General features: G+C 55.0%; 186 protein-coding genes, 2 tRNA genes, 1 other RNA gene and 1 pseudogene (1 of these 190 cut by a window edge). 96 read left to right on the top strand and 94 right to left on the bottom strand.

Annotated features, from left to right (window positions below; genetic code table 11):
* Positions 1–468 precede the first annotated feature (468 nt).
* The 6 genes from AUQ41_RS06705 to AUQ41_RS06680 are packed head-to-tail and all read left to right on the top strand — an operon-like array spanning position 469 to position 6760.
* Entirely contained in the window at positions 469–2058 is a 1590-nt protein-coding gene (locus tag AUQ41_RS06705; RefSeq protein ID WP_008891486.1) for an ABC transporter substrate-binding protein, read from the top strand.
* A gap of 26 nt (positions 2059–2084) precedes the next feature.
* Entirely contained in the window at positions 2085–3152 is a 1068-nt protein-coding gene (locus AUQ41_RS06700; RefSeq protein WP_083952752.1) for an ABC transporter permease, read from the top strand.
* A 2-nt stretch (positions 3153–3154) separates the two neighbouring features.
* On the top strand, positions 3155–4078 hold the full coding sequence (gene nikC, locus AUQ41_RS06695) for a nickel transporter permease (RefSeq protein ID WP_063087267.1): 924 nt from the start codon (positions 3155–3157) through the stop codon (positions 4076–4078).
* A gap of 2 nt (positions 4079–4080) precedes the next feature.
* Positions 4081–4923: an ABC transporter ATP-binding protein gene (locus AUQ41_RS06690; RefSeq protein ID WP_063087266.1), complete on the top strand. Its 843-nt coding sequence runs from the start codon at positions 4081–4083 to the stop codon at positions 4921–4923.
* Positions 4924–4934: 11 nt separating this feature from the next.
* Complete coding sequence (locus tag AUQ41_RS06685; RefSeq protein ID WP_008891482.1) at positions 4935–5699, top strand: ABC transporter ATP-binding protein; 765 nt, start codon at positions 4935–4937, stop codon at positions 5697–5699.
* 11 nt (positions 5700–5710) lie between these two features.
* A complete protein-coding gene (locus AUQ41_RS06680; protein ID WP_063087265.1) occupies positions 5711–6760 on the top strand; it encodes a dipeptidase in 1050 nt (349 codons plus the stop codon).
* 57 nt (positions 6761–6817) lie between these two features.
* Here AUQ41_RS06680 and AUQ41_RS06675 read toward each other — a convergent pair whose 3' ends face one another.
* Both AUQ41_RS06675 and AUQ41_RS06670 read right to left on the bottom strand, forming a co-directional pair.
* The gene (locus tag AUQ41_RS06675) at positions 6818–7237 is read right to left on the bottom strand and encodes a hypothetical protein (RefSeq protein WP_063087264.1); all 420 of its coding nucleotides are present in this window, start codon (positions 7235–7237) and stop codon (positions 6818–6820) included.
* A 32-nt stretch (positions 7238–7269) separates the two neighbouring features.
* Entirely contained in the window at positions 7270–7695 is a 426-nt protein-coding gene (locus AUQ41_RS06670; RefSeq protein ID WP_063087263.1) for an acyl-CoA thioesterase, read from the bottom strand.
* 295 nt (positions 7696–7990) lie between these two features.
* On the opposite strand from AUQ41_RS06670, the gene parE reads away from it, so the two are divergent.
* Entirely contained in the window at positions 7991–9973 is a 1983-nt protein-coding gene (gene parE, locus AUQ41_RS06665) for a DNA topoisomerase IV subunit B (protein WP_063087262.1), read from the top strand.
* 154 nt (positions 9974–10127) lie between these two features.
* Complete coding sequence (locus tag AUQ41_RS06660) at positions 10128–10727, top strand: hypothetical protein (RefSeq protein ID WP_063087261.1); 600 nt, start codon at positions 10128–10130, stop codon at positions 10725–10727.
* On the opposite strand, the gene AUQ41_RS06655 is transcribed toward AUQ41_RS06660, so the two are convergent.
* Positions 10724–11485, bottom strand: a complete 762-nt coding sequence (locus tag AUQ41_RS06655) for an alpha/beta fold hydrolase (protein ID WP_063087260.1) — start codon at positions 11483–11485, stop codon at positions 10724–10726. The two genes, AUQ41_RS06660 and AUQ41_RS06655, sit on opposite strands and share 4 nt — an antisense overlap.
* Positions 11482–12042 carry a hydrolase gene (locus AUQ41_RS06650; RefSeq protein ID WP_063087259.1) on the bottom strand — a complete coding sequence of 187 codons (561 nt, stop codon included), beginning with the start codon at positions 12040–12042 and terminating at the stop codon, positions 11482–11484. The genes AUQ41_RS06655 and AUQ41_RS06650 overlap by 4 nt, the downstream gene beginning before the upstream one ends.
* A gap of 211 nt (positions 12043–12253) precedes the next feature.
* Here AUQ41_RS06650 and AUQ41_RS06645 point away from each other — a divergent pair, with 211 nt between their 5' ends.
* Positions 12254–14125: a DEAD/DEAH box helicase gene (locus AUQ41_RS06645; protein WP_063087258.1), complete on the top strand. Its 1872-nt coding sequence runs from the start codon at positions 12254–12256 to the stop codon at positions 14123–14125.
* A gap of 92 nt (positions 14126–14217) precedes the next feature.
* Here AUQ41_RS06645 and AUQ41_RS06640 read toward each other — a convergent pair whose 3' ends face one another.
* Both AUQ41_RS06640 and AUQ41_RS06635 read right to left on the bottom strand, forming a co-directional pair.
* Positions 14218–14664, bottom strand: a complete 447-nt coding sequence (locus AUQ41_RS06640; protein ID WP_008891472.1) for an Rrf2 family transcriptional regulator — start codon at positions 14662–14664, stop codon at positions 14218–14220.
* Positions 14665–14668: 4 nt separating this feature from the next.
* Positions 14669–15169, bottom strand: a complete 501-nt coding sequence (locus tag AUQ41_RS06635) for a GNAT family N-acetyltransferase (protein ID WP_063087257.1) — start codon at positions 15167–15169, stop codon at positions 14669–14671.
* A gap of 473 nt (positions 15170–15642) precedes the next feature.
* Between AUQ41_RS06635 and AUQ41_RS06630 the strand changes: the two genes are divergently transcribed.
* On the top strand, positions 15643–16122 hold the full coding sequence (locus AUQ41_RS06630; protein WP_008891470.1) for an Lrp/AsnC family transcriptional regulator: 480 nt from the start codon (positions 15643–15645) through the stop codon (positions 16120–16122).
* Positions 16123–16234: 112 nt separating this feature from the next.
* Here AUQ41_RS06630 and AUQ41_RS06625 read toward each other — a convergent pair whose 3' ends face one another.
* Complete coding sequence (locus AUQ41_RS06625) at positions 16235–17572, bottom strand: MATE family efflux transporter (RefSeq protein WP_063087256.1); 1338 nt, start codon at positions 17570–17572, stop codon at positions 16235–16237.
* A gap of 540 nt (positions 17573–18112) precedes the next feature.
* Here AUQ41_RS06625 and AUQ41_RS06620 point away from each other — a divergent pair.
* Positions 18113–18811 (top strand): alpha/beta hydrolase, encoded by a 699-nt coding sequence (locus tag AUQ41_RS06620; protein WP_063087255.1) that lies wholly within the window; start codon positions 18113–18115, stop codon positions 18809–18811.
* A gap of 300 nt (positions 18812–19111) precedes the next feature.
* Positions 19112–20812, top strand: coding sequence for a methyl-accepting chemotaxis protein (locus AUQ41_RS06615; RefSeq protein ID WP_063087286.1), 1701 nt, complete (start codon positions 19112–19114; stop codon positions 20810–20812).
* A 94-nt stretch (positions 20813–20906) separates the two neighbouring features.
* Here the strand turns inward: AUQ41_RS06615 and AUQ41_RS06610 are convergent, their stop codons facing one another.
* From AUQ41_RS06610 to AUQ41_RS06580, 7 genes are all read right to left on the bottom strand, one after another.
* Positions 20907–21485 (bottom strand): YceI family protein, encoded by a 579-nt coding sequence (locus AUQ41_RS06610; RefSeq protein ID WP_063087254.1) that lies wholly within the window; start codon positions 21483–21485, stop codon positions 20907–20909.
* 1 nt (position 21486) lies between these two features.
* On the bottom strand, positions 21487–22041 hold the full coding sequence (locus tag AUQ41_RS06605; RefSeq protein WP_063087253.1) for a cytochrome b: 555 nt from the start codon (positions 22039–22041) through the stop codon (positions 21487–21489).
* A 105-nt stretch (positions 22042–22146) separates the two neighbouring features.
* Complete coding sequence (locus AUQ41_RS06600) at positions 22147–22740, bottom strand: YceI family protein (protein WP_063087252.1); 594 nt, start codon at positions 22738–22740, stop codon at positions 22147–22149.
* Positions 22741–23041: 301 nt separating this feature from the next.
* The gene (locus AUQ41_RS06595) at positions 23042–23491 is read right to left on the bottom strand and encodes a DUF2155 domain-containing protein (protein WP_008891462.1); all 450 of its coding nucleotides are present in this window, start codon (positions 23489–23491) and stop codon (positions 23042–23044) included.
* Positions 23492–23499: 8 nt separating this feature from the next.
* Positions 23500–23742, bottom strand: coding sequence for a hypothetical protein (locus AUQ41_RS06590; RefSeq protein WP_008891461.1), 243 nt, complete (start codon positions 23740–23742; stop codon positions 23500–23502).
* Between the two features lie 133 nt (positions 23743–23875).
* A complete protein-coding gene (gene mlaD / locus AUQ41_RS06585; protein ID WP_008891460.1) occupies positions 23876–24328 on the bottom strand; it encodes an outer membrane lipid asymmetry maintenance protein MlaD in 453 nt (150 codons plus the stop codon).
* 201 nt (positions 24329–24529) lie between these two features.
* Positions 24530–24892, bottom strand: a complete 363-nt coding sequence (locus AUQ41_RS06580) for an NADH:ubiquinone oxidoreductase subunit NDUFA12 (protein WP_008891459.1) — start codon at positions 24890–24892, stop codon at positions 24530–24532.
* A 950-nt stretch (positions 24893–25842) separates the two neighbouring features.
* Here AUQ41_RS06580 and AUQ41_RS06570 point away from each other — a divergent pair.
* The 3 genes from AUQ41_RS06570 (at position 25843) to AUQ41_RS06560 (ending at position 30555) form a co-directional block, all read left to right on the top strand.
* Entirely contained in the window at positions 25843–29547 is a 3705-nt protein-coding gene (locus tag AUQ41_RS06570; RefSeq protein WP_063087250.1) for a vitamin B12-dependent ribonucleotide reductase, read from the top strand.
* A 98-nt stretch (positions 29548–29645) separates the two neighbouring features.
* A complete protein-coding gene (locus tag AUQ41_RS06565; RefSeq protein ID WP_063087249.1) occupies positions 29646–30215 on the top strand; it encodes an isochorismatase family protein in 570 nt (189 codons plus the stop codon).
* A gap of 130 nt (positions 30216–30345) precedes the next feature.
* The gene (locus AUQ41_RS06560; RefSeq protein WP_008891455.1) at positions 30346–30555 is read left to right on the top strand and encodes a DUF3185 family protein; all 210 of its coding nucleotides are present in this window, start codon (positions 30346–30348) and stop codon (positions 30553–30555) included.
* A gap of 89 nt (positions 30556–30644) precedes the next feature.
* Here the strand turns inward: AUQ41_RS06560 and AUQ41_RS06555 are convergent, their stop codons facing one another.
* On the bottom strand, positions 30645–31697 hold the full coding sequence (locus AUQ41_RS06555) for a helix-turn-helix domain-containing protein (RefSeq protein ID WP_063087248.1): 1053 nt from the start codon (positions 31695–31697) through the stop codon (positions 30645–30647).
* Between the two features lie 300 nt (positions 31698–31997).
* On the opposite strand from AUQ41_RS06555, the gene AUQ41_RS06550 reads away from it, so the two are divergent.
* Complete coding sequence (locus AUQ41_RS06550) at positions 31998–32825, top strand: class III extradiol ring-cleavage dioxygenase (RefSeq protein WP_063087247.1); 828 nt, start codon at positions 31998–32000, stop codon at positions 32823–32825.
* A 47-nt stretch (positions 32826–32872) separates the two neighbouring features.
* On the top strand, positions 32873–33295 hold the full coding sequence (locus AUQ41_RS06545) for a secondary thiamine-phosphate synthase enzyme YjbQ (RefSeq protein WP_063087246.1): 423 nt from the start codon (positions 32873–32875) through the stop codon (positions 33293–33295).
* An 18-nt stretch (positions 33296–33313) separates the two neighbouring features.
* On the opposite strand, the gene AUQ41_RS06540 is transcribed toward AUQ41_RS06545, so the two are convergent.
* The 3 genes from AUQ41_RS06540 to AUQ41_RS06530 form a co-directional block, all read right to left on the bottom strand.
* Positions 33314–33934, bottom strand: coding sequence for a TetR/AcrR family transcriptional regulator (locus AUQ41_RS06540; protein ID WP_063087245.1), 621 nt, complete (start codon positions 33932–33934; stop codon positions 33314–33316).
* An 85-nt stretch (positions 33935–34019) separates the two neighbouring features.
* On the bottom strand, positions 34020–35690 hold the full coding sequence (locus AUQ41_RS06535) for a phosphoethanolamine transferase (RefSeq protein WP_063087244.1): 1671 nt from the start codon (positions 35688–35690) through the stop codon (positions 34020–34022).
* Positions 35691–35785: 95 nt separating this feature from the next.
* Complete coding sequence (locus AUQ41_RS06530) at positions 35786–36691, bottom strand: DMT family transporter (RefSeq protein ID WP_063087243.1); 906 nt, start codon at positions 36689–36691, stop codon at positions 35786–35788.
* Positions 36692–36960: 269 nt separating this feature from the next.
* Between AUQ41_RS06530 and AUQ41_RS06525 the strand changes: the two genes are divergently transcribed.
* The gene (locus AUQ41_RS06525; RefSeq protein ID WP_063087242.1) at positions 36961–37425 is read left to right on the top strand and encodes a RidA family protein; all 465 of its coding nucleotides are present in this window, start codon (positions 36961–36963) and stop codon (positions 37423–37425) included.
* Positions 37426–37491: 66 nt separating this feature from the next.
* Here the strand turns inward: AUQ41_RS06525 and AUQ41_RS06520 are convergent, their stop codons facing one another.
* A complete protein-coding gene (locus tag AUQ41_RS06520) occupies positions 37492–38346 on the bottom strand; it encodes a LysR family transcriptional regulator (protein WP_143588708.1) in 855 nt (284 codons plus the stop codon).
* 145 nt (positions 38347–38491) lie between these two features.
* On the opposite strand from AUQ41_RS06520, the gene AUQ41_RS06515 reads away from it, so the two are divergent.
* Positions 38492–39115 (top strand): LysE family translocator, encoded by a 624-nt coding sequence (locus AUQ41_RS06515; protein WP_063087240.1) that lies wholly within the window; start codon positions 38492–38494, stop codon positions 39113–39115.
* A 68-nt stretch (positions 39116–39183) separates the two neighbouring features.
* The gene (locus tag AUQ41_RS06510; RefSeq protein ID WP_063087239.1) at positions 39184–40101 is read left to right on the top strand and encodes an NAD-dependent epimerase/dehydratase family protein; all 918 of its coding nucleotides are present in this window, start codon (positions 39184–39186) and stop codon (positions 40099–40101) included.
* Positions 40102–40106: 5 nt separating this feature from the next.
* Here AUQ41_RS06510 and AUQ41_RS06505 read toward each other — a convergent pair whose 3' ends face one another.
* Positions 40107–40433: a multidrug efflux SMR transporter gene (locus AUQ41_RS06505; protein WP_062957772.1), complete on the bottom strand. Its 327-nt coding sequence runs from the start codon at positions 40431–40433 to the stop codon at positions 40107–40109.
* A 249-nt stretch (positions 40434–40682) separates the two neighbouring features.
* On the opposite strand from AUQ41_RS06505, the gene AUQ41_RS06495 reads away from it, so the two are divergent.
* Positions 40683–41873 (top strand): FAD-dependent oxidoreductase, encoded by a 1191-nt coding sequence (locus AUQ41_RS06495; protein ID WP_063087237.1) that lies wholly within the window; start codon positions 40683–40685, stop codon positions 41871–41873.
* Between the two features lie 12 nt (positions 41874–41885).
* On the opposite strand, the gene AUQ41_RS06490 is transcribed toward AUQ41_RS06495, so the two are convergent.
* Both AUQ41_RS06490 and AUQ41_RS06485 read right to left on the bottom strand, forming a co-directional pair.
* Entirely contained in the window at positions 41886–43298 is a 1413-nt protein-coding gene (locus AUQ41_RS06490; RefSeq protein ID WP_063087236.1) for an ATP-binding protein, read from the bottom strand.
* Complete coding sequence (locus AUQ41_RS06485) at positions 43298–43957, bottom strand: response regulator transcription factor (RefSeq protein WP_063087235.1); 660 nt, start codon at positions 43955–43957, stop codon at positions 43298–43300. Before AUQ41_RS06485 ends, AUQ41_RS06490 begins: the two co-directional genes overlap by 1 nt.
* A gap of 162 nt (positions 43958–44119) precedes the next feature.
* Here AUQ41_RS06485 and AUQ41_RS06480 point away from each other — a divergent pair, with 162 nt between their 5' ends.
* From AUQ41_RS06480 to AUQ41_RS06465, 3 genes are all read left to right on the top strand, one after another.
* The gene (locus tag AUQ41_RS06480) at positions 44120–44422 is read left to right on the top strand and encodes a PepSY domain-containing protein (protein WP_063087234.1); all 303 of its coding nucleotides are present in this window, start codon (positions 44120–44122) and stop codon (positions 44420–44422) included.
* 142 nt (positions 44423–44564) lie between these two features.
* Entirely contained in the window at positions 44565–45098 is a 534-nt protein-coding gene (locus AUQ41_RS06475) for a cytochrome b/b6 domain-containing protein (protein WP_063087233.1), read from the top strand.
* 564 nt (positions 45099–45662) lie between these two features.
* A complete protein-coding gene (locus tag AUQ41_RS06465; RefSeq protein WP_063087231.1) occupies positions 45663–47426 on the top strand; it encodes a hypothetical protein in 1764 nt (587 codons plus the stop codon).
* On the opposite strand, the gene AUQ41_RS06460 is transcribed toward AUQ41_RS06465, so the two are convergent.
* Together AUQ41_RS06460 and AUQ41_RS06455 are read right to left on the bottom strand one after the other, a co-directional pair.
* Complete coding sequence (locus AUQ41_RS06460) at positions 47411–47971, bottom strand: sugar O-acetyltransferase (RefSeq protein ID WP_063087230.1); 561 nt, start codon at positions 47969–47971, stop codon at positions 47411–47413. The two genes, AUQ41_RS06465 and AUQ41_RS06460, sit on opposite strands and share 16 nt — an antisense overlap.
* Before the next feature lie 121 nt (positions 47972–48092).
* Positions 48093–49061, bottom strand: coding sequence for an alpha/beta fold hydrolase (locus tag AUQ41_RS06455; RefSeq protein ID WP_063087229.1), 969 nt, complete (start codon positions 49059–49061; stop codon positions 48093–48095).
* 179 nt (positions 49062–49240) lie between these two features.
* Between AUQ41_RS06455 and AUQ41_RS06450 the strand changes: the two genes are divergently transcribed.
* The gene (locus AUQ41_RS06450) at positions 49241–49873 is read left to right on the top strand and encodes a TetR/AcrR family transcriptional regulator (RefSeq protein WP_063087228.1); all 633 of its coding nucleotides are present in this window, start codon (positions 49241–49243) and stop codon (positions 49871–49873) included.
* An 18-nt stretch (positions 49874–49891) separates the two neighbouring features.
* Here the strand turns inward: AUQ41_RS06450 and AUQ41_RS06445 are convergent, their stop codons facing one another.
* Entirely contained in the window at positions 49892–50938 is a 1047-nt protein-coding gene (locus AUQ41_RS06445) for a patatin-like phospholipase family protein (protein WP_063087227.1), read from the bottom strand.
* 402 nt (positions 50939–51340) lie between these two features.
* Between AUQ41_RS06445 and AUQ41_RS06440 the strand changes: the two genes are divergently transcribed.
* Complete coding sequence (locus AUQ41_RS06440) at positions 51341–52207, top strand: hypothetical protein (RefSeq protein ID WP_083952749.1); 867 nt, start codon at positions 51341–51343, stop codon at positions 52205–52207.
* Positions 52208–52234: 27 nt separating this feature from the next.
* On the opposite strand, the gene AUQ41_RS06435 is transcribed toward AUQ41_RS06440, so the two are convergent.
* Both AUQ41_RS06435 and AUQ41_RS06430 read right to left on the bottom strand, forming a co-directional pair.
* Positions 52235–53371, bottom strand: coding sequence for a LysR family transcriptional regulator (locus tag AUQ41_RS06435; protein WP_063087225.1), 1137 nt, complete (start codon positions 53369–53371; stop codon positions 52235–52237).
* Positions 53372–53447: 76 nt separating this feature from the next.
* A complete protein-coding gene (locus tag AUQ41_RS06430) occupies positions 53448–54419 on the bottom strand; it encodes a LysR family transcriptional regulator (protein WP_063087224.1) in 972 nt (323 codons plus the stop codon).
* Between the two features lie 200 nt (positions 54420–54619).
* Here AUQ41_RS06430 and speB point away from each other — a divergent pair, with 200 nt between their 5' ends.
* From speB to AUQ41_RS06385, 9 genes are all read left to right on the top strand, one after another.
* The gene (gene speB / locus AUQ41_RS06425; protein ID WP_198155618.1) at positions 54620–55636 is read left to right on the top strand and encodes an agmatinase; all 1017 of its coding nucleotides are present in this window, start codon (positions 54620–54622) and stop codon (positions 55634–55636) included.
* Positions 55637–55702: 66 nt separating this feature from the next.
* Entirely contained in the window at positions 55703–56680 is a 978-nt protein-coding gene (locus AUQ41_RS06420; RefSeq protein ID WP_008891428.1) for an ABC transporter substrate-binding protein, read from the top strand.
* 39 nt (positions 56681–56719) lie between these two features.
* The gene (locus tag AUQ41_RS06415) at positions 56720–57514 is read left to right on the top strand and encodes an ABC transporter permease (protein WP_063087223.1); all 795 of its coding nucleotides are present in this window, start codon (positions 56720–56722) and stop codon (positions 57512–57514) included.
* A gap of 14 nt (positions 57515–57528) precedes the next feature.
* Positions 57529–58329, top strand: a complete 801-nt coding sequence (locus AUQ41_RS06410) for an ABC transporter ATP-binding protein (RefSeq protein ID WP_063087222.1) — start codon at positions 57529–57531, stop codon at positions 58327–58329.
* A gap of 677 nt (positions 58330–59006) precedes the next feature.
* Positions 59007–62102, top strand: a complete 3096-nt coding sequence (locus AUQ41_RS06405; RefSeq protein WP_063087221.1) for an FAD-binding and (Fe-S)-binding domain-containing protein — start codon at positions 59007–59009, stop codon at positions 62100–62102.
* Between the two features lie 8 nt (positions 62103–62110).
* A complete protein-coding gene (locus tag AUQ41_RS06400; protein WP_063087220.1) occupies positions 62111–62431 on the top strand; it encodes a Dabb family protein in 321 nt (106 codons plus the stop codon).
* Positions 62432–62893: 462 nt separating this feature from the next.
* Positions 62894–63175 carry a hypothetical protein gene (locus AUQ41_RS06395; RefSeq protein WP_063087219.1) on the top strand — a complete coding sequence of 94 codons (282 nt, stop codon included), beginning with the start codon at positions 62894–62896 and terminating at the stop codon, positions 63173–63175.
* Positions 63172–64560, top strand: coding sequence for a bifunctional 2-polyprenyl-6-hydroxyphenol methylase/3-demethylubiquinol 3-O-methyltransferase UbiG (locus tag AUQ41_RS06390; protein ID WP_063087218.1), 1389 nt, complete (start codon positions 63172–63174; stop codon positions 64558–64560). Before AUQ41_RS06395 ends, AUQ41_RS06390 begins: the two co-directional genes overlap by 4 nt.
* Positions 64561–64569: 9 nt before the next feature.
* On the top strand, positions 64570–66351 hold the full coding sequence (locus tag AUQ41_RS06385; RefSeq protein WP_083952748.1) for a sulfatase-like hydrolase/transferase: 1782 nt from the start codon (positions 64570–64572) through the stop codon (positions 66349–66351).
* Between the two features lie 214 nt (positions 66352–66565).
* Here the strand turns inward: AUQ41_RS06385 and hydA are convergent, their stop codons facing one another.
* From hydA to AUQ41_RS06360, 5 genes are all read right to left on the bottom strand, one after another.
* On the bottom strand, positions 66566–67966 hold the full coding sequence (hydA, locus tag AUQ41_RS06380) for a dihydropyrimidinase (protein ID WP_063087216.1): 1401 nt from the start codon (positions 67964–67966) through the stop codon (positions 66566–66568).
* A gap of 16 nt (positions 67967–67982) precedes the next feature.
* Positions 67983–69245, bottom strand: a complete 1263-nt coding sequence (locus AUQ41_RS06375; protein ID WP_063087215.1) for a cysteine desulfurase-like protein — start codon at positions 69243–69245, stop codon at positions 67983–67985.
* A 33-nt stretch (positions 69246–69278) separates the two neighbouring features.
* On the bottom strand, positions 69279–70019 hold the full coding sequence (locus tag AUQ41_RS06370; protein ID WP_063087214.1) for an amino acid ABC transporter ATP-binding protein: 741 nt from the start codon (positions 70017–70019) through the stop codon (positions 69279–69281).
* Positions 70019–70690 carry an amino acid ABC transporter permease gene (locus tag AUQ41_RS06365; RefSeq protein WP_008891419.1) on the bottom strand — a complete coding sequence of 224 codons (672 nt, stop codon included), beginning with the start codon at positions 70688–70690 and terminating at the stop codon, positions 70019–70021. Before AUQ41_RS06365 ends, AUQ41_RS06370 begins: the two co-directional genes overlap by 1 nt.
* Positions 70691–70773: 83 nt before the next feature.
* Positions 70774–71571, bottom strand: a complete 798-nt coding sequence (locus AUQ41_RS06360; RefSeq protein ID WP_063087213.1) for an ABC transporter substrate-binding protein — start codon at positions 71569–71571, stop codon at positions 70774–70776.
* 176 nt (positions 71572–71747) lie between these two features.
* Between AUQ41_RS06360 and AUQ41_RS06355 the strand changes: the two genes are divergently transcribed.
* Positions 71748–72437 (top strand): FadR/GntR family transcriptional regulator, encoded by a 690-nt coding sequence (locus AUQ41_RS06355; RefSeq protein WP_063087212.1) that lies wholly within the window; start codon positions 71748–71750, stop codon positions 72435–72437.
* A gap of 18 nt (positions 72438–72455) precedes the next feature.
* On the opposite strand, the gene AUQ41_RS06350 is transcribed toward AUQ41_RS06355, so the two are convergent.
* Positions 72456–73331: a LysR family transcriptional regulator gene (locus tag AUQ41_RS06350; RefSeq protein WP_063087211.1), complete on the bottom strand. Its 876-nt coding sequence runs from the start codon at positions 73329–73331 to the stop codon at positions 72456–72458.
* 129 nt (positions 73332–73460) lie between these two features.
* Here AUQ41_RS06350 and AUQ41_RS06345 point away from each other — a divergent pair, with 129 nt between their 5' ends.
* Positions 73461–74768: an aspartate aminotransferase family protein gene (locus AUQ41_RS06345; RefSeq protein WP_063087210.1), complete on the top strand. Its 1308-nt coding sequence runs from the start codon at positions 73461–73463 to the stop codon at positions 74766–74768.
* An 81-nt stretch (positions 74769–74849) separates the two neighbouring features.
* Here the strand turns inward: AUQ41_RS06345 and AUQ41_RS06340 are convergent, their stop codons facing one another.
* The gene (locus tag AUQ41_RS06340; protein WP_083952747.1) at positions 74850–75974 is read right to left on the bottom strand and encodes a metallophosphoesterase; all 1125 of its coding nucleotides are present in this window, start codon (positions 75972–75974) and stop codon (positions 74850–74852) included.
* Between the two features lie 279 nt (positions 75975–76253).
* Between AUQ41_RS06340 and AUQ41_RS06335 the strand changes: the two genes are divergently transcribed.
* Genes AUQ41_RS06335 through AUQ41_RS06325 form a run of 3 tightly spaced genes read left to right on the top strand, consistent with a single transcriptional unit; the run spans position 76254 to position 81245 of the window.
* A complete protein-coding gene (locus tag AUQ41_RS06335) occupies positions 76254–77264 on the top strand; it encodes an HlyD family secretion protein (protein ID WP_063087209.1) in 1011 nt (336 codons plus the stop codon).
* Between the two features lie 11 nt (positions 77265–77275).
* Positions 77276–80098: a ribosome-associated ATPase/putative transporter RbbA gene (rbbA, locus tag AUQ41_RS06330; RefSeq protein ID WP_083952746.1), complete on the top strand. Its 2823-nt coding sequence runs from the start codon at positions 77276–77278 to the stop codon at positions 80096–80098.
* Positions 80099–80102: 4 nt separating this feature from the next.
* Positions 80103–81245 carry an ABC transporter permease gene (locus tag AUQ41_RS06325; protein WP_063087208.1) on the top strand — a complete coding sequence of 381 codons (1143 nt, stop codon included), beginning with the start codon at positions 80103–80105 and terminating at the stop codon, positions 81243–81245.
* A 36-nt stretch (positions 81246–81281) separates the two neighbouring features.
* On the opposite strand, the gene AUQ41_RS06320 is transcribed toward AUQ41_RS06325, so the two are convergent.
* The 3 genes from AUQ41_RS06320 to AUQ41_RS06305 all read right to left on the bottom strand — a co-directional run bounded on the left by AUQ41_RS06320 (position 81282) and on the right by AUQ41_RS06305 (position 82354).
* A complete protein-coding gene (locus AUQ41_RS06320) occupies positions 81282–81674 on the bottom strand; it encodes an ion channel (RefSeq protein ID WP_168173402.1) in 393 nt (130 codons plus the stop codon).
* Between the two features lie 510 nt (positions 81675–82184).
* Positions 82185–82261 (bottom strand) — tRNA-Val (locus AUQ41_RS06310).
* Positions 82262–82277: 16 nt separating this feature from the next.
* Positions 82278–82354 (bottom strand) — tRNA-Val (locus AUQ41_RS06305).
* A gap of 253 nt (positions 82355–82607) precedes the next feature.
* Between AUQ41_RS06305 and AUQ41_RS06300 the strand changes: the two genes are divergently transcribed.
* Both AUQ41_RS06300 and AUQ41_RS06295 read left to right on the top strand, forming a co-directional pair.
* Positions 82608–83474 (top strand): N-formylglutamate amidohydrolase, encoded by an 867-nt coding sequence (locus AUQ41_RS06300; protein ID WP_063087205.1) that lies wholly within the window; start codon positions 82608–82610, stop codon positions 83472–83474.
* A complete protein-coding gene (locus AUQ41_RS06295; protein ID WP_008891409.1) occupies positions 83474–84052 on the top strand; it encodes a GNAT family N-acetyltransferase in 579 nt (192 codons plus the stop codon). The genes AUQ41_RS06300 and AUQ41_RS06295 overlap by 1 nt, the downstream gene beginning before the upstream one ends.
* A 701-nt stretch (positions 84053–84753) precedes the next feature.
* Here AUQ41_RS06295 and AUQ41_RS06290 read toward each other — a convergent pair.
* The 3 genes from AUQ41_RS06290 to dgcN form a co-directional block, all read right to left on the bottom strand.
* Entirely contained in the window at positions 84754–85953 is a 1200-nt protein-coding gene (locus AUQ41_RS06290; protein WP_063087282.1) for a diguanylate cyclase, read from the bottom strand.
* Positions 85954–86318: 365 nt separating this feature from the next.
* The gene (gene dgcA / locus AUQ41_RS06285) at positions 86319–87299 is read right to left on the bottom strand and encodes an N-acetyl-D-Glu racemase DgcA (RefSeq protein WP_008891407.1); all 981 of its coding nucleotides are present in this window, start codon (positions 87297–87299) and stop codon (positions 86319–86321) included.
* A 1-nt stretch (position 87300) separates the two neighbouring features.
* The gene (dgcN, locus tag AUQ41_RS06280) at positions 87301–88305 is read right to left on the bottom strand and encodes an N-acetyltransferase DgcN (RefSeq protein ID WP_008891406.1); all 1005 of its coding nucleotides are present in this window, start codon (positions 88303–88305) and stop codon (positions 87301–87303) included.
* Between the two features lie 272 nt (positions 88306–88577).
* On the opposite strand from dgcN, the gene AUQ41_RS06275 reads away from it, so the two are divergent.
* From AUQ41_RS06275 to AUQ41_RS06250, 6 genes are all read left to right on the top strand, one after another.
* A complete protein-coding gene (locus AUQ41_RS06275; protein ID WP_008891405.1) occupies positions 88578–89927 on the top strand; it encodes a glutamine synthetase family protein in 1350 nt (449 codons plus the stop codon).
* Between the two features lie 222 nt (positions 89928–90149).
* Positions 90150–91256, top strand: a complete 1107-nt coding sequence (locus AUQ41_RS06270) for a polyamine ABC transporter substrate-binding protein (RefSeq protein ID WP_063087204.1) — start codon at positions 90150–90152, stop codon at positions 91254–91256.
* Positions 91257–91625 (top strand): hypothetical protein, encoded by a 369-nt coding sequence (locus tag AUQ41_RS06265; RefSeq protein WP_063087203.1) that lies wholly within the window; start codon positions 91257–91259, stop codon positions 91623–91625. It begins immediately after the preceding gene.
* 43 nt (positions 91626–91668) lie between these two features.
* Entirely contained in the window at positions 91669–92835 is a 1167-nt protein-coding gene (locus tag AUQ41_RS06260) for an ABC transporter ATP-binding protein (RefSeq protein WP_008891403.1), read from the top strand.
* Positions 92832–93773, top strand: coding sequence for an ABC transporter permease subunit (locus tag AUQ41_RS06255; protein WP_008891402.1), 942 nt, complete (start codon positions 92832–92834; stop codon positions 93771–93773). The genes AUQ41_RS06260 and AUQ41_RS06255 overlap by 4 nt, the downstream gene beginning before the upstream one ends.
* Complete coding sequence (locus AUQ41_RS06250) at positions 93770–94609, top strand: ABC transporter permease subunit (protein WP_008891401.1); 840 nt, start codon at positions 93770–93772, stop codon at positions 94607–94609. The genes AUQ41_RS06255 and AUQ41_RS06250 overlap by 4 nt, the downstream gene beginning before the upstream one ends.
* Positions 94610–94710: 101 nt before the next feature.
* Here AUQ41_RS06250 and AUQ41_RS06245 read toward each other — a convergent pair whose 3' ends face one another.
* Positions 94711–95421, bottom strand: coding sequence for a TetR family transcriptional regulator (locus tag AUQ41_RS06245; protein ID WP_063087202.1), 711 nt, complete (start codon positions 95419–95421; stop codon positions 94711–94713).
* Positions 95422–95759: 338 nt separating this feature from the next.
* Positions 95760–96218, bottom strand: a complete 459-nt coding sequence (locus AUQ41_RS06240; RefSeq protein ID WP_008891399.1) for an Lrp/AsnC family transcriptional regulator — start codon at positions 96216–96218, stop codon at positions 95760–95762.
* Positions 96219–96431: 213 nt separating this feature from the next.
* Here AUQ41_RS06240 and ald point away from each other — a divergent pair, with 213 nt between their 5' ends.
* Positions 96432–97547: an alanine dehydrogenase gene (ald, locus tag AUQ41_RS06235; RefSeq protein ID WP_063087201.1), complete on the top strand. Its 1116-nt coding sequence runs from the start codon at positions 96432–96434 to the stop codon at positions 97545–97547.
* Positions 97548–97624: 77 nt separating this feature from the next.
* On the opposite strand, the gene ilvD is transcribed toward ald, so the two are convergent.
* Positions 97625–99478, bottom strand: a complete 1854-nt coding sequence (gene ilvD / locus AUQ41_RS06230) for a dihydroxy-acid dehydratase (protein ID WP_008891397.1) — start codon at positions 99476–99478, stop codon at positions 97625–97627.
* Between the two features lie 589 nt (positions 99479–100067).
* Here ilvD and AUQ41_RS06225 point away from each other — a divergent pair.
* Positions 100068–102140, top strand: coding sequence for a glycosyltransferase family 41 protein (locus tag AUQ41_RS06225; RefSeq protein ID WP_063087281.1), 2073 nt, complete (start codon positions 100068–100070; stop codon positions 102138–102140).
* 23 nt (positions 102141–102163) lie between these two features.
* Here the strand turns inward: AUQ41_RS06225 and AUQ41_RS06220 are convergent, their stop codons facing one another.
* Positions 102164–102799 (bottom strand): HAD-IIIA family hydrolase, encoded by a 636-nt coding sequence (locus AUQ41_RS06220; protein ID WP_063087200.1) that lies wholly within the window; start codon positions 102797–102799, stop codon positions 102164–102166.
* Positions 102800–103005: 206 nt separating this feature from the next.
* Between AUQ41_RS06220 and AUQ41_RS06215 the strand changes: the two genes are divergently transcribed.
* Positions 103006–103881, top strand: a complete 876-nt coding sequence (locus AUQ41_RS06215) for an AEC family transporter (RefSeq protein WP_063087199.1) — start codon at positions 103006–103008, stop codon at positions 103879–103881.
* 24 nt (positions 103882–103905) lie between these two features.
* Here the strand turns inward: AUQ41_RS06215 and AUQ41_RS06210 are convergent, their stop codons facing one another.
* From AUQ41_RS06210 to glmM, 4 genes are read right to left on the bottom strand one after another with little or no spacing between them, the layout of a single operon-like run.
* Complete coding sequence (locus AUQ41_RS06210) at positions 103906–104256, bottom strand: hypothetical protein (RefSeq protein ID WP_143588707.1); 351 nt, start codon at positions 104254–104256, stop codon at positions 103906–103908.
* 9 nt (positions 104257–104265) lie between these two features.
* Positions 104266–104808, bottom strand: a complete 543-nt coding sequence (locus tag AUQ41_RS06205) for a DinB family protein (RefSeq protein ID WP_063087197.1) — start codon at positions 104806–104808, stop codon at positions 104266–104268.
* A 51-nt stretch (positions 104809–104859) separates the two neighbouring features.
* Complete coding sequence (gene thiD / locus AUQ41_RS06200) at positions 104860–105657, bottom strand: bifunctional hydroxymethylpyrimidine kinase/phosphomethylpyrimidine kinase (RefSeq protein ID WP_063087196.1); 798 nt, start codon at positions 105655–105657, stop codon at positions 104860–104862.
* Between the two features lie 49 nt (positions 105658–105706).
* Entirely contained in the window at positions 105707–107056 is a 1350-nt protein-coding gene (glmM, locus tag AUQ41_RS06195) for a phosphoglucosamine mutase (RefSeq protein ID WP_063087195.1), read from the bottom strand.
* Positions 107057–107918: 862 nt separating this feature from the next.
* On the opposite strand from glmM, the pseudogene AUQ41_RS21330 reads away from it, so the two are divergent.
* The 3 genes and pseudogenes from AUQ41_RS21330 to AUQ41_RS06185 all read left to right on the top strand — a co-directional run.
* Positions 107919–108512, top strand: a pseudogene (locus tag AUQ41_RS21330) (7TM diverse intracellular signaling domain-containing protein); the annotation flags it as partial.
* A complete protein-coding gene (locus tag AUQ41_RS21325) occupies positions 108513–109343 on the top strand; it encodes a sensor histidine kinase (RefSeq protein WP_369813533.1) in 831 nt (276 codons plus the stop codon). It abuts the pseudogene before it with no gap.
* Positions 109340–111328 (top strand): 7TM-DISM domain-containing protein, encoded by a 1989-nt coding sequence (locus AUQ41_RS06185; RefSeq protein ID WP_083952743.1) that lies wholly within the window; start codon positions 109340–109342, stop codon positions 111326–111328. The genes AUQ41_RS21325 and AUQ41_RS06185 overlap by 4 nt, the downstream gene beginning before the upstream one ends.
* Before the next feature lie 35 nt (positions 111329–111363).
* Here the strand turns inward: AUQ41_RS06185 and AUQ41_RS06180 are convergent, their stop codons facing one another.
* The 15 genes from AUQ41_RS06180 to AUQ41_RS06110 all read right to left on the bottom strand — a co-directional run bounded on the left by AUQ41_RS06180 (position 111364) and on the right by AUQ41_RS06110 (position 125980).
* The gene (locus tag AUQ41_RS06180) at positions 111364–112089 is read right to left on the bottom strand and encodes a response regulator transcription factor (RefSeq protein ID WP_232308320.1); all 726 of its coding nucleotides are present in this window, start codon (positions 112087–112089) and stop codon (positions 111364–111366) included.
* A 326-nt stretch (positions 112090–112415) separates the two neighbouring features.
* Positions 112416–113531, bottom strand: a complete 1116-nt coding sequence (gene folP, locus AUQ41_RS06175; RefSeq protein WP_063087191.1) for a dihydropteroate synthase — start codon at positions 113529–113531, stop codon at positions 112416–112418.
* A 13-nt stretch (positions 113532–113544) separates the two neighbouring features.
* A complete protein-coding gene (gene ftsH / locus AUQ41_RS06170) occupies positions 113545–115488 on the bottom strand; it encodes an ATP-dependent zinc metalloprotease FtsH (RefSeq protein WP_063087190.1) in 1944 nt (647 codons plus the stop codon).
* An 85-nt stretch (positions 115489–115573) separates the two neighbouring features.
* Entirely contained in the window at positions 115574–116944 is a 1371-nt protein-coding gene (gene tilS / locus AUQ41_RS06165; protein ID WP_168173401.1) for a tRNA lysidine(34) synthetase TilS, read from the bottom strand.
* 104 nt (positions 116945–117048) lie between these two features.
* Positions 117049–118077, bottom strand: a complete 1029-nt coding sequence (gene ybgF, locus AUQ41_RS06160) for a tol-pal system protein YbgF (RefSeq protein ID WP_063087188.1) — start codon at positions 118075–118077, stop codon at positions 117049–117051.
* 153 nt (positions 118078–118230) lie between these two features.
* Positions 118231–118725 carry a peptidoglycan-associated lipoprotein Pal gene (gene pal / locus AUQ41_RS06155; protein ID WP_063087187.1) on the bottom strand — a complete coding sequence of 165 codons (495 nt, stop codon included), beginning with the start codon at positions 118723–118725 and terminating at the stop codon, positions 118231–118233.
* Between the two features lie 129 nt (positions 118726–118854).
* The gene (gene tolB / locus AUQ41_RS06150) at positions 118855–120225 is read right to left on the bottom strand and encodes a Tol-Pal system beta propeller repeat protein TolB (protein ID WP_063087186.1); all 1371 of its coding nucleotides are present in this window, start codon (positions 120223–120225) and stop codon (positions 118855–118857) included.
* Positions 120226–120266: 41 nt separating this feature from the next.
* Complete coding sequence (locus AUQ41_RS06145; RefSeq protein ID WP_063087185.1) at positions 120267–121211, bottom strand: hypothetical protein; 945 nt, start codon at positions 121209–121211, stop codon at positions 120267–120269.
* Positions 121212–121218: 7 nt separating this feature from the next.
* Positions 121219–121671 carry a protein TolR gene (tolR, locus tag AUQ41_RS06140; protein ID WP_040824151.1) on the bottom strand — a complete coding sequence of 151 codons (453 nt, stop codon included), beginning with the start codon at positions 121669–121671 and terminating at the stop codon, positions 121219–121221.
* 2 nt (positions 121672–121673) lie between these two features.
* Positions 121674–122405: a protein TolQ gene (gene tolQ, locus AUQ41_RS06135; protein WP_008891378.1), complete on the bottom strand. Its 732-nt coding sequence runs from the start codon at positions 122403–122405 to the stop codon at positions 121674–121676.
* A gap of 7 nt (positions 122406–122412) precedes the next feature.
* Positions 122413–122874 (bottom strand): YbgC/FadM family acyl-CoA thioesterase, encoded by a 462-nt coding sequence (locus AUQ41_RS06130; RefSeq protein ID WP_063087184.1) that lies wholly within the window; start codon positions 122872–122874, stop codon positions 122413–122415.
* Entirely contained in the window at positions 122874–123935 is a 1062-nt protein-coding gene (ruvB, locus tag AUQ41_RS06125; protein WP_008891376.1) for a Holliday junction branch migration DNA helicase RuvB, read from the bottom strand. The genes AUQ41_RS06130 and ruvB overlap by 1 nt, the downstream gene beginning before the upstream one ends.
* Positions 123932–124627 (bottom strand): Holliday junction branch migration protein RuvA, encoded by a 696-nt coding sequence (gene ruvA, locus AUQ41_RS06120; protein WP_063087183.1) that lies wholly within the window; start codon positions 124625–124627, stop codon positions 123932–123934. Before ruvA ends, ruvB begins: the two co-directional genes overlap by 4 nt.
* Entirely contained in the window at positions 124624–125199 is a 576-nt protein-coding gene (gene ruvC, locus AUQ41_RS06115; protein WP_063087182.1) for a crossover junction endodeoxyribonuclease RuvC, read from the bottom strand. The genes ruvA and ruvC overlap by 4 nt, the downstream gene beginning before the upstream one ends.
* 34 nt (positions 125200–125233) lie before the next feature.
* A complete protein-coding gene (locus AUQ41_RS06110; protein WP_063087181.1) occupies positions 125234–125980 on the bottom strand; it encodes a YebC/PmpR family DNA-binding transcriptional regulator in 747 nt (248 codons plus the stop codon).
* A gap of 405 nt (positions 125981–126385) precedes the next feature.
* On the opposite strand from AUQ41_RS06110, the gene AUQ41_RS06105 reads away from it, so the two are divergent.
* Both AUQ41_RS06105 and AUQ41_RS06100 read left to right on the top strand, forming a co-directional pair.
* The gene (locus tag AUQ41_RS06105) at positions 126386–128638 is read left to right on the top strand and encodes a methyl-accepting chemotaxis protein (protein ID WP_338010119.1); all 2253 of its coding nucleotides are present in this window, start codon (positions 126386–126388) and stop codon (positions 128636–128638) included.
* A 371-nt stretch (positions 128639–129009) separates the two neighbouring features.
* Positions 129010–131247, top strand: a complete 2238-nt coding sequence (locus AUQ41_RS06100; protein ID WP_063087180.1) for a methyl-accepting chemotaxis protein — start codon at positions 129010–129012, stop codon at positions 131245–131247.
* An 80-nt stretch (positions 131248–131327) separates the two neighbouring features.
* Here AUQ41_RS06100 and AUQ41_RS06095 read toward each other — a convergent pair whose 3' ends face one another.
* From AUQ41_RS06095 to AUQ41_RS06080, 4 genes are all read right to left on the bottom strand, one after another.
* On the bottom strand, positions 131328–132143 hold the full coding sequence (locus AUQ41_RS06095) for a TIGR00282 family metallophosphoesterase (protein WP_008891370.1): 816 nt from the start codon (positions 132141–132143) through the stop codon (positions 131328–131330).
* A 112-nt stretch (positions 132144–132255) separates the two neighbouring features.
* Positions 132256–132416, bottom strand: a non-coding RNA gene (ssrS, locus tag AUQ41_RS06090) — 6S RNA.
* A gap of 144 nt (positions 132417–132560) precedes the next feature.
* Positions 132561–132902, bottom strand: coding sequence for a cell division protein ZapA (locus tag AUQ41_RS06085; RefSeq protein WP_063087179.1), 342 nt, complete (start codon positions 132900–132902; stop codon positions 132561–132563).
* Positions 132903–132905: 3 nt separating this feature from the next.
* Positions 132906–133172 carry a hypothetical protein gene (locus tag AUQ41_RS06080; protein WP_063087178.1) on the bottom strand — a complete coding sequence of 89 codons (267 nt, stop codon included), beginning with the start codon at positions 133170–133172 and terminating at the stop codon, positions 132906–132908.
* 410 nt (positions 133173–133582) lie between these two features.
* Between AUQ41_RS06080 and tkt the strand changes: the two genes are divergently transcribed.
* The 11 genes from tkt (at position 133583) to AUQ41_RS06025 (ending at position 144844) form a co-directional block, all read left to right on the top strand.
* Complete coding sequence (gene tkt, locus AUQ41_RS06075; RefSeq protein ID WP_063087177.1) at positions 133583–135565, top strand: transketolase; 1983 nt, start codon at positions 133583–133585, stop codon at positions 135563–135565.
* Positions 135566–135678: 113 nt separating this feature from the next.
* Positions 135679–136686 carry a type I glyceraldehyde-3-phosphate dehydrogenase gene (gene gap, locus AUQ41_RS06070; RefSeq protein ID WP_063087176.1) on the top strand — a complete coding sequence of 336 codons (1008 nt, stop codon included), beginning with the start codon at positions 135679–135681 and terminating at the stop codon, positions 136684–136686.
* A 119-nt stretch (positions 136687–136805) separates the two neighbouring features.
* Entirely contained in the window at positions 136806–137528 is a 723-nt protein-coding gene (locus tag AUQ41_RS06065; RefSeq protein WP_063087175.1) for a hypothetical protein, read from the top strand.
* Between the two features lie 11 nt (positions 137529–137539).
* Complete coding sequence (locus AUQ41_RS06060) at positions 137540–137971, top strand: hypothetical protein (protein WP_063087174.1); 432 nt, start codon at positions 137540–137542, stop codon at positions 137969–137971.
* 68 nt (positions 137972–138039) lie between these two features.
* Positions 138040–138681, top strand: coding sequence for a thiamine phosphate synthase (thiE, locus tag AUQ41_RS06055; protein WP_063087173.1), 642 nt, complete (start codon positions 138040–138042; stop codon positions 138679–138681).
* Positions 138682–138847: 166 nt separating this feature from the next.
* Positions 138848–139414 (top strand): elongation factor P, encoded by a 567-nt coding sequence (gene efp, locus AUQ41_RS06050; RefSeq protein ID WP_008891362.1) that lies wholly within the window; start codon positions 138848–138850, stop codon positions 139412–139414.
* 54 nt (positions 139415–139468) lie between these two features.
* Positions 139469–140278 carry an inositol monophosphatase family protein gene (locus AUQ41_RS06045; protein ID WP_197145227.1) on the top strand — a complete coding sequence of 270 codons (810 nt, stop codon included), beginning with the start codon at positions 139469–139471 and terminating at the stop codon, positions 140276–140278.
* 267 nt (positions 140279–140545) lie between these two features.
* On the top strand, positions 140546–141760 hold the full coding sequence (locus AUQ41_RS21310) for an OmpA family protein (RefSeq protein ID WP_063087172.1): 1215 nt from the start codon (positions 140546–140548) through the stop codon (positions 141758–141760).
* A 12-nt stretch (positions 141761–141772) separates the two neighbouring features.
* Positions 141773–142957: a hypothetical protein gene (locus AUQ41_RS06035; protein ID WP_008891359.1), complete on the top strand. Its 1185-nt coding sequence runs from the start codon at positions 141773–141775 to the stop codon at positions 142955–142957.
* A gap of 4 nt (positions 142958–142961) precedes the next feature.
* Positions 142962–144125, top strand: coding sequence for a peptidoglycan -binding protein (locus AUQ41_RS06030; protein WP_063087171.1), 1164 nt, complete (start codon positions 142962–142964; stop codon positions 144123–144125).
* A gap of 146 nt (positions 144126–144271) precedes the next feature.
* A complete protein-coding gene (locus AUQ41_RS06025) occupies positions 144272–144844 on the top strand; it encodes a hypothetical protein (protein WP_063087170.1) in 573 nt (190 codons plus the stop codon).
* Positions 144845–145020: 176 nt separating this feature from the next.
* Here AUQ41_RS06025 and AUQ41_RS06020 read toward each other — a convergent pair whose 3' ends face one another.
* Positions 145021–145674, bottom strand: coding sequence for a peroxiredoxin (locus AUQ41_RS06020; RefSeq protein ID WP_063087169.1), 654 nt, complete (start codon positions 145672–145674; stop codon positions 145021–145023).
* Positions 145675–145992: 318 nt separating this feature from the next.
* On the opposite strand from AUQ41_RS06020, the gene AUQ41_RS06015 reads away from it, so the two are divergent.
* Positions 145993–147183 (top strand): benzoate/H(+) symporter BenE family transporter, encoded by a 1191-nt coding sequence (locus AUQ41_RS06015; protein WP_063087168.1) that lies wholly within the window; start codon positions 145993–145995, stop codon positions 147181–147183.
* Positions 147184–147211: 28 nt separating this feature from the next.
* On the opposite strand, the gene AUQ41_RS06010 is transcribed toward AUQ41_RS06015, so the two are convergent.
* The 5 genes from AUQ41_RS06010 to AUQ41_RS05990 form a co-directional block, all read right to left on the bottom strand.
* A complete protein-coding gene (locus tag AUQ41_RS06010) occupies positions 147212–148978 on the bottom strand; it encodes a SulP family inorganic anion transporter (protein ID WP_063087167.1) in 1767 nt (588 codons plus the stop codon).
* A gap of 65 nt (positions 148979–149043) precedes the next feature.
* Positions 149044–150717: a bifunctional protein tyrosine phosphatase family protein/NAD(P)/FAD-dependent oxidoreductase gene (locus AUQ41_RS06005; RefSeq protein ID WP_063087166.1), complete on the bottom strand. Its 1674-nt coding sequence runs from the start codon at positions 150715–150717 to the stop codon at positions 149044–149046.
* 24 nt (positions 150718–150741) lie between these two features.
* Positions 150742–151626 carry an MBL fold metallo-hydrolase gene (locus AUQ41_RS06000; RefSeq protein WP_063087165.1) on the bottom strand — a complete coding sequence of 295 codons (885 nt, stop codon included), beginning with the start codon at positions 151624–151626 and terminating at the stop codon, positions 150742–150744.
* A gap of 222 nt (positions 151627–151848) precedes the next feature.
* Positions 151849–152502, bottom strand: coding sequence for a Crp/Fnr family transcriptional regulator (locus AUQ41_RS05995; RefSeq protein WP_063087164.1), 654 nt, complete (start codon positions 152500–152502; stop codon positions 151849–151851).
* Between the two features lie 167 nt (positions 152503–152669).
* Positions 152670–153116: a VOC family protein gene (locus AUQ41_RS05990; RefSeq protein ID WP_063087163.1), complete on the bottom strand. Its 447-nt coding sequence runs from the start codon at positions 153114–153116 to the stop codon at positions 152670–152672.
* 392 nt (positions 153117–153508) lie between these two features.
* Here AUQ41_RS05990 and AUQ41_RS05985 point away from each other — a divergent pair, with 392 nt between their 5' ends.
* Positions 153509–156994, top strand: a complete 3486-nt coding sequence (locus AUQ41_RS05985) for an indolepyruvate ferredoxin oxidoreductase family protein (RefSeq protein ID WP_063087162.1) — start codon at positions 153509–153511, stop codon at positions 156992–156994.
* A 45-nt stretch (positions 156995–157039) separates the two neighbouring features.
* Here the strand turns inward: AUQ41_RS05985 and AUQ41_RS05980 are convergent, their stop codons facing one another.
* The 8 genes from AUQ41_RS05980 to AUQ41_RS05945 all read right to left on the bottom strand — a co-directional run bounded on the left by AUQ41_RS05980 (position 157040) and on the right by AUQ41_RS05945 (position 164763).
* Entirely contained in the window at positions 157040–158218 is a 1179-nt protein-coding gene (locus AUQ41_RS05980) for a patatin-like phospholipase family protein (protein ID WP_040824236.1), read from the bottom strand.
* Between the two features lie 403 nt (positions 158219–158621).
* On the bottom strand, positions 158622–159092 hold the full coding sequence (locus AUQ41_RS05975; RefSeq protein WP_008891347.1) for a cache domain-containing protein: 471 nt from the start codon (positions 159090–159092) through the stop codon (positions 158622–158624).
* A 79-nt stretch (positions 159093–159171) separates the two neighbouring features.
* Positions 159172–160872, bottom strand: a complete 1701-nt coding sequence (locus AUQ41_RS05970; protein ID WP_008891346.1) for a methyl-accepting chemotaxis protein — start codon at positions 160870–160872, stop codon at positions 159172–159174.
* A 36-nt stretch (positions 160873–160908) separates the two neighbouring features.
* Positions 160909–161346: a hypothetical protein gene (locus AUQ41_RS05965; RefSeq protein WP_083952741.1), complete on the bottom strand. Its 438-nt coding sequence runs from the start codon at positions 161344–161346 to the stop codon at positions 160909–160911.
* 296 nt (positions 161347–161642) lie between these two features.
* Positions 161643–162089 carry an MmcB family DNA repair protein gene (locus AUQ41_RS05960; RefSeq protein ID WP_063087160.1) on the bottom strand — a complete coding sequence of 149 codons (447 nt, stop codon included), beginning with the start codon at positions 162087–162089 and terminating at the stop codon, positions 161643–161645.
* A 78-nt stretch (positions 162090–162167) separates the two neighbouring features.
* A complete protein-coding gene (locus AUQ41_RS05955; RefSeq protein WP_007090950.1) occupies positions 162168–162413 on the bottom strand; it encodes a DUF2312 domain-containing protein in 246 nt (81 codons plus the stop codon).
* Positions 162414–162791: 378 nt separating this feature from the next.
* Positions 162792–163961 carry a carboxylate-amine ligase gene (locus AUQ41_RS05950; RefSeq protein ID WP_008891343.1) on the bottom strand — a complete coding sequence of 390 codons (1170 nt, stop codon included), beginning with the start codon at positions 163959–163961 and terminating at the stop codon, positions 162792–162794.
* 1 nt (position 163962) lies between these two features.
* The gene (locus tag AUQ41_RS05945) at positions 163963–164763 is read right to left on the bottom strand and encodes an N-formylglutamate amidohydrolase (RefSeq protein WP_008891342.1); all 801 of its coding nucleotides are present in this window, start codon (positions 164761–164763) and stop codon (positions 163963–163965) included.
* A 294-nt stretch (positions 164764–165057) separates the two neighbouring features.
* Here AUQ41_RS05945 and AUQ41_RS05940 point away from each other — a divergent pair, with 294 nt between their 5' ends.
* The gene (locus AUQ41_RS05940; protein WP_063087159.1) at positions 165058–165807 is read left to right on the top strand and encodes a FadR/GntR family transcriptional regulator; all 750 of its coding nucleotides are present in this window, start codon (positions 165058–165060) and stop codon (positions 165805–165807) included.
* 44 nt (positions 165808–165851) lie between these two features.
* Complete coding sequence (locus tag AUQ41_RS05935) at positions 165852–167114, top strand: glycerate kinase (RefSeq protein ID WP_083952740.1); 1263 nt, start codon at positions 165852–165854, stop codon at positions 167112–167114.
* 10 nt (positions 167115–167124) lie between these two features.
* Here the strand turns inward: AUQ41_RS05935 and otnI are convergent, their stop codons facing one another.
* Positions 167125–167916 carry a 2-oxo-tetronate isomerase gene (otnI, locus tag AUQ41_RS05930; protein ID WP_063087157.1) on the bottom strand — a complete coding sequence of 264 codons (792 nt, stop codon included), beginning with the start codon at positions 167914–167916 and terminating at the stop codon, positions 167125–167127.
* Positions 167917–167980: 64 nt separating this feature from the next.
* Positions 167981–168889, bottom strand: a complete 909-nt coding sequence (gcvA, locus tag AUQ41_RS05925) for a transcriptional regulator GcvA (RefSeq protein WP_063087156.1) — start codon at positions 168887–168889, stop codon at positions 167981–167983.
* A gap of 93 nt (positions 168890–168982) precedes the next feature.
* Here gcvA and AUQ41_RS05920 point away from each other — a divergent pair, with 93 nt between their 5' ends.
* The 4 genes from AUQ41_RS05920 (at position 168983) to hemN (ending at position 172126) form a co-directional block, all read left to right on the top strand.
* A complete protein-coding gene (locus tag AUQ41_RS05920; RefSeq protein WP_232308318.1) occupies positions 168983–169702 on the top strand; it encodes an FMN-dependent NADH-azoreductase in 720 nt (239 codons plus the stop codon).
* Between the two features lie 152 nt (positions 169703–169854).
* On the top strand, positions 169855–170283 hold the full coding sequence (locus AUQ41_RS05915; protein WP_063087155.1) for an HIT domain-containing protein: 429 nt from the start codon (positions 169855–169857) through the stop codon (positions 170281–170283).
* Positions 170284–170344: 61 nt separating this feature from the next.
* A complete protein-coding gene (locus AUQ41_RS05910) occupies positions 170345–170701 on the top strand; it encodes a DUF3088 domain-containing protein (protein WP_143588705.1) in 357 nt (118 codons plus the stop codon).
* 69 nt (positions 170702–170770) lie between these two features.
* Positions 170771–172126 carry an oxygen-independent coproporphyrinogen III oxidase gene (gene hemN, locus AUQ41_RS05905; RefSeq protein ID WP_063087277.1) on the top strand — a complete coding sequence of 452 codons (1356 nt, stop codon included), beginning with the start codon at positions 170771–170773 and terminating at the stop codon, positions 172124–172126.
* A 54-nt stretch (positions 172127–172180) separates the two neighbouring features.
* Here the strand turns inward: hemN and AUQ41_RS05900 are convergent, their stop codons facing one another.
* Together AUQ41_RS05900 and AUQ41_RS05895 are read right to left on the bottom strand one after the other, a co-directional pair.
* Positions 172181–173131, bottom strand: a complete 951-nt coding sequence (locus AUQ41_RS05900; protein ID WP_063087154.1) for an EamA family transporter — start codon at positions 173129–173131, stop codon at positions 172181–172183.
* 82 nt (positions 173132–173213) lie between these two features.
* Positions 173214–174203 carry a mitochondrial fission ELM1 family protein gene (locus tag AUQ41_RS05895; RefSeq protein ID WP_063087153.1) on the bottom strand — a complete coding sequence of 330 codons (990 nt, stop codon included), beginning with the start codon at positions 174201–174203 and terminating at the stop codon, positions 173214–173216.
* 302 nt (positions 174204–174505) lie between these two features.
* On the opposite strand from AUQ41_RS05895, the gene AUQ41_RS05890 reads away from it, so the two are divergent.
* The 8 genes from AUQ41_RS05890 to AUQ41_RS05855 all read left to right on the top strand — a co-directional run bounded on the left by AUQ41_RS05890 (position 174506) and on the right by AUQ41_RS05855 (position 183870).
* On the top strand, positions 174506–176458 hold the full coding sequence (locus tag AUQ41_RS05890) for an ATP-binding protein (RefSeq protein WP_232308317.1): 1953 nt from the start codon (positions 174506–174508) through the stop codon (positions 176456–176458).
* Between the two features lie 47 nt (positions 176459–176505).
* Complete coding sequence (locus tag AUQ41_RS05885; RefSeq protein ID WP_063087152.1) at positions 176506–177855, top strand: sigma-54 dependent transcriptional regulator; 1350 nt, start codon at positions 176506–176508, stop codon at positions 177853–177855.
* Positions 177856–178176: 321 nt separating this feature from the next.
* Positions 178177–179169, top strand: a complete 993-nt coding sequence (locus AUQ41_RS05880) for a TRAP transporter substrate-binding protein (RefSeq protein WP_063087151.1) — start codon at positions 178177–178179, stop codon at positions 179167–179169.
* A gap of 43 nt (positions 179170–179212) precedes the next feature.
* A complete protein-coding gene (locus AUQ41_RS05875) occupies positions 179213–179782 on the top strand; it encodes a TRAP transporter small permease (protein ID WP_008891328.1) in 570 nt (189 codons plus the stop codon).
* Positions 179783–179804: 22 nt separating this feature from the next.
* Entirely contained in the window at positions 179805–181214 is a 1410-nt protein-coding gene (locus AUQ41_RS05870; protein ID WP_008891327.1) for a TRAP transporter large permease, read from the top strand.
* Between the two features lie 165 nt (positions 181215–181379).
* Positions 181380–181892 (top strand): DinB family protein, encoded by a 513-nt coding sequence (locus AUQ41_RS05865; RefSeq protein WP_063087150.1) that lies wholly within the window; start codon positions 181380–181382, stop codon positions 181890–181892.
* A 198-nt stretch (positions 181893–182090) separates the two neighbouring features.
* On the top strand, positions 182091–183308 hold the full coding sequence (locus tag AUQ41_RS05860) for a Bcr/CflA family multidrug efflux MFS transporter (protein WP_063087149.1): 1218 nt from the start codon (positions 182091–182093) through the stop codon (positions 183306–183308).
* A 52-nt stretch (positions 183309–183360) separates the two neighbouring features.
* The gene (locus AUQ41_RS05855) at positions 183361–183870 is read left to right on the top strand and encodes a DinB family protein (protein ID WP_063087148.1); all 510 of its coding nucleotides are present in this window, start codon (positions 183361–183363) and stop codon (positions 183868–183870) included.
* Positions 183871–183896: 26 nt separating this feature from the next.
* Here AUQ41_RS05855 and AUQ41_RS05850 read toward each other — a convergent pair whose 3' ends face one another.
* From AUQ41_RS05850 to AUQ41_RS05840, 3 genes are all read right to left on the bottom strand, one after another.
* Positions 183897–184682: an enoyl-CoA hydratase-related protein gene (locus AUQ41_RS05850; RefSeq protein WP_063087147.1), complete on the bottom strand. Its 786-nt coding sequence runs from the start codon at positions 184680–184682 to the stop codon at positions 183897–183899.
* 116 nt (positions 184683–184798) lie between these two features.
* On the bottom strand, positions 184799–186523 hold the full coding sequence (locus AUQ41_RS05845) for a SulP family inorganic anion transporter (RefSeq protein ID WP_063087146.1): 1725 nt from the start codon (positions 186521–186523) through the stop codon (positions 184799–184801).
* 128 nt (positions 186524–186651) lie between these two features.
* A complete protein-coding gene (locus AUQ41_RS05840; protein WP_063087145.1) occupies positions 186652–186924 on the bottom strand; it encodes a helix-turn-helix transcriptional regulator in 273 nt (90 codons plus the stop codon).
* A gap of 262 nt (positions 186925–187186) precedes the next feature.
* On the opposite strand from AUQ41_RS05840, the gene AUQ41_RS05835 reads away from it, so the two are divergent.
* A complete protein-coding gene (locus AUQ41_RS05835; protein WP_063087144.1) occupies positions 187187–187876 on the top strand; it encodes an orotate phosphoribosyltransferase in 690 nt (229 codons plus the stop codon).
* Between the two features lie 74 nt (positions 187877–187950).
* On the opposite strand, the gene AUQ41_RS05830 is transcribed toward AUQ41_RS05835, so the two are convergent.
* A complete protein-coding gene (locus AUQ41_RS05830) occupies positions 187951–188649 on the bottom strand; it encodes a glutathione S-transferase family protein (RefSeq protein ID WP_063087143.1) in 699 nt (232 codons plus the stop codon).
* Positions 188650–188688: 39 nt separating this feature from the next.
* Positions 188689–189060, bottom strand: coding sequence for a VOC family protein (locus AUQ41_RS05825; protein WP_063087142.1), 372 nt, complete (start codon positions 189058–189060; stop codon positions 188689–188691).
* Positions 189061–189180: 120 nt separating this feature from the next.
* Between AUQ41_RS05825 and AUQ41_RS05820 the strand changes: the two genes are divergently transcribed.
* The 6 genes from AUQ41_RS05820 (at position 189181) to AUQ41_RS05795 (ending at position 195031) form a co-directional block, all read left to right on the top strand.
* Positions 189181–190056: a LysR family transcriptional regulator gene (locus tag AUQ41_RS05820; protein WP_063087141.1), complete on the top strand. Its 876-nt coding sequence runs from the start codon at positions 189181–189183 to the stop codon at positions 190054–190056.
* Between the two features lie 192 nt (positions 190057–190248).
* The gene (locus tag AUQ41_RS05815; RefSeq protein WP_063087140.1) at positions 190249–190854 is read left to right on the top strand and encodes a hypothetical protein; all 606 of its coding nucleotides are present in this window, start codon (positions 190249–190251) and stop codon (positions 190852–190854) included.
* Between the two features lie 157 nt (positions 190855–191011).
* Positions 191012–191854, top strand: a complete 843-nt coding sequence (locus tag AUQ41_RS05810) for a universal stress protein (RefSeq protein ID WP_063087139.1) — start codon at positions 191012–191014, stop codon at positions 191852–191854.
* Positions 191855–192462: 608 nt separating this feature from the next.
* Entirely contained in the window at positions 192463–193680 is a 1218-nt protein-coding gene (hemA, locus tag AUQ41_RS05805) for a 5-aminolevulinate synthase (protein ID WP_063087138.1), read from the top strand.
* Positions 193681–193912: 232 nt separating this feature from the next.
* Positions 193913–194452: a hypothetical protein gene (locus AUQ41_RS05800; protein WP_008891313.1), complete on the top strand. Its 540-nt coding sequence runs from the start codon at positions 193913–193915 to the stop codon at positions 194450–194452.
* A gap of 72 nt (positions 194453–194524) precedes the next feature.
* On the top strand, positions 194525–195031 hold the full coding sequence (locus AUQ41_RS05795; protein ID WP_063087137.1) for a GNAT family N-acetyltransferase: 507 nt from the start codon (positions 194525–194527) through the stop codon (positions 195029–195031).
* A 26-nt stretch (positions 195032–195057) separates the two neighbouring features.
* Here AUQ41_RS05795 and AUQ41_RS05790 read toward each other — a convergent pair whose 3' ends face one another.
* Positions 195058–195801 carry an SDR family NAD(P)-dependent oxidoreductase gene (locus AUQ41_RS05790; protein WP_008891311.1) on the bottom strand — a complete coding sequence of 248 codons (744 nt, stop codon included), beginning with the start codon at positions 195799–195801 and terminating at the stop codon, positions 195058–195060.
* Between the two features lie 202 nt (positions 195802–196003).
* On the opposite strand from AUQ41_RS05790, the gene AUQ41_RS05785 reads away from it, so the two are divergent.
* Positions 196004–196699 (top strand): SOS response-associated peptidase, encoded by a 696-nt coding sequence (locus AUQ41_RS05785; protein WP_063087275.1) that lies wholly within the window; start codon positions 196004–196006, stop codon positions 196697–196699.
* A gap of 61 nt (positions 196700–196760) precedes the next feature.
* On the opposite strand, the gene AUQ41_RS05780 is transcribed toward AUQ41_RS05785, so the two are convergent.
* Together AUQ41_RS05780 and AUQ41_RS05775 are read right to left on the bottom strand one after the other, a co-directional pair.
* Complete coding sequence (locus AUQ41_RS05780) at positions 196761–196940, bottom strand: hypothetical protein (protein ID WP_063087136.1); 180 nt, start codon at positions 196938–196940, stop codon at positions 196761–196763.
* Between the two features lie 207 nt (positions 196941–197147).
* On the bottom strand, positions 197148–198005 hold the full coding sequence (locus AUQ41_RS05775) for a universal stress protein (RefSeq protein WP_063087135.1): 858 nt from the start codon (positions 198003–198005) through the stop codon (positions 197148–197150).
* 340 nt (positions 198006–198345) lie between these two features.
* On the opposite strand from AUQ41_RS05775, the gene AUQ41_RS05765 reads away from it, so the two are divergent.
* Positions 198346–198654, top strand: coding sequence for a helix-turn-helix transcriptional regulator (locus AUQ41_RS05765; RefSeq protein WP_008891308.1), 309 nt, complete (start codon positions 198346–198348; stop codon positions 198652–198654).
* Positions 198655–198734: 80 nt separating this feature from the next.
* Here AUQ41_RS05765 and pdxH read toward each other — a convergent pair whose 3' ends face one another.
* Complete coding sequence (gene pdxH / locus AUQ41_RS05760; RefSeq protein ID WP_008891307.1) at positions 198735–199355, bottom strand: pyridoxamine 5'-phosphate oxidase; 621 nt, start codon at positions 199353–199355, stop codon at positions 198735–198737.
* Between the two features lie 146 nt (positions 199356–199501).
* On the opposite strand from pdxH, the gene AUQ41_RS05755 reads away from it, so the two are divergent.
* The 4 genes from AUQ41_RS05755 to AUQ41_RS05740 all read left to right on the top strand — a co-directional run.
* The gene (locus tag AUQ41_RS05755; protein ID WP_008891306.1) at positions 199502–199978 is read left to right on the top strand and encodes an RT0821/Lpp0805 family surface protein; all 477 of its coding nucleotides are present in this window, start codon (positions 199502–199504) and stop codon (positions 199976–199978) included.
* A 216-nt stretch (positions 199979–200194) separates the two neighbouring features.
* A complete protein-coding gene (locus tag AUQ41_RS05750) occupies positions 200195–201124 on the top strand; it encodes a DnaJ C-terminal domain-containing protein (protein WP_063087133.1) in 930 nt (309 codons plus the stop codon).
* Positions 201125–201137: 13 nt separating this feature from the next.
* The gene (locus AUQ41_RS05745; RefSeq protein ID WP_157092638.1) at positions 201138–201839 is read left to right on the top strand and encodes a hypothetical protein; all 702 of its coding nucleotides are present in this window, start codon (positions 201138–201140) and stop codon (positions 201837–201839) included.
* Positions 201840–202002: 163 nt separating this feature from the next.
* Positions 202003–202139: the 5' portion of a mechanosensitive ion channel family protein gene (locus AUQ41_RS05740; protein WP_063087131.1), read on the top strand. Its footprint extends 1207 nt past the window's final position; only the first 137 of its 1344 coding nucleotides appear in the window; the start codon lies at positions 202003–202005; its stop codon lies beyond the right edge, outside the window.

The raw sequence follows: 202139 nt of genomic DNA, 5'->3' as shown, positions 1-202139 counted from the left end.
TAGAGCGCCGGCCTGTCACGCCGGAGGCCGCGAGTTCAAGTCTCGTCACTCGCGCCATTCCCTCCCTGATTGGGAATGACGTACAAAATAAGCGCCGCGATTTTTTCGCTGGCGCTTTTTTGTTTCTAACGCCAAATCCCGGCGTAAAACCACCGCTCTACCCGCGTGGGTAATTTCACCAAGACATCACACAACCTTAAGAAATTCATTTTCGGGAAAGTTGTGCCATTTGCTGATTTAGACAGCATTACTGACCGACTGATCATTGATTAATCGTATAAATTATGCTCAGCTCCACATGCACTAAGCGAACCTGCAGGCCGCCCCGCAATTATAAGGGCCTGAAGGCGTCGATAGAACTCCGGATGGTTATAAAGCTGAGTCCGTCTCGTTTTGGCCCTCCCTTTCGATAGCCGATCAGTCCACGCATTGGCCTGCAGTCCCACAACAACAATCGGGAGGCGCATCATGCGCAAATTTATTGCAGGGCTGGTCATGGGGACCGCGCTCGCGACCGCACCTATGATGGCACAGGCCGAAACGCCGAAAAATGCTTTGGTCATGGCTTTTGCCATTGATGACATCATCACGCTCGACCCGGCCCAGATTTTCGAATTCTCGGGCGCTGAATATGCCGGTAACACCTATGACCGCCTGATCGGTTTCGACAATGACGATGTGTCGAAGATCTATGGCGTCGTTGCCGAAAGCTGGGATGTCTCCGAAGACGGCAAGACCTTTACCTTCAAAATCCGTGACGGCATTACCTTTGCCTCTGGCAACGAGTTGACCGCCGAAGACGCAGCCTTCTCGCTCCAGCGCGTGATCCTGCTGGATCAGTCGCCGGCCTTCATTCTGGGCCAGTTCGGCTTCACTGCCGACAACGTCAAGGAAAAGATCTACGCCACCGACGATTCCACGCTGGTCATGGAAGTCGACAAACCTTATGCACCAAGCTTCGTGCTGTACTGCCTGACCGCTGGCGTTGGCTCGGTTGTCGACAAGGAAGAAGTCCTTGCCCATGAAGTGGACGGCGACCTCGGCCATGAATGGCTTAAAACCAACTATGCTGGCTCCGGCCCGTTCAAACTGAACAAATGGACCGCGGGCGAAAGCCTTAGCCTGACCGGCAACGAAGATTACTGGGATGGCGCGCCAGAAATGAAGCGCGTAATCATCCAGAGCGTCAAGGAAGCCGCAGCTCAGCAGCTCCTCCTTGAAAAAGGCGATATCGATATTGCCCGTAACCTCGAAGCCGATCAGTTGGCTGCCATTTCTGACAATGACGACATCAAGATGATGTCCAAGGGGAAAGGTGCTCTGTGGTATCTCGGTCTGTCGCAGAAAAACGAATATCTGTCGAACCCGAAAGTCCGCGAAGCTCTGAAATACCTTGTCGATTACAAAGGCATTTCCGAAACCATCCTGGCTGGTCGTTCGCAGATCCATCAGGCCTTCCTGCCTGAAGGTTTCCTGGGCGCATATAACGAGAACCCCTATTCCCTGGATGTCGAAAAAGCCAAGGCCCTTTTGGCCGAGGCCGGCTATCCGGACGGGTTCAGCGTAACCATGGATACCCGTAACACCACCGCGATCATGGCGATGGCTCAGTCGATTCAGGCGACCTGGTCACAGGCTGGCATCAATCTGGAAATCATTCCGGGTGATGGCAAGCAGACCCTGACCAAATACCGCGCCCGTCAGCACGATATCTATATCGGTCGATGGGGTCCGGACTATCAGGATCCGCACACCAACGCATCAACCTTTGCGTGGAACCCGGATAACTCCGACGATGCCGCTGCAAAGCCGCTTGCTTGGCGTAACTCGTGGGATGCCGGTGACTTGACGGCAAAAACCGATGCCGCCACGCTGGAACGCGACGATGCGAAACGTGCTGCGATGTATGTCGATCTTCAGAAAGCAGTTCTGGAAAACGGTCCGTTCGTGATCATGTTCCAGGAAACCGAGATCGCATCCATGCGCGGTAACGTGAACAACTTCGTCCTCGGTCCGTCATTCGATAACAACTATTATCGTTATGTCACCAAAGACTAATCTGGACGAAGGAGACAACGGTCGTAATGTCCGCTGTTAAACGCAAAAAACGGGACGGGCGCAACCGCGCCCGTTTCGCTTCCGGCCCGACGGGAACTTTCCTGCGGCTGGTATTCTCGCTTGCCATTACATTTTTTGGCCTGCTGCTTGTCACATTCCTGATCGGTCGCGTCTTGCCGATTGATCCGGTGCTGGCCGCTGTTGGTGATCATGCATCGCAAAGCACGTACAACCGCGTGCGGGAGGAAATGGGACTTAACCTGCCGCTTTGGCAGCAGTTCTTTATTTATATTTCCAACGTACTGCAGGGTAACTTCGGCCAATCGGTGCTGACATCCAATACCGTGCTCGATGACATCAAACGTGTCTTCCCGGCCACCCTTGAACTAGCGACCATTGCAACCATTATCGGTGTTGTTCTGGGTATTCCCGCTGGCGTTTTTGCCGCCATCAACAAGGGTAAATGGCCCGACCACATGGTTCGCGTGATCGGCCTTGCTGGCTATTCCATGCCGATCTTCTGGCTGGGTCTGATGGGGCTTCTGGTATTTTACATGAAGCTCGACTGGGTTGCGGGTCCAGGACGCCTTGATTCGTTCTATCTCGACTATATCGAACCCACCACCGGTCTTATGCTGGTTGATACTCTGATCGAAGGCGACATGGACCTGTTCTGGAACGCTGTCTCGCACATTGTTCTGCCTGCATCGATCCTGGCCTATTTCTCTTTGGCCTATATCGCCCGCATGACCCGTTCCTTCATGCTCGAACAGCTTAGTCAGGAATATATCCTGACCGCGCGCGTCAAAGGCATTTCCGAACATCGCATCATCTGGCGTCACGCTCTTGGCAATGTCATGGTTCCACTGGTGACCGTGATTGCGCTGTCATACGCAAACCTGCTCGAAGGTTCGGTTCTCACCGAAATCATCTTCGCGTGGCCGGGACTTGGTCTTTACATCACCAACTCGTTGCTCAATGCCGACATGAATGCGGTTCTCGGTGGCACGATTGTGGTCGGTGCGGTCTTTATCGGCGTGAACATGCTTTCTGACGTGCTTTACCGCCTGCTCGACCCCAGAGCGCGGAGATAATCATGACAACACAAACACAAGTTTCGCAAACCGGCCTGAAACAATGGCTGACATCCGATACGCCAAAATCGCGCTGGCAGGCAAAATGTGGGCGCGCCTGGCTTGGCTGGGTCAAGTTCACCGAAAACAAACTTGCCATGATCGGCCTTTCGATCGTGATCGGCCTTATTCTGGTAACGATCTTTGCCCCGCTTCTGGCCCCTTATGATCCGCTGGCAGCTGACCTTGCCAATCGTATCCAACCACCCGGTGCCGAACACTGGTTTGGCACGGATCAGCTGGGCCGCGATATTCTGTCGCGTCTGATCTATGGTGCGCAATACACCCTTTTGATCGTCGCCCTTGTTGTCATCACTGCAGCCCCGGTCGGCCTGCTGGTTGGCACAGCCGCCGGATTCTTTGGCGGCTGGATCGATGCCACCTTGATGCGCATCACCGATATCTTTCTGGCTTTCCCGAAACTGATCCTGGCGTTGGCCTTTGTGTCCGCTCTTGGACCGGGATTGGAAAACGCCATTCTTGCCATTGCGATTACCGCATGGCCGCCTTATGCCCGTATCGCACGGGCTGAAACCATCACGGTGCGCAAATCCGACTTCATCGAAGCCGCCCGTCTTCAGGGCACATCGAACCTGGGCCTGATTACCGGTCACATCATGCCAATGTGCATGAGCTCGCTTGTTGTGCGTGTGACCCTTGATATGGCGGGCATGATCCTGATTGCCGCCGGTCTTGGCTTCCTTGGTCTTGGTGCACAGCCACCGATGCCGGAATGGGGGGCAATGGTTTCTGAGGGTCGTCAGTTCCTGCTCGAACAATGGTGGGTTGCCACCGTCCCGGGTATCGCCATTTTCATCGTCAGCCTTGGCTTTAACCTTCTGGGTGATGGCCTGCGTGATGTTCTTGACCCGCGTGGAGGCGATTGATCATGTCCAATGAAACCCTTCTGTTGGTCAAAAACCTCGAAGTCACCTTCAACACGCCCAAGGGGGATGTGCATGCCGTGCGTGGTGTGTCTTTTGATCTTGGTCGTGAACGGCTTGGAATTGTTGGCGAATCCGGGTCTGGTAAATCCCAGACCGGGCGTGCCATCTTGGGCCTGACGGCGGCCAACGGTAAAATTACCGCTGATCAAATGACCTTCCATGACGTCGACCTGGCAAACCTCACGCCCAAACAATGGCGCAAGGTACGCGGTGCGCGCATTTCCATGATCATGCAGGACCCGAAATATTCGCTGAACCCTGTCATGACCATTGGCGATCAAATCATCGAGGCCTACCGCGAACACCACAAGGTCAACGCCAAGGAAGCCCGCCACCGCGCGATTGATATGCTTGATGCGGTTAAAATCCGCGATCCAGAGCGCGTGTTCAATTCCTACCCGCATGAGGTATCCGGCGGCATGGGGCAACGCGTCATGATCGCCATGATGCTGATCCCCGATCCTGAACTGATCATTGCCGATGAACCGACATCGGCCCTTGATGTCACCGTGCAGCTTCAGGTGATGGCGATCCTTGATGATCTGGTGCGCGATCGTGGTATGGCGCTGATTTTCATCAGTCACGACCTGCAACTGGTTTCAAGCTTCTGCGACCGTGTACTGGTCATGTATCAGGGCCACGTGGTGGAAGAAATCAAGGCGTCCGCCCTGCACGAAGCCAAACACCCCTACACCAAGGGACTTTTGAACTGCTTGCCGAAAATGGATGGCGATCATTCTGATCTGCCGATCCTTGAACGCGAAGCAAGCTGGGCCGAAGGTTAAGGGGTAGACACATGATTGAAATCAACAAACTCAATGCCTGGTTTGACGACAACCACGTTCTCAAGGATGTCGATATCAAGGTTCCGAAAAACGGGTCTTTCGGCCTCGTTGGTGAATCGGGATCGGGCAAATCGACGGTTCTTCGTACCATCACTGGCCTTGTCGATGACTGGGAAGGTGAAATTCTGGTCAACAACAAGGAACTCGGCCCCACGCGCGACAAGACATTCTATCGCCTTGTGCAGATGGTGTTTCAGGACCCGTTCGGATCGCTCCATCCGCGTCATACCATTGACCGCATCCTGACCGAACCGGTCAATATCCACGGGCTTGGCAATTCCGACGCGCGTGTGGTGCAGGCGCTTGAGCAGGTCGGGCTCGATAACTCGTTCCGCTTCCGCTATCCCCACCAGCTTTCCGGTGGGCAGCGCCAGCGTGTCGCGATTGCCCGCGCCCTGATCCTTGAACCCAAGATTTTGCTGCTTGATGAGCCGACCTCGGCCCTTGATGTATCTATTCAGGCCGAAGTGCTTAATCTTCTGTCACGCTTGCGCCGGGAACTTGGCCTGACTTACATCATGGTCAGTCACGACCTCGCCGTGGTGGCCCATATGTGCGACGATATTGCCATTATGAACCATGGCCGTATTGTTGAACGTGCCACCGCAAGCCAACTCGCAGATGGCAGACTTGAACATCCCTACTCGCAACAGCTTTACAAGGCTGCCGGCGGCTATGACCGCGCCGTTGTCGACAGCTTTGTCGACTGGGACTGAACGGAGACACCATGACTTCCGCCACCACACTGAGCTTCGCAACACCCTTCGCCCCGGCCGACAGCAAACTTGCCAATTACCAACGTCGGCATAATCCGTCCTTCACATGGGATGCGCATGCCTGCCTGCCGCTTGATGAAAAGACACCGATAGACCTGCTTGATACCTATGTCGCCGGTCATATCGACTATGTCTGTGTCAATGTCGGCATGGATATGAACAGCATTGCCCATATCCTGCGCGTGATCGCCGCCTTCCGCGCCAAGATCGCCGCCCACCCCGATAAATACATGCAGATTGAGAAATTCGAGGATCTCGCAATTGCCAAATCCAAAGGGTTGCTCGGCGTCGGCTTTGATCTTGAAGGCTCGGTCATGCTCCAGGACATGCCCGAAATGGTGCCGGTCTTTGCCAAGCTTGGCGTCAAGCAGATCCACTTTGCCTATAACCGCAACAATTCGGTTTCTGGGGGCTGTCATGATGTCGATATCCCGCTGACCGATCTCGGTGTTGAAATGGTCAAGGCCGTGAACACCAGCGGCATGATCATGGATTGCTCCCACACCGGACGGCAAAGCTCGCTTGATATCATGCGGGTCTCATCCAAGCCGGTCGTGTTCAGCCACGCCAACCCCAGGGAACTGGGTGGTCATGAACGCTGCATCGATGATGAACAGATCAAGGCCTGTGCCGATACCGGTGGGGTCATCGGCATTTGCGGTTTCCAGCGCTTCATCAAATCCAAAAACGCACCGGAAGTTCCCGACATGATCCGCCATATCAAATATGCGGTTGATCTGGTCGGTGTTGATCATGTCGGCATCGGGCTTGATACCATGCCATCGGTCGCCGGCACCAACGACTTCCCGGATGGCGTCGACAAGGACTTCTATTGGCCCGCCGCCAGCGGCTATGGCCCCGGCGCAGGTGGGGCTGCGGTGTTCGACCCGCGCAAACTCCCTGCCCTCGCGGATGCCCTGATTTCGATTGGTTATTCGGCCGATGATGTCGATAAAATCATGGGCGAAAACTTCATGCGTGTTGCCAAGGCAAGCTGGTAACAACGTGCTACACCCTGCCCTGGGCTTCGGCCCGCGGACTTGGGCAGACGTTTCGATCTAATTTGAAACCGTCACAGATTGCCCAGCCTCAACAGGCAGTTCGATCCTTAACTCTGCACCACCAAATTCGTGCACCAGATCGCCAGCCCGCACCGTGACACCTTTGATATCTGCCGGGATCGTCACACCGGACAGGGACCGCGTAAAGGGCTGCTCATTGACATGCGGATGTGCCAACACTCGCTCCCCCAATATCGCCCCGTCCGGCCCGATCACCTGCCAGACATTGGCGTAATGATTCCAACCCGTGTCGTCATGCGCCACGGTCACATCAAACCGATAGGTATTCTCGCCGGTCTTGGTCGCCTTGGCCGCAACCACATCTGCCTCGCCCGCGTCGGCTAGCATGGGAAACAACAAAGCCCCGCAGACAAGAACCAGACGGGTCAACAGCGTGGACACAGTTTGGCTCTGCATGGCGGGGCTCCTGAATTTGATCTAGCGAGGGCTTAGGCGTCTGCCTCATCCTTGCGTACCGGGCGCGGTCGACCTTCGGCGTCAATCGCGACAAACGTAAATGTCGCCTCAGTCACCTTGATGCGCGGCGGTTGATTGCGGCGGAGCACCCAGGATTCGAGATGCAGCACAATCGATGTATTGCCGATTTTCTCGATGTCGCCATAAACGCAAACTGTATCGCCGACATACACCGGGCGATGGAACGTCATGCCGTCCACTGCGATGGTCGCAACACGCCCTTCGGCGACCTGACTTGCCATCACGCCACCGGCGATATCCATCTGCGACATCAGCCAGCCACCGAAAATATCACCACTTGGGTTGGTATCGGCGGGCATGGCAAGGGTTCGGGTGCAAAGTTCACCGCGCGGCATCGTGCTTTCCGCAAGAATGGATTGATCTTTCTCAGTCGCCATCAGGCTCACTCCAGTTGGCGGCACGCCTGTTACGACACGCCATTTTTTTATTGGACCTCCCGGTCGCGGTTTTCTGCGTCCAAGCCTGGCAAAATTATGGTCGGAAGTAGCGACCATCACTTGCATTGGATTCAAAAACACATTTTTATGGTCGGTGCGCACCGATCATCTGGTACGAACCGATAAAGATATGGTACTCGTTTAGCGCCGAGGCTTCCAAGACCATAATATCGAAGAACAGATATACGGTATTGGACCTTGTTTTAACACAATAAAAGAAGTTGCGTTCCGGGGCATGACCGACCTTTTTGAAGATTCAAACCAGTCCACCGATAAAGCCTATTCCGCCAAGGATATTGAAGTTCTCGAGGGCCTTGAGCCCGTCCGTCGACGCCCCGGTATGTATATCGGCGGCACCGATGATGCTGCATTGCATCATCTGGTCGCGGAAATTCTCGATAACTCGATGGACGAAGCGGTTGCTGGCCACGCCGACTGGATCGAACTGGAATTGCAGCCAGACAATACTGTGCTGGTACGCGATAACGGGCGTGGTATTCCGACCGACCCGCATCCGAAATTTCCCGACAAATCCGCCCTTGAGGTGATCCTGACCACCCTGCACTCGGGTGGCAAGTTCTCTGGCAAGGCCTATGAGACGTCAGGCGGCCTGCACGGTGTCGGTATGTCGGTGGTGAACGCGTTGACCGACAAATTCCGCGTTGAAGTCTGCCGTGATCGCAAGATGGTGTTTCAGGAATATTCCAAGGGCACCCCGCTGGGGCCGCTTCAGGATGGCGGTGCGATCAACAATCGTCGCGGAACCACGGTTATTTTCAGACCCGACCCCGAGATTTTCGGCACCCGCGCCAAGCTCAAGGCAGCGACCATCTTCCGTATGGCGCGCTCCAAAGCCTATCTCTACAAGGGTGTTGAAATCCGCTGGTCGGTTGACCCGTCGCTTCTGACCAGTGACGACCCGACCCCGCAGCAAGAAGTCCTGAAGTTCCCGAACGGCATTCTCGATTACCTCGAGATGACGCTTGAAGGCCGCGAGATGGTTACAGACCGTCCGTTCGCAGGCGAAGCCAAGTTTTCTGAAAGTGCCGGGCGTGTTGAATGGGCGATTGGCTGGCCGGAAAGCGGCGAAGGCTATTTCCATTCTTACTGTAACACTGTCCCGACCCCGCTTGGCGGCACACACGAAGCCGGTTTCCGCTATGCCATTACCAAGGCGATCAAGGCCTATGGCGATATGCTGGGTCAGAAAAAGGCCGCAGCCATCACCGCCGAGGACGTCTTTGGCGGCGGCTGCATCATGCTGTCGGTGTTTATTCCCGATCCGCAATTCCAGGGCCAGACCAAGGAAAAGCTGGGCACACAGGGTGCAACCAAACTGGTTGAAACCGCGGTGCGTGACCACTTTGACCACTGGCTGACCGGGGATACCGAAAACGCCAAGCGTCTGCTTGAACGCATCATCCTGCGCGCCGAGGAACGTCAGCGCCGCAAGGAGAAAAAGGAAACCAAGCGTCAGTCGGCGACCCGTCGTCTGCGCCTGCCGGGCAAGCTTGCTGACTGTTCGCGTTCAATCGCGGCTGGCACCGAAATCTTCCTGGTGGAGGGTGACTCTGCAGGTGGTTCTGCCAAACAGGCCCGTGACCGCGAAACGCAGGCCGTCCTGCCGCTGCGCGGTAAGATCCTGAACGTTGCGTCGGCGACCTATGAAAAGATGATGGCCAACCAGGAAATCAAGGACATGATCGAAGCCTTTGGCTGCGGTTCGGGATCTGATTTCAGGCTGGGTGATCTGCGCTATGAACGCATCATCATCATGACCGATGCTGACGTCGATGGCGCACATATCGCATCCCTTCTGATGACCTTCTTCTATCAGGAAATGCCTGGCCTGATCGAAAACGGCCATCTGTATCTGGCGATGCCGCCGCTTTACCGCCTGACCCAAGGTGGCAAGTCGATCTACGCCATGGATGATGCCGAAAAGGAAGTCATTCTCGAAACCGAGTTCAAGAACCCGAACAAGGTCGAGATTTCCCGATTTAAGGGTCTGGGTGAAATGCCGCCGCAACAGCTGCGCGAAACCACCATGGCACACAAGAAACGCACGCTTCTGCGTGTCACCCTGCCCGATGCCGCCGAACCGGATGCCCGCGGTCAGACCAAGGATCTTGTAACCCGCCTGATGGGCAAAAAGCCGGAGCTACGTTTCCAGTTCATTCAGGAACACGCCCGCTTCGTCGAGGATATCGACGTCTGATCGGCATCTCGAAATACCAACAAAACCCGGCCTTTGAGCCGGGTTTTTTGTTTTCTGCCCTTAAAAATCGGCGCAACCGCGTGACTTTGGCAATTTTCAGACAATATCTAGGAATAGGTTCTTTGGTCTCAGCAAGCCTGAAAGGATGAAAGCCATGTCTGCGCCCGCACCGCGACTGTCAAAATTGACACGCCCGTTTTCAATCGCTGTTGCTGCAAGTGGTCTGGTTGCGCTTGCCGGTTGCAACATCGCCGTGATCGAACGCGCCCATTATGAGGTCACCGAAGTCGACAGCTTCCGGACAGCCGGCGCGCCAAGCCGTGTGATGATGCTTGAAATCGTTGATGCCAATAACACCTTCACCGATGATTTCTGGAGTGCGGCCATGTCAAACCATGGCTACCCGCCGCGTCTGCGCTTTGTCACTGATCCGGCCGACATTGCAGATGGGGAAGTCATCAAGCCGGAAAACCGGATGGTTGCCGTCGTCAATCCGGAACAATCCACCATGCGGGGCAAGCTCTGCACTGACCCAAAATCTCTTCCCATGGATGAGACAAGCGATCGCGTCACCGTCCGTTTCGGCTTCTGTGTCGGGGATAAAATCATTTCGGAAACCCGCGCACACTTCAATGCGGCCCAGTTTGCCGAACAGGTCGAAAACAACGCTGACACGGTCAACTATCAGCTCTTCCCGCGTCACCTGCGCAACAATGACGATCGGTATTGCAGCCCGTTCTTGCCGAGCTGCTAACGCACCAAAAGCGCTGCAAGTGACCGGGCAAACTCAACGGGCTGCTCAAGTGGCACATAATGCCCCGCACCGGGAACTTCCTGATAGGTCGCACCGGGAATGGCATCGGCCATCTCCCGGTGGCTTTCAGGGCTTATGATCCGGTCATGCGTACCGACAACAACGCTGCATGGCACGGCAATATTGCCAAGATCCGTCATGCTGTCCGGGCGGGTCGCAACCGCATGATTTTGTCGCGCGAACACTGTGGCCCCGCATGCGTCGCCCATTGCGGTCAACAGGAAAACCAATCCGGCATCATTGCGATTATCGGGGTGAAGCATCTCATCAAGCATGCCGTCGTTGACCGCGACAAACGGCGTTTTGCCCGCGACAATGCGCGACAGCAACAAACGCCGCCGTCGCACCGCCTGGCTGTCGGCCGTTGCCCTTGTATTAACCAGCATCAGGTGACTGACACGTTCCGAGGCCTGACGCAGGATTTCAAAGGCGACATAGCCGCCCATCGACATACCGACGAGCGCAAAGCGATCCGGCGCGGTTTCAAGCACTGCACGCGCCATATCCGCAACCGTATCCTGATCAAACAATTCACAGAATACCGGCATAAGTGCGGGCTTGGCCGGATCGTCATTATCGTCATATGCGGCAATCGCCGGATGCCACATACGCTGATCGGCAAGCATGCCTGACAAAAACACAACGGGCACGCCCTCACCTTCGGCGTGCCCGGTATCTTTCTTTGAGATCGAACTCATTTAATCAGCGCGCTCAGTTCCTTGAATTCCGGCGTGCCTGCCACCCGAAGCCATTCAAACATCACGCTTTCGCGGGTTACGATTTTAGCCCCGGCATCACGCATGCGCTCTAGGCCGAAAATCTTGTCATGCTGGCTGCGCGATGTCACCGCATCGGACACCACATAAACCTCCCGGCCACGTTCAATCAAATCCATCACGGTTTGCAGCACACAGACATGGGTTTCCATGCCCGCAACCACCACCTGATCACGCCCCTGATTTTCTTCCATCTTCTCGATAAAGCCATCGGCCGGAACGGCGGAAAATGCCACCTTGGAAACGACATTGCCGCCCTCAGCAGCATCACCCGGCTTTTCCAGAAGATCGACAATCGGTTTGGCCGTATGTCCAAGACCCTTGGGATACTGTTCGGTGACGATCACTGGCACCTCAAGGCGATTGGCGCATTTGATCAGAAAACAGCAATTGGCGATGATCTGATCCGGTTCCAGACAGGCCGGATAGAGTTTTTCCTGAACGTCGATTATCAGCAAACTTGAACGGGTTGCGTCCATCAGCACTGTTTTTCTCCCCGAGTATGAGCTGTCGTGGCAGATTACGCTGTCAAATTGTTGCAAACAAGCCTCTCAAAGCCCGCCGAATGGGTTTTCCAAGGCAAATAAGCGGCGTTTTTCTTGACTTAATTAAGGGTTGGCTTTACGACGCAATCAGATTTCTAGCGATCCGCTTAACCTTAACGCATTTCTTTGCGGGAAAACGAACCATATGAATTTCGCCGATCTCGGTCTGAGCGAAGATATCCTCAAAGCCGTCGCAGACGCCGGCTACGACACCCCAACCCCGATCCAGGCCCAAGCTATTCCGTCGGTGCTGATGGCACGCGACATTCTGGGCTGTGCGCAAACGGGCACGGGCAAAACGGCCAGCTTCACCCTGCCGATGCTTGATATTCTCCATCATGGTCGGGCCCGCATGCGGATGCCGCGTTCCATCATTCTGGAGCCGACCCGCGAACTGGCCACCCAGGTTGCTGCAAACTTTGACACCTATGGCAAATATATCTCGCTGTCCAAGGCGTTGATTATTGGTGGCGAATCTGCTGCCGAGCAAAGCAAGGTCCTTGAAAAAGGTGCGGATGTCATCATCGCGACCCCGGGCCGCCTGATTGATACGTTTGAGCGCGGCAAGCTGCTGCTGTCTGATTGCAAACTGCTTGTGATCGACGAAGCCGACCGCATGCTCGACATGGGCTTCATTCCCGACATCGAAAAGATCGTCAACATGCTGCCCAAGCAGCGCCAGACGCTTTTCTTCTCGGCGACCATGCCCAAGGAAATCAAACGCCTTGCCGACAAGTTCCTGTCCAATCCCAAGGAAATCACCGTATCGCCGCCTTCGACGATGGCAACCACGGTCGAACACAAGCTCCTTGTCCTTGACGATTTTGACAAGCGCGAAGCCCTGCGCCGCCTGATCCGCGCCGAAGATGTCCGCAACGCCTTTGTGTTCTGTAACCGCAAAAAAGACGTCGACATCCTCTATAAATCGCTGACCAAGCACGGCTTTAATGCCGGTCGCATGCATGGCGATCTGGCGCAAAGCGAACGCACCGAAACGCTGGCAAAATTCAAAACCGGCGAGATCACCTTGCTCGTCTGCTCGGACGTTGCCGCACGCGGCATTGACGTTGCCGATGTTTCGCACGTCTTTAACTTTGATGTGCCGTTCAATGCCGAGGATTACGTCCACCGTACCGGTCGTACCGGTCGCGCTGGCCGTGATGGCAAGGCCTTTACCCTGGCCGTGCCAGAGGATGGCAAACTTGTTGCTGCGATCAACAAGTCCATCAATATGGACATCCCGCTGACCGAACTTGAAGGCATTGAGACGCTGGAGCTGGACTTTACCGGCAAGAAGCGTCGCAACAAGAAAAGCCGCAAGCCCAATACGCGTGACGACAAACCCGCCCGTCCGGCAAGATCGGATAAAAAGGAAGCGGCAACTGACGCCCCGTCACCGGCCAAATCCGACGCGCAACCGCAAAAAGACGCCGATGCCCCCAAGGCACCGGCGCGCGACGCACGTAATAACGCGGGCAACACTGATCGCAACCGCACCGAGCGTCCGGATCGGACCGAGCGTAATGATCGCAACGACCGCAACGATCGCAATGACCGTAACAACCGCAACAATCGCCGTGATCGTGACGACCGCGATGACAAAACAGTCATCGGCTTTGGCGATCACGTCCCAAGCTTCCTTCTGACCGAAGTGCCGGCCTCAAGCCTTGGCAAAAAGCCTTCTGACGACGAAGAAGAAGCACCGAAAAAGACCACCACGGCCAAGCGCAAGCCTGCTGCTGAAAAGTCGAAATCAACGACGGCCAGAAAGCCGCGCCGTTCGACCAAAAAGGCCAGCGACGAAGCACCGGCAGAGGATGATGCACCAGCAGCAACCGAGGCACCAGCTGAAACCGCAAGCGAAGCAAAGTCTGACGCTGCACCGGCCAAGGAAGTCAAAAAGCGCGCACCGCGCCGTCCGCGCAAGAAAGCTGCCCCGAAGGCAGAAACGGCTGACAAGGCTTCGGATACCGCCCAGGCATCAGCAGAACCGGCCCCGGCAGAGAGCGAGAGCTAAGCCCGCCGCGCGTTCGCAAATCAAAAAGGCCGTCAGAGTAATCTGACGGCCTTTTGTCTATCTGGTGTATGTGTCTGTGCTTGGTTTATGCGTTAAACCGCGCGGAACAATCCGGTGGATGTCGGTTTTTCCGGGCGACGCTTGCGCATCAGTTTCAGCATCGTCTCGATCGTGATCGACAGCAATGTGGCATGGGTGATCTCCTCGATCTCATCCATCACCATCGAAAGCGCCGCACCGGCATTGGTATTCTGCACGATGCTGTTGGACGGACTTGTGCCGACCTCTTCAAACAACTGCACAACATCCAAAAGTGTCGTGCGCTTGGCGTTGCCACAGAACCGGTAGCCGCCACCAGCACCACGGACCGATTCAACCAGCCCCGCCCGGCCAAGATCACGCAGGACCTTTGCCAGATGGTTGGTCGAAATATTGTAACGTTCGGCAATTTCCGATGCCGAAAGCTGGCGGTCGGTATCTTCGGCCAGTTCCAGCACGGCATAGAGGGCAAACAGCGTCGCCTTTTGCAAGGACATCATCGGCTTATTCCCCCTCTTCCATATCTGTTTCCAGCTGGATGAACGGCCCCGCCATCATACCCTGTGCCCGGAAGAACGACATCAGATCGGTTGCATCGCGTGGGATCATGGTGCGGATTTTGGTCACCCCGGCCTTACGGAAACAGCGGCAGATTTCGTTATAAAGGATGGTACCGATCCCGCCCATGCGCAGATCCGGTTCGACACTAACGGTCCCAACCCAGCCGCACGGCACGGAATTGAATTCCCACGACCGGACTTCACCAAAAATGCAACCCAGAAGCGTGCCGTTTTCTTCGGCAATCAGGAAAAAACGGGAATCCTTGCGGTTGCCATAGCGGGTAAACAGGTCGTCCCAGTAATCCGGCTTGCGCAGTCCCGTGGTCCGGTCATCAAGATCTACAACATTGGCGAGATCTGCCTGAACCGCCGGACGAATATTGATTTTATGCTCGCCAATTGTAACCAGGTTATATCCCGGCGTGTTTTGCGCAGCGTCCACCATACGTGCCTTTCAGTATATCGGCTGCCAATGTCAGACGAGTGTCAGACAGTGCCAACCTCCCCCGGGCTCCCGGCAGGAGAATAATCACAATCGAAATAAGTAAATTGGTACGATTATACTACACTGCCCGGATGGCACACGGCAACGATAACTTCCGCTGCAGATGCTCACAACTGCAGGCATTCCAAGGAATTGAAGGTCATACTTGCATTGCTTGCCTGTTGCAAGTCTTTGGCATGCACGATGCGGTTAAGATCTGTTGCACCGCATTGCGATCATATACAGGATTTCGACGTAAAAATTGCACCGTTTGGCGACGCAAAGATTGACAGAAACGCGAAGTCATGGCTTATCGCGCAGCAGAAATTATGTACGCCCGGTCGGGAATTTGGCAAAATCCACCCTTCCGAAAATACGGTTCTCCGGGCGAGTTTCGGCCCGTTATCTTATCGTCCAAAGGAGTGTGGCACGCTATGGCGCGCAACGGTTTCGACGCAATTGATCGCAAAATTCTTCGTGAAATTCAGGAAGACGGTCGAATCTCCATGGTCGAACTGGCTGACAAGGTCGGCCTGTCCGTTTCGCCGTGCCTGCGGCGTCTGCGCAAGCTCGAGGAAAGTGGCGTCATCCGCAAATATGTCGCCCTGCTGGACCCGGCCCATCTTCGCCTTGGTGTGAATGTCTTCGTCACCGTATCGCTGACCCAGCATGACGAACCGTCGCTCCGCCGCTTTGAAACGGCCGTGCAGGAACACCCGGAAATCGTTGATTGCTATGCCATGGTCGGCAATCAGGACTACATGATGCGCATCGTGGTGCCGGACCCCGCCGCCTATCAGCGCTTCCTGTCCGAAGTCATGATGAAGCTGCCCGGCGTCGCCAACATGAAATCAAGCTTCACCCTGCATGAAGTCAAAAACAGCACCACCCTGCCGGTTGCTGACGCCGACTAACATCAGATCGATGCCACCCATCACGATGTGACAGCGAAACAAGCCAATCTGCCACCGTCATCCCCGCGAAGGCGGGGACCTCGATCAGCAAGTGCCGAACCGAAAAAGCGCTCTACGCCAAAGCCTGACGCTGCTTGGGAATGATCGTCGGGAACAGCACCGCCAGTGTCAGCCCGCGTAGCAGGAAGAAGCCGTTAAACGCGGCCCACAGAAAATGGTTGCTGCCCATCACCACGGCCCACCAGGCAAACCCGGCATAGATCGCGACTGACAGCAACATCATGTTGCGCCAATGCTTGGTCTGCATCGCGCCCAGAAACACCCCGTCAAACTGAAAGCCCAAGACCCCGGTAATCGGCAATACCACCGCCCACATCAGATATTCATAGGATGCTGCGCGGACTTCCGGAATGCTTGTAAGGGCATCAATGATCCAAGGCCCTGATGCGGCAAACAGGGCAGCCATTACCACGGCTGAAACAATCCCCCAAACAGTTGTCTTGTGCACCGCCCACAGGAACTGCTTGCGCTTTTCCGCGCCATAGGCCTGCCCGACAAGGGTTTCTGCCGCATGGGCAAAACCATCAAGGGCAAATGACCCGAACATCAGGAAGTTTTGCAAAACCGCATTGGCGGCAAGCGTCACCTCACCAAACCGGGCGGAGAAGCTGGTAAACAGTGCAAAGGCAGATGTCAGCGCCATGGTGCGGATAAAGATATCGCCATTAATCTTCATCAGCCGGGCCAGTTGCGCGCGATCAAAAAGACCAATGCCGCGCCACGTCCCACCCAATCTTTTAAGATGCGGCTGCATCAGGAACCAGCCTAACACCACACCGGAATAGTCCGCAATCACCGTGGCACCCGCCACCCCGCGCACGTCCCAGCCGAACCCTTGCACAAACAGGATATCAAGGATGATGTTCAGCGAATTTAGGACCACCTGAAAAATAAACACTGCCCGGCTGTCACGCATCGCCAACAACCAGCCCAGCATGCAATATTGCATCAGCGTCGCAGGCGACGCCCAGATCCGGACATGGAAATAATCGCGTGCGGCGGCCTCGACCGCCGGTGTCGGCGCAATCAGGCTCATCGCCAGTTCAATGATCGGCCATTGCAACACCATCACCGCCAAACCGGCAACCACAGCAATCAGGGCCGCGCGGGCAAATACTGCACGCACACCATTCGGGTCACGCCGCCCATAGGCTTGTGCCGCAAGGCCCGTAGTGGCCATGCGCAAGAAGCCAAAGCTCCAGAACACATAGGAAAAGATAAGCGCGCCAACCGCAACCGCCCCGATATAATGCGGACTATCGAGATGCCCGACCACGGCCGTATCGACCGCGCCAAGCAACGGAACAGTCGCATTGGAAAGAATAATCGGCAGGGTCAACGCCAGAACGCGTCGATCACCCTTGCCGAACCAGCGGCGCGTGCGGTTCATTTGGACCTCGGTCTATGGATCATGCTGTGGGGCATCCGGGCGAACCGGAAGAATTCTTGTGGCACAGATTATCAGGCGGCAAAAGGCACCTTTTAATGACCGGCTGTCCAAAAAATCCACATCGTTAACTTTTTGTCCCGCCTCATGCAGCTTGTGCGCGAATTGTCCTCGAAAATCTGACCCCGTAATCGGGTGCATGCCACAGGACGTCCAAACATCAAAAACAGGAAAATCAAATAACTATTTGTTTTTATTTACTAAAATTAACCACAGAATATCTGCATCTTTTAAATTAGAAAACTCAAGAAATCTATACTGAGGAATAAGCACTCAAGACCAAAACTGATGTTTTTGACATTTTACAGGATAATTTTCCCCAAACCTGCTTTTCCATCCACAAAGTTATCCACAGGCCATGACGGTTTATGGGTTTCCTGCAATCACGGCTGTCCGGGAACCTTTGGTTTTGTGACAAAAAATGCTGGTGGTCAGTCGACTGCATTGCTAAGCAGGTGCAAAGGGAAATTCAGGAAAGCACGCATGAGCACCGACACATTGTTATCTGGTCCGGCCAAACCGGCTGCCTCGGGCACCACCAAAAGCGTTGTCATCTTTCTGCATGGCTATGGTGCGGATGGAAATGACCTGATCGGTTTGGCGCCGCATCTGGCACGCGCCCTGCCCGACACCACCTTTTATTCACCAAACGCGCCCTTCCCGTGCGAAATGTCGCCGTTCGGACGCCAGTGGTTCAGTCTGGCCGAATATGATCCCGAATTCCTGCGTCGTGCGCCGGAAACCATGTCTGGCGCCCTTGCTGCCATGGCCGAAGGCGCACGCAAAAGTGCTGCTTATGTCGATGACTTCATCGATCACGTCATGGAAACCCATGGTGTGTCTGCGGACAAGGTCGCACTGGTCGGCTTTTCGCAAGGAACCATGATGTCCCTGCAAACTGCCCCCCGACGTGATAATGAAATTGCCGGCGTTGTCGGCTTTTCCGGTGCATTGCTCGGCGAACAGACGTTTGGTGCTGCAATCAAATCCCGTCCGCCCATGGTGCTGGTCCATGGTACCGCCGATCCGGTCGTACCGATTGAGGCATCGCGTCTTGCCAAGGAAACGCTTGCTGCCAATGGCATTGAAGTCAGCCTTCATGAAAGGCCCGGCCTGCAACATGGCATTGACGAAGAAGGCCTTCGCATTGCCGCAGGATTTTTGACAAAGGTGCTTGCCTGAGCCCACGGGTTTGATCCGTCGCAAGACATTTAAAAAGGACATCTGCAATGATCGCAGATGTCCTTTTTTGATTCCTGACCGAACCCTGTGCAACGCCACTTGTCTGCGCCTGCATGGGCCAATGTTGTCGCACCGCAACAGGCACAACTTTTGATTAGTGAATTTCCTCAACAGGGCTAAATATTACTATACTTTTTGACAGGTAACTGTTTTAAAATATACGCGCATCAAGGGGTAAGGAAAGGGTGCCATCCCCCTGACATCGCTGCTGAAATGGCAACATACACGGGTACAGATCACATGTTACAAAACATCAAGATCAGCAAGAAGGTCGCGAGCCTGACCTTGCTGTCACTGGTTGCACTGCTTGTAATCTCGGCGCTGGAACTTTTTGCATTGCGGGAAGCCTTGCTTGAGGACCGCAAGGACAAGGTTAAAGCCACAACCACAATGCTTGTGACGGCTGCACAGTCCTATCAGGACCTGGTCGATAGCGGCGAGCTCAGTCAGGAAGAAGCCGTAACCGAATTTTACCGGGTTGCTGCGGCATCCAAGTTCGACGATGGCACGGGTTACTTCTTTGCTTATGACAGCAAGGGCGTCAACATGATGCATGCGGCCAACCCCGCCCTTGTTGGCAAGGATCTTAGCAAACTTCAGGACCCGAGCGGTTCCTTCATCATTCAGAACATGCTGGACGTCGCCAAGGCACCGGCGGGTGGGTACTTCACCTATCTCTGGCCAAAGCCCGGCCATCCCGAAGAAGACCTTTTTGAAAAACAGTCCTTTGCTGCAACCCTGCCCTGGGGCGATGTCATCGGTACCGGCATTTATATTGATGATGTCGATGCGGCTTTCTGGGAACAGGCGATTTTCGTTCTGGTCGTCATCGCGATTGTCATTGCAATCATGCTGGCCGTTTCCTTTGCAATTGGCCGCAACATCACGGTCGGACTAAGCAAGCTTTCAAGCCGCATGACCGAAATCGCCAGTGGCAAACTTGAAGGCGAGATCGAAGGTCAGGACCGAGGTGACGAAGTGGGTGACATGGCCCGCACAGTGGTCGCCTTCCGCCAGCAGGCGCTTGAAAACCAGAAGCTGCAAACCCGCCAGCAAGAGCTTGAGGCCCAGGCCGACAAGCAACGCCGTCAGGACATCACCGATATGGCCGACAGCCTTGAATCGCGTGTCAAAGGCTTGATCCGTTCGATCTCGGGCTCGATCACCGAGATGAAAAAAGCCACATCCTCGATGGAAGAGGCCAGCAACACCAACAGTTCTCTTTCTGCGGCTGTGGCATCTGCAACCACCCAGACCTCGACCAACGTTCAGACTGTCTCTGCCGCGACCGAGGAACTCACAGCCTCAAGCGATGAAATCGCTCACCAGATTTCCCAATCGGCCGAAATCGCCAATCAGGCCAACGAACAGGCAACCCGCACCAACCAGACCGTTACTGGTTTGGCCGATGCGGCCCAGAAGATTGGCGATGTTGCCAAGCTGATCGGGGACATCGCCGAACAGACCAACCTGCTGGCCCTTAACGCCACCATCGAGGCGGCACGTGCCGGCGATGCCGGCAAAGGCTTTGCCGTGGTCGCAAGCGAGGTCAAGAACCTTGCCAACCAGACCGCCAAGGCGACCGAGGAAATCAACCAGCAGATCCTCTCGGTTCAGAATGAAACCGGCGAAGCGGTTGAGGCGATCCGTCTGATTTCCGAAACCATCGCACAGGTCGCCGATAGCTCGACCGCGATTGCGGCTGCTGTCGAAGAACAGCATGCCGCTATTGGCGAGATTTCGCGCAACGTCCAGCAGGCCGCTGACGGCACCAGCGAAGTCTCCCAGCGGATCGAGACCGTCAACCAAAATGCCGGTCGCGTATCGTCTGGCACCAGCCAGTTGGCCCAGTCGGCCGAAAAACTGGTCGACGAAGCAAAGTCGCTTGATGAGGCGGTTGAACACTTCCTTGCCGATCTGCGCAAACGCGCAACCAAATAAACGCACGCACCAAGTAATTCAGGACACGTGCAAAAAGCCGCCCCGGATCGTCTCCGGGGCGGTTTTCTTTTGGGATGGTCAAGCGTGTGCCGAGTTACGGACGCATGGCCTCGATCTCGATTTTGATGGTCACAGCGTCACCAACCTGTGACGTGTCCTGCCATTGGCCCTGCCCGACACCAAAGTCGGTGCGGTTAATCGTCACCGTCCCTTCGGCTTCGGCTTTGTTGCCTTCGATCTCAAGATCAAACGGCAAGGTCACTTCGCGGGTGACATCACGGATCGTCAAATCAGCAACCGCTTCGTACTTGCCCGGCGCAATTTCGCTAAAGGACTTGGTGGCAAACTTCGCGGTCGGCCATTGTGCCGCATCAAACCAGTCTGGCGAGACGATCTGACTGTCACGGTCGCCATTGCTGGTATTGACCGATGCAATATCAATCAGAACCTCGACCGAGGATCCAGCAAGGTCATCAGGCGAAAAGACGATATCGGCTTCAAAGGATTCGAACTTGCCTTCAAACGCCGCACCAAGCTGGGTGCCGGTAAATTCAATTTCGCTTTCATTGGCGTCCACCACCCATTGGTCGGCGGCCAGTGCTGCCCCGGAAAAACCGGCGATGGTCGTGGCAATTGCCAATGCAGGCAGCATTTTGCGTTTCATCTGAAACATGTCAGTTTTCCTCGAGTTTGCCGGGCAACATACGTCGCAATGTCGCGTCGCGATCCCAAAAATGATGTTTGAGTGCCGCCAGAAAATGAACACCGACCAGTCCGGCAACCGCCCATGACAACAACCAGTGCACCGTGCGCAATGTTTCAAACAGTTCCTGATCGGGCGACACAAGATTGGGCAAGGTAAACAGGCCAAAGACGCTAACAGGGAAGTTCGCGGCCGACGACATGGTCCAGCCGGTCAACGGCATGGCAAACATCAACAAATACAATCCCAGATGCCCGGCCTTTGCCGCCAGACGTTCGATCTGAAGTTTGCCAAGCTCATGCGGGCTCGGCTCACTTACGCGCCAGATAACGCGCAGAACCACCAACGCCAGTACCGTTATGCCAAGTGACTTGTGGCGCGATATCCATTCCAGCTTTTCCATCCCCAGCGGCAGGAAATCCATGTACCAGCCAATCGAAAAAACGCTGATGACAAGAAGCGCCATCACCCAGTGAAAGGTCTTGGTCACCGCGCCAAAGGCGTGCTTCGTACTGCGAATTGTCATAACCGGCTTTCCTTGCTGCCTGCCCATGTCTTGCCCGGGTCTGAAATGTGATGTGCGCCGCAGCAAATTTGCCACAGCGCACACCCGAAATCCAATAAAGCCGGATTACTTCTGCTTCAGGAATTCCGAAGAAATCTGAAGCGTTACTTCGTCACCAACGCCCGGGACGAGGAAGTCCATGCCGTAATCCGTACGGGTCACAACACCGTCTGCCGAGAAACCGACAACTTCATCACCGGTCATCGGATGGGTGCCTTCACCGCTAAGGGTAACGTCAAGAACCAGCGGCTTGGTTTCGCCAAGAAGGGTCAGGTCGCCCGTGACGGTTGCCGCATTGTCACCAACCAGCTCAACCGAGGTGCTGGTAAAGGTCGCGGTCGGGAATTCTTCAACATTGAAGAAATCAGCGGTTTTCATATGGTTATCAAGCGCCTCGACACCACTGTCGATCTGGTTGAGATCAATCGTGATGGTGGCAGATGATGCCGACGGATCTTCGCGGTCAAGGGTCAGCTCGCCGCTAACACCGTTAAAACGGCCCTGATAATCGGAGAAACCAAGGTGGTTCACGATGAACAGAACACTGGTGTGGGTCGGATCCAGTTTATAGGTGTCGGCCGCCTGGGCCGAGAAAGCTGTACCGGAAAGACCGGCAACGACTGCCAGCGTTGCGCCAGCTTTTTTAATCGAGTTAAACATTTTGAATTCCCTCATTTTCACAAGGTGCAAAGGCTCATTGCACCGCAATAAATCGTGAAGTGAGGATGACAGGCCTACCCGACCCTCTCAAGCCAACGAAACCGCAACACATATTTTCGGTTTTGGAAACAATGACAAAAACATTCGCCATATTCTTGACAATATAGCCCCAATCCCGTCGAAACGGCTGGCCGCGATACCGTTGGTTTTTCGCCAATCCTGCAAAATCATGCAGCCGCACCACGAAAAAAAGCTGACCACATTTGCGGTCAGCTTGTTGCCAATCTGGATATGATCGGATTTATGGCTGCTCCGGGGCGGCCTGGCCTTGCGGGGCGGATTCGCCGCCGCTGGCATCGCCCTCGGCCGGATCAAGACATTCTTTCAGCCACACATCATAGACCGGATGTTCAAGGGCCGACAAACCGGGACTTGATGCGAACATCCAACCGGAAAACAGGTCTTTGCGGGGTGTATTGCCATCTTCGCGAATGTCGGCAATATCAAGGAAAGTCGCACTTTCCGGCAGTTCTTCCGGGGGTGTTCGATAACATGCATCCACCCGGATTTCGAGTGTCCCGAAACGCGCAACCTGCCCTACTGGCACCTCAAAGGTCGAAATGCGGGCAGTAATTTTATCAAGCCCCTGCAGCTGGGCAACCGGGGCCGGGCGATAATCAAGCGCCGAAGACGCCGTTCCGATCATTGCACATGTCGAACAAATCGCAGCAATCGCAAAGGATCGTTTCATTGTGGTCTTCAGTCCTGTTCGTCGCTTTTGTTATAGGGATTATGCAGTTCGGCAACCAGATCGCGCATCACATTACGGAACTGTTCTTCGTCACAGCCCATCAGAAGCGCATCTTCAAGCGCGTCCTGCATGATCTCGCGCAGTTCACCGAAATTATCATTGAGAACCTTGATCTTTTCCACGCATGAAAGCGGCGAGCCATCGCTGGCCTGCCAGGTGGGAAAGTGATCAACATTTCCGGTCTTTTTCATCAACCGCTCCGACATCTAGGGCAAGACAGGTCTCTATACGAATTTGACCAACGCCTTGCTGCGTTCTCTGCGTCGCACCTTGCTGTGCAATCCCGGCAAAATCATGGCCGCTTGTCGCGGGCCCTCGGATCAATCAATTATCGCTGTTGGTCGAAGAATAGATAACCTGACCAATAAGATCTTCAAGGTTCACCGACCCTTGGGTGAATTCAATTTCGCCACCGGCCTCGATCATGTCGATATCCCCGCCCGGCTCAAGCGAAACAAATTTGCCCCCCAGCAACCCGTCCGACGCAATCTTGGCGGAACTGTCCATCGGCAATGCCAGATCGGACCGCACCGACATTTTGACGACCGCCATATATGTATCGGGATCAAGTTCCTGGGCGGTCACCGTTCCAACGGTCACACCTGAAACACGAACGTCATTGCCAACAACAAGACCATCAATACGATTGAAGCTGGCCATGATTTCATAGCCTTCCACCGTACTGATTCCGGCGCGTGAATAGGAATAGGCCGCAAATCCGACCGCAACAGCGATCACGGCAGCACCGGCAATGGTTTCAATCAGTCTGTTGCTCATCGACCTTATCCGTTCTGTATCTCTTTGAGACTTAGGGTCAGGACCCTATACTGTATTGCCCCGCCCCGAAAAACAACCACCCAAAAGACAACCGCCGCAAACGGGCCATCGGGAAACAGAATTCAGGCAAAACATATCGAAAACACAAACGGGCGCGAGTTGCCCCGCGCCCGCCTGTTAATCGGTATTCTTTTGGATCAATCAGCCTTCCGGCGACCAAGCCTGATAATCACCGGTCGCCGGTGCACGCTTGCCACCACTATATTCATGGCCCTTCGGACGATAGGCATGCTTGGTGCCCGTCAGGTTCGGCTGGTGTTCTTTCTGCCAGTCATAACGGTCTTCGGCCTTTTCAGACAGCGGCGCATCAAGGGTGTAATGCAGCCAGGCATGCCATTCAGCCGGGACCTTGGATCCTTCGACGACACCTTTGTAAACAACCCAACGCTTGGTGCGACGACCCTTTGCCGGAGTCTTTTCGGTGTAATAGGTATTGCCGAAACGGTCTTCGCCAACGCGCTTGCCAAACAGCGCAGTATAAATACGGGTGCCGACGGTGGCCATGTTGGGTCTCTCTCCAGATCTGGTTTGTCCGCCTGCTTTACGCGATGGCGGCAAAAGGCAGTACAGCGTGTTTGGTGATACACCCTGTCAATCAAGTGACTTATATGTCGTGATGTTCGTGGAAAGTCAATGTTTCAGGGCCGCCGGCCTCAACAATCCCAAGACAATTTAGATCTGTTCGCAAACCGGCTCCTCGCCCTGCGCCGCGCACGCATAAATCAGCGCCGGCCTTTGATGGAAATTTCCGTCTGAAAACAACCCACAACTGCTTGTAGGGCGACGACTCTTTGATCCATCTACATCTGGGGGCTTTGTCCACCTCCTTATCCACAATGCCCCCCATATATGTAGTAGGCCGGAAGGCTTGCTCCCCCTGCCTTTTCACACGGATCCGAAACAAGACTTTCATATAAATATCAAACTGTTATCATTGGTTTCCATGCTACGAAAAACCACGCGGCGCCTAATTTTCAGCTTGGCACTGGAAATGGAATGAAAACAGCGTTAGCTTGATCAAACGTTGGGTGGGTTTAACGCGTTCCCACACAATATGTAGTCCGAGTCTTAGGACCGACACACAATCGCGCTGCGAGACAAATCGCAGTTTTCCGGGCCTCCCGGACCGATTCAGAGATTGTTAACGAGAATCCCACCAGCATCGAATCAACAAGACAGCAATTGACCCACTACATGTTGTGGTAAAAATTACTGTCAACCACAAAGATTAGTGGACTGTGGCGAAATTTTGCCATTATAGTCTTTCCCACGGACCGGATGGTTCCAAGGGGGGACCAAACCACCGAATACCCATACCTGCGGGCTCTGGAAATGCTGGAAAATATCGGCATCAGGGGCAGCGCAAGAGCATTGAGCAAACTATATAAAGTCAGGCGATGTTGGCGCATCACCAGATAGCGCCCTGTTACGTCTGATCAGAACCGGAGCAGACCATGCGGATTACCAGAAAATTCACTCAGGAAGGTGTCAGCCCTTACGCCGACATCGAATTTCGTAAGTTATCATCTGTCATCAAAAACCCGGATGGTTCCGTTGTTTTTGAGATGAATGACATCGACATGCCCGCCTCCTGGTCACAGGTCGCGAGTGACGTTCTGGCACAGAAATATTTCCGCAAGGCCGGTGTTCCGGTTGCCCTTAAACCGGTCAAGGAAAAGGACGTCCCGTCCTGGCTGTGGCGTCAGACCGCTGACACCGCCAAGCTTGACAAAATGCCGGCTGAAAAACGCTACATCAGCGAAACCAGCTCGACCCAGGTCTTTGACCGTCTGGCAGGCACCTGGACCTATTGGGGCTGGAAAGGCGGCTATTTTGACGCCGAATCCGATGCGCAGGCTTTCTTTGATGAAATGCGCTATCAGCTCTCCCACCAGATGGGTGCGCCGAACTCGCCGCAGTGGTTCAACACTGGTCTGCACTGGGCGTACGGCATTGATGGCCCGGCACAGGGTCACTCCTATGTTGACTTCAAAACCGGCGAACTGACCAAATCGGCCAGCTCGTATGAGCATCCGCAGCCGCATGCCTGCTTCATCCAGTCTGTTGCCGATGATCTCGTCAACGAAGGCGGCATCATGGACCTGTGGTCACGTGAAGCCCGTCTGTTCAAATTCGGCTCCGGTACCGGTTCTAACTTCTCCAACGTACGTGGTGGCGGTGAAAGCTTGTCTGGCGGCGGTCGTTCTTCCGGCCTGATGAGCTTCCTGAAAATCGGTGACCGTGCTGCTGGCGCCATCAAATCGGGTGGCACCACCCGTCGTGCTGCCAAAATGGTTGTCGTTGATATCGACCACCCGGACATCGAAGAATATATTGATTGGAAAGTCGTCGAAGAGCAGAAAGTTGCTGCCCTCGTCGCCGGTTCCAAACTGGCTGAAAAGCACCTGACCGCTGTTCTTGCTGCTTGCACCAACTGGGACGGTGCCGCTGACTCCGAAGATCGCTTTGTACCGCGCGCCAACCCGCAGCTCAAAGAAGCTGTCTTGGCTGCCCGCGCTGTGATGATCCCGGATTCCTATATCAACAAGATCATCGAATTCGCCCGTCAGGGCTTCACCGAAATCAGCTTCAAGACCTATGACACCGATTGGGACTCCGAGGCATACCTGACCGTTTCGGGTCAGAACTCGAACAACTCTGTTCGTGTGTCCAACGACTTCCTTCAGGCTGTTCTTGATAACGGTGACTGGGAACTGATCCGCCGTACCGATGGCAAAGTTGCCAAAACCATCTCTGCCCGCGATCTGTGGGACAAGGTCGGTGAAGCTGCCTGGGCGTGCGCAGATCCGGGCATCCAGTACGACACCACGATCAACGAATGGCACACCTGCCCGAACTCGGGTCGCATCAATGCGTCCAACCCGTGCTCGGAATACATGTTCCTTGACGATACCGCATGTAACCTCGCATCGCTGAACCTGATGAACTTCCGTTCTGATGACGGTGGCGTGGATATCGAGGCCTATGAACATGCTGTCCGTTTGTGGACGGTTGTTCTTGAAATCTCGGTTCTGATGGCACAGTTCCCGTCTGACCGTATCGCGGAACTCTCCTATCGTTACCGTACCCTTGGTCTTGGCTATGCCAACATTGGCGGCCTTTTGATGAGCATGGGCATCCCGTATGACAGCGACGAAGGCCGTGCGATTGGCGCGTCCCTCACCGCGATCATGTGTGGTGTTTCCTATGCAACCTCGGCTGAAATGGCCAGCGAACAGGGTGCGTTCCCGGGTTATGCCGACAACGCTGCTGAAATGCTGCGTGTCATGCGCAACCATCGCCGTGCCGCTTACGGCGAACAGGAAGGCTACGAAGGCCTGTCGATCAATCCGGTTCCGCTGGTTGCGGCTGACAGCCCCTATGCCGATCTTCCGGTTGCCGCCCGTGCAGCTTGGGACAAGGCGGTCGAGCTTGGCGAAAAGCATGGCTATCGTAACGCCCAGACCACCGTTATCGCGCCGACCGGCACGATCGGTCTGGTCATGGATTGCGACACCACCGGTATCGAGCCTGACTTCGCACTCGTGAAGTTCAAAAAGCTTGCTGGCGGCGGTTACTTCAAAATCATCAACCGCACCGTTCCGGTTGCGCTTGCAACGCTCGGCTATACCGAAAACCAGATCCGCGACATTGAAAAATACGCGGTTGGTCATGGCACCCTGGTTGGCTCGCCGTCCATCACCCATGATGACCTGAAAGCCAAGGGCTTTGACGACGACGCCATTGCCAAGGTTGAAGGTGCGCTGAAGAACGCATTTGATGTCAAATTCGTCTTCAACAAATACACCTTCGGCGATGATTTCTGCGTCAACCAGCTTGGTCTGGATGCCAAGGCAATCAACAGCATGGACTTCGACATGCTGGCCGCCCTCGGTTTCGATAAAAAACAGATCGAACAGGCAAACACCTATGTCTGCGGTGCGATGACCCTTGAAGGTGCCCCGCATCTGCGTGACGAAGACCTTGCTGTCTTTGATTGTGCAAACCCGTGCGGCCGTATCGGCAAGCGTTACCTGTCGGCTGAAAGCCACATCCGCATGATGGCCGCGGCTCAGCCGTTCATCTCGGGTGCGATTTCCAAAACCATCAACATGCCAAGCAGCGCAAACATCCAGGATTGCAAAGACGCTTACATGCTGTCCTGGCGTCTCGGCCTCAAAGCCAACGCGCTGTACCGTGATGGTTCGAAACTCAGCCAGCCGCTGAACTCTGCCCTGGTCGAAGAAGACGATTACGCCGATCAGCCGACCGCTGCCAAGGCAGCCCAGGCGTCCGAGCAGATCGTTGAAAAAATCATCGAACGCGTCATTCGTGGTGACCGTCGTTCCCTTCCGGGCCGCCGCAAAGGCTACACCCAGAAGGCGACCGTTGGTGGACACAAGGTTTACCTGCGCACTGGTGAATACGAAGACGGCAAGCTTGGTGAAATCTTCATCGACATGCACAAGGAAGGCGCTGCATTCCGCTCGCTGATGAACAACTTCGCAATCGCGGTGTCCATCGGCCTGCAGTATGGCGTGCCGCTCGAAGAATATGTCGAAGCCTTCACCTTCACCCGCTTCGAGCCGTCGGGCATGGTTTCCGGTAACGATGCGATCAAGATGGCAACTTCCATCCTTGATTACATGTTCCGCGAACTTGCGATCTCCTATCTTGGTCGTAACGACCTCGCCCACGTTCAGCCGTCCGACATCCTTCCGGATGCCGTTGGCGAAGGTGTGAGCGAAGGTGACCTTGGTGAAGAAGCCAAGAAAACCGGCGATCAGGCGATTGAAACCATCCGCAAGGTGGCATCAAGCGGCTTCGTGCGTCGCAACCTCTATGTGGTTGATGGCGGTGTTCAGACCGAAGAACGCGTCGTGGAAGTAAAATCCACCGGCACCGATGGTCACGGTCACAGCCATGAAACCACCGCAAGTGCGACCACCGCTGCACCGTCAGCACCGCAGAACAATGCGATCCTGACCACCAGCGAAGAAGTCATCGCCAAAACCGATGCCAAAATGGAACAGATCCGCGAAGCCCGCATGAAAGGCTACGAAGGTGATGGTTGCCCGGATTGCGGTAACTTCACCCTGGTGCGCAACGGCACCTGCCTGAAATGTGACTCTTGTGGCGCGACCACCGGTTGCTCCTAAGGGGTCTGTCCCTTCCGAACATCTGATGTGATCAGCAAACCGGCCGGGGATTTCCCGGCCGGTTTTGTTTTTGGCCCATTTATTGACGGAGTATTCCCATGTCCCTGCCCGTCCTCGACAACGACACCGCCCTCATCGTCCTTGATGTGCAAAAGGCCATTGATGATCCGCGCTGGAATTCCAAAAACAATCCCGGCTATGCAGATGCGATTGCAAAGCTGTTGTCGGAATTTCGCGCAAGAAACCTGCAGGTCATTCACGTGCGCCACGAAGAAGCCAACCCGGCATCAAGCTTCTATGTCGATGGGCCCGGCCAGCCGTTCAAGGACGAAGCATTGCCCATCGACGGCGAAACCGTGATTGCCAAACAGCAAAACTGTGCCTTTGTCGGAACGTCACTTGAAAAACATCTGCATGACCGTGGCATCAAACGCCTGATCTTTACCGGTGTGGTTATACATAATTCCATGGATGTCACCATCCGCATGGCCCACTGCCTTGGCTTTGAAAACTGGCTGGTGCTTGATGCCACCACCGCGATTGATGTGACCGATGCCAACGGCAAAACCTTTCCGGCACAGGATGTGTTTGATCTTTATGCCGCTGTGCTGGCCTCGGAATATTGTTCGCTGACCCAGAGTTCTGACGTGATTTCCGCATTGTCCTGATTGAACGTGCTCCGTCGGGAACAAGCATCGGGATCGTGCGTTATCTTTTCTGTTCAATATGTTGGCGCCTGCCATGCCCCCTTGCACAGGGCGGTGCTAACCAAAACAGATAAAGACAGGAGCAAACATCATGTCCCTTGGCCGTATTCTGGGCGTTGTCGCCCTTGTAGTCGGTGTTGCCCTTTTGGTGACGGGCTATAACGCATCCGAAAGTGCTGTTGATCAGCTTTCGGAAACCTTCCTTGGCCGCTATACCGACGAAACGGTCTGGTATCTGATTGGCGGTATTGCCAGCGCGATCGGTGGCTTGCTGTTGCTGATCATGGGTGGCAAACGATAAGACTTCCTGCCACTGTCCACCGGCAAAGTCCCGTGGGCAGTGGCAACAATTCCCCCAACTATCTTCTCTATCCTTATCAGACCGCCGCATTACGCCAGCGTATGCAGCCAGTTCTCATAGCGCTTATCAACACCATCACCGTTATGGTGCGCATGCGGTCGATGTCCGGCCCTTATATCACCTGGCGTAACACCGTATTTCGCGCGGAACGCCCGGATAAAACCGGCATCGGTTTCATAACCACATTCCAGCGCAATGTCATACAGTGACCGCCGCCGTTCTTTGGGATCGCCCAGCAGTTTCAGGGCATGGCGCAGCCGCGCCTCACGCAGATAGTTTTTAACCCCGCCATGTTTTTCAAACAGCTGATAAAGGCTTGATCGTGACAGGCCAAGATCATTGGCGGCCTTGTCCGCGGTCAATTCGGCCGCAAACAGATTTTGCCGAAAATATCGCCGGATCATCACACCTTTTTCGATATCACGGCGCATTGCGTCGGTGGAACGGGTCCCTCCGTCTGCGGCATTCAGGCAGGCCGACAGCATCATGACGATCGTTTTCTGCAACACCGATATTTCATGATCGGCAAGCTCGTTGATATAGCGATTAAGCGCCAGAATTTGCTGAAACAGGATGCTGACCAGCGGGTCACGCTCGGACAAAAAACGCAGATTGTGATCATCAGGATGAGTCAGGTGATCCTCGACCAGATGCCGTGGCAAAAACAGATGCATCGACTTGAAGCCATCGCTGGTCTGTGCCTCGGTTCGCTGCGAAAGATCAAGCAGCAGCAACCCACCGGGTTGAAGAACATCCCCGCCAATGCCGATCTCGGATTTTACCCCGCCATCGGTATAAAGCTGGATGTTGTAATGATCCATGCCGTCGGCGGCGATCATTTGCGATGTGCGCGAAAAGCTTTGTGAACAGCTTTGCGCCTCGATCATCAAAAGGTCGCGATGCCGCCATGAATTAAGGTTGGCCACAAAACCTGCTTCGCGGGTTTTGCGATCCATTTCGACACTGTAAATACAGTTGATGCTTTCTTTCCAGATCTCGAACTGTTTTGCTCTTGGCAGCTCGCCAAGCGAAAAACGCGACCTTTCAAGCAGCGCAGACTTGGGGTTTGTTTGATGCGTCATACCTTGACAGCCATATGTGGAAAACTCTTCCTGTTTTCACCCTGCGCCTATTTCTCCCGCTTTTCAATGGGCTTCTTATGCCAACGCATAGGGTCACCCTACTTTGTACACCACCCAGAACTTCCCATTTTTGCGACGCGAACCCGCAGAAAATCTGGCTTTAAGGCCCCTATCAGTGTTTCCCTGAAACAAATAAAACCGGAAAATGGCAACAGACTGTTGACGAACGGTGACTGGTCAAGGCCAGATGCGACACGCATATTCAATTCAAATGGTTGAATAGCCCGATGAGGTATTCCAATGACTGATCCATCAGCAAACACCGACAGCACTGCACAAAGCCTGGCGCCAATGTTTATTTCCCATGGCTCGCCAATGCTGGTGGCGCGTCAAAGCACCCCGGCTTTCCATTTCTTTGTCGATGAGCTGTCGAAACTGACCGATGGCGTGCGTGCCATCGTCGTGATCTCGGCCCACTGGCAGACCGAACACCCGACCATCTCCACAGCGCAACGCCAGGAAACCATTCATGACTTCTATGGTTTCCCTCAGCCGCTTTATCAGTTGCACTATGACGTGGCGGGTGACCCGGAATTGGCAGAACAAATCGCTGCGCAAATCGGCAGTGAGACCGATGCAAAACGCGGGCTTGATCACGGGGCCTGGATGCCGATGATCCTTGCCCGCCCGAATGCCGATATTCCGGTCTTTCAGCTTTCCATGCTCGGTCACGGTGGCCCGCGCGAACATTTCGAGCTTGGCAAAAAGCTGCGCGGTTTGCGCGATCTGGGTGTTCTGGTCGTGGCAAGCGGTGCGATGACACATAATCTGCGTGCGCTTGATCGCAACGAAGGCGCGATTGACCCGTGGGCAAAGGAATTCACCAACTGGATGGTGGACAAGATCACTGCACGCGATATCAACGCCCTGCTTGATTACAGAAGCCTCGCCCCCCATGCCGCCATGGCCCATCCAGACGACGATCACCTGATGCCGTTCTATGTTGCGCTGGGTGCTGCATCAGATGATTTCGAACCCGATCTTCTTCATGACAGCTACGAATTTGGCAACCTTGCCATGACCGCCCTTCGCTTCTACGATCAGGGTGAGCTCAAAACTGCGGCCTGACGGAATTCGATATTGATCCCGTCCGGCTGCCAAGCCGGACGGATGTCATGCTTTCGCAAGATCAGATCACTCTTGAAATCACCACCAGCGGTCAGGGATTGTACGAAGTCACCGAACCGATCCAGTCATGGGTGGCCGGGACCGGTCTAGCACGCGGGCAGCTGACCATCTTTGTGCGTCACACCTCGGCCAGCCTGACCATTCAGGAAAATGCCGATCCGGATGTGCGGTTTGATCTTGAAACCTTCTTTGGCCAATTGGTGCAGGAAAATCCCAGCCTCTATCGCCATACCTGCGAGGGTCCCGATGACATGCCCGCCCACATCAAGTCGGCCCTGACCGATGTGTCGCTGACCATCCCGGTATCGAATGGCCGTGCCGTGCTTGGTACGTGGCAGGGGATCTATTTGTTCGAACATCGCCGTGCGCCCCATCACCGCAAGGTCACCCTGCATCTGATCGGCGAATAGGCTTAGGCGATTATATCGTTATGCTGCCAAGTGCGGCTCGGACGCCCAAAGTCCTTTGACCTGCACTTCAAGCAATTCACGCAAAGTCCCGCACATATCCTCGCAGTCAAAATTCTGCGTGCTGAAATGCTCGTGGATGGTGAATAAAAACAGCGACATCAGGGTTTTCTGGATCAAAACAGGCGGCAAGTCACGGTTGAGCTCGCCTGAAAGCTGCGCTTCCTCGATCAGGGCCTGAATGGCAGCAATCAATCCGCTGCTTTCCATAACGGCATGCACCGCCCCCTTTCTTGGTGAAAAGACAATCTGCTGCATGATCACCTGCCACAAGCCGGGATTAAGCCCCACCTGCGTGAAGCGATAGGACGCAACATGCATCATCTTGTCCACAAAGCACCATTCCGGGTCCATGGTATAAAGACCCTTTTCAATCGCTTCCGCCATCTGCTGCCCAACGCAGCAGATCAGAAGATCTTCCTTGGTCGGGAAGTGATTGAAGATCGTCCCTTCGGCAACGCCGGCATGTTTTGCAATCTCTCGCGTGCTGACAGCGTCAAATTCCCCGGCACAGAAACAGTCACGCGCGGCATCAAGGATCTTCTGGCGCGTTTCTTCACGTCGCGCAGCTCGAATGTTCATCAACGCCTCCGATTTAAATGAGCATACTCACTGAGTACACTCATTTAAATTACTGGATCACGCATGTCAATTCCTGCCCAAGCCCTCACTGGCGCGCAGCGTGTATTACCGGCGCCCGACAGGTGGCAAAGATGTCTGTTTCCGGACGGTAAAGCTTGGTCGACACATGCATCGCGCCCAGCACGGTCGAAAACAGATTGTCATGCGAAAAGCGACCCGTTTTTGCCTGCGCTCTCAGGCAATCGGTCTCGATCCGGTTGGCATCGGCATATCCATCCGACATCCAGATCATCATCGGCACCTTGGTTTGTTCCGAGGGGGCGAGCATGTAGGGCGCACCATGCAGATACAACCCGCCCTCGCCCAGGGACTCTCCGTGGTCCGACACATACAACAGCACCACGTTGTAATCGTCCTGATAGGCTTTCAGGCGTTCGGTCAGCTGGGCGACAACATAGTCGGTATAACGGATCGTATTGTCATAGGTATTGATCAGCTCTTCGGCGCTGCAATTTTCGATATCACTGCGCGGGCAATCGGGGACAAAGGCCCGATGCTCGTCAGGATAACGCTTGTAATAGGTCGGCCCGTGACTGCCCATGAGGTGAAAGGCAATCAGTTGATCGTGCGCTTTACCGACTGCAACTTCGTCGTCAAGACCGCGCAACATCACCGCATCAAAGCAGGTGCCAAGTGCGCAATCTTCGGGGAAATCATCGGGCGATATGTCGATATGGCGCACCCGGTCACACACCCCTTTGCAGCCCTCGTCATTTTCCTTCCACAGAACGTCGATACCGGCATGTGCCAGCACATCCATCAGGCTTTCACTATGGCGTGCGACGTCGCCGTCATACCCGGCATGATCCATCGGTGAAAACATGCAGGGCACCGAAACTGCGGTTGCCGTGCCGCACGATGACACATCCTGAAACGCCAGCATGCCGTCAATCTGACTGGTAAAGGGCGATGTCGGGCGCGTGTACCCATTGGCCGCAACGCTTTGCGCGCGTGCGGTTTCTCCGATCACCAGAAACATCAATGTCGGTTTATCGTCACCGTCCGGCGCGACCTTGCGGGCATCCTGCCCGATGGCTTGAAACGGCATGTCGGCATAAAGATAGCGTCGCTTCACCAACTGGATCGTGCCGGCGATGTAGTTCGACGGCACAAGCTCCTTGCCAAGAACCTTGTGATTGCGCCCGACCGATGCGTAATCCTTGAAATAAAGCGACCCGATCCCGCCCAACACCAAAAGCGGCACCACCATCAAAACCAGCCGCTGCCCGATCCCGCGCAAAACGGTTTTCGGGAATTTAAGCGGCACAAGGATCAGCATCGCTGCCGGCAGAAGTCCGGTCACGGCAAACCACAAACCGGCCTGCAAATTGAAATATGAAAGCGCCTCGCCCTGATTGGTCTCGACCACGTTTTCGATCATGCCGCGGTCAAACACGATGCCGTATTTCAACATCGCATAATGCGCCAGCGCACCCGTGATAATCAGGAAAACAAAGAACGGCTTGAACAGATAGCGCCAGGAAAACGGCGTAAAAACCACGAGTGACGCACAAATCAGAACAAACGGCGCGCTGATCGCAAAGCCCGCGTCATATTCACCCAGGCCCGCCAGAATATCGTAAAAGTGGCTAAGGACCTTCCAGTTCAGAACCAGCGTGAAATAGACCGCGAGTGTTAAAAGGCCAAATCGATAATCAATCGGTGAAAGGTGAAAAAAGGAACGAATTCGACGCATCCGGGCATCCTTGGGGCAATGAACCATGCCCCTCGCATACCGTGCAAAGCTGACAACAAGCTGAAGTCACCCGGATTGCTTGCGGATCCGTCAGGTCAGGCCGCCGCCCTTGCTTGTTTGTTGGCCCGCTTGCTGGCGCGCAGCCCCAAAAGGCTGTGAATGACAAGGGTGGTGATCACCACCGTCCCGCTGATCAATGTCATTTCGTCGGGCACTTCATTGACAAACACCCAGACCAGAAACGATCCAAGGATCGCTTCATTAAGCATGATCAGGCTGACCTCGGCGGCGGGAATTTTGCGCGATGCATAGGCGATCAACAGGAACGATACCGGCAACACCCAAAAGCCCAGCATCAAAAGCCACACCCAGTCCAGACCAACCGGCGATAACGGTTCGGCACCGGGCAGAAGGATCAGGGTGACGACAAACGCGCCAAACAACATGCCCTTAAGCGCATCAACTTCGGGCTTCGCCCCCAGCACATTGAAATAACCCGCCATACAGATCGCAGCCCCAAGCGCCAGCATATCACCCAGCGCGTTTTTCCCGCCAAACCCGGCACTGAACATGCCCAGCAAGGCCACAAACACCACGACCGAGGCCACCCATGTCCGGATCGGCTGGGAACGTTTAAAGATAAACACGCCAATCAACCCGGCCAGAAGCGGTGTCGCGGCAATAATGATCAGGGTATTGGCGGCATCGGTATTGCGTACCGAAAACATGAAAAGCGTACAGGTCCCGCCGTAAAACAGACCGGTCAGGATTTCAAACCCGTTGGGCCGGATCGACTGCACGATGCCCTCGCCCCGCTTGGCCCCGTTCCAAAGTGCCACCAGCAAAAGCGCCACAGTCAAAAAGCCCAGCCGCCAGAACGCGGTTGTAAAATCATCGGCCCCAATCAGACGCAGCAAAAGTGCATCGGGCGACAGGATCACAACCCCCAAAAGGGCAATCCAGCCACCATGAACACTCCCGAACCGATCCCGCAACGTCATTTCACCCAACCCCTACGCGGTTTGCACCGCATCAAATTCCCAAAAACAAGGCAGCAGGTTTTCGCCATGCTGCCAATAGCCCATTGTTACGGGCCTTTCCCGTTATGGCAATTTGATTTTATTCAACTGTTTGAAAGGATCGCACAAACACTTGCCGCACCGCCCCTGCGCCCGATTGCATCGATACAAAGAAACTGTTTTGTTTGCCCCGCAACCCCGATAAGTTGGGGGCAAATTTGAACATCTGCCAAGCAAAAGGATGGATCATCATGGCTGGTAAAATCGACGCTCATCTTGCCGATCTCGGCATCACGCTGCCGACTGCGACCGCACCGGTTGCGAACTATGTGCCCTATGTCATCTCGGGCAATCTGGTTCATATTTCCGGTCAGATCACCATGGAAAATGGCGAGTTGAAATTTATCGGCAAACTCGGCGCCGACTATGACGTCGAAACCGGTCAGAAGGCCGCCCGTCTTTGCGCGCTTAACCTTGTTGCGCAGCTCAAAGCCGCCATCGGCGATCTTGATAAGGTCACCCGCGTTGTCAAACTGAACGCGTTTGTTAATTCCGCCCCCGACTTCACCGATCAGCCCAAAGTCGTCAATGGCGCGTCTGACACCATGGTCGAAATCTTTGGCGATGCTGGCAAACATGCGCGCTCCGCTGTTGGCGTTGCCGCCCTGCCGCTGGGTGTTGCGGTTGAAATTGATGGCATTTTCGAAATCGCCTGATCTTTCAATCAGCCGCCTGAATGCAACACCGATCAGCATCGCTGGTCGGTGTTTTCTTTTGCGCGATTACAACTGATGGAAATGGGTGCGCACCATTTTGGCAAACACATCGCGCACTTCGTTATGTGCGCCGGCCTTTTCCATCAGGCTGATTGCGAATTTTGGTAATTCCGGCAATGCATCATCGCGGCCCAGTGTTTCAAGATCATCGGGGATCGTGCCGACCAGAAACGCCGTGATCGACAAATCCGATCGCACCGTTGCCGCCGTTGCTTCGATATTGCCGCTTTCATACACGCTGCGCCAGGCAATCCCCGCCTGATCCAGCGCATCAATCACTGCCGGTCGAAACGCACATTCACGACTGACCAGCGACACTGGCAGCGGGCGTTTTGTCTGTGCCTTACCCGATTTCGCCCCGACCCACACCAGCGGCGCGATTTTCAGGAAGTCCCCCGTCATTTGCCCGACCGGCTCCTCAACCAGGGCAATATCAATTTCGCCACTATTGACCATGCTCCGCAGCTCCTGGGAGCTATGACACCGCAGCGAAAGCTCGATCCCCGGATAGTGATCACAGAATTTGCGAAGTGGTGTGCGCATAAACGTGCCAACAAGATCATAAGGAATGCCGACGGTAAGCTTGCCGACATGGCCCGCCCCGGTCATGTCCTGCCAGATCTCGTCATTAAGCAACAACATCCTTTGCGCCTTGCGCAGCAATTGCTCCCCATTCTGGGTCAGGCGCAATCCCTTGCGCGCGCGTTCAAACAACCCGCACCCGAATGCGGTTTCAAGCCGCTTGATCTGCTGGCTGACCGCCCCTTGCGTCAGGTTAAGCACCTCTGCCGCACCGGTCATGCTGCCGGTTTCCGCCACGGTCACAAAGGCGCGCAGCACCGCCACATCAAGGTTTCGCATGATATCCCCACCGATCCGGCCACAACCTGACCAACAGCATTAACAAACGTAATGCTATCCATAATGAACATTCGCTTTCCTGATGCAAAGAATTGTTTTCTGATGTCCCTACCGCCCGGGCAACGCGCCACCACAGGACGATAGAATGATCGAAACACTGCTGCCCGTTTTATCCTTTACCCTGGCCGCGGCCCTGTCGCCCGGCGGGGCAACGACGCTTGCCACTGCATCAGGTGCGCAGTTCGGCTTTCGCCGTTCGGTGCCGTTCATCATGGGTATTTCAATCGGCATGCTGACACTCGCAGTCGCTGGCGCGCTTGGGCTGGCAAATCTTGTGCGCGCCTTTCCGGCGATTGAGCTCATCACCAAGCTGATCGGTACCAGCTATCTGGTGTGGCTGGCCGTCAAGATCGCCATGGCCCCGCCACCGCCAACCTCAACGATTACGCGCAACCTTGATCAGGACACCCCGACAGACAGCAAACCCATCCCGTTTCTTGGCGCCTTTGGCCTACTGTGGCTGAACCCGAAAGGCTGGGCTGTCACCATCGGCGCGGCGGCGTCCTTTTCTGCCATCGCACAGGATCCGACCGAACTTGCGGTTATTCTGGGCAGTGCCTTTGCCTTTTCCGGTTTTTTGTCGATGGCGCTTTGGTGCGCTTTGGGCTTAAGCCTGTCGTTGTTACTGACATCGGATTGGCAGTGGCGCACGGTGAATGTCACGCTTGGCGTGCTTCTGATCGCCTCGATCATTCCAATGTGGCTCTAAAATCCCCTTGACCTCAACCCCGGTTGAGGTCGGACAAGGATCGCATCACATCCATATGGGGAAATAGAATGCGCGTCTTTGTCACAGGTGGGACCGGCCTGATCGGATCGGCCATCGTTGAAAACCTGATCCGCCATCAACACGATGTCGTGGCACTTGCCCGATCACGCGACAGCCACAAAATGCTGGCCGACCTCGGCGCAACGCCAATCCGGGGCGATATCACCAAGCCGGCCGCCTGGGTCAACGACCTGCCCGATGTTGATGCCGTCATTCACACGGCCTGTGATTTTTCCGATCAGATGCCGCGCATTGATGCCAATCTGCTCGATCACTTGATCCCGGCCCTTCATCGCATGCCAGGCATGGTGCGCTTCCTCTATACCGGCGGCGTCTGGAGCTACCCGCAAACCGAACCGGGACAGATCGGCGATGAAACACTGCCCTTTGCCGCTTTACCCGAATTTGACTGGATGATTGCCGGGCTAAGCCGCATTCTTGGCGATGAAAAACTGCACGGCATCATCATTCATCCGGGATGTGTCTATGCCACCGGCCGCCGTGGGCATACCGGCCTGTTTGAACGCGCCATTACATCCGCCCAAAGCAACAAGGTGATTACCATTGTTGGCGGCGACCATGTTGATCAACCGATGGTCCACACCGATGATCTGGCCGATCTTTATTGCCGTGCACTTTACAATGCCAAACCCGGCTCAAGCTATATCGGGGTTGCGATTAACGGTGTTTCAAACGACGCCGTTGCCAAGCTGATCGCGAGCCACTTGGCCATTGAAGACTGCCAGTTTGAAACGATCAGCACACAGACCGCGATGAGCCGTCTTGGGAATTGGGCAGAGGGGCTTGGCCATCATCAACATCTCAGCAGCACCAAGGCGATGCGTGAACTGGGCTGGCCCCCCAAGCACCTTGATATCGAACAGGACATCAAGGCGTGTGCTGCTGCAACTCCGACCCAAAGTTAACGTTATTAACTTTCTGTGCTAATGGTCTTGAGGCCAACCACCCCGCCAATGATCATCAGCAACAACACCGCCTTAACCGCGGTCATCGGTTCCTTCAGGAACAACCAACCAATCAGGGCGACCGATGCCGTGCCAAGCCCGGCCCACACCGCATAGGCCGTGCCGACCGGAATGATGCGCAGCGTCATCGACAAAAACCAGAAGCTCAAGCCATAGACGCCAAGACTAAGAACCGTAAAACGCCAATCGGTAAATCCATCCGAGAATTTAAGCGATATCGTCCCGATCACTTCAAGACTGATCGCAATAAACAGATATACCCAGGCGAGCATGATCTTATTCCTTGTTTTTGGGGTGGCGGCGGAAGGCGCTCCCAAAATGGCCCAATTTTCCTTATGGGGCAATCCCCGCGCCCGCCTTATCGTCCCCCACCAAAATCGCCTTGCCGTAATCTGGATCAAAACGGATGGCAAAATCGTTGCGTATAGTACCCTAACAGGGCACATTGCCCGCAACGATTTGCCGGTCACGGCCGCACAGATGTGCGCACTATGTCCGGCCAGAGAATGGGATAAACAGTCATGATCGAAACCGATATTCTGATTGCAGGCGGCGGGATCGCCGGAATGAGTGCCGCGGCACGGTTTGCCGCCGACGGCCATCAGATCGTGATTGTCGACCCGGCACCAGTCGATATCGGCGAAGGCACGGATTTGCGCACCACCGCCTTTCTCGAACCGGGCATCGAAACCCTTAAAAAGGCTGGCGTCTGGGATGCCATCAAGCCGACCGGGGCCGAACTGCGCGTCATGCGGATTGTTGATGCCGGTGGCACCGAGCGCACCCCGCGCGAAACTGCCGACTTTGACGGTGCTGAAACCAAAAACGGTTTCTTTGGCTGGAATGTCTCGAACAAGGCCGCCCGTGTCGCCCTGATGGCGCGCCTGGCCGAACTTGATAATGTCGATTTCCGCTTTTCCACCACCGTGACCGCGTTTAAAGGCACCTCGCGCTATGGCGAAGTAACCCTGTCTAATGGCCAAACCGTCCGCGCCAAGGTCGTCATTGCCGCTGATGGCCGCAACTCATCGCTGCGCGACATGGCGGGGATCAAACACAAACGCTGGGCCTATGATCAAAGTGCGCTGGTCTTTGTCGTCACCCACAACAAACCGCATGACAACATTTCGACCGAAATCCACCGTACCGGTGGTCCGCTGACGCTCGTTCCCATGCCCGATCTAGATGGCAAGCCCTGCTCGTCCGTCGTCTGGATGGTGCCAGCTGCCCGCGCCAATGAACTGAATGCCATGAGTGACGAGGCCCTGTCGGCCGAGATCACCCACGACACCATGAACCTGTTTGGCCCACTGACCGTCGCAAGCCCGCGCGCCGTCTGGCCAATGATCTCGCAAGTACCATCGCGCCTGATTGCCGCCCGCCTTGCCTTGATCGCGGAATCCGCCCACGTCGTGCCACCAATTGGCGCACAGGGGCTTAATATGAGCCTGCATGACATCGAAACCCTGGCCGAACTGATGGCCAAGGCCAAACTGCACGGCGAGGACATCGGGGCAACCCCGCTTCTGAAATCCTACGAACGCCGCCAGCTGCCCAAAACCGTCATGCGGGTCGGCGGCATTGATCTGCTCAACCGTGCGTCGATGTTCGAACCCAAAACACTCCGCGACCTGCGCTATGCCGGCCTCACCGCGATTAACCGCATCGGCCCGCTTCGCAAACTCGCAATCAAGGTCGGGGTGGGCAAGTAGGCCTGTCTTACCTCAGCTTTGATGCAAACGAAGTTCGGCCATAAAGCCGTCCGCATGATCCGGGCGTGGGGAATAAAGCTTAAGCTCGGATTTGGTGTTGCGTGCAATCGCCTCGACAATCGCAAGACCAAGACCTGATCCGTCGGCCTTGTTGCTCGATCGTTTGAACCGGGTGGTCAGTTGGCTGAGTTCTGCGGGGCTAACAGGCGCGCCGCCGTTTGACACCTGAACGATGTGATCCTCGATCACGCGGATATCGACGGGTTCTTCATCGCCACCATATTTCAAGGCATTTTCAATCAGGTTGCGCATGCAGATCGCAAAGGCATCGAGGTCAATATTGGCCGATAATGTCGCCAGATTTTCCGTATCAAAGCGGATATGCGCGCCTTCCATCCCGGCCCGTTTGAGGTCTTCAATCACCAGATTAAGCGTCGGTCCAAGATCCTGATTATGCCCGGTCGGGCTAAAGCCACCACTTGATTCCGCGCGTGCCAGCTGCAAAAGCTTTTCTGATAGCCGCGACAGGCGTTTAAGCGCCTCCTCGGTCTGGACCGCCCGTTTGCGGGCCGCGTGACCTTCGGGCAGTTCCGCCAGAAGCCTTTGCGTTTGTGCCAGCGCCACGGCAATCGGCGTGCGGAGTTCATGCGCACTGTTGGCGGTAAAGCTGCGCTCGACACTGAGTGCCGCCTCAAGCTTTGCCATCAACCGGTTGACCGCCGTGACAATGGTGCTGATTTCTTCGATCGGATCGTCCTGCGCAATCGGGGTCAGGTTGCCTTCGCCGCGCGTTTCGATCTCGTTGCGGACATGGCGCACCGGGGCAAGCGCGTGGGTCACGCTATAAACCACCGCAAGGATCGTCACCGGGATCAGGAAAATCAGCGGCGTGAACTGCGACACCATGGTTTCAATGATCGCTTCATTGCGATGCTCGGTCGGTTCGGCCACCTGCATGAACAGATCACCATTGCCGGTCACACTGGTATAGACGCGCACTTCATCACCATCGCTGAAACCGGGTTCAAGCGGCGTATCAAACGGCGTTTCCGGCGCATTTTGCGACCGCAGCAGCACGTCACCCTTTGCATCACGCAGTTGATATTGCATGAAGTCATCGAAATCGTCGAAATCACCATCATGATCGTCATGATTGCTGTCGTCGTCATCATCATGAACAACGTCAAAGCCCGGTTCGGGCAGGACAACAATCCCGCCCGCGCCCTGATGGTTTTCAAGATAATCGATGATAAGGGTCGAGGTCCGCCGTGACGTCTCGATAAGGGCGGTATCCGCCCCCTCCTCCATTTCATGGCGGGCGGTATAGGCCGCAAACAGTGCCCCGATCACCCAAAACACCGCAACGATCACCGTCAGGCGTTTGGTCAGAATGAACTGAAGACTGTTTTGCGCCCTGATCTTCATTATCCCTCAACCCGATAGCCGACACCGCGCACGGTTTTGATGACGTCTTTGCCAAGCTTGCGGCGCAAACGGCTGACATAAACCTCGACCGTGTTGCTTTCGATCTCGGCCCCAAATTCATAAAGCGCTTCTTCAAGCTGGCGTTTCGATAATGTCTGGCCCGGCCGTTTGACCATCTGATCAAACAGCGCCCATTCGCGCGATGTCAGATCGATATGTTCGCCATCGCGCAAAACCGACCGCCCGGCAAGATCCACCTCGACCCCGCCCTCCAGCTCGACAAACGGATTGGGATTGCCGCTATAGCGCCGCGATACGGCGGCCAAACGCGCCGAGAGCTCATTCAGATCAAACGGCTTGACCAGATAATCATCCGCCCCGGCATTAAGCCCCGCGATCCGATCCGAAATCTGATCCTGTGCGGTCAGGATAATGCATGGTGTGGCCGATCCTTGGCGACGAAGTCCCCGCAGCAGATCAAGCCCCTTGCCATCGGGCAGGTTAAGGTCAAGCAGCAACACATCATAGTTGGTCCCGCGCAGCATGATTTCGGCATCGACCACACTTGCGCTGTGATCAACCGCCTCGCCGCTTGCCAGCAAATGATCGCGCACCGCGTCTGCCAGCATCAATTCATCTTCGACCAGAAGAATACGCACCCCAACCTCATCGCAAACCTTTGCACAATCGGCCTTGGTTAAGGACGTTTCCTGACAATGTGCTGAACGGCGAAAAATATCGGGTTCAGGTTGTTGTCAGGGAAGCACGCCATACTCCGCACCGATCATGACATATCCCCTATCTTATGAAGGAACCGAGCCATGAAAAACACTGTTTTGAAGAAAGCCGCCTTTGGCCTGTTTGCCACAACGCTTCTTGCCACTGCCACCCTCGGCCTGACTGCGAATGTCGCACAGGCCAGCGATGATTATTGCAACGTGCCGAAATCCGAATGGCAGAGCATGGATGCGCTCAAGGAAAAACTGACCGCCGAGGGCTGGGACGTCCGCAAGATCAAGGAAGATGAAGGCTGCTACGAAGTTTACGCCGTCAAGGCTGATGGCAAGAAGGTTGAAGCCTATTTCAACCCGGCGACCTTTGAGCTCGTCAAGGAAGACGACTGATTTTAATCGCGCCTCCCTCGGGTGAGTGCGGCTTTGACCGAAAGTCTGTCCCCGGCCCCGAGCCTGCCTGCACGGGTGTCCTCGGTCAAAGCCGCCTCTCTGAAACACCTAAAACCGCATTCAACAGTCAGGAGCACGCAACATGTCTGTCAAAGTATGGGACCCGTTTGTCCGCCTGTTCCACTGGGGCTTGGCGGCAAGTTTCGTCATCGCCTGGATCACGGCCGATGAGTGGGACAGCCTGCATCATTGGGCGGGTTACGCCGCAGGTGCCCTGATTGCGCTGCGCCTGATCTGGGGCCTGATCGGCACAAGATATGCCCGCTTCACCCAATTCATCAAAAGCCCCCGGGCAACGCTTCAATATCTTGGCGATATCCTGCGCGGAACCGAACCCCGTTATCTCGGCCATAATCCGGCCGGCGCGGCGATGATCGTGGCCCTGATGCTCGCCATCGCCGGTTGCGCTCTGACGGGCTGGATGTACACCACCACCATGTTCTGGGGTTCTGAATGGGTTGAAGAAACCCACGAGGCGCTGGCAAACGGCCTGCTGTTTTTGGTGTTGCTGCATGTCGGCGGCGTGTTGCTCGCCAGCATCCGCCATCACGAAAATCTGGTCCGCGCCATGATCACGGGCCGCAAACGCCACCCGGCAACGGATGACGTTGCCTGACCCGAAAGCACCAAACTTAACGCTTACCCTGTGACACCCTGCAAAGGTTTGTCCCAACTCAAGGCAACCGCGTCCACCCCTGGCCGGTTGCCTCTTTTTATGCATCTCGAAATGCTCTAAGTGCAGCGACTTCAAAGCAATGCGCCAGAAATCAACCATTGGTTGATTTTTAAATTACATTATATCATATTTAATTTATCAGACTTACTTCATATTCAGGTGCGATGTTTAAGAAAGATGGTAAACCGAACGAATTCCAAATTTTGTCGTGTTTTGTCGGCGTGTGTTTTCTTGATGTTGTACAGTACTGTTGCAACCGCGGCACAGCCAAGAGACGAGGTTATCTGGGAAATCACGAATCGGTTCTCACCATTTGAACTGACGTCTGATCCAACAAAAGCGTTCAAGAGTTACAAACTCAAGGACGACGAAAACTGGGTACAGTGGTACGAAAGACAGTGGGATGAACAAGGTTCCAAATTTACATCTCCATATGCACATGCCCTTCTACGCGATCAAAAAACTCACTGGGACGAGACCCAATAGGAACATGATGCCACTCTCTTGAAGTTCATCAGAGAAGAACAATCACCTGAGACAACTGTAAACATTTCCATCCATTACCCAAGCACCGATGAATGCGTTTGGAAAATCGGAAACCAGCAACCAACCCGGCCCGCCCCTTGCGATAAACCTCAGTATTTTGACATACCTTTAAAGGGGACCAAGGTTGCTGTCGAAATCAATGGGAAGGAGCTCTTGACAGACTCGGAGCCACTCTACTTGAAACCAACTCACTTGGTTATTGTCGGTTTTGGTGACTCATACGGTTCTGGAGAGGGAAACCCGGACGTTCCAGCGGTTTGGAAAAAGGGGTTCAAGCCAAAGAGGCAGACAACTTCTTGGTTAACCAACCTGAAAAACTTGGAGAAAAACGGTCGTGCGCGATGGCTTGATGAACGTTGCCATCGAAGCTTTTTCTCTCAGCAGAGCCTTACAGCGTTGGGTATTGCCTCCAGATCAAAAACGACTTTCGTGTCTTTTCTTCATTATGCCTGCGCTGGCGCCGAGATGTTTGACGGACTACTCACGCCCCAATTCGCGCCGGAACACAGCGAAGCATATAGCAAATACTCACAACTCAACGCTGCAATACGGGAACTCTGTAATCTCCAAACGCTCGGCTTCCGCCCAGCAGATATTGAGGAACTTTCCGAAGACGGCGATGAAAAACTGCTGCGAATTAATGACACAGAGCTAAGGCCATATGACAAACTTGATCGTAAGTTAAGAAAACAACGACGCGCGACCAATCAAATGTCACCAAGATCTGGCATTGCAAACTGCCCAGACGCGTTTATGCCCAGAAAACCAGACATGGTTCTTCTTTCTATCGGAGGGAACGATATCGGTTTTAAAAATATGATCCAATTCTTCATTGTGCCAGTTAGACACAAGCTAGAATACTTGGGTGCTCGACTAACATTTCCAGACATATGCCCTGCTGTAAAATACCAGAATCAGGTATATCAAGGAACAGAAAACGTTGAGAACCATTGCAAAAGACGCTTCAAAGAAATGGGGTACGATGCAGGTAGTCTAATCGGCAAATGTTGCGGCAGCCAGAATGACAAAGATTACTGTGACCGATGCAACAAAGTTTGCGAACCAACACACATCAAAACAAAATACACTGTCACGTTTAAGGCCATTCAACGCTATCTGGGTGTGTCGAATGATCAGATTTACCTGACACAGTATCCAGATCCTTTTCGCGCTAATGTACTCCCAAACCAAGAAACAGCTTCCTCCGACAGCACAGCTGAGAGCGCCAGCAAAGCTCAAGATGACATCAAGACAGAACCTGTTTACGGCGACAGGCAGGGATACAATGTCGACAGTCAGTGGAATGCGCTCAAGACGCAAATCCCATTTAACCTTGGGAAGGAATGGGAGTTCAACTTACTAGAAGTGGAAGCAAAAGGGTTGCTCGCACAGGTTGATGACCTGAGAAATGCTATTGCTACCCTAAACAACGTCAACGTCATTCTTGGGCTCAGAAACGCTTTCCTTGGCCACGGCTGGTGGATGGGAAGCAACAAAGGGCTACCAAGCCACGCTCCCGAATGGGCACCATCAGACTGGCAAGCCTACAAGTACGAAGCAGCCGGAAGAGCAATTCGGACGGCTAATGACTCATACCTCACGCAGGCAGGTGCAATCAACCAAATGAACGGCACGGCTCACCCCAACCTTCTTGGTCACACTCTGGTTGCTGATATTATAATGGAACACGAAAAAGTAAGAGACCTTTACGAGGCACCTTGAAGAGGGCGTGCCGGATTGCCAACAACCGTCGCACCCGCCGCAACATCGCGCGTTACTACCGCACCAGCGCCAATGATCGCGTCATCCCCGATGCTGATTCCCGGCAGAATAATCGCCCCGCCGCCGATCCAGACATTGTCGCCAATCGTCACCGGCCGGGCGATTTCCAAGTGCTGCTTGCGAAGCTCCGGATCACGATGATGGTCGGCACAGTAAATCTGCACATTCGGGCCCAGCATCGAATGCCGCCCGATCTTCACAGATGCTGTATCCAGGATCACGCAGCCGACATTCAAAAACACGTCGGCGGCCAAGTTGATATTCACCCCATAGGCACAATGAAACCGCGCCTCGATCCGCACATCATCCGCGCAAGCGGCAAACAGTGCGCGCAGTTTCGGCCCGATATTGCCGCGCTCCGCCGGATAAAGCACGCTGTGCTCATGGCACGCCTCAAGGGCGCGATGGCGCATCACGGTGAGTTCCGGATCAAGGCAGGAATACCAGTCACCGGCCTGCATTTTTTCAAGTTCGCTTTCGGCCATGATGTTCAGGGACGTTGTTCAGGACGGTCTTCACGTTACGCCCGATTGCGGGCAACTGCAATCTGCACCGCACCCCACTGCTGACGTCGCCGAAACCATGGCCCACAAAGCACATCGAAATTTACTTGCCCGTCACATGCGCCAGTTCCGCACCATGGATTGCCAGCGCATCGCACGCCTTGGCCCATGCCGGGTCGCTGTCATCAAATGCGCTGCGCAGATAGGCCGAACTCATCCGCTGCGTCACGGCAAGGCGATCGGGATCTTCATCATCGGTTTCCTTGGCATCGTAGCCTGCAATACCGCCCAGCCCGTGCTTACCGCCTTTAAGGGTCAGCAAATAATCACCGCCCGGGCTGCAATGGAACGGGTCGGTGTGCCATGCCGCCCCGCGTGTGGTCAGGTGCGGGTTATCGTCTTCATCCCCCGCCACCACAAGGGTGCGTGTCGTCATATGGGAAAAATCGGGATTAAGCGCGGTATAGTTCGCGCGCGCATGCTCGCTGAGGCTCTCCCCGCCATTGCCGGGTGCTGCCAGCAACACACCGACCTTGATGCGCGGCTCCAGAAGGTTGACGTCCTGCGCGTCCGGATCGGCGGTATCGGTCAACCGCGCGCCAAGTAACATTCCCACCGTCTGCCCGCCAAGCGAATGCCCGACTGCCGCAATCCGGTCATGGTCAAGTCGCCCGTCAAGGATCGGGTGGATGGCTTCGATGTCGGATAAATGGTCAATGATATGCTTGAAGTCGTCGACCCGCGACCGCCAGAAAAACGGTGCGCCCGGTGCATCCGGTCCAAACCCGGCAACTTTCGAATTGCCGTGGGTCGGCTGGATCACGGCAAAGCCCTGCTCTGCATAAAACTGTGCCAGCGGGCCATAGCCATTCATCGACGGAATATAAAGCGATGGCCCATGCCCGTGCGACAGCAGGATGATCGGAAAATGATCGCTCACCGCAGGCAGGGTAATCCGCATTTCAATCGGCTGTGGCCGATCAGCAACCGGCAAAGTTACCGGACAGATCGAAAGGGTCGGCACCGCATCCCGAACCGGAATATGGCGGGCACTGGTGATCAGATTGTTCATGAAAAGCATCCTTGTTTTGCTTGGCGAAACCGTCGACTTCGCCTATAAACCAACAAACGGAACGACGTTCCTGTTGCCGATTCAAATACGGAACAATGTTCCGTTTATCAAGTCTGAATTTCAACACCCGGACTCCGTCCGCGTGCGATTGCGCTGGCTTATTGTGGAAAAACAAGGCAATGCAGGAAGAAAACACCGGCACAAAAAAACGCATCCGTGCCGATGCCGCCCGCAACGAAGACGCGGTGCTTGAAGCCGCCAAGACGGTTTTTGCCACCTCGGGCGTTGATGCGCCGGTGCGTGAAATTGCCAAAACGGCCGGGGTTGGGGTCGGCACGCTCTATCGCCGTTTTCCCAAACGAAGCGATCTGGTCGTTGCCGTGTTCAAGCGCGAAGTTGATGCCTGTGCCGCCGATGCCAAAACGCTCGCAAAGGACCTCCCGCCGGGCGAGGCCCTGTCGCGCTGGCTCAGGCGCTATTGCCGGTTCATCGTCACGAAAAAGGGATTGGCATCGGCACTTCATTCCGGCGATCCGGCCTTTGATGCTCTGCCCGATTACTTCCGCAGCAACTTCGAACCGGCCCTGCAAAACCTGCTTTCTGCCGCGGCCAAGGCGGGCGAAGCCCGATCCGATATTGATGCCTATGATCTGCTGCGCGCGATTGGCAACCTTGCCAGTGCCGGAAGCACATCAGGGGGCAAACCAGGCGGCAATGCGGGCGACGATCCCGACCATCATGAAGGCATGCAACATACCTATCGCATGTTGGATCTGATGATTGATGGGTTGCGCTACGGCAAATCGGGCTGACGGACCGACGACAACGCCCTAAACGTAATCCGGCGCAAACTGCTCAAGATCAAGCGTCGGGCTCTTGCCGATATCGCCGCGATGTTTTTCAAGGAACACGCCCGCTGCCTCGCGTCCCTTGTCGCGCAGCATGGTCATGAAATCCCATTCCGCATTCATCTTCGATGTATGATCCAGCTCAAGCATCACGTCACTGGCAATCAGATGCATGCGCATGGTGCCCCAACTGCTGGCCTCGCATTGATGGGGCGGCATGTCCTTGCGGATCACCGACATCATGCGCAGTTCCTTGACGAGGCTGCTGTTAAACGAAATCTCGTTCAAACGGCTTGATATCTCGTGCGAGGTTTTCGGAATCCCCGGCCGTTTGACCGGATTGATCTGTACGAGCACCGTGTCATTGGCCGAACATTCCCGCACCAAGGGGCCAAGGCTGGGATTGCCGGAATATCCGCCGTCCCAATAGGGCACGCCATCAATCTCGACCGTCTTGTAAATATTGGGCAAACAGGCCGAGGCCAGCAAGACATCAAGGCTGATATCGGGGTTGCGAAACACCCGTGCCTGGCCGGTTTCGACATTGGTCGCGGTGATGAAAAGCTTGGTCGGGCTTTGGTTTAGCAAATCAAAATCGACGACATCGGCCAAAAGCGCCGCCAGCGGATTATCCCCCGCCGGATTAAGGTCATAGGGCGAAAACAGTTTCGCACTCATATCCAGCCACTGATACATCGGCGAATTGCCAAGCGACCAGTTGCCAAACAAAACATCAATCGGGGAGCGTTGCAGCGGACTGAACCGCGCGGCTTCGGAAACCGCCGACCAGAACCGCTCAAGATCCTCGCGCGCGCCGTCATGACCGCCCTTGCAAAAGCCCGACGTCACCACGGCCGCATTCATCGCCCCGGCCGACGTGCCCGAAATCGCCTCAAGCTCGATCTCTTCATCTTCAAGCAACCGGTCCAGAACGCCCCAGGTAAACGCCCCGTGCGATCCCCCGCCCTGCAGGGCAAGGTTGATCTGTTTGCGGTTGGTCGCCGTCGATTGCTTCGCACGCTCGCTCATGCCATCTCCTGCACCTGGGTCATAATGTTCGGCTCACTGGTCATGATATGTCGCAAACCGCACCATCTGCCAGCAATGATATCACCGAAGGAAGATAAGGCTTCTCTATCTTTATTGAATGGCGGGATACTCTCATACATCCAACCTGTTTTGGATTTCGCACCTTATCTGGATGTTTGTATAATCTGCGCGAAGACCAAATAATCTTTAGCAACAAAGCAAAGATAGTCCGAAAATACTCCGACGGCGCTTGTAGCTCGGTGTCCTTTTCTAGATGACAAACCTAAAATAAAACGAGAGGAACAGCGCAACTTGGTCACCTTAAAGTCGCAAATTACACATGCAAAAAAGGCAACTCAGTGCACTTCGGCGTAAAAACATTCATTTATGGAAGGTGCCCGTATGAACGATGAGGAACTAAAAACGTGGCTTTGCTCTCAAATGGCTGCAATTGAAGATGAGCAAACAATTCGAGAGCGGTTGAGAAAGTTAGTTTCGTTATCTGAAATTACAGATAACGGATTAGAAAAATCCCGCCTAGCAGATCAAATCCAAATGTTGGAAGAACACTTGGAGGAAGCGCCCCTACGCACATTGGATCAACCACAAGGCATAGATGAACTTATGCTAGGACTTGTTCAATACAGAGCAATGGTCTTTGCCTTTGAGAAGGTAAAATCTGAGAATAGTCCTTTCGACAAATTACCATTTTTCAAAATGTGGATAGTATCCGCAGGATACCTTGTTGCAACAATTATTGGTAAACTTACAAACAAAGATAATCGAGACAACTCTCTTAAAAGCGCTTGGAAAAAATGCAATCAAGCAATTAAAGAGTCCGGCGTAATTTCAACCGAGGAATGGAAAAAATTAGACAATTTAATTCGAACCAACACATACTTCTCGAATGAAAGCTCCAAAGCAATTCGGTTTCGCAACAAAACCATTGCTCACAATGAGGCAACATTCATTCCAAGCTGGTCCGATCTTGACAATGACATTAAGATTTTGGCGCGAGTTTGGTCTGTGCTCTCAATATGGTGTGCATTTCCTCAACCATCCCCATTCAATGATTCAAAACAGATGTTTTCGGGATTAGAGGCATTTTTTAACACCAATGAATTTGATCAACTGAGCAAACACTACGAGCACTATGTTTCAGAATTTTGCGAATGGTGCCGGACAAGTTTGGTAGCTGGCGAGCCACAAACTAGGTCTCCGTTTTTGTCACTGAAAGTCACGATCAAGCATTATCCGAACCGTGTTTAACAAGAAAACGAGAACCACTAATAACGTTTACGCCTTATACCACGTCAAACTGGCCGGAAGGTCCTGTTTGGGGGCGAGTGCGATCACCTGATCAAGGAACAGCCGCGCAATCGGTGACAGGCTTTTGCTTTTGCGCGTGATCACGCCGATATGGCGATGGCGTTCCGGGGTGGTGAGCGGCACGAAAACGAGCTTTTCGGGGGCTGCCATATCCGAGACGCGCGCGGCCAGTTCCGGCAGAACGGTAATTCCCACCCCCTCGGCGACCATGGCCGCCAGCGTAATGGTGTTGGATGTTTCAACAATCGGACGCGGCAGGATCGGTCCGGTTGCGCCCAGCGCGATATCGCTGCCTTCCTCTGCACAGCTAGCGTTCGGATCGAGTGAGCGCAGCACCTTTTCCTCGGCCCGCATCGCCTTTTGCGCGCGGGCCAGAACCGTCTTCGCCGCCGGAATACCCGCCGCCACTGCATCGCGCACAGCAGGGCTCAGGACCGGCATGGTGTCCGATGAAAGATCGCTGGTAACACCGGGCTGCGCCATCAGCGCACCGGTCCCGGATTCCGCCCCCAGCCCGACAAGTTTTTGCCCGGTCAAATCCGACCAGCGCAAAACAGATTTTTGGGCAAAGGCATGATCAGCCCGGCACAGCACGCCAAACCGGTCGGAAAATAGCGGGCGAAATGCAATATCGGGCAACGCCTGCCACTCCCCGGCAATGCCGAAATCGGCGGCATTATTCGCCACCGCTTCATGCACTTCACCGGCATTGCGTTCATCCAGACGAATGCGCGCATCGGGATGGGCCGCGATAAATTCGGAAATCACCGCAGGCAAAATGCGGGTCAGAACCGACGGTGCGGCTGCAATCGTAATCTTGCCACCGACGCCTTTGGACAGCGCATCAAGATCGCCAAGCGCCTCTTCAAAATCGGCCAGCAACCGCCGTGCAATTGGCAAGAACCGCTCGCCGGTCTGGGTCAGCGCCACCTGCCGTGTCGTCCGATCAAAAAGGGCGGCCCCGGTCACATCCTCAAACTGGCGAATGGTCGCGGTAACCGCAGGCACGCCCAGCCCCAGAACCCCGGCCGCAGCCGTAAAATTTCCCTGATCGGCAACTGCGACAAACACGCGCATATGACGGATATTAAGCGATGACAGCATGGTCTTGATCGTCCGTTCCGGTTAACTCCCCTGCCCGATCAAGAGCATAGCGCCCGAACCGGATTTGGGAAAACGGTTATTGGGATGACGCCGCAGCAGTCTTTTCAAGCGTCGGCGGCACAGTCTTGATTGCGGTCACGGTCGGGTGCACCTCGATCAGGCATTCGCGGAACACACGCGCCATGCGCGACATCACCGATTGCGGGAAGTTGGCGACACACATGGCAATCTTGAAGCTGAGCAGATCGGGACGGAGCGCCCGCATCTCGCCGCGTTCCACCCATTGCCGCGCAAAGTGGGTTGGCAGGAAGCTGACGAACTTGCCACTTCGGATCAGGTAAGCCAGCCCTTCCATGTCGTAAGCCGTCGCACTTGGCGGATGTTTGAACAGCGACTGGAACGCCAGCGCCACCGAATAACCACGACGTGCGTATTTCTGTTCGGCCAGTTGTTCGATTGGCATTTTTTCATGGGCCTTTTCAAACAGCGGATGCTCCTTGCCGCAATACATCGTCTGTTCTTCGTGAAAAAGCTGCTGCATCTGCACGGCCGCGTTCATCGGCTGGTTGGGCATGACGGCGATTTCCATCTGCCGACTGAGCAACGCATTTTCAATCTGGTTGGGCGACACCACGACAAAGGTCGGATGCACGCCCGGCGCGCGTTCATGAAACAGCGCAATCGCCCGATCCAGTTTGCAATTGGGGTTTTCGACCATGGCATCGACCACGCCAATGCGAAGTTCCCCGACCATATTGCCGCGAATGGCCCCGACTTCGGCCCGGAATGAGTCGGCCGCGGCAAACAGTTTGATCACCTCGCTATAGATCTTTTGCCCATGTTCGGTCAGCGAGAAGCCCGACCGGCCACGCCGACAGAGCTTTACCCCCAAGCGGGTTTCAAGGGCCGACATCTGGGTGCTGATGGTCGATCTTGAAATGCCAAGCTCGTCCTGGGCGGCGGTGAAACCGTTGCTTTCGACGATGGTCCTGAAAATCCGCAACTGGCGGAAATCGACATCACTGAGTGGTGGAAGTGTTACTGACATCGGCGGCAGACCTTCGTGAAAGCATTACGTTGAAAAAATCAGACGTTTAGTTTGAAAGTTTCATATTATTGAACACGTCCCCGCGTGGCAATCTTCGTCCAAGCTTTTGAGATAATTGCCGTGTCCGCGCTCACCCCACCCGACCGCGACGGCATGCCACCACCATCGCCACCATCGCCACCGCGCTAGGACCTGCCTTCATGCCCAACACTGCTGACAAAACCGATACTGCGTCCGCTATTTCCTTTGTGCCGCCGTCGGCGATGACCCTGCCGCGTTATGCTGGGGTGGCAAGTTTCATGCGCGCCCCGCATCTGTCGCTGAACGACCCGGTCTTAAGCGAGGTCGATATCGCCATGGTCGGCGTGCCATGGGATGGTGGCACCACCAACCGTCCGGGTGCGCGCCACGGCCCGCGCCAGTTGCGCGATCTATCGACCATGATCCGGCCGAAACACCCGGTCACCAGCCAGAACCCGTTTGAAGACCGCAATATCGCCGATCTGGGTGACGCGCCGGTCAATCCGGCCGACATCATGGATACGCTGGAAAGTGTGACGGGCTTCATCGCCAAGCTGAAATCAAAGGGCATCACGCCGCTCAGTGCCGGTGGTGATCATTTGCTGTCCTACCCGATCCTGAAGGCACTGGCATCCGATGGCCCGCTTGGCATGGTGCATTTCGATGCCCATACCGACCTTTTTGACAGCTATTTCAACGGCTTTAAATACACCCACGGCACCCCGTTCCGCCGCGCGATCGAGGACGGCTACCTTGATCCCAAGCGCGTGGTTCAGATCGGCATTCGCGGCACGATGTATGACGGCGAGGATGTTGAATGGGGCCTAGCCCAGGGTGTTCGCATCATTCGCATGGAAGAAGTGATTGATCGCGGCATCGACGATGTCATGGCCGAGGCGCGCGACATTGTCGGCCACGATAAAACCTATGTCAGCTTTGACATTGATTCTGTCGACCCGGCCTTTGCACCGGGCACCGGCACGCCGGAAATCGGCGGCTTCACCAGCCGCGAGGCGCAAAAAATGATCCGGCTGTTGGCCGGTCTAAACCTTGTGGGCGCAGACCTTGTCGAGGTCTCGCCCCCCTTCGATCCTTCGGGAGGAACAGCCTGGCTTGGCATTTCGCTGATGTATGAATTGCTCTGCGTGCTGGCCGGGTCAAACGCCACCAGAAACCCGAACCGAAAATCGGGCTAAGGCCAAATCAAAGAAACCAAAAACCAAACCTGAATCAGAGAGCATCTCACACCGGAGACACCATCCATGAAACGCATTCTTTCTAAAATCTGCCTGTCGGGTGCGGCCCTCGCAACCGCCTTCTCGCTTTCCACCGCCGCCTCGGCCGAGGAACTGACCATCGCGCACTCCACCTGGGTCGGCTATGGCCCGCTTTATATCGCACAGGACGAGGGCTTCTTTGAAGAAGAAGGCCTTGATGTCAAACTTGTCGTCATGGAAGACGTCAAAACCCGCATGCCGGCCTTGGCGGCTGGGCGGATTGATGTTGCCGTCACCACGATTGATACCGTGCTTGGTTTTTACACCGACGACCATCCGCTGACCTATCTGTTTGCGCTTGATGATTCGCGTGGCGGCGACGGCATTGTTGCCAATGCCGACATCAAAACCATCGAAGACCTCAAGGGCAAAAACGTCGCCTATACCGAGGGTTCTGTTTCGCAGTTCTTCCTGAGCGTCCTTCTCAAGGAAGCCGGCATGAGCCTTTCTGACGTCAATTCGATGAACATGTCGGCCGGCGATGCCGGTGCGGCGTTTGTCGCCAAGCGTGTTGACGCGGCTGTAACGTGGGAGCCGTGGCTGACGCGCGGCAAGGACACCGAACATGGTCATCTTCTGATCGATAGCTCCAAGGCACCGGGCCTGATCACCGATATCGCGGTCACGACCGAGGAAACCCTGGAAGCCCGTCGTCCGGAAATGGAAGCGCTTTATCGTGCATGGGCCAAGGCCATTGCCTGGCAGAAAGCCAACGAGGAAGCAGCCGACGTGATCATGGCAAAGGGTGTTGGCGGCTGGCTTGAAGACCCGGCGGTCTTTGCTGAGACCCGTGCGGGCATTGCGTTTTATGATGACGCAATGAACAAGACCTTCATGGATCCGGCCAACGAAGACGGCATTGTCGGCACCATTGCCAATGCCATGACCCTTGGCAAGGAAAGCGGCCTGATCACGCTCGAAGCTGATCCGAAAAGCCTGCTGGCTGCTGACATCGTGAAATAGCAAACGTCACCACGTTCAAGACTTAAAAGAGCAAGCATCATGTGGACCAGATCCCTTTTCTCGCCCAAGACCGATATCGACAAGGGAACCTATGTCACCCTGTCGCTGATTTCGGTTGCTGTTATCCTGGCCCTGTGGTGCTTGCTCACCTATGGCGGGATCACGCCCCGGGACTTCCTTGCCGCCCCGCATGAGGTGGTTCAAGCTGGCATCAAGCGCATGGCCAATATGTCGTTGTTTGAACATATGTGGGCAAGCCTTGTTGTCATCCTGTCGGGCTTTATCCTGGCCTCGATCTTTGCCGTGCCGATCGGCATTTTGATGGGCAGTTTCCGGGCGGTGCAGGCGCTGATTGAACCGATCACCGGTTTCATGCGCTATATCCCGGTTTCGGCCCTGATCCCGCTTCTGATCCTGTGGATCGGCATCGGGATCGAACAGAAAATCATGGTGATTTTCCTCGGCACCTTCTTCCAGCAGCTTATTCTGATTTCCGATGTGTCGGCCCGAATTTCCAAGGATCTGATTGATTGCGCCTATACGCTGGGCGCGGATCGCAGGCGGGTTGTAACGCGCGTTCTGGTTCCGGCCTGCATGCCCGGTGTGATGGATAACCTGCGGGTCACCATGGGTTGGGCCTGGACCTATCTGGTGGTGGCCGAACTGGTCGCGGCTGATACCGGCCTTGGCTATATGATCCTGAACGCCATGCGCGGGCTGTTTACCGACGTGATTTTGCTCGGTGTCTTTACCATCGGCATCTTGGGCCTGATCACCGATTTCTTCTTTAAATGGGCACGCCGGCGTTTGCTGCCCTGGTCTGCCGATTTTTAAGGGGCGATACAGTCATGAGCATGCTTTCCCTTCGTGACATCACGGTACGGTTCGAACCCAAGGGCAAACCACCGGTTCTGGCCCTTGATGACGTCTCGCTTGATGTTGCCAACGATACCTTTTCCGTCATTGTCGGCCCGTCGGGCTGCGGCAAATCCACGTTGCTGCGCCTTGTTGCCGGGCTTGAAACCCCGACATCCGGGCGCTTGGAGCTCGATGGCCAACCGATCAACGGCCCGTCGGCCGATCGCGGCATGGTGTTTCAAAGTTACACCCTGTTTCCCTGGCTCACCGTGCGTGAAAACGTCATGTTCGGCCCGAAGCTCAAGGGCCTTTCAAAATCCGAATGCGAAGACATCGCCGATGACCTGATCAAGGCGGTGCATCTTGACGGGTTTGAGAAATCCTACCCCAAGGAACTCTCGGGCGGCATGCGCCAACGCGTGGCGCTGGCCCGGGCGCTGGCCAATGATCCGCGCATTTTGCTGATGGATGAACCGTTTGGCGCGCTCGACAGCCAAACCCGACAGATGATGCAGGAACTGCTGCTCGATGTCTGGCAAAGCCGCCGCAAGACGGTGCTGTTCATCACCCATGACATTGACGAGGCGATCTTTTTGGGTGACGAGGTCCACGTGATGTCCGCGCGCCCGGGCCTGATCAAGCAGTCGCTTGATATCAACATTCCGCGCCCACGCCATATCGATGCGCTCACCAGCCCGGAATTCATGGATTACAAACGCACCATCCTGTCGCTGATGCATGACGAGGCGATCAAAGCCGAAGACGCCGCCAACCAGCGCAAATCGGCCTAAGCCCCGCAAACAAAGCGACAAAAACAGACACCTGCCTGACTTGCCACCACCCGACAGGCTCAGGCACAGGGAATGTGCGGCTCACAGCAAATCCCGCACATTCCCGACTTTTCTCAGGCACGGAAAAGCTTGAAAAGTCCCGTTATTCCGGGCGGCACAGCCTCGCCCACACGCTCCCGGTCGAAGCCGACAGCCGTCCCCGGACATCGCCCGTGGTCGGTACTCCCTCTGCACCGCGGCACCCCAAGCACCGCATCATCCAGCAGCTCTGCGCAACTGCAGTTGCTCCACCCTGCCTGCCAGCGCGATACCGTGCCTCAAGCATCCCGGCACGGCCTGGCTTGAGCTGGCCTGCATCATTACGTTGGCGCGTGTTTCGGCAAGCCAGAAACTACCGTGCCTTTTGCAAGCAAATTGGGCTTCGAATTACAGTGCGGGACCAATTGTATGAGGATTTGAAATCGGCGATTTCCGCGCTTTTGGGTGGCCGGTTCCGAGCACCTTGCCCGGTGCTTTGATTATTCACTTATTTTGAATAATCTTTCGGAATTTTCGATTTGTCTATTCAATCGTGATCAGGTCAAATGGGTTTGCATGCCAGATCGGGGCGCCGGCCCGCACCGGAAAAAACCCGATAAACGCATATGATATTATCATACGAGTATTGAGAGAGCCTGATGTCCGTCCCTGCCCCGGTTGCCAGCCCGGCCACCAATCCGGTTACCAACGCTTCGAACAAAAGCGTGATCAAAAAGCTGCCAGCCCTGACCCCGGATCGGTCGCTGGACAGTTTGACGCTGGGGTTCCTCAAAACGCTGGAGGCCGAGGGCAAGTTTACCGGTGAAATCCATGCCGATTTCCCGACCCGTCTGATCCATGCCACCGATAACAGTGTGTATCAGGTGATGCCGACCGCCGTGCTGCAGCCCAAAACGCAGGGTGACATCAATGTCGTGATGGAGCTTGCGGGCCGTGAGAAATTTTCCGAGGTCAAAATCACCCCGCGGGGCGGCGGCACCGGCACCAATGGCCAGTCGCTTAATAACACGATCATTCTTGATACCTCCAAGCACCTCAACAATATCCTTGGCTTTGATGCGGAGCGCGGGCTTGTCCATGTCGAGCCCGGTGTGGTGCTGGATCAGCTGAATGCCTGGCTAAAGCCTTATGGCTATTTCTTCCCGCCGGCGGTGTCGACCGCAAGCCGCGCCACCGTGGGCGGCATGATCGGATCAGACAGTTCGGGCAAGGGATCGCGGATTTATGGCAAGACCAGCCATTACATCCATGACATGACCACGGTGCTGATCGATGGCACGGATTTCAATACCCGCGCCATGACGGCGACGGAAGCCAAGGACACCATGGAACGGGCCGACCGGGTTGGGCAGCTTTATAAAAAGGTCCATGACGAAATCGCCCCGCGTCGCGATCAGATCAAATCGACCTTCCCGGAAATGAACCGTGGGCTTACCGGCTATAACCTTAAGGAAGCGGTATCTGACACCGGGGACATGAACCTGTCGTTTCTGATTGCCGGGGCCGAGGGCAGCCTTGGCATGGTCAAGGAAATTACCTTCCGCGTCATTCCTCTTCCCAAGCACAAGGCCGTCACGGTGGTGCGCTATGACAGCTTTGATTCAGCCCTTCGTCACGTCAAAACGCTGGTGCAGTTTGACCCGGTCGCGATTGAAAGCATCGATGACAAGGTCATGAAACTGGCCGAGCAGGATGAAAGCTGGCACATGCTGGGAAAGCTTCTCGGCACGGAAAACAGCACGACGCCCACACGCGGCTTTAACGTCGTCGAGTTCGTTGGCGAGAGCGAGGCCGAGGTCGCGGCCAAACAGGCGGAACTCAAATCCTACCTTGAAGCCAACCCGACTGAAGACTTTGCACCCATCGGCTTTGTGCAGGCGACTGACCCTGCGCAGATCGCCGCCATCTGGTCGATCCGCGCGAAATCGGTGGGCTTGCTCGGCAACCTTGAGGGCAAACGCCGCGCCACACCGTTTGTCGAAGATACCGCCGTTCCGCCGGAAAATCTGGCCGATTTCATTGCAGAATTCCGGGCATTGCTGGATGCCGAGGGGCTTGATTACGGCATGTTTGGCCATGTCGATGTCGGCTGCCTGCATGTCCGCCCGCTGCTTGACATGATGGATGAAGAGGACGAAGCCCGCATCCGCCGTGTTTCCGATGCGGTGGCGGAGCTTACCAAACGCTATAACGGCCTGATCTGGGGCGAGCATGGCAAGGGGTTCCGCGGTGAATACTCCCCCGTCTATTTCGGGCCGGAGCTTTATGATGTTCTGCGTCGCATCAAGGAGGCCTTTGATCCCGAAGGGCAGCTTAACCCCGGCAAGATCGCATCCCCATACAGCAAAAACACACCGATCACCGCAATCGACGAAGCCCCGATGCGCGGCCAGTTTGACCGCCAGATCGAGGATGCGTTGCGCGATGAATACCTCAACGCGACGCGGTGTAATGGCAACGGGGCGTGCTTTAACTGGGATCTGATGGATGCCATGTGCCCGTCCTATAAGGTCACGAGATCGCGCGTGCATTCGCCCAAGGGCCGGGCCGGAATGATCCGCGAATGGATCCGCCAGCTTTCCGTTGGCACCGATCCGATGAACAAGGATCTGGCCGTCATCAATGGCCGGGATTTTTCCCATGACGTCTATGAGGCGATGGCCGGTTGCCTGTCATGCAAGGCGTGCGCGGGGCAATGCCCGGTCAAGGTCGATATCCCGGAAATGAAATCCCGGTTTCTCGAGACCTATCACACGCGTTACAAACGCCCGATCAAGGACCATGTGATTGCGTCACTCGAAAATATCGCACCGCTTCTGGCAAAGGCGCCGGGGCTGTTTAACGCGTTGCAATCGATCCCGCCGATGCCATGGATCTTCAAACGCTTCATCGGCCTGACCGATTTGCCGAAACTCCATCGCCAGAGCCTTAAATCAGCCTTGCGCGCACGCGGCATTGGCAAGTTCAAGCAGGCGGAGCTGGAGGCCTTGAGTGCGGAAGAAAAGGCCAAGTCGGTGATCCTTGTGCAGGATTGCTTTACGACGCATTACGACACCCATGTTGTGCTGGCGCATGTCGACCTGTTGCAGCGCCTTGGATATCGCGTTTTCGTGCCGCCCTATCGCCCCAATGGCAAGGCGATGCATGTGAAGGGGTTCCTCAAACGCTTTGATTATCAGGCCAAGCAAAATGACATTGTGCTGGGCAAAATCGCCAAATCCGGCGTGCCCATGATCGGGATCGAGGCCAGTGTCGCCCTGACCTACCGGCAGGAATACGCCCAACGCCTTTCAAACCGCCCGGATTATCGCGTCCATCTGTTCCATGAATGGCTGGCGGGCGAGATCGAGCACGGCCGCCTCACCCCGCCGAAAATTGATAACAGCGTTAACATGGGTTCCACCGATACCCCGGCAAGCCTGTTCCCCCATTGCACGGAAAAGACGTCGCTGCCTGATGTCGGTGTCAAATGGCAGAAGATCTTTGACGCGTTTGGCCTGAAACTGACCACGGAAAAAACCGGCTGCTGCGGCATGGCTGGCGTCTATGGCCACGAAACCCGCCATCAGGAAACCTCGCGCGCGTTGTATGATCTGAGCTGGAAAAAGAAGGTCGATGCGACGGGTGCAGCAAACATGCTGGTGACCGGCTATTCATGCCGCTGTCAGGTGGACCGTTATGAAGGTGTGAAGCCGCAGCATCCGGTCGAATACCTCGCCAAACTTATTGCATAGGAAACCCCATGATCCGTCACATCGTTCTGACCAAATTCCGCGCCGACATCACAAAGGCCGAAATCGACAGCCTGTTTGCCAAACTGGCAGACCTTCAAAGCCACATCCCCGGCATGCGCGGCTTTGATGGCGGCGTTTCGGTCAGCCCGGAGGGTCTAGAACAAGGCTTCCGCCACGGATTTTCAATTGATTTTGACGATGTGGCGGCCCGAGACGCCTATCTGGAACATCCAGAGCACAAGGCCTTGGGCGGGCAGTTGGTTGGGCTGCTTGAGGGTGGTGTCGCCGGGTTGGTGGTGTTTGATCTGGTTGTCGACGCCACTTCGTAGTCGCTCGGTCTTGATACCGAACGGTCAATGTCGAGTTCACGAAACCAGCTACCCGGAAACCTAGTGCGAACTTTATAACCTTAGCTGAAAAACGAAAGCGTACACCACCAGCCTGCAAAGCACGCTGGTGACAGGCTATTGATGTCACTATCAGTTGGATCTCTATGAAGGAGTGAAGCCGCAGTATCCGGTGGAGTATTTTTCCATTCAGGCGACTTTGAAGAAGCTCAACAGACAATCGTTTGGGCGACACAATCAGAGATTCATCACTAGGTCTCACGCGGCAAGACCCATAGCCTCCATCACTAACTTATTGATTGAATTTTAGCTGATACCCGTTATGAATGTTCGGTAATCATGACAAGAATGTGATGCGCTTAGGCACCAATATATTCCCCGATACCAATAGCACAGTTCAAACTTGCAACATAAATTTGGCAAACGATAAGAAAAGGATAGTTGATGAATTTAGCGTTTGTCTCAATCGTGTTTATTTTATTTAGTTCGGTCCCCGCAAAAGCTTATGTTGATCCTGGAACCGCAAGTATAGCATTACAAGCGCTAGTTGGCGGGATAGCAGCTTTCGGCTTGTTCTTTCGCTCGAAAATTAGAACCATCTTCTCCAAACTGCGGAGTAAGGATCGACAAATTAATGGCAAAACCGAAGATAGCCCAACGGCTAAAAATTTAGCTGTCTCAGCCGAAGATAATGAAGGAAACCCGAAGAAGAAAGATAAAACATGAGTGTTGAGGCAGGCTCATATAGAGATCCGAACGCTCAAGTTCATCGCATGGACGATCGAGTTTTCAGAGTTTTAAGGCCAGTAGCTAAAGAGGCATTCAAAGCGCTACACAAATCAGCCTTCTACAAACAGATGGTTGATAGCGGGCGGTTGATCGACAGCAAATCGATCCCAAATCCGGGGCTGACGAGCGTCAAAAAAGATGACCTGGTAATTGAACATCCCGTCATTCCTCTTATCAGCTATCCTTACGAATGGCCGTTCTTGATGTTGAAGGCCGCCGCTTTGCATCATATCGATTTGCAGATTGAAGCACTGAATGCAGGTTTCGTACTTAGTGACGCTAGCGCTTATAACATTCAATTCAAATCTAATTCTCCCATATTCATAGATGTCACATCAATACGCCCTTACAAAGACGGCGAGCCTTGGTTGGCACACCATCAGTTCTGCGAGTCGTTTCTTGCCCCACTAGTCCTTCAAGCCCGTCTTGGCGTTTCATATCAATCTTGGTATCGCGGCAATATGGAAGGCATTCCAGTACCTGAGGTTTCAAAACTGTTGCGGATAAGGGACTACTTCTCGCCAACTCTCCTAAGTCACATTGTCTTGCCAGCAACACTGTCTCGTAAGGAAAAACGTAACCTACGGTTAACCGCAGTAAAAAATGCTTCAAAGGGACTTCCAAGGTCACGTTATGAGGCGATCCTACAACAGCTGCGTCACTTTATAGAATCCTTATCTCCCAAAGGTGTAGAAGCTAGCACATGGGCGCATTATTCGGCGGAGAACACCTATCTTCCACACGAGACCAAACAAAAGCTCTCAGTTGTAAGTTCGTTTTGCCAAGAGTATCGCCCAACATCCATAGTTGATATCGGTTGCAACGATGGGCTTTATTCTGCGTGCGCCGCACAGAATGGTGCGTCAATGGTAATAGGTCTTGACGCGGACCAAGGTGCTCTTCACCGAGCCTACCTCAGATCGTGCGCCGAGAATCTGCCATTCACTCCTCTTTATACGGATCTTACCAATCCCTCGCCAAATCAGGGGTTTGCGGAAGTCGAACGTAGATCTTTAAAAGAACGCTTAGGGTTTGTTGATGCAGTAATTGCCCTTGCAGTGATCCACCACTTGGTGATCGGTCGGAATATCCCGCTCGTTCGAGCCGTTGCTTGGATCGTGAGTTTTGGAGGATCCGGGTTGATTGAGTTTGTCCCCAAGGACGATCAAACGATAGAAGAGATGTTGGCGCTTCGAGAGGATATTTTCCCAGACTATACGCGAGATAACTTTATAGACGCTCTCAAACGGCACGCGAAAATACTGTCATCTGAAGTTGTCTCGGAGTCGGGACGAGAAATTTTCCTATTTAAGGCTCACTAAAGTAATTCAATGGCTGATTCAAAACGCCTCACATTCATCCTACAGAAAACAAAGAAGGCTTTGATTAATATACCATCAAAGCTTAGGTCCGGACTACTTATCGGAACTGTTAGCTACGCACTCTGTATGCTGTATGTATTGATATACCATTGGCTGATTAAGGTTCACCAAATTGATCCTATATACGAGTTATTCGGAGTAGGCTTACGCGGACAGTTTTATCTGATCAATTTGCTTGCCGTGATCGCCATCATTTTTGCAATTATATTCAGCCTTAACCAAATCGGCTTGCTAAGTCCTGCGGATACTCCTCGATCAAGGTATCGGTTGATCGTAGTTTCGGCACTCATATTCCTCAATGCAGCAGTATCGTCCGCGGGTAGTGTTTTCGAAGACATGAGTGACCGTTTTCTGCTGCCTATTTACGCTTGGCTCGCAATCGTTTTAATTTTCCAAACCGTGATTTTATTTCTGCTATTGAAATGTATTAGATCCGGTATCGTACAACTTTTTATTTTTACCTTACTTGGTACAATCACTATTTATGCTTTGAATTTCTGTTTGACTTCATGGTTCCGTACAGGAGGCATGGCTCTCCAGTCGTTTTTCCTAGCCTTTACCGCATTACTACTTATCAGCTTGTTTGCGTTTGTATTGGGACGACCTTCGGCTTGGAAGAACGTGATCGCGGTTCTTAGTTTCAGTTGTTTAGCCCCACTTCTTGGCACGGCGTTGAACTATTCAACAAACAAACAAAGAGAACCAGGACCAATAGAGCGGTTCGCTAACATTGAATTGTCATCAAAACCAGACATACATATTGTTTCACTTGATTCTTTGGCTCCACCAGAATTGGCAGCCCAATACTTGGAAATCAGCGAGGTTCCCTACCAGGAGGCTTTGGCTGAACAGAATGTGGAGCGCTTTTCCAATGCATTCGCGACTAATGTGCCCACCAAATGGTCTCTAAACAGTGTAATGCGCTTGGCACAGAGCGATTTTCCTCCGTACTTGGACTATTTCTCTGGCCGACGCGCATCTCCATTGCAAGCGCTCTTGCGTGAAAACGGCTACCAGATCGCGACTGGTTTCCCCATAACCTACCTGGGTTATAAAGGAAAATATGTGGACACCTACAAACCGGATCCCTCATGGGCTGTTAGGAACAGTGCAATTTGCGTTCTTGCAAATGCCTCGCCCCTAGCATTTTTCGGTTTCTGCAACGTTGGTTCAATCCTAGACAAACAAGAATCGGCTGAGCCATGGTCAGATCAGGTAGTTGATATTCTACAAGGGTACTTAGAACGTAATGAAGGCCCACCAATCTTCTCTTATCATCACATTCTGGATCCTATCGGGCACACATCTCTTGATTATATAACTTATGACCCAACTTCCAAAGCTGAGTATACTGAGACTTTCCTGTCCGGAGCCGATAAAGCAAATAAACTAATTCGTAAAATTTCTCTTCTTGCATCGCACAGCGTACGTCGTGCGATCATAATATTGACTGGCGATCATGGGATTTGGGTCAGCAGAACAGTAAAGCAGGAAGATGATATCAGATTCTTTGTTCAAGACCGACATGGAGTTGTATTGGCAACACTGCATAATGAAAGTGGTTGCTCACTCAAAGAGCTTGAGTATTTTATGCCAAACTATGCAACTCCTGAGCGTCTTCTGGCAGGTTTATTTCGCTGCCTCGCATCGACGCCCCACACCTTAGACAAAGCGCTCGACTTTAATGAGCCTTTCGACTTCCAAAATTACAAGTACCACATAGTTGAATGAAAACGTTCTTCAACTATGCCTACGTCGCCTCCCCACTCCGCACTTTAAATATAGCTAGACCTTCTAATTTTTTTGGTATCAAGAACTAGCGCCAGAAGATGAACATCGGGGCTTACTCAAAGGGCCGTCCGCCATTTTAGAAAAGTGTGTCTTTCGATGCATCGCATGCGTGCAGTTCATATCAGGCCGAAAGTAAAACGAAACTATCTACACTTTAAACCAAATTGGACTTCTGTCGCGGCAAATATTTGCCGTCGCCTTTTTGGCCGGTGACTTCGCCGTCTTTGACCACGGTTTTGCCGCGGACGATGGTGTGGACGGGCCAGCCTTTGACTTCAAGGCCTTCATAGGGGCTGTAGTCGCAGCCCTGTTGCAGGATGTCATTGGTGATGGTGACGTTTTTATTGGGGTCCCAAAGGGCCAGGTCGGCATCCGAGCCAATCGCGATTGTGCCCTTTTGCGGGTACATGCCGTACAGTTTGGCGTGGTTGGTCGCGGTGAGTGCGACGAAGCGGTTGAGGTCGATGCGGCCTTTTTGCACGCCTTCGGAAAACAGGATCGGCAGGCGGGTGGCCACACCGGGGATGCCATTGGGGATCCAGCGGAAGCTTTTCTTGCCCTTTTCATTGAGCTTGCCTTCCGGGTCGTTAAAGCGGAACGGGCAATGATCGGACGAGAACAGGTCAAACACACCGCGTTCCAGACCATCCCAACAGGCGTCCTGGCTTTCCTTGTCACGTGGCGGCGGGGAGCAGACGAATTTCGCGCCTTCGAGTTCATCCTGATCAAGATCATCTGCCGTCAGCATGAGATATTGTGGGCAGGTTTCACCAACGACCTTGGAGCCGCGCACCCGTGCCCGTTCGATTTCTTCCATCGCCTGCTGGTTCGACACATGGACAATCACAATCGGGGTATCGACGATTTCGGCCAGTGACAGCGCGCGATGGGTAGCTTCGCGTTCTGCCGCGATGGGCCGCGTCGTGGCGTGGGATTTGGCGGAGAATTCGCCGGCGGCCTCGTGCTGGCCGATCAGGAAGCGAATGGCGTCCTCGTTCTCGCAATGGACCAGCACCAGTGCGCCGGTATTACGCGCGGCATCAAGGGTATCGAGGATTTCATCATCGCGCAGACGCAGGTTTTCATAGGTCATGAAAACCTTGAAGGAGGTATAGCCGTCCTCGACCAGGGCCGGGAGTTCCTGCCCCAGCACAGAGGGCGTCGGGTCGGTGACGATCAGGTGGAAGGCCACATCAATATGGCAATTGCCATCCGCCTTGGCGTGATAGACATCGAGCGAATGACGCAGGCTGTCGCCCTTTTCCTGCATGCAGAATGCGAGGATTGAGGTATTGCCGCCGATGGCGGCCGAACGCGTCCCGCTTTCGAAATCATCGGCCATGACGATGCCATCGCCAGACGGCTGATCAATATGCACATGGCTGTCGATCCCGCCGGGCATGACATAAAGCCCGGTGGCATCGATGATGTCATCCGCGCCGGTCAGGGCATCGGCGATGGCGGCAATCTTGCCATCCTTGATGCCAAGATCGGCAACATAGGTGTCGCTGGCGGTAACGATGGTGCCGTTTTTGATGATGCGGTCAAACTGCATGATGTGGCCTGCCCCCTTATTGATCGGTCGCGTCAAGCAGGCGGTCAAACGCCGCAGTCAGACGGTCCACCTGTTCAATCGTGTTGTAGTGCACCATCGACACCCGCAAAACGCCAGCATTATCAGACAGGCCCATATATTCGACCAGACGGCGGGAATGGAAATCGCCAAAGCGAATGGCGATCTTTTCACGGTCAATGATCTTGCAGACGTCCTCGGCATTGCGGCCATCAAAGCGAAACGCAATGGTCGGGATGCGGGTGCCGTCGCGGTTGTCATCCTGCCCGACGATGACGCAATCATTGCGCCCCCGGAGATAGGTCAGAAGACGTTCGGTCAGCGCATTTTCCTGTGCGGCAATGGCGTCATAGGCGGCGACGATTTTATCGCGCACACTCCCCGTCCCGGACTTGTCTCCCATGGCGCGCTCACCCAACTCCGTCAGGTAATCGACGATGCCGCAGACCGAATAGGCCATTTCATAGCTGGGGTTGCCGGCCTCGAGCTTTCCGGGGACTTTGTCCTTGCCGTAAAAGTAGTGATAGAGCGTATCAAGTTCGAGCAGCAGGTCATACTTGCCATACATCATGGCCCCATGCGGGCCGTATGTTTTATAGAGGCTGAAGACATAATAGTCGGCATCAAAGGCCTTAACATCCACCGCGCGATGCGGGGCATAGGCGACGGCATCGATACAGATTTTGGCACCGTTTTTATGGGCGTAATCGGCGAATTCGCGGATCGGGTTGATTTCGCCAATGATGTTGGAAACGTGCGTGACACACACCAGTTTGGTGCGGTCGCTCATCGCGGCCTTGAGGCCATCAAGGGTCAGGCGTCCGGTTTTGACATCGGGTTCCCAGAAACGCAGATTGACCCCGAATTCCTCAAGCGCCACCCACGGGCCGATATTGCTTTCATGATCGCCGATGGTAACGACAATCTCGTCACCCGGTTTGAACTGGCTGCGCATGGCGCGCGCGAGGTTTTGCAACAATACCGTGGTCGAGGCGCCGAAAATGATTTCTTCGGGGCGCGAGGCATTGACCAGCTGGGCGGCAGACTTGCGCGCATCCAGAAGGGCTTCGGCGGCCTTTTGCGAGACTTCGTAGGAGCCGCCGATCTGTACATTGCGCTCGATCAGAAACGCATTGATGCGATCGAGTGCCTTGGACAGGATTTGCGATCCGCCGGCATTGTCAAAAAAGGTCCAGCCATTGGCAAGGGCTGGGAACTGGCTGTGGACATAGTCCATATCAAGGGTACGTTGATCTGCCATTGAAGGCATCCTCCGGTTGATTTGTCTTTTATTTTAATGGTCGAGAACGGCGTGGAGGAAGTTCCTTGTGCGTTCTTCTTTCGGCGCATCGAAAATTTCGCTGGGCGTTCCGGCCTCGATAATCGCACCGCCATCCATGAACAGGACGCGATCGGCGACCTGACGGGCAAAGCCCATTTCATGGGTGACCACGACCATGGTGACCCCGGTCCCGGCGAGCTTTTTCATGACATCGAGAACCTCGCCGACCATTTCGGGATCAAGGGCGGAGGTTGGCTCATCAAACAGAAGCACGCGCGGTTCCATGGCAAGGGCGCGGGCAATCGCCACACGCTGTTGCTGCCCGCCCGAAAGCTGGGCCGGGTATTTATCGGCCTGAACGGAAATGCCAACACGTTCCAGCAAATCACGAGCGCGTTTTTCGGCATCCGCCTCGGACATTTTGCGCACCCGGATCGGGGCCAGCATGACATTGCGCAGCACGGTCATGTGCGGGAACAGGTTAAACGATTGAAACACCATGCCGACTTCGGCCCGGACCTGATCAAGGTCAGGACCCGGGCGCACCGGAATGCCATCAACGGTGATTTCGCTGCCCGCCTCGAACGGTTCGAGATGGTTGATGCAACGAATAAGCGTTGATTTGCCGGAACCCGACGGGCCGACGACACACAGCACTTCTCCTTGGGCGATATCAAGGTTGATGCCGTGCAGGGCGACGAACTGGCCATAGGTCTTGCGCAGGTTGGAAATTTTGATCAGTGGCGCTTTCATCAGCTTCTCCCGCGGCTAAAACGTTTTTCAAGATGCGCGACATAGCGCACCATCGGCAGAAGCAGGATCAGATAGATCACGGCAGCGCCAATCAGCGGCGTCGGGTTGGCGGAAAGGGCCTGTGCCTGGGTCGCCTGTTTGAGCAGGTCGGGCATGGCAACAACCGATGCGAGCGCGGTGTCCTTGAGCACATTGATGCAGTTATTGGTCAGCGGCGGGATGACGATGCGGATCGCCTGGGGCAGGATGACATCGGTCATGATGTAGCGGTTGGACAGACCGAGGGCGGCGGACGCTTCAAACTGGCCCTTGGGGATGGCTTCGATCCCGGCACGGAAGATTTCGGCGGTGTAGGCCGCGGACACCAGTGTCAGTGCGGTGACGGCCGAGAAGAAGGGCGACAGCCTGATGCCGACAAAGGGCAGCGCGTAATACACAATAATCAGCAACACCAGAAGCGGGATCGAGCGGAACACATCGATATAGGCCCGCACAAGCCCGGTCACCACCGGCCCGGCATAGAGCCGCAGCACGGCCAGAAACAGGCCGCCGATCAGACCGGCAATGATGCTGGTTGCGCCAATCCCGATGGTCACCAGCAAGCCGTTCATAAGCTGCGGCAGGCTTTGCATCAGGACGGGAATGTTAAAGAAAGTCGAAAATAAATCCATTTTACCACCAGGTCAGGTTGCCCCGCCGACGACACCGAAAAAGGATTGGCATCGTCGGCAGGGATGATCAGCGATATGCGCGATTATTTAAGGGTCGGCATATCAAGGACCTGAACGGTCGAGGTGGTGTCTTCTGGCGTTGCGCCGAACCAGGTTTCATGCAGACCGGCGATGAAGCCTTCTTTTTTCAGCTCGGTGATAACGTCGTTAACTTCGGTTGCGAGGGCCGCGTCCTTGTTAAACATGATCGAGTATTTTTCACCGGTGGTGATACGCTCGACCACTTTAAGGGCCGGTTTGTCCTTGACGTAGTACAGCAGCGCCGGGATGTCGCTTACGTAACCGTCAATACGACCGGCCTGAAGATCAAGCATGGCTGGCGACAGGCCTTCGTAACGACGGACATCGGCAATGCCGTATTCGCCGCCATTTGCGGTGACCCACATGTCACCGGTGGAGCCGGTATCAACACCAACAACCTTGCCATCCATGGCAGCCAGGCCGGTGACGCCGCCTTCTGCGGTGGCGGTCAGGGACTGGTCACTGTCGTAGTACGGCTGTGCGAAGGTGACAGACTCAAGACGCTTGTCGGTGATGGTGATCGAGGAAACCGCCATGTCGATGCGGCCCGACTGGACCGCCGGGAACAGGCCGTTGAACGGGATGTTGACGAACTCGACCGACTTGCCAAGGCGGCTTGCGATTTCATTGACGAGATCGACTTCAAAACCGACCACGGTGCCGTCAGCTTCTTCGAATTCCCACGGCACGTTGCCGATATTGGCACCAACGGTCAGGTCTGCTGCGTTTGCGGATGCCAGTGAGGACACGGCAAGAACGCCGCCAACGACGCTGGACGTCAGAAAGTTGAGAAACTTCATTATGATTTCCTTGTGTTTTTAGCCTACCCTGAGATACTTCTGGTCTAACTGGTCAGACCAGTCAGGCCAGACAAACATATTTGGATGATACGTGCAAGATTGTTTGTGCAAAAATGAGTCAGATTTGCTTTGATACCGACAACTGAGCAAAAAATACGCAAGAAGGACACGAGGGAATGTTCAACCGCACGCCGCTGCCGCAAACGGTCGCACGCCAAATTCAGGACATGATCCAGAACGGGGAACTGACGCCGGGCGACAAAATCCCATCCCAGCGCGAATTCGCGCAGAAATTCGGTATTTCCCGGGCTTCCTTGCGCGAAGCACTTCTGACCCTTGAGACACTTGGCCTGATCAAGACCGAAGCCGGGCGCGGCACCTTTGTCACCGACCCCGCCAGCCGCGCCAAGGCCGACATGGCACCTTGGCGCTATTCCGAAAGCCACAGTGTTTTTGACGTGTTCCAGACACGCATGATCCTTGAAAGCGAGATCGCGGCGCTGGCCTGCGGGCGCCTGACCGCAACCCAGCTTGAAGCGATGGAAGACGCCACCAACCGCATGGAAAAATGCTGGGCCGAGCAGGACCTTATTGCCAATGTCGAGGCAGATCTGGAATTCCACGCGACAATCGTCGAGGCCTGTTCAAACAGCATGATGCGCGAACTTTATCAGGCGGTGCGCGACAAGATCACCGAAACACAGCGCCAGCCGATCCCGATCACCGACCCGGAACGCATGCGCGCCTCCATCGGCGAACACCGCAAAATCATCGCCGCCCTGCGCAATAATGACGCCGAACGCGCCCGGCGCGAAATGCAGGCCCATGTCCGCAACACCGCACGCTGTGCCGGGTTGCAGACGTAGACTTCCCCACCGCCTCCATTAAAGAAACGGCAGCATCTTGGTGATGTGATCGGCGAATGCATCCATCGCCGGGCTTGGGTTAATCTCGGATTTCAGGACACGCAGGCCCAGTTTCGGCAAGGGTGGCAAAGGCGACTTCAGGATGAAAAGATCACTCGGCACTGCCTTTTGCATCATCACGCTGATGGCAAGCCCAGAGCGGGTCACGGCAATCAGCCCCGCCAGACTGTTGCTGGCATAGGCAATTTGATAGGGCAGCTTGGCGCCATCCATCGCATCACGGGCGGATCGGTGATCAAGGGCATTGGCGGCGGCCAGTGCGAGGGGGATCGGGCTTTGCGGGTCGGTATGCTGGTTGAAATCATGCAGCTCCAGCGTCGGTTTGCTGCCGACCCAGGCGAGTTGTTCGGTGCGGATAAAGTTATCGCCCGGCGTTATATCCGGAGTGGAGACCAGCGCCATGTCGATCTGGCGGGCATGCAGGAGTTTTTGCAATTCCGGCGTCGGGGCCGACACCACACGGATTTCGATATCGCGGTGGATCGCGCCAAAGCTTTTGAGCAAGGCCGGAAAAAAGGCGATCAGGTAGTCTTCGGGGCAGCCAAAGGTGATGGCACCGCGCAATCCCTGATCCGAAAAGCTTGAGACCGCATCATCATGCAGGCGCAAGATGCGTTCAGCATAGCCCAGAAACCGCTCCCCCGCCCCGGTCAGCCGCACCCCACTGCCCGAACGATGAAACAGACTTTGACCTAGCGCATCTTCAAGCCGCTGGATCTGCATCGTCACAGTCGACTGGGTGCGACCGACCTGAATGGCCGCAGCACTCAGCGTCCCGGCATGGGCAGCCCGAACAAAGGTTGTCAGCAATTTGAGATCAAGCAGCGCCTGCATGCGGGGTTCCGTGGATTTATGCCATCAATATTTTTGATATCGGAGTGCAAGCATTATCAATTTTACCGCTTTCGCGCCACACGATAGGCTTTTCCCATCAAATGTTTGGACCAGCACAGGGAAAAGACCATGTCACGCAACGACGATGCCGCCTTTTGGCAAAGCGCAAATAACCACCTGATCCGGTATGGCAGCCCGTTTGATCCGGCGATCATTGAACGTGCCAAGGGATCATATGTTTATGACGCCGATGGCCGCGCGATCCTTGATTTTACATCCGGCCAGATGTCGGCGGTTCTGGGCCATGGCCACCCACGCATTGTCGAGACCGTGCAGCGGCAGGTCGAAACCGTCGCACATCTGTTTAGCAGCATGCTGACCCGCCCGGTGGTGGAGCTGGCCGAACGGCTGGCCGACCTTGCCCCAGGATTGGAAAAGGTTTTGTTCCTGTCGACCGGGGCCGAAAGCAACGAGGCCGCCATTCGCATGGCCAAGCTTGTCACCGGCAAGCATGAGATCGTGGCGTTTTCCAAAAGCTGGCACGGCATGACCGGGGTCGCGGCATCTGCGACCTATAGTGCGGGGCGCAAGGGATATGGCCCGGCGGCGGTCGGGTCCTTTGCCATCCCGGCCCCGAACGCATTTCGCCCGCGCTTCAAGCACCCTGACGGGTCGCTTGACTGGCAGACGGAGCTTGATGATGCGTTCGAGCTTCTGGATGCGCAATCGACTGGCAATCTGGCGGCGTTTGTCGCCGAGCCGATCTTATCGAGCGGCGGGATCCTTGAACTGCCGAAAGGTTACCTCGCCGCGCTTAAGAAGAAATGCGAAGAGCGCGAGATGCTGTTGATTCTGGATGAGGCACAAACCGGTATCGGGCGCACTGGCGACATGTTTGCGTTTCAGCGTGACGGGGTCACCCCCGATATCCTGACATTGTCCAAAACCATCGGTGCGGGATTGCCGTTATCGGCCGTCATGACCACACCGGCGATCGAGCAGGCCGCCTATGAAAAGGGGTTCCTGTTTTACACCACCCACGTGTCCGACCCCCTGCCCGCCGCGGTTGGCTTGACGGTACTTGATGTGGTGCGTGACGAGAAGCTGGTCGCGCGCGCAAGCCAGATGGGCGCGCAGCTTTTTGAAGGGCTGTCCGCGATCAAGGATCAGTACCCTTGCGTCGGGGATGTGCGCGGGCGCGGGTTGCTTCTGGGGATGGAGATCATCAAGGACACCGGTAATCGCGAACCCGATCACGACATGGGCGCGGCCATCATGGCCGAGGCGTTCAAGCGCGGGTTGAGCATGAACATCGTCAAGATGCCCGGCATGGGTGGCGTGTTCCGCATTGCCCCGCCACTGACCATCAGTTCCGAGGAACTCGATCAGGGCATTTCGATCATTGGTGATGCCGTGAAGGCGTGCGTTGCGCGCTAGGACCTAATAGCTTCTCGCCCCTCCCCTTGTGCCACCGCACGGAAAACGGCGTCCTGATGTCTCGGGACGCCGTTCTTCATTCTAGCCCTTGCGAAGCGTGATCACAGTGAGTTCAGCGGGCACGCCGACCCGGATGGCAAAGCCTGGCCATTGGGCGGTGCCGTTATTGACGTAAAGCTGCATGCCCTCGATGTCATACATGCCCGATACAAAGCCGCCATTGAGCATGGCAACGATATTGTCAAAGCCCCATACCATGCCGCCGTGGGTATGGCCGGAAAGTTGCAGATCGACACCCAGCGGTGCGGCATCACGGGCCATTTTCGGTTGATGATCAAGCAAGATCACTGGGGCGTTTTCCGGGCTGCCTTCCAGTGCCTTGGCAACATCGGGTTCGGGACGGTCCGCGTTGCCGGCGCGAAGGTCGGTGACGCCGGCGATGGTCAGCTGACCCCCATTGCGATCCAGCACAATATGGTCGTTTTCAAGGGTGAGCATATTGAGCCCGCCATAATGGCGCATCCAGTTTTCATAGCCGAAATAATATTCATGGTTGCCCGGAATGGTGATGATCCCGTCGGGCGCGCTCAGATCAACAAGCGGCTGCACATCATCGTAGCGCAGTGGCAATTCACCATCGATCAGATCGCCGGTGATGACGATCAGGTCCGGCTCAAGCGCGTTGGTCTTTTCAACCACCTCTGCCACCCAGGGGCGTTCATAGAGCTTGCTGATATGAAGGTCAGTGAGCTGGACAATGCGATAGCCGTCAAACGCATCGGGAAGGTCGCGGATGGAGACATCCATTTCCTTGACATCGGGCACGCGCATGCCTTCTGCCACGCCAAAGCAGGCCAGTGCGATGGCGGCAAAGGACATGACGGTCCGCAGGATTTTGGGCGGGTGCTGTTTACGGCGCAGGATCACCCAGCGCAGCAAAAGACCGATCAGGTCATAGGCCAGCTGGAACCACACCAGGAAGAAAATCACGCCGAATGCCACGTTGATCGCGACAACAATCGGCTGCGGGAATTCCGGCAAGAACATGCTGCCAAAGGCAATGCGGGAATACAGATGATGCTGGGACCCGATCAGCAAAAGCACGCCAAAACTGATCTTCGCCCAGCGCGGCCATGCCAGATAGCGCACGTGACGCACAAGAACATACAAACAGGCAAGAGCGACATTGATGTGAAAAAACAGCACCGGACAGACAATCCTTTGAAAACAAATGAGGCGTCGCGCAATATAGCCGAAACGAGCGGAACAATCGCAACCATTCACTTAAACGTCTGAAACAGGTGATTGGTTTTCAAAAAAGATTGCGCAACATCAAAGCCCGGGGCGAAACAATCACCTAGGATCATTCCAGAGAGTGTTGCGTTGCACAATTGCAAGAGCAATACTCGTTGAAATTGTTGACCAAGTCGCGCCGTGCCCTGTCCCTGTGCCCTGCCTTGGTCCGCCCCGTTGTCGGAGAATGGAATGAAAAGCTTGCGTGCCGTGTTGATCGTTCTTGTTGGGATTGCCGCAGCCGCCGGGGGTGGATATGCCTATTGGCAGTCACAGCAATCAGACCTGCCTGACTATATCGCATCGGGCAATGGCCGGATCGAGGCCGAGGAAATCCGGGTGGCGACCAAATATGCCGGCCGGGTCGAGGAAGTTCTGGTCGAAGAAGGTGATCAGGTCACCGCAGGTCAGGTCATGGCGCGGATGGACACCGCCGAACTGGTTGCCAACCGTGCGCGCGCCCGTGCCGAACTTGCCAGTGCCGAGCAAGGCATTGCCGAGGCAGAAGCCCTGATTGTTCAGCGCGAAAGCGAGTTATCTTTTGCCGAGCAACAGCTTTCGCGTGCCGAGGAACTGGTCAAGAACAACAACATTTCACGCGAACAACTTGATCAGAGACGTGCGGATCGCAATGTCGCAAAAGCAGCGCTTACCGCGGCCCAGGCGCGCCTTGTCAGTGCGCGGATGAATGTCTCGGCGGCATCGGCCGCCCTTGAAGGCATTCAGGTGCAAATTGATGATTCGGTCCTGAAAGCCCCGCGCGATGGCCGCGTGCAATACCGCCTTGCCGAACCGGGCGAGGTTCTGGCTGGTGGCGGTCCGGTCATCACCCTGATTGATCTGACCGATGTTTATATGAATGTGTTCCTGCCGACCCGTCAGGCGGGATTGGCGTTTGTTGGCAATGAAGCGCGGATTGTTCTGGATGCAGCCCCCAGCTTTGTCATCCCGGCCAAGGTATCGTTTGTCGCCGATGACGCGCAATTCACCCCGCGCGAGGTCGAAACACGGGCCGAGCGCGATAAATTGATGTTTCGCGTCAAGGTGCGGATCGACCCGGAATTGCTGGCCGAGCATATCAAACGGGTAAAAACCGGCCTACCCGGTGAGGCCTATATCATGTTGGCTGATCATACCGACTGGCCGGAGGCGTTCACCCCGAATGTGCCCGATGACGCCACCCTGCGTCAGAACACGCAATAGAGCGCGCCCAGATGGTGGACAGCACCGAAAACACCAATAACACCGGCAGCACCGATCCTTCCCGCGAAACGTCACAAGTCGCCGTGTGGCTTGAGGATGTCACGCTTCGATATGGCAAGGTGGCCGCCCTTGACGGCATCAGTCTTGAAATCCCGGCGGGACAGACCGTGGGTTTTATCGGCCCGGACGGGGTTGGGAAATCAAGTGCGCTTGCCCTGATTTCGGGTGCGCGCAAGGTGCAGGACGGCACGGTCGAGACGCTTGGCGGATCGATGAAAGACGCCAAGCATCGCAATGCGATCCTGCCGCGCATTGCCTATATGCCCCAGGGGCTTGGCAAAAACCTTTATATGGACCTGACGGTGCGAGAGAACCTTGAGTTTTTCGGCCGCCTATTTGGTCAGGGCAAGCGCGAGCGTGATGAACGCATCGCCCGCCTTGTCGCCGCGACCGGGCTTGATCCGTTTACCGAACGCCCGGCGGGCAAGCTTTCGGGGGGCATGAAACAGAAACTTGGGCTTTGTTGTGCTCTGATCCATGATCCCGATATTCTTATTCTCGATGAACCGACCACCGGGGTTGATCCCCTGTCGCGTCAGCAATTCTGGCAATTGATCGATGCCATCCGCCAAACCCAAAGCGAGATGACGGTTCTGGTCGCCACCGCCTATATGGATGAAGCGGCGCGCTTTGACCGGCTGATTGCGATGAATGATGGCAAGGTGCTGGCGACCGGCACGGCGGACGAGATTTTGGAGCGCACCGGGACGGATACACTTGAGGCCGCGTTCATTGCGTTGTTGCCCGAGGAAGAACGCCAAGGTCATCATGAACTGAAAATTCCGGAACGCACTATTCATGGCGATACGCCTGCAATTGTTGCCGAACATCTGACCAAGAAGTTTGGTGATTTTACCGCCGTCGATGATGTCAGCTTCCGGATTGAAAAAGGTGAGATTTTCGGATTTCTCGGCTCCAACGGCTGTGGCAAGACCACGACCATGAAGATGCTGACCGGGCTTTTGAATGCGTCTGAGGGCACCGCTGAACTGTTTGGCAAGCCGGTCGATGGGCAGGATATCGCGCTGCGCAATCGGGTTGGCTATATGAGCCAGGCCTTTTCGCTGTATTCCGAATTGACCGTGATGCAGAACCTTGAGCTGCATGCGCATCTGTTTCATTTGCCCAAGGACAGGATCAAACCAAGGATCGAGGAACTTTCGAAACGGTTCGGGCTGGGACCCTATCTTGATGATCTGAGCGAACGCTTGCCACTTGGCGTGCGTCAGCGACTGTCGCTGGCGGTTGCGATCATTCACAGCCCGGAAATCCTGATTTTGGATGAGCCGACATCGGGTGTTGATCCGGTGGCGCGTGACGGGTTCTGGGAATTGCTGGTAGAGCTTTCGCGCGATCAGGGAGTGACGATTTTCATTTCCACCCACTTCATGAACGAGGCGGAGCGGTGCGATCGTATTTCGCTGATGCATGCCGGCAAGGTGTTGATCAGCGATACGCCGAGTGCCATCACCAAGGGGCGCGGCTGCGACACCCTTGAAGACGCTTTTATAAGCCATCTGGAAGAAGCGGAAGGCGCGGATGGCCCCAATGGCGCGAATGCAGGCGCGCCAGACGCCCCTGCCCCCGCAGATGCGCTTGCCACGGATGACAATGCCAAGGCCAACTGGAAACCGGCGCGGGCGTCACTGTTCAGCTTCCGGCGTTTGTGGGCCTATTCCCTGCGCGAAACGATGGAGCTGGTGCGCGATCCGATCCGCCTGATGTTTGCCTTGATCGGCACCGCAATCCTGATGCCGGTATTTGGCTGGGGCATTACATTTGATGTTGAAAACCTGACCTATGCGGTGCTCGATCGTGACCAAAGCGCTGAAAGCCGGACCTATATCGAAAACCTTTCGGGATCGCGGTATTTCGAGGCACAGGAACCGTTACTTAGCAATGATGAGCTTGAGGCACGGTTGCTTTCGGGGGACATTGCGTTGGCGATTGAAATCCCGCCCGGCTTTGGGCGCGATGTTGCGCGCGGCGACAGCCCGGAAATCGGCGCGTTTATTGATGGATCGATGCCATTTCGCGCTGAAACCATTCATGGCTATGTCGAAGGCATTCATAACCAATATCTGGCAGAGCATCGCAAACGCGATGTCGGCAGTGCCGATTCAGGGCAGCCGATGCGTATCGAGACGCGATACCGCTATAATCAGGATTTCAAAAGCATCTATGCCATGGTGCCATCGGTTATTGCGTTGCTTTTGATGTTTATTCCCGCCGTCCTGATGGCGGTTGGCGTGGTGCGCGAAAAGGAATTGGGATCGATCACCAACCTTTATGTCACCCCGGTTTCCAAGCTTGAATTCTTGTGGGGCAAACAGTTGCCCTATATCGGGCTCGGCCTGATCAACTTTGTTTTGATGACGGCGATGGCGCTGTTCTGGTTTGAGGTGCCGTTGCGCGGCAATGGCCTGACGCTTCTGGTGGGCGCAATCCTGTTTGTCACGGCCACCACCGGATTGGGGCTTTTGATTTCGTCCTTTACCAGTACGCAGATCGCAGCCCTTTTTGGCACAGCAATCGCGACCATGGTGCCATCGGTGATGTTTTCGGGGATGATGCAGCCGGTATCTTCGCTTGAAGGGGCGCCGGTGGTGCTTTCGACCATCATTCCGACATCGCATTTCATGTCGATCAGTGTCGGCACCTTTACCAAGGCGCTTGGCTTTGCGGAGCTTTATCCCGAACTGATCAGCCTTCTGATTTTCTTCCCGGCATTGACCGTGCTTTCGATGCTGCTTCTCAAAAAGCAGGAGGTGTAAGGATATGCTTGGCAGACGGATCAGCAATATCTATCGCCTTGGCATCAAGGAGCTTTTCAGCCTTCGGCGTGACATGGTGCTTATGGCCCTGATTGTCTGGGCGTTTTCCTTTGCGATTTATAACGCCGCCACCGGCTTTTCGCATGATTTGCGCCGTGGTTCGATTGCGATTGCCGATCAGGATGGATCAGCACTTTCGCTGCGCATTTCGGATGCGTTTCTGGCCCCCTACTTTCAGGAACCGGTCCGCATTGCCGAACGCGACATTGATGCGGCGATGAACAGTGGTGAATTTACCTTTGTGCTGGTGATCCCGCCGCGTTTTGAGGCCGATGTGGTTTCCGGTCGCGACCCGGAAGTGCAGCTTAACATCGATGCCACAGCGATGATGCAGGCCGGGATCGGCCAGGGCTATGTCAGCAACATCATTGCACAGGAAGTCTCGACCTGGTTGGGTGGCAAATCGGCCTGGGCCGGTCAGAATCGGTCTGATGCCGCGACCATCGTGACGCGTTATGCCTATAACCAGAATGTGCAAAGTGAATGGTTTACCAGCACGATGGAGATCATCAATGCGATCACCATGCTGTCGATCATTTTATCGGGTGCGGCCCTTATCCGTGAACGCGAACATGGCACGATCGAGCATCTTCTGGTGATGCCGGTGGATCCCTATGAGATCATGCTGGCCAAGGTCTGGGCCAACGGGCTTGTGATTTTGATTGCCTGCATGCTGTCACTGATTTTCGTGGTCGAGCTGGTGCTGGGCGTGCCGATTGCAGGATCGAAGCTTTTGTTCATGGGCGGTGTGGTGATCTATCTGTTCTTTGCCACGGCGCTTGGCATTTTCCTTGCCACCATGACGCGATCCATGCCGCAATTTGGCCTGTTGTTCATTCTGGTGGTGTTGCCGTTGCGATTGCTTTCGGGGGGGAGTACGCCGCTTGAAAGCATGCCGGAGACTTTGCAGAACATCATGCAATTCTCCCCCGCCACACATTTCGTCAAATACGCGCAGGCGATCCTGTTTCGCGGGGCGGGTATCGAGGTTGTCTGGCCGGAATTCCTGCTGGTGTTTGCAATCGGGGTCGGCTTTTTTGCGTTTAGCGCGATGCGGTTCAGAAAGAGTATCGCGCAAATGCGGTGAGACCGGCACTTGAAAATCAACTTGTAAACTGCGCTCCTATTTTTGAGATCTATCCCAAAATCTGGCGAGACTTGCGGTAGCTAGAACAAAAAGTCCTAACAATAGCTCAATCGACTTTATCATTTTGGCTGGATAACTTACTGCACCTATGTCAGCAGCGCCGACGGTCGTAATCGTAACAACGCTAAAATATAGTGCGTCAAAATATGCTGAAAAATATTTTATGGGATCACTAATCCACTGGCTCAAATGCCCGCCTAAATAATCTGTTCCGGAAAGATGCTGCCCTTCGGTGCTAGAAAAAAGAATAAGGTAAAAATAACCAAATGCAGAAATCAATATCACTTCTAAATACATTTTAGCTAAAGAAACAAAAAACTTTCGTCTTTTCTCAAACCTAGCACACGACAAAAACAACATTAGAAACATATAAAATAACATAAGTACCAAAAAACATATGTAAAAATGTATTTTATTGCGAAGAACAAGTAATGCAGAAGTGCACCCGTAATTTTATATAAATCAAAGTCTACTTCATATGCATTCTCGAACAAATTCCCTACTATCCAGTAGGCCCATTCAGCAGCGTCTAGAGGATATGAAACAAAAAATGGCCACAACAACATTGTAGTAGACGTTATGATTACAGCAGTGGTGTATATCTCTCTTTCCAATACCACTTTGGCGTACAAAAGAATTATGTAAGGAATTTTTTTCATATCTGATCCATTCGAACTTAGAGAGATAGATATAGCGCTTGATCCTCCACCACTATAAATAGAATTACTGAGAAAAAATAAATATGAAAGGTCAATACCAACAACAAAAATGAAGAGAACATACAGCAATAGAAACGGCTGCATTCACTCAGATTAATCTAAAATCCAGTTTGTAGGTACAATACACAAAACCCCGCACGGGAACCCGGCGGGGTGGGAATGGTGGGCCTAACAAGACTCGAACTTGTGACCTCTCGCATGTCAAGCGAACGCTCTAACCAACTGAGCTATAGGCCCCTATGGGTTTGAAAGATGGTGGGCCTAACAAGACTCGAACTTGTGACCTCTCGCATGTCAAGCGAACGCTCTAACCAACTGAGCTATAGGCCCGCAAATCCATCTTTCGAAAGACCGAGGCTTTGTAATCAAAACACCGGTCTGTGCCGTTTGCGTCGGCGAGGCGGTATTTAGCCCAAGGCGGACCTTGGCGCAACCCCAGAAATGGTTTTTTGACAAAAAATGTTCATCAAATCCGTGGCAATTCCCATATGCTAGAGGGTATGGTGCGAATGGATCGCAGGAGCCTGATAACACCCACACAAACCTGACGCCGTGTCATAAGGGATGGACATTACGAAAGACAATGAACCAGTTGCCTTCGGAAATCGCCTCAACTGGCCCCGCCACCGTTATCCTGCCACCACGGCAAACCTTGCCGGTGGTGTTTGCATCCCCGCATTCAGGCCGCCATTACCCGCAGGATCTGATTGAACGCGCACGCATTGGCGCGTTTGAGCTGCGCGCATCCGAAGATGCCTTTGTCGATCAGTTGTTCACGGCCGCGCCGAAACTGGGCGCGCCGTTGCTGTGTGCGACATTTCCGCGCGCCTATGTCGATGTGAACCGGGCGGCGATGGAACTTGATCCGCGGATGTTTGATGGCGATCTGCCCGAGGATAACGAGATCAATTCGATGCGCGCCCTTTCGGGATTGGGTTCCATCCCGCGCGTGGTCAGCGGCGGGGTCGAGATTTACAAGACCCGCCTGCCCGCCGAAGAAGCGCTTTCGCGGATTGATACCTATTACCGGCCCTATCACACGGCGTTGCAGAAGCTGATTGATCTGACGCGGGCGACGTTTGGCTATTGCATTCTGATTGATTGCCATTCGATGCCCGGGGATTCGTGCGACAGCGCAAAAAACCGCGTTGATCTGGTGCTTGGCGATTGCTATGGAAGTTCCTGCCACCCGTCATTGACGCGGTTTGTGGACGATTGTTTTCGCGATATGGGCTTTGCGCCCGCGCACAATGATCCATATGCCGGGGGTTATTGCACACGCCATTACGGTCGCCCGCAAGAACATGTGCACAGCCTTCAGATCGAGCTTTCTCGTGCGCTTTATATGGATGAAACGACAATCAGCCCGCATCGCGGATTTGACACCCTGCGCGATCAGATGACCGATCTGATATCGCGCTTTCATGATCTCGACGGGAACCCGTTCTAATGAGCAATACCATCGATACCAGTGACGTTTTGAGCGATCTGGTCATCCGCGATGCAGAACCCGAAGATTTTGAACGGATCACCGAGATTTATGGCCATCACGTGCTGCATGGCCTCGCATCCTTCGAGGAACGCGCCCCGGAAATCGCTGAACTGACATCGCGTTGGCAGCATGTGCGTGAACGCGGCCTGCCCTATCTGGTGGCGGATGTGGATGGAAGGGTTGAGGGATTTGCCTATGCCGGGGCATACCGGACCCGCCCGGCCTATCGTTTCACGGTCGAGGACACGATTTACATAGCACCCGAAGTCGTCGGCAAGGGGGCTGGCAGTGCGTTGCTTGCGGAGCTGATCAAACGGGTCACAGCCCTTGGCTATCGCCAGATGATCGCCGTGATCGGCGACAGCGCCAATGTGGCATCGATCGGGCTGCATGCGCGTCTGGGGTTCCGGGTGGCGGGTACGCTTCAGTCGGCCGGCTTTAAAATGGGCCGCTGGGTCGATAGCGTGATCATGCAGCGCGGTCTGGGTGACGGGGATGGCAATATCCCCGATGGCAATCCAACGCGCGAAAAATAGCCGAAAAGAAGTCCAAAGGGATTTTAAAGGGCGCTTCCTGATTTTGCCGGGCAGCGCCCTTGGCTTATCTGCGCGCCACGTTTACCCCAAGTTGATTTGCACCGCACCATTCTAACAATTCCAAAACACATAAGATGTTCAGGCGCTGAGCAGATGCTTTAAATTGGGCTAAAGGGCTGAATTTAGGCAAAAAAGAAGGCCGCCTGTGACAGCGGCCCAAGTCTAGGGAGGAAACGTCCAAGAAACGAGCGACAAGTCGCTCGCCGGAATGCACTGCGTCCTACCGCAGCGCACAAATGAACATTACCCATTCACCGGACAGGACGCAACAGCTTTTTGACTATTTTTTTGTCAGAAATATTACTGCTTCTTTTTTGTGCATTATTTTGAGGCATTGCACCCCAAACGCCCGCAAATTTCACATCTCGCGGCTATTTTTTGATCACCGAAGAAAATGGAATTTTCGAAAAAGCTGAGAGAATCGACGCGAATCCGAACCGGCCTAGCGAAGCTTGAAGTCGATTCCACGCCTTTCCCTGGCCCGATTCTGCCTGCACAGTACAAGCCTCAACCGTGATCGACGCTGGCATGCGCCGCCATGAGATGTCCGTCAGACAGGGTTTTATGGATCAGGAGAGGATAGAGTCGGGACCGGACGCGTGCGTTGGGCAACAGAGCCCAGTCCGGGCTCACAGCAGGCGCTAGTTTACGCTGCGGTCAACCGAGGGGGCATTGGTGGTCGACGGGGACGCCAGGGCGCTTACCGTATTGCGCCGCCCGGAATAGCCTTGTGCGACGAGGTCATCGCGATCCTGGCGTTTTTTGGCCTCATACATGCGCTGATCGGCAAGATCGATCAGGTTTTGCGGCAAGGCAATGGCATCTTCGATGCGCTCGGAAAGACCGACACTGGCGCGCTGCACCTGCCCGTTTTCAAGCTTTGCCAACCCCGGGGCCATGACACGTTCAAGCACCTCGATAGCGCGGGCACGGCCCAGTTCGGGCAACAGCACCAGGAATTCTTCCCCGCCCCACCGCACAACCATGTCAGAACGGCGGAAACGATGGATCAGGTTATTGCCGACCTCGCCCAGAATGCGGTCGCCGTAATCATGACCATAGCGATCATTGATCTGCTTGAAATCATCAAGGTCGATGAAGGCAACGGTATAGGGCACTTTTTTGCGCAGTGCGCCTTCGAAGCTGACCCGGATCATTTCCATGCCGAAGGCACGGGTATAACAGTTGGTCAGCGGATCAATGGCGATTTCATGGGCGGCAGTGACGGTGCGATAAAGCTGTACAAGGGCCGATACCAGCGCCAGCGGCAACAAGAATGTCAGCAGCATTTCAAACGGCACAAACCCGGTCGCAAGTCCGCTTTGTGCGCCGATGACCAGCAACACGCCAAATGGCACTGAAAGAACGGCGGCCTCGACCAGGGTAACGGGCATGATGGCAATCATCATCACCAGACCGATCAGAAGGAAGCTGTGCGAACTGTGCATGTAATCGGTCGCAAGCGGGTCATTGCCAGCAAAGACACACAGCAAACTTGCCGCGACAATCAGCATCAGCATCGGCAGATACGGAAAACGTCGGCGCAAGCGCGCACTGACCGCGCGATTGGTGAGCACCACCAGCGCAACCCCCGCCACCAGAAGGCGCAGGATAAAGGTCTGCGACGACCACATTTCAGCGGCAAAGGCCCCGTCCCAGAACGGAACGGCAAGCATCAGGACCAGAACGAAAAGGGCTGCGAAACGGGCGGTAAGCTGGATCGATTCCTTGCGGCGCAGATGCAGGAGCTCTGCATGCCGTGGCGTGTAGAGAAAATCCCGATAGCAGCATCGAAACGTCTTTTTTGACGGACTGCTATTTTCCTGAGGGCCTGAATCCACGCGAACCGCTCCAACCAGATTTAAGCAGGCCACACAGGCCCTTTATATAGATGTCTCATCGTTCCTTTATTTGGTCCAAGACACAACTATACATTAGGGTGGCGTCATGCAGCAAATGGGCCGAAATGGAGCTTTAAAACGGTCAAGACCGACCGCAAGATGTTGATTCGTAAACAAAAAGTTAACCCGCAACCCACCATATCTGGCTGTAAAAAAAATTTCCCTCGGCTTTTCTACCTTGGGTCGAAAATTCGGGTGCCGGTTTTTTACATTGGAAATAAAAACGGCGCACCGGTTTGCCGATGCGCCGTCTTATATCGCCCCGATAACAGGGCGATTATGCCGTTGTATAGCGTTTAGCCAAATCAACCCCAGAGTTCGCGATCGGGCAGCCCCATCACACCGTTTTTAAACGTCAGAGCATGATCGCGATCTTTGGCCATCCAGATCGGGCCATCCAGATCGACAATGCGTGACATCGCACCGGTGATCATGGCGGGTGCCATGGCAAGCGACGTTCCGACCATGCAGCCGGTCATCAGTTGCATGCCGGCCTTGGATGCGGCCTCGGCCAGCTCAAGCGCGCCGGTAAGACCGCCGGTCTTGTCGAGCTTGATGTTGATCATGTCATAGAGATTGGCCAGACGCGGAATGTCGGCCATCGTATGAACAGACTCGTCAGCACACAGAAGCACCGGGCAATCGATATCGATCAGACCATCATCCTGCCCGGCAGGCAGCGGCTGTTCGATCATTTCGACACCCAGACCATCAAGTTCGGCACCAATATCTTCGAGCAGATCAAGCGACCAGGCTTCGTTGGCATCGACAATGATGCGGGCCTTGGGCGAACCTTCACGCACAGCACGGACCGACTCAAGGACGTTTTCGCCATTGAGCTTGACCTTGAGCAACGGGGCATGGGCGATCTTGCGGGCAGCTTCGCGCATGTTGTCCGGGGTATCGATCGACAGCGTTTCGGCTGTGATCAATCCTTCGGGCGCCTTGTGCCCGATCAATTCCCAAACACGACGTCCCATACGCTTGGCTTCCAGGTCCCAATAGGCACAGTCGACCGCGTTACGCGCAGCACCGGCCTTCATGGCGTCCTGGAGTTCCTTGCGGGTCATGCCACGGTCAAGGGCGTCTGCCTGTGCTTCGATGTCGGCAATGACACCTTCGACCGTTTCATTATACCGGGCATAGGGAACGCATTCCCCCTGCCCGGTATGGGTGCCGTCGCTGAGCGTCACCTTGACCACATGTGCCTCGGTCCGGGCCCCACGCGAGATCTTGAAGACCTGTGCGAGGGGGAAGACTTCGGAAATCACAGTGAGTTTTGGCAACTTAGATCTCCTGCAGCTTGTCGACCAGCGACGCAACGCCGGTGCGGACCGGGTCAACAGCCGGAAGGCCGAATTCGGCTTCGATGTCAGCCAGAAGTTTCTTGGCGGCTGCGTCGTCAAGCGCCTTGGTGTTGATGGCAAAACCGACAACCTTGCAATCCGGGTTGGTCAGTTTGGCGTGCAACAGGTTGACGTCGAGGCAGGTTTTGAGATCCGGAAGCTTGTAACCCGGAAGACCACGCATGTGGGCACGGGTCGGCTCGTGGCAGACGACAAGGGCGTCCGGCTGGGAGCCGTGGATCAGGCCCATGGAAACACCGGCGAACGATGCGTGGAACAGGCTGCCCTGCCCTTCCATGACGTCCCAGTGATCCGGGTCATTGGCCGGTGCAATGGTTTCAACAGCACCCGAGATAAAGTCGGAAATCACCGCATCAACCGAGATGCCTTCACCGGCGATGAAGATACCGGTCTGGCCAGTTGCACGGAAGTCGGACTTGATACCGCGCTTTTTGAATTCGGCATCGATTGCAAGGGCGGTGTACATCTTACCGACCGAACAGTCGGTACCGACAGCCAGAACGCGCTTGCCGGAACGTTTTTCACCGTTGCCGACCGGGACTTTGCCATCGAAGTGACGCACGTCAAACAGGCTAACACCCTTGGCCTTGGCCGCATCGACCAGTTCGGGAATCGACGAAAGACGGGTGTGCAGACCGTTGGCGATGTCCATGCCAGCGTCGATGGCCGCCAGCAGGGTTTCCATCCATGCCGGGCCAATGATCCCGCCACGGTTGGCAACGCCCAGCACCAGGGTTTTAACGCCGGCTGCTTTTGCTTCGGCGATCGACATTTCCGGCAGACCAAGATCCGCCTGACAGCCCGGCAGGCTCATCTGACCGACGCACCATTCCGGGCGCCACTGCTTGATGCCGATTGCGGTTTTTGCAGCCAGTTCGTCCGGCGCGTCACCAAGAAACATAAGATACGGATGTGCGATTTTCATAATACCTCCTTGACCAGCATCCAAACGCTGCTCTTAAATATTGTGGCGCGACTATAGCGCAATCTGGTAGGATCGTTCCAGAGATATGAAACGATATCTTCGACGATCCAACCGAAAATTCGTCTATAATTCTAATAAACACGACAATAACGAAATTAAATACAATAGTCTTCGAAGACAAACATCCTTTCTTGTGAATTTGTTCGGGAATGGCCCGAAAAACGCAAGAAAATGCAATTTTGAAGGACTGGCGTGAAAGCGCCCGACTACACATGAGCACCGATCTCAAGACGTGGCTATCCGAGCGAAAAATCGAAGAAGTCGAATGCATTGTTCCGGACATGTCCGGCGTTGCGCGCGGCAAGGTTCTTCCGACACAGAAGTTTCTTAAGGGGCTGGAGGCCAAAAGCCTTGCCATCCCTGAAGCAATTTTCTGCCTGACGGTAACCGGCGGCTATCCGGAGGAAACCGATGCCTTCCTTGACCCGGCCGAAAAGGACGTGGCCATGGTTCCCGACCCGGAAACCGTGCGCGTTGTGCCGTGGTACGAGGAGCCGACGGCCCAGATCATCTGCGACTGTTTCCATTTTTCCGGCGAAGAAGTTTCGACGTCGCCGCGCGGCGTACTTAAACGTGTTCTCAAGGCATTTGAAGAACGCGGCATGCGCCCGATCATCGCGCCAGAACTTGAATTTTATCTGGTGGCAAAGAACACCGATCCGGACAACCCGCTGGAGCCGCCGATTGGTCGTTCCGGTCGCCCGGAACGCGCATCAAACGCGTTTGGTATTGATGCCATCAACGAGTTCGATCCGCTGATTGAAGACCTGTATGACTATTGCGAGGCCATGAATATCGACGCCGATACCATGAGCCACGAGTCGGGTCCGGCCCAGCTTGAAATGAACTTTAACCACGGTGATCCGCTTGAACTGGCCGATCAGGCCTTTTTGTTCAAACGCACGCTGCGTGAAACGGCACTCAAACACGGTGTCTATGGCACGTTCATGGCCAAGCCGATGGGCAACCTGCCGGGAAGCTCGATGCATATTCACCAGAGTCTTCTTGATATCAACACCGGCAAGAACCTGTTTGCCGATGATGACGGGGAAAACTCGAAACTGTTCCTGAACTATATCGGTGGCCTACAGCGTTACCTGCCGGCAGCCATGCCGCTTCTGGCGCCAAACATGAACAGTTATCGCCGTTTGCAGCCCTGGTCGGATGCCCCGATCAACATGCACTGGTCACTTGATAACCGTACGGTCGGCCTGCGCCAGCCAAATGGCCCGCCCGCGGCACGCCGTATTGAAAACCGTCTTCCGGGGGCAGATGCCAACCCGTATCTGGCGGTTGCTGCGTCGCTTGCTTGTGGCCTGCTTGGCATTATCGAGGAAGTCGATGCGACAGCCCCGATCGAAGGTTCGGGCTATGACCGTGCGCATTCCCTGCCGCGTCACATCCACGAAGCACTTGCGAAATTCCATCGTTGCAAGCCGCTTAAGGAACTGCTGGGTGAAGAGTTCGCTGCCGCCGTTATTGCGGTCAAGGAAGCGGAATGGGATGCCTATCAGACCGTGATCAGCGCCTGGGAGCGTGAGCACCTGTTGCTGAACGTTTAAAAGACGCCTGTCGAATTTTGCGCTGGGACTTGCTGCCCGGCGCAAGATTGTTGCATGTTAAATGCACAATTTTTTACATGATGCGAAATATGCACATTTTTCCATCTTGTATTTGACAATATCCTGAAGCATTCGAAGGATATTACGATAAGCCCCGGGTTCTGGGGGACCAAAACAGAACCGGTAAACTTTCAAACGCTGCCACATGGGAGGCTCAGCGAAATGAAATCTCTTCTTAAGACATCAAGCCTGGTTGTGCTTGCGGCTGCCGTATCGGGCTTTGCCACTGGTGCATCGGCACAGGAAGTTCTCAACGTTTATAACTGGTCGGATTATATCGGCGAGGAAACCGTTGCGAACTTCGAAAAGGAATACGGCGTCAAGGTCAACTATGACGTTTACGACAGCAACCAGTTGGTTGAAGCCAAGCTGCTGGCGGGTAATTCCGGCTATGACATCGTGGTGCCGACCCTTGCCGATGCCGAACGCCTGATCAAAGCCAAGCTGTTCCAGCCGATCGACAAATCCAAACTGTCGAACTATGGCAACCTGGATCCGGTGATCCTTGAACAGCAGGCAAAATACGACCCGGACAACACCTTTGCCGTGCCGTATTTCTGGGGCACCAACGGCTTTGGCTATAACGTTGCCAAAGTTCAGGAAGTTCTGGGTGATGATGCCCCGCTTGACAGCTGGGCGATGATCTTTGATCCGAAATATGCCGAAAAACTGTCGTCATGCGGCCTGTCGCTTCTGGATGATCCGGGCGAGATCGTACCGCTGGTGAACTTCTATCTTGGCAATGTGCCGGAAGACGAACCGACCACGGAATCGATCGAAAGCGCCTTTGAGCAGCTTGAGAAAATCCGTCCGCATGTGACCTATTTCCATAGCTCCCAGTACATCAACGACCTTGCAAACGGTAACGTTTGTATTTCTGTTGGCTGGTCGGGCGATGTCGGCATGGCGGCCCTTCGCGCAGAAGAAGCCGGCAACGGCAACGAGATCAAGTATGTCATTCCGAAGGAAGGCACCCTGATCTGGTTTGATGCGATGATGATCCCGGAAGATGCACCGAACCCGGATCTGGCGCACAAGTTCATTGACTATGTGCTGCGTGCCGATGTCGAAGCTGAAATCGCGAACTATGTTGCCTATGCAACCCCGAACCTTGCCGCGATGGAACTGGTTGACCCGTCCCTTCTGGAAGATCCGGGCATCTATCCGCCGCAGGAAGTAAAAGAACGCCTGCGTTCGAAAGTCGAGCCGGGTTCACGCCTGCTGCGTACCCGTACCCGCCTGTGGACGAAGCTTAAAACCGGTCAGTAAGTGATCGAAAACGATCCTGACGGATTGCGATCCCTGATCCTTGCGAAGGGCGCGACTTTGGTCGCGCCCTTTTGCTTTTCAGTCGTGCGCAACGATGCGGCCAGGCAGCAGGTGACTCGTGATCACGGCGCTTTGTTGGTTGCAGCCAGCCAGCTTCTGACAACCGGACCCTTTCGCAGAAATGCACATTTTCTGAACACCACATGCCGATTCCCTGCCAGTTTAGGTATCAAATGGCGATTGTTGTTCAAAATATCGCACACCCCTCTTTACAGATTGCAGAATTGCTTCATCCTGTTATCAGGAAGAACCGACCAATGGGCAGTGCAGCAACATGAAAAGATTGCGCACCAGGTCATCAGGGATTGACGTCTGATTGAAGCGGTTCATCTTGACATTGAAACAGGGGAGAATGCTGGTGTCAGAGGCGGTTTTGGAGCGCGTGCACGAGGATGTGCACAAGACGCAACCTTGGAACAATCCGGACGCGGTTCCCTATATCCGCTTTGAGAATGTGACCAAGAAATTCGGCGACTTCTATGCCGTCGATGATGTTTCCCTGGATATCTATCGCCACGAACTTTTCGCCCTTCTGGGCGGGTCCGGTTGCGGGAAAACGACGCTGTTGCGCATGCTGGCCGGGTTCGAAGAACCCACATCTGGCAAGATTTACATCGATGGTGTCGATATGGCCGGGGTCCCGGCCTATGAGCGCCCGACCAACATGATGTTTCAGTCCTATGCCCTGTTCCCGCATATGAGCGTTGAGCAGAATGTCGCGTTCGGGCTGGTGCAGGATGGCGTTTCGCGCAGCGAGATCAAGGAACTGGTCGCCGAAATGCTGGGTCTTGTGCAAATGAGCAAATTTGCCAAACGCAAACCCCATCAGCTTTCGGGTGGTCAGCGCCAGCGCGTTGCATTGGCACGGTCGCTGATTAAACGGCCAAAAGTGCTGTTGCTCGACGAACCGCTGGGCGCGCTTGACAAGAAACTGCGCGAACAGACCCAGTTCGAGCTGGTCAACATTCAGGAAAAGGTCGGCACCACCTTTGTCATGGTGACCCATGACCAGGAAGAAGCCATGACCATGGCATCGCGCATTGCCGTGATGAATGAAGGGGTGATCAACCAGACCGGCACCCCGTTCGAACTTTATGAATATCCCAACAGCCGCTATACCGCGAACTTCCTTGGCCAGGTCAACCTGATCGAAGGTGTTCTGGTTGATGACGATGAAAAATATGCCGTCATCAAATCGGATGAGGCCGGGTGCGAGATTTATATCGATCATGCTGTTCAGGGCCATGAAGGCATGACCTTCTGGGTGGCGTTGCGCCCCGAGCGGCTTCGCATCACCAAAGAAGCGCCCAAAGAAACCAAATACAATTGCGTATCAGGCAAGGTCGAAGAGATCGGCTATCTTGGCGGTATTTCGACCTATCACGTGCGCCTTGAAAGCGGCAAACGCATCAAGGTGACCGAACCGAATTCCACCCGCCAGATCGAGCCGCGCTATACGTGGGAAGACACTGTCTGGGTATCGTGGGAGGCCGGGGCTGCTTCGGTACTGAACAAATGAGCAGTGACAAGCAAGAGGGCAGCTTGACCCTCAAACAACGTTTTGATCGCTGGATGATCAAACATGGCCGGGTACTGGTGGTTGGTATCCCGTATTTCTGGCTGTTTTTGTTCTTCCTTGTGCCGTTCCTGATCGTTCTCAAGATCAGCTTTTCTGTCGCCGAATACGCACAGCCGCCCTATACGCCGCTGTTTGAATGGATCGATGAAGGCATCACGGTCACGCTCAATTTCGGGAACTACCTGTTCCTTCTATCTGACAGCCTGTATGTCACAGCCTACCTCAACTCGATCCGGATTGCCGCGATATCAACCGTCATCACGCTTCTGATCGGCTATCCGATGGCCTATGGGATTGCGCGCGCCCAAGGGTCGATGCGCAGTGTGTTGCTGATGCTTGTCATCCTGCCGTTCTGGACCAGTTTCCTGATCCGTGTATATGCCTGGATCGGGATCCTTGACCGTGAAGGGTTGATCAACGCGTTCCTTATGTGGACAGGCATCATTTCCGAACCGCTGATCATGCGTCAGACGGAATTCGCGGTCTATGTCGGGATTGTCTATACCTACCTGCCCTTCATGATCCTGCCGCTTTATTCCACGCTTGAAAAAATGGATGTCAGTCTGGTGGAAGCCGCCCTTGATCTGGGCTGCAAGCCCTGGCAGGCCTTTGCCAAGATTACCCTGCCGCTTTCCATGCCCGGTATTTTGGCAGGCTCACTTCTGGTGTTTATTCCGGCCGTGGGTGAATTCGTTATTCCAGAACTGCTCGGCGGTCCGAACACATTGATGATCGGTCGAACCCTTTGGAACGAGTTCTTTGCCAACCGTGACTGGCCGATTGCCTCAAGTGTTGCAATTGCGATGCTGCTGTTCCTTGTCGTGCCGATCATGTGGTTCCAGCATATCCAGACCAAGCAGGAGGAGGGCCAGCAATGAGCAGCAAACGTTCAACCTTCCTGATTTCGGCATTGGTGTTTGGCTTTGCCTTTCTGTATGTGCCGATCCTGCTTGTCATGATCTATTCCTTTAACGAAGGGAAGCTTGTGACCGTCTGGGCGGGCTTTTCGACCAAGTGGTATGTGTCGCTGTTTTCCAATGACGGCATGATTGATGCCGCCTGGAACAGCCTGCGTATCGGGGTGATGTCAGCAACGCTTGCCCTGGCACTTGGCACGCCGGCGGGACTTGTGATGTCACGCTTTGGCCGGTTCAAGGGACGCACGCTTTTTTCAGGCATGATTGCCGCCCCGCTGGTAATGCCAGAGGTTATTACCGGTCTGTCGCTTTTGCTGTTGTTTGTAACCCTTGAGCAAATGATTGGCTGGCCAGCCGGACGTGGACTTTCGACGATCACGATTGCGCATACGACCTTCTGCGCGGCCTATGTCGCGGTTGTCGTGCAGTCGCGCCTGTCGGGCATGGATACCTCGGTCGAGGAAGCGGCAATGGATCTGGGTGCTAAGCCTGCCAAGATCTTCTTTGTCATCACGCTTCCGATGATCCTGCCAGCGTTGCTGGCAGGGTGGCTGCTGTCCTTCACCCTGTCGCTGGATGATCTGGTGATTGCAAGCTTTGTCGCAGGGCCAGGATCGACCACACTGCCAATGAAGGTGTTTTCATCGGTCCGTCTGGGTGTCTCGCCGGAAATCAACGCACTGGCAACCCTGATCATTCTGGCGGTGTCGGTGATGATCGTGATTGCCAGCCTGATGATCCTGCGGTCCGAGCGAATGCGCAGCCGCGCCTCTGCCGGGGCGGACGCGCAACACTAAAGCCCTGCTTGGGGCGCCTGCTTCCTTTACGCAGACAACAAAAAAACAGCGCCGGAAAATCATCCGGCGCTGTTTTGTATTGGGCTTGTCGTGGCGTCGACTCAGCAGTTGCCTTCGGCCGCCTTGCGCATCATTTCGCGGCATTTCATGCCGGGTGCCGAAACCTGCCAGTACGAGACAACAGCCTCTTCGGCGGCTTCTTCGAAATCAATGATCAGGTTATTGAGCGCGTTCTGTTCCATCAGCTTGATGACGCGGTCAGGCAACTGCGACATCTGCCACAGACCCAGAACCAGCGCATAGGAAGAACGCATCAGCTTGCTGGCGGCATCCGGTGTGATTTCATAAAGCTCTGCCAGGGCATCAGCGGTACGTTTGACCATGGATGCCAGGAAGCGGCGCTGGTTGACGACCATTTCATCGTCCGAGCCGGATTCCAGAACACCTTGCGACAGTGATGCGAGATGCAGGAACTTGTCGTTCTTGACTAGATATTGCACGAATTGACGCGCCACACGGGTCGAATCCCGTTCTTCGGGCCGACGCAGCGCTTCCTGATCAATCACATCAAGATTGTTTTCAAACCACTCTTTTTGGAAGTGACGCAACACTTCAAGAAACAATGCTTCCTTGCTTGAAAAATAAAGGTAAAGCGTGCCCTTGGCCAAGTTCGCCTTGCGTGCCACCTCGGCCGCCGACGGCAGGGTTCCATCACCTTCGAGATAGAGCTTGCGGGCAGCTTCGAGAATATCAGCACGGCGTTTTAGTTTCTGCTCATGACTACGAGCGCGAACAAGATTGTCTTGTTCCATTTGATTAATTTCCCCCAACGTATTTTCCCCGGGCATATTATTGCATTTTAATTCACCTAAAAGTCAAACTGCAGGATTGGAATAACTGGACAAAATTCATGGAGCATTGAAAACGCATACATTTTTCTGACCAAATAGAGACCAATTTAGATGAATTCCGGTCACATACAATCAATCACCATAACGCATTCTGAACAAAACCACAAATATCGTACAGTTTTTTGTTCGAGTCGCATTCTGCCCCACCAGCCGGGATGATGACCAGGCGCCACTGGTCCGGCATCACTTCATGACATTCCATATCGTGAAATAACCGGGACCCGGCGGCAGATCACAGCTCAGACCGGCAGTTCGGTGGTGCGTTTGACTTCGCGGAGCGTGATGACGGTCTGCACACGTTCGACACCGGGAAGCTGGGTCAGGACTTCACTGTGGATGCGTTCATAGTCGGCGGTGTCGCTATAAACGACATGGACAAGATAGTCGCTTTGCCCGGCCAGCAAATAACATTCGACAACTTCGGGCACCTTTTGAATTTCGAGCTCGAAGGTTTCAAGGGCCTCGCGGGTTTGTCGGGTGATCGCGATATTGACAAAGGCATTGCCCGGCTTGCCGATCCGCGCGGGATTAAGAAGCATGGTGTAGTGATCAATGAAGCCCGCCTCTTCAAGAAGCCGTACACGGCGCAGGCAGGCAGAGGCCGACAGGTTCACCTTTTCAGCAAGTTCGGCATTGCTGATGCGACCGTCTTTCTGCAGCAAACGCAGAATCATCCGATCCCGTTCGTCCATCTCCATTCGCATAATCCTCCGACGTCATGGTGTTTCTGTTGAATTATATAGCAATGATATCATCAAAAGCCCCTTGAAATGAAGATTAATTGCCCAATTTTTAGGGTATCATTCAAGAATAATAACAAAAGAGGCGGCATCGTATTTCAACCGCCCGGGAAACTCCGGAAACGCCGGGGAGTTCCCCCGATTACCACCATTTTGTCGGGAGGAAACGACATGCTGATTGGTGTTCCAAAGGAAATCAAAAACCACGAATATCGTGTCGGACTGACGCCAAGCTCGGTCCGTGAACTGGTCGCGCATGGCCATAAGGTTCAGGTCGAAACCATGGCCGGTGCCGGTATCGGCTTTGCCGATAATGATTATGTCGCCGCCGGTGCGACGATTGCGGCCAGCGCATCCGATATCTTTGCCAGTGCAGAGATGATCATCAAGGTCAAGGAACCGCAGAAGGCCGAGTATGAGCAACTCCGCGAAGGCCAGTTGCTGTTTACCTATCTGCATCTGGCACCGGACCCGGATCAGACCGCCGGTCTGGTCAAATCCGGTGTCACCGCGATTGCCTATGAAACCGTCACCGACCGCGCAGGTGGCTTGCCATTGCTGGCACCGATGTCAGAAGTGGCTGGCCGCATGGCCCCGCAGGTCGGGGCAGCCGCCCTGCAAAAAGCCAATGGCGGACGGGGCATGTTACTTGGCGGCGTGCCGGGTGTTGCACCGGCCAAGGTCGTTGTGATTGGCGGCGGTGTGGTTGGTACTAATGCCGCGCGCATTGCCGCGGGCATGGGGGCGGATGTGATCATCCTTGATAAGAATGTTAAACGCCTGACCTATCTTGATGACCTGTATGGCCCGCGTATCAAGACGCAATACGCCACCATCGATGACACCGAGGCGCTTGTCCTTGAGGCCGACATGGTTGTTGGTGCCGTTCTTGTGCCCGGTGCGGCTGCACCAAAACTGATCAAGAAAGAGCAACTGTCACGCATGAAGCCGGGTTCGGTGATTGTTGATGTGGCGATTGATCAGGGCGGATGTTTTGAAACATCCAAGGCAACCACCCATGCCGATCCGACCTATATCGTCGATGATGTCGTGCATTATTGCGTGGCCAATATGCCCGGTGCGGTTGCGCGCACATCGACCTTTGCGTTGAACAACGCCACCCTGCCCTTCGCCCTGGCCCTTGCCGACAAGGGCTGGAAGAAGGCCTGTCAGGATGATCCGCATCTGGCGGCCGGGCTTAACGTCCATGCGGGCAAGATCACTTATAAGGCCGTGGCAGATGCACTTGGCTATGAGCACTTGCGGATCGAAAGCGCATTGGCCTGAACTGCCAAAACCCTATCATGAAAAAAGGGCGCCAAACGGCGCCCTTTTTATTTGGTTATCTTGCGACTGTCCGCAGATCAGAATTCGACCTGGGTGACGTCACGGACCGCACCCTGATCGGCACTGGTTGCCATGGCAGCATAGGCACGAAGGGCGGTTGAGACCTTTCGTTTACGCGGCTTGGCCGGACGCCATGCTTCGGGGCCCTTGGCTTCCATCGCCTGACGGCGGGCGGCCAGAACCGCATCATCGACCGCAATGCGGATCGAACGGTTCGGGATGTCGATTTCGATCATGTCACCCGGCTCGACCAGCGCGATGTCACCGCCAGCGGCTGCTTCGGGGGATACGTGACCGATCGACAGGCCCGACGTCCCGCCAGAGAAGCGGCCATCGGTAACCAGTGCGCAGGCCTTGCCCAGCCCCATCGATTTCAGATAGCTGGTCGGATACAGCATTTCCTGCATGCCCGGACCACCTTTCGGGCCTTCGTAGCGGATGACGACAACGTCGCCTTCCTTGACCTCGCCACCAAGAACCTTGGCAACGGCTTCGTCCTGGCTTTCGCAGATGACGGCCGGGCCGGTGAATTTCAGGATGCTTTCGTCGACACCACCGGTTTTGACCACGCAGCCATTGGCGGCCAAGTTGCCAAACAGAACGGCAAGACCGCCATCCTGACTATAGGCATGGGCGACATCACGGATGCAGCCTTCCTTTTCATCAAGATCCAGGTCATCCCAATAACGTTCCTGACTGAACGCGGTTTGGGTCGGAATCCCGCCCGGCATGGCGCGGAAGAACTTGTGTACCGCCTCGTTGGTGGTGCGTTTGATGTCCCACTTTTCGAGGGCGTCGGCCATGGTCTTGGAATGCACGGTCGAGACATCGGTATGCAGCAGGCCAGCACGATCGAGTTCGCCGAGAATACGCATGATGCCACCTGCACGATGGACGTCTTCCATATGGAACATGGGATGGTTCGGCGCGACCTTGGACAGATACGGGATCTTGCGCGACAGGCGATCCATATCGGTCATGGTGAAATCGACTTCGGCTTCCTTGGCGATCGCCAGCAAATGCAGAACCGTATTGGTCGACCCACCCATGGCGATATCAAGCGCCATTGCGTTTTCAAATGCTTTGAAGGTTGCGATACCGCGCGGGGTCGCGCCCTCGTCTTCTTCTTCGTAATAACGACGCGCCAACTTGACCGAGGTACGCGCCGCTTCAAGGAACAGTTCCTGACGCGCGGCGTGGGTTGCCAGCACAGAACCGTTGCCCGGAAGTGCCAGACCAAGCGCCTCGGCCAGACAGTTCATCGAGTTGGCGGTAAACATGCCAGAGCACGACCCGCAGGTCGGGCATGCAGAACGCTCAACGACTTTGACCTGTTCGTCGGAGATGTTCGGATCGGCGGCCTGCACCATGGCATCAACCAGATCAAGGTGATGTTCCTTGCCTTCGATGGTGACCTTGCCGGCCTCCATCGGACCACCAGATACAAACACGCACGGGACGTTAAGGCGCATTGCCGCCATCAACATGCCCGGGGTAATTTTATCGCAGTTGGAAATGCAGACCATCGCATCGGCACAATGGGCATTGACCATGTATTCGACGGAATCAGCAATGATTTCGCGCGACGGCAGGCTATAGAGCATGCCGTCATGGCCCATCGCGATGCCATCATCAACGGCAATGGTGTTGAATTCCTTGGCGACACCGCCGGATGCCTCGATCTCGCGTGCGACCATCTGACCAAGGTCTTTGAGGTGCACGTGACCGGGCACGAACTGGGTGAAGCTGTTGACGACCGCAATGATCGGCTTGTCGAAGTCTTCGTCTTTCATGCCAGTGGCGCGCCAAAGGCCGCGCGCACCAGCCATGTTGCGGCCATGTGTTGTTGTACGGGACCGATATTCCGGCATGGAAGGAACCTCTCTTTAAATCACTGGTGGCGTTTCTTTCGGGTACGGGGTCAGCATCCCCGATGCCCTTTGTATATAGGTGCGTTCTAGCACAGTATTCGCGCGCTTTGACAGTTTTTTGCCCGAAAATTTCGCCAAAATCCGTCATTCGGTACGATTGCTACACGCGCATCACTTTGCCCGCGAACTGCGAACGCGTTTTTGACAGCACTTTCTATCCTCAGAGTTTGCCTGAAAACGCCCATCCACCAGTGTCAGCGTGCAATTTTGTGAGCCAGTTCACAGGTTTTGCGACGATTGACCATGCGACCTATCCCAAATACCCGGAAAACTATTCCATTGAATAGGCGACCTCTAACCAAACAACACATATCGTATGGGGGATTATCGCCGCCAGGCGATTCTCCCACTCCCATTCTGACCCCGGACCCTCATACAGGTTCGGGGTTCTTTTTTATCTGCATTTCAGGCGTTAATCCGCGATCTGGTAACTGCATGCTTTAAAGGACGGGCTGAACCCTTTAATGTCAGGCAAGACTGCTTGGGCCGAGGCCCTTACCCAGACCATCAGGTGGAGATCCGCAACCCCATGTCCGACCAACTCAAGACACTGTTGCGTCGCGGACTGACTGCGCATGAGGGCAATCGCCCCGAAGAAGCCGAGAAAATCTATCGCGCGGCATTGGCCATGTCACCGGGCAATGCGGAGGCAGAGCATCTTCTTGCCACCCTTCTGACCGGCCTTGGCCGCCATGGCGAGGCGATTGAGCTTTTTGAAAACTGCCTGACGAGCTTTGCTGCCAACCCGGCAGTCCGTTGCAATTATGCGATTGCGCTGGAAAGTTCGGGTCAGATTGACAAGGCGATTGACCAGTTCAAGCAGGCACTGAGTTACCACGGGGATTTCCCCACCGCCCTTTATCACCTGGCACGGCTTGAAATTCCGCGCGGCCATTTGGGTCAGGCGATGGATCTTTTGGGACGGTTGTTGGGCCTGAAGCCAAATCATTATGAAGGATTGCTGCTTTTCGGGCAGACCTTGCATGATCTGGGGCAGGAAGAAGCCGCCCTTAAGTCACTTGAACATGCCGCCGAGGCCGCAGGCATTTCCCCCGAGATGATTTGCCGGGTGGGGTCGGCCTTCTTGCGTCTTGGTTATCCGGAACTGGCACAAAACCTTTATCAACGTGCGCTGAGCATCGATGCGAAATACGTTCCGGGCTTGCGCGGGCTGGGCCAGTCACTTGCCCATCAAGGGCAATATGCCAAGGCGATTGCGATTTTAAAGACCGCGCGCCGCCTGACCAAGGACACCGTTGAGATTGATCTGGTTCTGGCCGACATCACGCTGCGCTGTGGCGACCTTGATAGCACAATCAAGACACTTGATACCCTGATAGAGGCATCACCGGATAACGCCACGGCCGATGCGCTTTTGATCCGGGCGCGTGCGAAGCTTGGCACAACCGATGGGGCCACCCATAGCAAGGCCGCCAAGGTATGGGCCAAGCATCACATGCCGATTACCGCCAAGCCGGCCTTTGCCAATACCCGACAGTCGGACAAGCGGCTGCGCATCGGATGGTTATCACCGTTCTTTTGCAAGCATGCATCATCCAGCCTTTTGAGTGCACTTGCCCGCCATCTGAACCGGCATGAGATCGAGCTGTTCCTGTATTCCGCAACACCGCGGCCAGACGACGTCACACGGCAATGGCAGGTGATGGCGGATGGCTGGCGCGAAGTGTGCGGGCAGGATCCGATGCAGATTGCCGATCGCATTCGCAAGGACAAGGTCGATATCCTGATTGATGTCTGTGGCGTTCATCCGACCCAACCGATTGAGGTCTTTGCCCTGAAGGCCGCCCCGGTGCAAGCCAGCCTGTCTGCGATTACCACCGGCATGGCCGAAATGGATTACCTGATCGGGCACAAGGATGTGTTTGGCGGCGGACTTGCCGAAAACAAAATGTTTGCCGAGCGTCCCTATCCGCTAGCACTTGGCCCCTACCTTCCGGCGGAGCTTGATGATGCCTTGCCATTGGCACCGCTTCCGGCAGCCGTCGGCGAAGAGATCATCCGGTTTGGCTGCATTGATCGGTTGGCCAATATCAGCAATGAAACACTGAACTGCTTTGCGCGGATATTAAACAAGGTCAGCAACAGCCGCATCGCGATTCAGGATGACGTGCTTGAAGATTCCTATGCTGCCAAAACATTCCTTGATCGCACCCGGCAGGCCGGGATCAAGCGCGACCGGCTTGATCTGGCGGGCAAGGTAAAGCCCCAGGATCGACCAGCCCTTTATGCCCAGATCGATATCGGGCTGGCACCATTTCCTTCCATCAGCCTTGAAAACTATTACGAGATGCTGTGGTTTGGCATTCCGTTCGTGTCGCTGGCCGATGATCGGCCGGGATCGCGGCTTGGCCTTGCGGTTTTAAGCGATATCGGGCTGGGCGCGCTGTGTGCCGAAACCGAAAAGGGCTATGTCGACAAATGCATCATGCTGGCATCCGACCTTAAGGCGCTGGCCAGCATTCGCGAAAACATGCGCGATCGCATCCGGGGCAGCCGCGCCTTCCACGCACCTGCTGTCGCAGCCGAGTTCGAAGAAGCCTGTCGGGAGATCTGGCAGAACTTTTGTCTTGGCAACGGTTAGACACGGACGGCGTGAAACGCGCCCTATTGCCGCGTTGTCAGGATGTGATCGACCGCCATTGCCAGATCATCGGCAATATAATCGGCTTCCCGGGCTTCGGGCAAGATGGCTTCCTTTGCTCCGTGGCCGGTTCTGACCATGATGGCCTTTGTGCCCGCCGCATGTCCGGCACGGATATCGTTGATGCGATCACCAATCAGGACGCTTTCAGAGAGGTTGATGGCAAACTCGTCACTTGCAGCCAGAAGCATGCCGGGTTCGGGTTTGCGGCATGTGCTTTGGCGGCGATAATCGCCCTGCCCGCTTGGATGATAGGGCGAATAATAGATGCCCTGCACCGATGCCTTGTGATCAGAAAGCATTGAAACCAGTGCCTTGTGGATTTCAAAAAGCTGGTCTTCGGTGATATAGCCACGCGCGACACCGGACTGGTTGGTGACAACAATCACCGGAATGCCCGCATCATTGAGGCGTTTGATCGCCTCTGCCGTGCCGTTGATCAGTTTAAGATCGGCAACGTCTGACAGATAGTGGACTTCCTCGTTGATCACCCCATCCCGATCCAGAAAGACAGCCGGAACCGGATTGCGTTGATCGCGAAAGCGCGGCGCCGGATCAATCAGGTGACGCTTCACAGTTTCGTTCGAAGAACCGGTCATCAAGGGGCCTTTTGCATGGTCGGGTTTCGCCCACAATGGCGCAAACGCCTTCGGAAAAGCAAGACTTCACAAGCCTCAAACCTTTTTCCGGGGTGCGGAAAAGAAATTGGTATTACCATTATTCACTTGCAGAGCAACTGAAAGACGTGACAATTTCGCTTCAAGTCACGCGCCACGATAAAAAGATCTTCAAGGAATAACGTTCTATGTTTGCCGATATTTTTGCGATTTTGGCCCCGGTTTTCATCACCACCGGACTGGGATATTTCTGGGCCCGAGCTGGCAAACACTTTGACACCAACCTTGTCACATCCATCGTCACCTATTTCGCGACACCCTGTCTGACCTTTGCCGCCCTTGCGACGGTGGAGCTAGGCGGTGATACGCTGGTTTTGATGGGGACAGCCGCCCTTGCAGCCAATGTGATCTTTGCCCTGATCGGCTGGCCGGTGCTTAAGGTCTTTAACCTGTCACCGCGCACCTATCTGCAATCGCTGACCTGGCCGAATGTCGGCAATGTCGGCTTGCCGCTGTGTATGCTGGCTTATGGGCAGGAAGGCTTGGCGCTTTCGGTGGCGTTCTTTGCCGCCTATGTCGTGATCCAGCTGACCATCGGGGTTGCGTTCGTATCGGGCAGCTTTTCGATCAAGTCGCTGGCCAAGATGCCGATCATACCGGCAACCCTTATTGCCACGGGCTTCCTTGCCACCGAAACCGCGGTGCCTGAATGGCTTTACAACACCACCAACCTGATCGGGCAACTGACCATTCCGTTGATGCTGTTCACGCTTGGTGTGTCGCTTGCCAAGCTTCGCCCGGTCAGCCTTGCACGCAGCACGGCATTGAGTGTGCTGCGCCTTGGCATGGGTTTCGGGGTTGGCTTGGGCCTGTCGGAAGTCATGGGACTAACCGGCATGGAACGCGGGGTGGTGATCTTGCAATGTTCGATGCCGGTGGCCGTGTTCTGCTACCTGTTTGCGCAGCTTTATAACCGCGAGCCGGAAGAAGTTGCTGGCGTTGTCATCAGTTCAAGCTTCCTTGCCGCCATCGCCCTGCCCGCATTGCTTTGGTACGTGCTTTAGCCTTCGACCGCACAGAACAACTGATTACTTGATGATCAGGCGGTATTCGCCGCCGGTGCCATCATCCTTGTCGGCATAAAATCCGATGGCGCATTCAAAGCGACCCTTTTCAAGGTTTGGGTCGCCTTGCTCTGCCGCCTGTTCCATTATGTGATCGCGGCATGCCGCAAGATCGTCATAGGTGGCCTCGGATATCTTGACCCGGGTCGGTTGACTGATATCGGGGACATAGACCGCAGTCACATGTTCCCAAGGTGCGGCATCTTCGGGCCAGAAAAGATCGGCAACATGACGATGCGGGTTGCCGAAACTGACGACGGCCAGAACGGCGATCCCGCCAGCCAGAATCGCACGGCGCAGCATTCTTGTATTCATCGGTGTCCTTTATGCACCTTTGCGGCCAAGCGCCGAAAAATCGAAGCTTGGCATCGGTGCATCATATTCAAGATGGTAGTCATCAAGGATTGGTGGTGCCTGACCGGTGACGGCCAGAAGCGCATGCACCTGCCCGCGTTGATGGGTTTGATAGACAAACAGATGTGACAGAATATCGGCCACGGTTTCAAGCGTCTTGCTGCCGTCTTCGCGAACCAGTTCGACGGCCCGGATGGCATCCTTGTCATTGAGCTGTTCACAATAGGCCATCAAACGCATATCCGCATCACGCTGGGCAGCGGCGAGTTTATCGATGGCAGCGAACGGCATTTCAGTATCAAGACACGCCCGACCACGCCTGCCATCGACCAGCGCATCAAGATAATACCAGTCATTGGTCAGGATATGGTTCAGCGTTTCAAGAATAGAGGCGGAAAAAGGCGTTCGTTTGGAGGCGAGCTCGCCATCTGTCAATTTCTGACAGACCCCATACAAACGGTGATTTGACCAGGCGTTGTTACGCGCCTGATGGAAAAACGATGTGCCCGGCATAGCTTTAAGTGTCCCAACTTTCAGCGCCCTGTCACATTCGTGTTGAATTATTCAACCGGTCACAGGATGCGCATGGTTTAGCGGACCGTTTCCTTTGCCAAAGTCCGGTGCGGTTCGGATGGCTTCGCGGACATATGCCCGCGCACGGGCAACGGAATCACTTAATCCCATGCCCTGAGCCAGCCCGGTTGCAATGGCACTTGCAAGCGAGCAGCCCGTACCATGATTATTCTCAGACGGAATGCGCGTATCTTCGAAACCTTCGATATCGCGATCCCGGCGCCACAAGATATCGACGATTTTGTCCCCGTCGGCGTGACCACCTTTTATCAGGACGGCCTCGCAACCGAGATCACCAATTTTGTGCGCTGCAGCAATCATATCAGCTTCGCTGGTGATTTTCATACCTGATAATACTTCGGCCTCTGGAATATTTGGTGTCAGCACGGTGGCAAGCGGGACCATATGGGTCATAAGTGCTTCTACCGCGTCTTCCTGAAGCAGGCGTGAACCGCTTTGCGATACCATCACCGGGTCTACAACGACCGGAATACCTGCGGCTTTTGATTTGATGAATTCCGCCACAGCGGTAATCACCGGCACCGAATGCAGCATCCCGGTTTTAAGCGCATCTGCGCCAATATCATCAATCGTCACCGTCGCCTGATGGACGATCATGTCCGGATCGATGCCAAGAACATCGAAGACTCCGGTGGTGTTTTGCACCGTGAGGGCCGTTATCGCAGTTGCAGCATAGCCACCAAGAGCCGTCACCGATTTGATATCGGCCTGAATTCCGGCCCCACCGGAACAATCCGACCCGGCAATAATCAAGACACGACCCTTCATACGACCCTTCCTTATCCTGCAGATATCAGGTTTTCGTCACAATGACCGGTTAACCGGCAACGGCGGTGATTTCGGCAACGATGCCATCAACGATCTGTTCGACCTTAATCGCGTCATCACCTTCGGCCATGACACGGATCAGCGGCTCGGTGCCAGATTTACGGATCAGGATACGACCATCACCGTTAAAGGCCCGTTCTGCCAAGGAAATGGCTTCGATGACGCTGCTTTGCGCCAACGGATCAGAACCGGCACTATAGCGCACGTTTTTAAGGATCTGCGGCAACGGTTCGAACACGCGGCTGAGTTCAGACACCGGGCCTTCGCGGCTGGCAAGGACTGCCAGCACCTGAAGGGCTGCCAACAGGCCATCACCGGTCGATGCGAAGTCCGACAGCACGATATGGCCCGACTGTTCACCGCCGACATTGCAATCAAGGGCGCGCATCTGTTCGACAACATAGCGATCACCGACCTTGGTGCGGATCAGACGGACATCGTTGCTTTCAAGGTAACGTTCAAGACCAAGGTTCGACATCACAGTCGCGACCAGCGCGTTACCGCGCAGCTGACCGGTGCGTTTCCAGTGGGTTACAACAAGGCCCATCAACTGGTCACCGTCGATCAGATGTCCCTTTTCATCACACATCTGGACACGGTCGGCATCGCCATCAAGGGCAATCCCGACGTCAGCCTTTTCGGCCAGAACCCGGTCACACATGGTTTTGGTGTAGGTCGACCCGCACTGATCATTGATGTTCAGACCATTCGGGCTGGTGCCGATTTCAATCACGTCGGCACCCAGTTCACGCAGAACCTTGGGCGCGACGGAATAGCCAGCCCCGTGGGCGCAATCAAGCACGATGCGCAGACCTTCAAGCGTGACGGTGCCCGGCAGGGACGATTTGACGGCCTCGATATAACGGCCCGGTGCATCATCAATGCGTTTGGCGCGGCCAAGCGCATTGGCAGGCACCAGTTTGCCCGAAAGGTCGCTTTCCATCAGGGCTTCGATTTCAAGTTCGACCTCGTCCGACAGCTTGAAGCCGTCCGGGCCAAACAGCTTGATGCCGTTATCCTGGAACGGGTTGTGCGAGGCCGAGATCATCACACCGATATCAGCACGCATCGATTTGGTCAGCATGGCCACCGCCGGGGTCGGCATCGGGCCGACCAGCATGACATCCATCCCCATCGAGGTAAAACCGGCAACAAGGGCCGGTTCAAGCATATAGCCCGACAGTCGGGTGTCCTTGCCAATCACGACCTTGTGGCGGTGATCACCACGGGTGAAATAATGGCCGGCAGCCATCCCGACTTTCAGGGCGACTTCTGCGGTCATCGGTGCTGTATTGGCAGTTCCGCGAATGCCATCGGTGCCAAAATACTTGCGGCTCATATTCTGTGTCTCTGCTTGCTTTGCGGGCATCATGCCCGGTCAATTCATTCTGACTGCCGGTTATATCAAAGTGGCGGCGCAATGCCACCGGCAATCGGCATATTTCAGCGCCTATTCTAGTGCCAAACTGGCAATCAATCCGTTAACAGGCAAACACGGCGATATTCGGATAAAAGCAATGACCTTCGGTCAAAAACCCGCTATCACAAGATGAAGGGGCTAAGGGGCTGAAACCGGGGGAATTTTGCGCAGCATCCGCTTGAATATGTTTCTTTTTGCGATGTTGATTGTGACCGCGTCCGGCATTTTTGCCGTTTACGGACCCAAAATCGCTGCGCATGAGGTTGCCAAAACACTCGTCCTGCCCCCCAGCGGACCAGCGGAAGTTATCAATCTGAACCGCTATCTGACGCGTCTGGTGACAGACCGCAAAGTGGAAAGCGCATTCAAAATCCCGGCAATTGCCGAATCTGAATTCGCCTCTGTCCTTGAGGCACGCGGTCCGGGCTATACAGACCGAACAATCTGGTATCGCGCGCCGGTCAAAATCGTTGATCAACCCGGACGAACGGGAAGAAGCGCCTTTATCGATATCGGACATGTGTATCTGAATGATATCGAGATCAGCATCCTGTCAAATGACGCGCGCCAGATCATCTGGCAGGAACATCTCGGCGACCGAATTCCAAGAGCCAAGGGTGGCCTGCAAAATCTTTCGCATGTTGCAGAATGGCCGAAACTGTCACTTGGCGAATATTGGCTGGTTATCGCGGTCCATACCAACAGCGCGCATGTCTTTGAGGCCGAACTCCTGCCCGATACGGCGCTGATTACCAAATCGGGCAGCAACAGTTTCATCAAGGGGGCAACCCTTGGTGTTCTGCTTCTTGCATTCGGGATTTATTTCGCGTTTGGCGTGATGTCGGGGGATCGGTCTGTTCTCTGGTATTCGGGTTATATCTTTTCGCTGTTTCTGATTTCGTTCGGGGTGACGGGTTACGCACAACTGATTTTCAAACCGTTCTGGTCGCTGGCCTCGGACTTCGTGACGGGAACCGGAACGGCGTTTGCGCTTGGTACAAGCATCATGATGTGGAGCTATATGACCCGTCTTGATCGCGAGAACCGGCCGCTGTTTCGGGTCATGGTCGGGTATTCGGTTCTGGCGATGGCAGGTTTTCTGACCGCCACATCGGACTGGTATATCCTGTATGCCAAAGTGTTTTTCGGGCCCCAGATATTCCTGCTTGCGGTTTTGCTGATCAATCTGATGTATCGCGGATATCGCCAGAAGCACACATTCCAGATGAGTTATTTGATGGTCGCGCTTGGTGTTCCGACCATCGGGGCGATGGCGCATTTGCTGCTGCTGATCGGGTGGTTGCCGGTCAACGGATTTACCACAAGCATCTTTGCCCTCAGTTCGTTTATTCAGCTTGTGCTGGTGGCCATCGCCATGGCCTATCGCACCTATGGCGTGATCAACCGGCGTGTTGATGCCCTTGCCTCCGGCCAGCGGGCCGACCAGCTTGCCAGTGAACAGCGCACCTTTATCACCATGCTGTCACATGAATTCCGTACACCGCTTGCGATCATTCAGCGCTCTGCTGAAATCCTCGGACTACATTTGCAAAAAGAGCCGGAAAGCGTTCTGAACCGGCTGTCGACGATCCAGTCCAATGCCCGGCAGCTTTCGGGCCTTGTCGATGCGTTCCTGACCAAGGAAACCCTTGATAGCGCGACATTCACCACCACGCGCGAAGCGGTTTCCATCGATACGTTTCTGCGCGATTTGATCGCACAGCGCCAACGCGAGGTCCCCGGCCAGAATATCAGCCTGATCCAAAGCGATGTTGTGATCGTCGAGATTGACCGGATCCTGATGGAACGTGCGCTGATCAACCTGATCGAGAATGCCCGAAAATATGCGCCGGGTGCCGCCGTCTGGATTTCAGCCGAACGGGCTGCCAATGGCTATGTCTATATCCGGGTTGTCGACGAGGGCCCGGGCATTGCCGCCGACGATCTGCAGAATGTTTTGAACGCCTTTTACCGCGGACGGGATTCGGTCAAAATCCAGGGGGTCGGCCTTGGATTGCATCTGACCAAACGCATCATCGAGGCCCATGACGGATCCCTGTCGGTTAGTGTTGGCGAAGAAGGCGGAACAACAATCCTGATCAAACTGCCCTATGACCGCGACATGACGGTGCTTAGGAACAATGAAAACAGGGCTGGCTTCCCGCTTGGTTATACCGAGACGTCCCATGACGGTGGGCGGCCATGAGGATCAGATCGCCGCTGTTCATGACGCCAATAACACATTCCCTGCCCGAAATGGCTTTGGTGGCGGCATTGGTGTTGTTCATCATTGCAACCATGGTTTTGATGCCATGGCACGGTGCAAACGCGCAATCTTCGGTGAATGATCAGGATCATCTGGTCCTGCCGGGCAATGTCACAGAACCGATTGAGATCACCCGGTTTGTTGCGTCCTTTGCCGACACCACACGCAGGCTTGGCTTTGAAGAGATCCAGGCCCTTCCGGATGCGGCCTTTCAGCAGTCATCTGCCATACCGTCCTTTGGCTATACCCGCGATGTGATCTGGCATCAGCTTGATCTCACCATCACCAATGACATGACGAAACGCGCCCTGCTTGAAGTCGGGCCGAACTATCTGAATTTCATTGATGTGTTTCTGGTGCCCGATGGACTGGGTGATCCGGTCTGGCATACCCGTCTTGGCGATCATGTCCCGGCCAGCGCGCGCCAATATGGCGGACGAGCACATATCGCCGCCCTGCCCCTGATGGAGCCGGGAGATTATCGCCTTTATGTCCGCTCGCAAAGCAACAGCGCCAATCTGATCTGGATGACACTTTGGCCGGCAACCGACCTGGTTTCCTCGCTGTCCTTCCGTGATTTGGCATCAAATGTTTTCTTTGGCTTCATTCTGGCATTAGGGTTGGCCTATCTGGCGCTTGGTCTGATTGCCCGGGATCGGATTGTCGTTTTGTACAGCATCTGGGTCCTGGCAATCGGTGTCACGGCGGCCACCGTCAATGGCGTGGTCTTAAGCGAGCTACGACCGGAAATACCTTGGCTCAATGACTTTTTGTTGGGAACAGCCAACATCATTACCTATGGCGTGACGGTGTTCCTGTGGCTCTACATTATCGATGCCAAAAAGAAGCATCCTTTGGCTTACAAGATATGTTGCGCGTACGGGTTTTTCATTCTGGCCATTGCGGCCGGTGCCACGACCGATCTGTATACCATTTTTGGCACCTATATTGTGCCAAGCCATTCGGTCTTTATGGCCACGATGTGCGCAATCCTGATCAAACGGGCGTCTGAGGACATCCACAACCCGCGTTACTGGGCGTTCCTTGTGGTTCTGGCCGTCCCGACCGGGGCCGCGATCATGATCCAGCTTGCCCTTTCGGGGGTGATCGATGCGACCAGATTGCGTCTGGAACTGCATAGCTACACCTTGATGTTCCACCTTGTCGGGATGGGCATCATCATGACGATGCGGTTGTCGCGCATGGACAAGGAACGGGTCACTGTCGTGCGCAAGGCAGAAGAAACCACCTCGCTTGTCGAGGAACAGCGCAAACTGATTTCGATGCTGTCGCATGAATTCCGAACACCACTTGCGGTGATCCAGCGATCATCAGAAATGCTGATGCTGCGCCTTACAAACCATAAGGATGACGTTCTTGAACGTTTGCAACGCATTCAGCTTCAGGCCCAGAAACTGGCACGTCTTGTCGATATTTTCCTGACCAAGGACGGTATCGATACCCAGGAACTGTCACTTGCGCGCAAGACAGTTCCGATCAACCGTTTTCTTCAGGAATTTGTCGCCCAGACCACACGCGAAGGTGCGGAAGTTCAGGCGGCATTGAGCCGAACCACAGGTATCGAGGTCTTTATCGACGAAACCCTGATGGGGCTTGCGATTACGAACCTGGTTGAAACGTCACGGCGCTTTGCGCACGGGGCACCAATCCACATCAGCACTCATCGACATTCCGAGATGCGGGTCGAAATCAGTATCCCCTGCCGCGGCGAAGAGCTTGATGAAGACGAGATCGCCATGATTTCCGATGCGCTGTTCCGGCGTGATATGGAAAGCCAGTCATTGCAGCGCGCACTCGGGCTGCATATTTCGCAGCGTATTGTCGTTGCCCATGGGGGATCGGTCACCCTGCGCCAGAAGGGCGCACGCAGCATCGAGCTTTGCCTGCTGTTACCGTGCGAGTAGCTGGCCGCTGTTTATTCGGGCGGGAAACAAACGGATCAGGAAGCCTCGGCCTCGCCGGCAATGGCGGCGGGTGACGTAAAGGCATAGCCGCGACCGTACGCCGTTCGCACAGGCAGTTCTTCGCCGATTTCCTTGATGATTTTCTGACGCACGCGCCGGATTGCTGTATCCAGATTGCGGCAGTTTTCCGCCGTGTCGGCCTTACCGAGCGCCTCGACGATTTCAGGACGTGTCAGCCACGCCCCATTGGCGTCAATCAGGATCTTGACGATGGTGCGTTCGGTCGCTGTCAGCTTGGCTTCATTGCCTTGGGGATTGCGCAGGGTCCAGTTAAGCATATCGAGAACCCAGCTGTCCTCGGGGATTGCCGTTTCTGCCGTCGCTTCGTTATCCGAGCGTGACGCACGGCGCAGGAGCGGTTTGAGGGCGGCCTCGATCACCGATAGCGGGCTGTCTTTCGTCAGATAGACGTCGGCACCGGATTTATAGCCGGTCAGGTGATTGTCCATTCCCGAAAGCGAGGTCAGCATCATGATGCCGCAATCAACGGTTTTGCGGACATGCTGGGCCAGCTCATAGCCATCCGCGTCGGGCAGCATAATATCAAGAATGACCGCATCAGGTTTGCGCGCAGCAAGAGCCCGGTAAAATGCAGCCCCGGTTTCACACCCGACCACATCGAAACCGCACATCTCAAGATACTCACACAGATCCTTGTTCAGATCGGTGTTATCTTCCACGACATATACACAGTGCGTCATAGCATTCCAGCCAGACCTGACATCAGCAGGGAACGGCTGCGTCAGACCGCCAATCTCGTTCATCTAAAGACCTTCGCGTTCGCTTGTTGTCCAACCATCAACTGTGACTTTGATGTCACTTTTGTTTGATACTTATTGGTATGTGGTCAAAGGACCGATTCTGCAAGTATCAACCGTAAATGGTCAGAAAATGCCAGAATCGAATTTGCCGCAAAAAAAGCTCGCAATCGATCAGAAGCCAAGCCTCCTTGCGATTGCGAGCCATGTTTTAAACGATGCCGATAAAATGACAAGTTATACGTGCAGAGGACGCACCGAATACACCGTCAGACGATGGATGTGGAACTGGCGACGGAAATCGCCTGCACCGTTTCGGGCACATCATGCACGCGGATCATCTGAACCCCGTGACGCCATCCATTGACCGCAGACGCGATTGAACCACCCAGACGCTGCTTGGGATCGGCCTTGGGATCAATCTTGCCGATGAATGACTTGCGCGAGGTGCCCAGCAGGATCGGGCAGCCCAATCCATGGAAAATGGCCAGACGCGACAGCAGTTCAAGATTGTGCGACAGCGTCTTGCCAAAGCCGATGCCCGGATCAATGCAGATGCGATCACGTGAAATACCAGCCCGCTCGCAGCTTTCGATGCGATCGAGCAGATAGTCATAGATATCAAGCACCGCGCAATCATATTGCGGGTCGGCCTGCATGGTTCCCGGTTCGCCCTGCATATGCATCAGCATCACCGGTTTGCCAGATGCGGCTGCAACCTCCATCGAACGTTCGTCGCCCTCAAGCCCCGTGACGTCGTTGATGATCGCAGCACCGGCCTCAATCGCGGCCTCCATCACGCCAGCGTGGCGGGTATCGATCGAAACGACATGTCCCTTGGACGCCAATTCGCGGATCACCGGGACCACACGATTGATTTCCTCGTCCTCGGACACGGTATCGGCCCCCGGACGGGTTGATTCGCCGCCGACATCAATGATCGATGCGCCCTGCTCTATCATCGCCGTAGCGCGCGCCACTGACTGTTCGGTGGTGTTGTAATCGCCGCCATCGGAAAAGCTGTCAGGCGTAACATTGATGATGCCCATCACATGACAGGACGCCATATCAAGCCCGGCATAATCCGGGCGTTTAGCCATCAGGCGGTCCAGAACGGCATTGATTTCATCAACCCGGCCACTGTTTTGAACCCAGCCTTCAAGGGCAAGCAGCGGCAAGATCATACTTTCAGCACCACCACCTTCGCGACGGCGGATGATTTCAAGTGCCGAAAATCCCCGGCGCGATCCGGCGAGTGGCAAGGTATTGGGATCATCGGCATGGTCGATGAAACCGGTCGGTGCGTAGTAAAGCGGTCCTTCAAAATCGGCAAAGCCCCGCACATCGGCGGGGCTTCGCAGGACCGATCGTTTGATCTCGTCCATCAGTCTCTTTCTGTTAGCTTCCCGGTTGCGGTTCCGGGGAAAGGTCCCCGCCGCCGTCACCAGGGTTATCCTTGCGGGCACCGCCGGTGCTTGGCACCGTGGAGCGACGTCCGCCACCTGCATCCTTGCCGCCACCCGAAGTATGGCCCGGACGGTTGATTTCCTCGCCACGCAGCAGCGCGTCGATTTCCTTGCCCGACAGGGTTTCATATTCCAGAAGACCTTTGGCAAGCTTGTGCAGGTCATCAAGATGTTCGGTCAGAACGCGCTTGGCGAATTCATAAGCCTCGTCGGAATAACGACGGACTTCTTCGTCAATGAGTTGTGCTGTTTTTTCCGAAACGTTTTTGTGCTGGGCAACGCTGTGACCAAGGAACACTTCTTCCTGGTTATCAACATATTTGACATTCCCAAGCTTGTCGGAGAAGCCCCACTCGGTCACCATCTTGCGCGCATATTGCGTCACCATGTTGATGTCCGAAGATGCCCCCGTCGTGACCTTGTCCTTGCCAAAGATGATTTCCTCGGCAACGCGGCCACCCATGGCAACCGCAAGGTCGGAAATCAGCTGTTCGTAGGACTTGGACACCTGATCACGTTCCGGCAGACGCATCACCATACCCAGTGCGCGACCGCGCGGGATGATGGTGGCCTTGTGGATCGGATCAGACGCAGGCGTATGCAGTGCGACCAGTGCGTGACCACCTTCGTGATAGGCGGTCAGTTTTTTCTCGTCATCGGTCATGATCATGGAGCGACGTTCAGCCCCCATCATGACTTTATCCTTGGCGTTTTCGAAATCAGCCATGGTGACAACGCGCTTGCCAAGACGCGCAGCAAGAAGGGCTGCTTCGTTGACAAGGTTTGCCAGATCCGCACCCGAGAAGCCCGGGGTACCACGTGCAACCGTGCGCAGATCGACATCCGGACCCAGCGGAACTTTACGCGCATGAACACCCAGAATGCGTTCACGGCCTTCCAGATCCGGGTTCGGCACGACGACCTGACGGTCGAAACGACCCGGACGCAGCAATGCAGGGTCCAGAACGTCCGGACGGTTGGTTGCAGCCACCAGGATCACACCTTCGTTGGCTTCGAAACCATCCATCTCAACGAGGAGCTGGTTGAGCGTCTGTTCGCGTTCATCGTTACCGCCGCCAAGACCGGCACCACGATGGCGGCCCACAGCGTCGATTTCATCGATGAAGATGATGCAAGGTGCGTTTTTCTTGCCCTGTTCGAACATGTCACGCACACGCGATGCACCGACACCAACGAACATTTCAACGAAGTCAGAACCCGAGATGGTAAAGAACGGAACGTTTGCTTCGCCGGCAATCGCACGTGCCAGCAGCGTTTTACCGGTACCCGGAGGACCGACAAGCAGCATGCCTTTGGGGATTTTACCGCCAAGGCGCTGGAACTTCTGCGGATCGCGCAGGAAGTCGACGACTTCTTCAAGCTCGCTTTTGGCTTCTTCAATACCGGCGACATCTTCGAAGGTCACGCGGCCGGACTTCTCGGTCAGCATCTTGGCCTTGGACTTGCCAAAGCCCATGGCCTTGCCGCCGCCGCCCTGCATCTGGCGCATGAAGAAGATCCAGACACCGATGATCAGAAGCATCGGGAACCAGCTGATCAAAGCGCTCATCAAAGGAGACAGGCTTTCTTCAGGCTGTGCGATGATGCGCACGCCCTTGTCGTTCAGCTTTTCAACGAGGTTCGGATAATCCGGGGTGTAAACATTAACAGAGCGACCGTCGCGCGTTTCTGCAGTCAGGTTGTTGCCCTGGATGGTGACTTCGGAAATCTGACCTGAATCCACTTCGGCCAGGAAGTCCGAAAATGCCAGCGACGACTGACCGGACCGTCCGGAGGGCGACTGAAACAGGTTAAACAGCGCCACCAAAAGGATGGCGATAATAACCCACAGTGCGAGATTTTTTCCCATATTCATTCCAAGCTACTGGTCGCAATTTGTGTGTGCCGTGACGCAAAACTTCCTGCGCAGGGTCTGACAATCAAATAGTCATAAGCCCCGCTTACGCAAGTAGGTTGTCGGGTTTCGGTGACGATTTGAAACCACTTTCCCACAAAGGTACTTGCGGCGCAAACTGCCAACTGCCACCAGAGGCGATCAGGCCCCTGCCCAGAGGCCGTCCGCAACCGGCGGCGGATAGTACGTCGGAAAGCTCCGAAACCTCAAGCCCGCCAACAGATAACAAGCCTTCTTTATCGTAGAGTGCAGGCATGGATGCAAGGGCCGCGCGCGGTAAATTACCAATAAATGGTGCAATTTCGCCCAATGCGGCGCGAAAAGACTTCGTGTGAAACACATCACAAAGGCCAAGTGGTGCGATCCAAAGTCCAGTTTGCCCTGAAATTTCCGCGTCATCTGCCTGCCATTCAAAGCGATTATCAAACCGCACAACCAAAGATCGTGTGAGTGATTCGGCATCCAACGCAATCGGATCCTGCGCCATGCGGCCAAATTCGCGATAAACGCAAATCCCGCCTTTCCGGCCATGCAAGACGCAGCCGCCCAGACTGATGCGGGCTGTTTTATCCGCACCAAGGCGATCCAATGCAACGCGCAGTTTATCAAGTGCAGGCATATATCCTGCGCCCCCCACTGTACGCACCACCTGTCCCAGTGCATGGATCGCAGCGTTGCGATCTGTTTTCGGATCCAGCAGCACATCCGGATTAAGGATCGCAACCCCGTTCGCATGCAGGGTCACCGCCCCGGCCAGCAATCGGCCAATTCCCGTTTCAAGATCACGGCGCGCCGATGCGTCGGCGTTTATATCGGGCGGGCGTGATGCCCCTGCCTCAAACGCCTTGCGCACGCGCACGCGCTCGAACTTTTCGTCGATGTTGGAAGGATCTTCGATCCACGTCTGCCCGCGTGCCGTCAGGGTCGCCACCAAGTCAGCCTTGGCAACGGCCAAAAGCGGACGCAGCACCCGGCCATGTCGCAGATAGCGCCGCGCAGACATTCCCGCCTGCCCAATCGGGGTCGTGCCACGATCGCGGCGCATGGCAATGGTTTCGCGTTGGTCGCCTGCATGATGGGCAACCAATAGATGGAAAATGCCAGTACCACGCATCAGCTCATCAAAAATCTGATAGCGGGCCTGGCGCGCCTTTTCCTGCACGGCGCCGGTTGGTTTTTCGCCCTGCCAGTGTTTGGTGATGTGTTCGATGTTATGGCGGGCAAGTTCGGCTGCGACCCAGCGGGCCTCGTCAGAGGCGGCCTTGCGCAGACCATGGTCAACCGTAACCGCGACCACGCGCCCGCCTTGTGCCTGACACCAGTCATGGGCCAGCAGTGCAAGCGCCATGCTGTCGGCCCCGCCCGAGACACCAACAAGGATTTCAGGGGTAGTTTCAAACGGGGCGAACGCCATCATCAGTCTATCAAAGGCAACGGCGTCCAGTGGAGATCCTCCAGACGCCGTGTTTTGATTTTCTGATGTCGTAAGGTTGCCGATCATCGGTTTGTCATACGCAGGGTTTACTGCGGACATCCACGGTTCTGGCGTTCCTGACGGGCGCGATCCAGAACGACGTTCGAGGCGTTCGGGAAATTGTCGATCAGGTGACCAAACGCCGTGCAGGCATCTTCGTTCTTGCCGAGATTGGCCAGCGACATGCCGAGCTTCAGCAGGTTATCGGGTGCCTTGGTGCTGTCGGGGTAGGTCTGGAAACCTTCGGTAAAGGCGATGGCTGCATTTTCATACTGGCCGCGCACATAATAGGTTTCACCCAGCCAGTATTGCGCATTGCCCGCCAGCGGATCGTTCGGATGGTTGCTGACGAAACTGCCCAGCGCCTGTTCGGCGGCCTGGAAATCCTGTTTGCGCAGAAGGCCAAAGGCCTCGCGGTATTGTTCTTCAGGCGTGCCGGTGGTTGCCGCCGCACTCTGAGTTGGCGCGGATGCGCTGGATGCGGCAGTCCCGCTCGGAATTTGCGGCGGCTGGCCTTCGCTTTCAATCACACCAAACAGCTGGGTGCCACGGTCATTCAGGGGCTCACCCGAACCGGCAGCGGCCGGTGCGTTGTTGGCGGCAGTGTTATTGGCAGCCGTGCCAGCAGCAAGCGGTGCATTTGCGCCACTGGTCGCAACGCCGCCACTTTCAAGCTGGTTAAGGCGGAAATCAATATCGGCCACCAGACGTTCCAGACGGTCTTCCATCTTGCGAATGCGGTAGTCGAATTCTTCAAGCTGACCGGTCAGTTGGGTGGTCGTGCGTTCCAGTGCGCTGATCTGGACCTGTTGGCGTGCGGCAGCCGGGGTTGCAGCCCCGCCGCCATCACCACCCCTGACAGCGGCCTGTGCGGCGTCACCGGTGCCTTCGCGATAGACATAACGCTGCAAAAGATCGAGGTCCTTGCGCAATTGTTCTACCTGACGCGACATGTTGGCGTCTTGCGCGTGAACCGGCTGGGACCCGAGTGATGTCATGCCAAACACAGCTCCGACGGCAAGAGCCATCAGGATGTTGCGGTTCTTTGGCGAAATGGCGGATCGAACGCGGATCATTTTCGGGTCCTTTTTCGTCAATTCAGTCTTTGAAGGTTCACTATGGAAATACCTGTCGTGACTTTCAAACATTTTCAGGCGGCAAAAATAAGGCGCCTGCCCCAAACGGGACAGGCGCCTTGATCTTCAAGTCAGGCTTTCACCTGCACGCGCTTAACGGATAACCGATACAGAGCGGCGGTTTTTACCCCAGCTTTCTTCGTCATGGCCAAGAGAAACCGGGCGCTCTTTACCATAAGAAATGGTCTCGATGCGCGACGGGTCGATGCCCAGAGCGATCAGGTAATCTTTGACCGAGTTCGCGCGGCGTTCGCCGAGTGCAAGGTTGTATTCACGGGTGCCGCGCTCGTCGGCATGACCTTCAACAACAACTTTGTACTGCGGATATTTCTTCAGCCAAGCAGCCTGCAGTTCGAGGGTGCGACGTGCTTCACCGGCAAGATCGTATTTGTCGAAACCAAAGAAGACGCGGTCACCAACGTTGACAGCGAACCACTCAGGGCTGCTTTCAGCCAAAGAAGTCGAAGTCGAGGCGCTGGAAGAAGTGCTTGCACCGTCGCCACCAGTGGTTGCCGTGCTATCAGGTGCAGTTTCACAAGCAGCCAGAAGAGCGGCAGCAGCAAAAACGCTCAGAATACGAAGTTTCATTTAAGTTTTCCCCTTAACACCGGACGCATTCGCCCGAGGTTGGTGTTTTCCATGTCTCGCGACACCGAAAATGCCCGCGATTAAAGCGAATCGCATTCAGTGCTTCGCGATGACTATACTCTTGAGATATCAGGGAATCAAGGGCGACCATGCAGGATCCGACCCATCCGCCGGTGTAACGATCTCTCGCTCGTTATAACCGGTAAGATCAATCGAATACAAACGATAGCGATCCTTGGTCCCGTCCCTGGACGGGTGCTGGCGGTAGTACATCAAAACTCGACCGTTCGGTGCCCATGTTGGTCCCTCAACGAGGTAACCCTCGGCCAGCAGCCTTTCTCCACTGCCGTCTGGCCGCATGACGCCGATATAATAACGACCTCCTTCGGATTTGGTGAATGCGATCAGGTCTCCGCGCGGCGACCAGACCGGGGTGGCATAACGTCCACCACCGAAGCTGATGCGCTGTACGCCCCCACCATCGGCATTCATCACATAAAGTTGTTGTGCCCCACTGCGGTCGGAGTTGAACGCAATGCGAGACCCGTCCGGAGAATAGGAAGGCGAGGTATCCACGGCCGGATGGCGCGTCAGTTGACGCTTTTCACGCGTGCGCAGGTCCAGTCCATAAATTTCACTGTTCCCGTCAAGCGCTTGTGACATCACAACCGAGTTCCCGTCTGGCGCGAATCGGGGCGCAAAGGTCATCCCCGGAAAATCACCCAGCAATTCCAACTCACCGGTATCAATATCCAAAACATAAACGCGCGGCTTGTCGTTAAAGTACGACATATAAACCACTTCCTGTGCCGTCGGCGAGAAGCGCGGGTTCAGCACGAGGAACCGTCCATCGGAAAGGAACCGGTGGTTTGCACCGTCCTGATCCATGATGGCCAGTCGTTTGGTCCGGTTATCGGCCGGACCGGATTCCGAGACGTAGACAACGCGCGTATCGAAATAGCCGGTTTCACCGGTGATACGTTTGTAAATCTCGTCCGCAATCTTGTGGGCAATCCGACGCCAGTTGTTTGGCTGCGTACGATACGCAACGCCAGACATCTGGGTTTCAGCCAAAACATCCCACAGGCGGAATTCAACACGCAGAAGACCATTTGGTTCGGTCACAACACGACCGTTCACCAGGGCCTGCGCATTGATGGCCCGCCATTCGGCAAAGTTCGGGTTCACCGCCAATGATGCAGCACTCTGAATGAATGCCTTTTCATCAATCGGTGCAAACAGGCCCGAACGTTCGAGATCTGCGGCAATCACCTGGGTCATGTTCTGACCGATCTCGGTTTCGGCAACGCCTTCGCCCGGGAAGCGGGTGACGGCAATTGGCATCGGCTTCAATTCGCCCCGGGTAATATCAATCCGGAGTTCCGCCTTTGCCGGCGACATGAACCCGACATTCAGGCCAGCGACAACGGCAAGGGCGCACAGTGCCGCGACACTGCCTTTAGCCCAAAATCGTTTTATTGCGTTGGTCTTGATCGTCATCCTGCCTCGCTATTTTCCACGCGTGTTCAAGAACTTGGTCGTTAAAGGCCCAGCATTTCACGCATGTCAAAATTGAACGTGAATGTGCGCCACATTTCGTATTTATCCAGCGGCAGTTTTAGAGGACTGCATTGCGGATTTAGCACTGCTCGAAGCGCGCTTTCTGCAATCGTACGGCGGGAAGTGTCGCCCTGGATTTCGTTCAGATTGCTAATCCGCGCCAAACGGACGGTTCCGTCCGGGTTTGCGCTGACATGAATTTCAACCGCAAAGTTGCCCGCTTCCTTGGCCCCGGCCGGGGGGCTCCAGCATTTTTCGATCTGACGTTTTACGGCATCAAGCTCGCTCATGGTCAGATTGGCATCAAGCCTGGTCGCCACAACCTCGCTGGCATTTTCTTCCGGCGTTTCGTCTGGCTGCTGCTCCGGCGTGGCTTCTGCCGTTTCCTTAAGCTTGCTGACATCCTTAAGAACGCTCATGAGATCGCGTTTCTTCGGCTCTTCCTTTTTCGGCTCCGGCTTTTTGACCGGTTCCGGTTTCGGCGGCGTCGGCTTGGATTCCGGCTTTACAGCGGCAAGCTCCGTCGGCTCCGGTTTTGTCTCAGGCTCTTTTTTAACGTCTGGCGTCGGAACCGGTTCCGGCTTTGGTGTCGGTTTTGGCTCAGGCTTCGGCTCAGGCTTGGGCTCCGGTTTTGGTTCGGGCTTCGGCTCTGGCTTGGGTTCCGGCTTTGGTTCCGGTTTCGGCTCAGGTTTTGGCTCTGGCTTGGGTTCCGGCTTCGGGGTCGGCTTTGGTTTCGGTTCCTCTTTGGGTTCCGGTTTTGGCAAAGCCTTGGTCGGGGCAGCAGAAAATTCATCCACTGTCACGACTTCAACCGAAATGGACTGCAATTCCAACGGTGTTTCATCAAACAGATCGGGCAGCCCAAGCCACGCCACCAGAAACAGGACAGCGTGCAGACCAAGCGATATGAGAGCGTAACGCAGCATGATTCGTTTACGAACCCTTTGCCGGCAATTCGGCGATCAGGGCGACTTTGGTGAAACCGGCATCCTTGATCAGGCCCATGACTTCCATCACACGACCATAATCAATCGTCTTGTCACCGCGGACAAAGATGCGGGTATCGGCCTTGTTGTCGGTAATGGCGGCAAGCTTTTCGGTCAGGGTGTCCTGCGCGATTTCGCTATCCATGATGTAGATCGTGCCTTCGGCAGAGACCGACACCACCAGCGGCTCATCCTGACCGGTCATCGGTGCGGCACTGGTTTCCGGCAGATCAACCTCGACCCCGACTGTCATCAGCGGGGCTGCGACCATGAAGATCACCAGCAACACCAGCATGACGTCGACCATCGGGGTGACGTTGATGTCACTCATCGCTGCCCGCCGGTTACTCCGGCGACCGCGACGGCGTCCTCCGCCTGATTTGGCAAGCTGTGCGCCCATAATCAGTCTCTCGTGTCGTCAAGTTGGCGCGAAAGGATCGAGGAGAACTCGTCCACGAAAGCTTCGAGGCGGTTGCTGTAACGGTTCAGGTCGCTGGAAATCTTGTTATAGGCAACCACAGCCGGGATCGCAGCAACAAGGCCCATGGCCGTTGCAAAAAGGGCCTCGGCAATGCCCGGCGCGACAACCGCAAGCGAGGTATTCTTTGATGCCGCGATCGACTGGAACGAAACCATGATGCCCCAGACCGTGCCGAACAGACCAACAAACGGTGCGGTCGAACCAACCGATGCCAGGAAGGTCATATACCGTTCCACCCGGTCCATTTCACGACCAAGGGTAATTTCCATGGATTTTTCTAGGCGCTGCTGAAGGCGGGCACGCATGGTGTCGCCATGGACACCCTTTGCGTTCGAACGACGCCATTCACGCATGGCCGAAACAAAGATGGCTGACATCGGATCGCGCGGCTTGTCAGCGATACGATCATACAGATCTTCAAGTGATCCACCCGACCAGAAGGCTTCTTCGAAGGTGTTAGCCTGGGCGCGCAATTTGCGCAGTCGCAGGATTTTCTCGAAGACAATCGCCCAAACCCAGACAGAAGCCAGCAAAAGACCGATCATCACTGTTTTGACGACCAGCCCAGCCTGCATGAAAAGTCCCCACAGAGACATATCATGTGCCATGACCGACTGCCCCAGCGTTACCGCGTCGACCACTTGATTTTCCATATTCCCGTCAGTCCTTTGTCACATCAAGACAACTATTAAATACTGTTCTTAGTTCGTCGGGCAGACGTTGTGCCCGAAGTTCTTCCAACGACATGCAGGCGAGATAAATCTCGATCACCACCAGTTCGTCGTCGCCCCGCATAATCTTTTGTTCAAAACCAAGCGATGCACCCCCAACCTTGATCACCCGGCTTTCGACCGTAATACGGTCTTCCAAAAGGGCCGGACGTCGAAAGTCGAGCGTACACTGTCGAACGGCTATGGCAACTTTGTGGCGTTCTGCAATATTTCGATTGGTAAAGCCCAACAGGTTAAGCATCGCTGAACGTGCCCGCTCGGCGAACGCCAAATAGTCGGCGTGATAGACGACGCCACCGGCATCTGTGTTCTCGTAATAGACAATCAGCGGATAGATATGCCGCTTGCCTTCGAAGCGGCCAAGAATGGCGTCGTGATCTTGTTGAGCCATCAGGATTCTTCCCCCGCCTGCCCGTCAAACAGATCGGAAAGCGGCATCCCGCCCGCCTGGCGTGGCGGGGTCAGACCAAGATGCTTGAAGCCCTTAACGCCCAGCATGCGCCCGCGCGGGGTACGCTGGATCAGGCCCTGTTGCAGCAGATAAGGCTCGATCACGTCTTCGATGGTATCGCGCTCTTCGGACAGGGCGGCGGCCAAGGTATCGACCCCGACCGGACCACCGCCATAGTTGCTGGCGATACAATTAAGGTATCGTCTGTCCTGGCTATCAAGACCAAGGTTATCTACCTCAAGCCGGGTCAGGGCCGCATCGGCAATGAATTTATCGACCGGCGATTTTTCCGCCACGGCCGCGAAATCACGTACGCGACGCAACAAGCGACCGGCAATACGCGGCGTGCCGCGTGACCGACGGGCGATTTCCATCGCACCTTCTTCGGTCATGTCGAAATTCAAAAGCCGCGCACCACGGGCAACGATGCTGACCAGTTCTTCGGGCTCATAGAACCGCAACCGAAGCGGAATACCAAAACGATCCCGCAATGGCGTGGTCAGAAGACCCGAACGCGTGGTGGCACCCACCAAAGTAAAGGGTGGCAAATCAATCCGGACAGAGCGCGCAGCCGGCCCTTCACCGATGATCAGATCAAGCTGGAAGTCTTCCATTGCCGGATAAAGGATTTCCTCCACCGCCGGGTTCAGACGATGAATTTCATCAATGAACAAAACATCGCGCGGCTGCAGGTTGGTCAGAAGAGCTGCAAGATCACCGGCCTTGGCAATCACCGGGCCGGATGTTGCGCGAAAGCCAACACCAAGTTCACTGGCAACGATTTGCGAAAGCGTGGTTTTGCCAAGTCCCGGCGGGCCAAAGAACAGGACATGGTCCATGGCTTCTTCGCGCGCACTGGCTGCCTTGATGAAGACATCAAGGTTTTCACGGACTTCTTTCTGGCCGGTAAAATCGTCAAGCCGACGGGGACGCAGCGATCCATCCTGATGATCTTCTTCGCGGCGCTCACCACTGAGCAGACGGTCTTCTTCTTCGCTCACGCGCTAAGCTCCTTTAGTCCCAGACGGATGAGGGTATCGATCGACTTGTCGTCGCCCGCCTGCTGGGCGGCCTTGCCCACCGCACCAAATGCTTCCGACCGGCCATAGCCAAGATTGACCAAAGCCGATACCGCGTCTGCCAAAACGACGCTATCATCTACAACCGGTTCGGTTGGCGCGTTGTCGATGCTCACATCTGTGGTGGCCTTGGCTGACTTCTTGGATTTTGCAGCTGGCTTTGCCTCTTCTATTGCCGGGGTTGCCGGGGCCGCAACCGGGCCAAGGTTCAGTTTTGCGGCCTTGTCTTTAAGTTCGCCAACAATACGGGTTGCGACCTTGGGGCCGATTCCCGGTGCGCGGCACAATGCCGTGGTATCCTGGGCGGCCAGTGCGCGCAAAAGATCGGTCGGGGTCAGAACCGACAACAACGCCAGCGCGACTTTTGCGCCGACACCCTGAACGGTGGTGAGCAGTGCAAACCATTGCTTTTCGGCGTTATCGGCAAAACCATACAGATGAATGTGATCTTCGCGGACATGGGTTTCGATCATCAGGCCAGCATCGCCGCCCTTTGGCGGCAACATCGAAAGCGTGCGGCGCGATGCAAAAACAAGATAGCCCACGCCGTTGACATCGATAATGACGCTGTCTTCGCCGATGAAATCCACAATTCCGCGCAGTTTGGCGATCACCTGTATTTTCTCCCGTTTCGTGTTGAGTGTGCTGCCATCGAATTGGCCAGCGACCGGTTCCCGGCATGTTGCGCGTGGCATATGGCAACCGCAAGGGCGTCTGCGGCGTCCGGCCCGGCAATGTCACATCCCGGCAGAAGGGTTGAAACCATCATTTCGACCTGCTGTTTGGCAGCATGACCGGCACCAACCACAGTCTTTTTGACGGCATTGGGTGTATATTCCGTTACCGGAATGCCACTGCGCGCAGGTGCAAGCAATGCAACACCACGCGCCTGACCCAGTTTCAGGGTCGAAACCGGGTTTTTATTGACGAACGTTTCTTCAACCGCGGCCTCGTCGGGTGTCCAGATCCGGATCACTTCGATCAGGCCGGTGTGCAGTTGATCAAGGCGTTCGGCAAGGGTCAATGACTGGGTGGACGTCACCACGCCATTGGCAACATGGCGCATACGATTGTTATCGAGGTCAATGACGCCCCAACCGGTTCGTTGCAGACCGGGATCAATCCCGAGCACTCTGACCACTACATCCCCCAAAAAAGCGGGTTCCAGATACAAAACACCCGCCATTCAAAAGCGAAAGGCGGGTGTTGGCAAATATTAATTAGTTATCGAGACCAGCGACGATTTCGTCGGTCCAGTTAACGTTGGTCCAGACATTCTGGACGTCGTCGTTATCTTCAAGCACATCGACAAGTTTCATGATGCTTTGCGCCTGTTCGACCGAAATGTCGGCTTCGGTGGTGGCGCGGAAGACCAGCTTTGCGCTTTCCGGATCGCCGAATTTTTCGGTCAGGGCTTCGCGCACAGCGTTGAGGTCTTCGATCTCGGTGTCGATGACGTGGCTCTGATCATCGGACTCCGCATTGGCAGCACCGGCTTCAAGGGCTGCTTCGAAGATTTCGTCAGCATCGGCCTTGTCGATCGGATAGACGATTTCGCCGACACGGTTGAACATGAAGCCGACCGAACCGGTTTCACCAAGGTTGCCACCATGCTTGGTAAAGGCAGCACGCACTTCGGATGCGGTACGGTTACGGTTGTCGGTCAGTGCTTCGACGATGACGGCAACACCAGCGGTGCCATAACCCTCGTAGCGGACTTCTTCGTAGTTATCACCCTCGCCTGCACCGGTCGCCTTTTTGATGGCGCGATCGATGTTGTCCTTGGGCATGTTCTGGGCACGGGCCGCAGAAATCGCCGCACGCAGACGCGGGTTGCTGTCGATATCTTCGCTGATTTTCGCGGCAACAGTGATTTCACGCGCGAGTTTGGTGAAGATCTTGGCGCGCTTTTTATCCTGCGCACCTTTGCGGTGCATGATGTTCTTAAATTGGGAATGGCCGGCCATAACCTGTAACCTGTCGTCAATGAATTCGAAGTGGAACGGTATCGGGTGATACCACGCCGGTCATACGGGCGTTCCCTGACAGACCAGCCCGTCCGGGCATGTGCAGGATGACACATTCATATCTGCGACATACGCGAACGAAAATTTCGACCGCTCCTATATCCTGTTTACCCAGCAAGGTCCAGCCATGCTTGGCGAGATCGCCAAATATCGGGCGTAAGGGTCAGGTTTTTGGAGATCAATGCACGGAAATCATGATCAACCTATCCGGGGATAGTCGTGCACTATACGCGGATAGATGTTGCAGACGTCTTGATATTCTTTCATTAATGTTCTCTGGTGTAGATATTAAACTAAAGCAGAATACTCTCTAGGGCCAAGCTGTCGCCTAACGCAGGACTGCATATGATCCTGCGGTGCCAGAAACAACCGGAATGGACAAAGAAGCCATACGGAAACAGCCAGGAAAAAAGGTTAGATAGAATGGGAACTAAATTCGGGGTCCAAAGCAAACTTTTGATATCGTTTGCTGTGGTCGGATTGATGGCAGTGATCTCTGCCATTGTCGGTGCTATTTCCTTCAATCAGTTCGGTAGTGCGCTTAATACCATTACCGAAGAAAAGCTTCCGCCGATTGCCGCGGCTCAGTCACTGGCAACCGGAAGTGCCGAAATTGTCGCCATTGCGCCACGCATCGTGGCCGCCGCCAATCCGGAAGAAGAAACCGCGATTAACGATGAGCTTGCGGTTCGTCTTGAAGAGCTTAGTGTCCGCATCGCCGAAATTGAGGCGACCGGCTTTATGCCCGCGGTAATTGCAAGCATCAACGACAATCGCGCCCTGCTTGAGGACAACCTCAAACAGCTGCACGACGTGACCCAGGAACGTTTCCAGATCAGCGACGAAAAAGCCGCGAAACTCGAAGAGTTCCAGAATCTGGCGAAACGGTATGGTGACACCTTAAAGCCGGTGCTGTCCTATACCCAGAACGACATCGCCCAAGGCAGCGAATTCGCCGCGTCCTTTGAAGAAGATCCTTCAAAGAAATACAGCGCGGACAAAGAAGAAATTCTTGCGTCCTTCCAGAAGTTCGCATCAGCGATCGAGACGCGCACGCCGATCCTTGATATCGAGCGTCTCGGTTCTGCCGCATCAAACATGATCATTTCCAGCACCACGGAAACCCAGGCGGTCCGCCTGTCGATCATTCCGGTGCGTATTCGCGGAACGTACACCGATGCGCTGAGCAAGCTTGATGAGCTTGATAACGATCGCCTCAAGGCATTCTATGTCGATCTGATCGACAAGATGCAGAAACTGTCGGTTGGTGAAGGCAGCCTGCCAGACCTTCGCAAACGTGAACTTGAGGCCACCGAACAAAGCCAGGCGCTGGTTGTGCAGAGTGGCGAATATGCCAACGCAATGCGTAACAGCGTTGCCGAACTGGTTGCCGGTCTGAATGCAGAAGTCAATGATGCCGCCGCCCAGGCGAAGGTCGTCGAGAAACAGAGCCTGACCGCCCTGTTTGTTGTCGCCGTCGCAGCCATCATTATCTCGCTTGCGATTTATGTGCTGTATGTGCGTGGCAACGTTCTGCGCCGCCTTGGTGGTTTGCAGAAAACCATGGTTCAGCTTGCTGATGGCAACCTTGATGTCGTCGTGCCGTCCAAGGGCAATGACGAAATCAGTGCCATGGGCCGTGCAGTTGATGTCTTTAAGGACAACGCCCTTAAGGTCCAGGCCATGCAGGCCGAGGAAGAACGCCTTAACCATGAACGCAACGAAGCACTTCGTGATGAGTTGCTGGCACTGGCCGACACCCTGCAGAACGAAGTTGAAAGTGCCGTGAACGAAATCGCGGCTCTTGGTGATCAGCTTCAGGGCGTTTCCGGTCAGATGACGTCAAGTGCGGAACTGGTTTCGGGCCAGACCGAAGAAGTTGCAAGCTCAGCCCAGGAAGCAACCGGCAACGTTGAAACTGTTGCTGCTGCGACCGAACAGCTGTCGGCATCGAATGCGGAAATCAACCGTCAGATGGCGGAATCGACCCGTATCTCGAACGAAGCATCCAACCGTGCACAGGAAACCAACGAACTTGTGGTCAGCCTGTCGCAGTCTGCAGACCGCATTGGCGAAGTGATCGCCCTGATCACCGACATTGCCGAGCAGACCAACCTTCTGGCACTTAACGCCACCATCGAGGCGGCACGTGCCGGGGATGCAGGCAAGGGCTTTGCGGTTGTTGCCGCCGAGGTCAAAAACCTTGCCAACCAGACGGAAAAAGCCACCGAGGAAATTTCTGGCCAGATTTCGGGCATTCAGAAAGCCACCGGTGAGTCCGTCAATGCCATCGGCGATATCGGCCGTATCATTGAAAACATCAATGAGATCGCGACCACCATCTCGGCTGCGGTCGAGGAACAGGGTGCCGCCACCGACGAGATCACGCGCAACGTGCGCGGGGCTGCGGATCGCACGCGTTCTGTTTCGGCCTCGATCAACGAGGTTGCCAATGAAACCAGCAAGACAGGCGAACTGTCCAGTCAGGTTCTGGCAACTGCACAGGATGCATCGCAGAAGGTCGAAAACCTGCGTTCGCGGATCAACGGCATTCTGGATGATCTGCGCAAACAGGCACATGATCGCGCAGCGTCCTGATCACAGGCAAAACTTGATGACAAAAGGCCCGCCATTGGCGGGCCTTTTTGTTTGGCGGTCACATTGAAAGCAGCCTCTTTCGGTCCGAAATAAAGTGCAGTCGCTGCGAAAAGCCACTTTGCGCAATCCTGAATTTGATACAGCCGTACAGGTTTGGCCGAAAATTCATGATCCCGATGCGAGTCCTGTGCTATATCGGAGAACAATAATAATAGATCAGGCCCCAAATTCCCCGAGATCCTTTCAGGGTCGGATATCGGGTATTCCCCAAAGTGGCTTGGCTGGGAACAAACGTTCAGACGACGTACATACATGCGTCGGCACCACATGTGGCGACGCTTGTCTCTTTGGTCTACGGGGTAGGTTTAATTATGGGTTTAAGTTTCAAGCGCGGCGCAAAGCCGTCATCGTCAAAAAAGAAAAACTCAACAAAGACGAACAAAGCAGGGCTTGGCGTACGTGAAAAGTTGGCGGGTGCCTTCTTTCTTGTCGGTCTGATTGCAATCCTGGCTGCGGCCGTATCGGTCTTCTCTTTTACCAAATTCGGCAACCAGCTTGACACGATTGCCTACGAGCAACTTCCGCCAATGTTTGCTGCCCAGCAGCTTGCAACAACCAGTGCGAAAATTGTGGCCTCCGCACCACGCATTATCGCGGCATCCACCGTTGAAGAAGAACAGGCGGTCAAGGCTGACCTTGATGTGATGCTTGCGAACTTGCAGGAAAATCTTGCGGTGCTGAGCCAGTCCGGCCTTCCGGAAGAAACGCTGTCGGTGATCGAGACCAATGGCCAAAGCCTTGCTGAGTCGCTTCAGGAACTCCATGACACGACGATTGAACGTTTCGAGGTCGCAGGCCAACTTTCGGATTCCCTTGCCAAGTTCCAGCAACTGACCGGCAAATACAACTCGATGATCCAGCCGATCCTGTCGGCATCCCAAACCAAAATCACCGAAGTCACCAGTCAGGTTCATGACCTGCGTCAGGCCGGCGCCTTCTTGACCGATGAACAGGAAGCCTCAACCAAGGGACTTCTGTTCAAACTTGATGAATTGATGGCCGCCCAAGCCCCGATCCTGCAACTTGCGAATAGTGGTGCTGAAATCAGCAATACCGTTCTGTCCGCTGCATCATCGAATGATCGGATGCAACTTCGCATTATGGGTGTTCAGGTCCGTGGGGCGGTTGGTGTTGTTGCCAATACCATCAATGAACTTGAGAACGAGAAGCTCAAGAAATTCTATGAAGGCCTGCTTGGCGATATCAAAAAGCTGTCAATGGGCCGCAAAAGCATTTCTTCGCTTCGCAGCGAAGAACTTAAGCTGGCCGATGACCAGATCGACATCGTTGAAGACAGTGCGGAATTTGCCGCCGCGATGGAAGATGGTGTGAACGCGCTTGTCGCCGATCTTCAATCCGGCGTCGACAAATCAGCCGACACCGCAAGCACCCTGACCCAGCAAAGCTCGATGGTGATGTACGGCGTTGGTGCCGCGGCGATCATTATCCCGCTTCTGATCTATCTGGTTTATGTGCGTGGCAACCTGTTGCGTCGTCTTGCCGGTCTTCAGAAATCGATGATTTCGCTGGCTGATGGCGATCTTGACGCGGCCGTTCCATCAGGGGGCAGTGACGAGATTTCTGCCATGGGCCGTGCGGTTGATGTGTTCAAGGCAAACGCGATCAAGGTCCGCGACATGCAGGCCGAGGAAGAGCGCCTGAACCGTGAACGCAACGAGGCACTGCGCGATGAATTGCTGTCACTTGCCGACACCCTTCAGGGTGAAGTCGAAAGTGCGGTGACTGAAATCGCCACCCTTGCCGAACAGCTTCAAGGCGTATCAGGTCAGATGACCGACAGTGCCGAACTGGTGTCAGGTCAGAGTGACGAGGTGTCGAAATCGGCCGATGAAGCCACCGGCAATGTCGAAACCGTTGCCTCGGCTACCGAGCAGCTTTCAAGCTCGAACGCGGAGATTAACCGTCAGATGGCGGAAACCACGCGTATTTCGAACGAAGCCGCGCAACGCGCGCAACATACCAACGAACTGGTCAACAGCCTGTCGCAATCGGCAAGCCGCATTGGCGAGGTGATCGCACTGATCACCGACATTGCCGAGCAGACCAACCTTCTGGCCCTGAACGCCACCATCGAGGCGGCACGTGCCGGCGATGCCGGCAAGGGCTTTGCGGTTGTCGCGGCAGAGGTCAAAAACCTTGCCAACCAGACCGAAAAGGCGACCGAGGAAATCTCGGGCCAGATTTCCGGCATTCAGAAAGCAACCGGTGAATCTGTCACCGCCATTGGCGAGATCGGCTCGATCATTGACAGCCTCAATGAAATTGCCACGACGATTTCGGCCGCAGTCGAGCAGCAAGGGGCCGCAACCGACGAAATCACGCGCAACGTGCGTGGTGCGGCGGACCGAACGCGCGCTGTGTCGGCATCGATTGCCGAGGTCGCCAATGAAACCGGTCGCACCGGCCAGCTGTCTGGTGAAGTTCTGAACACGTCGCGTTCGGCATCCGAGAAAGTCAGTGAACTGCGCACGCGCATTACAGTCATCCTTGATGATCTGCGTCAGCAGGCACGTGATCGCGCGGCGTAATTTGCAACCAACATATGAAACGACAAAGGCCCGTCATCTGGCGGGCCTTTTTCTTTGATCGGGTGAAAGTCACCTTGGCGTCAGGCGCTGGGCCAGCTGCCTTTAAGGCGGCCACCGATACGCACCGCTTCAATCCGCTTTGCCAACCCGGTCTTGTCGTCTGTCTCAACGTAAACGCCACAGACCGTTGCCGGCCCCTCTGCCGGTTCGAACCGGCCGGACGGCATCTTGGTGATGAATTTACGAACCGAGTTTTCTTTTTTCATGCCAATGACGGAATCAAAATCGCCGCACATGCCAACATCGGTCTGATAGCCGGTACCATTTGGCAGGATCTGCGCATCGGCAGTCGGCACGTGGGTGTGGGTTCCCAGCACAAGCGACGCCCGCCCATCACAATGATGGCCAAACGCCATTTTTTCCGACGTGGTTTCGGCGTGGAAATCGACGATCACGGCATCGACATTCTTGCCAAGCTTATGCTTGTTAAACAGCTTGTCAGCGCCTTGGAACGGGCAGGACAACGGGTCCATGAACAGACGGCCCATCATGTTAATCACGCAGACCTTCTTGCCCGACTTGGTCTTGAAGACATAATCGCCGTTGCCCGGCGTCCCATCGGGGAAGTTCCAGGGACGCAGCAGTTTTTCATCTTCGTCGATATAGGCGATGATTTCGCGCTGATCCCAGACATGATTGCCCGTGGTCAGGACATCTGCACCGGCGTCATAGAATTCCTTGCAGATTTTTGCCGTGACGCCAAAGCCGTGCGCTGCGTTTTCGACATTCACCACCGCGATATCAACCGACAACCGATCACGTAGCATCGGGAGCGCTTCAAGCGCTGCCTTGCGACCGGACTGCCCCAGAACGTCGCCAAGATGAAGTAAACGCATTGTGCTTCCTGTATTGCGTCAGCCAGCAGGCAGACATGTTTCGTTTAATGCACCCTGCCCCGGGACGCATGACCGGCATCACGAAATGGAAAAGGGATTTTTAGCAGAATAAGCGGGAGCCACCACTGCCGTTGGCCATTTGGTAATTCCTCGTGACCTGCGAGTGCAGGTGGGCGCCGTATAACGAGACCACGGCCTCGACAGGGACAGCTCCCTAGAGAAATGAGCATCGGCCCCGGGAATTAGCGAACCTGACGAACAGGGCAGCTCCCTTGTGCTGGGTTCTTGATCGCCGCGAACGACGCATCGCAAACTGTCAGCGACCGGAACTTAGTCCTCGACCAGCTGAATTTCAAGTAGATTGCATGAATTCAGCCCGTGATCAGGCCAGCCATGCAGCAGACAACAGTCGCCTGATCAGCCTTTGCCAAGACGATCGGCAAGCACCTCGACCCGTTCGGCCATGCTTTCGATATTTTCTGCCAGTGCGTCACCTTCGGCGGCGGACAGGCTGCCGTCCTCTGCAACCGCCGGGCTTTGGCCGGTATTGAGTTTTTCCTGTGCCATGCCGAGCTCGTCGGCAATCAGAAGGCTTGTCATGACCAGCAGACGCTGTTCACCGATCTGGCCCACCGCGTCGGAGATTTCCTTGACCCGCTCGTCGACATAGCTGGCAAGCGCGTGAATGCGTTCTTCCTGGCCGTCGTCACATGCGATGTCGTAGCTGCGACCGTTAATACGAATGGAAACCTGTGCCATGAATTATGCCTGTTTCTTTGCGGGTTCTTCATCAAGGACGAGTTTGAGCTGATCAACAGCGCCATCAAGGCGGTTTGAAACCGTTTCGGTGGTGCGGCAAAGCCGGTCGTAATCTTCGCGCAGTGCCGAAAGTTGCCCGCGCAGGGTTTCGACCTCTGCCGTGTCAGCGTCTGTAGCCTGGCTTTTGGCTTCGATTGCCGACTCCGCAGCCGTTTCCAGACGTTCCAATGCTGCTTTCAGCCGATCACTTGCCTGTTGCAACCGCGACATAACCCTACCCGAATGTTTGCTGTTTACCCAAAGAACGCAGACATTGATTGTCTGCGGCGACTCATCGAAAACCGATCTGACCTGTCGAAGATGTCATGATCATGGCTGATTTAACATCACAGATTCCGATCAACAACCGTTTTGGCCCGGCGAAGTCAAACCGCGTCAACGATGCCCGATCCCCTGCCCGTGTTCAAAACATAGAACTGGCGCGCTAAACTGGTCAACAGTACGGCCAATCTGTGATGGCGAAGGGCGGCGTGGTTAATCTGAATCAAGATAACATGGCAGATTTTCGATAGAAGCGGTTGACGTATGCCCCCTGTAAGGGCATCTTCCGCGCGAATTCCGTTAATAAATGGAAAAGTGTTTTCATCGCCCGACCGCGAAACCCCCAGGAACCGCATCACATGACGACGCAAGTAGAACACAACCGCATGGCCAATGCCATCCGCTTCCTCTCGGCAGACGCTGTTGAGAAGGCCAAATCCGGTCACCCGGGCATGCCGATGGGCATGGCAGACGTTGCGACTGTTCTTTATACCAAATTCTTGAAATTCGATCCGAAGCACCCGAACTGGCCGGACCGCGACCGTTTCATCCTGTCCGCAGGTCACGGTTCGATGCTTCTTTATTCGCTTCTGCACCTGACCGGTTACGAAGACTTCGATCTTGATCAGATCAAGAATTTCCGTCAGATGGGCTACCGCACCGCGGGCCATCCGGAATACGGCCACGGCGAAGGCATTGAAACCACCACCGGCCCGCTGGGTCAGGGTATTGCGACCTCGGTCGGTTTCGCCCTTGGCGAGCGCATCATGAATGCCCGCTTCGGTGACAGCGTTGTTGATCACTACACCTATGTGATTGCCGGTGACGGTTGCCTGATGGAAGGTATTTCGCAGGAAGCCATTTCGATGGCCGGTCACATGAAACTGTCGAAACTCATCGTTCTGTTCGATGACAACGGCATTTCGATTGATGGCCCGACCTCGCTTTCGACCTCCGAAGATCACAAGAAGCGCTTTGAAGCTGCTGGCTGGGACGTTCAGCAGATCGACGGCCACGATCCGGTCGCGATCGAAGCCGCGATTGCCAAAGCCAAAACCACCAACACTCCGTCGATGATTGCCTGCAAAACCGAAATTGGTTTTGGCGCACCGACCAAAGGTGGCACCTCGGCAACGCATGGCTCCCCGCTTGGTGCTGAAGAACTTGCTGGTGCACGCAAGAAACTCGGCTGGGATTCCGAGCCGTTTGAAATCCCGGCAGATGTCCGTGACGCATGGCTTTCAGCAGGCGCGCGCGGTGCCGAGGACTTCAATGCCTGGGGTTCGCGTTTCGAAGGTCTGGAAGCAGCCCTGAAAGACGAGTTCGAGCGCCGCATCGAAGGCAAGCTTCCGGAAAACTGGATCGAAGCCTTCAACGACTACAAAAAGCAGATCACCGAAGACAAGCCGAAGGTCGCAACCCGTAAGGCTTCCGAGAATGTTCTCGAAGTGCTGACCAAGGCGATCCCGGAAATGATCGGCGGCTCTGCCGACCTGACCGGGTCGAACAACACCAAGACCAGTGTTCAGGCGCCGATCACCGCTGATGGCGGTTATGAAGGTGGTTACATCTATTACGGTATCCGTGAGCACGGCATGGCAGCAGCCATGAACGGTCTGGCACTGCATGGTGGCGTTCTGCCTTATGGCGGTACCTTCCTGGTGTTCACCGACTATTGCCGCCCGGCGATCCGTCTTTCGGCGCTGATGAACCAGCGCGTTGTTTACGTCATGACCCATGATTCCATCGGTCTTGGCGAAGACGGCCCGACTCACCAGCCGGTCGAACATGTTGCGTCGCTTCGCGCCATGCCGAACGTGACCGTGATCCGTCCGGCCGATGCGGTTGAAACTGCCGAAGCATGGGCAATGTCGATCACCAACGAAACCGGCCCGACCGTTCTGGCACTGACCCGTCAGAACCTGCCGGTTCTGCGCACCGAATACCGCGAAGACAACCTTGTCGCGCGCGGCGGTTATGTGATTTCCGATTGCGATGGTGATCGTCAGGTCACCCTGATCGCGACCGGTTCGGAAGTCGAGATCGCAATGGACGCGCAGGCGAAACTCAAAGCAGATGGCATCAAGGCCGCTGTTGTTTCCCTGCCGAGCTGGGAACTGTTTGACGCCCAGTCGCCGGAATACCGCAAGGACGTTCTGGGCAGCGCACCGCGCGTTGCCATCGAGGCGCTTTCGGTCTTTGGCTGGGAAAAATATGTTGGCGATAACGGCAAGGTTATCGGCATGCACGGATTTGGTGCCTCGGCACCGGCCCCGGTCCTTTACGAGCATTTCGGCATCACCGCCGACGCGCTGGTCAAAGCGGCCAAGGAACTGGTTTAATTTACAGGGCCGGATCGGTAACATGCCGATCCGGCTTTTTTTCTATGGGTTCTTTACCCTAAGCCGTGATTGATACTCCCCAGGTACCAATCATTATAATTTTGGAGGGATGAATGGCTATTCGCGTAGCGATTAATGGTTTTGGCCGTATCGGCCGTCTGGTTCTGCGTTCTATCGTTGAAAGCGGCCGCACCGACGTTGAAGTTGTTGCCATCAACGACCTGGGTGACGTCAACACCAACGCACATCTTCTGAAATATGATTCCGTTCATGGCGTTTTGGCCAATGACGTCAAAGCCGAAGGCGAAAACCTCGTCATCGATGGCAAGACGATCAAGGTTTGCTCCGAACGTGACCCGGCGAACCTGCCGTGGGCTGACCTCAAAGTTGACATCGCGTTTGAGTGCACCGGTATCTTCCTTGACGAAGCTGGTGCAGGCAAACACCTGACTGCCGGTGCCAAGCGCGTTCTGATTTCCGCCCCGGCAAAGGGCGACATCAAGACCGTTGTTTACGGTGTTAACTCCGACACCCTGACCGCTGATGACGTCATCGTTTCGAACGCATCCTGCACCACCAACTGCCTTGCACCGGTTGCAGATGTTCTCAACAAAACCGTTGGCATCACCAAGGGCTTCATGACCACCGTTCACGCCTTCACCGGCGACCAGAACACCGTGGACAGCCTGCATAAAGACCTGCGTCGTGCACGTGCGGCATCGCTTTCGATGATCCCGACCTCAACCGGTGCGGCCAAGGCTGTTGGCCTTGTTCTTCCGGAACTTAAAGGCAAGCTCGACGGTACCGCGATCCGCGTCCCTACCCCGAACGTTTCCATGGTTGACCTGACCTTCGTTGCTGGCCGTGACACCACGGTTGACGAAGTTAACGCAGCCATCAAGGAAGCTGCAAACGGCCCGCTCAAAGGCGTTCTTGGCGTTTGCGAAGCACCGCTGGTTTCGGTTGACTTCAACCACAACCCGAACAGCTCGACCTTTGATGCGACCCAGACCCAGGTCATGGACGGCAACTTCGTTCGTATCCTGTCCTGGTATGACAACGAGTGGGGCTTCTCCAACCGTATGAGCGACACCGCTGTCGCCATGGCGAAGTTCCTCTAAGCATCGCTTAGGTCCAGATTTCCGAAGTGCCCGAAGTTCTGCTTCGGGCACTTTTCTTTTGCCCGTCTTTCCGTCACTGTTGAGCCAACGAACAGAAAAGACAAACAGGAGCCCGGCCCGTGAGCCTTCTTTTCAAGGAACTTGATTACCGCCCGACACCGATGGGGGTGCTGAGTCTGCGTCGCCGACGTGAGCTTAGCCTTGATATCGATGTCTATGAAATCAAGCTTGATGAAGAATATCTGATGTCGAGCCTGTTTACCGATGCCGAGATTGCGCTGGCCGACCTTGGTCTGGCCGAACTTGATCGCGACAACCTTGATGTCGTCGTCGGCGGGCTTGGCCTTGGTTATACCGCCAAGGCCGCGCTTGATAATCCCAAGACCGGAAAGCTGACCGTGCTTGATACCCTGCCCGAAGTGATCGAATGGCATCAGCAAGGGTTGCTGCCGATGGGTGAGCAGCTTTCAAATGATCCACGCTGCGCACTGGTGCATGGCGATTTCTTTGGTGCGTCGCTTTCCGATACGCCGGGCATGAACCCGGATGCACCCGAGAAACTGCATGACGCCATCCTTTTGGATGTTGATCATTCGCCGGGCAATGTCCTGCATGAAGACCACAAGCGCCTTTACACCAAGGATGGTCTGGCCAAGCTTGCCGCCCATCTGGTGCCCGGCGGAATTTTCGCCCTGTGGTCAACCGAGCTGCCCGAACCGTGGTTTGAAGAAAACCTAAAATCCGCGTTCGAGACCATCCGGGCTGATGTCATTAAATTCAAACATCCGCTGATTGACCGTGAAGATATCAACACGGTCTATGTCGCGCGCACCAAGGCATAAGAACCACGCAAATGAGCCCCCTGCCCGATCCCGTCATTCGCATTCATAGCATTACCGGCGCCAGATCGGCCTGCCGGGTGATGGGGGATCGTGCCTTTGGGTTGCTGTCGCCGGAACATGCCGGACAAACGCACGGGGCACAGTGGTTTGCCGATCTGGTGATGCTGGTGCGTGAAGACTTCCCGGCATGTAATATCACGGCGATCCTTGATTGTCGTGGGAGGGTTTCTGGCGCGTTGGCCGCGATTGAGCTTGGCCTTGATGCCGTGATGGTCGATCCGATGCCCGAACCGCAGTTGGAAAACCTTCGGGATATGGCAGCCCAGACAAACCGTCTGGTCATGACAGAGTTCCCAGACAAAGATGTGATTTATCAGATGGCCGATGACCTGTTGCCCGATCATGAACTCGACAAGCGGTTGCTTGCACATCTTGCTCCGTAGCCTTGGCAATTGCCAAAACCAGCGTCAAAGGTTACATAACACGCAGGAAATCATCAGGAATTATCATCGTGAATTCAGACGAACTTGCCGGTCTTTATCTTCTGACCCCGCCGAAAATCGACCTTGCACCCTTTGGCGAGAAGCTGAAATCCGTGCTGGATACCGGTGCGGTTGATTGCCTGCAATTGCGCCTGAAGGATGTCAGCGATGATGAAATCCGCAAGGCGATTGATACCATCCTTCCGATGTGTACTGATCGTGACATTCCGCTGATCCTCAATGACCGTCCTGATATCGCCAAGAAATCGGGCTGTGACGGTGTGCATGTCGGCGAAGAAGACGCAAGTTACGACGAAGCACGCGCCATCATGGGCGAAGAACATATCGTCGGTGTGTCGTGCTATGACAGTCGCCACAAGGCGATGATCGTTGGTGACAAAGGGGCCGATTACGTCGCATTCGGAGCGTTTTATCCGACCGAAACCAAAGAAGCTAAAACCAGCGTCACCCCGGAAATCCTTGAAATCTGGACGACCTTTACCACGGTGCCCTGTGTGGCGATTGGTGGTATCACGGCAGATAATGTTGCGCCGCTTGTTTTGGCAGGTGCCGACTTCATTGCTGTCACCGGTGGCGTCTGGAACCATCCGGACGGGCCAGAGGCCGGTGCAAAGGCCATCAAGGCGGCGATTGCAGCAACCGAGATCTGATTTCTCTCGTTGGTCCAGCCATGCGCGAATGATGGGGCGTTATGCGCGCAAACCCGGATCAATCTGCTTGCAGCAAAACAGCCAAACTGGTAGGTAGAGCGCCTGAAATGGGGCGCTTGCCCCTTATTGCATTGTGAATCTGTGATCTGAAAGAACGGTTTGTGCCATGAAAATCAACGGCAACGAAATCCGTCCGGGTAACCTTATCGAACATAAAGGTGCCCTGTGGCGTGCAGTAAAATGCCAGGCTGTGAAGCCGGGTAAAGGCGGTGCTTTTAACCAGGTTGAACTCAAAGACATTCGTACCGGCACCAAGCTGAACGAGCGTTTCCGCGCTTCGGAAACCGTCGAAAAGGTTCGTCTTGAACAGAAAGAATACACCTATCTGTTCGCCGATGGTGACATGATCACCTTCATGGACAGCGAAACCTATGAACAGATCACAGTAAATGCCGACCTTGTTGGCGAAGCGGCTGTCTATCTTCAGGATGGTATGGTTGTGACCATCGAATCCTTCGAAGGTGAGCCGCTTGGTGTGACCCTTCCCGAGCATGTCGTCTTCCAGATTGTCGAAGCCGATGCGGTTGTCAAAGGTCAGACCCAGTCTTCTTCTTTCAAACCGGCTGTTCTTGAGAACGGTGTCCGTGTGATGGTGCCCCCGCATATTGAATCGGGTACGCGCATTGTCGTGAACACTGTTGAAGGCACCTATATCGAGCGTGCCAAGGACTAAGGGCGAACCCCGCCCTCTGGTTTTCATTTTAATTCAAACACCGGGAGATATGCCGTGCGAGGCGCCGCCCGTCGTTCTGCGAACATCAATGTGATGTACAAGGCTGTCGAAAAGGCAGCCTACGGACTGAAACGCGACTTCGGTGAAGTCGAAAACCTTCAGGTGTCGATGAAAGGCCCGGCAGATTTCGTATCTGCGGCTGATCACCGTGCCGAAAAACGCCTGCGTGAAGAGCTTGAGCGTTCCCGCCCCGGTTATGGCTTCCTTATGGAAGAAGGTGGCGAGATCAAGGGCACCGATCCTGAGCACCGCTGGATCATTGATCCGCTTGATGGCACCACCAACTTCCTGCATGGCATCCCGCATTTTGCGATTTCGGTTGCCCTGCAGAAGGGTGACGAAATCATTGCCGGCATGATCTATGACGTCGCCAAGGACGAATGCTTCTGGGCGGAAAAGGGCGTCGGTGCGTTTCTTGATAACCGCCGCCTGCGCGTTTCGGGCCGTCGTCGTCTGAACGAATGCGTTCTGGCCTGCGGTGTTCCGCACCTTGGTCACGGTGATCACGCGGTATTTGAAAAGCAGCTGCACTCGGTCATGGATCGTTGTGCCGGCGTGCGTCGTATGGGGGCTGCGGCCCTTGATATGGCGTATGTCGCAGCAGGTCGTTATGACGGTTATTGGGAATCCCATCTCAATGCGTGGGATATTGCAGCCGGGATCATCCTGATCTCCGAAGCTGGCGGTTATATCCGCGATGACAAAGGCGGCACCAACATGCTTGGTACCGGCAGCGTCGTTGCAGCCAATGACTATATCCAGCCGGTGCTGGCCAAAACGCTTAAAAAGGCAATCACGGGCTAACACCCGGCTTTTGTTACTGTTTTTTGAAAGGGGCGCTTCGCAATTTGCCGAAGCGCCCCATTTGCGTTTTCGGTCAAAGCGGTTGTCCATCATCTGTCTCTAAGCTATGGTGCTTGGGACTGTGCGGTCTGATTGCGGGCCCACGGACACCAAGGGGGGGCATTCGGAAAGTTTTGCGGGTGCCTAATGATCGACACAAAACTGTGTGAAATAGAACAACGTTACCAAACGATTTCAAACACAGGGTATTAAGGGGCCTGCGATTTGATGATGGGGTATTCCAAGATTTCGGTGCTTGCGATGACGGCTGCACTGGGCACAACCGTGTTCTTTGCGCCAAACGCATCGGCGCAACAATACTCCCCGGTTTCGAATGACAGCAGCGTTCAGGTGAACTGGGACGTTGCAGATGGCTATGGCGGGCAGCCGACCGTTCCGCAATATCTGTCTCCCACCGTTTCGCGCGATCATATCGTCATGCCGGGCGGTGATCTGATTTTCCCGGAAACCCGACCGAAATCGACCTTCCTTGCCGCTGAACAGTTTGCCAGTGCGACAGGCAATTCTGCCTATGACGGCGGGTTTGAAACCGTTGTCATTGACGGATCAAGCGGCGGCGGCAATGCCTTCCCGACCCAATCAGAATTTTATGGCGTTCCCGGCGTCGTTCCAAATGCAAACCAGCGTGTTGCAGACATTGATGATGGCGCAAACCAGACCATTGCGCTGACCCAGCCGGAACCGACCGCCGCACCGCGCAGCAAACCGGTTGCACCCCCTGTGACCGAAAGCAGCGCATCGAACGCACCGACGCCGCTGACCAAGCCTACTCCGGCACCGGAGCCCGAGCCGACTGTCGCACCGGCGGCACCGGAACCAACCCCGGCTCCGACAACTTCCCCGGCGACCGAGACAGCAGAAGTATCTGATGCCCCTGTGGCACCGCCTGCCCCGGTCGAGGAAAACAACGCAGCACCCGCACCGGCAGCACCGGAAGTCGCACCGATTTCCGACACACCTGCGCCCCCGGCAGCCCCTGCACCAGACACCACCCAGCCTGCGACCGAGATGGCAGAACCGGCGCCCGCGCCGACGGTGCCACCGGCACCGGCTGAAGAAGCATCCATCCCGCCAGAGACCTCTGCACCGGCTGCAATGCCGGCCAACGGTGGCGATGAATACAGCCTTGGCTTTGCCGCTGACAGCTTCGAGCTGAGTGCAGCTGCCAAAAGCCAGCTCGACAGCGTGATCGCAACGATGGGACAGGATGAAGATCTTCGAATTCAGTTGCAGGCCTATGCGCAGGGTGACGGGGCGAATGCCTCCAAGGCGCGTCGTCTGTCGCTGTCACGCGCGCTTCAGGTGCGTTCCTATCTGATTGACAGGGGTGTGCGCTCCACGCGCATTGATGTTCGTGCCCTGGGTGCGAATGTTCCGTCCGGCCCCGCAGATCGCGTCGATATCAAAACCGTTCAACGCTAGGATTAATCCGCTATGAGCAGCAATTCGGCCAGTGGTACGGGATCCCTCCCGCCTATTACCAAACCCGGTAGTTATCTGACACGCATGGCAATCTTTGTTGCCATCATCGCCGGGGTTGGCGCCCTGCTGTTCCCGGCGCTGTCTGATGCCTTTATGGCCAATGCTGTTCTCAATGGCCTGATCCTTGGCGTGTTTGTGGTTGGTGTCATTTACACCTTCCGCATGGCCGCAAGCCTCTCACCCGAAGTGACATGGATCGAGGATTTCCGTCGGTCCCGCCCCGGTCTGACGTCGCAGGTGCCGCCGAAACTTCTGGCCCCGATGGCCAGCATGATGGCCGAACAGCGCCGCGATCGTCCGCAGCTTTCGACGACGTCCACCCGGACGATCCTTGATTCGATCCGCTCCCGCCTCGATGAAAGCCGCGAATTGTCGCGCTACGTCGTTGGCCTTCTGGTGTTCCTGGGTCTGCTTGGTACCTTCTGGGGCCTGCTTCAGACCGTGAACTCGGTTGCTGGTGTGATCAGCAACGTCAATGTCGGTAGCGGGTCCAACATGGACCTTTGGTTCTCCGAGCTCAAAGACGGCCTGTCAGAACCGTTAAGCGGCATGGGCACGGCGTTTTCGTCCTCGCTGTTTGGTCTTGCAGGCTCCCTTGCCCTTGGCCTTCTGGACATGCAGGCCGGTCAGGCACAGAACCGTTTCTTCAATGACCTTGAAGAATGGCTTTCAAGCTTTACCCGCCTTGGTTCGGGTGGTGGCATTTCCGATGGTGAACAGTCTGTTCCGGCCTATCTTTCGGCCCTGATCGAACAGATGGCCGATAATATGGAAGGGTTGCAAAACTCCATCCAGCGGTCGGAAAGTTCACAGATCAAATCGCACAACACCCTGATTGATCTGGCGGACAAGCTATCCACCCTGACCGATCAGATGAAGGCCGAACAACAATTGATGGTCAAGCTGGCTGAAAACCAGATGCACCTCAAACCGGTTCTCGATCAGCTGGCGGATTCGATGAAAATGGGCAGCTTCGGGATTGATGATAATACCCGCGCCCACATCCGTTCGCTTGACAATACGCTTGGCCGTATTGGCGAAGAACTGACCATGGGCCGCCAGCAATCCACACAGGAAATCAGAAGCGAGATCAAGCTCCTCGCCCGGACCATCGCCGCCATCGCCGAGGAGGGCTGATCGAATGATCGGGCTTTCGCGCCGTCGTAACCGCGATGTAAATACCTGGCCGGGCTTTGTTGATGCACTTGCCACACTTTTGATGGTGATCATCTTTCTTCTGATGATCTTTGTCATCGCGCAGGTCTATCTGGGTGCAGCCCTTTCCGGGCGTGACGAGGCGCTAAGTGATCTGACCGCCCAGGTTAACGAGCTGACCAATCTGCTGTCACTTGAACGTGGCAACAATCAGCGTATGGAACTCGAACTCACCCAACTGACGACCGAGCTTTCCAATACCGCCGATCAGCGTGATGACCTGCGTGCGCGTGCGGCCACCCTTGCCGATCAATTGGCGGCAGCCGAACTTTCAACGGACGAAATCGAACAGAAACTTCTGGCCGCCCTGGCATCACTTGAAGACAAGGAAGCCGAACTGACCGAGCTTCGCGAAACCACGGGTGAAAAGATCACTGATCAGGAAACCCGTATTGGCGAGTTGTCGGCCCTTCTGGCATCGCGCGCAGCCGAGTTGGAAGAACAGAAGAACCTCAGTGACGAAGCCAAGGCACAGGTTGCGGCGCTTAATCAGCAGATGTTGGCCCTGCGCCAACAACTGGCCCGGATCGAAGCCGCGCTTGAAACGTCCGAACGCGAGAACGAGGAAAAGGACGCCCAGATCGTCAATCTTGGCAATCGCCTGAATGCGGCCCTTGCCACCAAGGTTGCCGAGTTGCAGCGGTATCGTTCTGAATTCTTTGGTCGCCTGCGTGAAGTATTGGGTGATCGTCAGGATATCCGCGTTGTCGGGGACCGGTTTGTTTTCCAGTCCGAAGTTTTGTTTGGATCGGGTGAGGCAGAGCTTGGCGAGGAAGGCAAGGATCAGTTGGCCAAACTGGGTGAAACGCTGACCACGATTGCCGCCGACATTCCCGATGACATCGACTGGGTGATGCGTGTTGACGGCCATACCGACAAGGTGCCGATCCGAAACCTTCAGTTCGCTTCGAACTGGGAGCTTTCGGCTGCGCGTGCGATTTCGGTGGTCAAGTTCCTGATTGATCAGGGCGTCCCGCCGAACCGTCTGGTTGCCGCAGGCTTTGGCGAGTATCAGCCACTTGATAACCGCGACGATGAAATCGCCTATCGCCGCAACCGCCGCATCGAGTTCAAGATTACCGAGCGGTAAGTTAAGGCACCTGAATACAGCTTTTAACGGCACCCTTTAGGGGTGCCGTTTTCATTTGGGCGCATTGAAATCCAACAAAAATGGAACCAATCCGCGTTGTGTTACGTTTAATACAGATGAGCCTTTCAACAAAAAAGGAGGCCCAAATGACCAAAACACATCGCGAGACCGTTGGCGTTTTTGACGACATCAAAATACTCCAACAGGCGGCAGATGATCTGGCGCAAGCCGGGTTTGATCAGCAAAAGGAGCTTAGCCTTCTTGCGAGCGATAAAACCGTCGAAGACAAGCTTGGCCATATTTATCGCAAGGCCGAAGATGTCGACAACGATCCTGATATGCCACCACTGGCCTATACAACACCAACCCCGATTGGCAATGCCGAAGGCGCACTGATCGGCGCCCCGATGTATGCGGCGGCCTTTGGTGCCGCCGGTGCCGTGATTGCGGCGGGTGGCCCGATTGCCCTGACAATTTCGGCAATTCTCGGTGCGGGCGGCGTTGGTGCTGCGGCAGGCGGGGTGATTGCCGCAATGGTTGGCAAAAAGTACTCCACCAAATTGCAAGAAGAGCTGGATCAAGGTGGCTTGTTGCTGTGGGTCAGAACACCTGATCCGCAGACAGAGGAACGCGCCAAGGATGTGCTTGGTCGTCACGAAGCGCGCCTGATTGAAACCCATGACGTATCAAATGCCACGACCAAGCGTGACGTGGTCTGATGCGCGTTCACCACCAACAGTTTGAGCGCTGCATTCCATATGGGCGCAATTGCAGGCGTCCCCAAACCGTTGTCGCGTGACGCCTGACGAGCGAAACAAAACCCCGCCGGATTGCTCTGGCGGGGTTTTGCCTTTGCACGGTCCCTTGCCCCCGGGACCGCACATCGGGGTTTTGATCAGAGGGACTTTGTGCAGAAATAGAAGTCCACATAATCATAGGCGGGATTGGATGCGCGTTCTGCGGCGGCCTTCGCGGTATGGGCCGGCGGAACAATAACCTTGTCGCCCGGTTTCCACCCTTCGGGCGTGGCAACGCCGTTCTTGTCACTGGTCTGCATGGCGTCGATCATGCGCAGGCATTCGGTAATGGAGCGCCCGTTACTCATCGGGTAATAGACCATGGCGCGCAACATACCATCAGGATCAATGATGAAGGTCGCACGCACAGCAGACGTGTCCCCCGCCCCCGGATGGATCATGCCATAGGCCTGGGCGACTTCCATCTTCAGGTCTGAAATAATCGGAAACGGGATTTCCACACCGAAATTCTGCTGGATGTTGCGCATCCAGGCGATGTGCGAATGGGTGCTGTCAATCGACAGGCCCAGCAATTCGCAATTGCGCTTGGCGAATTGATCGGCATGTTTGGCAAAGGCGATAAATTCGGTTGTGCAAACCGGGGTGAAATCAGCAGGATGGGAAAACAGGACAAGCCATTTGCCGCGATAGTCCGACAGGGCTCTGATACCATCGGTGGTCGGGGCCGTAAAATCCGGTGCAGGTTCATTGATCCGCGGCAGACCGACACGAATCTGGGGGGATACAGTCATTGTCAGGCTCCTTGGTCAGGAAATATCGTCCACTCCATTTGAATACATTATAATTATTTAATTCTTCGTCCTATACGATGATGTAAATCAATCAGCTGTTGGTTTTTTACGCAGAACATCGCCAAGCAACGCCGTTTCTGGTTCGTGCAACTATGTTGGCTGGCCTCCCTGACATCACGCCTGAGCAATACCGCGCCGCAGCAGCCCGGCACCGCCACTGCGCCTTGTTCTTTTTCACTGGCCTGCCTTCTTGCTTCTGGTTAAGGTCAGCGCGCTTGCCACCATACTTTCAACGACTTACAATCCTGCGGAGCTCCCATGCTGCGTGATATTTCGCCCCAAAGTATTTTCATGGGCCTGCTGGCCGGTTTTGTTGGCTCTGCCAGTTCGTTTGCGGTTGTGCTGCAAGGCCTTACCGGCGTTGGTGCCAGCCCGGATCAGGCGGCATCGGGCCTGATGGCGCTTTCCATTTCCATGGGCCTTTGCGCAATTGTTTTATCCCTTAAGACCCGTCTTCCGATCAGTATCGCCTGGTCAACACCTGGTGCGGCCCTTCTGGCGACATCTGGTGCCATTGAGGGTGGATTTGCGGTTGCCGTTGGTGCGTTCATTGTTTGCGCCATCCTGATTATCATCAGTGGCGTTTGGAAACCGTTGGGCTGCGCTGTTGCTGGTATCCCGGCCCCCTTGGCAAACGCGATGCTGGCCGGTGTTTTGCTGGGTCTGTGCCTTGCGCCAGTCAAGGCGGTTGCCTTTGATCCGTTGCTTGGTCTTCCGATTGTGATTGCATGGATTGTCATGGGCCGGTTCAACAGGTTGCTTGCCATCCCGGCCGCTTTGTTGGCCTTTGTTGCCGTGATGGTGTTCGGCATTGAGTTCCCTGAAAATGCCCTTGCCGATCTGGGTGGAGCAATTGCGCCGCCCGTTGAATTCGTCATGCCGGAATTCACATTGGCCGGACTGGTCGGCATTGCCTTGCCCCTTTTCATCGTCACCATGGCATCGCAAAACATTCCGGGTACCGCGGTTCTGCGCGCCAATGATTATGACACCCCACCGGGGCCGCTGTTTACTGTCACCGGGATATTCTCGTTACTCTCAGCCCCATTTGGTGGCCATGCGGTCAACCTTGCTGCCATCACCGCCGCGCTTTGTGCTGGCAAGGATGCCCATCCCGATCCGGCCAAACGGTATTGGGCCGCTGTTTCGGGCGGTGTTTTCTATATCGTGTTTGGCCTTTCGGCCGGGTTGGTGACCGCGTTTATCAGTCTGGCACCTGGCATCCTGATCGAGGCGGTCGCAGGTCTTGCCCTGATCGGAGCGTTTGCCGGATCCGCCGTTGCGGCCTTCAAGGACGAAGACGGACGTGAAGCAGCCGCCGTGACCTTTATCGTCACCGCAGCTGGCCTGACATTCTATGGGATTTCGGGTGCGTTCTGGGGCTTGCTTGCCGGTGGGCTGATTTACTTCCTGACGCATCTGCGCAATGGCAAAAAGAAACCGGACTGAAAGCTCAGTCCGGTTTCGATCTTCGGTCTTAGACCAGTTTGATTTTGGGTTCGGTGCTTGGTGGTGTTTCTGCCACCTGCCCGTCTGTCAGTTTCGAAACAGCTTCGAACTGGGACAAGAAAACCTCGCCGGTCAGCTCATCAAGAAAGTGGGTCTTTTTCAGGCGATCCATGACCGGGCCTTTGACCTCGGACAGATGAAGGGAAATGCCCATTTCCTCAAGCCGGTGGTTGATCGCCTCAAGCGACTCAAGCGCGCTTAGATCAATCTCGTTCACGGCCGAGCACATCAGAACCACATGCTTGAGGTTCTTGCACCCGACCACCCGGTCATAGAGGTAATCCTCAAGATACCGCGCATTGGCGAAATAAAGGCTTTCATCAATCCGGATCGTCAGGACCGATGGATGGGTGATGACCTTATGACGCAGGATGTTGCGGAAATGCTGGGTATCGGGCACAAGGCCGACCTCGGCAATATGCGGGCGTGATGTTTTATACAAAAACAGCCCGATCGACAGAACCACACCGGCGGTCACCCCGACCTCGACGCCAAGACCAAGGGTCAGAAGGATGGTTGCCAGAACCGCAATGAAATCCGCCTTGGAATATTGCCAGCTGGTTTTCAGGATCGAGAAATCGACCAGCGACAGCACCGCAACAATGATGGTCGCGGCAAGGGTTGCCTTTGGCAGGAAATACACCAGCGGCGTCAACGACACAGCGGCAATCGCCAAACCAACGGCGGTAAAGGCACCGGCAGCAGGTGTCTGCGCCCCGGCATCAAAGTTCACGACCGAGCGGGCAAAACCACCCGTCACCGGATAACCGCCCGTAAAGGCCGCCCCGATATTGGCCGCCCCCAGACCAATCAGTTCCTGATCCGGGTTGATGCGTTGACGGCGCTTGGCCGCCAGCGTCTGCGCGACCGAGATCGATTCAACAAATCCGATCACAGAAATCAGGATCGCCGGTACCAGAAGATCGGCCATCAGCCCCGGGCTGAAGTCCGGCATGGTCAGCGGCGGCAGACTTTGCGGTACCTCGCCCACGATCTTTACGCCTTTTTCGGCCAGACCAAGATACCAGGTCGCCGCCGTGGTGGCGAACACAGCAAAGACCGGGCCCGCCTTGGTCAGGACATCAGCGGTACGAATGCCAAGACCCAGTTTGCGCAAGGCGGGCTTAAGGCCCTTGCGCACCCAGAACAGAAAGCCCGTGGCGCAAATGCCAATGATCAGGGTCGTCTGATTGGTTTCGGGAATATGGGCAATCAGGGAGGTGACAATTTCCCAAAGGTTATGGCCACCGGCATCCACACCAAGAATGTGTTTGAGCTGACTGGCGGCAATGATCATGCCCGATGCGGTAATAAAACCGGCAATCACCGGGTGTGAGAGGAAGTTGGCCAAAAAGCCCAGCTTGAACACCCCCATCGCAAGCAGGATCGCCCCGGAAAGGGCCGCAAGCGTCAGGGCGGCCAGTGCATAGCCCATGGTGCCGGTTTCGGCAATATTGCCCACGGCGGCGGCCGTCATCAGGGAAACAACCGCCACCGGACCGACCGCAAGTGCGCGGCTGGTGCCAAAGATGGCATAAAGAATGATCGGCGCGATGGAGGCATAAAGCCCCGCCTCGGGCGGCAGACCGGCCAGCAACGCATAGGCAAGCGATTGCGGGATCAGCATGATCGTCACGATCACGGCTGCAATCATGTCGTTGCCAAAGGCCGTCCTGTCATAGGTCTGTCCCCAATCAAAAATCGGGACATATTTCCGAAGCATTTTGAAACGCATTGATCGATCTCTTAGATCAGAGTTGGCCCAAGGCAGCGTGATCGCTGCCTTGGACGAAGGGTGTTTTAGGTGCCTGTGACTTTTTCAGGCTTGGCCAGCCATTCCTTGCCGCGCAGCATTGCCTTCCAATAGATCGGTGGCAGGATTTTTTCCTTAAGCAACCAGGCAAGGTGGGACGGCTTGGTGCCATCGATCAGCCATTTCGGGAAGGACGGCAAAAGCGTTCCGCCATACCCGAATTCGGCAAGCACAATGCGACCACGTTCGACGGTCAGCGGGCAGGACCCATAACCGTCATACTGCGCGACCGGGGATTTGCCATCGATATCGGCAACCACGTTTTCGGCAACAACCGGGGCCTGTTTGCGGGCCGCAGCAGCCGTTTTGGCATTGGGTGCGTTCATCACATCGCCCAGCGACCAGATGTTGCTAAACGACTTGTGACGCAGGGTCGCCTGATCGACATCCACCCATCCGGCGGCATCTGCCAGCGGGGACACACGAATGAAGTCCGGTGCCACCTGCGGCGGGCAGACATGGATCATGTCAAAGGACTTCTCAACGCGTTCGACCTTGGTGTCGGGCTTGGCGACATCGAACCAGGCCTTTTTTGCCTGCCCGTCAATCGCCACCAGATTGTGGAAGAAATCAAGATGTGCGTCGTATTTCTTCACATAGCTTTCAAGCGCCGGGACATAGTCCTTTACCCCGAACAGCACGCCACCGGCATTGCAGAAATCGATATCAATGTTCTTCAGAACACCGGTGCGATGCCAGTGATCGGCCGAAAGATACATCGCCTTTTGCGGGGCACCAGCACATTTGATCGGCATCGGCGGCTGGGTGAAGATCGCCTTGCCTTCGCGCATCGAGGAAACCAGTTCCCACGTGTAAGGCGCAAGGTCATAACGATAGTTCGACGTCACACCATTACGGCCGAGCGTTTCGACCAGACCTTCAACCCGGTTCCAGTCAAGCTTGAGCCCCGGACAAACGATCAGACGGTCATATTTGACCACCCGGCAGCCATCAAGGATGACAGCATCGTCTTGCGGCTCGAACGCGGCAACGGCGGCCTTGATCCAGTGCACGCCCTTGGGGATCAGCGATCCCATGGTCTGGGCTGTGGTGCTGGCTTCAAACACGCCACCGCCAACCATGGTCCAGCCCGGCTGGTAATAGTGGATATCGGCCGGGTCTATTACTGCGATCTCAAGCCCTGAACGACGGGCGATCAGGCTGGATGCCACAGAAATACCGGCAGCACCGCCACCGATGATCACGACGTCATATTTTGCATCGCCCTGATCGGTCGGCGTTTTGCCGCCATTGACAATCCGGCGGACAACACCGCCCATGTCATAACCGGCCGCCTTGGTGGCGCGAAGGATTTCGCTGGTATCAAGATGCGCGGCCTGGCTCAGCGACCAAAGTGTCGTTGAACGGGTGCCGGTGCGGCAATAGGCAAAGACCGGTTTGGGCAATTCATCATAAAGGCGGCCAAAATCACGGGCATCATCATCGCTGACCTTGCCCGACACAATCGGCTGATAGCGGACCTCAAGCCCGGCTTCCTTGGCCGCGTTTGAAATCTCTTCAAAGGTTGGCTGATCGGCACCCTCGCCGTCCGGACGGTTACAGACGATGGACCGGAAGCCGCGCTTGGCGATTTCCTTGATATCGTCTGCAACGATCTGCGGACTGACGGAGAACCCGTTGCTTATTGTTTTGATTTCCATGGCTTTTCCTCACCTGAGTGTTGATCAGAGCCCGTTTACCGGGACTTTCAGCATTTTTTTGCCGCTGCTATCCGTCGGCACCTGACCGGCGCGCATATTGACCTGAAGCGACGGAATGATCAGACGCGGCATATCAAGCTGGGCATCACGTTCGGTGCGGAACTTGATGAAATCTTCGCGGGTTTTGCCTTCACCAACGTGGATGTTGTGCTTTTTCTCTTCGCCAACGGTGGTTTCCCACTTGATCTCACGACCGTTGGGGCCGTAATCGTGGCACATGAACAGACGCATGTCGTCCGGCAGGGCGAGAAGCTTCTGGATGCTGTCATACAGCGTCCCGGCGTCACCGCCCGGGAAGTCGGCACGGGCCGATCCGCCATCAGGCATGAACAGGGTATCGCCGACAAAGGCGGCATCGCCCATGACATGCACCATGCAGGCGGGGGTATGACCCGGGGTATAGATGGCAAAGCAGGTCATGGAGCCGACCTGATAGGTATCGCCATCTTCAAACAGGCGATCAAACTGGCTGCCATCACGCTGGAATTCGGTGCCTTCGTTAAACACCTTGCCAAAGGTGTCCTGAACAACCGTGATCTTGCTGCCGATGCCAAGTTTGCCGCCGAGCTTATCCTGAATATAGGGTGCTGCCGACAAATGGTCGGCATGGACATGGGTCTCGATGATCCATTCCAGTTTCAGGCCATTATCCTTGATAAAGGCAATGATGTTATCGGCGTGGGTAAAGGTGATCCGACCCGCCGCATAATCGATATCCATCACGGAATCGACAACCGCACAGGCGTTGCTTTCCGGGTCCTTGACCACATAGCTGATCGTGTTGGTGTCTTCGTCGAAAAAGGCCGTAACTTCGGGTTTTACGGACATATTGACCGGGTATGCAGACATGGAGTCCTCCTAAACAACTGCCTCCGTGCCGCCTTATGATTGGCGCGCACCGGATGGGTTTGCGATGTCCCTTGCCCGCCTTGTTTGCGGACAAAACATCTGGCTATGGTCTTTATTTTAGGAGTTCGCGATGTGCACTTCAGTGATGAAGTCACCAAACATCGAAACATTAACACCTAATAATTCTAAAGTCGCAGGGCGGCCGTGCTTGCGGGTGAAATTCTAGCTCTGCGCCAGTTTTTCCAACGCCGCACGATCAATCAGCCGGATGGTACCGCGCGATTGTTCGATCCAGCCGCGACGCTGAAATTCCTGAAGCTGGCGCGAAATCACTTCACGTGCAGAGCCCAGCTCGACCGCCAGTTTCTGATGGGTTGCTGACACCGTATCATTGTCCCCGGCCAGTTCGATCAGCTTGTGGGCCAGACGAATATCAAGCTTCTGGAACGCGATTTCCTCGATCACCATGAACAGGTCGGTGATGCGTTTGGAATAGGCGGTAAAGACAAACTGGCGGAACTCGATTGAGTCCGAGACAAGCTTGTCAAACACCTTGCGCGGGATTGCCACTGCGCGGGTTTCAGTTTCGGCAATCCCCTCGGCCGAATAATCCTCATAGGCCAGAAGGCAGGCCGTCGTCAGAACGCAGCTTTCGCCCGCATGAACGCGATAAAGAACGATTTCACGACCGGTATCGGATGTCTGTTGCACACGCACAGTGCCATCGAGAAGCAGCAACAGGTGTTCCGGCGACTTGCCCGGTCCGAAAATGACCGTATTGGCCGGAACGGTGACGATCTTGCTTTCTTCGACAAGGTAGGATCGGATGGCATCGGGCAAACGTGACAGACCCGGAAACTGGTCGATCCAACTCAAAACCTTATCCCCCTTGAAAGCGTGGATTAAAACTACATCCCGTTCGATGTAAAAGTAAATTATCCCCGATGCAACTGTACTTTGGAATATCTATGAAAACGGGCAGCTAATTGCTGCCCGTGCTGTGAAAGTATGCAGCGATGCCGTAATGACGTGATGGCAGCGCCCTACTCGGTTTTCTGTGGCGGGATGTGCAGATTGCCCTTCCCATCAATTTCCCAGAACGGATTAAACGCCACTTCCCACGCATGGCCATCCGGATCACGGAAATAACCGGAATACCCGCCCCAAAAGACCTTTTCGGCAGGTTTCTGGATTTTGGCCCCGGCTTTTTGCGCCTCCGCCATCACCTGATCGACTTCTTCTTCGCTGCGCGCGTTATAAGCCAGCGTCAATCCGGCAAAGCTGGCACCTGTGTCATCATCAAATTGACCGTCTTCCTTAAGCGCATCGCGCCCGAACAGGCCAAGGGCAAGACCGTTGGACAGCTGATAAAACACCACCTGCCCTTCAACCATTTCGGTCATCTGCCAGCCGAGGCCACCTTCGTAAAAACGCCGCGATCGATCCAGATCCGCAACACCCAGAGTAATCAGCGAAACACGCTGTTCCATTTCACGCTCCTTGCTGTGCGCACCCAAAACCCGCGCGAGATTAACACAGCGCGATAACCCCGCCGAGCATGGACTCGACCTAACGGGCAATTTCGCACTGCAATAGATGCGCAATTTTATTGCGCGTAAATCGGTACCGGAATAAGTAAATAATAAGTTGACCTTACGTCAACAGATGCAATCAGGCGTTTTGCATAGTGCGATGCGACTTCGCTTTGAAAAAAGGTCAGTCTTTATTACCATTTCAAGGTCAGGCACAGGTCCCGCACACCCGACCTGACAGATAAATTAAAGGTCATACCGAAACACTGCACAAACACCCATATCAATAAAAGCAGTGCATTGGGCCCGAAATGACCCCGCATATCAGAGAGATTTCAGGGAGACCGGTCATGGCACAACAATTGGCGGCAGTCCAACTCGACGACAAATACACGCTTGAGGAAGGCCGGGTTTACCTTACAGGTATCCAGGCACTGGTCCGTTTGCCCCTGATGCAGCGCCAGCTTGATGCGCGCGCGGGGCTTAATACTGCCGGGTGCATTTCGGGATATCGCGGATCGCCGCTTGGCGGACTTGATCAGCAACTTTGGCGCGCCCAAAAATTCCTGACCAAACAACAGATCGAATTTCAGCCGGGCGTGAACGAAGACCTTGCCGCCACCGTCGTCTGGGGCAGTCAGCAGGTCAACATGTACAAGGATGCCAAATATGATGGCGTCTTTGGCATGTGGTACGGCAAGGGCCCGGGTGTTGACCGGTCCGGAGACGTTTTCAAGCACGCCAACCATGCCGGCACATCAAAGCATGGCGGTGTTCTGGTTCTGGCCGGTGATGACCACAGTTGCAAATCATCCACCCTGCCCCATCAGACCGAATATGCCTTTATCGATGCGCAGATCCCGGTTCTGAACCCATCCGGTGTTCAGGACATTCTGGATTACGGCCTGCATGGCTGGGCGATGAGCCGCTATTCCGGTTGCTGGGTGGCAATGAAAACCATCGCCGAAACGGTGGAAAGTTCGGCCGCGGCTGATGTCGCCCCGGATCGCATCACCCCCGTCATCCCGACCGACTTCCCCATGCCCGAGGGCGGTCTGCATATCCGTTGGCCCGACACGCCCAAGGAGCAGGAACATCGCCTGATGAAATACAAGCTCTATGCCGCACTGGCATATGCGCGGGCGAACAAGCTGAATAAAACCGTGATCGACAGCCCGAATGCGCGGCTTGGCATCATCACCACTGGCAAGGCCTATCTTGATGTCATGCAGGCCTTTGATGACCTTGGCATTTCCGAAGAAGACGCCGCCAAGATCGGCATTCGCGTGCTTAAGGTCGGCATGAGCTGGCCGCTCAACCGCGAGGATGTCCGCGAATTCGCCCTCGGGCTTGAGGAAATCATCGTCGTCGAGGAAAAGCGCGCGGTGATGGAAAATCAGGTCAAGGAACAGCTTTATAACTGGCGCGAAGACGTCCGCCCGACCGTGATCGGCAAGTTCGATGAAAAGGGCGAATGGATCCTGCCATCGATGGACGAACTGACGCCGGCCCGCGTTGCCGTGGTTCTGGCCGAACGAATCAAGCGGTTCTATGACAGCCCGGCCATTCATGGACGCATCGACTGGCTTGCCGAAAAAGAAAAAGAAATTGCCGAACCGCGCCCGGATGTTGCACGCATTCCATGGTTCTGCCCGGGTTGCCCGCATAACAGTTCGACCAAGGTCCCCGAAGGTAGCCGTGCCATGGCCGGTATCGGGTGCCATTACATGGTCAACTGGATGGATCGATCCACCGAAACCTTTACCCATATGGGCGGCGAAGGTGCGACATGGATCGGACAGGCACCGTTCACCCACACAAAGCACGTTTTCCAGAACCTGGGCGATGGCACCTATTACCATTCAGGCTCCCTTGCCGTGCGGGCCGCCGTCGCATCGGGTGTGAACATCACCTATAAAATCCTGTTTAACGATGCAGTCGCCATGACGGGTGGCCAGCCGGTTGACGGGCCACTGACCGTGCCGCAAATCACGCGCCAGATGTTTGACGAAGGTGCCAAACGCATCATCGTTTTGTCAGATGAGCCCGAAAAGTATCCAATGGGTGCGGACTTTGCGCCGGGCGTTGACGTCCGCCATCGCGATACGCTTGATGACACCCAGAAAGAACTGCGTGAAATCGAAGGCGTTTCAATTCTGATCTTTGACCAGACTTGTGCAGCCGAAAAACGCCGCCGTCGCAAGCGCAAGCTGATGGTGGATCCGCCCAAGCGCGTGTTCATCAATGATCTGGTCTGCGAAGGCTGTGGCGATTGTGGTGAACAGTCCAACTGCCTTGCCGTGGTGCCGGTCGAAACCGAATTTGGCCGCAAACGCGCGATTGATCAGTCAGCGTGTAACAAGGATTTCTCCTGCCTTAAGGGCTTCTGCCCAAGCTTTGTGACCATCGAAGGCGGCGAGCTTCGCAAACCCGATGCAGCAGCCAAGGGCGACACCGGCACAGACGCTGTCTTTGCCAGCCTGCCGCGCCCGACCCTGCCCGCGATTGATGATCCGTGGTCGGTTCTGATCACGGGTGTTGGTGGCACGGGTGTTGTCACCATTGGCGCGTTGCTTGGTATGGCCGCCCACATTGAGGGCAAGGGTATTGTTGGCCTTGATATGGCAGGCCTTGCCCAAAAAGGCGGGGCGGTTGTGAGCCATATCCGCTTTGCCAATGATCAGAACAAACTGCATGCCGCGCGCATTCCGGCTGGTGAGGCCAATGTGGTTCTGGGTTGTGATCTTCTGGTGGCGGCAAGCTATGAAGGGCTTGCCAAGATGCGCCGTAACTTTACCCAGGCGGTGATCAATACGCACGAAACCGTCACGGGGGCCTTTACCCACAACCCGGACTTTGAGCTTAAAACCAACGAGCACATGAAGGTCATCAATGATGCCTGTGGTGCCGATGGTGTGCATTTTGTCGAAGGCAGCGACATTGCCACCCGCCTGATGGGCAATTCGATTGCGACCAACCTGTTCATGCTGGGTGTAGCCTGGCAGCGCGGCCTGATCCCGATCAGTGAAGAAGCGCTGATGCAGGCGATTGAGCTTAATGGCGTGTCGATTGACATGAACAAGCAGTCCTTCCATTGGGGGCGCCTGTATGCCCATGACCGCAACCGCGTGATCGAGGTCGTCGGCCCGAACGAAGCCGAAGCCCATCCGATCGCGACGGAACTTTCCGACATCATCGCCAAACGCCGCGCGTTCCTGACTTATTATCAAAACGCGGCCTATGCCGATCGCTTTAGCACCCTTGTCGATAAGGTCGCAGCAGCTGAGAAACGCCTTGGTGACGCGGATGATCTGGCCCGGACAGTAGCGAAATACTATTTCAAACTGCTGGCCTATAAGGACGAGTATGAAGTTGCCCGTCTTTACACCGATCCGGCGTTCCTGAAAAAGGTCACCCAGACCTTTACCGGGGACTACAAGATCAACTTCCATCTCGCCCCGCCGTCACTTGCCAATGCCGATCCGGAAAGTGGCAAGCCGCAAAAGTCGGTTTACGGTCCATGGATGATGTCGGCGTTCCGCGTGCTGGCGAAACTGAAGTTCCTGCGCGGCACCAAACTTGATCCGTTTGGCCGCAACCCGGAACGCAAGATCGAACGCCAGTTGATCACGGATTACGAAAAACTGGTAACCGAAGTCCTTGATGGCCTTAGCCACGAAAATGCGCGCATCGCCAAGGCATTGCTGGCCCTGCCCGAACACATCCGCGGTTACGGCCACGTCAAGGAAGAACATATCGCCAAGGTCAAGGTGCGCGAAGCCGAACTGCTTGAACAGTTCCGCAACCCGCCCGAACATCTCAAGGCGGCGGAATAAGCCAAAAATCAAAAGGGCCGCATCATGCGGCCCTTTTTTTATTGCTCACACAAATCGCGGAAAACGGCTTTGGAATTCAGGCAGAATGCGCATCGCGCCCTCTCGCAAACTTTTAACAGACTTTTCCTGACGTTTGCGTTGGCGGTAATCCGCAATCATGTGATCGGTTGACTCAAAGCCATCCTCGATCCCGCGATCAAGGTTTTCCCAAGTCCAGTCATAGTTGATGTGCGGGGAAACCGGGATTTCAACGATATCGATCTTGCGGCCACTTTCGGCGACTTCACGTTTGAAGGCTGCAACAGCGTCTTCGCTGGCCGATGCGGCAAACAGCATGATCAGGTTATTCAGTGCGTCATACAGGTTTTCAGGCTGACGCACCTGCTTAAGATCAAGAATACGACTGACCCACACCTCATCAACATCCGGATGCAGGCGCAGGAAATCAAAGAAGTTGACCGTATCAACAGTCGCCCCCTCGCAATAGGTATCGCCGTTGATTTCGACCGGCTCCTCGATAAACGGCAAGGCAGAACAGGCACACAGCGTCTGCGCGTTCATCTGTGGCAGGTCGTAGTGATCGGGTTTGTTGGTGAAAAGTTCAAGCCGCTGCTTGGAAAGGTTATAGGCGTTGTGGAACATGGCCGGCTTGTCGGGCTGATAAAGGCGATCAAAGTTCAGCCGGTCCAAAAACATGCTGTCGGGTGAATAGATCTTGGCCAGTCCCTTGGTCTGGGTCTGATAGATCGATCCGACCAGAAGACGTGACAGGGGATTTGCCGCCAGAAAACCGTTTAGCAAAACATCGTTGAAATTGTGCGGCGTCCAGTATTTCGGATTACCCATGAAATGCTGCACATGTTCAACGGCCTCGCCGATGGCGTCCGGCACGATCAGCCCCTGATAGCTGTTGGGGTTAAAGAAGTAATTGAGTTTGTTGGTGAAATCAGAAAAGAAGTCCGGTGCAAAGGCCGATGCAATCGGGAACCGTTCATAGACACTTGCGGGTCGGAAAATTTTACGAAAGAAGGCGATGGTCTGGTCAAGTTCCTGACCCTCGTCGGCCTGATGCCAGGCAACCGAGAGCCAAGCGCCGATACAGGCAGACGACCAGATATCAAATTTTATATCCGGTTCCTGCTGCAGACGCTTAAGCACCCCGATGCTTAAGCCGACAGCAGGCCCGCCGCCTGACAGAAAGATAGCTCGTTTGATCTTTTCCACGTCGCGATCTCCTTGTTGAAAACCGAATGGTTCGGTCCAAACAACATGGCGCAAACGATAAAATGCCATCGCGTGCACCACCGCTCACCCCCAGGAGATACCAGTCCGTCTTTGCGGACCTGTAGATACAGCCATCATTATAATGATTTTAAGCCGCTACATTTGAGACAATTCTTCAATAGTGATGTGACAAAACACGCGATTACATATACTTAGATATATTAAATGTGTTGATTCATATACTAAATCGCACTTTTGATCAGAGTGATGTTAAGTGTTTTCTAAAATATGCGCTCGAAACCCCACTAATTTAACTTAACAAATATTTTACAAATCAATCGATTTTACTTGAAACACAAAAACCGCCCGAAGGCGGTTTTTGCTTTTTGGATATGATTACTTCTTAGTCGTAATAACCCACCATGAAAATCTTGCCGTCATGGGCTTTCACCCAGGTTTTCTTTTCGGCAAGTTTTTTGGTCTGCGGATGAGTCCAGGTGTAGTTGGACCAACCACCATCCGGCGATGCCTTTCCGGTTTCGACCATGTCACGAATGATGAACTTGCTGTTCACATCCTGAAGGTCCCAAAGGCCCGGGTTGTTAACAAGCTTCGGGTTGATCGCGTGTGTCAGGAACGTGCCTTTTTCGCCATCAGCAACAATGACGTAAAACTCGTCAAAGACGAATTCACCGGACTTGTCATTGAACATATCAAAGGATTTCTCCTGCCCGACGTCGTCATAAAGGGCGATTGCCTTATCCACCAGATCCTTGGCGGTTGCTTCCTTATCCTGGGCCATGGCCGACGATACACTCAAAACCATCAGCAACGACGCCAGAGCCGCACCGAAAGAACGCAAAACCTTATTCATCCTGAATTTCCCTTGTTGATCATAGATAGATGTCGTGATTGACGATTGGTTGGTTGAAACAAGTGAACACAAAGGTCCGTCAGACGGCGCGCAGCCGTGCAACAAGACCATCAACCGAACTGCTTAGCCCTGCCATTTCGCGGCTAAGCTCTGCGGTTGCCTCGCCCACACTTCCCGCAGAATCACGGGTCGCCCGGGCGATGTCGCGCACATCACCAATGCCGCCTGACACGGTTTCCGCATAACCGGCAGCCTCGGTGATACTGGTGCTGATCTGGCCTGTCGCATTGCCTTGCTCCATGACAGATTCAGCCGTCAGTCTCAGAATTTCGTTGATGCCCTGAACGCTTTCGACAATCGTTCGGATCGCCTCGACCGCCTGTCCGGTTTCGGCACGGACATTGGCAATTTCAGATGCAATTTCCTCGGTCGATTTCGCCGTCTGGCTGGCAAGGTTTTTGACCTCGTTGGCAACAACGGCAAACCCTTTGCCGGCCTCACCGGCACGGGCCGATTCAATCGTGGCATTGAGGGCCAGAAGATTGGTCTGTTCGGCAATATTGCCAATCAGGGCAGCGACATCCTCGATACGGATGCTGGCTTCTTCAAGACGGCGGATTTTCTCATCCGCGTCGCGGGCCTGTTCGCTGGCTTCCTGTGCCTGACGGCTACTTTTCTGGATTTCCTCGCTGATATTGGCAATCGCCGAGGCCAGTCCGGACGCCGCCTGGGCGATCTCGCCCATGTTGTGGCTGGACTTGCCGGATGCATCAAAGGCGTTCTCGCTCTGATGGTCGGTGCGCTCGGCATTGTCGAGAAGGGCCGATGCGGATGCGCCGATTTCCTCGATCGCGGCACTGACTGCCGTTGCTGTGCCCTGTACCGACGTTTCAATATCGCGCGCCAGTTCCTGCATGATCTGGCGTTTTTCCTCGACCGCGCGGGCTTCGTCCTGCAGGCGCTGTTCTTCGGCGGCCTCAAGGCTTTCGGCGTTCTGGCGGAACACCTCAACCGCATCGGCCATCTTGCCCATCTCATCCTTGCGTGCGGTATAGGGAACCGAGATATCGGTCTTGCCTTCGGCAATTTCGCGCATGACATGGGTCAGCTTTTTGACCGGCGCCCCGATCAGGCTTGCAATGACAAAACTGATCACCGCCATGGCGATGGATGCCGACACGGCCGCAATAATTGTCTGATCCTGTGCAGAACTGCCAACCGCCATGGCCGCACCACTCGCACTGTCCATTCTGAGCTCTGCGGTTCCGCGCAGCTTGGAAAGAATGTCCATCAGTGCTTCATAGTCGGACTGTGCAGACCAGGAAAAGCTGAGCGCGCCAGTGTAATCGATGTCGAGCATGCCAAGAACCTGATTGACCTTGCCAAGATAGCCATCAAAGCGCTCCTGCGCATCAACCGACATCTGGCGGCCCGATTCCGGGAGACTTTCGTTTTCAAGCAACGTCACGAAGGACTGACGCGCTTCTTCGATCTGGGTTTCAAGATCCTGGGAAACGGCTTCCATCCGGTCGCCTTCAACACCGGCGGCAGACCAGGAAAGCATGCGATAAAGGGTCTGGTGCACCCGGGTCACATTGCGATCAATCTCGCCAATATCCTTGACCTCGGGATATGCCTTGCTGACAGCGAATTCCAGACCATCAGAAAGTGACATGATGGCCCGCCCGCCAATCAGGCTGACAGCGATGATCGCAATAACCGCAATCACCGGCAAAATGGAAAGTTTGGTCCCGATATTCAGATTCGCAAAAGTCTTCATTCTTTGGATATCCAAAATTGACATTCACAGATGACATCAGGCGGCGTCGTTACTTGCCGCGAGAAGTTTGGCAACAGTCACGTCGCCGGTGGTATTTTGATATGCAGAAAGAACACCGTTGGTCGCGCGATAGCCGTCCTCGATGCTTCGATCGAGGTTTTCCCACGTCCAGTCGTAGCTGATATTGGCTTCAATCGGGATTTCGATGACCCGGATATCGCGCCCGCTTTCGGCGACCTTGTATTTGAAGAGCTTGACGTCATCTTTGCTGGTGGTTGCCACAAACAGCATCACCAGATTGTTCAGCGCGTCATAAAGATTTTCGGGTTGGCGGATCTGTTTGATGTCAAGGATGCGACTGACCCACACCTCGTCGAGATCGGGGTTCAAGCGTAACCTTTTTAAGGCGCCGAAGCTCAAACCAACTGCTGGTCCACCCCCAGCCAAAGCGATCGCACGTTTCTTTTCCGCCATGTCGTCGTCCCCCGATGAAGGAACCGGGCATTACACCCAACACGGGCCAGTCGACACAAAGGTCAAAGACAGAAATCGAAAACTGATCAGTCTGGCCCAAACGTTCTCGCAATGCTTATATTGCATCGCACAAACACAACCCTTAGACCAGTGCGCTTCGTCACACCTAAACCTATACGTTTTGATACTACTCAGATGTATATCAAAAGTTGAAATCCACATTATTACTTAAATATCAATAACTTAATGCCATTCATAAATATGAAATAATAACAGGAAACTATCCTTTCGAGAGCCTATCCCAATACATTTTCCTTTGAAGAAAACTTATTTACTCGCCCTGCTGCGGTCTGCCCGAAGGAGATCAGGAGCTTTTTTCGACGCGCTGCGGAAAGCTTTTTTTCCGCACTTGCACGGATGATCGCGGCTTCAAACCGGTCGGCAACGATCAGTCCGACATCATCAGGAATCAGATCCTTGGGAAAGTGCATCGGAACGGCAAAAAAGAACCGATCACAGTAATCGAGATAGCTCTGCCATTTTTGGTCGACACGGAAATCCTCGACCGATGATTTGACCTCGACCGCCCAGAGCTCCCCTTTGGGGCCAAGCGCTAACACATCAAGCCTGCGACCATTGCCCAGACGCAGCTCCGTCAGGCAGGCCATTTCATGATGATATAACAGCCGACAGACACCTTCGGTGACGTCAGCGGTGATTTCGGGGCGGGATGCGGTTGTCATGCACCAAGATTACAAAAGCAAAAGCCCGCTTGAAAGCGGGCTTTTGGTATTCTCGGCAGGTCTCCTGACAGGATGGTGTCAGCTCATACCCAGCGCACGTTTGTACACTTCCAGGATTTCTTCCTGTTCGGTGCGCTCGTGGTCTTCCATTTTGCGCAGACGAATGATCTGGCGCAGGATTTTCACGTCATAGCCAAGCGCCTTGGCTTCGCCATAGACTTCCTTGATGTCAGCCATCAGGTTGGCTTTTTCTTCTTCAAGGCGTTCGATACGCTCGACATAACTCGCAAGCTGATCGGCTGCGATACCACCGACTTCGGTCATCAATTCTTCTCCGATGATGGATTGCACAGCGGATATCCGATGCGCGGAATTCAAAGGGCCCAAACCCGTTTCGGCGCGACGATACTCAATGCACCGGTCGCTGACAAGCCGTTAGAGTCTGCTCCGATTAGCTTGCATCGCTTTTGTTCGTGTTTGGCGAATCTGTTTGGCAAGGCACAGCGTGAAGGGCGATGTGGAGCATCGTTCAAGCGGTGTAACGCAGCGAAACATCGCCAAACCGAACCCTTCGGGCCGGGACATTCATCCGCCCTGCAGCGTCACGGATCTTGACCGTAGCACCGCTACGCCCTGCGATCCATTCCTTGCCGGACAGAAGAATGTCCTCGGCAAAACGATGCAAGCTAATCGGAGCAGACTCTAGGTGTCCGATCTTGCGTTGGGATCCGTCCGTTCAATCAGCACGTCGGCAACCGCGATCAATGCGTCCTTTGACGAGGCGCCGAGTTCGATTGCTGCGTCATAGATTTCGCGCTGTCTGCGCGCACTGGTGCCGCGTTTTATGATGGTGCGCGCATGTTCGACTTCATCGACACAGCCAAAGAATTCGGCATCGGGTCGAATGAGTTCGAGGATCTCTTCCAGCAGATCGGCATAGGGCACGATTTCACCCCGGCCAAAGTCGATCAGCCCGGCCTTTTCACCCGGATCGCTGCCGTAACGGCATGCCCGCCAGCGGTTTTCGCGCACCAGCATGTTGGCATAAATTCGCCAGCGTTGATTGTTGCGCCGCAAACGATACAGCATGCGCATCAGGCATCGCGTAATCGATGCAACACAGACAGCATCCTCAAGGTCGGTACAAACATCGGCGATCCGCATTTCAAGCGTCGGCCAACGATCACTTGGTCTCAAATCCCACCAAAGCTTTGTGCCATCCTCGATCACACCAGCATTGATAAGCATATCGACATGGCGGCGATATTCCGCCCACGAGCCAAACACTTCCGGAAGGCCGGTCCGCGGCAGGTTATCAAACACCGACAAACGAAATGTCTGAAGTCCGGTTTCCTTGCCGCGCCAGAATGGTGAGCTTGTGGTAAGTGCGAGAAGATGGGGCAAGAAATAGCTCGCCTGCGCCATCAGTTCGATGCGCAGATCGTCATCCTCGATCCCGACATGGACATGCATGCCGCAAATCAGCAAACGGTCGACCACCGTGCGCAGATCGCGCGCGATAGTGTTGTACCGTTCGCCATCGGTATGTTTCTGATCGTCCCACTGGGCAAAGGGGTGGGTCGATGCCGCCAGCAGCGCCATATCGTATTTCGCCGCTACCTCGGAAAGCGTGCTGCGCATTTCAATAAGCTGCTCGCGCGCTTCAAGTGCGCTGTTGCACACCTTGCTGCCGGTTTCGACCTGACAGCGCATGAACTCGCTTGAGACCTGATCGCCAAGCTTTGCCTTGGCGTCCTTAAGGAATTCGGCAGGCGGGTCTTTAGCAAGATCGCGGGTTTCACGATCCACGAGCCAGAATTCTTCTTCTATGCCGATGGAAAATCCCGGCTCGCGTGCGTTGGCCCCTGCCAAATCAGTCTCTCCTGATCTTGTATAGGTTCGGATCCGCAAGGATGTCGGCAAAGGCATCGCCAAGGATTTTTGCCCATTTTTCACATCCCGCATCAGTATCAATCAGATCCTGACGGATTTCAATCGACACACAGGGAAGACCAGCCGCCTCGCCGTGATGGTCAATCGTGTAATCGGCCAAATGACGCCCGGAATAAGGCTCGTTATCGCCGATGGTCAAATCCGGGTTTTGCGCCCGAAGTGTTTCAAGCAGTGGCACCGGAATGCGATCATCCTGATCCCACAACACACCGATTTCCCACGGGCGTTCAAAGCCCTGAAACACGGGCGTAAAACTGTGAATGGCAATCAGCGCCGGGGCAATTTTATGGGCGTGGAAATTGGCAATCTGCTCTTCGATCGCCCAGTGATAAGGCAGAAAAATCTCGCGGATGCGCTGCATATGTTCGCTGGGCGAAACGTTCTTGTTGCCCGGCACCACGGTCTGATCGGCAATTTCCGGCATCCCGGTCGGATCCCAAAGCTGGCGGTTGCAATCAATGACAAGGCGTGAAAATCCGCCCAAAACTGCGCGGCAATCAAACCGTTCGACCAGAATTTCGGTCACCTTGCGCGCACCGATATCCCAACCGATATGGCGTTTGCGCTCTTCCTCGGGCAGGCCAAGCGTGCCAAGGCTTTTGGGGATTTCCCGGGACGCGTGGTCACAGACAAAAAGCGAATGACCCTTGCCGTTTTCGTTCAATATCTCAAACGGGGCGGGGTCATCATGGCCCAAAAGGGTCCCGGCTTGGTTCGGCACGCGTGTTCTCCTGAAATCTGGTGGTCTTTGGGTATCTGCAAGGTCTGATGGCGGTATCCCTCGGTATCACTGCCGCCGAAGCGCCAGTGAAAGTGGGGCGGATACGCCACTCATCCCCTGTTGAACTATCAATTTATCCCTACCGAAACAAGATTGCACTGCAATAAGCGCGCGCGGTGCATATCGACACTTTGCGTCGCCGCCAAACATCCCGTAAACTGGTATGACCATTGCGCGAACCAATATAGACATCGCTGCACTGGCAGAGAAGAACACGATTGGAGACAACCCAACATGCCGTCTGCCAAGACGCTTCAGGCACAAGACGACGCGGAAACCAAGCGCCCCAAAAGGATTGCCGATCAGGTTGCCGATCAAATTCTTGAAAAGATCTCGGATGGCATTTTTCTGCCCGGTGATCGCCTGCCCGGCGAACGCCAGCTTGCCGAAAGCATGTCGGTCAGCCGCGTGTCTGTGCGCGCCGCCTTGCAAAAGCTCAAGACCCGCGGGTACTTGCGTGCGGTTCAGGGTGGCGGCACGGAAATCCTGTCATCCACCGGGATCGACATGGACACCGCGATGACCGATCTGGTGCGCGATTCGATCAGCAATCTGCGCGATCTTCAGGAAATTCGCTGCACACTTGAAACCTGGGCCGCACGGCGGGCCGCGATCAATGCCAGTGACGAGGATATCAAACTTCTGCGCATGGCTTATCGTCAGGCGCATGACCCACGGCGGGCCGCCAAATACCGTGCGGATGATGACCACCGCCTGCACATGATGATCGGCCGGGCGACGGGCTCGATCATTTACTATCACGTGATGAAAATGCTGCATGATGTGTTGCAGGCAGCACTCAATGAAATCCGCTTCAATGGTATGGTCGGCCCGACCTTTGATCGCATGGTGCAGGAACATCACCGCGACATTATCGAAGCCATCGCGGCCCACGACCCGGACGCCGCCGAAAAGGCGATGTCGAACCATCTGCAGGCCGTGATTGATTTCTTCAAGACCGCATCCGACAAGCAGGCGACCTAAAAACCCGGACCAAACCGGCCACAATCCAATCAGGGAAACCCGATATGACGACTTCGCGCGAAAAACTTCTGGCTTTGATGGATGCGGCACTAAAGGCCGCCGACCCCGGGGTTCAGATCCCGCGCAACCTGCCCGAACCGCCAAAGGGCAAAACCATCGTCATTGGTGCGGGCAAGGCATCAGCCAACATGGCCCGTGCGTTCGAGAAAGCCTGGAAAGGCGATGTCGAAGGTCTGGTCGTCACCCGATATGGCCATGCGGTTGAATGCGATCAGATCGAAATTGTCGAGGCATCCCACCCCGTCCCCGATGCAGCCGGCGAAAAGGCGGCCAAGCGTATCCTTGATATTGTTTCCGATGCCGGCCCTGATGATCTGGTTGTCTGCATGATTTCCGGGGGTGGATCGGCCCTTCTTGCCCTGCCCGGTCCCGGTTTGACCCTTGAAGACAAACAGGCAATCAGCAAGGCGCTTCTGCGCAGTGGAGCGACGATTTCGGAAATGAACTGCGTGCGCAAACATCTATCTGCGATCAAGGGTGGCCGCCTGGCCAAGGCATCGGCACCGGCGCGCATGGTGACCTATCTTGTATCTGATGTGCCGGGCGACGATCCGGCAATCATTGCGTCTGGTCCGACGGTGTCTGATCCGACAACCGGACAGGATGCACTTGATATCATCCGCCATTATCAGATCGACATCCCGCAGGCTGCCAAGGACCTTTTGCAAAGTGCAGATGATGAGACAATCAAACCCGATGATCCCTGCTTTCACGGTCATGAAACCATCATGCTGGCCCGCCCGCAGGATAGCCTCGAGGCCGCAGCATCGGTTGCCCGTGACATGGGGCTGAATGCCGTCATCCTTGGTGACGCCATCGAGGGTGAGGCACGCGAAGTCGCCATCGTTCATGCCGGGATTGCCCATCAGGTTGCCAATCATGGCCAACCGGCGGCAAAGCCCTGTGTCCTGCTTTCGGGTGGTGAAACTACCGTCACCGTGCGCGGCAAGGGTGGCCGGGGTGGCCGCAATAGCGAGTTCTTGCTGTCACTTTTGTTGCAACTTCGCGATCAGCCGGGTTTCACGGCACTGGCGATTGATACCGATGGCATTGATGGCAGCGAAGACAACGCCGGGGCAATCATTGACGCCAAAAGTTGGCAAAACGCCCAGAAGGCCGGTATCGACCTTCGCGAATATCTGGCCAACAACGATGCCTATAGCGCGTTTGCCAAGATCGATGATCTTCTGGTGACCGGCCCGACCCTGACCAACGTCAATGATTTTCGGGCCATCCTGATCGAATAAATCCGGGGGATCAGGCGCCGGGTTTTGGCATCCATGGACGGACCCAGCCAAGCCCGTCTTCGGTCTTGCCGTGCGGCTTGTATTCGCAGCCGATCCAGCCTTCATAGCCAATGCGATCCAGCATATAGAACAGGAACGGGTAGTTAAGTTCCCCGCTGTCGGGTTCATGCCGTCCCGGCGCGCCCGCGACCTGCACATGGGCGATGCTGTCGATATGTTTATCAAGCCGTGCGGCGATGTTCCCGCCAACAATCTGGGCGTGATAGATATCGAATTGAAGTTTCAGGCGCGGGTGATCAAGCTGTTCAAGGATGACGGCCGCCTGTTCGATAGAATTAAGCAAATAACCCGGCATATCGAGCGGATTGATCGGCTCGATCAGGATATCGACGCCGGCCTGATCGGCAAGGTCCGCAGCATATAGCAGATTGTCGCAATAAAGCCGGGCGAGTTCGCCGGGATCTTCGCCCTTGCGCATCAAACCGGCCATGCAATGGAGCATCTTGCAATCGGTTGCCGCCGCGTAATCAAGCGCCTGCACGACAGAATCGCGAAAAGCTTCCTCGCGCCCCGGGCGACAGGCAAGACCGCGGTCGCCTGCCTCCCAGTTCCCGGCGGGCAGGTTAAACAAAACCTGTTCCAGACCGTTGTCGCTCAGAAGCGATTTAACCGTCGATAACGGCATGTCATAGGCGCCAATATATTCCACCCCGACAAAGCCGGCATCTGCCGCCGCGGCGAACCGTTTTTCAAACGGCAAGTCGGCAAACAGAAACGAAAGGTTGGCGGCAAAGCGGGGCATGATCCATCCACACGAATGATTAACAATGGCACATGGTTTCCGATGCAGCCCGCAAGGTCAATCGTCAATCGCCGGATTGCTCGGTAAGTGGTGCCGAAGATGCCACTTCGCTTCTGATCCACTCCCCGAATGCTTCAACTTCGCGAAGGTTGTCGCCCCGGCCGGTATGCACATAGTGATAACAATGCCCTTTGATTTCCGGGCCAAATGGCATCACCAGCAATCCTGCATCAATTTCCGCGCGCACCATCACCGGACTGGCTAGAACAACGCCTTGGCCTGCAATCGCCGCCTGAATGGCGTGACTGTCATCGGAAAAACTGATCCCGGCGGATGGCAAGTGATCTGCAGCACCTGCCACCTGCCCCCATCTTTGCCATGTCGGGGTCGCATCATCGGGGCGTAACCAGTCAAAATGCAGCAATGTTGCATTGCGCAAGTCTTCCGGTTTTTTCAGGCCCAGTACCGGACTGCAAAGTGGCACGAACTGTTCGCGAAACATCTTGTGCGCAACTAATCCCGGATATGGTCCGACACCATATCGAATGGCAGCATCCGCCACACCACCAGCAAGATCGACGGCCTCTGGCGAGGTATGAAGTCGCAAGTTGATATCGGGGTATTTTGCCTGAAACCCAGACAGGCGTGGCAACAGCCATTTTGCTGCAAAGGATGGAATGATCGAAACCGTCATGCTGCGCGATACCGGGCGGTTCCGCACCCGATCAACCACCTTGGCAAAGGCGGCAAAGCCATCACGCAAAACCGGATACAACTCCTGCCCGACATCGGTCAGAACAACCTGCCGTGGCTTGCGGTCAAACAACCGGACACCCAGCGTTTCTTCAAGAAGGCGGACCTGATGGCTGATCGCGGTCGGCGTGACGCCAAGTTCGGATGCGGCATTCTTGAAACTTTGATGGCGTGCTGCGGCTTCAAAGGCGCGCAGGGTCGCAAGCGGCGGCAAGGACATATGAATGAATTCAACTCATCTATTGGCTGAGGAATTCGATTTTGCCGTGGGAATAAAATTCCGTCAATTCTTGGTCATGGAACCAAAACACAGATGAGCCATCTTCATCACATGGAGAACATGATGACCAGAATTCTTCATATCGACAGCAGCGCCCGGCCCGGCAGGTCCGATCAAAAGCAACATGGTTCGCACAGCCGCCGCTTGTCGGCCAAGTTCATCGAACACTGGCTGGCCAAGCGACCGGAAACCGAAATCATCTATCGCGATATCGGCGCAAATCCGCCAAGCCCGGTGACCGGGGATTGGGTCCATGCTGCATTCACCAAACCCGAAGACCGCGAAGCATGGATGCACCACGCCTTGCGCGAAAGCGATCAACTGGTCGACGAACTGCTTGCCGCCGACATCATCGTTGCCGGGGTGCCAATGTATAATTTCGGCATGCCGTCACAGATGAAGGCCTGGGTGGATAACATTGTCCGTGTCGGCCGGACATTCGGCTTTGACCGAACGCGTGGCGACGTTCCCTACTGGCCAATGGTGACCGGCAACAAATCGATTGTCGCCTTGTCATCACGTGGCGACTATGGCTATGGGCCGGATGGTCGTATTGCGCACCTGAACTTCGTCGAAGGCGGGCTGTTTACCCCGCTGCAATATATCGGCATCACTGATCAGTTTGGTGCCGCCATTGAATATGACGAATTTGCCGACGAACGAACCGAGGCCTCCATTCACGCAGCCGAACAAGAAGTCATCGGTATTGTTGATCAGCTTCTTGCCAAACATCGCGATGTAAAGGTCGCATGATTTCCCGGGCGGGAGGGCCCGACCTTCCCGCCAACATCGCACATATCCACACAGCTATCTGACGGATTTCACACCACAGACCAAGACAGAGAAAGAACGGCAGGTTATAAGCAGGGTGATTGATCGGGCTATCACGATAACAAGGACTGACCATGAATAACGCATTCACCCTTCATCCCCAGCTTGCCGCCGATACTACCCTTGTCACCGACGGGCCGCTATCGCATGTGCTTTTGATGAATGATGCGCGTTATCCGTGGCTTATTCTGGTGCCCAGACGCCCCGAACTTGTCGATTATGACAACCTGAGTGCGGAAGACCGCAAAACCCTTGGCGACGAAGTCGCGGCGGTTTCAAGCGTCATCAAACGTCGCTTTGATGCCTTCAAAACCAATGTCGCGATGCTGGGTAATATGGTACCACAGCTTCATTGCCACGTCATTGGTCGCTTTAAGGACGACGCCGCATGGCCGGGCCCGGTTTGGGGCGTTGGCACCGCCGAACCCTATAACGAAGACGAAGGCCGTGATCGTCTGGCCGCCCTTCGTGCCGATCTGATATCGGCCTTCAAGCATCTTTGAAGGCCGTCCCTGACATCGCCACGGCGCAAACCGAGTGCCATCACCAAAAGGGCCACACCCCATGCCGGATCTGGAACGCGATACGATATTCCTGCTCAAACCCGACTTTGAAGATCCCGCATGGCCAAACCAACGCTTTTACTGCTGGCATTGTGCGTTGATTGATGGGGTTTTGGGATCTTTCCCGGACTTGCTTGCCGGGCTTGATATTCGTCATATCAATTGGCCGTGTCCCCGGCATGATGTGATTGCGCTTTTGGGCGAAGAACATCAGTCACTTCCGGTAATGATCCTGAAATCCGGCGATACATCATCGCTTCAAACCGGCACCGCAAATGGTCATGCCTTCATTGATGGCAAGGACAACATTTTGCTGGTGCTAAGCGAACGACACGGCTTCCCTGTTCCCCACCCTTGACGCATATCAAGGCAGGCAAGTTTGGAATAATGCAAAAGACGGACAGAACGAATTATCGGGATGTCCGTCATGCAGCTTGCCCTTTACGAAAAATACGACCTGCGATTGCCGCGCTATACCAGCTATCCGACCGCGCCGCATTTCCATGCCGATGTGAATGGCGAGGTGTTTGAAGGCTGGCTGGGTGACCTTGATCCCGCACAACCGTTATCGCTTTATCTGCATGTCCCTTATTGCGAGGAAATGTGCTGGTTCTGCGGCTGCAACACCAAGATCACCAAGAACTACAAGCCGGTAAATGGCTATGTCACAGCCCTTCTGACCGAGATCGAAGGCACGCTTGGCAAACTGCCCACAGATCAGAAATTCACGGTGTCGCACATTCACTTTGGCGGCGGCAGCCCGACCATCCTCAAGGCCGAAGACCTGCGCGCCATCATGGCCGCAATTCGCGCCCGACTTGATATCCTTGATGATGCCGAAATCGCCATTGAAATGGATCCGCGCACCGCGACCGATGATTTCATGGAAGCCATGGTCGAATGCGGCTTTAACCGTGCCAGTATCGGCATTCAGGATTTCAACCAACAGGTCCAGACAGCGGTCAACCGCATTCAAAGCATGCAGCTTGTCCGTGATGTGATTGCCAAACTGCGCTCGCACGGGATTGCCGGCATCAATGTCGATCTGATGTATGGCCTGCCATTCCAGACCGTGGACTCACTGCGCGAAACGGTTGATCAGACGGTGGAGCTGTGCCCCGACCGCCTGTCGGTCTTTGGCTATGCCCATGTACCGTGGATGAAAAAGCATCAACAGCTTATCCCGACCGAGGCCCTGCCAAACACCGTGGAACGCTGGGCGCAGTATGAAGAAATCCAGAACCGCCTTGCCAAGCATGGGTTTGTCGCCATCGGCCTTGATCACTTCGCCCATCAGGCCGACAGCATGGCACGCGCCCTGTCCGATGGCCTGCTGCACCGAAACTTCCAGGGCTACACCACCGACCGGGCAGAAGCCCTGATCGGGTTTGGTCCGTCTGCGATTTCGTCCTTGCCGCAGGGTTATGCGCAAAATGATCCGGCACTGGCCCGCTGGCAGCGCGCGGTCGAAGGTGGCAAATGCGCCATTGAAAAGGGTGTTGCCCTGACCAACGAAGACAAATTGCGCCGCGACATCATTAATGAGTTGATGTGCAATCTTGCCGTCGACCTTGACCCGGTTTGCGCCAGCCACGGCATTTCGGCTGATCGCTTCGCGCCGGAGCTTGAGCGCATCAAGGCAATGACCCGGGATCACATTGTCGAAGTTCAGGGGAATTACATTAAACTGAGCGAGTTGGGCCGTCCGCTGGTCCGCGCAGTCTGTGCAGCATTTGATACCTATCTCAACCACGCGCACGGGCGGCATTCACAAGCCGTCTGAGAAGACAACCGCACAGCATGAAGGGAGCCTGATGGCTCCCTTTTTTTATTCGGCTCAGGCCCCTTTGCGCAGGGTCAGAATGACAATACCGCTGACGACGACCAGACCACCCAGCATCTGGATCGGGCTGATCATCTGGCCGAGAATGACCCAGCCAAACAGCAATGTCGCGATCGGCTCCATATTCATCACCGGTGCATTGCGCGCCATATCAAGACGCGGCACATTGATGAACAAAACCGCGAACGCCCCGCCATAAAGCAGCATCAAGGCCATAAGCCCCATCCATCCCGGCGTGGCATTCGGAAGCCCCATGCCACCCGGCACAACATCGCCGATCCCGGCAATGATCATCGAAACAAAGACAACCAACATGGTGAACATCGAACGCACAGGCCCGCTGATCCCGGCAAGCTTGTGATCGGTCACCCAGAAGGCCACCGAAAGAACAGTCGCTGCCATCAGCGCAAAACCGATACCCAGCCACCAGCTTGACGTCACCTCTGCCCCGCCGCCGAGAATACCCGGAAGATCAAGCGCCAGCACAAGACCCGACAGGATAAACAACATCAAACCTGCCGCGCGCAATGTCGGGCGCGGCCCGCCAAGCCCCCATGTCAGCAAGGCCAGAATGATCGGGAACGTATTGGCCGTCAGCAACGCCAGGGCGACCGGCACACGGGCCACTGCGGAATAAAGACACAGGCTCTGGATCGTGATCATCAGGCCAAGCACCAGTTGCCAGCGCACCAGCCCCCGCGGCAAACGAATGGAATGACGTTTGAAATAGACGATCGCAATCAGGATCGAAAGCGCAACAGCCGAGCGGCATAAAACAGCCAGAAGCAGCCCTGTCCCGTTTTCAAATGTCAGACGTGCGGCAACATGGTTTGCCGCAAAAAAGCAGGCAACAGCAGCCAAAATCGCAACAGCGATATGGCGTGGAAACAATTGCGGTGCGTTTAACGCACGCACAGCTGCGGGATCAGTCGGGGACGAAGACATCGGGGCGATATTCCTTGGTGGTGGTGCCTGGCGAATAGACCCGATACACCACAACAAAACAAGGTGTTATCGACCTTTCAGGTCAGGGAGCGCCCAAAAGCTCAAGACAGCGCTGCGCAACCATGCGGGCCGGCTGCAAGGACGGATGCTTGAATGGCACCAGTTCGGTGTCGGGCAAAAGGGGTCTGGCGTAGCCGCCTTCAAACAATGCCTGGTGCAAGCGTTGATGCCTGTCGTTTGCCAATCCGTCCGGCGCGTAGATATATACGCCGCCCGGGGATGCTGCAGCTTCGCAGCACATCGAGACAGAATCACTCGTTACAATCACCACATCAGCCAAAGCAAGATAACCGAAATAAGGATTTTCTTCCTGAGACTTCCAGTCGTGCAAGTGGTAGGCCACGCCGGAACTGGCAAGACAACTGGCAATCAATTCTTCGCATTCTGCCCCTGTACGCCGACTGGTCGTGACAAGCAAAGACCCGTCGACGCTCTGCGCAGCATTAACTGCACGCGTTATGACTTCTTTTGCCATCGTGGCGGTGAATGTGGTTTTTTTTGTGCTACCACCAATGACCACCGCAAATCTTGGGCTTGGCAGTCCTTTGAAATGGGGACGCCAGTTGTCGGCTTCAATCAAAAGCCGGGTCTCAGTCACCCGATGCGGCGCACCAGGGATTTCGACAACATTTTCGCGCACAGCCGGACGATCATGGGCAGGCACGGCAATTAGATCAAAAGAGCCTTCGCCGCCATCTGGACGCATAATTTGACAAATACGCGTATGACCACGGCTTTGTTTCTTTATCCAGCGGGCCACTGGCGCCGTTCGACGTCCTGCGGCAATAACAAGATCAGGCCACGGAGCCACCAGGCGCGCACGCGAAGCTTCGTCAAGCCCGATCAGGGTCGCACGGCGAAGGAAATTTGGCAGTTTAGCAAAAGCTGTATAGCCAATATCAATGCGCTTGAAGGGCTGAGCAAGTGCCTCGGCGACGCCAACCGCCTGATTGACGTTCCCGGCGCGATCATCGGCAAGAACCCAGATCAGGTGTGTGTCTTCGTCGCTCATGCAGGGAACTTTCCTGACAGGTTTGTTCGGGCTTGATCAACCGTGCATAAATATGGTCTGAAAATCCCGCGGATGCTTTCCTGATAGGTACAGCCTGATCCAACGATTATCAAGCATGAGAAGCATCGGTAAAATTTGCGCTGGGCTTTGAAATATTTTTGTAATCTAATCCCGACGCCCCACCTTTAAGGGAAGACTTCCCACCCTTAAGAATGGGTCGATCAAAGCCCAACGCCAACGTGGACAGAATGCTGAACTCTTCGGTTTCAATCAAAAGAATATCCAGGATCGTACTATGCGGTTTGCTTGCACTGCTGCCGGTAACCTTGTGGTTGGTCACGACGTTCTGGCATGAGGCAAAGCTGATCGACATCACGGAAGATGGGCGCAACAAGCTTGAGCTGTATCGATCCAACCTTCAGGGCGCGATCAAGGAACACGAATATCTGCCGATTACGCTGGCATCGGACAAACGCATCATCGATCTTGCGATCCATGCCGATCCGGTGATCGCCAAGGCCGTCAACATTTACCTTGAAAAACTGGCAGCCGACAGCGGCGCCTCAGACATTTATTTCATGGATCAAAATGGCGACACCCTGGCTGCCAGCAACTGGAACAGCGACGCGTCCTTTATCGGGCGCAACTTTTCCTTCCGCCCCTATTTCCAGCAGGCCAAAAGCGGCCTGACCGGTCATTACTTTGCCTTTGGGATTACCTCGAACGTACCAGGTTATTACATCTCCCACCCGGTGCGACCGGACGGGACGCGTTTTGCCGGTGCCGTGGTGGTCAAGACCCACCTTGAAACCCTTGTGCAGCGTTGGGCACGCGGCAGCGAGAGCGTTCTGGTCACCGATCAGAACGGCGTCGTTATCATTTCATCCAACCTCGATTGGCGGTTTCGCGACCTTGCCGGGCTCGGTAACAATGATCGCCCCCGCCTGATCGCGTCGCGCAAATATGGCGATTACCCGCTTGAACCCATGCCTTTACTCGATGGGGCATGGCCGGTTGATGATAACCCGGCAATCCTCAGCCTCGGCCCGGTTGCCAGCGAAGACGAGGCACGAACCGCCAACGAACAATCAACAGGGAAACCGCAATCGCGCCAGGCCACGCCAGACAAGACAACCTATCTGGTCACGGCAAGCACACTTCCCAAGCAGGGCTGGCGGATGTTTCTTTTGACCGATAAATCCGTGCTGGATCGATCCGTGATCAGTGCCGGTGCAATGGGTGGGGCTGCGCATATCATTCTGACCGGTCTGATCTTCATCATCCTGCAACGCCGGCGCGCGATGCTTGAACAGCTTGAAATCCGCGACTGGTCGCAACGCGAACTTGAACGACAGGTTCGACTGCGCACGACCGATCTTATGAACACCAACCAGCGACTTGCGGAAGAAATCACCGAACGGTCACGCACCGAAGACGCGCTACGCACCGCCCAGGCCGAACTAGTCCAAACCAGCAAGCTTGCCGCCCTTGGTCAGATGTCCGCCGGGATCGCCCACGAAATCAACCAGCCCCTGACCGCCATCAGGAACTATGCGGAAAACGCGATGAAGTTCATCGCGCGCGACAATAAGGAAACGGCAAACCGCAACCTGCAACGGATTTCAGAACTGACCGATCGCATGGGGCGCATTACCGGCAACCTCAAAACATTTTCGCGCCGCCCGGAACAGGATAATCATCCGGTCGATGTCCCGGCCCAGATGCAGATGGCAATTGATCTTGCGATTGAAAGCGGACGTGCGGGTGTCGAAAACATCACCCTGCACCAGCATGGCGATGTCAAACACGTGATTGCCGAGGCCAATCAGCTGACCCAGGTCTTTACCAACCTGATCAATAACGCGGCGGATGCCTGCCAGAATATGGCCAACCCCGAAATTGATATCGCGATTACCGGCGGCGAAGACCGGGTGATTGTGAAGGTCAATGACAACGGGCATGGCATTTTGCCAGACAACCTGCCCAAGCTTTTTGACCCATTCTTTACCACCAAACCGTTTGGTGATGGTCTGGGGCTTGGGCTTTCGATCTGTTATGGCATCATTCGAAGCTTCGGTGGAACGCTCCGTGCGGAAAACCGCCCGCAAGGCGGCGCATCCTTCATTGTCGAGCTCCGCTATGATGGCCCCGGCGATACGGAGCCGAAAAACAGCATCTCGACGCCCGCGTTCACGGCTGCTAAAACACCCTCAGAAACCCGCACATACCTTGCAAACCATCACGATCAGGGCTGACACGCAAATTGTCCTCTGATCCAGTTTCCGGGTCAAAGGATAAGCCAGTGCCAACCAGTGCCGAATGCGTTCTGTTTGTTGATGACGACGAAGATGTGCGTGAAGCCGCACAGCAAACGCTGGAGCTTGCTGACATCCCCGTCGAAGTTTTCTCGGACGCCGCATCTGCGGTTGAACGCCTGAAAAAAGGCTGGCCGGGCATTGTGATTTCCGACATTCGCATGCCGAAGATGGATGGCCTTGATCTGCTGACAGAAGTCAAAAAGATCGATCCGGAAATGCCGGTTATTCTGGTCACCGGGCATGGAGATGTCGCAACCGCCGTTCAGGCCATGCATGACGGGGCTTTTGACTTTATCGAAAAGCCCTATGCCCCGGATTTGTTCATCGACATTACCCGCCGCGCAATGAGCCACCGCGCCCTTGTGCTTGAAAACCGCACACTCAAGATCGAACTGGCGCGTCATTCCAAAAACGCATCGGACTTTATCGGCCGCAATCCGGCGATGGAAAAGCTCCGCACCCTCATCGGCAACGTTGCCGCCACCAATGCCCATGTCCTGATCAACGGTGAAACCGGATCGGGCAAGGAAGTGATCGCGCGCAATCTGCATGAAATGTCGAGGCGTCCCGGCCCGTTTGTGGCGGTGAATTGCGGCGGCATGCCCGAACATCTGATTGAATCAGAACTGTTTGGTCACGAAGCCGGCGCCTTTACCGGGGCCGATCACAAACGCATCGGCAAGTTCGAGTTTGCCGACAAGGGCACGCTGTTCCTTGATGAAATCGAAAGCATGCCGCTTGCGCTGCAAATCAAATTGCTGCGGGTCTTGCAGGAACGCGCGGTTGAACGGCTTGGATCAAACCGGGTCCTGCCAATCGACTTGCGGGTTATTGCTGCCACCAAGGTCGATCTGCGGTCGGCCTCGGCACGTGGTGCGTTTCGCGAAGATCTTTATTATCGCCTGAACGTCGTGCAACTGCATATCCCCCCACTTCGTGATCGCAAGGATGACATCGCGCTGTTGTTTGAATATTTCACCCGCGATGCTGCCAAGCGGTTTGAGCGTACCGTCAACGCCTTGAGTGCGGCGGAACTGGCACGGTTCAATACCTATGATTGGCCGGGCAATGTCCGCGAACTCCGCAATGCCGCCGAACGCCGGGTTCTTGGTCTTGATCCCCTGGCAAACAGCGAGGATGGCGAAGACAATTATGCCGTTCCCCTGCCCCAGCAAGTCGAGGCATTTGAAAAAAGCCTGATTACCGAAGCCCTGCGCGAACATGGTGGCAATGTAACGGCCACGGTCAGTGCGCTTGGCGTCCCGCGCAAGACGTTTTACGACAAGCTGACCAAATACAACATTGTCCCGGCCGAATTCCGACGCCCGCGCTAATCAACCGATCAGGAGCCCGTCAGTTAGGCGGGCTTTTTTATTTGTCCAGTCCGTCAAATCCACATACGACAGCCTGTGCGGCAGTCCGCACACCACCATGAAATCCGTGTGCGCCTTCACACACGAAAGCACCCCAAATTGCTGCATTGCAGCAACATGAAACACACCTTATTTCATTGATATAATTACATAAATCAAACTGATTTCGAACTGGCCCAGAGCTTGCTGATTACGGCACAGCGCCAAACGGCGTTTTAGAACGACGCCAAAAATGGCGCGCTAACGGGAAAACAGATTTAATTCATCAAGGGAGACGTTTTGATGCGTCCTATCAGCAAAAGCATTCTTGCTGCTGGCGTTGCTGCCGCAGCACTTCTGGGGTCCAACTTTGCCGCTTCGGCACAGGAAGTGATCAAGTTCGCGCACGTTGTTGCGCCGAACACCCCGAAAGGCCAGGGTGCCGACTTCTTCAAAAAACGCGCTGAAGAAATTCTCGGCGACAAGGTCCAGATCGAAATCTATCCGAACTCGCAACTGTTTGATGACGACAAGGTTCTTGCCGCCATCCTGCGTGGTGACGTTCAGTTCGGTGCACCGTCGCTTGCGAAATTCGGCAAATGGACCAAAAAACTTCAGGTCTATGACCTTCCGTTCCTGTTCAAGGACATGGATGCGGTTTCCTGCTTCCAGAACGGCGAAAAAGGTCAGGAACTGCTGAACGCAATGTCGTCCAAAGGCCTGACCGGTGTCGGTTACTGGCACAATGGCCTGAAACAGCTTTCGGCCAACAAGCCGCTGCGCGCACCGGAAGATGCTGCTGGTCAGAAGTTCCGTATTCAGTCGTCTGACGTCATCGCTGCCCAGTTCGAAGCTGTTGATGCGGTTCCGCAGAAAATGGCCTTCTCGGAAACCTATTCGGCCCTTCAGACCGGCGTTGTTGACGGTCAGGAAAACACCTGGTCGAACATCTATTCCAAGAAGTTCTTCGAAGTTCAGGATTACATCACCGAATCCAACCACGGTCTGCTTGATTACATGGTCGTCACCTCGACCAAGTGGTGGGACGGTCTGGATCCGGAAATCCGCGACGGCCTCGCCCAGGCGATGAAAGAAGCCAGCGATTACGCAAACGGCCTGTCGGCGGAACTGACCGCTGAACAGCGTCAGGCAGTTATTGACTCCGGCGAAACCGAAATCCTGCAGCTTTCCGGCGAAGAATTCGCCAAATGGCAGACTGCAATGAAACCGGTTTGGGATGAGTTCTCTGGGGATATCGGCCAGGACATCATCGACGCCGCTGCTGCGTGCAACTGATCCGTACTTTTTTCCCAACATCATCGGAAAAGGGCCGTTCAAGATGATCTCAACGGTCGTTAACCGGCTGGAGGAGGGCATTATTGCCCTCCTGCTCGCCGCTATGACGTCGCTTACCTTTGTAAACGTCGTCATGCGTTACGTGTTCAATTCCGGCCTGACCTGGGCCTTGGAAACCACGGAATTTCTTTTTGCCTGGCTGATCCTGTTTGGCATGTCCTATGGGGTAAAGGTTGGGTCGCACATTGGTGTTGATGCCCTCGTTCGTCTGTTTCCCAAGAATGCCCAGCGCGTCATCGGTCTGATCGTCGTCGCGGCCGGCATTCTGTATTCGAGCTGGCTGATTATTGGCGGCTGGGAGCTTGTGAGCTTCAACCACATGCTTGAAATGGAAGCCGAAGACAGCCCGATCATGCTGTGGATCGTCTATCTGATCATGCCGGTGGGTGCCGCTTTGCTGGCGTTCCGTCTGGCACAGGTTGGCTGGCGCATCATTACCGGCCAACAGGTTGGCTTCAATCTGGCTGACGAAGCACGCGAAGCGATTGATCAGCTTGGCGCAAGCACTGTGGAGGACGACAAGTCCGCCACCGCTTCGACGCCAAAATCGTAAGCCGGACAGGGGGAACATTCAAATGACTATCGCATTCCTGTTTATCCTGCTGTTTGGCTTGATGGCGCTTGGCGCACCGATTGCCATTTCGCTGGGTGTTGCGTCGCTTTCGACCATCCTTCTTTTTGGCGACGACAGCCTTGCCACCCTGGCAGAAAAGCTTTTTGGCGGGATGGAACACTACACCCTTCTTGCCATTCCCTACTTCATTCTGGCATCTGCCTTCCTGTCGACCGGGGGTGTTGCACGCCGTCTGATCCGCTTTGCCATTGATACCGTGGGCTGGTTCCCCGGTGGTCTTGCCATGGCATCGGTTCTGGCCTGCATGCTGTTTGCGGCTGTTTCCGGGTCAAGCCCGGCAACCGTCGTTGCCATCGGCTCCATCGTGATTGCCGGTATGGTGCGCGCAGGTTACCCGCAAAGCTTTGCCGCCGGTGTGATCTGCAATGCCGGTACGCTTGGCATTCTGATCCCGCCATCCATCGTGATGGTTGTTTACGCCGCCGCGACCGAGGTTTCGGTTGGTCGCATGTTCCTTGCTGGCGTTATTCCGGGGATCATGGTCGGCCTGATGTTGATGATTGCGATCTATATCGTTGCACGCATCAAAAAACTGCCAAGCCAGCCCCGCCCGACCCTTGGTGAATGGGGCGGCGCGCTGTTTTCGGCATCGGGTGGCCTGTTGCTGGTTCTGCTGATCATGGGTGGCATTTATGGCGGGGTCTTCACCCCGACCGAGGCCGCGGCGGTTGCCGCGTTCTATGCCATGTTTGTAGCCGTGCTATTTTACCGCGACATGGGCCCGATCAAGGAACTTTCATGGGTGCCTGAAAACGGCAATACCGGCATTGGCAGCCTGATGGCGCACAACCTTCCGAAAATGGGCAAGGCACTGGTCCTGATCCCGTTTGACAAGGAAGTCCGCCACGTCCTGCTTGATGCCGGTAAGGTCACGATCATGCTGATGTTCATCATCGCCAACGCGATGCTGTTTGCCCATGTTCTGACCTCTGAACGCATCCCGCACACCATTGCCGAAACCATCATCGGATGGGGTCTTCCGGCGTGGGGCTTCCTGATTGTTGTCAACATCGTTCTGCTGATTGCCGGCAACTTCATGGAGCCATCGGCGATCCTTCTGATCATGGCGCCGATCCTGTTCCCTATTGCCATGCAGCTGGGCATTGATCCGATCCACCTGGGCATCATCATGGTGGTCAATATGGAAATCGGCATGATCACGCCGCCGGTCGGATTGAACCTGTTTGTGACTTCCGGGATTACCGGTATGCCGTTGCTTAAGGTCGTCAAGGCCGCCTTCCCGTGGCTTCTGATCCTGCTGGGCTTCCTGATCCTGATCACCTATGTCCCGGTGATATCGACCTGGCTTCCGACCACCCTGATGGGGCCGGAACGGATCATGACCCACTAACCGGGTTTGATCGCAGACACACAACAATCAAGGGCGGCATTCAATCGGATGCCGCCCTTGCTGTATTTCAGTGCCACGGCCCGCGACATGCGGTAGTATTGGTTAAACCAATGACAACCAAGAAAAACCAGGCCTGATTGCGCCTCTGGAAGGAGCGGTTTCAAAATGTCCAAGATGAATTTCAACGACTATGGCCGCTGCATGGCGACCTATAACAGTTGGCAAAACGGCGCGCTGTTTGACCTCTGTGATCAGATCGGCGATGTCGAACGGCGGATGGATCGCAATATGTTCTTTGGCTCCATCCACAACACGCTAAACCATATCCTGTATGTTGATCTGCGCATTCTGACCATCCTGCGCACCGGTGAAGCCGGTCCGTTCGAACCGACCACCATCGTTGCCGACGATTTCGAAACGCTCAAGGCCATGCGGGCCGAAGTCGATGCCGACATCACCGAATTCGTCGAAGGCACCGATCACAGCTGGCAGGATGAGATCCGCGAACTTCCCTTCCCGGATGGCGTCACCCGTAAACTCCCCCGACAGCTGTTTCTGGTTCAGCTGTTCAATCATCAAACCCATCATCGTTCTCAGATCACAAGCGAACTGCACAAGATGGGCCTTGATTACGGCAACACGGACGTGCCCTACACGCCCGATCTGCCAATAAGCTAAGACGCAATCCAAGCAACCGCTGGCAGAAGCCTGAATTTTATGGATAATACAGGGCTCGGGATTATCACACCCGACGCCCCACACTGCTGCGCCTTGGTCACTTTGCTTACCTGCGCGTGCTTGCATACTCCGCGCAACGCGTGCCCTCTGCTCGGGGGCTCTGACCCGCCGCCAAACACTGAACGGAATTGATTGCGCATGTCCACGCCCCTGCCCAGCGCATCGCTTGACCCGAAAAAGCTTGCCATCTTGCTTGCCGCACTGGTTGCGACGGCACCATTTGCCATTGATACCTACCTGCCGGCAATCCCGGCAATGGCGCGCGACTTTGGCGAGGCCACCCATGCTGTTGAAGTCTCCGTCAGTACCTTCTTGATCGGATTTGCCTTGGGGCAACTGATCGGAGGACCGCTGTCTGACCGGATCGGTCGACGTCCCATCGCATTGGTCGGTTTGGTCATCTATATCGTCACCAGCGCGATCATCACCACCGTCGACAGCGCCTTTTCGCTGAATGTCATGCGGTTTTTCCAGGCCATTGGCGGCGGATTTTCGATTGTGATTGTCGGTGCGTCGGTGCGCGATCTGTTTGAAGGCAAGGAAGCTGCGCGCATGTTTGCGCTGATTGCGGTGATCATGATGATTGCACCGCTTGTCGCACCAACCATCGGCTCGTTATTGCTGGTCTGGTCAACATGGCAATCGATCTTCGTCCTGCTGATTGTCTATGGCAGCCTGATGCTTGCCATCGTTTACCTGAAACTGCCCGAAACAAGCTTGATGCGCCGACGCCATCCTGGCCCGGTGCGCCGGGTATGGTGGACTTATCTGGAAGTCTTGCGCACGCGCAAGGCGGTTGGCTTTATGCTGACCCATGCCGGGGCCAGTGCGGTGATGTTCAGTTTCGTCACCGACAGCCCGTTTATGTATATCGATTTCTTTGGCGTGCCGCAGGCATACTTCCCCTATTTGTTCGGGGCCAATGTTGCGGTGATTATCATTTGTAACCGGCTCAACAACCCGTTGCTCAAACGCCTCGAATGTCATCAGATTCTAAAAATTGGTACCGGCATTCAACTTGTCGCGACCATCGGCTTGTTCATTGCGACAAATGTCTTTGAGCCAAGCTTGTGGACAGTGGTGCCGTTCATCATGTTCTCGGTCGGCCTGATCGGTCTGACCGCACCGAATGCCACGGCATCCTTCATGCAGTATTTCCCGTATATCGGCGGTACGGCGACGGCCCTTTTGGGGACGATCCAGTTCGCCACCGGCGCGGTTGCAGGCATCGTCATCGGTCATTTTCATGACAATACATTGTTGCCACTGACCGTATCGATGCTGGGCTTTGCGATTTTTGCCAATCTGATGGTCCATTTTATGGCCGACGCCAAACAGACAGAATCCCCCACCTGATCAAGCTGCTGATCACACCGACCCCGCCACCACTCATTTCAGGATATCTTCAATGGCCCGGATGACATTTGACGACTATGGCTGCGCAATGGCCAAATACAACACGTGGCAGAACAATGTGCTTTATGATCTTTGCGGTCAGATTGGCGACGAAGAACGCCGTCGTGATCGCGGCATGTTCTTTAAGTCGATCAATGCCACCCTTAACCATCTGGTGCATATAGACCGTCGTATTCTCAGCATCATGAAAACTGGAAACGCCCCGGTCTATGATGCCCACACCCAGGTCGCCGATGATTTTGAAGAGTTGCGGCAAATCCGCCGCGACCTTGATGCCGAGATCGAGGCATTTGTCGCCTCGGACGATCGTGACTGGCAGGATGGATATCGCGAGTTCACCGGTGTCGACGGAGTTACCCGCAACCTGCCCCGCCCGCTATTTTTGGTGCAATTCTTCAATCACCAAACCCATCACCGCTCCCAAATCACCAGCGAATTGCACAAGATGGGCATTGATTACGGCATCACCGACGTGCCGTTGACACCTGATTTGGGACTTTAACAGGCCCCAGTTCAAAGGAATCCTGCCTATTTCCCGGTGAAGACCGGTTTGCGTTTTTCAAGAAACGCGGTGTAGCCTTCCTTGAAATCGGCACTTTCAAAGGCGCGGTAGCCTTCATCAAATTCATGCATATCAATTGAACCGCCCTGGCGCAGACGGTTCAGCATGCTTTTGTGCGCCCGCTGCGTCAGTGGCGCACCACCGGCAATGCGTTTGCCCGTCGTGTCGACTTCTTCGTCAAACACTTCGAGTGCTACGTGACGGGCGATAAAACCGATCTCGCGCGCACGGACGACGTCAAACACCTGCCCTTCAAGCAGGATTTCAAACAAAGCCGCCTCACCCAGCAGATCAAGCATGATTTCGAGCTCGGGATAGCCAAGTGTTGCGCCCAACTTCATCGGCGGCACGGCGAACTTTGCGTTTTCGGCAGCAATGCGCATATCGCACGCCGCCGCCAGCACGAATGACGCCCCCATGCACGGGCCATCAATCGCGGCAATCACCGGATGGGTGCAGTTCTGAATGGTCTGAAGCGCCTCAGCATGCAGCATGCCGTAATCGCGCGCCTTCTCGAACCCGGACCGTTCACGTACGAACTCATGAATGTCTGCCCCGGCGCCAAAACCGGCCCCTTCGCCACCGCGAATAATCACGCAACGCAAATCAAGATCATCCGACAGTTCGTGGACAATCGTCGCCAATGCACCCCACATCGGTTTGGTCAGGGCGTTCTTGCGTTCCGGCTGACAGATCGTGATGGTGGCAACGCGATCATCAATGGTGACATTCAGTCCGGTCTGATCAGTCATGGCATTTCCTTTTGGGGCTTGCTGTTTGGGCACAGCTTAAATCGGCATAACGATACCGAATAAACCCAAAATGCTGTTTTGCCAACAAAAGACCAATTGGTTGCGCCCGACTGCGGTTAATCCCGCAACGTGCCAAGCTTTTCGCCCAGCCATTTGACAGCCTGCTCAACATCCGCCTCGTAATGGATTGCTGGCGGCTTCATCCCGTGGACAAACAAATCGCGCCGGATATCATGTTTCGTGCCGCTAAAGACAATCAGCCCGCCCCGGCTGCGCACTTTTTGAACCAAACTTGCCAGCGTATTGGCGGCCGTCGAATCAAGAAAAGGCACGGCTGAAAAATCAACAACCAGTGCACGGCGCGTATCACCGATACGGTCCAGCACCGATCCAAAGGCCGCCGTCGCCCCAAAGAAAAAGACGCCGGAAATTCGGTAAACAACGATATCGGGATCACCGGCCGATACAGGATCCGATGCCATCAAGACAACCTGATTATCCGCCCGGTCCTCGGCAACAAAAGGTGTGGCACTTTCGATATCGGCCATGCGTGACATACGCCGGATGAACAGAACCGATCCCAATGCAAACCCGACAACAATCGCCTCAAGCAAATCGCGAAACACGGTCAGAAGCAACGTTGTCAGCAAAACCGCCGCGTCACCACGCGATGATCGCAGCAAAGTAACGATGCCGTGCTTTTCGATCATGTTCCAGGCAACGGTTGCCAACAGACCGGCAAGGCATGCCAGGGGAATGAACTCCGCCAGGGGGGCCGCAATCAGAATGAACAGCAACAGAAACACGCCGTGCAAAATTCCGGCGATCGGACCATGTGCCTTGGATCGCACATTGGTTGCTGTGCGCGCGATTGTGCCGGTAACGCAAATGCCCCCGAACAGGCCCGATGCAACGTTTGCAACACCCTGTGCCACCAGTTCGCAGTTTGATCTGTGCCGACGTCCCGTCATGCCATCGGCCACCACAGCAGACAGCAGCGACTCAATCGCCCCCAAAAGCGCAAAGGCAATGGCGTTTGGAAGCACCGCCTGCACCTTGGCAAAATCAATATCAGGCAAGGATGGCATTGGAAAACTGCCTGGAATGCCGCCGTAAATACTGCCGATCGTCGCAACCGGAAGATCAAACACAGCCGTTATCAACGCAGCACCGACCACGGCAATCAGCATACCCGGCCAGTGCGGGCGGACATGTTTAAGCCCAACAATCACCAGAATAGTCGACCCTGACAACATCACGGTCGCAAGATCCATACTCGGCAAAGCGGCCCAGATAACCGGCAATTTTTCCAGAAACGGTCCCGGCTCCGGACCACCAAGATCAAGTCCAAGCAGGTCCTTGATCTGGCTGGCAAAGATGATGAAGGCAATTCCGGCGGTAAAACCAACCGTCACCGGATAGGGAATAAACTTGATATAGGTGCCCAGCCTGAAAAGGCCGATCAGGACCAGAAGCCCGCCTGCCATGATCGTTGCCAGCAACAGGCCATCCATGCCGTGCGCCTGAACAGTGGCTGCGACCAGTACAATAAAGGCACCCGCCGGCCCCCCGATCTGAAACCGGCTCCCCCCCAGGAGCGACACCAGTATCCCGCCAATAATCGCGGTATAAAGGCCTTGTGCCGGTGTCGCCCCGGATGCAATTGCAATCGCCATCGACAACGGCAAGGCAACGATGGCAACCGTCAGCCCGGCAATTGCATCTGCACGCAATTGCGCAAGACCATACCCTTCACGCAGAACGGTGATCAGTTTCGGTGTAAACAGTTCGACAAAATCCGGTTTTGGATACCGGCTTTTCTCTGGATTTTCTGGCTTCATTTTGCTTGGCACCCTCGTTGGGTGATTGCACACATCAGTTTCCCGGCGCGGCCGGGATGACACAGGCCCTTACCGATCAGCAGTCACCAAGTTTGACGACGACACGAACCGGCATTTTTGAATGCACGCTAATCGTTTCTCGATTGTCGGGTTTCCGCTTCCTTCAGCCGAACACCCCGGCCGGCCCCCATACTCGGAACCTGTTCGCCAATAAGCTCGATACCTGCACGGTCAAGCGCCTCAACCACCTTTGAAAGGGTATCTACGACTCCTCGTACATTGCCCTGACTGGCTTCCATGCGCTGAATGGTCGGAACCGAGACGCCTGACATTTCTGCCAGCATTTTCTGATCAATCCCCAAAAGGGCCCGCGCGGCCCGCATCTGTCCGGCCGTAATCATCAAGTCACCCTTCCAACAGGCAGATCATCAAACCCTAGATGTAACAAATTCACCTTATAACTTCAATTATGATATCTCAGATATCATTACTGGTGCATTATGTATCACCTCAATGACGACAGCACCCCACCTGAAGCCCCTTAATCGGGCAACAGAAACCGCAAAGAAACCTGACCAAATGGTCAGCGGCTTTTCTTTGCGCTTTTTGGCCAAAAGCGCTAAGAGGTCCGCAAATAGTCGATCCGGAGAAGGTATAGCCGCCATGACCACTGAAAAACCGACCGCGCATTGCACCTATGCTGCCAAAACTGTCGCCAAGATTTTGCTGGATATCGGGGCTGTGAATTTCCGCCCGGAAGAAGCCTATATCCTGACATCCGGCTGGGCCAGCCCGGTTTATATCGATTGCCGCAAACTGATTTCCTTCCCGCGCGCCCGCCGCAAGGTCATTGAACTCGCCGCCCGTCAGGTATCCGATGCGGCTGGCTACGAGGCCTTTGACGCGGTTGCTGGCGGTGAAACGGCTGGTATCCCCTATTCCGCATGGCTTGCCGATGCACTTGACCTGCCGATGCAGTATGTCCGCAAAAAGCCCAAGGGCTTTGGCCGCAAGGCCCGCATCGAAGGCGATATCCACGAAGGACAGCGTGTTCTTCTGGTCGAAGACCTTGCCACCGACGGCGCATCGAAGGTCAACTTCGTCAACGCCATCCGCGAAGCCGGTGCCGAGTGCAAACATGCCTTTGTCGTCTTCTTCTATGACATCTTCGAAGGTGCGCTTGATGAACTGCGCAAGGACGACATCGAAATGCATTACCTTGCGACCTGGGCCGATGTCCTCGCCGTTGCCGAAGAAGGCGAATATTTCAGCAAGGATGCCATCGAAGGCGTGCGTTCCTTCCTGAAGGACCCGATCGGCTGGTCAAAGGCCAATGGCGGCAAGCACGACTAAGCTGCAATAAGCCCAAAAAACAAAACGCCCGCAGGTTCAACCAAGCGGGCGTTTTTTATTGCCTTTATTGCGCATCAAAGCGCAAGCGCGATGTTGTCTTGCGGTATCATGCGTAAACGGTTTGCCAGATACCCGTCCTTGCACGCGATGAATTCGTGCAGTTCCCGATAATAGGTGGCGGGCACTGCGTTTCGGACCGTCTCGTGCTTGGCCAAATCGCTTGCCCAGCCGCGCAACCCGGGAAAGCCGGCAAACAGATCCCGGTTCAGCCCTACCGCGATCAGGGCAAAAGGCCGAAAAACCGTCGCAAAAACGATATCAAGCATCGAAAGATCTTTGCCCGCGTCCAGGGCCTGAGGCGACATCAGATCCGACACAATCGACATCTGCTTGTTAATCTGATGCATCGTCGCATCAACGCTGCTTTCAGACAGATCGCGATAAATCAGATCCGCGGTAAGCGACAATAACTTATCGCCAATCGCAACCATCGCCTGCGCCAAGGCAAAGTCATAGGCATCCGCCCCACATGTTTTTTTACCCGTTATTGCCTCAAGGTACTGACAGATGGCGGCGGCCTCAAACAAGGTCCGCTCATCATCAACCACCAGAACAGGAACGTTTCCCGTCGGGCTAAGTGCGAGAAACCAGTCGGGTTTGGCATCAAGGGCGATGTCTGTGCGTTTATGGGCAATGCCATTTTGCGCCAGAACCATCGCCACACGCTGGACATAGGGGCAAAGCCGGTGACCGATCAAATGATATGATGACATCAGCTCCACTCCCGCGCCGCATCACAACCAATCATCGCCCTAGCCCATATGATGGATGTTAAGTTTGTTACCATCGAGATCGCGGAAGTAGGCCGCGTAAAACCCGTTTTCATGGCGCTGTCCCGGCTCACCTTCTGACGTCGCACCAAGCGAGATCGCCTTTTTATAAAGCGCATCGACCTGATCACGTGACGCTGCTGAAAGGGCGATCATCGTCCCATTTCCAACCGTTGCCACATTCCCGTCAAACGGAACATGCACCGAAAATGCCGGGCTGTTTTCGCCGGCACTCCAGACGATAAAGTCCGGCTGTTCAAAGACGCGCTGCGCCCCAAAACCGGCAAGCAATGCGTCATAAAACGCGCCCGAACGGGATAGATCGTTGGTGCCGAGTGATGTGTATCCGATCATGTTTTCTTTCCTGACATATGAAGGTGAATTCCTTGATGCCGATCACCGTACGAAATTTCAATTTTGCAATATACAGGCAATTTTGTAGTATATGATTGCAAATTTGAAACGGAGCGCCGATTGGACTGGAACTATATCAAGTCGTTTCTCGCCATCGCAGAAACAGGGTCGCTTGAACTGGCCGCCCAGAAAATCCGGGTTAGCAACACCACGGTGTTTCGCCATATTCATGCGTTGGAGGAACAGGCAGGTACCCGGCTTTTTGATCGCATACGTGGCCAATACAGCCTTACCGATGCCGGGACAGAAATGCTTGTCCCCGCCCGTCAGATCATGAACAGCTTTGACGTCATCAACACCACCATTGCGGGGACAGATGCCGCACCGGCCGGATTGGTGCGCATCACTGCACCGACCAGTTTTTCCTATTTCTTTCTGCCAGACCATCTTGCCCGCTTTCAGGATCAATGGCCCGATATTCAGATCGAACTGCTTGCCAGCAACCTCGAATTCAATATGACACAGCGATATGCCGACATTGCCGTGCGGGTTGCGGCCAATCCGCCCGAACATCTTGTTGGCAAGGAAATCCGCACACTGGAATGGGGCATCTATGGTGCCGCAGAACGATATCAGCCGGCAAAGCTTGATGACCTGCTGGCGGAGCCCTTCATCGGTGCATCCGGAACACTGGCAAGTTACGCACCTTATAAATGGCTCGATGCGAACCGCCGCACGCCGCATAAACAGCAGACCGATGATCTGATCGCGATGGCGCATCTGGTTCACGCCGGATGCGGTTTGGCCTGTTTGCCATCCGATCTTGCCCTTCCGGGTTTGCGGTTGCTTGCGCCTTTGCCGGAAATACCGGCAAACAAGCTTTGGGTTTTAACCCACCCTGATCTGCGCAACATTTCACGCATCCGCGAAACCATGCGATGGATCGCCAAATCATTAAAGGACGAACCGCGGCTGTCGCCGGGCAAAGAACGGTGAATGTGATGGAAGCTCCATATTACCGTCTGATTGCGTTCCTTGGCCACGCACTTGCCCGGACTGGACAGACTCCGTAACGACGTTCAATATGTTCGCAAGCAAAAGCAAAGTCATAGCAGCGACTGTGGCAGAGTTCGGGACAACAAACTGACGTGACCAAGGCGCGCCCGCCACCGGTCGGAGGAACAACGCATGTCGATGCGCAAGATTGCCAAATGCCTGCCCGCAATCGGAATGGGCCTTGCCCTGTCGGGGTGCATGGCCCCGGTCGAAGAACCGGTCACGATGTCCAACACTTCCGACACCATCGTTACCCCGTGGGGTGCACCGGCCCAGAATACCCGCCCGGCATCACCGGCCACCATGCAGGGGTCTACGTCTGCGGGGGGAAATGACAATCTGGTCATGATGGACGATCCCAATCGCAAGGCGATGGATGAAATGCGCCAAAAGCAGATCGACGAAGCCCGTATTGCGTTGGGCATTCTTGATCGGATGGCGCAGCGCTGCGTTCAATCCGGCGATGCCGCGGCCTGCACAACGCTTCAAACCAATTGGAGCACCCTGTCCCAGCAATTGCACAAGACGCTTTCGATGATGTCAGGCGACACGATGCAGATGCCAAACAGTGTTCCGACCGATGATCCGGCGATGCCCGCCATGCCCGCGATGAACGACAGCGCACCGATGACACCTGCCCCTGTCACGCCCCCTGCCACCACAGGCGTTCCGGCTGGCAGTGACATTCCGACCATGGAAAAAACCATCCCGATGACCGAACCGGGTGCGGACGGGTGATACTTGGCCCGAAATTACAACTTGGAATAATTTAATTTGAGATAGAGCAAAGAAACCATCCCGAGACGACGATAGGGTAGCCACAGACATTAAGGCCAAGGGCAATTTGACAGATTTCGGGTCAGCCCCACGCCACCTACCGAATGGAGATCGGATCATGTATCGGGATATTCTTGTTCATATCGACACCTCAGCTGCCTGCAAGGAACGCCTTTCTGTTGCGTTGAAAGTTGCCAAGGCGCAGGACGCGCACCTTACCGGTCTTTTCCTGCTGCCCTATCCTGAAATTCCGCGCTTCATGGAAGTCCAGATCACCGAGGAAATCATCAATCAGCAGCGATCTGCGATGGCTGAAACCGCAAAGGCTGCACGCACCCAGTTTGAAGAAACCTGCAATGCGGCCGGTGTTGCTTTCAGCTGGCAGGAAACCTCCTGCCCGGCGTCCGAAATTGCCGATACCACCGCAATGTATGCCCGCCATCATGATCTGACGGTTCTGGGCCAGCACGACCCGGAAAGTTCCGATCCGTGCTCTGTCTCGGAAATGCCGGACAAAGTCATCCTGACCGCAGGCGCGCCGGTTCTGCTTGTGCCCTATGTCGGCAAGTTTGATACCATCGGAGATCGCGTCATGGTCGCATGGAAGCCCTATCGCGAAGCCGTCCGTGCCATGAATGACAGCATGCCGTTCCTCGAGGCCGCAAAATCCGTTCTGGTTCTCTGTGCCGACCCGAACAAGGGTGCACGCGATACCATGCCGGTTCCGGGTGTCGATATTGGCGAACGCCTGAAATGCCATGGCGTGAATGCCAAGAAAGAAAGCATGAACGCATCTGGCATCAGTGTTGGCGACCTTATTCTGTCGCGCGCAGCCGATGAAAGCATCGATCTGATGGTGTGCGGCGCCTATGGCCGTCCGCGCCTGCGTGAACTGATGCTTGGTGGCGTCACCCAGCACCTTCTGCGTCACATGACCGTTCCGGTCCTGATGTCGCACTAGGAAGCAGCATTTGGCATTTGCAAAAACCGGCCGGAACTTTCGGCCGGTTTTTTATTGGCTTTGCCGATTGACACCTTGCAAACAGGCAATCGCACACGGACTAATCCCTTGTCCAGACAAGGAAAAATCAAACAATCCGCTTTTGGCTCCGTCACCAAATCCAAAATTTATCGACAAATTTATCTGATCATCAACATTAATACATATTGAAAATCATATGTAATTTCTGTCATGATTGATTTTTCCGATGGATGAAAACGATTTAATTGTGGCGCAAAAGCTGTTCGAATCCTTGCCAAATGACGCCAACGAGGCCAAATTGGGTCTTAAGACAAAACGGAGCTTGCTCCGAAAAGAGATCGACACAAGAGAGATGGATCGCCTTCTCTGATCTGATGGTTCCAAACAAGACTGGAATCGCTTTAATTTTTGACAAGGGTCAATGCCGTATCCGCCTTCATGGTTGATAAGGGAACCATAAAGACCCGGTCGAACCGGAGGATATGTCCAGAATCAGGTCGCTGATCTGGACGAGACCAGAGCTTTGTGATGCCACGACCAGATACAAAATCCGTGACACTGCAAAGAGACAGGCGAAAGAAACAAGTATGAATTACAACACCTTCTTCAAAGATGCGCTGTCCGGCCTCAAGGCTGAGGGCCGCTATCGTGTATTCGCCAATCTCGAACGTATTGTCGGAAAATTCCCCAAGGCGCTCTATCACCCCGATAACGGCGAAGCCCCGCGTGAAATCACCGTGTGGTGCTCGAACGATTATCTTGGCATGGGCCAGCATCCCAAGGTGCTTGAGGCCATGCAGAACGCCATCACCGGTCAGGGTGGCGGTGCGGGTGGCACGCGCAATATTTCCGGTTCCAACCATCTGCATGTCGCGCTCGAGCGGGAGCTCGCCGACCTGCATGGCAAGGAAGCCGCCCTTCTGATGACCTCGGGCTATGTCGCGAACTGGACGACGCTGTCAACACTGGGATCGAAGCTCCCGGATTGCGTGATCATTTCCGACTCCGAAAACCACAATTCCATGATCGAAGGCATGCGCCACTCCAAGGCAGAGCGCCGCATCTGGAAACATAACGACGTCGCCCATCTTGAAGAAATCCTCAAGGATCTCGGGCCGCAGCGCGCCAAGATCGTCGCGTTCGAGTCTGTCTATTCGATGGATGGCGATATCGCGCCGATCAGTCAGATCCTTGATCTTTGCGAAAAATACAACGCGCTTTCCTATCTGGACGAAGTCCATGCGGTTGGCATGTATGGCCCGCGCGGCGGTGGTGTTGCCGAACGTGATGGCGTCATGCACCGCGTCGACATCATCCAGGGCACGCTTGCCAAGGCCTTTGGCGTGATTGGTGGCTATATCGCGGCCAAGCCTGAAATCGTCGATTTCGTGCGCAGCTTCGGCAATGGCTTCATCTTCACCAGTTCCCATCCGCCAAGCATTGCGGCGGGTGCGCTGGCAGCCGTGCGCCACCTGAAAGAAAGCAATGTCGAACGCCTTGCCCAGAAGGAACGCGCCGATACCCTGCGTGCACGCATGCGCGCAGTCGACCTTCCAGTCATGGACGCGCCAAGTCATATCGTTCCCCTGATGGTGGGCGATCCCGCCATGTGCAAGGAAGCCAGCGACCGTCTGCTGTTCGAACATGACATCTATGTCCAGCCGATCAACTATCCGACCGTCCCGCGCGGCACCGAACGTCTGCGCTTTACGCCGGGCCCGCTGCACAATGACGAATTGGTCGATCACCTGATCGACTCGCTCCTGTCGGTCTGGAGCAAACTGGGCATTTCCAAGGTCGCTTAAGACTTTTGGCAATCACGAAATTAAAAGGCCGGTGGCAAATGCCCCGGCCTTTTTGATGATCCGGCCCATCTAATGGCCCACTACCGGGAACAATGATGTTCGGCCATTTGCTTTCACCGGGCGGCGTCCTATATTGAGGCTGTCTTGCCGGTTTCGCGTCGGTATAGATAATGCTTTGCAATTAAGAACCGTTCGCGTTAATGTCGGGCCTGTCATCAAACAGGGACCGCCCATGTATTCGGATAAAACCTTGCTCCCCAAAGAATGTCTCCGCCTGTGCGCACTTGGCACCCTTGCCCTTTCCGAAAAGCCGATCAGCTATGGCGATCTGGCCAACGAGGTGCGCCATTTCATGTCGCACATCATGGGGCCGTCCCTGGATATGATGGGAAGTTCACTTCAGCTGCTCAAGCTTGAAGGGCTGGTCAAGGAAGACACCTCAAGCGGCGGGTTGTCTGACGCGCAACTGAGCCTGACCGATGCCGGGCACAAGAAGTTCATTGAACTGATGCAGGGCAATGTGCGCGATACATCGGGCGAGCTTTCGCGCCTGATCATGGCGCTCAAGATGCGGTTCCTGCATCTGCTTGATCATGACATCCGCACCGAACAGATCGAAATCCTGCAAGACGTCTGCGAACTTGATCTCGAACGCGTCCTGGCCCTGCGAGATGAACACGCAAACGAGGCCGAAAACTTCACCAGTTGGCTTGAAATGGAAGTCAAACGGCTGGAGCAAAAACGCGACTGGCTTAAAAGCCTTTCAGCGTAAACCGTTTTCCCGTTATAGTCGTGATGGATGGCCCGCAGGAAGCAGGTCCAACGTCACAGGCAGGGACGGAAAATGTTGATACGTGAAGAAACCGAAAAAGATATCGCGGCGATTCACGCGTTGCTGGATGGTGCCTTCGCAACTGCACCCCACAGTCAGCAGACCGAACATTTGATCGTCGATGCGCTCCGAAAAAGTGGTCAACTCACCCTTTCCCTGATCGCGGAACAGGACGATGAAATTGTTGGCTGCATCGCGTTTTCACCGGTGAAAATAGATGGCAAAGCCTGTGGTTGGTTTGGCCTGGGCCCGGTTGCGGTCACGCCGGATCGCCAGGGCCTAGGCATTGGCTCCGAACTGATCCAAAGCGGCATCCGCCATCTGCGCGCCGATGATGCCCACGGCTGTGTCGTTCTGGGCGAGCCGGATTATTATGGTCGGTTTGGCTTTGCGCCCCTGCCCGATCTGAAACTTGAAGGCGTGCCCGATGAATATTTCATGGCACGCCCATTGGTTGATGAAATCCCGGCGGGTTTAGTCGAATACGACCCAGCCTTTTACATCAAGGCAGACAGCTAAGAAGTCATCCAGTCCCGATCTGCCGATCAGTACAGATGCTGCCCACCGGTAACAAAGATTTCCGTGCCGGTGACATAGGTACTGTCATCCCCCACCAGATAATGCACCGCTGCCGCCACATCTTCGGGCGTGCCCATGCGGTTCATCGGAATGCGCGGCACAAGTGCCTCATATTCCGGGGAAATCATGTCGGTCTTGATTTCGCCCGGGGCCACTGCATTAACCCGCACCCCAAGCTCGGCGAATTCAACGGCCATTTCACGCGTCAGGCCCGAAAGCGCTGCCTTTGACGTCGAATAGGCCGATCCGGCAAACGGATGGACATAATGCCCCGCGATCGAGGTAATGTTGCAAATTGCCCCCTTGCCCCGGTGTAGTGCCGATGCAAACCCGCGCGAAAGTGTGAGCGGCGTAAAGAAGTTCAGCTCAAACACATCGCGCCAGGCAGCAATATCACCATTCAGACAGCCAAGCCGTTCCTTATAGGGGGTCTTGGGCGACACACCGGCATTGTTGATCAGGGCATGCAACGGATCATCGCCCAGAACTTCGTTCGCCTCGGCAATAAAGGCTTCGACCTCTGCCGGTTTGGAAAGATCGGCACGGATGTGAATGCCCAACGCCGGATCGCGTGGGCAGCTCGGCGGCGGGGCTTCGCGTGAACAGCAAATCACCCGCCAGCCGCGCTTGGCAAAATATCCAACCGTAACATGGCCGATGCCACGACTGGCACCTGTCAGAACGACTGTTTTCGGGGCATTGCTGCTCATTGGTGTACTCACTTCACAAGATATGCAGGCAAACAGAATTTTGCTGGTTTTCTTATAGCACCACAGGCCCCGCCATCGAAGGAAAAGCCTTGTACTGTAAGATTTTTCTGCAGTCACGGTCGCGATATAGGCTGTCCTACAGGCATTTGGCAAGGGATGCGAAACAGGCTATGTTTTCGCCATTGTAAAGATGGGCAAGACCATGTGCAGCCGCTTTGATCTTAACAGCGATATCCGCGCCTTTCAGGTTCAGCTTGGCCTGGAAATGGAAGATATCATTCGCATGCCATTACCCGACGGGTTCAGTCGCAACGGATCAGATGACGAGGACGAAGACGCCGCCTTCGACAGCCTGACAGGTACGCGTCGGCCGACCGATCCGATTGCCGTCATTCTGCCGCATCAAAAGGCCGCCATTCGATACTGGGGGCTGAGTATTCCGGGCATGAACAGCCCGATGATCAATGCGCGCGCGGAAACCCTGACCGAAAAGCCAACCTTCCGGCCACTTTTGAACCGCCGCTGCCTGATCCCGGCAAACGGATGGTATGAATGGCGCAAGGACGGCACGGCAAAGCACAAGAACCGCATCACCCTGCCCGATCATCAACCGTTTCTGTTTGCGGGCCTCGAAAACGGACGTGAAGCCACGATCATCACCTGCGCGCCATCGGGCTCAATCGCCCATATTCACAACCGGATGCCGGCTGTGATCGGCCCGAACCATCTGGCGGCCTGGCTTGATCCGCACATTGCGTTCGAAGATCTGGGATACATGTTGGGCCCGTTGCCCGATCATGTTCTTTCATGGCAGGAAGAAAGGTCGGATCGCCCCGAAACAGATCAGAATACGGGTGCGGATGAGAAAACAAACCAGATTGATCTGTTTTCAAAATAGGCTGCTTGGGCAGGCACGCAGCCTGTCTGGCCCAATCAGTCCATAACTGGGAATAAGATGATTAGTCGCTGTCAACGTCGTTGGCGGCGCATGGTGCCGCATTGCATGACTGCAACGCACCGCCAGCTTGACCAGACAGCAACGCAGCAAGATCAGGCACACCAACATTCGGATTGTTAAGTTCCTGTGCCAGGTCTTCGGACATCGAAGCGAAATCGATGATATCGCGCAATGACAACATGGGTTTTCCCCTGTCAGACGTTGATTTCCCACAATGCGAAACACCTCGTTCATCGGGGTTTCGTCACGTTCTTATTTCTGTAACCCTGTTCCTATTTATCCCGCAACGCAACAAAAAAAGGCGCATCAAAAATGCGCCTTTTCAGTCATATACCATCGGTTAGGTAATATAATTTCGCGATATCAGGCGCTTAAGCAGCCCCTTGGCTTAGTGCATTATCCAAAGCGGCAATGCACATTTTGCCAACATATCCTGCGTCACACCGCCAAGGATCATCTCCTTGAAGCGTGAATGGCTGTATGCCCCCAGAACAATGGTATCGGCACCGCATTTTTCTGCCTCGGAAATCAAGGTATTAGCAACCTGTCCGGTTTCCGTGCTCTCAATCACGGCCGCATCGACTCCGTGCCAGCTGAACTGTTCGGCCAGCGCCTTGGCGCACGCGCGGCCATAGGGAACCTCACCGACACTGACAATCGTAACTTCCTTGGCATTGCGTAGCATCGGCATGGCGGATGTAACCGCGCGCGCGGCCTCAATCCCGCCATTCCAGGCGATCATGACTTTTTCACCAATGGTCGCCGGGGGCACTTCTGGGGCCACCAGGATCGGGCGTCCGGTTTCCATCAGGGCCGCATCAAAGGTCAGCGATGCAGAGGCTTCCTTGGGATCCCGGCCTATCACCACCAGATCAAAAAGACGCCCGCGGCGGGCCACAGTTTCATCTTCGCGACCGCTATCCTTGCGCCAGGCGCAGGTCGGCTTGGCGTCTGCGCTCGGTGTGTTGGACTCTTCAATGCCGGCCTCTTTAACGGCGGCGGCAAAGGATGCCTTTCCGCTGGCTTCGCGCTTTTCGGTTTCGGTGGTGGCAGCCTGGATCATTTCTTCGATGATCAGGCCCGACATGCCTTCGCCAACAATCGGAATGGCGTCTTGTGGTTCGGCCGCGACAAAAAGCGCCTCAAGATGCGCGTTGAATGACTTGGCCAGCTTAAAGGCCGTCGCCATCACACGTTTGTCGATTGCCGTGCCTGCTACCGGTGCCAGAATGGTGCGAATTGCCATGTTAACTACTCCCGCCTGTCGAACAGGTCATTGAACCTGCCTGAAATACCGACTGATGATGCCTTTACTGCCAAGCAGTCTGAGGTCTTTTGCCCCAGCTTTCTTTGTTCAAGATCAAAAATTTGCGAAAGTTATTATTATTCTTATACTTTGTTGGTGTCGGTGGTTGGTGCCGGATCGGTTTTTCTCAATCGACCATGCACAAAATGATTGTAACATGAATGCCAACGATTACGATGACGCTTTAAAGATCGAGATATTATTCTCTTGGGTAGGATACCGGGCATTCAAAGCAAAAATGCAACCTGGTGTGCAGAGTTAAGAACGGGGTTACTCGCGGATGGACTATACGGCACTGCACGAGAATGCACGTGAAGCTGCAGAATTTCTCAAAACGCTCGGCAATGAGTGGCGTCTGCTTATTTTGTGCTCTCTCGGCGACACGGAAAAATCCGTTGGCACGCTGGAAAATGAACTGGGCATCAAACAATCCGCCCTGTCACAGCACCTTGCACGCCTGCGCCGCGAAGGGCTTGTAAAAACCCGCCGCGATGCGCAAACAATCTATTATTCGCTGGCCAATCCCGACATCATGAAGATCATCGCTGTGCTGCAGGACACCTTCTGCCCGCCAGAACCCGCAGTCTAAGGCACACCGATCCAAAATACAAAAACGCACAAGGCGTGATCCCTTGTGCGTTTTTTGCGTTTCGGAGTCTCATGGCTTCCTTACGGAAACAGCTTTTGCGTATCCCAACCGCTATCGGCGTCATCGCGGGTAAACAGCTTGCGGTCATGCAGGCGGAATTTGCCCTCTGCCCAGAACTCGATCCGGTCCGGGACAAGGCGATAACCGCCCCAATGTTCCGGGCGCGGCACTTTGCCAAGGCCAAATTTGGCGGTGAATTCCGCAACCCGTTTTTCCAGATCAAACCGGCCACTCATCGGTCGCGACTGAATGGATGCCCAGGCCCCCAACTGGCTGCCGCGCGGGCGGGAGGCGAAATATTCATCTGACTCGGCGGCATCGACCTTGGCAACCTTGCCCTCGATGCGCACGCACTTTTCAAGCGTCTTCCAGTGGAAACAAAGGGCGGCAAAGCCGTTCTCGGCCAACTGGTCGCCCTTGCGGCTTTCATAGTTGGTATAGAAAACAAATCCGCGTGGATCAAAACCCTTAAGCAGTACAATCCGCGCCGACGGGCGACCTTGCGCATCGGCAGTCGCAAGCGTCATCGCATCCGGATAGGCAGTCTCGACCTTTTTTGCGTCCGCAAACCAGGTTTCGAACATGTCGAACGGGGCATCGTGGGGTTCATGCCCAATTTTTGGCGCATTTTTCTCGTTCATTGCGAAAGGATTTCCTTTGGCTGATTAAATTTGTTGCCGTCAGGACGACATATTTCGGAACTACGGTGGCAGCAACAACGTTGGATCAATATATATACCCAAAGAATATCGGTTGGGACTGTAAAGACAAGATGGGCAAATTAAACATGAAATTCCGTCAGATCGTTATCCCGGTGGTCATGACCGCCTTTATCGCTGGCTGCGCCCAGGATCAGGGTCAGAAGCAAACGGCCGGCACACTTCTTGGTGCCGTCGGTGGTGCCGTCGCAGGCGCACAGTTCGGCAAGGGCAGTGGCCAGCTTGTCGGTGTTGCGCTTGGTACGCTTGCCGGTGCCTTCATCGGCAGCGAAGTCGGCAAGTCGCTTGACAATGCCGACCGCGCCATCATGGCAAAAAGCACCCAGCGCACGCTGGAAGCCACCCCGACAGGTCAAACCACCACTTGGAACAACCCCGATACCGGTGTTCAGGGTACGGTGACCCCGACCCGCACCTATCAGGAACCGAAAACTCAGGAATATTGCCGCGAATACCAGCAAACGGTGATGATCGGTGGTCAGGAAGAAACGGCTTATGGCACCGCTTGCCGCCAGCCGGATGGCAGCTGGAAAGTTGTCAACTAAGCCTTGCTAAAAATCTGAAATGACAGGCGGTGCGATCCTTGCGATTTGCGCCGCCTTTTCATATCTGGTCATCGGTTCGGGCGACAAACCCGCCTTAATCTCATTGTTTCGGATCATATGCGGCAAAATGGTTCATCTTTTGCGGCGCATGATCTAATAATGAACACAACGTGCAAATCACATAACGTGCTTTTAGTTTCTGGAACCGGTCAGTAAATGCAGGATCCCTACAAGACACTTGGCGTCGCCAAAAACGCCAGTCAGGAAGAAATCAAAAAGGCCTATCGCAAACTGGCGCGTGAACTTCACCCCGATGTCAATCCGGGCGATGCCAAAATCGAAGAACGCTTCAAAAAGGTATCGAGCGCCTATCACCTTCTCGGTGATGCGGAGCGCCGCAAGAAATTCGACAATGGTGAAATCGACGCCGATGGTCGCGAAACCAGCCCGTTTGCCCGTGGCGGCGGACATGCCGGTGGCGGCTTTGGTGGTGGTGATCCGTTCGGCGGCTTTTCCGGTGCCAATGCCGAGGACATCTTTGACGAAATTTTCGGCAAGGGACGGGCACGTTCTGGCGGCGGCGGTTTCGGTGGCTTTGGCGGGGAACGCAAACCCAGAAAGGTCAAAGGCCCGAATATCTCCTATGAGCTGAGCCTTGATTTCGCCGAGGCCATCCTTGGCACGACAAAGCGTATCAATCTTGCCAGCGGCAAAAGCCTTGAGGTCCGCATCCCACCCGGAAGCGAAAACGAACAGACCCTGCGCCTTAAAGGCCAGGGCATGGCGGGTATAAATGGCGGCGAAGCCGGTGACGCGCTGATCAAGCTGCATGTCCATCCGGATAAAACCTTCCGGCGCGAAGGCAATGACCTGCATTGTGATTTGGCAATCAGCCTGTCTGAAGCCATTCTGGGTGGCTCCATCGAAGTGCCGATTGTCGATGGCAAGGTCAATATGAAGCTGCCTGCCAACGCCAATAGCGGCACCAAGCTGCGCCTGCGCGGCAAGGGTGCACCCTATGACCGGGGCAACAAACGCGGTGATCAATATGTTCACCTGACGGTCAAGCTGCCCGAAGAGCGCGATGATGAATTGGTCCAGTTCATCAAGGACTGGTCTGAAAAGCACCCCTATAAGGCACGTTGAGGTCACGTTCTGTATGGGGAAAGCAAAAGCTAATAGGAAGTTTCTTGCTCACCATACCACCTGCTGCTTCTGCGGCGGAACGCAGCCAGCCACTGAGGTTGACCATATTCCCTCAAGGTCGTGTTTTGACGAACGACAATTCCCAGAAGGGTTTGAGTTCCCGAGTTGCAATGCTTGCAACTCGGGTTCCAGTTCTGACGAACAAGTTGTCGCAATGTTTTCGAGAGTTTATTCACACCCGGCAGTTCCTGCGAAACCGAATGAAATCCAGAAGTACTTGAAGGGTATATCCAACAATAACCCAGAAATACTTTCTGAGATGTCTGAGGATATCCAGAAAATATCTGATGACACCTATGCCTTGCATCTTGGCGAAAACAGCCACGAGAAGTTTTTATCGGTATTAAGGAAGTGGGCCAAGGCGTTCCACTATAGGGAAACCGGAAGGATTGTCCCAAAGGGCGCTCGTATTTACGCCAATTTCTGGACAGCGGCAAACGCGGACAATATCCCCCAGTTTTGCCTCTATGGGACAGTTCACAAATTACGCCGCTCGGGAAAAAACATTGCAGATCAGTGTGGTTACATAACCAGAACCGACCCAAATGATCTTTCGCTCGGCACATATACTTTTATGTTCCGACGTTCTTTTCTTGCATTGATGATGGTCGATTTTCACGGTCAAGTTCTAGGTGACGAGCTCATTCATCCCTAATGACTGCAAAGTAAATTTTTGAACACACAACCAATGTTGTGCTCTCCAAAATCCTGCGATTTTGCCTCAACAACGATCTAACAAGCTTCAAGTTCTTTTTCGTGTTACCATATTGTTTTAACGGGATTTGTCGCAAAGAACGAAACCGACCATCAGGGACAATATGGAACAGCTCAGCAATCCGGACATCTATTTGCAATGGCTTGAACAGGCAATCGCCTGGATCTCTGCAAATGTCCTGCTGGTCCCGATCCTGATCCAGATTGCTGCCTGCCTGCTTGCCACCATTCCGGCCTTTTT

Origin of the sequence: Thalassospira sp. MCCC 1A02898 (genome assembly GCF_001618185.1) — a bacterium.
GTDB classification, from domain to species: Bacteria; Pseudomonadota; Alphaproteobacteria; order Rhodospirillales; family Thalassospiraceae; genus Thalassospira; species Thalassospira tepidiphila.
The sequence above is the reverse complement of the archived record's forward strand: the minus strand, read 5'-3'. Positions and strand labels throughout refer to the sequence as shown.

Excerpts from the sequence above, each read along its gene's own strand:
- AUQ41_RS06395 (WP_063087219.1), top strand. The coding sequence starts at position 62,894 with ATGAATTTAGCGTTTGTCTCAATCGTGTTTATTTTATTTAGTTCGGTC.
- folP (WP_063087191.1), bottom strand. The coding sequence starts at position 113,531 with ATGGACGAGATCAAACGATCGGTCCTGCGAAGCCCCGCCGATGTGCGG.
- AUQ41_RS05915 (WP_063087155.1), top strand. The coding sequence starts at position 169,855 with ATGAATAACGCATTCACCCTTCATCCCCAGCTTGCCGCCGATACTACC.
- AUQ41_RS06015 (WP_063087168.1), top strand. The coding sequence starts at position 145,993 with ATGCTGCGTGATATTTCGCCCCAAAGTATTTTCATGGGCCTGCTGGCC.
- AUQ41_RS06455 (WP_063087229.1), bottom strand. The coding sequence starts at position 49,061 with ATGAACAATCTGATCACCAGTGCCCGCCATATTCCGGTTCGGGATGCG.
- tolQ (WP_008891378.1), bottom strand. The coding sequence starts at position 122,405 with ATGGAAAATCAAGTGGTCGACGCGGTAACGCTGGGGCAGTCGGTCATG.
- AUQ41_RS05830 (WP_063087143.1), bottom strand. The coding sequence starts at position 188,649 with ATGTCATCATATCATTTGATCGGTCACCGGCTTTGCCCCTATGTCCAG.
- AUQ41_RS05750 (WP_063087133.1), top strand. The coding sequence starts at position 200,195 with ATGCAGGATCCCTACAAGACACTTGGCGTCGCCAAAAACGCCAGTCAG.
- AUQ41_RS06660 (WP_063087261.1), top strand. The coding sequence starts at position 10,128 with ATGTCTGCGCCCGCACCGCGACTGTCAAAATTGACACGCCCGTTTTCA.
- tolR (WP_040824151.1), bottom strand. The coding sequence starts at position 121,671 with ATGGGCGCACAGCTTGCCAAATCAGGCGGAGGACGCCGTCGCGGTCGC.
- AUQ41_RS06345 (WP_063087210.1), top strand. The coding sequence starts at position 73,461 with ATGTCACGCAACGACGATGCCGCCTTTTGGCAAAGCGCAAATAACCAC.
- gcvA (WP_063087156.1), bottom strand. The coding sequence starts at position 168,889 with ATGTCCTTGCCGCCGCTTGCGACCCTGCGCGCCTTTGAAGCCGCAGCA.
- AUQ41_RS06335 (WP_063087209.1), top strand. The coding sequence starts at position 76,254 with ATGAAAAGCTTGCGTGCCGTGTTGATCGTTCTTGTTGGGATTGCCGCA.
- AUQ41_RS06060 (WP_063087174.1), top strand. The coding sequence starts at position 137,540 with ATGAGCCCCCTGCCCGATCCCGTCATTCGCATTCATAGCATTACCGGC.
- AUQ41_RS05850 (WP_063087147.1), bottom strand. The coding sequence starts at position 184,682 with ATGACTGATCAGACCGGACTGAATGTCACCATTGATGATCGCGTTGCC.
- AUQ41_RS06000 (WP_063087165.1), bottom strand. The coding sequence starts at position 151,626 with ATGTCTGCATACCCGGTCAATATGTCCGTAAAACCCGAAGTTACGGCC.
- AUQ41_RS06100 (WP_063087180.1), top strand. The coding sequence starts at position 129,010 with ATGGGTTTAAGTTTCAAGCGCGGCGCAAAGCCGTCATCGTCAAAAAAG.
- AUQ41_RS06510 (WP_063087239.1), top strand. The coding sequence starts at position 39,184 with ATGCGCGTCTTTGTCACAGGTGGGACCGGCCTGATCGGATCGGCCATC.
- AUQ41_RS05815 (WP_063087140.1), top strand. The coding sequence starts at position 190,249 with ATGTCGATGCGCAAGATTGCCAAATGCCTGCCCGCAATCGGAATGGGC.
- AUQ41_RS06680 (WP_063087265.1), top strand. The coding sequence starts at position 5,711 with ATGACTTCCGCCACCACACTGAGCTTCGCAACACCCTTCGCCCCGGCC.
- AUQ41_RS06570 (WP_063087250.1), top strand. The coding sequence starts at position 25,843 with ATGCGGATTACCAGAAAATTCACTCAGGAAGGTGTCAGCCCTTACGCC.
- AUQ41_RS21310 (WP_063087172.1), top strand. The coding sequence starts at position 140,546 with ATGATGGGGTATTCCAAGATTTCGGTGCTTGCGATGACGGCTGCACTG.
- AUQ41_RS06110 (WP_063087181.1), bottom strand. The coding sequence starts at position 125,980 with ATGGCCGGCCATTCCCAATTTAAGAACATCATGCACCGCAAAGGTGCG.
- AUQ41_RS05755 (WP_008891306.1), top strand. The coding sequence starts at position 199,502 with ATGAAATTCCGTCAGATCGTTATCCCGGTGGTCATGACCGCCTTTATC.
- hemA (WP_063087138.1), top strand. The coding sequence starts at position 192,463 with ATGAATTACAACACCTTCTTCAAAGATGCGCTGTCCGGCCTCAAGGCT.
- AUQ41_RS06105 (WP_338010119.1), top strand. The coding sequence starts at position 126,386 with ATGATCCTGCGGTGCCAGAAACAACCGGAATGGACAAAGAAGCCATAC.
- AUQ41_RS06390 (WP_063087218.1), top strand. The coding sequence starts at position 63,172 with ATGAGTGTTGAGGCAGGCTCATATAGAGATCCGAACGCTCAAGTTCAT.
- mlaD (WP_008891460.1), bottom strand. The coding sequence starts at position 24,328 with ATGAGCAACAGACTGATTGAAACCATTGCCGGTGCTGCCGTGATCGCT.
- AUQ41_RS06515 (WP_063087240.1), top strand. The coding sequence starts at position 38,492 with ATGATCGAAACACTGCTGCCCGTTTTATCCTTTACCCTGGCCGCGGCC.
- tkt (WP_063087177.1), top strand. The coding sequence starts at position 133,583 with ATGACGACGCAAGTAGAACACAACCGCATGGCCAATGCCATCCGCTTC.
- AUQ41_RS06640 (WP_008891472.1), bottom strand. The coding sequence starts at position 14,664 with ATGATGTCCTTGCAAAAGGCGACGCTGTTTGCCCTCTATGCCGTGCTG.
- dgcN (WP_008891406.1), bottom strand. The coding sequence starts at position 88,305 with ATGAAAATCGCACATCCGTATCTTATGTTTCTTGGTGACGCGCCGGAC.
- AUQ41_RS05780 (WP_063087136.1), bottom strand. The coding sequence starts at position 196,940 with ATGTTGTCATTGCGCGATATCATCGATTTCGCTTCGATGTCCGAAGAC.
- AUQ41_RS05870 (WP_008891327.1), top strand. The coding sequence starts at position 179,805 with ATGACTATCGCATTCCTGTTTATCCTGCTGTTTGGCTTGATGGCGCTT.
- tolB (WP_063087186.1), bottom strand. The coding sequence starts at position 120,225 with ATGACGATCAAGACCAACGCAATAAAACGATTTTGGGCTAAAGGCAGT.
- AUQ41_RS06030 (WP_063087171.1), top strand. The coding sequence starts at position 142,962 with ATGATCGGGCTTTCGCGCCGTCGTAACCGCGATGTAAATACCTGGCCG.
- AUQ41_RS06405 (WP_063087221.1), top strand. The coding sequence starts at position 59,007 with ATGTCCGTCCCTGCCCCGGTTGCCAGCCCGGCCACCAATCCGGTTACC.
- AUQ41_RS06435 (WP_063087225.1), bottom strand. The coding sequence starts at position 53,371 with ATGCTGTCATCGCTTAATATCCGTCATATGCGCGTGTTTGTCGCAGTT.
- AUQ41_RS06095 (WP_008891370.1), bottom strand. The coding sequence starts at position 132,143 with ATGCGTTTACTTCATCTTGGCGACGTTCTGGGGCAGTCCGGTCGCAAG.
- AUQ41_RS06270 (WP_063087204.1), top strand. The coding sequence starts at position 90,150 with ATGAAATCTCTTCTTAAGACATCAAGCCTGGTTGTGCTTGCGGCTGCC.
- AUQ41_RS05835 (WP_063087144.1), top strand. The coding sequence starts at position 187,187 with ATGACCACTGAAAAACCGACCGCGCATTGCACCTATGCTGCCAAAACT.
- AUQ41_RS06480 (WP_063087234.1), top strand. The coding sequence starts at position 44,120 with ATGAAAAACACTGTTTTGAAGAAAGCCGCCTTTGGCCTGTTTGCCACA.
- pal (WP_063087187.1), bottom strand. The coding sequence starts at position 118,725 with ATGAAACTTCGTATTCTGAGCGTTTTTGCTGCTGCCGCTCTTCTGGCT.
- AUQ41_RS06625 (WP_063087256.1), bottom strand. The coding sequence starts at position 17,572 with ATGAACCGCACGCGCCGCTGGTTCGGCAAGGGTGATCGACGCGTTCTG.
- AUQ41_RS05860 (WP_063087149.1), top strand. The coding sequence starts at position 182,091 with ATGTCCACGCCCCTGCCCAGCGCATCGCTTGACCCGAAAAAGCTTGCC.
- glmM (WP_063087195.1), bottom strand. The coding sequence starts at position 107,056 with ATGAGCCGCAAGTATTTTGGCACCGATGGCATTCGCGGAACTGCCAAT.
- AUQ41_RS05955 (WP_007090950.1), bottom strand. The coding sequence starts at position 162,413 with ATGACCGAAGTCGGTGGTATCGCAGCCGATCAGCTTGCGAGTTATGTC.
- parE (WP_063087262.1), top strand. The coding sequence starts at position 7,991 with ATGACCGACCTTTTTGAAGATTCAAACCAGTCCACCGATAAAGCCTAT.
- AUQ41_RS06675 (WP_063087264.1), bottom strand. The coding sequence starts at position 7,237 with ATGCAGAGCCAAACTGTGTCCACGCTGTTGACCCGTCTGGTTCTTGTC.
- AUQ41_RS06025 (WP_063087170.1), top strand. The coding sequence starts at position 144,272 with ATGACCAAAACACATCGCGAGACCGTTGGCGTTTTTGACGACATCAAA.
- pdxH (WP_008891307.1), bottom strand. The coding sequence starts at position 199,355 with ATGAACGAGAAAAATGCGCCAAAAATTGGGCATGAACCCCACGATGCC.
- AUQ41_RS05965 (WP_083952741.1), bottom strand. The coding sequence starts at position 161,346 with ATGGCGGAAAAGAAACGTGCGATCGCTTTGGCTGGGGGTGGACCAGCA.
- AUQ41_RS05865 (WP_063087150.1), top strand. The coding sequence starts at position 181,380 with ATGTCCAAGATGAATTTCAACGACTATGGCCGCTGCATGGCGACCTAT.
- AUQ41_RS06555 (WP_063087248.1), bottom strand. The coding sequence starts at position 31,697 with ATGACGCATCAAACAAACCCCAAGTCTGCGCTGCTTGAAAGGTCGCGT.
- AUQ41_RS06225 (WP_063087281.1), top strand. The coding sequence starts at position 100,068 with ATGTCCGACCAACTCAAGACACTGTTGCGTCGCGGACTGACTGCGCAT.
- AUQ41_RS06535 (WP_063087244.1), bottom strand. The coding sequence starts at position 35,690 with ATGCGTCGAATTCGTTCCTTTTTTCACCTTTCACCGATTGATTATCGA.
- AUQ41_RS06420 (WP_008891428.1), top strand. The coding sequence starts at position 55,703 with ATGAAACGCATTCTTTCTAAAATCTGCCTGTCGGGTGCGGCCCTCGCA.
- AUQ41_RS06220 (WP_063087200.1), bottom strand. The coding sequence starts at position 102,799 with ATGACCGGTTCTTCGAACGAAACTGTGAAGCGTCACCTGATTGATCCG.
- AUQ41_RS05910 (WP_143588705.1), top strand. The coding sequence starts at position 170,345 with ATGCCGGATCTGGAACGCGATACGATATTCCTGCTCAAACCCGACTTT.
- AUQ41_RS06590 (WP_008891461.1), bottom strand. The coding sequence starts at position 23,742 with ATGAAAAAGACCGGAAATGTTGATCACTTTCCCACCTGGCAGGCCAGC.
- AUQ41_RS06540 (WP_063087245.1), bottom strand. The coding sequence starts at position 33,934 with ATGAACATTCGAGCTGCGCGACGTGAAGAAACGCGCCAGAAGATCCTT.
- AUQ41_RS05775 (WP_063087135.1), bottom strand. The coding sequence starts at position 198,005 with ATGGCAATTCGCACCATTCTGGCACCGGTAGCAGGCACGGCAATCGAC.
- AUQ41_RS06620 (WP_063087255.1), top strand. The coding sequence starts at position 18,113 with ATGAGCACCGACACATTGTTATCTGGTCCGGCCAAACCGGCTGCCTCG.
- tilS (WP_168173401.1), bottom strand. The coding sequence starts at position 116,944 with ATGATGGCGTTCGCCCCGTTTGAAACTACCCCTGAAATCCTTGTTGGT.
- AUQ41_RS06245 (WP_063087202.1), bottom strand. The coding sequence starts at position 95,421 with ATGGAACAAGACAATCTTGTTCGCGCTCGTAGTCATGAGCAGAAACTA.
- AUQ41_RS06605 (WP_063087253.1), bottom strand. The coding sequence starts at position 22,041 with ATGACAATTCGCAGTACGAAGCACGCCTTTGGCGCGGTGACCAAGACC.
- AUQ41_RS06300 (WP_063087205.1), top strand. The coding sequence starts at position 82,608 with ATGAACCAGTTGCCTTCGGAAATCGCCTCAACTGGCCCCGCCACCGTT.
- ald (WP_063087201.1), top strand. The coding sequence starts at position 96,432 with ATGCTGATTGGTGTTCCAAAGGAAATCAAAAACCACGAATATCGTGTC.
- AUQ41_RS06565 (WP_063087249.1), top strand. The coding sequence starts at position 29,646 with ATGTCCCTGCCCGTCCTCGACAACGACACCGCCCTCATCGTCCTTGAT.
- AUQ41_RS06650 (WP_063087259.1), bottom strand. The coding sequence starts at position 12,042 with ATGGACGCAACCCGTTCAAGTTTGCTGATAATCGACGTTCAGGAAAAA.
- AUQ41_RS06275 (WP_008891405.1), top strand. The coding sequence starts at position 88,578 with ATGAGCACCGATCTCAAGACGTGGCTATCCGAGCGAAAAATCGAAGAA.
- AUQ41_RS21325 (WP_369813533.1), top strand. The coding sequence starts at position 108,513 with ATGGCCTATCGCACCTATGGCGTGATCAACCGGCGTGTTGATGCCCTT.
- AUQ41_RS06440 (WP_083952749.1), top strand. The coding sequence starts at position 51,341 with ATGAACGATGAGGAACTAAAAACGTGGCTTTGCTCTCAAATGGCTGCA.
- AUQ41_RS06560 (WP_008891455.1), top strand. The coding sequence starts at position 30,346 with ATGTCCCTTGGCCGTATTCTGGGCGTTGTCGCCCTTGTAGTCGGTGTT.
- AUQ41_RS05765 (WP_008891308.1), top strand. The coding sequence starts at position 198,346 with ATGGACTATACGGCACTGCACGAGAATGCACGTGAAGCTGCAGAATTT.
- hydA (WP_063087216.1), bottom strand. The coding sequence starts at position 67,966 with ATGCAGTTTGACCGCATCATCAAAAACGGCACCATCGTTACCGCCAGC.
- hemN (WP_063087277.1), top strand. The coding sequence starts at position 170,771 with ATGCAGCTTGCCCTTTACGAAAAATACGACCTGCGATTGCCGCGCTAT.
- AUQ41_RS06700 (WP_083952752.1), top strand. The coding sequence starts at position 2,085 with ATGTCCGCTGTTAAACGCAAAAAACGGGACGGGCGCAACCGCGCCCGT.
- AUQ41_RS06145 (WP_063087185.1), bottom strand. The coding sequence starts at position 121,211 with ATGCTGCGTTACGCTCTCATATCGCTTGGTCTGCACGCTGTCCTGTTT.
- ftsH (WP_063087190.1), bottom strand. The coding sequence starts at position 115,488 with ATGAATATGGGAAAAAATCTCGCACTGTGGGTTATTATCGCCATCCTT.
- AUQ41_RS06130 (WP_063087184.1), bottom strand. The coding sequence starts at position 122,874 with ATGGCTCAACAAGATCACGACGCCATTCTTGGCCGCTTCGAAGGCAAG.
- AUQ41_RS06005 (WP_063087166.1), bottom strand. The coding sequence starts at position 150,717 with ATGGAAATCAAAACAATAAGCAACGGGTTCTCCGTCAGTCCGCAGATC.
- AUQ41_RS06545 (WP_063087246.1), top strand. The coding sequence starts at position 32,873 with ATGCTTTCGCAAGATCAGATCACTCTTGAAATCACCACCAGCGGTCAG.
- AUQ41_RS05825 (WP_063087142.1), bottom strand. The coding sequence starts at position 189,060 with ATGATCGGATACACATCACTCGGCACCAACGATCTATCCCGTTCGGGC.
- AUQ41_RS05810 (WP_063087139.1), top strand. The coding sequence starts at position 191,012 with ATGTATCGGGATATTCTTGTTCATATCGACACCTCAGCTGCCTGCAAG.
- AUQ41_RS06385 (WP_083952748.1), top strand. The coding sequence starts at position 64,570 with ATGGCTGATTCAAAACGCCTCACATTCATCCTACAGAAAACAAAGAAG.
- thiD (WP_063087196.1), bottom strand. The coding sequence starts at position 105,657 with ATGAAGGGTCGTGTCTTGATTATTGCCGGGTCGGATTGTTCCGGTGGG.
- AUQ41_RS05985 (WP_063087162.1), top strand. The coding sequence starts at position 153,509 with ATGGCACAACAATTGGCGGCAGTCCAACTCGACGACAAATACACGCTT.
- AUQ41_RS06355 (WP_063087212.1), top strand. The coding sequence starts at position 71,748 with ATGTTCAACCGCACGCCGCTGCCGCAAACGGTCGCACGCCAAATTCAG.
- AUQ41_RS06450 (WP_063087228.1), top strand. The coding sequence starts at position 49,241 with ATGCAGGAAGAAAACACCGGCACAAAAAAACGCATCCGTGCCGATGCC.
- AUQ41_RS06360 (WP_063087213.1), bottom strand. The coding sequence starts at position 71,571 with ATGAAGTTTCTCAACTTTCTGACGTCCAGCGTCGTTGGCGGCGTTCTT.
- AUQ41_RS05975 (WP_008891347.1), bottom strand. The coding sequence starts at position 159,092 with ATGAATAAGGTTTTGCGTTCTTTCGGTGCGGCTCTGGCGTCGTTGCTG.
- nikC (WP_063087267.1), top strand. The coding sequence starts at position 3,155 with ATGACAACACAAACACAAGTTTCGCAAACCGGCCTGAAACAATGGCTG.
- AUQ41_RS06415 (WP_063087223.1), top strand. The coding sequence starts at position 56,720 with ATGTGGACCAGATCCCTTTTCTCGCCCAAGACCGATATCGACAAGGGA.
- AUQ41_RS05990 (WP_063087163.1), bottom strand. The coding sequence starts at position 153,116 with ATGGAACAGCGTGTTTCGCTGATTACTCTGGGTGTTGCGGATCTGGAT.
- AUQ41_RS06495 (WP_063087237.1), top strand. The coding sequence starts at position 40,683 with ATGATCGAAACCGATATTCTGATTGCAGGCGGCGGGATCGCCGGAATG.
- AUQ41_RS05900 (WP_063087154.1), bottom strand. The coding sequence starts at position 173,131 with ATGTCTTCGTCCCCGACTGATCCCGCAGCTGTGCGTGCGTTAAACGCA.
- AUQ41_RS06320 (WP_168173402.1), bottom strand. The coding sequence starts at position 81,674 with ATGTTTCTAATGTTGTTTTTGTCGTGTGCTAGGTTTGAGAAAAGACGA.
- rbbA (WP_083952746.1), top strand. The coding sequence starts at position 77,276 with ATGGTGGACAGCACCGAAAACACCAATAACACCGGCAGCACCGATCCT.
- AUQ41_RS06580 (WP_008891459.1), bottom strand. The coding sequence starts at position 24,892 with ATGGCCACCGTCGGCACCCGTATTTATACTGCGCTGTTTGGCAAGCGC.
- AUQ41_RS05855 (WP_063087148.1), top strand. The coding sequence starts at position 183,361 with ATGGCCCGGATGACATTTGACGACTATGGCTGCGCAATGGCCAAATAC.
- AUQ41_RS06490 (WP_063087236.1), bottom strand. The coding sequence starts at position 43,298 with ATGAAGATCAGGGCGCAAAACAGTCTTCAGTTCATTCTGACCAAACGC.
- AUQ41_RS05800 (WP_008891313.1), top strand. The coding sequence starts at position 193,913 with ATGTATTCGGATAAAACCTTGCTCCCCAAAGAATGTCTCCGCCTGTGC.
- AUQ41_RS05785 (WP_063087275.1), top strand. The coding sequence starts at position 196,004 with ATGTGCAGCCGCTTTGATCTTAACAGCGATATCCGCGCCTTTCAGGTT.
- gap (WP_063087176.1), top strand. The coding sequence starts at position 135,679 with ATGGCTATTCGCGTAGCGATTAATGGTTTTGGCCGTATCGGCCGTCTG.
- AUQ41_RS06615 (WP_063087286.1), top strand. The coding sequence starts at position 19,112 with ATGTTACAAAACATCAAGATCAGCAAGAAGGTCGCGAGCCTGACCTTG.
- AUQ41_RS06365 (WP_008891419.1), bottom strand. The coding sequence starts at position 70,690 with ATGGATTTATTTTCGACTTTCTTTAACATTCCCGTCCTGATGCAAAGC.
- AUQ41_RS06185 (WP_083952743.1), top strand. The coding sequence starts at position 109,340 with ATGAGGATCAGATCGCCGCTGTTCATGACGCCAATAACACATTCCCTG.
- AUQ41_RS06080 (WP_063087178.1), bottom strand. The coding sequence starts at position 133,172 with ATGTCGCGGTTGCAACAGGCAAGTGATCGGCTGAAAGCAGCATTGGAA.
- AUQ41_RS06240 (WP_008891399.1), bottom strand. The coding sequence starts at position 96,218 with ATGGAGATGGACGAACGGGATCGGATGATTCTGCGTTTGCTGCAGAAA.
- AUQ41_RS05875 (WP_008891328.1), top strand. The coding sequence starts at position 179,213 with ATGATCTCAACGGTCGTTAACCGGCTGGAGGAGGGCATTATTGCCCTC.
- AUQ41_RS06370 (WP_063087214.1), bottom strand. The coding sequence starts at position 70,019 with ATGAAAGCGCCACTGATCAAAATTTCCAACCTGCGCAAGACCTATGGC.
- AUQ41_RS06645 (WP_063087258.1), top strand. The coding sequence starts at position 12,254 with ATGAATTTCGCCGATCTCGGTCTGAGCGAAGATATCCTCAAAGCCGTC.
- AUQ41_RS06475 (WP_063087233.1), top strand. The coding sequence starts at position 44,565 with ATGTCTGTCAAAGTATGGGACCCGTTTGTCCGCCTGTTCCACTGGGGC.
- AUQ41_RS06205 (WP_063087197.1), bottom strand. The coding sequence starts at position 104,808 with ATGCCGGGCACATCGTTTTTCCATCAGGCGCGTAACAACGCCTGGTCA.
- AUQ41_RS06595 (WP_008891462.1), bottom strand. The coding sequence starts at position 23,491 with ATGAAACGATCCTTTGCGATTGCTGCGATTTGTTCGACATGTGCAATG.
- ruvC (WP_063087182.1), bottom strand. The coding sequence starts at position 125,199 with ATGGCGGGTGTTTTGTATCTGGAACCCGCTTTTTTGGGGGATGTAGTG.
- AUQ41_RS06635 (WP_063087257.1), bottom strand. The coding sequence starts at position 15,169 with ATGGTGGACGCTGCGCAAAACACGCCGGGATATAACCTGGTTACAATT.
- ybgF (WP_063087188.1), bottom strand. The coding sequence starts at position 118,077 with ATGATCCGCGTTCGATCCGCCATTTCGCCAAAGAACCGCAACATCCTG.
- AUQ41_RS05970 (WP_008891346.1), bottom strand. The coding sequence starts at position 160,872 with ATGAAGACTTTTGCGAATCTGAATATCGGGACCAAACTTTCCATTTTG.
- AUQ41_RS06010 (WP_063087167.1), bottom strand. The coding sequence starts at position 148,978 with ATGCGTTTCAAAATGCTTCGGAAATATGTCCCGATTTTTGATTGGGGA.
- AUQ41_RS06085 (WP_063087179.1), bottom strand. The coding sequence starts at position 132,902 with ATGGCACAGGTTTCCATTCGTATTAACGGTCGCAGCTACGACATCGCA.
- AUQ41_RS06530 (WP_063087243.1), bottom strand. The coding sequence starts at position 36,691 with ATGACGTTGCGGGATCGGTTCGGGAGTGTTCATGGTGGCTGGATTGCC.
- AUQ41_RS06180 (WP_232308320.1), bottom strand. The coding sequence starts at position 112,089 with ATGACGCACTGTGTATATGTCGTGGAAGATAACACCGATCTGAACAAG.
- AUQ41_RS06350 (WP_063087211.1), bottom strand. The coding sequence starts at position 73,331 with ATGCAGGCGCTGCTTGATCTCAAATTGCTGACAACCTTTGTTCGGGCT.
- AUQ41_RS06375 (WP_063087215.1), bottom strand. The coding sequence starts at position 69,245 with ATGGCAGATCAACGTACCCTTGATATGGACTATGTCCACAGCCAGTTC.
- AUQ41_RS06035 (WP_008891359.1), top strand. The coding sequence starts at position 141,773 with ATGAGCAGCAATTCGGCCAGTGGTACGGGATCCCTCCCGCCTATTACC.
- AUQ41_RS05940 (WP_063087159.1), top strand. The coding sequence starts at position 165,058 with ATGCCGTCTGCCAAGACGCTTCAGGCACAAGACGACGCGGAAACCAAG.
- AUQ41_RS06460 (WP_063087230.1), bottom strand. The coding sequence starts at position 47,971 with ATGGCCGAAAGCGAACTTGAAAAAATGCAGGCCGGTGACTGGTATTCC.
- AUQ41_RS06250 (WP_008891401.1), top strand. The coding sequence starts at position 93,770 with ATGAGCAGCAAACGTTCAACCTTCCTGATTTCGGCATTGGTGTTTGGC.
- AUQ41_RS06705 (WP_008891486.1), top strand. The coding sequence starts at position 469 with ATGCGCAAATTTATTGCAGGGCTGGTCATGGGGACCGCGCTCGCGACC.
- AUQ41_RS06630 (WP_008891470.1), top strand. The coding sequence starts at position 15,643 with ATGGCGCGCAACGGTTTCGACGCAATTGATCGCAAAATTCTTCGTGAA.
- AUQ41_RS06430 (WP_063087224.1), bottom strand. The coding sequence starts at position 54,419 with ATGTCAGTAACACTTCCACCACTCAGTGATGTCGATTTCCGCCAGTTG.
- AUQ41_RS06520 (WP_143588708.1), bottom strand. The coding sequence starts at position 38,346 with ATGCGAAACCTTGATGTGGCGGTGCTGCGCGCCTTTGTGACCGTGGCG.
- otnI (WP_063087157.1), bottom strand. The coding sequence starts at position 167,916 with ATGCCCCGCTTTGCCGCCAACCTTTCGTTTCTGTTTGCCGACTTGCCG.
- AUQ41_RS05790 (WP_008891311.1), bottom strand. The coding sequence starts at position 195,801 with ATGAGCAGCAATGCCCCGAAAACAGTCGTTCTGACAGGTGCCAGTCGT.
- AUQ41_RS06215 (WP_063087199.1), top strand. The coding sequence starts at position 103,006 with ATGTTTGCCGATATTTTTGCGATTTTGGCCCCGGTTTTCATCACCACC.
- AUQ41_RS06610 (WP_063087254.1), bottom strand. The coding sequence starts at position 21,485 with ATGTTTCAGATGAAACGCAAAATGCTGCCTGCATTGGCAATTGCCACG.
- AUQ41_RS06600 (WP_063087252.1), bottom strand. The coding sequence starts at position 22,740 with ATGTTTAACTCGATTAAAAAAGCTGGCGCAACGCTGGCAGTCGTTGCC.
- AUQ41_RS06445 (WP_063087227.1), bottom strand. The coding sequence starts at position 50,938 with ATGAGCGAGCGTGCGAAGCAATCGACGGCGACCAACCGCAAACAGATC.
- AUQ41_RS05895 (WP_063087153.1), bottom strand. The coding sequence starts at position 174,203 with ATGAGCGACGAAGACACACACCTGATCTGGGTTCTTGCCGATGATCGC.
- AUQ41_RS06325 (WP_063087208.1), top strand. The coding sequence starts at position 80,103 with ATGCTTGGCAGACGGATCAGCAATATCTATCGCCTTGGCATCAAGGAG.
- AUQ41_RS06410 (WP_063087222.1), top strand. The coding sequence starts at position 57,529 with ATGAGCATGCTTTCCCTTCGTGACATCACGGTACGGTTCGAACCCAAG.
- AUQ41_RS06685 (WP_008891482.1), top strand. The coding sequence starts at position 4,935 with ATGATTGAAATCAACAAACTCAATGCCTGGTTTGACGACAACCACGTT.
- AUQ41_RS05920 (WP_232308318.1), top strand. The coding sequence starts at position 168,983 with ATGAGCCATCTTCATCACATGGAGAACATGATGACCAGAATTCTTCAT.
- AUQ41_RS05795 (WP_063087137.1), top strand. The coding sequence starts at position 194,525 with ATGTTGATACGTGAAGAAACCGAAAAAGATATCGCGGCGATTCACGCG.
- ilvD (WP_008891397.1), bottom strand. The coding sequence starts at position 99,478 with ATGCCGGAATATCGGTCCCGTACAACAACACATGGCCGCAACATGGCT.
- AUQ41_RS06260 (WP_008891403.1), top strand. The coding sequence starts at position 91,669 with ATGCTGGTGTCAGAGGCGGTTTTGGAGCGCGTGCACGAGGATGTGCAC.
- AUQ41_RS06670 (WP_063087263.1), bottom strand. The coding sequence starts at position 7,695 with ATGGCGACTGAGAAAGATCAATCCATTCTTGCGGAAAGCACGATGCCG.
- AUQ41_RS06550 (WP_063087247.1), top strand. The coding sequence starts at position 31,998 with ATGACTGATCCATCAGCAAACACCGACAGCACTGCACAAAGCCTGGCG.
- AUQ41_RS06400 (WP_063087220.1), top strand. The coding sequence starts at position 62,111 with ATGATCCGTCACATCGTTCTGACCAAATTCCGCGCCGACATCACAAAG.
- AUQ41_RS06525 (WP_063087242.1), top strand. The coding sequence starts at position 36,961 with ATGGCTGGTAAAATCGACGCTCATCTTGCCGATCTCGGCATCACGCTG.
- AUQ41_RS06020 (WP_063087169.1), bottom strand. The coding sequence starts at position 145,674 with ATGACTGTATCCCCCCAGATTCGTGTCGGTCTGCCGCGGATCAATGAA.
- efp (WP_008891362.1), top strand. The coding sequence starts at position 138,848 with ATGAAAATCAACGGCAACGAAATCCGTCCGGGTAACCTTATCGAACAT.
- AUQ41_RS05745 (WP_157092638.1), top strand. The coding sequence starts at position 201,138 with ATGGGGAAAGCAAAAGCTAATAGGAAGTTTCTTGCTCACCATACCACC.
- AUQ41_RS06690 (WP_063087266.1), top strand. The coding sequence starts at position 4,081 with ATGTCCAATGAAACCCTTCTGTTGGTCAAAAACCTCGAAGTCACCTTC.
- AUQ41_RS05845 (WP_063087146.1), bottom strand. The coding sequence starts at position 186,523 with ATGAAGCCAGAAAATCCAGAGAAAAGCCGGTATCCAAAACCGGATTTT.
- AUQ41_RS06505 (WP_062957772.1), bottom strand. The coding sequence starts at position 40,433 with ATGCTCGCCTGGGTATATCTGTTTATTGCGATCAGTCTTGAAGTGATC.
- AUQ41_RS05840 (WP_063087145.1), bottom strand. The coding sequence starts at position 186,924 with ATGATTACGGCCGGACAGATGCGGGCCGCGCGGGCCCTTTTGGGGATT.
- AUQ41_RS05960 (WP_063087160.1), bottom strand. The coding sequence starts at position 162,089 with ATGACAACCGCATCCCGCCCCGAAATCACCGCTGACGTCACCGAAGGT.
- AUQ41_RS05880 (WP_063087151.1), top strand. The coding sequence starts at position 178,177 with ATGCGTCCTATCAGCAAAAGCATTCTTGCTGCTGGCGTTGCTGCCGCA.
- AUQ41_RS06295 (WP_008891409.1), top strand. The coding sequence starts at position 83,474 with ATGAGCAATACCATCGATACCAGTGACGTTTTGAGCGATCTGGTCATC.
- AUQ41_RS06655 (WP_063087260.1), bottom strand. The coding sequence starts at position 11,485 with ATGAGTTCGATCTCAAAGAAAGATACCGGGCACGCCGAAGGTGAGGGC.
- AUQ41_RS05935 (WP_083952740.1), top strand. The coding sequence starts at position 165,852 with ATGACGACTTCGCGCGAAAAACTTCTGGCTTTGATGGATGCGGCACTA.
- AUQ41_RS06210 (WP_143588707.1), bottom strand. The coding sequence starts at position 104,256 with ATGAATACAAGAATGCTGCGCCGTGCGATTCTGGCTGGCGGGATCGCC.
- AUQ41_RS06255 (WP_008891402.1), top strand. The coding sequence starts at position 92,832 with ATGAGCAGTGACAAGCAAGAGGGCAGCTTGACCCTCAAACAACGTTTT.
- speB (WP_198155618.1), top strand. The coding sequence starts at position 54,620 with ATGCCCAACACTGCTGACAAAACCGATACTGCGTCCGCTATTTCCTTT.